The organism is Rhodococcus sp. NPDC003322, from assembly GCF_053589555.1.
This window is the reverse complement of the sequence record NZ_JBSFSC010000002.1, coordinates 1,026,345-1,257,030: the sequence shown is the minus strand read 5'-3', so window position 1 is coordinate 1,257,030 and position 230,686 is coordinate 1,026,345. Positions and strand designations below refer to the sequence as shown.

At 69.7% G+C, this 230,686-nt stretch carries 201 protein-coding genes, 6 tRNA genes, 1 other RNA gene and 1 pseudogene (2 of these 209 only partly in view); 101 read left to right on the top strand and 108 right to left on the bottom strand.

All coding sequences use genetic code 11. The annotated features are described in order from the left end of the window. Both ACWDUM_RS12140 and ACWDUM_RS12135 read left to right on the top strand, forming a co-directional pair. Positions 1-962 carry the 3' portion of a metallophosphoesterase gene (locus ACWDUM_RS12140; protein WP_450114881.1) on the top strand. It extends 1 nt beyond the left edge of the window, so the window shows 962 of its 963 coding nt (coding positions 2-963); its start codon straddles the left edge of the window (only 2 of its three bases are visible, at positions 1-2); the stop codon is at positions 960-962. A 38-nt stretch (positions 963-1,000) separates the two neighbouring features. Beyond that, positions 1,001-1,074, top strand: a tRNA-Pro gene (locus tag ACWDUM_RS12135). Positions 1,075-1,146: 72 nt separating this feature from the next. Here the strand turns inward: ACWDUM_RS12135 and ACWDUM_RS12130 are convergent. Together ACWDUM_RS12130 and ACWDUM_RS12125 are read right to left on the bottom strand one after the other, a co-directional pair. Further along, positions 1,147-1,953, bottom strand: a complete 807-nt coding sequence (locus tag ACWDUM_RS12130; RefSeq protein WP_450134153.1) for an ABC transporter ATP-binding protein — start codon at positions 1,951-1,953, stop codon at positions 1,147-1,149. Positions 1,954-2,042: 89 nt separating this feature from the next. Then, a complete protein-coding gene (locus ACWDUM_RS12125) occupies positions 2,043-2,420 on the bottom strand; it encodes a VOC family protein (RefSeq protein ID WP_450114879.1) in 378 nt (125 codons plus the stop codon). A gap of 139 nt (positions 2,421-2,559) precedes the next feature. On the opposite strand from ACWDUM_RS12125, the gene ACWDUM_RS12120 reads away from it, so the two are divergent. From ACWDUM_RS12120 to ACWDUM_RS12095, 6 genes are all read left to right on the top strand, one after another. Further along, positions 2,560-3,288 carry an HNH endonuclease family protein gene (locus ACWDUM_RS12120; RefSeq protein WP_450134152.1) on the top strand — a complete coding sequence of 243 codons (729 nt, stop codon included), beginning with the start codon at positions 2,560-2,562 and terminating at the stop codon, positions 3,286-3,288. Between the two features lie 382 nt (positions 3,289-3,670). Next, the gene (locus ACWDUM_RS12115) at positions 3,671-6,235 is read left to right on the top strand and encodes a beta strand repeat-containing protein (protein ID WP_450134151.1); all 2,565 of its coding nucleotides are present in this window, start codon (positions 3,671-3,673) and stop codon (positions 6,233-6,235) included. Positions 6,236-6,522: 287 nt separating this feature from the next. Continuing rightward, entirely contained in the window at positions 6,523-7,326 is an 804-nt protein-coding gene (locus tag ACWDUM_RS12110; RefSeq protein ID WP_450134150.1) for an Ig-like domain-containing protein, read from the top strand. Positions 7,327-7,503: 177 nt separating this feature from the next. Beyond that, positions 7,504-9,810, top strand: a complete 2,307-nt coding sequence (locus tag ACWDUM_RS12105; protein ID WP_450134208.1) for a beta strand repeat-containing protein — start codon at positions 7,504-7,506, stop codon at positions 9,808-9,810. 158 nt (positions 9,811-9,968) lie between these two features. Next, complete coding sequence (locus ACWDUM_RS12100; protein WP_450114875.1) at positions 9,969-11,318, top strand: MFS transporter; 1,350 nt, start codon at positions 9,969-9,971, stop codon at positions 11,316-11,318. Beyond that, complete coding sequence (locus ACWDUM_RS12095; RefSeq protein ID WP_450134149.1) at positions 11,315-12,781, top strand: pyridoxal phosphate-dependent decarboxylase family protein; 1,467 nt, start codon at positions 11,315-11,317, stop codon at positions 12,779-12,781. Before ACWDUM_RS12100 ends, ACWDUM_RS12095 begins: the two co-directional genes overlap by 4 nt. Before the next feature lie 12 nt (positions 12,782-12,793). Here ACWDUM_RS12095 and ACWDUM_RS12090 read toward each other — a convergent pair whose 3' ends face one another. The 4 genes from ACWDUM_RS12090 to ACWDUM_RS12075 form a co-directional block, all read right to left on the bottom strand. After that, positions 12,794-13,315, bottom strand: a complete 522-nt coding sequence (locus tag ACWDUM_RS12090) for a GyrI-like domain-containing protein (RefSeq protein ID WP_450134148.1) — start codon at positions 13,313-13,315, stop codon at positions 12,794-12,796. A 137-nt stretch (positions 13,316-13,452) separates the two neighbouring features. Next, positions 13,453-13,929: a Dps family protein gene (locus ACWDUM_RS12085; protein ID WP_450114873.1), complete on the bottom strand. Its 477-nt coding sequence runs from the start codon at positions 13,927-13,929 to the stop codon at positions 13,453-13,455. A 145-nt stretch (positions 13,930-14,074) separates the two neighbouring features. After that, entirely contained in the window at positions 14,075-14,515 is a 441-nt protein-coding gene (locus ACWDUM_RS12080) for a Fur family transcriptional regulator (RefSeq protein ID WP_450114872.1), read from the bottom strand. Between the two features lie 116 nt (positions 14,516-14,631). Then, positions 14,632-16,095 (bottom strand): catalase, encoded by a 1,464-nt coding sequence (locus ACWDUM_RS12075; RefSeq protein ID WP_450134147.1) that lies wholly within the window; start codon positions 16,093-16,095, stop codon positions 14,632-14,634. Positions 16,096-16,372: 277 nt separating this feature from the next. On the opposite strand from ACWDUM_RS12075, the gene ACWDUM_RS12070 reads away from it, so the two are divergent. After that, positions 16,373-17,350 (top strand): hypothetical protein, encoded by a 978-nt coding sequence (locus tag ACWDUM_RS12070; RefSeq protein WP_450134207.1) that lies wholly within the window; start codon positions 16,373-16,375, stop codon positions 17,348-17,350. Between the two features lie 10 nt (positions 17,351-17,360). After that, positions 17,361-17,741, top strand: a complete 381-nt coding sequence (locus tag ACWDUM_RS12065) for a DUF309 domain-containing protein (protein ID WP_450114870.1) — start codon at positions 17,361-17,363, stop codon at positions 17,739-17,741. A gap of 91 nt (positions 17,742-17,832) precedes the next feature. Here ACWDUM_RS12065 and ACWDUM_RS12060 read toward each other — a convergent pair whose 3' ends face one another. Then, a complete protein-coding gene (locus tag ACWDUM_RS12060) occupies positions 17,833-18,870 on the bottom strand; it encodes an aspartate-semialdehyde dehydrogenase (RefSeq protein WP_450134146.1) in 1,038 nt (345 codons plus the stop codon). Positions 18,871-18,874: 4 nt separating this feature from the next. Beyond that, complete coding sequence (locus ACWDUM_RS12055) at positions 18,875-20,140, bottom strand: aspartate kinase (RefSeq protein ID WP_450114868.1); 1,266 nt, start codon at positions 20,138-20,140, stop codon at positions 18,875-18,877. Positions 20,141-20,285: 145 nt separating this feature from the next. Here ACWDUM_RS12055 and ACWDUM_RS12050 point away from each other — a divergent pair, with 145 nt between their 5' ends. Both ACWDUM_RS12050 and ACWDUM_RS12045 read left to right on the top strand, forming a co-directional pair. Continuing rightward, positions 20,286-21,488 (top strand): low temperature requirement protein A, encoded by a 1,203-nt coding sequence (locus tag ACWDUM_RS12050; RefSeq protein ID WP_450134145.1) that lies wholly within the window; start codon positions 20,286-20,288, stop codon positions 21,486-21,488. A 32-nt stretch (positions 21,489-21,520) separates the two neighbouring features. Further along, positions 21,521-23,113 (top strand): bifunctional 3'-5' exonuclease/DNA polymerase, encoded by a 1,593-nt coding sequence (locus ACWDUM_RS12045; RefSeq protein WP_450134144.1) that lies wholly within the window; start codon positions 21,521-21,523, stop codon positions 23,111-23,113. Positions 23,114-23,132: 19 nt separating this feature from the next. Here the strand turns inward: ACWDUM_RS12045 and ACWDUM_RS12040 are convergent, their stop codons facing one another. The 8 genes from ACWDUM_RS12040 to ACWDUM_RS12005 all read right to left on the bottom strand — a co-directional run bounded on the left by ACWDUM_RS12040 (position 23,133) and on the right by ACWDUM_RS12005 (position 35,010). Then, positions 23,133-23,675 carry an OsmC family protein gene (locus tag ACWDUM_RS12040; RefSeq protein ID WP_450114865.1) on the bottom strand — a complete coding sequence of 181 codons (543 nt, stop codon included), beginning with the start codon at positions 23,673-23,675 and terminating at the stop codon, positions 23,133-23,135. A 248-nt stretch (positions 23,676-23,923) separates the two neighbouring features. Further along, positions 23,924-24,892, bottom strand: coding sequence for a helix-turn-helix domain-containing protein (locus ACWDUM_RS12035; protein WP_450134206.1), 969 nt, complete (start codon positions 24,890-24,892; stop codon positions 23,924-23,926). Positions 24,893-24,977: 85 nt separating this feature from the next. After that, entirely contained in the window at positions 24,978-25,619 is a 642-nt protein-coding gene (locus ACWDUM_RS12030; protein WP_450134143.1) for a hypothetical protein, read from the bottom strand. 254 nt (positions 25,620-25,873) lie between these two features. After that, positions 25,874-27,556: a SulP family inorganic anion transporter gene (locus ACWDUM_RS12025; RefSeq protein WP_450134142.1), complete on the bottom strand. Its 1,683-nt coding sequence runs from the start codon at positions 27,554-27,556 to the stop codon at positions 25,874-25,876. Positions 27,557-27,673: 117 nt separating this feature from the next. After that, complete coding sequence (locus ACWDUM_RS12020) at positions 27,674-28,315, bottom strand: FMN reductase (protein WP_450134141.1); 642 nt, start codon at positions 28,313-28,315, stop codon at positions 27,674-27,676. Then, positions 28,312-29,412 (bottom strand): LLM class flavin-dependent oxidoreductase, encoded by a 1,101-nt coding sequence (locus tag ACWDUM_RS12015; protein ID WP_450114861.1) that lies wholly within the window; start codon positions 29,410-29,412, stop codon positions 28,312-28,314. Before ACWDUM_RS12015 ends, ACWDUM_RS12020 begins: the two co-directional genes overlap by 4 nt. 145 nt (positions 29,413-29,557) lie before the next feature. Then, entirely contained in the window at positions 29,558-30,313 is a 756-nt protein-coding gene (gene hutC / locus ACWDUM_RS12010) for a histidine utilization repressor (protein WP_450114905.1), read from the bottom strand. 68 nt (positions 30,314-30,381) lie between these two features. Beyond that, positions 30,382-35,010: an NAD-glutamate dehydrogenase gene (locus ACWDUM_RS12005; protein WP_450134140.1), complete on the bottom strand. Its 4,629-nt coding sequence runs from the start codon at positions 35,008-35,010 to the stop codon at positions 30,382-30,384. A 262-nt stretch (positions 35,011-35,272) separates the two neighbouring features. On the opposite strand from ACWDUM_RS12005, the gene hutU reads away from it, so the two are divergent. From hutU to hutG, 11 genes are all read left to right on the top strand, one after another. Continuing rightward, positions 35,273-36,949, top strand: coding sequence for a urocanate hydratase (gene hutU, locus ACWDUM_RS12000; RefSeq protein WP_450114859.1), 1,677 nt, complete (start codon positions 35,273-35,275; stop codon positions 36,947-36,949). A 321-nt stretch (positions 36,950-37,270) separates the two neighbouring features. After that, the gene (locus tag ACWDUM_RS11995) at positions 37,271-38,434 is read left to right on the top strand and encodes an acyl-CoA dehydrogenase family protein (RefSeq protein WP_450114858.1); all 1,164 of its coding nucleotides are present in this window, start codon (positions 37,271-37,273) and stop codon (positions 38,432-38,434) included. Between the two features lie 36 nt (positions 38,435-38,470). Next, positions 38,471-39,613, top strand: coding sequence for a CaiB/BaiF CoA transferase family protein (locus tag ACWDUM_RS11990; protein WP_450114857.1), 1,143 nt, complete (start codon positions 38,471-38,473; stop codon positions 39,611-39,613). Positions 39,614-39,677: 64 nt separating this feature from the next. After that, positions 39,678-40,343 (top strand): IclR family transcriptional regulator, encoded by a 666-nt coding sequence (locus ACWDUM_RS11985; protein WP_450114856.1) that lies wholly within the window; start codon positions 39,678-39,680, stop codon positions 40,341-40,343. Between the two features lie 106 nt (positions 40,344-40,449). Further along, positions 40,450-41,250: an IclR family transcriptional regulator gene (locus ACWDUM_RS11980; protein ID WP_450114855.1), complete on the top strand. Its 801-nt coding sequence runs from the start codon at positions 40,450-40,452 to the stop codon at positions 41,248-41,250. A 111-nt stretch (positions 41,251-41,361) separates the two neighbouring features. Next, positions 41,362-42,921 carry a histidine ammonia-lyase gene (gene hutH / locus ACWDUM_RS11975; RefSeq protein ID WP_450134139.1) on the top strand — a complete coding sequence of 520 codons (1,560 nt, stop codon included), beginning with the start codon at positions 41,362-41,364 and terminating at the stop codon, positions 42,919-42,921. Next, entirely contained in the window at positions 42,918-44,006 is a 1,089-nt protein-coding gene (locus ACWDUM_RS11970) for a histidinol-phosphate transaminase (RefSeq protein WP_450134138.1), read from the top strand. Before hutH ends, ACWDUM_RS11970 begins: the two co-directional genes overlap by 4 nt. 17 nt (positions 44,007-44,023) lie before the next feature. Continuing rightward, a complete protein-coding gene (locus ACWDUM_RS11965) occupies positions 44,024-45,388 on the top strand; it encodes an FAD-binding oxidoreductase (protein WP_450134137.1) in 1,365 nt (454 codons plus the stop codon). Positions 45,389-45,550: 162 nt separating this feature from the next. Beyond that, positions 45,551-46,990: a purine-cytosine permease family protein gene (locus ACWDUM_RS11960; RefSeq protein ID WP_450114851.1), complete on the top strand. Its 1,440-nt coding sequence runs from the start codon at positions 45,551-45,553 to the stop codon at positions 46,988-46,990. Between the two features lie 42 nt (positions 46,991-47,032). Further along, positions 47,033-48,211: an imidazolonepropionase gene (gene hutI, locus ACWDUM_RS11955; protein WP_450134136.1), complete on the top strand. Its 1,179-nt coding sequence runs from the start codon at positions 47,033-47,035 to the stop codon at positions 48,209-48,211. Between the two features lie 30 nt (positions 48,212-48,241). Then, positions 48,242-49,222 carry a formimidoylglutamase gene (hutG, locus tag ACWDUM_RS11950; protein ID WP_450134135.1) on the top strand — a complete coding sequence of 327 codons (981 nt, stop codon included), beginning with the start codon at positions 48,242-48,244 and terminating at the stop codon, positions 49,220-49,222. A gap of 9 nt (positions 49,223-49,231) precedes the next feature. Here hutG and ACWDUM_RS11945 read toward each other — a convergent pair whose 3' ends face one another. Then, the gene (locus ACWDUM_RS11945; RefSeq protein ID WP_450134134.1) at positions 49,232-50,209 is read right to left on the bottom strand and encodes a pirin family protein; all 978 of its coding nucleotides are present in this window, start codon (positions 50,207-50,209) and stop codon (positions 49,232-49,234) included. A 98-nt stretch (positions 50,210-50,307) separates the two neighbouring features. Here ACWDUM_RS11945 and ACWDUM_RS11940 point away from each other — a divergent pair, with 98 nt between their 5' ends. The 3 genes from ACWDUM_RS11940 to ACWDUM_RS11930 all read left to right on the top strand — a co-directional run bounded on the left by ACWDUM_RS11940 (position 50,308) and on the right by ACWDUM_RS11930 (position 53,775). Further along, the gene (locus ACWDUM_RS11940; RefSeq protein WP_450134133.1) at positions 50,308-50,646 is read left to right on the top strand and encodes a GNAT family N-acetyltransferase; all 339 of its coding nucleotides are present in this window, start codon (positions 50,308-50,310) and stop codon (positions 50,644-50,646) included. Between the two features lie 193 nt (positions 50,647-50,839). Beyond that, a complete protein-coding gene (locus tag ACWDUM_RS11935; protein WP_450134132.1) occupies positions 50,840-53,458 on the top strand; it encodes a LuxR C-terminal-related transcriptional regulator in 2,619 nt (872 codons plus the stop codon). An 89-nt stretch (positions 53,459-53,547) separates the two neighbouring features. Further along, positions 53,548-53,775 carry a hypothetical protein gene (locus ACWDUM_RS11930; RefSeq protein ID WP_450114846.1) on the top strand — a complete coding sequence of 76 codons (228 nt, stop codon included), beginning with the start codon at positions 53,548-53,550 and terminating at the stop codon, positions 53,773-53,775. On the opposite strand, the gene ACWDUM_RS11925 is transcribed toward ACWDUM_RS11930, so the two are convergent. Continuing rightward, positions 53,772-54,461 (bottom strand): pentapeptide repeat-containing protein, encoded by a 690-nt coding sequence (locus ACWDUM_RS11925; RefSeq protein WP_450134131.1) that lies wholly within the window; start codon positions 54,459-54,461, stop codon positions 53,772-53,774. The two genes, ACWDUM_RS11930 and ACWDUM_RS11925, sit on opposite strands and share 4 nt — an antisense overlap. Before the next feature lie 340 nt (positions 54,462-54,801). Here ACWDUM_RS11925 and leuA point away from each other — a divergent pair, with 340 nt between their 5' ends. Then, the gene (gene leuA, locus ACWDUM_RS11920; protein ID WP_450134130.1) at positions 54,802-56,610 is read left to right on the top strand and encodes a 2-isopropylmalate synthase; all 1,809 of its coding nucleotides are present in this window, start codon (positions 54,802-54,804) and stop codon (positions 56,608-56,610) included. An 86-nt stretch (positions 56,611-56,696) separates the two neighbouring features. Here leuA and ACWDUM_RS11915 read toward each other — a convergent pair whose 3' ends face one another. Then, entirely contained in the window at positions 56,697-57,059 is a 363-nt protein-coding gene (locus tag ACWDUM_RS11915) for an SHOCT domain-containing protein (RefSeq protein WP_450134129.1), read from the bottom strand. Positions 57,060-57,072: 13 nt separating this feature from the next. Then, a complete protein-coding gene (locus ACWDUM_RS11910; protein ID WP_450134128.1) occupies positions 57,073-57,498 on the bottom strand; it encodes a DUF6325 family protein in 426 nt (141 codons plus the stop codon). A gap of 148 nt (positions 57,499-57,646) precedes the next feature. Here ACWDUM_RS11910 and ACWDUM_RS11905 point away from each other — a divergent pair, with 148 nt between their 5' ends. Beyond that, positions 57,647-58,036 (top strand): SHOCT domain-containing protein, encoded by a 390-nt coding sequence (locus ACWDUM_RS11905; RefSeq protein ID WP_450134127.1) that lies wholly within the window; start codon positions 57,647-57,649, stop codon positions 58,034-58,036. Positions 58,037-58,151: 115 nt separating this feature from the next. Here ACWDUM_RS11905 and ACWDUM_RS11900 read toward each other — a convergent pair whose 3' ends face one another. Beyond that, positions 58,152-59,045 (bottom strand): LysR family transcriptional regulator, encoded by an 894-nt coding sequence (locus ACWDUM_RS11900; RefSeq protein ID WP_450134126.1) that lies wholly within the window; start codon positions 59,043-59,045, stop codon positions 58,152-58,154. Between the two features lie 72 nt (positions 59,046-59,117). Here ACWDUM_RS11900 and ACWDUM_RS11895 point away from each other — a divergent pair, with 72 nt between their 5' ends. The 5 genes from ACWDUM_RS11895 to ACWDUM_RS11875 are packed head-to-tail and all read left to right on the top strand — an operon-like array spanning position 59,118 to position 63,247. Continuing rightward, entirely contained in the window at positions 59,118-60,125 is a 1,008-nt protein-coding gene (locus ACWDUM_RS11895; protein ID WP_450134125.1) for an EamA family transporter, read from the top strand. Between the two features lie 30 nt (positions 60,126-60,155). Beyond that, a complete protein-coding gene (locus ACWDUM_RS11890) occupies positions 60,156-61,412 on the top strand; it encodes a MurT ligase domain-containing protein (RefSeq protein ID WP_450134124.1) in 1,257 nt (418 codons plus the stop codon). Next, positions 61,405-62,121 (top strand): type 1 glutamine amidotransferase, encoded by a 717-nt coding sequence (locus ACWDUM_RS11885; protein WP_450134123.1) that lies wholly within the window; start codon positions 61,405-61,407, stop codon positions 62,119-62,121. The genes ACWDUM_RS11890 and ACWDUM_RS11885 overlap by 8 nt, the downstream gene beginning before the upstream one ends. A gap of 56 nt (positions 62,122-62,177) precedes the next feature. Further along, positions 62,178-62,804 carry a maleylpyruvate isomerase family mycothiol-dependent enzyme gene (locus tag ACWDUM_RS11880; protein ID WP_450134122.1) on the top strand — a complete coding sequence of 209 codons (627 nt, stop codon included), beginning with the start codon at positions 62,178-62,180 and terminating at the stop codon, positions 62,802-62,804. A 2-nt stretch (positions 62,805-62,806) separates the two neighbouring features. Then, positions 62,807-63,247, top strand: a complete 441-nt coding sequence (locus ACWDUM_RS11875; RefSeq protein WP_450134121.1) for an SRPBCC family protein — start codon at positions 62,807-62,809, stop codon at positions 63,245-63,247. 244 nt (positions 63,248-63,491) lie between these two features. Here ACWDUM_RS11875 and ACWDUM_RS11870 read toward each other — a convergent pair whose 3' ends face one another. From ACWDUM_RS11870 to ACWDUM_RS11860, 3 genes are all read right to left on the bottom strand, one after another. Further along, positions 63,492-64,268 (bottom strand): VOC family protein, encoded by a 777-nt coding sequence (locus tag ACWDUM_RS11870; protein ID WP_450134120.1) that lies wholly within the window; start codon positions 64,266-64,268, stop codon positions 63,492-63,494. Positions 64,269-64,352: 84 nt separating this feature from the next. Beyond that, a complete protein-coding gene (locus ACWDUM_RS11865; protein ID WP_450134119.1) occupies positions 64,353-65,816 on the bottom strand; it encodes a lipase family protein in 1,464 nt (487 codons plus the stop codon). Positions 65,817-66,014: 198 nt separating this feature from the next. Beyond that, entirely contained in the window at positions 66,015-67,406 is a 1,392-nt protein-coding gene (locus tag ACWDUM_RS11860; RefSeq protein ID WP_450134118.1) for an NAD(P)/FAD-dependent oxidoreductase, read from the bottom strand. 132 nt (positions 67,407-67,538) lie between these two features. On the opposite strand from ACWDUM_RS11860, the gene ACWDUM_RS11855 reads away from it, so the two are divergent. Together ACWDUM_RS11855 and ACWDUM_RS11850 are read left to right on the top strand one after the other, a co-directional pair. Next, on the top strand, positions 67,539-68,468 hold the full coding sequence (locus ACWDUM_RS11855) for a LysR family transcriptional regulator (protein WP_450134117.1): 930 nt from the start codon (positions 67,539-67,541) through the stop codon (positions 68,466-68,468). 102 nt (positions 68,469-68,570) lie between these two features. Then, positions 68,571-69,314 (top strand): DUF899 domain-containing protein, encoded by a 744-nt coding sequence (locus ACWDUM_RS11850; protein WP_450134116.1) that lies wholly within the window; start codon positions 68,571-68,573, stop codon positions 69,312-69,314. A 12-nt stretch (positions 69,315-69,326) separates the two neighbouring features. On the opposite strand, the gene recR is transcribed toward ACWDUM_RS11850, so the two are convergent. Beyond that, positions 69,327-69,935, bottom strand: a complete 609-nt coding sequence (gene recR / locus ACWDUM_RS11845; protein WP_450134115.1) for a recombination mediator RecR — start codon at positions 69,933-69,935, stop codon at positions 69,327-69,329. Positions 69,936-69,946: 11 nt separating this feature from the next. Then, entirely contained in the window at positions 69,947-70,246 is a 300-nt protein-coding gene (locus ACWDUM_RS11840) for a YbaB/EbfC family nucleoid-associated protein (RefSeq protein WP_450114830.1), read from the bottom strand. A gap of 152 nt (positions 70,247-70,398) precedes the next feature. Here ACWDUM_RS11840 and ACWDUM_RS11835 point away from each other — a divergent pair, with 152 nt between their 5' ends. After that, a complete protein-coding gene (locus tag ACWDUM_RS11835; protein WP_450134205.1) occupies positions 70,399-71,184 on the top strand; it encodes an Rv3717 family N-acetylmuramoyl-L-alanine amidase in 786 nt (261 codons plus the stop codon). A gap of 33 nt (positions 71,185-71,217) precedes the next feature. Here ACWDUM_RS11835 and ACWDUM_RS11830 read toward each other — a convergent pair whose 3' ends face one another. After that, complete coding sequence (locus tag ACWDUM_RS11830) at positions 71,218-71,652, bottom strand: SRPBCC family protein (RefSeq protein WP_450114829.1); 435 nt, start codon at positions 71,650-71,652, stop codon at positions 71,218-71,220. Positions 71,653-71,922: 270 nt separating this feature from the next. Here ACWDUM_RS11830 and ACWDUM_RS11825 point away from each other — a divergent pair, with 270 nt between their 5' ends. Both ACWDUM_RS11825 and ACWDUM_RS11820 read left to right on the top strand, forming a co-directional pair. Further along, a complete protein-coding gene (locus tag ACWDUM_RS11825; protein ID WP_450134204.1) occupies positions 71,923-73,323 on the top strand; it encodes an FAD-binding oxidoreductase in 1,401 nt (466 codons plus the stop codon). Further along, entirely contained in the window at positions 73,320-74,645 is a 1,326-nt protein-coding gene (locus ACWDUM_RS11820) for a class I SAM-dependent methyltransferase (RefSeq protein ID WP_450134114.1), read from the top strand. The genes ACWDUM_RS11825 and ACWDUM_RS11820 overlap by 4 nt, the downstream gene beginning before the upstream one ends. Before the next feature lie 71 nt (positions 74,646-74,716). Here ACWDUM_RS11820 and ACWDUM_RS11815 read toward each other — a convergent pair whose 3' ends face one another. The 7 genes from ACWDUM_RS11815 to ACWDUM_RS11785 all read right to left on the bottom strand — a co-directional run bounded on the left by ACWDUM_RS11815 (position 74,717) and on the right by ACWDUM_RS11785 (position 83,519). Further along, positions 74,717-75,739 carry a hypothetical protein gene (locus ACWDUM_RS11815; protein ID WP_450134113.1) on the bottom strand — a complete coding sequence of 341 codons (1,023 nt, stop codon included), beginning with the start codon at positions 75,737-75,739 and terminating at the stop codon, positions 74,717-74,719. 161 nt (positions 75,740-75,900) lie between these two features. Next, positions 75,901-78,042, bottom strand: coding sequence for a 3-hydroxyacyl-CoA dehydrogenase NAD-binding domain-containing protein (locus ACWDUM_RS11810; protein ID WP_450134112.1), 2,142 nt, complete (start codon positions 78,040-78,042; stop codon positions 75,901-75,903). Between the two features lie 31 nt (positions 78,043-78,073). Further along, a complete protein-coding gene (locus ACWDUM_RS11805; protein ID WP_450117006.1) occupies positions 78,074-79,288 on the bottom strand; it encodes an acetyl-CoA C-acetyltransferase in 1,215 nt (404 codons plus the stop codon). A gap of 245 nt (positions 79,289-79,533) precedes the next feature. Then, on the bottom strand, positions 79,534-80,187 hold the full coding sequence (locus tag ACWDUM_RS11800; RefSeq protein WP_450134111.1) for a response regulator: 654 nt from the start codon (positions 80,185-80,187) through the stop codon (positions 79,534-79,536). Further along, positions 80,184-82,151: a histidine kinase gene (locus ACWDUM_RS11795; protein WP_450134110.1), complete on the bottom strand. Its 1,968-nt coding sequence runs from the start codon at positions 82,149-82,151 to the stop codon at positions 80,184-80,186. Before ACWDUM_RS11795 ends, ACWDUM_RS11800 begins: the two co-directional genes overlap by 4 nt. A 76-nt stretch (positions 82,152-82,227) precedes the next feature. After that, on the bottom strand, positions 82,228-82,923 hold the full coding sequence (locus ACWDUM_RS11790; protein WP_450117003.1) for a hypothetical protein: 696 nt from the start codon (positions 82,921-82,923) through the stop codon (positions 82,228-82,230). Positions 82,924-83,030: 107 nt separating this feature from the next. Continuing rightward, the gene (locus ACWDUM_RS11785) at positions 83,031-83,519 is read right to left on the bottom strand and encodes a hypothetical protein (protein ID WP_450134109.1); all 489 of its coding nucleotides are present in this window, start codon (positions 83,517-83,519) and stop codon (positions 83,031-83,033) included. Positions 83,520-83,837: 318 nt separating this feature from the next. Between ACWDUM_RS11785 and ACWDUM_RS11780 the strand changes: the two genes are divergently transcribed. The 3 genes from ACWDUM_RS11780 to ACWDUM_RS11770 all read left to right on the top strand — a co-directional run bounded on the left by ACWDUM_RS11780 (position 83,838) and on the right by ACWDUM_RS11770 (position 86,878). Further along, on the top strand, positions 83,838-84,860 hold the full coding sequence (locus tag ACWDUM_RS11780) for an AraC family transcriptional regulator (protein ID WP_450134108.1): 1,023 nt from the start codon (positions 83,838-83,840) through the stop codon (positions 84,858-84,860). 24 nt (positions 84,861-84,884) lie between these two features. Beyond that, positions 84,885-85,823, top strand: a complete 939-nt coding sequence (locus tag ACWDUM_RS11775; protein ID WP_450134107.1) for an acyl-ACP desaturase — start codon at positions 84,885-84,887, stop codon at positions 85,821-85,823. 83 nt (positions 85,824-85,906) lie between these two features. After that, entirely contained in the window at positions 85,907-86,878 is a 972-nt protein-coding gene (locus ACWDUM_RS11770; RefSeq protein WP_450134106.1) for an alpha/beta hydrolase, read from the top strand. A 3-nt stretch (positions 86,879-86,881) separates the two neighbouring features. Here ACWDUM_RS11770 and ACWDUM_RS11765 read toward each other — a convergent pair whose 3' ends face one another. Together ACWDUM_RS11765 and ACWDUM_RS11760 are read right to left on the bottom strand one after the other, a co-directional pair. Continuing rightward, positions 86,882-87,952 (bottom strand): DUF6670 family protein, encoded by a 1,071-nt coding sequence (locus ACWDUM_RS11765; protein WP_450134105.1) that lies wholly within the window; start codon positions 87,950-87,952, stop codon positions 86,882-86,884. Continuing rightward, entirely contained in the window at positions 87,949-90,561 is a 2,613-nt protein-coding gene (locus ACWDUM_RS11760) for a DNA polymerase III subunit gamma and tau (protein ID WP_450134104.1), read from the bottom strand. Before ACWDUM_RS11760 ends, ACWDUM_RS11765 begins: the two co-directional genes overlap by 4 nt. 308 nt (positions 90,562-90,869) lie before the next feature. Between ACWDUM_RS11760 and ACWDUM_RS11755 the strand changes: the two genes are divergently transcribed. Together ACWDUM_RS11755 and ACWDUM_RS11750 are read left to right on the top strand one after the other, a co-directional pair. Next, entirely contained in the window at positions 90,870-92,228 is a 1,359-nt protein-coding gene (locus ACWDUM_RS11755; protein WP_450134103.1) for an ammonium transporter, read from the top strand. 660 nt (positions 92,229-92,888) lie between these two features. Further along, the gene (locus ACWDUM_RS11750) at positions 92,889-93,746 is read left to right on the top strand and encodes a hypothetical protein (RefSeq protein ID WP_450134102.1); all 858 of its coding nucleotides are present in this window, start codon (positions 92,889-92,891) and stop codon (positions 93,744-93,746) included. A gap of 177 nt (positions 93,747-93,923) precedes the next feature. Here ACWDUM_RS11750 and ACWDUM_RS11745 read toward each other — a convergent pair whose 3' ends face one another. Continuing rightward, complete coding sequence (locus tag ACWDUM_RS11745; RefSeq protein WP_450134101.1) at positions 93,924-94,505, bottom strand: HhH-GPD-type base excision DNA repair protein; 582 nt, start codon at positions 94,503-94,505, stop codon at positions 93,924-93,926. 48 nt (positions 94,506-94,553) lie between these two features. On the opposite strand from ACWDUM_RS11745, the gene ACWDUM_RS11740 reads away from it, so the two are divergent. Beyond that, a complete protein-coding gene (locus ACWDUM_RS11740; protein ID WP_450134100.1) occupies positions 94,554-94,667 on the top strand; it encodes a DUF5701 family protein in 114 nt (37 codons plus the stop codon). Positions 94,668-94,670: 3 nt separating this feature from the next. Here ACWDUM_RS11740 and ACWDUM_RS11735 read toward each other — a convergent pair whose 3' ends face one another. The 3 genes from ACWDUM_RS11735 to ffs form a co-directional block, all read right to left on the bottom strand. Further along, the gene (locus tag ACWDUM_RS11735) at positions 94,671-96,098 is read right to left on the bottom strand and encodes a hypothetical protein (protein ID WP_450134099.1); all 1,428 of its coding nucleotides are present in this window, start codon (positions 96,096-96,098) and stop codon (positions 94,671-94,673) included. A 118-nt stretch (positions 96,099-96,216) separates the two neighbouring features. Continuing rightward, positions 96,217-97,506, bottom strand: a complete 1,290-nt coding sequence (locus ACWDUM_RS11730; RefSeq protein ID WP_450134098.1) for an aminotransferase class I/II-fold pyridoxal phosphate-dependent enzyme — start codon at positions 97,504-97,506, stop codon at positions 96,217-96,219. Positions 97,507-97,556: 50 nt separating this feature from the next. Continuing rightward, positions 97,557-97,651, bottom strand: an RNA gene (ffs, locus tag ACWDUM_RS11725) — signal recognition particle sRNA small type. Between the two features lie 105 nt (positions 97,652-97,756). Here ffs and ACWDUM_RS11720 point away from each other — a divergent pair. The 5 genes from ACWDUM_RS11720 to ACWDUM_RS11700 all read left to right on the top strand — a co-directional run bounded on the left by ACWDUM_RS11720 (position 97,757) and on the right by ACWDUM_RS11700 (position 101,421). Then, positions 97,757-97,844, top strand: a tRNA-Ser gene (locus ACWDUM_RS11720). A gap of 102 nt (positions 97,845-97,946) precedes the next feature. Continuing rightward, positions 97,947-98,504 carry a TIGR03086 family metal-binding protein gene (locus ACWDUM_RS11715; RefSeq protein WP_450134097.1) on the top strand — a complete coding sequence of 186 codons (558 nt, stop codon included), beginning with the start codon at positions 97,947-97,949 and terminating at the stop codon, positions 98,502-98,504. A 43-nt stretch (positions 98,505-98,547) separates the two neighbouring features. Next, positions 98,548-99,459: a tRNA glutamyl-Q(34) synthetase GluQRS gene (gene gluQRS / locus ACWDUM_RS11710; protein WP_450134096.1), complete on the top strand. Its 912-nt coding sequence runs from the start codon at positions 98,548-98,550 to the stop codon at positions 99,457-99,459. A 136-nt stretch (positions 99,460-99,595) separates the two neighbouring features. After that, a complete protein-coding gene (locus tag ACWDUM_RS11705; protein ID WP_450134095.1) occupies positions 99,596-100,567 on the top strand; it encodes a hypothetical protein in 972 nt (323 codons plus the stop codon). Positions 100,568-100,686: 119 nt separating this feature from the next. After that, positions 100,687-101,421, top strand: coding sequence for a queuosine precursor transporter (locus ACWDUM_RS11700; protein ID WP_450134094.1), 735 nt, complete (start codon positions 100,687-100,689; stop codon positions 101,419-101,421). 88 nt (positions 101,422-101,509) lie between these two features. Here the strand turns inward: ACWDUM_RS11700 and tgt are convergent, their stop codons facing one another. Continuing rightward, positions 101,510-102,763 (bottom strand): tRNA guanosine(34) transglycosylase Tgt, encoded by a 1,254-nt coding sequence (gene tgt / locus ACWDUM_RS11695; RefSeq protein WP_450115555.1) that lies wholly within the window; start codon positions 102,761-102,763, stop codon positions 101,510-101,512. A gap of 150 nt (positions 102,764-102,913) precedes the next feature. Between tgt and ACWDUM_RS11690 the strand changes: the two genes are divergently transcribed. After that, on the top strand, positions 102,914-104,452 hold the full coding sequence (locus ACWDUM_RS11690) for an AtzH-like domain-containing protein (RefSeq protein WP_450134093.1): 1,539 nt from the start codon (positions 102,914-102,916) through the stop codon (positions 104,450-104,452). Between the two features lie 39 nt (positions 104,453-104,491). Here the strand turns inward: ACWDUM_RS11690 and ACWDUM_RS11685 are convergent, their stop codons facing one another. Together ACWDUM_RS11685 and ACWDUM_RS11680 are read right to left on the bottom strand one after the other, a co-directional pair. Next, positions 104,492-105,208, bottom strand: coding sequence for a GntR family transcriptional regulator (locus ACWDUM_RS11685; RefSeq protein ID WP_450134092.1), 717 nt, complete (start codon positions 105,206-105,208; stop codon positions 104,492-104,494). Between the two features lie 181 nt (positions 105,209-105,389). Beyond that, complete coding sequence (locus ACWDUM_RS11680) at positions 105,390-106,175, bottom strand: BMP family ABC transporter substrate-binding protein (protein WP_450134091.1); 786 nt, start codon at positions 106,173-106,175, stop codon at positions 105,390-105,392. 66 nt (positions 106,176-106,241) lie between these two features. On the opposite strand from ACWDUM_RS11680, the gene ACWDUM_RS11675 reads away from it, so the two are divergent. Both ACWDUM_RS11675 and ACWDUM_RS11670 read left to right on the top strand, forming a co-directional pair. Continuing rightward, positions 106,242-107,384, top strand: coding sequence for a methylenetetrahydrofolate reductase C-terminal domain-containing protein (locus ACWDUM_RS11675; protein ID WP_450115559.1), 1,143 nt, complete (start codon positions 106,242-106,244; stop codon positions 107,382-107,384). Then, a complete protein-coding gene (locus ACWDUM_RS11670; RefSeq protein ID WP_450134090.1) occupies positions 107,381-108,427 on the top strand; it encodes a phosphotriesterase family protein in 1,047 nt (348 codons plus the stop codon). The genes ACWDUM_RS11675 and ACWDUM_RS11670 overlap by 4 nt, the downstream gene beginning before the upstream one ends. Positions 108,428-108,859: 432 nt before the next feature. Here the strand turns inward: ACWDUM_RS11670 and ACWDUM_RS11665 are convergent, their stop codons facing one another. The 3 genes from ACWDUM_RS11665 to ACWDUM_RS11655 form a co-directional block, all read right to left on the bottom strand. Next, positions 108,860-109,732: an ABC transporter permease gene (locus ACWDUM_RS11665; protein WP_450134089.1), complete on the bottom strand. Its 873-nt coding sequence runs from the start codon at positions 109,730-109,732 to the stop codon at positions 108,860-108,862. Positions 109,733-109,742: 10 nt separating this feature from the next. Then, positions 109,743-110,516 (bottom strand): ABC transporter ATP-binding protein, encoded by a 774-nt coding sequence (locus ACWDUM_RS11660; protein WP_450115562.1) that lies wholly within the window; start codon positions 110,514-110,516, stop codon positions 109,743-109,745. 84 nt (positions 110,517-110,600) lie between these two features. After that, positions 110,601-111,659: an ABC transporter substrate-binding protein gene (locus ACWDUM_RS11655; RefSeq protein WP_450134088.1), complete on the bottom strand. Its 1,059-nt coding sequence runs from the start codon at positions 111,657-111,659 to the stop codon at positions 110,601-110,603. A 333-nt stretch (positions 111,660-111,992) separates the two neighbouring features. Between ACWDUM_RS11655 and ACWDUM_RS11650 the strand changes: the two genes are divergently transcribed. Genes ACWDUM_RS11650 through ACWDUM_RS11630 form a run of 5 tightly spaced genes read left to right on the top strand, consistent with a single transcriptional unit; the run spans position 111,993 to position 116,484 of the window. Further along, positions 111,993-112,457: a cupin domain-containing protein gene (locus ACWDUM_RS11650; protein ID WP_450134087.1), complete on the top strand. Its 465-nt coding sequence runs from the start codon at positions 111,993-111,995 to the stop codon at positions 112,455-112,457. Continuing rightward, positions 112,454-113,251, top strand: coding sequence for a creatininase family protein (locus ACWDUM_RS11645; protein WP_450134086.1), 798 nt, complete (start codon positions 112,454-112,456; stop codon positions 113,249-113,251). The genes ACWDUM_RS11650 and ACWDUM_RS11645 overlap by 4 nt, the downstream gene beginning before the upstream one ends. Continuing rightward, on the top strand, positions 113,251-114,003 hold the full coding sequence (locus ACWDUM_RS11640; protein WP_450134085.1) for a cysteine hydrolase family protein: 753 nt from the start codon (positions 113,251-113,253) through the stop codon (positions 114,001-114,003). The genes ACWDUM_RS11645 and ACWDUM_RS11640 overlap by 1 nt, the downstream gene beginning before the upstream one ends. Continuing rightward, a complete protein-coding gene (locus ACWDUM_RS11635; RefSeq protein WP_450134084.1) occupies positions 114,000-115,376 on the top strand; it encodes an amidohydrolase family protein in 1,377 nt (458 codons plus the stop codon). The genes ACWDUM_RS11640 and ACWDUM_RS11635 overlap by 4 nt, the downstream gene beginning before the upstream one ends. Positions 115,377-115,425: 49 nt before the next feature. Next, the gene (locus ACWDUM_RS11630) at positions 115,426-116,484 is read left to right on the top strand and encodes an acetamidase/formamidase family protein (RefSeq protein ID WP_450134083.1); all 1,059 of its coding nucleotides are present in this window, start codon (positions 115,426-115,428) and stop codon (positions 116,482-116,484) included. Between the two features lie 59 nt (positions 116,485-116,543). On the opposite strand, the gene ACWDUM_RS11625 is transcribed toward ACWDUM_RS11630, so the two are convergent. Next, positions 116,544-117,545: an Lrp/AsnC family transcriptional regulator gene (locus tag ACWDUM_RS11625; RefSeq protein ID WP_450134082.1), complete on the bottom strand. Its 1,002-nt coding sequence runs from the start codon at positions 117,543-117,545 to the stop codon at positions 116,544-116,546. 179 nt (positions 117,546-117,724) lie between these two features. Between ACWDUM_RS11625 and ACWDUM_RS11620 the strand changes: the two genes are divergently transcribed. From ACWDUM_RS11620 to ACWDUM_RS11600, 5 genes are read left to right on the top strand one after another with little or no spacing between them, the layout of a single operon-like run. Further along, positions 117,725-119,299 (top strand): ABC transporter substrate-binding protein, encoded by a 1,575-nt coding sequence (locus tag ACWDUM_RS11620; protein WP_450134081.1) that lies wholly within the window; start codon positions 117,725-117,727, stop codon positions 119,297-119,299. Between the two features lie 9 nt (positions 119,300-119,308). After that, positions 119,309-120,400: an ABC transporter permease gene (locus ACWDUM_RS11615; RefSeq protein ID WP_450134080.1), complete on the top strand. Its 1,092-nt coding sequence runs from the start codon at positions 119,309-119,311 to the stop codon at positions 120,398-120,400. After that, on the top strand, positions 120,393-122,078 hold the full coding sequence (locus ACWDUM_RS11610) for a dipeptide/oligopeptide/nickel ABC transporter permease/ATP-binding protein (protein ID WP_450134079.1): 1,686 nt from the start codon (positions 120,393-120,395) through the stop codon (positions 122,076-122,078). The genes ACWDUM_RS11615 and ACWDUM_RS11610 overlap by 8 nt, the downstream gene beginning before the upstream one ends. Before the next feature lie 4 nt (positions 122,079-122,082). Beyond that, positions 122,083-122,853, top strand: coding sequence for an ABC transporter ATP-binding protein (locus tag ACWDUM_RS11605; protein ID WP_450134078.1), 771 nt, complete (start codon positions 122,083-122,085; stop codon positions 122,851-122,853). A gap of 50 nt (positions 122,854-122,903) precedes the next feature. Then, positions 122,904-124,157 (top strand): M20 metallopeptidase family protein, encoded by a 1,254-nt coding sequence (locus tag ACWDUM_RS11600; protein WP_450134077.1) that lies wholly within the window; start codon positions 122,904-122,906, stop codon positions 124,155-124,157. Between the two features lie 86 nt (positions 124,158-124,243). On the opposite strand, the gene ACWDUM_RS11595 is transcribed toward ACWDUM_RS11600, so the two are convergent. The 3 genes from ACWDUM_RS11595 to ACWDUM_RS11585 form a co-directional block, all read right to left on the bottom strand. Continuing rightward, positions 124,244-126,169, bottom strand: coding sequence for an ABC transporter ATP-binding protein (locus tag ACWDUM_RS11595; protein WP_450134076.1), 1,926 nt, complete (start codon positions 126,167-126,169; stop codon positions 124,244-124,246). Beyond that, positions 126,166-127,899 (bottom strand): ABC transporter ATP-binding protein, encoded by a 1,734-nt coding sequence (locus tag ACWDUM_RS11590; RefSeq protein ID WP_450134075.1) that lies wholly within the window; start codon positions 127,897-127,899, stop codon positions 126,166-126,168. The genes ACWDUM_RS11595 and ACWDUM_RS11590 overlap by 4 nt, the downstream gene beginning before the upstream one ends. Positions 127,900-127,965: 66 nt before the next feature. Beyond that, on the bottom strand, positions 127,966-128,424 hold the full coding sequence (locus ACWDUM_RS11585; RefSeq protein ID WP_450134074.1) for an RrF2 family transcriptional regulator: 459 nt from the start codon (positions 128,422-128,424) through the stop codon (positions 127,966-127,968). Between the two features lie 106 nt (positions 128,425-128,530). Here ACWDUM_RS11585 and ACWDUM_RS11580 point away from each other — a divergent pair, with 106 nt between their 5' ends. Together ACWDUM_RS11580 and ACWDUM_RS11575 are read left to right on the top strand one after the other, a co-directional pair. Then, the gene (locus ACWDUM_RS11580) at positions 128,531-128,605 is read left to right on the top strand and encodes a putative leader peptide (protein ID WP_450115625.1); all 75 of its coding nucleotides are present in this window, start codon (positions 128,531-128,533) and stop codon (positions 128,603-128,605) included. A 93-nt stretch (positions 128,606-128,698) separates the two neighbouring features. Continuing rightward, positions 128,699-129,817: an LLM class flavin-dependent oxidoreductase gene (locus ACWDUM_RS11575; RefSeq protein WP_450134073.1), complete on the top strand. Its 1,119-nt coding sequence runs from the start codon at positions 128,699-128,701 to the stop codon at positions 129,815-129,817. A gap of 15 nt (positions 129,818-129,832) precedes the next feature. On the opposite strand, the gene ACWDUM_RS11570 is transcribed toward ACWDUM_RS11575, so the two are convergent. Beyond that, a complete protein-coding gene (locus ACWDUM_RS11570) occupies positions 129,833-131,527 on the bottom strand; it encodes an alpha/beta hydrolase (RefSeq protein WP_450134072.1) in 1,695 nt (564 codons plus the stop codon). Beyond that, positions 131,527-131,910, bottom strand: a complete 384-nt coding sequence (locus ACWDUM_RS11565; RefSeq protein WP_450134071.1) for a hypothetical protein — start codon at positions 131,908-131,910, stop codon at positions 131,527-131,529. Before ACWDUM_RS11565 ends, ACWDUM_RS11570 begins: the two co-directional genes overlap by 1 nt. A 167-nt stretch (positions 131,911-132,077) precedes the next feature. Between ACWDUM_RS11565 and ACWDUM_RS11560 the strand changes: the two are divergent. Next, positions 132,078-132,965, top strand: a pseudogene (locus ACWDUM_RS11560) (sterol desaturase family protein); the annotation flags it as partial. A 164-nt stretch (positions 132,966-133,129) separates the two neighbouring features. Here ACWDUM_RS11560 and ACWDUM_RS11555 read toward each other — a convergent pair. The 5 genes from ACWDUM_RS11555 to ACWDUM_RS11535 form a co-directional block, all read right to left on the bottom strand. Beyond that, the gene (locus ACWDUM_RS11555) at positions 133,130-133,816 is read right to left on the bottom strand and encodes a YceI family protein (protein ID WP_450134070.1); all 687 of its coding nucleotides are present in this window, start codon (positions 133,814-133,816) and stop codon (positions 133,130-133,132) included. 83 nt (positions 133,817-133,899) lie between these two features. Beyond that, the gene (locus ACWDUM_RS11550; RefSeq protein WP_450115583.1) at positions 133,900-134,295 is read right to left on the bottom strand and encodes a hypothetical protein; all 396 of its coding nucleotides are present in this window, start codon (positions 134,293-134,295) and stop codon (positions 133,900-133,902) included. A 56-nt stretch (positions 134,296-134,351) separates the two neighbouring features. Then, a complete protein-coding gene (locus ACWDUM_RS11545) occupies positions 134,352-134,675 on the bottom strand; it encodes a helix-turn-helix domain-containing protein (protein ID WP_450134069.1) in 324 nt (107 codons plus the stop codon). A gap of 64 nt (positions 134,676-134,739) precedes the next feature. Next, positions 134,740-134,830: transfer RNA gene (locus tag ACWDUM_RS11540), tRNA-Ser, on the bottom strand. 74 nt (positions 134,831-134,904) lie between these two features. After that, positions 134,905-135,474, bottom strand: coding sequence for a dihydrofolate reductase family protein (locus tag ACWDUM_RS11535; RefSeq protein WP_450134068.1), 570 nt, complete (start codon positions 135,472-135,474; stop codon positions 134,905-134,907). Positions 135,475-135,548: 74 nt separating this feature from the next. On the opposite strand from ACWDUM_RS11535, the gene ACWDUM_RS11530 reads away from it, so the two are divergent. Further along, complete coding sequence (locus tag ACWDUM_RS11530) at positions 135,549-136,118, top strand: TetR/AcrR family transcriptional regulator (protein ID WP_450134067.1); 570 nt, start codon at positions 135,549-135,551, stop codon at positions 136,116-136,118. A gap of 30 nt (positions 136,119-136,148) precedes the next feature. Here the strand turns inward: ACWDUM_RS11530 and ACWDUM_RS11525 are convergent, their stop codons facing one another. Both ACWDUM_RS11525 and ACWDUM_RS11520 read right to left on the bottom strand, forming a co-directional pair. Next, positions 136,149-136,583, bottom strand: a complete 435-nt coding sequence (locus tag ACWDUM_RS11525) for a nucleoside deaminase (RefSeq protein WP_450134203.1) — start codon at positions 136,581-136,583, stop codon at positions 136,149-136,151. A 38-nt stretch (positions 136,584-136,621) separates the two neighbouring features. Then, positions 136,622-137,158, bottom strand: coding sequence for a tRNA adenosine deaminase-associated protein (locus tag ACWDUM_RS11520; protein WP_450134066.1), 537 nt, complete (start codon positions 137,156-137,158; stop codon positions 136,622-136,624). A 49-nt stretch (positions 137,159-137,207) separates the two neighbouring features. Here ACWDUM_RS11520 and ACWDUM_RS11515 point away from each other — a divergent pair, with 49 nt between their 5' ends. Beyond that, the gene (locus ACWDUM_RS11515) at positions 137,208-138,176 is read left to right on the top strand and encodes a prephenate dehydrogenase (protein ID WP_450134065.1); all 969 of its coding nucleotides are present in this window, start codon (positions 137,208-137,210) and stop codon (positions 138,174-138,176) included. 48 nt (positions 138,177-138,224) lie between these two features. On the opposite strand, the gene ACWDUM_RS11510 is transcribed toward ACWDUM_RS11515, so the two are convergent. Beyond that, a complete protein-coding gene (locus tag ACWDUM_RS11510) occupies positions 138,225-138,815 on the bottom strand; it encodes a putative glycolipid-binding domain-containing protein (protein WP_450115589.1) in 591 nt (196 codons plus the stop codon). Positions 138,816-139,034: 219 nt separating this feature from the next. Between ACWDUM_RS11510 and ACWDUM_RS11505 the strand changes: the two genes are divergently transcribed. The 3 genes from ACWDUM_RS11505 to ACWDUM_RS11495 all read left to right on the top strand — a co-directional run bounded on the left by ACWDUM_RS11505 (position 139,035) and on the right by ACWDUM_RS11495 (position 141,894). Continuing rightward, positions 139,035-139,556: a hypothetical protein gene (locus ACWDUM_RS11505; protein WP_450115590.1), complete on the top strand. Its 522-nt coding sequence runs from the start codon at positions 139,035-139,037 to the stop codon at positions 139,554-139,556. A gap of 98 nt (positions 139,557-139,654) precedes the next feature. Then, entirely contained in the window at positions 139,655-140,182 is a 528-nt protein-coding gene (locus ACWDUM_RS11500; protein WP_450134064.1) for a hypothetical protein, read from the top strand. Positions 140,183-140,448: 266 nt separating this feature from the next. Further along, entirely contained in the window at positions 140,449-141,894 is a 1,446-nt protein-coding gene (locus ACWDUM_RS11495; RefSeq protein ID WP_450134063.1) for a PepSY-associated TM helix domain-containing protein, read from the top strand. A 136-nt stretch (positions 141,895-142,030) separates the two neighbouring features. Here the strand turns inward: ACWDUM_RS11495 and ACWDUM_RS11490 are convergent. From ACWDUM_RS11490 to ACWDUM_RS11480, 3 genes are all read right to left on the bottom strand, one after another. Next, a tRNA-Arg gene (locus ACWDUM_RS11490) sits at positions 142,031-142,103 on the bottom strand. 50 nt (positions 142,104-142,153) lie between these two features. After that, positions 142,154-142,245: transfer RNA gene (locus ACWDUM_RS11485), tRNA-Ser, on the bottom strand. A gap of 83 nt (positions 142,246-142,328) precedes the next feature. Beyond that, positions 142,329-143,045 (bottom strand): dienelactone hydrolase family protein, encoded by a 717-nt coding sequence (locus ACWDUM_RS11480; RefSeq protein WP_450115593.1) that lies wholly within the window; start codon positions 143,043-143,045, stop codon positions 142,329-142,331. A 70-nt stretch (positions 143,046-143,115) separates the two neighbouring features. On the opposite strand from ACWDUM_RS11480, the gene hisC reads away from it, so the two are divergent. Next, entirely contained in the window at positions 143,116-144,198 is a 1,083-nt protein-coding gene (gene hisC / locus ACWDUM_RS11475) for a histidinol-phosphate transaminase (protein ID WP_450134062.1), read from the top strand. Between the two features lie 7 nt (positions 144,199-144,205). Here hisC and ACWDUM_RS11470 read toward each other — a convergent pair whose 3' ends face one another. Next, entirely contained in the window at positions 144,206-145,195 is a 990-nt protein-coding gene (locus tag ACWDUM_RS11470) for an alpha/beta hydrolase (protein ID WP_450134061.1), read from the bottom strand. Positions 145,196-145,452: 257 nt separating this feature from the next. Here ACWDUM_RS11470 and ACWDUM_RS11465 point away from each other — a divergent pair, with 257 nt between their 5' ends. Both ACWDUM_RS11465 and ACWDUM_RS11460 read left to right on the top strand, forming a co-directional pair. Next, the gene (locus ACWDUM_RS11465; protein WP_450134060.1) at positions 145,453-146,268 is read left to right on the top strand and encodes a DUF5602 domain-containing protein; all 816 of its coding nucleotides are present in this window, start codon (positions 145,453-145,455) and stop codon (positions 146,266-146,268) included. Positions 146,269-146,475: 207 nt separating this feature from the next. Then, positions 146,476-146,832 (top strand): hypothetical protein, encoded by a 357-nt coding sequence (locus ACWDUM_RS11460; RefSeq protein WP_450134059.1) that lies wholly within the window; start codon positions 146,476-146,478, stop codon positions 146,830-146,832. A gap of 45 nt (positions 146,833-146,877) precedes the next feature. On the opposite strand, the gene ACWDUM_RS11455 is transcribed toward ACWDUM_RS11460, so the two are convergent. The 5 genes from ACWDUM_RS11455 to ACWDUM_RS11435 all read right to left on the bottom strand — a co-directional run bounded on the left by ACWDUM_RS11455 (position 146,878) and on the right by ACWDUM_RS11435 (position 149,276). Further along, positions 146,878-147,012, bottom strand: a complete 135-nt coding sequence (locus tag ACWDUM_RS11455) for a hypothetical protein (protein WP_450134058.1) — start codon at positions 147,010-147,012, stop codon at positions 146,878-146,880. 13 nt (positions 147,013-147,025) lie between these two features. Next, on the bottom strand, positions 147,026-147,304 hold the full coding sequence (locus ACWDUM_RS11450; RefSeq protein WP_450134057.1) for a hypothetical protein: 279 nt from the start codon (positions 147,302-147,304) through the stop codon (positions 147,026-147,028). Between the two features lie 153 nt (positions 147,305-147,457). Further along, positions 147,458-147,545 (bottom strand) — tRNA-Ser (locus ACWDUM_RS11445). A 50-nt stretch (positions 147,546-147,595) separates the two neighbouring features. After that, entirely contained in the window at positions 147,596-148,030 is a 435-nt protein-coding gene (locus ACWDUM_RS11440; RefSeq protein ID WP_450115627.1) for a MarR family winged helix-turn-helix transcriptional regulator, read from the bottom strand. 88 nt (positions 148,031-148,118) lie between these two features. Further along, positions 148,119-149,276: an alpha-hydroxy-acid oxidizing protein gene (locus ACWDUM_RS11435; RefSeq protein WP_450134202.1), complete on the bottom strand. Its 1,158-nt coding sequence runs from the start codon at positions 149,274-149,276 to the stop codon at positions 148,119-148,121. Between the two features lie 98 nt (positions 149,277-149,374). On the opposite strand from ACWDUM_RS11435, the gene ACWDUM_RS11430 reads away from it, so the two are divergent. Next, positions 149,375-150,361: an NAD(P)H-quinone oxidoreductase gene (locus ACWDUM_RS11430; protein ID WP_450134056.1), complete on the top strand. Its 987-nt coding sequence runs from the start codon at positions 149,375-149,377 to the stop codon at positions 150,359-150,361. Positions 150,362-150,474: 113 nt separating this feature from the next. Here the strand turns inward: ACWDUM_RS11430 and ACWDUM_RS11425 are convergent, their stop codons facing one another. Continuing rightward, positions 150,475-151,674, bottom strand: a complete 1,200-nt coding sequence (locus ACWDUM_RS11425) for a cysteine desulfurase-like protein (protein ID WP_450115601.1) — start codon at positions 151,672-151,674, stop codon at positions 150,475-150,477. A 142-nt stretch (positions 151,675-151,816) separates the two neighbouring features. On the opposite strand from ACWDUM_RS11425, the gene ACWDUM_RS11420 reads away from it, so the two are divergent. The 5 genes from ACWDUM_RS11420 to ACWDUM_RS11400 all read left to right on the top strand — a co-directional run bounded on the left by ACWDUM_RS11420 (position 151,817) and on the right by ACWDUM_RS11400 (position 158,404). Further along, positions 151,817-152,407, top strand: a complete 591-nt coding sequence (locus tag ACWDUM_RS11420; RefSeq protein WP_450134055.1) for a bacterial proteasome activator family protein — start codon at positions 151,817-151,819, stop codon at positions 152,405-152,407. Between the two features lie 88 nt (positions 152,408-152,495). Further along, positions 152,496-153,371, top strand: coding sequence for a galactan export ABC transporter permease subunit Wzm/RfbD (gene wzm, locus ACWDUM_RS11415; RefSeq protein WP_450134054.1), 876 nt, complete (start codon positions 152,496-152,498; stop codon positions 153,369-153,371). 7 nt (positions 153,372-153,378) lie between these two features. Then, complete coding sequence (gene wzt / locus ACWDUM_RS11410; protein ID WP_450134201.1) at positions 153,379-154,194, top strand: galactan export ABC transporter ATP-binding subunit Wzt/RfbE; 816 nt, start codon at positions 153,379-153,381, stop codon at positions 154,192-154,194. Next, entirely contained in the window at positions 154,191-155,078 is an 888-nt protein-coding gene (gene glfT1 / locus ACWDUM_RS11405) for a galactofuranosyltransferase GlfT1 (protein WP_450134053.1), read from the top strand. The genes wzt and glfT1 overlap by 4 nt, the downstream gene beginning before the upstream one ends. A gap of 62 nt (positions 155,079-155,140) precedes the next feature. Beyond that, positions 155,141-158,404 (top strand): BTAD domain-containing putative transcriptional regulator, encoded by a 3,264-nt coding sequence (locus ACWDUM_RS11400; protein ID WP_450134052.1) that lies wholly within the window; start codon positions 155,141-155,143, stop codon positions 158,402-158,404. Here the strand turns inward: ACWDUM_RS11400 and ACWDUM_RS11395 are convergent. Further along, entirely contained in the window at positions 158,361-159,056 is a 696-nt protein-coding gene (locus tag ACWDUM_RS11395) for a hypothetical protein (protein ID WP_450134051.1), read from the bottom strand. The genes ACWDUM_RS11400 and ACWDUM_RS11395 overlap by 44 nt on opposite strands. Before the next feature lie 346 nt (positions 159,057-159,402). On the opposite strand from ACWDUM_RS11395, the gene ACWDUM_RS11390 reads away from it, so the two are divergent. Together ACWDUM_RS11390 and ACWDUM_RS11385 are read left to right on the top strand one after the other, a co-directional pair. Continuing rightward, on the top strand, positions 159,403-160,626 hold the full coding sequence (locus tag ACWDUM_RS11390) for a hypothetical protein (protein ID WP_450134050.1): 1,224 nt from the start codon (positions 159,403-159,405) through the stop codon (positions 160,624-160,626). A gap of 475 nt (positions 160,627-161,101) precedes the next feature. Next, positions 161,102-161,950, top strand: coding sequence for a class I SAM-dependent methyltransferase (locus ACWDUM_RS11385; RefSeq protein WP_450134049.1), 849 nt, complete (start codon positions 161,102-161,104; stop codon positions 161,948-161,950). A gap of 24 nt (positions 161,951-161,974) precedes the next feature. Here the strand turns inward: ACWDUM_RS11385 and ACWDUM_RS11380 are convergent, their stop codons facing one another. From ACWDUM_RS11380 to ACWDUM_RS11370, 3 genes are all read right to left on the bottom strand, one after another. Then, positions 161,975-163,480: a glycosyltransferase family 39 protein gene (locus ACWDUM_RS11380; protein WP_450134048.1), complete on the bottom strand. Its 1,506-nt coding sequence runs from the start codon at positions 163,478-163,480 to the stop codon at positions 161,975-161,977. A gap of 4 nt (positions 163,481-163,484) precedes the next feature. After that, a complete protein-coding gene (locus ACWDUM_RS11375; RefSeq protein WP_450134047.1) occupies positions 163,485-165,365 on the bottom strand; it encodes a glycosyltransferase in 1,881 nt (626 codons plus the stop codon). Positions 165,366-165,460: 95 nt separating this feature from the next. Next, a complete protein-coding gene (locus ACWDUM_RS11370) occupies positions 165,461-165,928 on the bottom strand; it encodes a GtrA family protein (protein WP_450115612.1) in 468 nt (155 codons plus the stop codon). 113 nt (positions 165,929-166,041) lie between these two features. Here ACWDUM_RS11370 and ACWDUM_RS11365 point away from each other — a divergent pair, with 113 nt between their 5' ends. Together ACWDUM_RS11365 and ACWDUM_RS11360 are read left to right on the top strand one after the other, a co-directional pair. After that, positions 166,042-167,001, top strand: a complete 960-nt coding sequence (locus tag ACWDUM_RS11365) for a glycosyltransferase (RefSeq protein ID WP_450134046.1) — start codon at positions 166,042-166,044, stop codon at positions 166,999-167,001. Continuing rightward, positions 166,998-168,614, top strand: coding sequence for a DUF2142 domain-containing protein (locus tag ACWDUM_RS11360; protein WP_450134045.1), 1,617 nt, complete (start codon positions 166,998-167,000; stop codon positions 168,612-168,614). Before ACWDUM_RS11365 ends, ACWDUM_RS11360 begins: the two co-directional genes overlap by 4 nt. Positions 168,615-168,679: 65 nt before the next feature. Here ACWDUM_RS11360 and ACWDUM_RS11355 read toward each other — a convergent pair whose 3' ends face one another. Together ACWDUM_RS11355 and rfbB are read right to left on the bottom strand one after the other, a co-directional pair. Next, complete coding sequence (locus ACWDUM_RS11355) at positions 168,680-169,372, bottom strand: pentapeptide repeat-containing protein (RefSeq protein WP_450115615.1); 693 nt, start codon at positions 169,370-169,372, stop codon at positions 168,680-168,682. A 170-nt stretch (positions 169,373-169,542) separates the two neighbouring features. Next, entirely contained in the window at positions 169,543-170,538 is a 996-nt protein-coding gene (gene rfbB, locus ACWDUM_RS11350) for a dTDP-glucose 4,6-dehydratase (protein WP_450134044.1), read from the bottom strand. A gap of 41 nt (positions 170,539-170,579) precedes the next feature. Here rfbB and rfbA point away from each other — a divergent pair, with 41 nt between their 5' ends. The 4 genes from rfbA to ACWDUM_RS11330 all read left to right on the top strand — a co-directional run bounded on the left by rfbA (position 170,580) and on the right by ACWDUM_RS11330 (position 174,467). Beyond that, positions 170,580-171,455, top strand: coding sequence for a glucose-1-phosphate thymidylyltransferase RfbA (rfbA, locus tag ACWDUM_RS11345; RefSeq protein WP_450115617.1), 876 nt, complete (start codon positions 170,580-170,582; stop codon positions 171,453-171,455). 1 nt (position 171,456) lies between these two features. Then, entirely contained in the window at positions 171,457-172,044 is a 588-nt protein-coding gene (locus ACWDUM_RS11340) for a dTDP-4-dehydrorhamnose 3,5-epimerase family protein (RefSeq protein ID WP_450134043.1), read from the top strand. Positions 172,045-172,103: 59 nt separating this feature from the next. After that, positions 172,104-173,033, top strand: a complete 930-nt coding sequence (locus ACWDUM_RS11335) for a S1C family serine protease (protein ID WP_450134042.1) — start codon at positions 172,104-172,106, stop codon at positions 173,031-173,033. A 312-nt stretch (positions 173,034-173,345) separates the two neighbouring features. After that, positions 173,346-174,467, top strand: coding sequence for a S1C family serine protease (locus ACWDUM_RS11330; RefSeq protein ID WP_450134041.1), 1,122 nt, complete (start codon positions 173,346-173,348; stop codon positions 174,465-174,467). Here the strand turns inward: ACWDUM_RS11330 and ACWDUM_RS11325 are convergent. Further along, a complete protein-coding gene (locus tag ACWDUM_RS11325) occupies positions 174,464-174,931 on the bottom strand; it encodes a GtrA family protein (protein ID WP_450134040.1) in 468 nt (155 codons plus the stop codon). The genes ACWDUM_RS11330 and ACWDUM_RS11325 overlap by 4 nt on opposite strands. A gap of 182 nt (positions 174,932-175,113) precedes the next feature. Here ACWDUM_RS11325 and ACWDUM_RS11320 point away from each other — a divergent pair, with 182 nt between their 5' ends. Both ACWDUM_RS11320 and ACWDUM_RS11315 read left to right on the top strand, forming a co-directional pair. Further along, on the top strand, positions 175,114-176,565 hold the full coding sequence (locus tag ACWDUM_RS11320; RefSeq protein WP_450115622.1) for an FAD-binding protein: 1,452 nt from the start codon (positions 175,114-175,116) through the stop codon (positions 176,563-176,565). After that, a complete protein-coding gene (locus tag ACWDUM_RS11315; RefSeq protein WP_450115623.1) occupies positions 176,565-177,326 on the top strand; it encodes a decaprenylphospho-beta-D-erythro-pentofuranosid-2-ulose 2-reductase in 762 nt (253 codons plus the stop codon). Before ACWDUM_RS11320 ends, ACWDUM_RS11315 begins: the two co-directional genes overlap by 1 nt. 82 nt (positions 177,327-177,408) lie before the next feature. On the opposite strand, the gene ACWDUM_RS11310 is transcribed toward ACWDUM_RS11315, so the two are convergent. Genes ACWDUM_RS11310 through ACWDUM_RS11275 form a run of 8 tightly spaced genes read right to left on the bottom strand, consistent with a single transcriptional unit; the run spans position 177,409 to position 185,344 of the window. Further along, positions 177,409-178,281, bottom strand: coding sequence for a TIGR03619 family F420-dependent LLM class oxidoreductase (locus tag ACWDUM_RS11310; protein WP_450134039.1), 873 nt, complete (start codon positions 178,279-178,281; stop codon positions 177,409-177,411). Between the two features lie 10 nt (positions 178,282-178,291). After that, the gene (locus ACWDUM_RS11305; protein ID WP_450134038.1) at positions 178,292-179,353 is read right to left on the bottom strand and encodes a DUF1214 domain-containing protein; all 1,062 of its coding nucleotides are present in this window, start codon (positions 179,351-179,353) and stop codon (positions 178,292-178,294) included. A gap of 25 nt (positions 179,354-179,378) precedes the next feature. Then, positions 179,379-180,521: a sulfotransferase family protein gene (locus ACWDUM_RS11300; RefSeq protein WP_450134037.1), complete on the bottom strand. Its 1,143-nt coding sequence runs from the start codon at positions 180,519-180,521 to the stop codon at positions 179,379-179,381. A 25-nt stretch (positions 180,522-180,546) separates the two neighbouring features. Next, positions 180,547-181,353, bottom strand: coding sequence for an SDR family oxidoreductase (locus ACWDUM_RS11295; protein WP_450134036.1), 807 nt, complete (start codon positions 181,351-181,353; stop codon positions 180,547-180,549). Next, positions 181,350-181,709: a nuclear transport factor 2 family protein gene (locus ACWDUM_RS11290; RefSeq protein WP_450134035.1), complete on the bottom strand. Its 360-nt coding sequence runs from the start codon at positions 181,707-181,709 to the stop codon at positions 181,350-181,352. The genes ACWDUM_RS11295 and ACWDUM_RS11290 overlap by 4 nt, the downstream gene beginning before the upstream one ends. A gap of 40 nt (positions 181,710-181,749) precedes the next feature. Next, positions 181,750-183,651 (bottom strand): sulfate adenylyltransferase subunit CysN, encoded by a 1,902-nt coding sequence (cysN, locus tag ACWDUM_RS11285; RefSeq protein WP_450134034.1) that lies wholly within the window; start codon positions 183,649-183,651, stop codon positions 181,750-181,752. Then, a complete protein-coding gene (gene cysD, locus ACWDUM_RS11280) occupies positions 183,651-184,556 on the bottom strand; it encodes a sulfate adenylyltransferase subunit CysD (RefSeq protein WP_450134033.1) in 906 nt (301 codons plus the stop codon). Before cysD ends, cysN begins: the two co-directional genes overlap by 1 nt. Continuing rightward, positions 184,553-185,344 (bottom strand): 3'(2'),5'-bisphosphate nucleotidase CysQ, encoded by a 792-nt coding sequence (locus ACWDUM_RS11275; RefSeq protein WP_450134032.1) that lies wholly within the window; start codon positions 185,342-185,344, stop codon positions 184,553-184,555. Before ACWDUM_RS11275 ends, cysD begins: the two co-directional genes overlap by 4 nt. 112 nt (positions 185,345-185,456) lie before the next feature. On the opposite strand from ACWDUM_RS11275, the gene ACWDUM_RS11270 reads away from it, so the two are divergent. After that, entirely contained in the window at positions 185,457-186,083 is a 627-nt protein-coding gene (locus ACWDUM_RS11270; RefSeq protein ID WP_450116756.1) for a TetR/AcrR family transcriptional regulator, read from the top strand. A 113-nt stretch (positions 186,084-186,196) separates the two neighbouring features. Beyond that, positions 186,197-188,038: a galactan 5-O-arabinofuranosyltransferase gene (locus tag ACWDUM_RS11265; RefSeq protein ID WP_450134200.1), complete on the top strand. Its 1,842-nt coding sequence runs from the start codon at positions 186,197-186,199 to the stop codon at positions 188,036-188,038. A gap of 74 nt (positions 188,039-188,112) precedes the next feature. Here ACWDUM_RS11265 and ACWDUM_RS11260 read toward each other — a convergent pair whose 3' ends face one another. Together ACWDUM_RS11260 and ACWDUM_RS11255 are read right to left on the bottom strand one after the other, a co-directional pair. Beyond that, positions 188,113-189,036, bottom strand: coding sequence for an NAD-dependent epimerase/dehydratase family protein (locus ACWDUM_RS11260; protein ID WP_450134031.1), 924 nt, complete (start codon positions 189,034-189,036; stop codon positions 188,113-188,115). A gap of 24 nt (positions 189,037-189,060) precedes the next feature. Further along, complete coding sequence (locus tag ACWDUM_RS11255) at positions 189,061-189,876, bottom strand: SDR family NAD(P)-dependent oxidoreductase (RefSeq protein ID WP_450134030.1); 816 nt, start codon at positions 189,874-189,876, stop codon at positions 189,061-189,063. 116 nt (positions 189,877-189,992) lie between these two features. Here ACWDUM_RS11255 and ACWDUM_RS11250 point away from each other — a divergent pair, with 116 nt between their 5' ends. Further along, positions 189,993-190,793 carry an IclR family transcriptional regulator gene (locus ACWDUM_RS11250; protein ID WP_450134029.1) on the top strand — a complete coding sequence of 267 codons (801 nt, stop codon included), beginning with the start codon at positions 189,993-189,995 and terminating at the stop codon, positions 190,791-190,793. On the opposite strand, the gene ACWDUM_RS11245 is transcribed toward ACWDUM_RS11250, so the two are convergent. From ACWDUM_RS11245 to ACWDUM_RS11230, 4 genes are all read right to left on the bottom strand, one after another. Further along, on the bottom strand, positions 190,739-192,070 hold the full coding sequence (locus ACWDUM_RS11245; RefSeq protein ID WP_450134028.1) for a lipase family protein: 1,332 nt from the start codon (positions 192,068-192,070) through the stop codon (positions 190,739-190,741). The genes ACWDUM_RS11250 and ACWDUM_RS11245 overlap by 55 nt on opposite strands. A gap of 151 nt (positions 192,071-192,221) precedes the next feature. Continuing rightward, complete coding sequence (locus ACWDUM_RS11240) at positions 192,222-192,422, bottom strand: PspC domain-containing protein (RefSeq protein ID WP_450134027.1); 201 nt, start codon at positions 192,420-192,422, stop codon at positions 192,222-192,224. Between the two features lie 169 nt (positions 192,423-192,591). Beyond that, entirely contained in the window at positions 192,592-193,023 is a 432-nt protein-coding gene (locus ACWDUM_RS11235) for a DoxX family protein (protein ID WP_450134026.1), read from the bottom strand. Between the two features lie 120 nt (positions 193,024-193,143). Next, positions 193,144-193,614 carry a MarR family winged helix-turn-helix transcriptional regulator gene (locus tag ACWDUM_RS11230; protein ID WP_450134025.1) on the bottom strand — a complete coding sequence of 157 codons (471 nt, stop codon included), beginning with the start codon at positions 193,612-193,614 and terminating at the stop codon, positions 193,144-193,146. Between the two features lie 82 nt (positions 193,615-193,696). On the opposite strand from ACWDUM_RS11230, the gene ACWDUM_RS11225 reads away from it, so the two are divergent. Continuing rightward, on the top strand, positions 193,697-194,248 hold the full coding sequence (locus tag ACWDUM_RS11225) for a carboxymuconolactone decarboxylase family protein (protein WP_450134024.1): 552 nt from the start codon (positions 193,697-193,699) through the stop codon (positions 194,246-194,248). A 13-nt stretch (positions 194,249-194,261) separates the two neighbouring features. On the opposite strand, the gene ACWDUM_RS11220 is transcribed toward ACWDUM_RS11225, so the two are convergent. The 3 genes from ACWDUM_RS11220 to map all read right to left on the bottom strand — a co-directional run bounded on the left by ACWDUM_RS11220 (position 194,262) and on the right by map (position 196,724). Further along, positions 194,262-194,852 carry a TIGR03086 family metal-binding protein gene (locus tag ACWDUM_RS11220; RefSeq protein ID WP_450134023.1) on the bottom strand — a complete coding sequence of 197 codons (591 nt, stop codon included), beginning with the start codon at positions 194,850-194,852 and terminating at the stop codon, positions 194,262-194,264. Then, positions 194,849-195,886: a sigma-70 family RNA polymerase sigma factor gene (locus ACWDUM_RS11215; protein WP_450134022.1), complete on the bottom strand. Its 1,038-nt coding sequence runs from the start codon at positions 195,884-195,886 to the stop codon at positions 194,849-194,851. Before ACWDUM_RS11215 ends, ACWDUM_RS11220 begins: the two co-directional genes overlap by 4 nt. Before the next feature lie 70 nt (positions 195,887-195,956). Beyond that, on the bottom strand, positions 195,957-196,724 hold the full coding sequence (map, locus tag ACWDUM_RS11210) for a type I methionyl aminopeptidase (RefSeq protein ID WP_450134021.1): 768 nt from the start codon (positions 196,722-196,724) through the stop codon (positions 195,957-195,959). Positions 196,725-196,770: 46 nt separating this feature from the next. Here map and ACWDUM_RS11205 point away from each other — a divergent pair, with 46 nt between their 5' ends. The 6 genes from ACWDUM_RS11205 to ACWDUM_RS11180 all read left to right on the top strand — a co-directional run bounded on the left by ACWDUM_RS11205 (position 196,771) and on the right by ACWDUM_RS11180 (position 208,055). After that, on the top strand, positions 196,771-197,040 hold the full coding sequence (locus ACWDUM_RS11205; RefSeq protein WP_450116744.1) for a helix-turn-helix domain-containing protein: 270 nt from the start codon (positions 196,771-196,773) through the stop codon (positions 197,038-197,040). 396 nt (positions 197,041-197,436) lie between these two features. Beyond that, positions 197,437-197,835 carry a DUF7144 family membrane protein gene (locus tag ACWDUM_RS11200; protein ID WP_450134020.1) on the top strand — a complete coding sequence of 133 codons (399 nt, stop codon included), beginning with the start codon at positions 197,437-197,439 and terminating at the stop codon, positions 197,833-197,835. A gap of 103 nt (positions 197,836-197,938) precedes the next feature. Beyond that, positions 197,939-199,717: a glycosyl transferase gene (locus ACWDUM_RS11195; protein WP_450134019.1), complete on the top strand. Its 1,779-nt coding sequence runs from the start codon at positions 197,939-197,941 to the stop codon at positions 199,715-199,717. A gap of 463 nt (positions 199,718-200,180) precedes the next feature. Then, positions 200,181-203,441, top strand: a complete 3,261-nt coding sequence (locus tag ACWDUM_RS11190; RefSeq protein ID WP_450134018.1) for an arabinosyltransferase domain-containing protein — start codon at positions 200,181-200,183, stop codon at positions 203,439-203,441. 92 nt (positions 203,442-203,533) lie between these two features. Beyond that, positions 203,534-206,863, top strand: a complete 3,330-nt coding sequence (locus tag ACWDUM_RS11185; RefSeq protein ID WP_450134017.1) for an arabinosyltransferase domain-containing protein — start codon at positions 203,534-203,536, stop codon at positions 206,861-206,863. Between the two features lie 193 nt (positions 206,864-207,056). Further along, on the top strand, positions 207,057-208,055 hold the full coding sequence (locus tag ACWDUM_RS11180; protein ID WP_450134016.1) for a hypothetical protein: 999 nt from the start codon (positions 207,057-207,059) through the stop codon (positions 208,053-208,055). A gap of 38 nt (positions 208,056-208,093) precedes the next feature. On the opposite strand, the gene ACWDUM_RS11175 is transcribed toward ACWDUM_RS11180, so the two are convergent. The 7 genes from ACWDUM_RS11175 to ACWDUM_RS11145 all read right to left on the bottom strand — a co-directional run bounded on the left by ACWDUM_RS11175 (position 208,094) and on the right by ACWDUM_RS11145 (position 221,302). Then, positions 208,094-209,638: an acyl-CoA carboxylase subunit beta gene (locus ACWDUM_RS11175; protein ID WP_450116737.1), complete on the bottom strand. Its 1,545-nt coding sequence runs from the start codon at positions 209,636-209,638 to the stop codon at positions 208,094-208,096. Then, positions 209,639-214,633 (bottom strand): polyketide synthase Pks13, encoded by a 4,995-nt coding sequence (gene pks13, locus ACWDUM_RS11170; RefSeq protein WP_450134199.1) that lies wholly within the window; start codon positions 214,631-214,633, stop codon positions 209,639-209,641. It abuts the gene before it with no gap. Between the two features lie 68 nt (positions 214,634-214,701). Beyond that, positions 214,702-216,588 carry a long-chain-fatty-acid--AMP ligase FadD32 gene (gene fadD32 / locus ACWDUM_RS11165; protein ID WP_450134015.1) on the bottom strand — a complete coding sequence of 629 codons (1,887 nt, stop codon included), beginning with the start codon at positions 216,586-216,588 and terminating at the stop codon, positions 214,702-214,704. Positions 216,589-216,759: 171 nt separating this feature from the next. Further along, entirely contained in the window at positions 216,760-217,752 is a 993-nt protein-coding gene (locus tag ACWDUM_RS11160) for an LLM class F420-dependent oxidoreductase (protein ID WP_450116735.1), read from the bottom strand. 103 nt (positions 217,753-217,855) lie between these two features. Then, complete coding sequence (locus tag ACWDUM_RS11155) at positions 217,856-218,821, bottom strand: cutinase family protein (RefSeq protein ID WP_450134014.1); 966 nt, start codon at positions 218,819-218,821, stop codon at positions 217,856-217,858. Between the two features lie 3 nt (positions 218,822-218,824). After that, positions 218,825-219,370, bottom strand: a complete 546-nt coding sequence (locus ACWDUM_RS11150) for a DUF732 domain-containing protein (RefSeq protein WP_450116733.1) — start codon at positions 219,368-219,370, stop codon at positions 218,825-218,827. A gap of 150 nt (positions 219,371-219,520) precedes the next feature. After that, a complete protein-coding gene (locus ACWDUM_RS11145; RefSeq protein ID WP_450134198.1) occupies positions 219,521-221,302 on the bottom strand; it encodes an alpha/beta hydrolase-fold protein in 1,782 nt (593 codons plus the stop codon). On the opposite strand from ACWDUM_RS11145, the gene ACWDUM_RS11140 reads away from it, so the two are divergent. Next, positions 221,196-221,639, top strand: coding sequence for a hypothetical protein (locus ACWDUM_RS11140; protein ID WP_450134210.1), 444 nt, complete (start codon positions 221,196-221,198; stop codon positions 221,637-221,639). The two genes, ACWDUM_RS11145 and ACWDUM_RS11140, sit on opposite strands and share 107 nt — an antisense overlap. Before the next feature lie 251 nt (positions 221,640-221,890). On the opposite strand, the gene ACWDUM_RS11135 is transcribed toward ACWDUM_RS11140, so the two are convergent. The 7 genes from ACWDUM_RS11135 to ACWDUM_RS11105 all read right to left on the bottom strand — a co-directional run bounded on the left by ACWDUM_RS11135 (position 221,891) and on the right by ACWDUM_RS11105 (position 230,513). Continuing rightward, a complete protein-coding gene (locus tag ACWDUM_RS11135; RefSeq protein ID WP_450112646.1) occupies positions 221,891-222,886 on the bottom strand; it encodes an alpha/beta hydrolase in 996 nt (331 codons plus the stop codon). Positions 222,887-223,173: 287 nt separating this feature from the next. Further along, positions 223,174-225,081, bottom strand: a complete 1,908-nt coding sequence (gene zomB, locus ACWDUM_RS11130; RefSeq protein ID WP_450134013.1) for a flagellar motor control protein ZomB — start codon at positions 225,079-225,081, stop codon at positions 223,174-223,176. Then, entirely contained in the window at positions 225,059-225,964 is a 906-nt protein-coding gene (locus ACWDUM_RS11125; protein WP_450112644.1) for a decaprenyl-phosphate phosphoribosyltransferase, read from the bottom strand. The genes zomB and ACWDUM_RS11125 overlap by 23 nt, the downstream gene beginning before the upstream one ends. Further along, on the bottom strand, positions 225,961-226,476 hold the full coding sequence (locus ACWDUM_RS11120) for a phosphatase PAP2 family protein (protein WP_450112643.1): 516 nt from the start codon (positions 226,474-226,476) through the stop codon (positions 225,961-225,963). The genes ACWDUM_RS11125 and ACWDUM_RS11120 overlap by 4 nt, the downstream gene beginning before the upstream one ends. After that, positions 226,460-228,379 (bottom strand): glycosyltransferase, encoded by a 1,920-nt coding sequence (locus tag ACWDUM_RS11115; RefSeq protein WP_450134012.1) that lies wholly within the window; start codon positions 228,377-228,379, stop codon positions 226,460-226,462. Before ACWDUM_RS11115 ends, ACWDUM_RS11120 begins: the two co-directional genes overlap by 17 nt. Next, positions 228,376-229,599, bottom strand: coding sequence for a UDP-galactopyranose mutase (gene glf / locus ACWDUM_RS11110; RefSeq protein WP_450112641.1), 1,224 nt, complete (start codon positions 229,597-229,599; stop codon positions 228,376-228,378). Before glf ends, ACWDUM_RS11115 begins: the two co-directional genes overlap by 4 nt. Before the next feature lie 164 nt (positions 229,600-229,763). Further along, positions 229,764-230,513: a TipAS antibiotic-recognition domain-containing protein gene (locus tag ACWDUM_RS11105; protein ID WP_450134011.1), complete on the bottom strand. Its 750-nt coding sequence runs from the start codon at positions 230,511-230,513 to the stop codon at positions 229,764-229,766. A gap of 86 nt (positions 230,514-230,599) precedes the next feature. On the opposite strand from ACWDUM_RS11105, the gene ACWDUM_RS11100 reads away from it, so the two are divergent. Then, positions 230,600-230,686 carry the beginning of an arylamine N-acetyltransferase family protein gene (locus ACWDUM_RS11100; RefSeq protein WP_450134010.1) on the top strand. The gene runs 720 nt beyond the window's last position, so the window shows 87 of its 807 coding nt (coding positions 1-87); the start codon lies at positions 230,600-230,602; its stop codon lies beyond the right edge, outside the window.

The window sequence follows — 230,686 nt, the reverse complement described above, 5'->3', positions numbered from 1 at the left end:
TGTTTGACAACCCTCGCACCGTCCTCCGTGGCACCGCTGCCGGGCTGGCGGGTGCCGCGGCCCTCGGTGTCGGCTACGCCTCCCTGATCGAGCGGAACGCCTTCACACTGCGTGAGGTGACGATGCCGGTGCTCGAACCGGGCTCGTCGACCCTGCGGGTGCTGCACCTGAGCGACCTGCACATGATGCCCGGACAGAAACTCAAGCAGAACTGGCTGCGAGAGCTGGACCGGCTCGAACCGGACCTCGTGGTCAACACCGGCGACAACCTGGCGCATCAGCGCGCAGTACCCGCCGTGGTCCAGTCGCTGGGCAGCCTGCTGGCACGGCCGGGCTTGTTCGTCTTCGGCAGCAACGACTACTTCGGGCCGAAGCCGAAGAACCCGTTCAAGTACTTCAACAAGGAACACAAGCGCACCTTCGGCGAGCCGCTGCCGTGGCAGGACCTGCGCGCCGCGTTCACCGAGCGCGGCTGGCTGGACGTGACGCACACCCGCCGCGAGCTCGAGGTGGCCGGGGTCCGGATCGCGACCGCCGGCGTCGACGACCCGCATCTGAAGCGCGACCGCTACGACACCATCGCGGGCGCTCCGAACCCGGTGGCGAACCTCAAGCTCGGGATCACGCACTCCCCCGAGCCTCGGGTGCTGGATCGGTTCGCCGACGACGGCTACGACCTGGTGCTGGCCGGGCACACGCACGGCGGTCAGCTGTGCCTGCCGTTCTACGGTGCGCTGGTGACGAACTGCCAGATCGACCGGTCCAGGGTGAAGGGCCCGTCGCGGTGGGGCGCGCACATGCAGCTGCACGTGTCGGCGGGGATCGGCACGTCGCCGTACGCGCCGGCCAGGTTCTGCTGCCGCCCGGAGGCGACCCTGCTGACGCTCGTTCCGACCGCCGAGAAGGGTCCGAAACAGGGGGTTCAACCAGGCGTTTCGCGTTCTTCGGCAGTCGTGCGCTAAGCTTTGCTGGCTGCCCGGGAACGGGCAGTCGGTAAGACCGGGGTGTGGCGCAGCTTGGTAGCGCGCTTCGTTCGGGACGAAGAGGTCGTGGGTTCAAATCCCGCCACCCCGACGGTCGTCGAAATCCTCCATCCGATGCATTTCGGATGGAGGATTTCGTCGTTTTCGGGTCCGTGGCGAATTGTCAGTGGACGCGAGCGGCGCCGGTGGCCGACCACCTGCCGTTGTTGCGGTCGATCCGGATCGGGTGTTCGAAGGCACGCGAGATCACGTCGGAGTCCACTGCTTCGTCCACCGGGCCCGCCGCGATCACCCGGCCACCGGCAAGGACGAGGGCGTGTGTCGTGGAGGCAGGCAGCTCCTCCAGGTGGTGAGTGACCAGGACCGAGGCCAGTTCCGGCCGGAGCACCCGCAGTTCGGCGAGGACGTCGAGCAGGATCTCTCGCGCCGCGAGATCGAGGCCGGTGGTGGGCTCGTCGAGCAGCAGCAGGTCCGGTTCGGTGACCAGCGCTCGGGCGATGAGCGCGCGACCCCGCTCCCCCTGGGACAGCACCGCCCACCGATCGGACGTGCGGGCGGACAGGCCCAGTGCGCCGATGAGCTCGTCGGCTCGTTCCGCTTCGCTCTCCGCGGGTGCCCACCGCTTGGGCAGGTCCGCGGCGGCGTGCAGTCCGGTCAGGACCACGTCGCGGACCGGCAGGTACGGCTCGATTCGTGAGCGAGGGTCGACGTGGCCGATGTGCGTGCGAAGCCACCTCATGTCGACGCGGCCGAGCCGGTGCCCGAGCACGTGCACGGTCCCGCGGGTCGGATGCAGTCGGGCACCGCACAATGCGAGCAGCGTCGACTTGCCGGCGCCGTTCGGCCCGAGCAGCGTCCACTGCTCCCCGGAGCGCACGTCGACGCTGACCGAGTCGATCAGCGCTCGCCCCTGCCGCAGCACGCTCACATCACGCACCGAGAGCACCCTGTCGTCACGTTCGCCGCTCACGCCCACCTCCGATGTCCAAGTCCTCTGGTTGTCTGACAAGACGGTAGCCCGCAGGGCGACGGAGGCGGTTCGCGGAGTCCCCTTCCGGCTCAGTCCTGGTGAATCTGGACGAGGTTGCCGCAGGTGTCGTCGAAGACGGCGGAGACGCCGGACGGATCGCTGGTCGGTTCGCCTGTGAAGCGAACACCGAGCCCGATCAACCGCTCGTACTCGGCCCGGACGTCCGGCACCCCGAACACGATGGTCGGCATCCCGAGCCCGTACACGCCCTCCCGGTAGGCGGTGGCGATCGGGTTGTCACTCGGCTCGAGCAGCAACCCGACACCGTCCGGGTCCTCCGGGGACTTCACGATGAACAGGTTGTGGTCGGGCATCGCGAGCAGTTCCCGGAAACCGAGCGTCTTCGTGTAGAAGTCGAACGCCGCGGCGGGATCGATGACGTGGATTCCGCACATCTTGATTCGCATGGTGCCGAGGCTATCGGTGCCCGACGCGACCCGCACGGCGCCGCGGTTGCCGGACAGGGCACAGTGATGGGCGTCCGCCTCGATCCAGGAGAACCCGATCACCGCCCTGTCTTCCGCGCTGCGCCGCCGCGCCGCGCTCGTGTCGCTGACGGCGTGCGCCGTGCTGGCGTCCGCGGCGTGCGGTACGGCCCTGGACGCGGCGCCTTCCGATCCGCAGGCACCGAGCATCGCCGTGGACCCGGCGCACGATGCCCCGTCCGACCCGCCGACGGCGGCACCGGATCCGGGGTCGGAGTATGCCCTCCGCCTGCTGTCGACCCTGCCGGTCAAGGGCCACGCCCCGAAGTCGGGATACGACCGCGACCTGTTCGGACAGTCCTGGACCGACGATGTGGACGTCGAGGGCGGACACAACGGCTGCGACACCCGCAACGACATCCTGCGACGCGACCTGACCGATGTCGCCACCCGGGACAACACCCGGGGATGCAAGGTCACCTCGGGCACACTGTTCGACGAATACACCGGCGAGACAAAAGCTTTCGCCTCGGGGCCGAGCACATCACCCCTGGTGCAGATCGACCACCTGGTGTCGCTGTCGAACGCGTGGCAGACGGGAGCACAGCAGCTCGACGAGGCGACCCGGACGGCCCTCGCGAATGACCCGCTCAATCTGCAGGCAGTGGCCGGGGCGGTCAATCAGAAGAAGGGCAACGGTGACGCCGCGACGTGGCTGCCGCCGCGCGGCGCGTATCGCTGCACCTATGTCGCGCGACAGGTCGAGGTGAAGGCACGGTACGGACTGTGGGTGACCCAGGCCGAACGGGAGGCCATCGCTCGAACCCTGTCCAACTGCGGCACAGCATGATCCGCGCCGGGCAGCCGACGCGACCGACCCGACCGGTCTGATCGTCCGCGGCACACCACCGGCCAAGCCCCCTGCCGGGCCCGACGCCTGCGGCGCCGGTTGGGCGCGTGAGTCCGATTTGGACTGAAACCAACTATCGAAGCGCCGGACAACGGCCCGGCAAGATGGTAATGATGGACATTTTTATTCGCGGCATCGAACTCTAAAGCGCTGGTAGAGACCCCTATTTCAGGGGAACGTCATCCAAACGGATGAACCACGCCGTCCCGTTACCGAAAATTCTCAAAACTGCAACGAGTTCTCACGCTCGCTGGCATGGTGTTGTGAATTTCATCCAGCCGAGGCCCACGGAACACCCCACCGAGGGGCGCAAGGAGAGTCGATGTCCAAACCAACAGTGCGACAGGTCGCCGTGCCGGTCACATCCGCCGCGGTCGTCGCGGGCATGATGTTGATCGGCGCGCCGGCCAATGCCGCGACCACCAACTTCACCAGCTCCTGCCAGGCGAAGTCGATCATCACCGTCGACAAGACGGTGGCTGCCTCGATGACAGTCGACGCCCCGGCGACGGTTGCACCGGGTGAGACCTTCACCTACCGCATCCAGCCGAATGCGTCCTCGTACCCGGACAAGGACTCGGGCGCGACCACGACCAACGTCTCGCGGATCAAGTACGACTACGCGATCCCGAGCAACGCCACCTACGTCAGTGCGTCGGTGGTACCGGGCACTGCGGTCAACCTCGACAACGTCGCCCCGAACGTGCTCCGCGTCAACGACAGCGGCGCGGTGGACGCCAACGGCGGCATCGTTCGGCTCTCCGGCAACAACGAGGTCGTCGGCAACGGCACGTCGAACTCGACCAACTCCGAGGGCGGAATCCGGGCCCCGAAGCTCAAGAAGAACCTCGACGGCACCACCAACTCCGCCGGTGACAGCTGGTTCCGGCTGCCCGCCGTGGACGTGACCATGGTCGCCGGGGCGTCGGGCGTCATCGAGCCGAAGCTGCGCACCGCCGGGTCCGCCGCGAGCTACGGCAACGACCAGAACTTCAGCACGTCGCTGGCGAAGGCGAGCCTCCTCGGTACGCAGTGGGCGCCGACCCGGTGCATCCCCAGCGACAACAAGAGCGCCCTGAACGCCGGCGCCGGCCCCCTGGCGACGATCACCATCAACGATCCGGGCCCGGTGGTCGTCGACTCCACCACGACGGTGAACGTCCCGGCGACCGCGAAGACCGGCACCGCCGTCGACCTCACCGCCACCGTCGCCCCCGCGGGCGCCACCGGCACCGTCCAGTTCAAGGACGGCGCCACCAACATCGGCGCCCCGGTCGCCGTCACGGGCGGCACCGCGACCCTGAACCACACCTTCACCACGAACGGATCCCACAGCATCACCGCCGTCTACAGCGGCGACGCGACCCACAACGCGTCGACCTCGGCCGCGGGCGCCGTGGAGGTCACCACCGATCCGGTGATCGTCGACACCACCACGACGCTGAACGTCCCGGCGACCGCCAAGACCGGCACCGCCGTCGACCTCACCGCCACCGTCGCCCCCGCGGGCGCCACCGGCACCGTCCAGTTCAAGGACGGCGCCACCAACATCGGCGCCCCGGTCGCCGTCACGGGCGGCACCGCGACCCTGAACCACACCTTCACCACGACGGGTGCGCACTCGATCACCGCGGTGTACTCGGGTGACGCGACGAACCATCCGTCGACCTCCGCAGCGTCCACCGTGGACGTCTCGGTCAACGTGGTGGACACCACCACCACCCTGAACGTCCCGGCGACCGCCAAGACCGGCACCGCCGTCGACCTCACCGCCACCGTCGCTCCGACCGAGGCCACCGGCACCGTCGAGTTCAAGGACGGCGCAACGGTTCTCGGCAGCTCGCCGGTTTCCAATGGCACCGCGACCCTGAGCCACACCTTCACCACCGACGGCACCCACAGCATCACCGCCGTCTACAGCGGCGCCGAGGGCTTCGCCACCAGCACGTCCGCGGCAGGCACCGTCGAGGTCTCCACCGACCCGGTCGTGGTCGACTCCACCACCACCCTGAACGTCCCGGCGACCGCCAAGACCGGCACCGCCGTCGACCTCACCGCCACCGTCGCTCCGACCGAGGCCACCGGCACCGTCGAGTTCAAGGACGGCGCAACGGTTCTCGGCAGCTCGCCGGTTTCCAATGGCACCGCGACCCTGAGCCACAGCTTTACCACCGACGGCACCCACAGCATCACCGCCGTCTACTCCGGTGACGCCACCCACAACGCCTCGACCTCGGCCGCGGGCACCGTGGAGGTCTCCACCGACCCGGTCGTGGTCGACTCCACCACCACGGTGAACGTCCCGGCCACCGCCAAGACCGGCACCGAGGTGAGCCTCGCCGCCACCGTGGATCCGAGCACCGCCACCGGCACCGTCGAGTTCAAGGACGGCGCAACCGTTCTCGGCAGCTCGCCCGTCGTCAACGGTGTGGCGACACTGAACCACACCTTCACCACCGACGGCACCCACTCCATCACCGCCGTCTACTCCGGTGACGCCACCCACAACGCCTCGACCTCGGCCGCGGACACCGTGGAGGTCTCCACCGACATCGTGGTCGTCGACTCCGCCACCACGCTGAGCGTCCCGGCGACCGCCAACACCGGCACCGCCGTCGACCTCAAGGCCACCGTGAGCCCGACCGACGCCACCGGCACCGTCGAGTTCAAGGACGGCAACACGGTCATCGGCACCGCGCCCGTCGTCAACGGTGTGGCGACCCTGAACCACATCTTCACCACCGACGGCACCCACAGCATCACCGCCGTCTACTCCGGGGACGCCACCCACAACCCGTCGACCTCGCCGGCTGCCACCGTCGACGTCTCCACCGACGGGGGCAACCCGAGCGGCGGCGGATCGCTGGAGAACATCTTCGGTTCCTGATCCCAGTGCGAGCCCGGACCCCACGGTCCGCTGACAAGTAACCGACGGACGCCCCTCACACCACTGTGAGGGGCGTTCGTCGTCAGCACCCGGCGACGGCCCGTCCTGCGCTCATCACTCCGGTGACCACGACGGCCGTTCCAAAGGAGTCCAGCCATGTTCCACCCTGTTCACCGCGCCGTCGTGATGGCGACCGGATGCTCCGCAATCGTCACGGGGACGGTCCTGCTCGGCATTCCCGCCGGCGCCACACCTTCACGAGCGCCAGAGTCGTACCGGACACCGCCGTGGGCCTCGACGCCGTGACCCCGAACGTACTGCGCATCAACGACATCGGAGAGGTGGACGACAACGGACCCATTCTCCGTCTGTCGGGGTACAACGAGGTGATCGGCAACGGTGCGGACAAGTCCACCACCGGCGAGGGTGGCATTCGTGTCCCGAAGACCAAGCGGAATCTCGACGGGAGCACCAACGTCAACGGTGAAACGTGGTACCAGCTCCCGGCGGTTGAGGTCACGATGGTCGCGGGCGTCGGGGACGTCATCGAGCCGAAGGTACGCACCGGCGGAACCGCCTCCACGTACGCGAGTGACACCAACTTCCACACGTACCTCGCCAAACAAACACCCTTCAGCACCTTGTGGCTGGCGACCAGGTGCATCCCGAGCGACGACAGGAGCACGCCCAACACCGGAGCGGCGCCACTGGCCACCATCACGATCACCGATCCCGTGATCATGGACACCACCACCGCTCTGAGTGTCCCGGCTGCCGCGACCACCGGCGAAGCCGTTGACCTCCGGGTACTGGTCAGAACATCCGACGACACCGACGCGGTCGGCGGCACAGTCCAGTTCCAGGACAACGGGTCCGACATCGGCAGGCCGGTGGCCCTCGTCGACGGCGCGGCGAAGATGGTGCACGCCTTCACCACTGCGGGCAGCCACTCGATCATCGCGGCGTACAGCGGAGGGGCCGGATTCAAGGAGTGCATCTCCTCGGCCTCGACCGTGACCGTGTCCGACGCGACCACCCCCGGCAACCCCGGCGGCGGCTTCGGCTCGATGGAAGGCCTGTTCGGCTCGTAGGCCAGCCGAAAACTACTGTCATTCGTTCGATCGAATTCAGTCGAATCACTGTATGGCCCAATAGAAAATCATTGCCCTACCGTCGTCGGCACCGGTAGTTTCCGAGCCCGAAACATTACGCTCAGCGCGCATGCGGGCGGGGGCCCCGGCGCTTCCACACAGGAGGTTGCAGTGACCATGTCCCTGTCCCGTCGCCTCGCGACACCACTGATCGCGGCATCGGCCGTGGCCGGGCTGGTGTTCGGAGTGACCAGCGGCGTCGCCGCGGCCGATCCACCGCAGTCGTCGCGGTCGCTCCAAGACGCCCAACTGCTCCTGTCCAAGGAAGTGGTCGGCAGCAACGTCGTCCTGCCCGGAGCGTCCGTCACCTACCGGACCACGATCGCTTACACCACCGCCAACGGTGTCGGGAACGCGCCGCTGAACCAGCTCTCGATCGCGTACGTGCGCGAGGTTCCGCCGGCCGGCTGGACCCGCACCGCACAGTCCCTGAGCTACGCCGGCGGTGGCGGAACCTTCTCGACGCAGGACGGCGGCGCGAAGGTCACCTGCAGCAGCGGTTGCACCTTCCTCGTCGGTGGTTACGTGATCAAGTCCGGCCAGTCGGCCGTCCTCACCACCACCTACACGGTGCCCGCCGGCACCGCCCCCGGCGTCTACGACAGCGGCGCCTTCTCGGCCCAGCCGAACACCTGGAGTGGTGGCGAGCGCGGCAGCAACAACTTCGGCGTCTTCGTTCAGGTCGCCGACCCGAACGTCGCGACGACCACCACACTGAACGCCCCGGGCACCGCGACGGTCGGCCAGTCCGTGGCACTGACGGCGAACGTCGGCCCGGCCAACTCCGTCGGCACCGTGCAGTTCAAGGACGGCGGCGTCGACATCGGAGGACCGGTCACGGTCTCGGGCGGCAACGCCACCCTGAACCACACCTTCACCACAGCCGGGAACCACGACATCACCGCGGCGTTCACCGCAGGCGCCGGCTTCTACAACTCGGCATCGGGCGTGCAGACGGTCGCGGTGTCGCTCGCCGAGTCGACCACCACTCTGAACGTCCCGGCGACCGCGCACACCGACGAGGCGATCGACCTCACGGCCAACGTCGCGCCGGCAGATGCCACCGGCACCGTGCAGTTCAAGGACGACGCCACCGACATCGGTGCGCCCGTCCCGGTGAACGCGGGCACGGCGACGCTGAACCACACCTTCACCACCGTCGGCAACCACGACATCACCGCCGTCTACTCCGGTGACGCGACGCACGCCGGATCGACCTCCTCGGTGTCCGCGGTGGACGTCTCGGTCAAGGTCGTCGACTCCACCACCACCCTGACCGCCCCCGCGACCGCGACAATCGGTGCGGCTGTGGACCTGTCCGCGACCGTCGCCCCGGCCGACGCCACCGGCACCGTCGAGTTCAAGGACGGCGCCACCGTTCTCGGCAGCGCGCCCGTCACCGCGGGCACCGCCACCCTGAACCACACCTTCACCACCACCGGCAATCACGACATCACCGCCGTCTACTCCGGTGACGCCACCCACAACCCGTCGACCTCGGCCGCGGCCACCGTGGACGTGACCGTCGTCGAGTCGGCTGTCACGTTGACTGCACCGGCCACCACCGACACCACCACCCCGGTGGAGCTGACCGCCACCGTCAGCCCGGCCGACGCCACCGGCACCGTCGAGTTCAAGGACGGCGCCACCGTTCTCGGCAGCTCGCCCGTCACCGCGGGCACCGCCACCCTGAGCCACACCTTCACCGCAGGCACGCACAGCATCACGGCCGTGTACTCCGGTGACAGCACGCACGCCGGGTCCACTTCGGCCGCGTCCGCTGTCGAGGTGTCGGAGGCCGTCGTCGACACCACCACCGCGCTGACCGTCCCGGCCACCGCCAAGAACGGCACCGCCGTGGACCTGACCGCGACGGTCGACCCGGCCGCCGCCACCGGCACCGTCGAGTTCAAGGACGGCGCAACCGTTCTCGGCAGCTCGCCCGTCGTCAACGGTGTGGCGACGCTGAACCACACCTTCACCACCGACGGCACCCACTCCATCACCGCCGTCTACTCCGGGGACGCCACCCACAACCCGTCGACGTCGGCCGCGGACACCGTGGACGTCTCCACCGACATCGTCATCGTCGACACCACCACCGCACTGAGCGTCCCGGCGAGCGCCGAGACCGGCACCGCCGTGGAGCTCAAGGCCACCGTGAGCCCGACCGACGCCACCGGCACCGTCGAGTTCAAGGACGGCACCGAGGTCATCGGCACCGCGCCCGTCGTCAACGGTGTGGCGACCCTGAGCCACACCTTCACCACCGACGGCACCCACAGCATCACTGCGGTCTACTCCGGGGACGCGACGCACAACACGTCGATCTCGACGGCCGGCAGCATCGAGGTCTCGACCGACCCGGGCACCGGGGGCGGCGGCAGCAGCTTCGGCTCGCTGGAGAATCTCTTCGGTTCCTGAACTCCGGTACCGAGGTGAACGTTCCGGGGCCCTGACGGATCCCGGTGCACATCGATGGCGAATGCCCTCCGCATGCTGCGGGGGGCATTCGCGTGTCGGTTTCCGTCCGGATGCGCGCAACCCCTCCGCAACCTGGACCGATGTCCTATGTTGACCGAATGACCATCGCTCCCCCACGCCTGAGCAGGTCGACCGTCGCCGGCTACTCCCTCGGCTCGGTCGGCACCGGCGGGTTCGCCACGCTTCCGGGGCTGGTGCTCGCCTACTACCTCACCGACACCCTCGCGGTTCCCGCCGCTGTCGCGAGCGTGGTGGTCTTCGCCCCCAAGGCACTCGATCTCCTGGTCAATCCGCTGGTCGGGTCGCGCAGTGACGCGGAGGCCGCTCGGACCGGCACCCGTCGCCGGTTCCTGCTGCTCGGCGCGCTCGCCTTGCCGGTGTTCTTCGCACTGACCTTCGCGGTACCGGCCGGGCTGTCCACCGCGGCGAGCAGCCTGTGGGTTGCGGTCGCGTTCATCCTCGCGGCGATCGCGTTCGCCCTGTTCCAGGTGCCGTACATTGCGCTGCCCGCCGAGTTGACCGAGGACTATCACGAACGCTCCCGGTTGATGTCGTGGCGAGTCGCGCTGCTCGGGGTCGCGATCCTGCTCTTCGGTGCGGGTGGTCCGGCGCTGCGCGAGATCGGTGGCGGTGGGCGGCCCGGCTATCTGGCGATGGGTGTGGTCGCCGGCCTGCTGCTCGGGGCGGGGATGCTGGCCGCGTGGGCGATCGCCCCCCGCGGCCCGTCGCGCGAGAGTCCCGATTCCGTTTCCGCGCACGGGTTCTCCGATGCCCTTGCCGCAGTGCGGTCGAGCGAACCGTTCCGGGTACTGCTGCTGACCTTCGCGTTGCAGGCGCTGGCGACCGGCACCATGCTCGGCGGCGCCCAGTACGTCGCGACCTATCTACTCGACTCCGAGGGCGCGGTGTCGATCCTGTTCGCGGCGCTGGTCGCTCCCGCGGTCGCGGTGATGCCGCTGTGGATCCGGCTGGTCCACGCCTGGGGCAAGCAACGCACCTTCCTGCTGGCGTCGACACTGTTCCTCGCCGCCACGATCGCCCTGCTCGGCCTGCTGGCCGGCGCCGGCCCGTGGATCTACCCGGTGGTCGCGGTCGCCGGGATCGGCTATGCCGGAATGCAGATGCTGCCGATGTCGATGCTGCCGGACGTGATCACCGACCACGAGCAGCGGGCAGGCGGCACTGTCCGGGCGGGCGCGTTCAGCGGGGTGTGGACGGCCGCCGAGACGGTCGCGATGGCGTTGGGTCCCGCGCTCGTGCTGGTGATCCTTGCCGCCACCGGGTTCGTCTCGTCGAGTGGCGACGACGTCGTCGCCCAGTCCGAGACCGCGCTGACCGGTATCGCGTTGGCGTTCACCGCCGCCCCGGCCGTCCTGGTCGCGGTGAGCATGCTCGTTCTCCGCCGGTACCGGCTGGCGGCAGAGGACAGGAACAGGAGTCACCAGTGAACTTCGAACAGTCGCCACAGGAGATCCTCGCCCGGCTCGACGAACTCCGGACCGCCGATGCCCCCACGTCGGGCGGGCGGCTGCTGTCGTACGTGTACGACCCGGGCGTCGCCGAACTCGACGACCTCGCCGGCGCTGCGGCGCGAAAGGCCCAGCCGCTCAACGGTCTCGACCCGACCACGTTTCCGTCCGTCGCGGCCCTCGAACGGGATCTCGTCGGGCTCGCCCGCTCCGTGCTCGCCGACGGCGTGGACGGCGTCGTCGGCTCCGTCACGAGCGGCGGCACCGAGAGCTGCATGCTGGCCGTCAAATCCGCCCGCGACAGCTGGCGCGCGGCTACCGGCCGGGACGATCGACCCACCCTGGTGATCGGATCGACGGCACATGCCGCGTTCATCAAGGCCGCGCACTACCTGGACCTGCGACTGCGGGTGCTGCCGGTCGACCCGGACACCTGCCGACTGCGGCCCGCCGATGTCGCTGCGGCGCTGGACGAGTCGGTGGCGCTGGTGGTCGCGTCGACGCCGTCGTACCCGCACGGCGTGCTCGACCCGGTCGCGGAGATCGCGGAAGTATGTGCCGCGCAGGGTGTCCCGGTGCACGTGGACGGCTGCATCGGCGCCTGGGTGCTGCCGTGGTGGCCGGGCGCGGACGACCGTCCTGAGTGCGACCTGCGGGTGCCGGGCGTCGCCAGCCTGTCGGTGGACCTGCACAAGTACGGCTACGCCCCGAAGGGCGTGTCGGTGCTGCTGTACCGCGACCGGGACCGGCACCGCAGGCAGTGGTTCGCGACCAGTGCCTGGCCGGGCTACGCGGTGGTGAATCCGACGATGCTCGGTTCGAGGACGGTGATGCCGATCGCGGCCGGCTGGGCGGTGTCGCGGGCGTTGGGCCGCAGCGGTTTCGCCGAGCTGACCGGACGTATCGCCCGGTCGGCGGAGCAGCTGCGGAAGGTTGTCGACGGACTCGACGGCCTGCGCGTGGTCGGCGACCCGGTCGGCCCGCTGCTCGCCGTCGCGACCGACCCCGAGGTGCCGGAATCACGGCGGGTGGACCCGCACCGCTGGGCGGACGCCGCGAAGGAGCTGGGCTGGGTCCTGCAACCGCAACCGGGCCGCACCCAGGCCGACCGCACCGTCCTGCCTCGCACCACACACCTGACGCTGACTCCGGTCACCGAGTCGGTGGTCGGTGAGCTCGCCGATGCGCTCACCGTCGCCGCGGATCGCGTCCGCGGGGTGCCGGGCGCGCAGGCCCCCGCCGACTTCGTGGCGGCCGCCGGTCAGATCCGGATCGAGGACCTGACGAGCGAGAACTGCGCCGCCGTGCTGGCGATGGTCGGCCTCGACCCGTCGGGCGGCCTGGACGGCCCGATGGCCGAGCTCCTGGCCCTGATCGAGGCCCTGTCCGAGCCGGTCGCCGAACGACTCCTGATCGAGTTCCTGGCCCGCTTCATGGAATAGGCCGGGACCGGTTCAGGGCGCGGCGACCCGGTCGGTCAGGGCGATCACGTCCGTCCGCATGGCCTTCGGATCGGCGTCGGGGGTCGGCTCCGTGACGTACACCTCCACCAGCCGCCCCTCACGGATCGTGGCGCCTGCCGCCTGGACAGCGGACATGAGCTTCTCCCACGCGGTCGCCAGCAAGTCGTAGGGTCCGAGATGGGTGAGCGCGGCGGCCGGACCGGCGGGCAGGCCCGAACCGACGACGAGCGCGCCGTTCACTGTGGTCGACGCAGGGAGCGGTTGCGCGATCGGGAAGCCGATCTCGAGGTCGAAGACCTGGGAGGGGTCGCCGTGATAGATCGCCACCGCCGGACCGATGGGCGCCACCGCCCCGGTGCCGATCGCCGACCCGAGGGCCCCGAACCCGGCGTCGAACAGCGATGGCAGGTCGGCGATGGTGACGCCGTCGTACCGGACGACGGCGAGGTGCGTCTCGTCGAGGTCGAGCCAGGTGACGTCGGCGTGGGGCTGGGCGGAGAACAGTTCGGACATCGTGAACCTCCCGGACCTCGGAGACTTCGGCGGCGAAAGCCGTTGCCAGTGTAGGCGAGAACGGGCGGCCGTCGGCCGACAACGGCAGGGGCGTCACACCGGCCGGTGTGACGCCCCTGTCGTGACGAGGCACTGGGTCAGGCTGCCATCGCCTGCCACATCCAGTGCAGCTGTTCGAGTTTCGCGGTGATGCCGATCAGCAGGTCCTGAGTGACGGGGTCGGCCTTCTCCGTCGCCTCGATGCGCTCGCGCAGTCGCTCGATCACCGCGGCGAGGTTCGCCACGATGGCGTCGACGACATCGCTGTCGCTGGTCCAGCCGGCACCGAAACCGGTGGTGCCGGCATCAGCGGCCACCGTCGCGGCACGGCCGTCCGGGCTGACACCGATCGCGGTGGCACGCTCGGCGGCGGCATCGGTGAAATCGCGAGCCGCAGTGACCAGTTCGTCCAGCGACGGATGCACGGACAGGAAGTTGCGGCCGACGACGTTCCAATGTGCCTGCTTGGCGACGAGGCTGAGGTCGATCAGGTCGACCACCGTGCCCTGCAGGGCCTCCCCGGCGATCCGCTGCTGTCCCGCGTCGAGTGTGCTGGCAATAGGACCGTTGGTCATTGTCGTCTCCTCTACTGTCGGTCCGGTTTACACTGCGAACCCCCCAGCGGGGTTCATTCTTCATGTAGTACAACGCCTTTCCCGGCGAATCGGTTCCCGGTGTGGCCGAGACCACGGCCAGTGAACGAATCGGCGGCGCGGACGGTCAGCGGTCCTGCGACTGCCGGCAGTCCGGGCAGAGTCCCCAGAACACGACCTCGGCCTCGTCGATGACGAAGCCGTGGTCGTCGGAGGGCTGGAGGCAGGGCGCGTGGCCGACGACGCAGTCGACGTCGACAACGGCGCCGCACTCGCGGCACACCAGGTGGTGGTGATTGTCCCCGGTCCGGGTCTCGAACAGGGCAGGCGAGCCTGCGGGCTCGATGCGCCGTAGTAGTCCGGCGTTCACACATGCCTTGAGCACGTCGTAGACGGCCTGGGTGGACACCGAACCGAGTTCCGCGCGGACCTCGGCGGCAACCCCGTCGGCATCGGTGTGCGGTTTCGCGGTGACCGCGTTGAGCACAGCGACTCGAGGCGCGGTCACCCGCAGACCCGCGGCACGCAGGAGCCCACGGGGGTCCGCGTCGGAGCCGGCGTCTCGCATGGCCCCAGTATCCGCCCGATTTCTGGAATAAGTCAAGAAAACCACCTCCTCGCGGGACGAGGAGGGCACCAACCGGACGGACCGGCAGACGACCCCTCGCCCCGCGCGACGCGGCGTCAGGCGTCGAGCGCAGCGAGCGCCTTGGCGACGCCCTCCCCGTACGCGGGATCGCACTTGGTGCAGTTGTCGATGTGCCGCTTGATGATCTGCGGGTCGACACCGTGGATGTTGCGGGCGGTGTTGTCGAACAGCGCCTGCTTCTGGTCTGCATCCATCAGGTTGAACAGCGCCCGCGGCTGCGAGTAGTAGTCGTCGTCGGCGGCGCGGTAGTCGAAGTGGTCGGCAACGGCGCCGACCGCCTGCGCCGGCTCGCGATACTGCGGCTGCTCCTGCCACTTGCCGTAGGAGTTCGGCTCGTAGTGCAGCGAGCTGCCCATGTTGCCGTCCACCCGCATCGCGCCGTCCCGGTGGAAGTTCGCCACCGGACAGCGAGGAGCGTTGACCGGGATCTGGAAGTTGTTGACGCCCAGTCGGTACCGCTGCGCGTCGCCGTAGGAGAACAGTCGTCCCTGCAGCATTCGGTCCGGCGAGAAGCTGATGCCGGGCACGACGTGCGCGGGGTTGAACGCGGCCTGCTCGACCTCGGCGAAGTAGTTGTCGGGGTTGCGGTTGAGCTCCCACTCGCCGACCTCGATCAGCGGGTAGTCGCCCTTCGGCCACACCTTGGTCAGGTCGAACGGGTGGTACGGCACCTTCTGCGCGTCGGCCTCCGGCATGATCTGCACCATCAGCTTCCACTTCGGGAACTCGCCGCGCTCGATCGCCTCGTACAGGTCGCGCTGGTGACTCTCCCGATCCTGACCGACGAGCTCCGCGGCCTCGGCATCGGTGAGATTCTTGATCTCCTGCTGGCAGCGGTGGTGGAACTTCACCCAGAATCGCTCACCGGCCGCGTTGATGAAACTGAAGGTGTGCGAACCGAACCCGTGCATGTGACGGTACGAAGCGGGGAGCCCGCGGTCGCTCATCACGATCGTCACCTGGTGCAGCGCCTCGGGCAGGCTGGACCAGAAGTCCCAGTTGTTGTTCGCGCTGCGCATGTTGGTGCGCGGGTCGCGCTTGACCGCATGATTCAGGTCGGGGAACTTGAGCGGGTCGCGGAAGAAGAACACCGGGGTGTTGTTGCCGACGAGGTCCCAGTTGCCCTCCTCGGTGTAGAACTTCACCGCGAATCCCCGGATGTCGCGCTCGGCGTCGGCGGCGCCGCGCTCGCCGGCGACGGTGGAGAACCGCACGAACAGGTCGGTCTTCTTGCCGACCTCGGAGAAGATCTTCGCCGACGTGTACTTCGTGATGTCGTTCGTGACGGTGAAGGTGCCGTACGCGCCGGATCCCTTGGCGTGCATCCGCCGTTCGGGGATGACCTCGCGGTCGAAGTGGGCGAGCTTCTCGAGGAACCAGACGTCCTGCAGCAGCTGCGGACCGCGCGGGCCGGCGGTCTGGACGTTCTGGTTGTCCGGCACCGGTGCGCCGACCGCGGTGGTCAGGGTGGTGTCGGTGGTCTTCGGGTCATTGCTCATGGGTGATCCCTTCGCTTTCTCCGCGCTGTCGGCGCGGTGCTCGTTCGGACCTCGGTTGAACCCGGCGGCGGCCGGTCGTGGGGCTGTTCACGGCGGGGGCTGAACTCGGCCGCCAGAACCACCACAACACCTTTTCTGGAACTAGTCAAGATTAGTGGGGGCGTGTCGCCCTTCCGCCCGCCGAACCGCCCCGAGGTGCGGTGGTCCCCGGACGACACGGCGACGCGCCCCACGAAACCGCACTCGGCCAGGCGAAATAGAGTTCACTTGACGCGTGATGTCCACCAAGCTGTCGGTCGCGCTGGCCAGGGAAGCACTCGAGGTACGGAGACAAACCGCACACGGCTGGCTGCGCGGCACCGTCGCGGGCCGGACCGTTGCCCGCATCCTCCGTGGTCTGGCCGACATCGAGCTCGCCGACCGTTCGATGACCCTCGCCGCCCAGGAGTTCACCTCGGTGCTGCCGCTGATCATCGCGGTCGGCACGATCGGGAACCTCGGTGGCGTCTCGGAGGCGTTCTCCGACCAGCTCGGCATCGATCCCGGCGCCCTGACCACCATCACCACGACGACCGCGGACACGATCGAGGCGAGCCCGCCGACCTTCGCCGCGTTCGGGGTCGTCGGCATCCTGATGGTGCTGCTCGGCGGCACCTCGTTCGCACGTGCCCTCGGCCGGGTCTACGGGCGGATATGGAAGGTGCCGACGCTGACGCTGCGCGGATGGTGGCGGTGGCTGGCGGTCCTGATCGCCGTAGCGACCTCGGTCGGCCTGCTCGGCTGGGTCCGCAAGCTGACGTCGCTGGACTGGGTGGGACCGCCCCTGGCGATGTGCGGCGAGGCCGTGATCTGGTTCGCCCTCTGGGCGGCGGTCCCCTACCTGCTCACCGAGGGCAGGCTCACCGGCCGCGTGCTGTGGGCGACCGCGGCGGTCACCTCGGCCGGGCTGACCACCGTGGGGCTGGCCGGTGTCCTCTACCTTCCGCTTGCCACGTCGTCGGCGTCGGACAAGTTCGGCGAGCTCGGGCTCATCTTCACCGCCATCACCTGGATGTTCATCCAGTCCGGTGTCGTGGTCGCGGCCGCGGTGATCGTCAAGGCGCTGGCCGTCGACGAGGGCATCGTCGGCAGGCTGCTGCGCGGTCCCGTCCCCGAGGTCGTCGCTCCCGTCCCCGAGGTCGTCGCTCCCGTCCCCGAGGTCATGACGCCCGTCACCGGAACCGAGACCCTTCCCGAGGCCGACCGCGCGGGCTAGCGTTTGGGTCATGACCGACGTTCGTCCGCGGTTCGCTCCCGGTGCCGCGGTCACCGAGGCCCAGCGACTGCTCGATCACGGCGCACCCGAGGAGGCCGCGGTCCTGCTGGCGGGAATGACCGCGTCGATCCCCGAGGACGAACTCGAGCTGTGGCAGGGCCTGACGCTTCTCGTCGAGGGGCTCACCCAGGTGACCCGGCACGACCCGGCCGCCGCCTCGTCCCTGCGTCGCGGCGCGGACCTGCTCGGCGCCCACGAATCCGCCGCGCCACACGCCCTGGACGTCACCGGCCTGGTCGGGTGGGCGGAGCACCTGCGCGCCGAACTCGGCGAGCGGTCCGCCCCCACCTATCCGGCACAGCCCCCGATCCCCCGGCTCCGCCTCCCCTGACCCCCAAGACACGAGTTCCCCAATGTCACATTGGCTCACCTGAAGTGAGCCAATGTGACATTGGGGAACGTCGGGAGCGGGTGACCGGCGGTCAGCCGACGAGCAGCTCCGCGATCTGGATGGTGTTGAGTGCGGCGCCCTTGCGCAGGTTGTCGCCGCACACGAACAGCGCCAGGCCGCGGCCGCCGGGGACACCCGGGTCCTGGCGGATGCGACCGACGAGGGAGGGGTCGTTGCCTGCGGCGGCCAGCGGGGTCGGGACCTCGACCAGCTCGACGCCGGGGGCGTCGGCGAGCAGTTCCTTCGCACGCTCGACCGAGAGCGGATTGCCGAACTCGGCGTTGATGGACAGCGAGTGCCCGGTGAACACCGGCACGCGCACGCAGGTGCCGCTGACCAGCAGGTCCGGGATGCCCAGGATCTTGCGGGACTCGTTGCGCAGCTTCTGGTCCTCGTCGGTCTCGCCGCTGCCGTCCTCGACCAGCGCGCCGGCCAGCGGGATGACGTCGAACGCGATCGGCGCGACGTACTTGTTCGGCGCCGGGAACTCCACCGCAGCGCCGTCGTGGACGAGCTGCTCGGCGTCGTCGACGACCGCGCGCACCTGGGAGGCGAGCTCCTCGACACCGGCGAGGCCGCTACCGGAGACCGCCTGGTAGCTGGAGACGATCAGCCGCTGCAGACCGGCCTCGTCGTGCAGCACCTTGAGCACCGGCATCGCGGCCATCGTGGTGCAGTTCGGGTTGGCGATGATGCCCTTCGGCGGGTTCTTCGCCTCCTCCGGGTTCACCTCGCTGACCACGAGGGGAACCTCGGGGTCCTTGCGCCATGCGGACGAGTTGTCGATGACGGTGGCGCCTGCGGCGGCGAACCGCGGGGCCTGCGCACGCGAGAGGGTGGCACCGGCCGAGAACAGCGCGATGTCGATGCCCTTGAGGTCCTCGTCCGACACGGCGGCGGCGTCCTCGACGACGATGTCGTCGCCACGGAACGGCAGGGTGGTTCCGGCCGAACGGGCGGATGCGAAGAACCGCACCTTGTCGGCGGGGAAGTTGCGCTCCTCGAGCAGGGTGCGCATGACGGCGCCGACCTGTCCGGTGGCGCCGACGACTGCGATGGTCAGACCCATGGGGTTACCGTCCCGTTCCCGCGTGGACGACGGCCTCTTCGTCGCCGCCCAGATCGAATGCCTTGTGGATCGCGCGCACCGCGTTGTCGAGATCGGCGTCGTCGACGAGCACCGAGATCCGGATCTCCGAGGTGGAGATCAGGTCGATGTTGATGCCGGCCTCGGCCAGTGCCTCACAGAAGGTGGCGGTGACGCCCGGGTGGCTCTTCATGCCCGCGCCGACGAGGGACACCTTGCCGATGCTCTCGTTGGAGAGGACCTCGGAGAACCCGATCTCGCCCTGCAGCGCGGTCAGCTTCTCCACCGCGGCGGGCAGATCGGTCTGCGGCAGCGTGAAGGTGATGTCGGTCTTGCCCGTCTCCACCTTCGAGATGTTCTGCAGGACCATGTCGATGTTGATCTCGGCATCGGCGACGGCGCGGAAGACCTTGGCCGCGTATCCGGGCACGTCGGGCAGGCCGACGACGGTGACCTTGGCCTCGGAGCGGTCGTGCGCGACGCCGGTGAGGATGGCTTCTTCCACGGGAATGTCCTCCATCGATCCGGACACCATGGTGCCGGGCTTGGTGGTGTACGAGGAACGGACGTGCACGGGCACGTTGTAGCGGCGGGCGTACTCGACGCAGCGCAGCATCAGGACCTTCGCCCCGCACGCCGCCATCTCGAGCATCTCCTCGAAGGAGACGGTGTCGAGGCGCTGGGCGTCGGACACGATCCGCGGGTCGGCGGTGTAGATGCCGTCGACGTCGGTGTAGATCTCGCAGACGTCGGCCTTCAGGGCCGCGGCCAGCGCGACAGCGGTGGTGTCGGACCCGCCGCGACCGAGGGTGGTGACGTCCTTGCTGTCCTGGCTGACGCCCTGGAAACCGGCGACCAGCACGATCGAGCCGCGGTCGAGGGCATCCCGGACCCGGCCGGGGGTGACGTCGATGATCTTGGCGTTCCCGTGCGCGCCGGTGGTGATGACGCCGGCCTGCGAGCCGGTGAACGACCGTGCTTCCTCGCCGAGGCCGTGGATGGCCATCGCGACGAGGGAGTTGGAAATCCGCTCACCGGAGGTCAGCAGCATGTCCATTTCACGGGCCGGTGGCGTGTCACACACTTGCTGCGCGAGGTCCAGCAGCTCGTCGGTGGTGTCACCCATCGCCGAGACCACGACGACGACGTCGTTGCCCGCGCGTTTGGTCTCCACGATCCGTTCGGCGACACGTCGGATGCGCTCGGCGGATGCCACCGAGGATCCGCCGTACTTCTGCACGACGAGCGCCACGCCAATCAACCTCCGGGGTCTGGGGTCTGTCTGGTTACAAGTCCGATCGTCAAGCTTACCGACGGCGACCGCGCCGCTCTCATCCAGCCGGGCTGTCCGGGCCCGCGAGGCTGCGGTGGCCGTTCACCGCTGCCACCATGAGCGAATGAGCATTCCCCGACGGCTGCGCGTGCAGCAGGTCCAGGAGCGGGCCTCGGTCTCCCCGCTCGAGTTGTTCTTCGACCTCGTCTTCGTGTTCGCGCTGACCCGGGTCACCGACCTGATGGCCGACGACCCGACCGGCACCAACCTGCTGCGCGGGATGCTGGTCATCGCGGTCCTGTGGTGGTGCTGGGTGGGGTACTCCTGGTTGTGGAATCTGGTCCGCGCAGACGAGGGCGTGGCCCGGGTGGTGCTGTTCGCCGCGATGGGCGCGATGTTCATCGTGGCCCTCACCATCCCCGAGGCGTTCCACGATCTGCCCGGCGGGCTCAGCGGTCCGGTGGTGTTCGCGCTCGGGTACTTCGTGGTGCGGCTCCTGCACGTGCTGATGTTCTTCGTCATCAGCAGGGACGACCCCCAGCTACGCAGGCAGGTCCTGCGTTTCGTGCCCAGCATGGCGATCGGGACCGCCTGCCTGCTGATCGCGTCCCAGCTGACCGGTCCCGCCCAGACGGCGATGTGGTTCCTCGCCCTCGCCGGCGACTACCTCGGCACGCTGGTCGGCGGGGCGGGGTGGCGGCTGCGGTCGGTGAGCCACTTCGCCGAACGCCACGGGCTGATCGTCATCATCGCGCTGGGCGAATCGATCACCTCGATCGGCATCGGGGTGGCGGCGCTGCCGATCTCGTGGGCGATCATCGTCGCGACGCTGCTCGGTCTCGCGGTGGCGGCCCTGATGTGGTGGACGTATTTCGACGTCACGTCGCTCGCGGTCGAGCACGCCTTCGAGTCCGCGGCGGGCACCCGGCTGATCAAGATCGCCCAGCACTGTTACACCTACGCGCACATGCCGATGGTGGCCGGGATCGTGCTGATGTCGCTCGGGCTCAAGAAGGTGCTCTCGTACGTCGCGGACGGCAACCACCACCGCCTCACCGACCCGCTGTACGGCTGGCCGCTGGTGTCGCTGCTCGGCGGCGCCGCCCTGTACCTGCTGGCGCTGGTCTACTTCAAGGCGTACCCGACCGGCTCCATCACCTACCCCCGGGTGGTGACGGCCGCCGTGCTGGTCGCGCTGATCCCCGTGCTCTGGCACACCCCGGCGCTCGTGACGCTGTCGGTGCTCACCGCGGCACTGGCGACGATGATCGGATTCGAGATGTGGCGCTACGCCGAGCCACGCGACGAGGTCCGGCACCGGCACTGAACCGTGTCGGTCCCGTCCGACACACTGGGCGGGTGAGAGTGGTGCTGGCGCCGGGCCCGGAGCGAGTGGTCACGGTCCGCACCGACGAGGGCGGCGCCGTGATCGGCTCCCCCACGTCATTCCCGGACGCGGCCGCCGCGGTGCGGGCACTCGAACCCGAATGCCCGCGGTGGGTCTGGCCCGACACCGGCGCGGTGTACCCGGCGGTGCTGCGGGCCGGGCTGCGGGTGGAACGCTGCCACGACATCGCCCTCACCGACGCGCTGCTGCGCACCCGGGCCGGCCATCCACCTGCGGCCACGGCGCCGCCGGCGGACGAGCGTCCGGGACTGTTCGACACCACCCCCGCGGCGGATCCGGCCGCGCTCGTCGCCGAGCACGCCGAACAGGTGCGGGAGATCGGACCGGATCCCCGCCTGCGTCTGCTCGTCGCCGCCGAGTCGGCAGGCGCCCTCGCCGCGGCGGAGATGGGGCACACCGGGATGCCCTTCTCGGCGGCCGCACACCACCGCATGCTCGAATCCGCCCTCGGCCCCCGGGTGCCGGCGGACGTTCTGCCGCACCGACTTCGGGATCTGGCCGGTGAGGTGAGCGCCGCCTTCGGCCGACCGGTGAATCCCGCGTCGCAGCCGGAGGTGGTGGCCGCGTTCGCCCGGGACGGAATCGAACTGACCTCGACGCGGGCGTGGCTGCTGCGCGACGTGGACCATCCCGCCGTCGATCCCCTGCTCCGCTACCGCGATCTCGCCAAGCTGCACTCCGCGAACGGGTGGACCTGGCTCGACACCTGGGTGCGCGGCGACCGGTTCCGGCCGGTGTACGTGCCCGGCGGCGTGGTGTCCGGCCGCTGGGCCAGCCGCGGCGGTGGCGCACTCCAGATCCCGAAACCGGTGCGCGCCGGCGTGATCGCCGATCCCGGCCACACCTTCGTCATCGCGGACGCCGGTCAGCTCGAACCCCGCATCCTGGCCGCGATGTCGCGTGATCCGCTGATGGTCGCGGCCGCCGGCGCCGACGACCTGTACGCACCGGTCGCCGCCGAGGTGTTCGGCGGCGACCGTGCAAAGGCGAAGGTCGCGATCCTCGGTGTGCTCTACGGCGCCACCGCCGGCGAGGCGCGGTACCTGCTCACGTTGCTGCGCAAACGTTTTCCCGTCGCCGTACGGTACGTCGAGGACGCCGCGCGGGCCGGCGAACGGGGCGAGGTCGTACGCTCCTGGCTCGGGCGGGCCTGCCCGCCACCGGACGACCGCTGGTGGTCGCACGGGGACGCACACGCGCGCGGGCGGTTCACCCGCAACTTCGTCGTCCAGGCCACCGCCGCCGAGTGGGCACTGTGCCTGCTCGCCGAACTGCGCCGCCGCCTCGCCGGCGATGACACCGGCCGCCTCGCCGACGGTGGCGGCGACCTCGTGTTCTTCCAGCACGACGAGGTGGTCGTGCACTGCCGCGACCCACACGCGGCCACCCGGCACGTCCTCGACGCGACCGCGGCCGCGACCCGACTGCTGTTCGGCGACACCGAGGTTCGCTTCCCGATGGATCTCGCCGTCCGCGACTGCTACGCGGACCCGGACGCCTCCGGACACGAGTCGGACGCCCCACCCGCCGAACACCGAAAGTGATGTCCGGCTGGGTGATTCACTACTCGACGCCCTCCGGGGCCGACTCGCGGGACGTCTCGAGGACGGTGGAGACGGGCGTCTCGTTCCGCGTGAGATCGAGGACCGGGCAGTGCGCGTCCACCGCTTCCTGCAGCTCCCGGTAGCGTTCGTCGGTCTCCGGCCCGGTCACCGTGACGACGACGCGGATCTCACCGAATCCGGCGCGGACAGCGTCGTCGAAGCCGAAGAAGCCGCGCACGTCGAGGTCACCCTCGGCCCGTGCGGAGATGTCGTCGACCCGGATGCCGAGCTTCTCCGCCCAGAACCGGTAGGTGACGATCTGGCACGACAACAGCGACGCCAGGTGGTATTCGACCGGATTCGGCGCCGCGCCGGCGCCGCCGAGGGCCGGGGGCTCGTCGACCTCGATCGAGTACTTGCCGAGACCGATGGTGCTGGCCACGGCGTCGTGGGCCTGCGCCGACGCACGGAAGACCGCGTGGGCCTTGCCGGTGTCGCGGGCGACCGCATCCGCGGTGGCGGTGATGATCGAAGACAGGTGTGAGACAGATGTAGCGGTCATGTGCCGGAAGCTCTTTCGTTTCGGGGCGTACGGGCATTGTCGAGATCCCGGCGGGGAAACCCTCGCCGGGGCAGGCCGATCAGGACTGCGGACACCCGGACGTGCACACGAGCGCGAAATCGACATGACGACGCCGCGTGAGCGGCGAGTCGATCCCGGCGAAAGAGGTCACGTCGCAGACTCTAGCCCGACGACTCACCCGCCGCGACCCGGCCCCCGGAGCCGGGCGAGGCCGACCCGGGACGAAGTCACCTCGCGGCGGCCCCGCGCCGGATCGCCCGGGGCGTCGAGCCCGTGATGTCGCGGACGGCGCGACCGAACTGGGTCGGCCCGACGAATCCACTGCGGACGGCGACCTGGCCGATGGTCAGGTGCGCGTGCGCGGGGTCGGTCAGCAGATGCAGCCCCCGGCCGACGCGGCGCAGGCGGATCAGCTCGTACACCGAGTGCTGCTCCGACTCGAACAACCGGTGCAGGTAGCGGGGACTCACGTTCATCGCCGCCGCCACCTTCGCGATGGTCAGGGCCGGGTCCGTGTAGTTGTTCTCGACGAACTCCACTGCGCGAGCACGATTTCGGGAGACCGCCGACTCGGCGTCGGGGCAGCGCCCCTGTGCCCGTCGGATCACCGCCAGGCACAGGTCCACCACGGCGTGCTCGACGAGCGCCACGTCCGCGGAATCGTCTGTGCACAGGTCGATCTCGCTGAACTGCTCGAGCACCGCGCCGAGCAGCACGGTGAGCGGCTCCGCCGGCATCACCACCCCGGCGAGCGAGCGCACGTCGACGGACCGCGCTGCCAGTGTCGCGTGGGGAAGGTAGGCGGACACGTAGTCACCGCGCCCGGAGAACATGACCTCGAACGGTGCGGCGAAGTCGACGAAAGCCGCCTCCCCCGTGCGCAGCCGGCAGCGGGTCCGCCGCTGCTCGACCGTCGCTCCGCCGGAGCGGGCGACCAACACGGACAGGTAGTCACCGTGCGCGTCGCCCAGCCGGTCCTGCGACCGGACCACCGAAACCGCGGAGGTCCGTAGCCGATTCACCCGCACCGATCCGACATCCACGGCGCGCATCGTCGCCCGGAACCGGTGGGGACGCTCCGCGGCGACGTCCACACCCACCGACAGCGAGTCGATTCCGTCGGGTCCGCTCAACCGCACCCCACCGCGCCACCGCTGCGTCAACGACACCGATGGCGGCAACGACCTGCCGTGCATGCTCACCCCAGCCACCCGACGCCTCGACAACCGTGACGGCCAGCACCCTACGCGGGAAAGGCCGGGCGCGAAACGCTTTCGGTCATCACGCGGAAGCCGCGAAACCGGCCCCGCCCGTGACCAGTCCACGCAGCGCGGTCGACAGTCCCCGCACGTCGGTGAACCGGTCCGCGCTCGGAAGCGTGCCCGGAAACGCCAGGTACAGCTCGCCGCGGGCCCCGATCCGCAGCCGCCCGGGCGGTTCCAGGTCAAGCACCCCACCCGACCGGTGCGCCACCCGCATGGTCTCGGTCAACGGCCGGGCCGCCCTCGCCGCGTCGGACCGCGACGGCAGCACCGAGGCGGCGGTGGCGAGCGAACAACTCTGCTGCCAGTCTGCGACCACGACACCGCCGAACGCGGTGTCGACCATGTCGACGATCCGGGCCAGCGCGGGCGAGTTCACCCCACACATCCACACGGTGCGCGCGAACACCTCGTCGATGTCGAGCTCGTCACGCGACGTGCAGGTCACGACCGTCAGGCCGACGTCCCGATCGGTCACCACATCCCGGCCGTGCCAGAACTCCACGGTCGAGGAGCCGCCGCAGCAGTGCAGCAACCGGTAGCGGCCCGCGCCGAAGGTGCTGCCGGGGACGTGACCCGCAGCGGATCGGCTCGCGGGCGGGTGGGTGGCAGCAGGCGGGCGAGCCACCACAGCGGATAGCCATTCGGTGTCAGCGTGCATGCACCGACGTCCAGCCGCTCGACCGTGTGTCAACGCAGAGCATCCGTGAATCCTCACACAGCGTCACCACGACGCAACCCCCACGCGGACGGGCCCGGGGCGGGCGTTCGGGCGGCGCCGTGACTCGACGTGGGACTCCGGCGCAGGTGACACCCACCGACATCGCCGACGGGGCGAGCGAGTACCTCGGGCATCGGCACGAATCATCGGATCTCCGTGCGCGAATTGTCCGGTGTCGCATTTCGGCGGCGGGATCACCCGGCCAGCGCATCGTCCACCGTCCGGAACACGGCCAGGTCCCCGCCGTCCTGCTCGACGCCGCGCAGGACGTCGCGCACCTGTCCGATGTCGTGTGCGATGCGCAGGTCGATCCCCTTGTGCTGCAGTGCCGTCTGCAGCTGCCCGAGCATCTCCGACGCGGTGACGTCGATGTAGGGCATCGTCTCGGCGTCCAGCACCACCACCCGCGTTCGCTCCGTGCACAGCGCCTCGACCCGCTCCTTGACGTGGTCGGCGTTGGCGAACGACAGCCCGCCCTCGACCCGCACCACAACGGCGTCGTCCCGCACGTCGGCATCCGGGTGCCGGTCGGTGTCCACCCACAGGGTCTTCGCCTGTCCCAGGATCGCGACGTTGGGACGCGCCGACCGGTACAGGAGCAGCAACATCGACACCGAGATGCCGATGACCAGGCCGGGCAGGGTGTCGAACAGCAGCACGCCGAGCATGGCGGCGATCGCGGCGGCGAAGTCGGGTCGCGCGGCGAAGCCGTAGATGCTGCCGAGCCGGTGCGTCCAGACCCGGTACAGCCTGCGCAGCGACGCGAAGTCGACCAGGTCGATCACCGCGGCGATGACAACGGCGGCCAGCGTCGCCTCCGGCAACTGCTCGAACAGGCCGGTCAGGAACAGCAGGGTGATCACCGTCATCGCGGCCACGACCAGACCGCTCACCTGGGACTTCGCGCCCGCTCCCCCGTTGACCGCGGTCTTGGACAGGCTGCCGTTCACCACCATGCCCGACGCCAGCCCCGCACCGAGATTCGCGGCGCCGAGGCCGTACAACTCGCGGTTCGCGTCCACCTCGTACCCCGCCTTGGCCGCATAGGTTTTCGCCGCGCCGAGCCCCTCCGCGAAGCCGATCAACAGCACCCCGACCGCGGGGCCGGCGAGGCCGAGGTAGTCGTCGAAGCCGAGCCCGTTCGGCAGGCCCACCGACGGGAGCCCGGACTCGATGGTCCCGACGATGTCGACACCCTTGTCGTCGAGACCGAACAGCTGCACGGCGGCGATTCCGAGCAGCACTGCCACCAGCGAGCCCGGCACCAGGGGCAACCACCGACGCAGCACGAGCACCACGGCCAGGCCGAGCAGGCCGACGATCAGGGTCCGCCACTGGGTGTCGCCGAGGTGGGTGACCACCCCCCACGCCTGCTCGAAGAAGTTGCCGTCCGCCTTCTCCACGCCGAACAGCTTGGGCACCTGGCCGATGATGATCGTCAGCGCCAGACCGACGATGAATCCCTTGAGCACGGGTTCCGAGACGAATGAGGCGATGAAGCCGAGCCGCATCAACCCGGCGAGCAGCCCGGCCAGGCCGGTCATGATCGCCAGACAGGTGGTGAGCGCCAGGTACCTGCCGTCGTCGCCCCCGGCGATCGGTGCCACCATCGCCGCCGACAGCGCGGCGGTCGCGGACATCGGGCCGACGATCAGGTGCCGGGAGCTGCCGGCTGCCGCGTACAGCACCAGCGACGGGATCGCCGCGTACAGGCCGACAACCGGCGTCACGCCCGCGATGGTCGCGTAGGCCAGGCCCTCCGGGACGAGGACCGCCCACACCGTCAGACCGGCGATGACGTCCGGCCGCAACCATCGCCGGTCGTAGCCCTGCAGAGATGCGAACAGCCACCACCGCCGGTCCGGTGTCGTCGTCACCGCAGGATCCACCTCGCGCCGCATCGCATCACCCGTTCACGAAGAGTGCCGCCGATGCCCATGCTGGCCGGTGGCGGACCGGGCGGCTTCACCTGCGAAGGGTGAGGCGCCGGCGGATCACCCTGCTCGCTGCGCGGCGAGCAGGTCCTCGAACGGAATCGGGTCGTCGTAGGGGTCCGCCTTCCGGATGCGAGCGCGCCCCGTCACCGCGCCGGCCAGTTCGCCTGCGGCGCGGTCGATCCGGTCGGCCAGCCGCCGATCCACACCCTCGCCACCGGACCGGTCCACGCCGGCGGTGCCGGCCCAGTCCTCCGACGCGGCGAACACCGCGCTCGGTACCACCGCCGCCCGCAGGTACGCGAACATCGGCCGCACCGCGTGCTCGAGCGCCAGTGAGTGCCGCGCGGTGCCGCCGGTCGCTGCGATCAGCGTCGGCATCCCGTCCAGGGAACCCACCTCGAGGACGTCGAAGAACGATTTGAACAGTCCGCTGTAGGAGGCGTTGAAGATCGGCGTCACCACGATCAGGGCGTCGGCCCCGGTAACGGCGTCGATCACCTCGCGCAGCGCGGCCGACGGGAACCCGGTGAGCATGTTGTTCATCAGGTCGTGGGCGTGGTCGCGCAGCTCCACGGTCCGAATCTCGGTGTCCGGCCCCAGGTCCAGCGCGGTGGCCGCGGCGAGACGGTCGGCGAGCATCCGGGTGGACGACGGCTGGCCCAGGCCCGCGGAGACCACCGCGACGGTGCGGGCGGTCATCGCGTCACCTGCGGCACGTCGCCTGCGACCGCCGCCCGGACCAGCGACTCGTGGGTCGGTGCGTCCGGCACGTGCGCGGGCCGCTTGGCGTCGAGTTCGCGGCGCAGCACGGGCACGACCTCCTCGCCGAGCAGGTCCAGTTGCTCGAGCACGGTCTTGAGCGGCAGGCCGGCATGGTCCATGAGGAACAGCTGGCGCTGGTAGTCGCCGAACGACTCCCGGAACGTGAGCGTCCGGTCGATGACCTCCTGCGGGCTGCCGACGGTGAGCGGGGTCTGCTCGGTGAACTCCTCGAGCGACGGGCCGTGCCCGTAGACCGGGGCGTTGTCGAAGTACGGGCGGAACTCACGGACCGCGTCCTGAGAGTTCTTGCGCATGAACACCTGCCCGCCGAGCCCGACGATCGCCTGGTCCGCGGACCCGTGCCCGTAGTGCTCGTAGCGACGGCGGTACAGGTCGATCAGGCGCTGGAAGTGGTCGGTGGGCCAGAAGATGTGATTCGCGAAGAAGCCGTCACCGTAGTACGCGGCCTGCTCGGCGATCTCGGGGCTGCGGATCGACCCGTGCCACACGAACGGCGGGGTGCCGTCGAGCGGACGCGGGGTGGAGGTGAAGCCCTGCAGCGGGGTGCGGAACTTGCCCTGCCAGTTCACCACGTCCTCGCGCCAGAGCTTGTGCAGCAGCGCGTAGTTCTCGATGGCGAGGGGGATGCCCTGCCGGATGTCCTGCCCGAACCACGGGTACACCGGGCCGGTGTTGCCGCGGCCGAGCATCAGGTCGACGCGGCCGTCGGCGAGGTGCTGCAGCATCGCGAAGTCCTCCGCGATCTTCACCGGGTCGTTGGTGGTGATCAGCGTCGTCGACGTGGACAGCACGATCTTCTCGGTGCGTGCCGCGATGTAGCCGAGCATCGTCGTCGGCGACGAGGGTACGAACGGCGGGTTGTGGTGCTCGCCGGTCGCGAAGACGTCGAGGCCCACCTCCTCGGCCTTCTGCGCGATCGCGACCATCGCCTTGATCCGTTCGCCCTCGGTCGGGGTGCGACCGGTGGTCGGGTCGGTCGTGACGTCGCCGACCGTGAAGATGCCGAACTGCATTCCCGCCTCCTCGTGCGCCTCCGGCACCTGTGCGCCCTTCGGTGGTCGGAGCCACCAGAAGGGCGCACAGGCACGAAGTGCCTAGTGGTTCAACTTTCAATCAGATGAACCACGGCTCACCGCGAGGCATTCCCGGCGCGCGAACTCAGCGGGTGAAGGCACCCTCGAGCCGGTTGCGGGACCCGGGGTGCACCAGCCGGGCGGTACTGACCAGCCCGTGCTCGGACCAGGTGCGCCGCCGGATCAGCAGGCACGGTTCACCGCGCTCGATCTGCAGCATCCGGCACTCCTCCGGGCTCGCGAGCACCGCCTCGACGACGTGCTCGCCCCGCACCAGCGGCGCCACCCGGGTCAGGTAGTCGTTCGGAGTCGTCACGGTGAAATCCTGCGCAAGGTAGTCGGGCGCCTCGGCGGGGTTCACGAAGCGGTCCTCGACCTGGATCGGGGTGTCGTCCTCGTAGTGCACGAGGACGGAGTGGAACACCTTGCGGCCGACCGACTCGCGCAGGAAGGCGGAGGCGTGATCGGTCTCCTCCTCCCGCATCAGCACCACCTCGGTCCGGTGCCGGTGGCCGCGCTGCTGGATCTCGTCCGCGATGTTCTTCACCTCGAACAGCGGCGAGGCCGTCTTGGTGCTCGCCACGAACGTTCCGACGCCCATCATCCGGACGATCAGCCCGTCCCCGGTGAGCTCGCGCAGCGCCCGGTTGATGGTCATCCGGGACAACCCGAGGGCGTGGACGAACTGGTTCTCGGACGGCAGCTGGTCGCCCTCGGCCCAACGCCCGGACCGGATCTGCGCGGTCACCAGATTCTTGACCCGCTCGTAAGCGGGCACCGACTCCCCGCCGGCCTCCCGGAACAGCGCAGCGAGTTCGGTGTCCGCATCGACCATCGCCATCGGCTGTATCCGCTCCTCGAAAAGACCACCACCGGCCCGTCCGTGGCTCATGAAGTCTACCGACCGGCTCACCCCACGACCGCACGCAACTGACCGGCGGCGACGGACAGCGCCGCCAGGTCCCACTCGCCCGAATCCTCGATCTCCGCCAACCCGATCCGGGCGCGGCGGATCCGGGCGGCGTTGCGATGCTCCCAGTCGTCGAGCATCGCGTCGGGCGTGTCGCCCGGCGCGGCCTGCCCGAGTATGCCGAGGGTCATCGCCCGTACCGTGCCGTACAGCTCGTCCCGCAGCGACAACCGCGCCAGCGCGTTCCACCGCCCCTCCCGCGGCAACGCGGAGACCCGGTTCAACAGCGGCACCAGACCGACCCGTTCCTCCACCCGGAAGTAGAGCTCGCCCGCGACGGCGAGGTCGGTGGCGGCCAGTTCGGCGATCTCGACGACGTCGAGCAGCCCGAACCGGTCGAGCAGGAACTCGACCGCGCGGACCAGGTCGTCGGGGGCACCGCGCTCGGCGACCGTCCGCGTCCGATCCCGGAGGTTGTCGCGATCGGCGCCGACCAGCCAGTCGTCGAGCATGTCGGAGGCACGCGAGATCCGATCCCGGAATCGGGCGATCTCGGCGCCGACGGCAAGCGGTTGCGGACGCCGGGTCAGCAGCCACCGCGACGCCCGCTCGAGCAGCCGCCGGGTCACCAGGATCAGCTCGTCGGCGACCTGCGTCGACACCGGTGCCGCGGCGATCCGCGCCCACAGTTCGGGTAGGCCGAAGACCTCGGCGACGACCGTGAACGCCCGCACCACGTCCTCCGGACCGGCGCCGACCTCCTCGCCCAACCGGAACACGTGCGTCAGGCCGCCGCGGTCGACGACGGTGTTCGTCAACGCGGTGGCGACGATCTCCCGCCGCAGCGGGTGCCGGGCGATGTCGTCCGCGTGCGCCTCCCGCAGCCGCTGGGGGAAGTAGGCCCGCAACGTCGGCAGGAACACGTCCTGGTCGACGAGGTCGCCTCCCAGCAATGTCGCTTTCAGGTCCAGCTTCACGTGCGCCATCAGCGTCGCCAGTTCCGGCGAGTACAGTCCTCGGCCGGCCCGGGCACGGGCCGCGATCTCCGCCTCGTCGGGCAGCACCTCGAGTTCCCGGTCGAGCGCGCCGGACGCCTCGAGCGCGGCGATCTGACGCGCGTGCACCCCGAGCATCTCGGCCGCGTCGGCACGCGCGGTCCCGACGAGCTCGTTCTGGGAGACGTTGTCCGCCAGCACGAGGGCCGCGACGTCGTCGGTCATCTCCACGAGCAAGCGATTGCGTGCGGCCGCGTCCAGCCGTCCCGACCCGACAAGTCCGTCGAGCAACACCTTGATGTTGACCTCGCGGTCGGAGCAGTCCACACCGGCCGAGTTGTCGAGGGCGTCGGTACCGATCCGGCCGCCGCCCCGCGCGACCTCGATGCGTCCGGCCTGGGTCAGCCCGAGGTTGCCGCCCTCCCCGACCACCCGGGCCCGCAACTCGAACCCGTCCACCCGCACCGCGTCGTTCGACTTGTCTCCGACGTCGAGATGGGATTCGTCGGCGCCCTTGACGTAGGTCCCGATCCCGCCGTTCCACAGCAGATCGACCGGGGCGCGCAGGATCGCGCGGATCAGCTCCGGTGGGGTCAACGCGGTGACACCGGCGTCGAGGCCGAGGGCCCGCGCCGCGGGCGCGGAGATCGGCACCGACTTCGCGGAGCGTTCCCACACGCCGCCGCCGACGCTGATCAGTGTGCGGTCGTAGTCCGCCCACGACGACCGCGGCAATCCGAACAGCCGCTCCCGCTCCGCGAACGACCGGGCGGCATCGGGATTGGGGTCCAGGAAGACGTGCCGGTGGTCGAACGCCGCCACCAGCCGCAGATGCCGGCTGAGCAGCATGCCGTTGCCGAACACGTCGCCGCTCATGTCTCCGATCCCGGCCGCGGTGATCTCCTCGGTCGCCACGTCGACGCCGAGTTCGCGGAAGTGCCGCGTCACGGACTCCCATGCGCCGCGGGCGGTGATGCCCATCGCCTTGTGGTCGTAGCCCACCGAGCCGCCCGAGGCGAATGCGTCCCCGAGCCAGAAGTCGTACTCGGCGGCAACGGAGTTCGCGATGTCCGAGAATGTCGCGGTGCCCTTGTCGGCCGCGACCACCAGATAGGTGTCGTCGCCGTCCCGGCGCACCACCTCGGGCGCGGGACGCACCTCACCGGTGGTCCGGTCGACGTTGTCGGTCAGGTCGAGAAGTCCGCGAATGAAGGTGCGGTACCCGTTGATTCCGGCCGCCCGCAGCGCGTCCCGGTCCTTCTCCGCGTCCCCGGTGGGGACGGGTGGGCGGCGCAGCACGAAGCCGCCCTTCGCCCCGACCGGCACGATCACCGCGTTCTTGACGGCCTGCGCCTTGACCAGTCCGAGAACCTCGGTGCGGAAGTCCTCCCGCCGGTCCGACCAGCGCAGCCCGCCGCGGGCCACCGCGCCGAACCGCAGATGCACTCCGGCGACGGCCGGGGAGTACACGAAGATCTCGTGTCGGGGTCGGGGCTCGGGCAGTTCGTCGATCGCCCGCGAGTCGAACTTCAGCGCCAGGCAGTCGCGCCGGATGGCAGTGAAGTGGTTGGTGCGCACCGTGTTCCGGATCAGACCGAGCAGGGCGCGCAGCACCCGGTCGGCGTCGAGACCGAGAACCGCCTCGATCAGTTCCGCGGCCGACTCCGCGGCGGCGGCCCCGCCGTCCGACGCGGCGGCGTGCGGATCGAATCGTGCGGTGAAGCAGTCGATCAGCGCCCGGGCGATGTGCGGGTGGGCGCACAGCACGTCGGCGACGTGTGCGCTCCCGTAGGCGAAGCCGGCCTGCCGGAGGAACTCGACATAGGCCCGCAGCACCCCGACGGCGCGCCAGTCCAGTCCGGCACGGGCCACCAACTCTCCCAGCCGGTCCGGCTCCGAATCGCCCCGCCACAGTGCGGTGAACGCGTCGGCGAACAGTCCCTCGAACCCGTCGCCGTCCGGGGCGATCGGGTACCGCACGGTGAACCCGTAGATCCAGCAGGGCGATCCGGAGGGAGCGCGCAGCGGGTACGGGCGCTCGTCGAGCACCTCCACCCCGAGGCTCTGCAGCAGCGGCATCAGATCACCGAGCGAGGCGGGCCGTCCCGCCACGTAGAGCGAGAGCCGGTGTGTGCCCGGCCCTTCGGGTGACCGCACCAGCCGCACGGCGACGTCCCCGGCGGCCAGCTCCTCGACGATCGCCAGGTCACGTCGCGCCCGGTCCGCGCCGAAGTCCTGCTTGTAGTTCTCCGGCAGTGCGGACGCGAACGCCGCGAGCGCCGGGCGCCGGTCGGCCTCGACGTCGGCGAGCAGTCGTTCGTCCCAGCCCTGGCAGGCGGCGGTGATCCGATCGCCGAGACGGCGGGCCACGTCCTCGGACACGGTGACCGTGTCGGGCACCGTCATCGTCAGGTGGACGGTGGCGAGCGGCGCCGACGAGATCCGGCTGGTGGACTCGAGATTCGTCGCCTCCAGCCCGTCGACCAGGATCCGGGCCGCGGCCCTCCGCACCGCGGTGCCGAACCGGTCGCGGGGGACGAACAACAGCGCGGACAGGTTCCGGCGGCCGGGGGTGCGGCGCAGGAACAGGTGCATCCGCTCGTTCGCGTCGAAGGCGGTGAGGTCGGCGAGCGCGGCGGCCAGCGGCGCCGGGTCGGCGGCCAGCAGTTCCGTCAGCGGCAGCGTCTGCGCCAGGGCAAGCACGGCCTGTCCGGTGAAGGAACCGACGTGGTGCCCGGACGCCGCGAGCAGCTCACGCACCCGGTCCCCGACCAGAGGGATGTGCCGCACGTCCGGGTGCACGGCGGCGAACGTCCCGACGAGCAGATACAGGTGGCCGTCGAGGCGGGCACGGATCGCGACCATCCCGTCGTCACCTCCGAGCCCCGCCGGTGCCGGCACCGGCGTGATCGCGAACACGGAGGCATCGAGTTCGCGCAGTTCGGCCGCGAGCCCCCGGTCGCGGAGCAGGCCGAACGCGGCCTCGCCCACTCCACCGTCCGTGGCACCGTCCGCGCCGAGCAGCCGGAACACACCGGGCCTGCACCAGGCGAGGAAGTCCGCGGCGCGGTGCTCGCCGGCCGCCCGCAGGCGCCCGACCAACTCGACCCTGACCCGTTCCAGCTCGCCGGAATCGGCGCGCACCAGGCGAACCCGGGCCAGCGCCCGCTCGATCCGGAGGCCGAGCTCGGCGGCGTCGATCGTCCCCGGCGGCAGCGCGAGGTGAATCCACGACTCGGTCGCGGCGTCGTCGACCCGCTCGTCGGACGGCGGCACCGGCACCGGTCCGGAGACGGCGTCCGGGCCGTAATGCAGGCGCAGCACCGGGTGCAGCACGAACTCTGGCGTCACCGCGGCGTCGTCCAGCACGCCGAGCACGGCCTCGAGGAGATACGGCATGTCGGTGCCGACGATCTGCACGGCGGGACCGGGGCCGGTCTCGCCTGCGGAGATGGTGCGCACCAGGCTGTCGCGGTCGCCGCGGTCGCGGGCCAGGGCCAGATGTCGGTCCAGGATCCGGTCGCGGCGGCCCGGGTCGACGAGGGCACGGGCGTCGGAGAAGTAGGCGGCGGCGAGGACGTCGGTGGCCTCGCCGATGGGGGTCGGGACTTTCTGGGACGAAAGGGTGGTCATCGCGGAACCTTCCGGCGGGAGCCACGCTGCTCCCGGCCTGTGGGGGGCGGTCCATTCCGGCGGGTCGAGGGTGTGGGGTCGGGCGGCGCTGCCGGGACGCCTCTTGACAGGAGGTTGTATAGACAGGAATATACAAGTCATAGTTGCAGAGCGTGAGCCAGCGCACAACCACCCTGCGGCACGGATTCTCCAGCGACAACGGCGTCGCCCCGAACCGAACCACCAGGGCTCGCGAGCTCACCCTTGACGTCAAGGAGTACCGATGGACATCACCTCCCCCGGCCACGAGGCCCGCCCGGTCAGCGCTCCGCGCGGCTCCGAGCTGAACACCCTCGGGTGGCAGCAGGAGGGCGCGCTGCGCATGCTCATGAACAACCTCGACCCCGAGGTCGCCGAGCACCCCGACAACCTGGTCGTCTACGGCGGCACCGGTCGCGCCGCCCGCAGCTGGGCCGCGTTCGACGCCATGGTCGCCACCCTCAAGACGCTCAAGAGCGACGAGACCATGCTGGTGCAGTCCGGCAAGCCGGTCGGCGTCTTCCGCACGAACGAGTGGGCGCCGCGCGTGCTGCTCGCGAACTCCAACCTCGTCGGCGACTGGGCCAACTGGGAGCAGTTCCGCAAGCTCGAGGCCGAGGGCCTGATGATGTACGGCCAGATGACCGCCGGGTCCTGGATCTACATCGGCACCCAGGGCATCCTCCAGGGCACCTACGAGACCTTTGGCGCCATCGCCCGCAAGCGTTTCGACGGCACCCTGGCCGGCACCATCACCCTGACCGCGGGCATGGGCGGCATGGGCGGCGCGCAGCCGCTGGCCGTCACCATGAACGAGGGCGTCGCGATCTGCGTCGACTGCGACGTCACCCGCATCGACCGCCGGATCGCCCACAAGTACCTCGACACCAAGGCCGACAGCATCGAGCACGCCCTGCAGCTGGCGACCGAGGCCCGCGACGCCCGCAAGCCGCTGTCCATCGGCCTGGTCGGCAACGCCGCCGAGATCTTCCCGGCCCTGCTGGCGATGGATGCCCCGATCGACATCGTCACCGACCAGACGTCGGCGCACGATCCGCTGTCCTACCTGCCGATCGGCGTCGACATCGCCGACATGAAGGAACTGGCCGCGAAGGATCCGGAGAAGTTCACCGAGGATTCCCGCAAGGCGATGGCCGCGCACGTCGAGGCCATGGTCGGCTTCATGGACAAGGGCGCCGAGGTCTTCGACTACGGCAACTCCATCCGCGACGAGGCCCGCAAGGCCGGTTACGACCGCGCGTTCGAGTTCCCCGGCTTCGTGCCGGCCTACATCCGCCCGCTCTTCGAGGAGGGCCTCGGCCCGTTCCGCTGGGCCGCGCTGTCGGGCGACCCCAAGGACATCGCCGCGACCGACAAGGCGATCCTCGAGCTGTTCCCGGAGAACGAGCACCTCAAGCGCTGGATCGAGATGGCAGGCGAGAAGGTCGCCTTCGAGGGCCTGCCCGCCCGCATCTGCTGGCTCGGCTACGGCGAGCGCCACAAGGCCGGCCTGAAGTTCAACGAGATGGTCGCCAGCGGCGAGCTGTCCGCGCCGATCGCCATCGGCCGTGACCACCTCGACTCGGGCTCCGTCGCCTCCCCGTACCGCGAGACCGAGTCCATGAAGGACGGCTCCGACGCGATCGCCGACTGGCCGCTGCTCAACGCCCTCGTCAACACCGCGTCCGGCGCCTCCTGGGTGTCGATCCACCACGGTGGCGGCGTCGGCATGGGCCGCTCGATCCACGCCGGTCAGGTGTGCATCGCCGACGGCACCGAGCTGGCCGCGAAGAAGATCGAGGCCGTGCTGACGAACGACCCCGGCATGGGCGTCATCCGCCACGCGGACGCCGGCTACGACCACGCCATCGAGACCGCCCGTGAGCGGGGCGTGCGCATCCCGATGCAGGAAAACGCCTGAGCCACGGCGTGATCGACGCCGGGTCCGCTCGGCGTGACAACCGAATATCGCAGTCTCCTCGCGCACGGCGCGCGTGAGGCCGGTCTCCGGTCCCCCACCCCACCGGAGACCTCCCCGCCGAGCGGCGGTACGCAGTCATCCCCCTGCGTGCCGCCGCTCGGTTTGTTCTGCGCGGAGCGCCTCGGGGGCACCCCTGGACAAATCTCCGGTTCTCCGCCATAGTCACTTCATGCCATCTAGTGGCAATCGAATTTCACTAGATGAAATTTCTCAGAGATCCCGGCCGGCCGCCCCGCCGCCGACCCGCCCCCAGGAGTTCCCGTGACCGCTCAGACCCTCGACACCGACCTCGACCTGTCCGAATTCCGCAGCACCGTCCGCGCCTTCGCGAACGCGGAGATCCTGCCGGGAGCGGCCGAGCGTGACGAGACCAAGGCGTTCCCCGCCGACCTGATCCGCCGCCTCGGCGAGCAGGACCTGATGGGCATCTCCGTCCCCGAGGAGTTCGGCGGCCTCGGCCTGTCGACCCGCGCCCAGCTCGTCGCGATCGAGGAGGTCTCCCGCGCGGACGCCGCCCTTGCCTCGATCTACACCGCGCACTACCTGGGCCTCGAGCCGATCCTGGTCGGCGGCTCCGACGAGCAGAAGCGGCACTGGCTGCCCAAGCTCTCCTCCGGCGAGCTGCTTGCGGGCTTCGCGCTCACCGAGCCCGACGCCGGCTCCGACATCGGCTCGATGCGCACCGTCGCCCGCCGCGAGGACGACGGCTGGCACCTGTCCGGCTCGAAGACCTTCATCTCCAACGCCCGCGAGGCCGACGTCGTGGTGCTGTTCGCCAAGACCGACCCGGCCGCCGGGTTCAGGGGCATCTCCGCGTTCATCGTCCCCAAGGGCACGCCCGGCATCACCTACAGCGAGCCGCAGGACAAGATGGGCATCCGCTCGGCTCCCACGTACACCGTCTACCTCGACGACGTGGTGCTGCCGCACGACGCGGTGATCGGCACCGAGGGCCGCGGCGGCAACATCGCGCTCACCGCCCTCAACCGCGCCCGCATCGACGTCGCCGCGATGGCCAACGGAATCGCACTGCGCGCTTGGGAACTCGGCCGCGAGTACTCCTCCGAGCGCAAGCAGTTCGGGCAGCCGATCGCCGACTTCCAGGCGATCCAGCTGCTGCTCGGCGAGTGCGACGCCAAGCTGGTCTCGTCCCGCACGACCGCCGACTGGGCCTCCGACGTCAAGGACGCCGGCGGCGACCTGCGCCGCGCCGCGTCGATCTCGAAGTACGTCGCCACCGAGGCATGCTTCTCGATCGTCGACAACGTCGTCCAGATCCACGGCGGTGCCGGCTTCATGCGCGAGTCGGAAATCGAGCGCCTCTACCGCGACTGCCGCATCCTGCGGATCTTCGAGGGCACCTCCCAGATCCAGCTGCTGACCATCGCGGGCAACGCGCCGTCGATCCGGTCCACCGAGTACTGAGAACCCAAGTACCGAGAACCACTGGGAGACAAGATCATGACCGCTCTTCCCCCGCTCGACGGCATCCGCGTCGTCGACCTGTCCCGGGTGCTCGCCGGACCGTACTGCACGGCCCTGCTCGCCGACGCCGGCGCCGACGTGATCAAGATCGAGTCCAAGGCCGGCGAGGACTCCCGCCACCTCGGACCGTTCCGCGACGGCGAGAGCATCTACTTCAACGTGCTCAACCGCGGCAAGCGGTCCGTCGCGCTGGACCTGAAGGATCCGGCGGATCGGGAGGCGTTGCTGCAGTTGATCGAGGGCGCCGACGTCGTCGTCGAGAACTTCCGTCCCGGCGTCACCACCCGGCTCGGCATCGACTACGAGGCGGCCCGGGCCCGCAACCCGCGCATCGTCTACGCGTCGATCTCCGGTTTCGGCCAGGAGGGCCCGATGTCCGGCGCCGCCGCCTACGACCTCGTCGTGCAGGCGCTGTCCGGAATCATGAGCATCACCGGCACGGAGGAGTCGGGCCCGACCCGGCTCGGCGAGTCGTTCGGCGACCTGGTCGCCGGCCTGTTCGCGGCGTGGGGCATCAGCACCGCGCTGCTGGCGGCCCGCACCACCGGACAGGGCCAGCACCTGGACGTCGCCATGTTCGACAGCATGCTCGCGATGCTGCCGACCGCGCACAGCCAGCTGCAGGCCACCGGCGTCACCCCGGCCCGGGTCGGCAACCGGCACCCGGTCTCGACGCCGTTCGACACCTACCGCGCCGACGACGGCCTGTTCGTCCTCGCGGTCGCCAGCCAGGGCGGCTTCGAGAAGCTGGCCCGGCTGATCGGCCGCGAGGAACTGCTGAGCGACCCGCGGTTCACCGACGACACCACCCGCACCGAGAACGAGCCGGCGCTGCGCAAGGAGATCGAGGCGTGGGCGACCGGACGCACGGTCGCCGAGATCACCGCGATCCTCGGTGAGGCCGGGCTGGCGAGCTCCGAGGTGTGGACGGTCGAGCAGGCCCTCGGATCCGATCAGGCCCGCCACCGCGGCGTCGTGGAGACCGTCGAGCACCCCACCGCAGGCGCGATCTCGTACGTCCGTCAGCCGGTGGTGTTCGGCGACAGCACCCGGCCGCCGGCACGCCGCAGCCCGCTGCTCGACGAACACCACGACGAGGTGCTGTCCCGGCTCGACTAGATTCGGCCCGGGCCCGTCAACCACCGGCCCTGAAAAAATCCTCGGCACTGGGAGTGAACCGCAGATGGCCCCCGGCGACGTGACTCGCAGCGCGAGTCGGACCTTCGAGCTGCTCGGCGCGATCACCGAGCGGGGTGGGCTGACGCTCGCCGACGCCGCGAAGGCCACGGACCTCGCACCCAGCACGGCGCTGCGACTGATCCGCAGCCTCGAGCAGACCGAGTTCGTGGTGCGCGGCGAGGACAACGTGTACCGGCCGGGTCCGCGGCTGCTGCAGATCGGGGCGCGGGCGCTCGCCGACAACCAGCTGCTGCTGCGGGCCCGGGCGGCCATGACCGAGATCGCGGAGACAACCCGGGAGTCGACGTACCTGTCGGCTCCCGGGCCCCGCGGGACCGCCCTGTACCTGGGGCAGGTCGAGGGGACGCATGCCATCCGGCACATGGGCTGGGTCGGGCAGACGGTGCCGTTGGTCGGAACCGCGGTCGGCGCCGCACTGCTCGGCGAGGTCGGCGCCGACGGATACGCCATCGCCCACGACACCATCGAGGACCACTCCACCGGGGTCGCGGCACCGATCTACGACGCGATCGGCCGGATCGTCGGGGCATTGAGCGTGGTCGGCCCGACATACCGCCTCGACGACGCCACGTGCGCCCGGCACGGCCAGGTCCTGGTCGCGCGCTGCGCCGAGCTGTCGGCGCAGTTGGGCCGCACAGAGGAGTTCTGACGGCCGACTCGGCCGGCACCGAGGCCGTGGGCGGCCGACTTGGTGACACAGTCTCGTATTCGAGACAATGGCGGCGTCACCGGTGAGGAACGAAAGAGGGCGGTACATGTCGAGCAGTCGCGTGAAGTCCGCCGAGCGTGTGCTCGACGTGCTCGACCTGCTGGCCCGGCGCGGGGCGCCGATGGCGGCGACGGAAATCGCGGCCGAACTCGATCTGCCGAAGAGCACCACCCACCACCTGCTCAACGTCATGCGGGACCGCCGGTTCGTCTCCTACTGGCCGGACCAGCGCGCCTGGACACTCGGGGTGTCCGCGTTCGAGGTGGGCGCGTCGTACATGCGGTCCGGGCCGCTGCACCGGGAGGGGCAGCGGTACCTGGTCGCGCTCACCCAGGCCGTGGACGAGACGTCCCACCTGGCGGTGCTGCAGGGCACCGACTCCATCTACCTGGACAAGCGCGAGCCGCTCAAGCCGGGAGTGCGCCTGGTGACCGAGATCGGCACCCGGTTGCCTGCGCACCTGACCGCGGTCGGGCGGGCCGTGCTGGCCCGGCTCGATCCCGAGCAGCTGAGCGCGCTCTACGACGGCTACTCGTGGCCGACCCGGACCGGAGCCGGACCGACCTCCCTCACGGAATTACGGACGGTGCTGCGCGCCGATCGCGAACGCGGGTACTCGGTCGAACGCGATTCCACGACCTCCGGGGTGACCTGCGTGGCGGGCCCGGTCGTGACCTTCGAGGGCCGTCCGGTCGCCGCACTGGGTGTCGCCTACCTGACCGGCTCCCGCACCGAGGCCGAGGCCGAGCAGATCGCCGAGCGGGTGGTCGCGACCGCCGCCGACTTCTCCGCCAGCCTGGGCGACCGCATGCTCGATCCCGATCTGCGCACCGAACACGCCGGCTGAACTACGCCTCTCGGCCACGGACACTCTTGCTTTAGTCTCGTATTCGAGACTAAAGTCTCGTATTGCAGACATTGCGACGTCGTCGCCTCTCCTCCGAACTCTGGAGCCTTCGTGACCCCCACCAATCCCACCGCCCCCGTCGTCGAGGTCGGCATCGGCCCCGTCTCGATCCAGGACGTCGTCGACGTCGCCCGCCACGGCCACGGCGTCCACCTGAGCGCGGAGTCGCTCATCGAGATGGCGGCCTCCCGCGCCCACATCGAGGCACTCGCCGCCAGCCCCGTCCCGGTGTACGGGGTCTCGACGGGATTCGGCGCCCTCGCCACCCGGCACATCCCGCCGAACCTGCGAACCCAGTTGCAGCGCAGCCTGATCCGCTCACACGCCGCCGGTTCCGGCCCGGAGGTGGAACGAGAGGTGGTGCGGGCACTGATGCTGCTGCGGCTGTCCACCCTCGCGACCGGCCGCACCGGCGTCCGGCCGGCGGTCGCCCAGGTCTACGCGGACCTGCTGACGGCCGGGATCACCCCGGTGGTCCACGAATACGGCAGCCTCGGCTGCTCCGGCGACCTCGCCCCGCTCGCCCACGTCGCGCTCGCGGTGACCGGCGAGGGCACCGTCCGGACCGCGGACGGCCGGCTGCTTCCGGCGGCCGCCGCCCTCGCCGAACACGGGATCGAGCCGGTCGTCCTCGCCGAGAAGGAGGGACTGGCGCTGATCAACGGGACCGACGGCATGCTCGGCCAGCTGGCGCTGGCGATCACCGACCTCGACCACCTCCTCAAACTGGCGGACGTGGCCGCGGCGATGAGCGTCGAGGGCCTGCTCGGCACCGACCGCGTGTTCGCCGCCGACCTGCAGGCCCTGCGTCCGCACCCCGGCCAGGCTGCCGCCGCGGCGAACATGGCCCGACTGCTCGCCGGCTCCCCGATCGTGGCCAGCCACGCCGGACCCGAGGACACCCGGGTGCAGGACGCCTACTCGCTGCGCTGCGCCCCGCAGGTCGCAGGCGCCGCCCGCGACACCGTCGAGCACGCCCGCACCGTCGCACTGCGCGAACTGGCCTCCGCGATCGACAACCCGGTCGTCGCCCTGGACGGCCGGGTCGAGTCCAACGGCAACTTCCACGGCGCCCCCGTGGCCTACGTCCTCGACTTCCTCGCCATCGCCGCGGCCGACGTCGCGAGCATCAGCGAACGGCGCACCGACCGCTTCCTCGACGTCGCCCGCAGCCACGGGCTGCCCCCGTTCCTCGCCGACGACCCCGGCGTCGACAGCGGCCTGATGATCGCCCAGTACACGCAGGCCGCGATCGTCTCCGAACTCAAGCGGCTCGCCGCCCCGGCGAGCGTCGACTCGATCCCGTCCTCCGCGATGCAGGAGGACCACGTGTCGATGGGCTGGTCGGCCGCCCGCAAGCTGCGCCGCTCGATCGACGGCCTGACCCGGGTGCTGTCCGTCGAAATCCTCGCCGCCGCACGCGGAATCGATCTTCGCGCCCCGCTGCAGCCCGGAGCCGGCACCGGCGCCGTGCTGCACGCGCTGCGGACCGCCGTCCCCGGCCCCGGCACCGATCGCCACCTGTCACCGGAGATCGAACGGGCCGTCGAACTCGCCGCCTCCGGCGCGCTCGTCGCCGCCGCCGAGGACGCCGTCGGGGAACTGCGGTGAACGCACCGGCCACCCCCCTTCCCACCGATATGCCCACCCCCCGCCCCGCTATCGAGGCGCTACCCCGGTACTCCAGGGCCAACGGCTCCGCGACGATCCGGTGGCGGGCGTCGAGCAACGAGTCGCCGATCGCGCCCGCTCCCGCTGTCGTGGAGGCGATCACCCGCGCCGGCGCGAACGGCCACCGCTATCCGTCGCTGTTCGGCGACGACCTGGTGGCCGCGCTGGCGGCGCGACTGGCGGTCCCGACCGAGGCGCTGCACGTCGGCGCGGGCTCGCTTGCGCTGCTGCAGCAGGTGCTCACCGCCTTCACCGGGCCGGGCACCGAGGTGGTGCACGCGTGGCGCAGCTACGAGGCGTACCCGATCCTGGTCGGGATCGCAGGCGCCACCGCGGTTCCGGTGCCACTCGACACCGACCACCGGCACGACGTGGACGCGATGATCGCCGCGCTGACCCCGCGTACCCGCGCAGTGCTGGTGTGCAACCCCAACAATCCGACCGGGACCGAACTGTCCGGGGCCGAGCTGCGGAGACTCCTCGACGCGGTTCCCCGCCACGTGCTGGTGTTGCTCGACGAGGCCTATCGGGAGTTCGCCACCGGGAACGACGACACCGACGGGGTCGCGCTGCTGCGCGACCATCCGAATCTCGTTGTACTGCGCACCTTCTCCAAGGCGTTCGGTCTCGCCGGACTGCGGGCGGGCTACCTGATCGGCGACCCCGAACTCGTCGCGCACCTGCATGCGGCGGCGCCGCCGTTCGGCCTCGGCGCGGTCGCGGAGGCGGCGGCGTGTGCGGCACTGACCGATCCCGACCACACCGAGCGGGTCGTGGCGGCCGCGCGGGCGGGCCGCGAGCACCTGCGCGCCGGGCTCGCCGCCCGCGGCCTCGAGACCCCGCGGAGCGGCGCGAACTTCGTCTGGATACCGTTGGACGACGGAGCCGCCGCGTTCGAAGCCGCGTGCGTCGCACAGGGCGTGTCCGTTCGCGCCTTTCCCGGCGAGGGGGTCCGGGTCACCGTCGGTGAACGCGCCGCGGAGGACGCGGTCCTGGCCGCCGCCGACACCCTGACCGCCCCGTGAACCACCAAGGAGCACCGATGCCCCTCGACGCCCTCGCCCGCGAGCTGCGGTCGAGCCGCCTGATCACCGACCCCGACGTGGCCGACGCCTACCGGCGCGACGAGGCGCACCTGGCGGAGCCGGGTACGCCGCTGGCCGTCCTGCTCGCGGACTGCACCGAGGACGTGGTGACGGCCATGAAATGGGCCACCGCACATCGTGTTCCGGTGGTTCCGCGCGGCGCGGGCAGCGGCCTGTCCGGTGGCGCGACCGCGGTCGACGGCTGCCTGGTCGTCAGCACCGCGCCGATGCGGGCGATCACCGAACTGAACCCCGCGGACCAGTTGGCCGTGGTGCAGGCCGGCGTGGTCAACGCCGACCTCGACCGCGCGGCCGCCGAGTACGGGCTGATGTACGCGCCCGACCCGAGCAGCCACGAGATCTGCACGATCGGCGGGAACGTCGCCACCAACGCGGGCGGGCTGCGGTGCGTCAAGTACGGCGTCACCCGCGACTCGGTGCTCGGCCTCGAGGTGGTGCTGGCCGACGGGCGGGTGCTGCGCACCGGGCGCCGCACCGTCAAGGGCGTGGCGGGCTACGACCTGACCGGGTTGATGGTCGGATCCGAGGGCACGCTGGGGATCGTGACCGGTGCGACGGTCCGGCTGCGGCCGCGACCGTCCCGGCCACCGGTCACGGTGGCGGGCAGCTTCGGCTCGCTGACGGCCGCCGCCGACGCGGTCGCGGCGATCGTCCGGGCCGGGATCGGGCCGAGCCTGCTCGAACTCATCGACCGCGCGACCCTGCGCGCCATCGACGACTGGCGCAACATCGGCCTCGAGGACGACACGGAGGCGATGCTCATCGCACAGGCCGACGGTCCCGACGCCGAGGCCGCGGCGTCGGCGATGGAACGCGAGTTCACCAGCGCCGGGGCCGATTTCGTCGCCGTCTCCCAGGACCCGGCGGAGTCCGCACAGCTGCTGGAGGTGCGGCGCCTCGCCTATCCCGCGTCCGAGCGACTGGGGCAGTGCCTGGTCGAGGACGTGGGCGTGCCGCGCTCACAGCTGGCGGAGATGCTGGCGAGCATCGAGCGGATCGCGTCCGAGCACGGCGTGACGGTGATGACCGTCGCGCACGCGGGCGACGGCAACACCCACCCGACCTTCGTCTTCGACCGGCGCCCCGACGGGTCGGTACCGGACGAGGTGTGGGCGGCGGCCGACGCGGTGTTCCGCCGCGCGCTGGAGCTGGGCGGCACCCTCACCGGCGAGCACGGGGTCGGTACCCTCAAGAGACGGTGGCTGGCCCTCGAGGTCGGCGAAGACGGTATGGCGATCCATCAGGCGGTGAAGGCGGCATTCGACCCGCTGGGCATCATGAATCCGGGCAAGGGCTTCTGAGTTCGCTCGAACCGAGCGAGCCTCCCCCTGTTGACAGACCTGTCTATACAGGCATATACATTCCCCGTCGCCAAGTGATTCACCGCACAAGCGAGAAGAAGGTGGGCATCACCCCGTAGTCGACTCCGCCGGCCGGCGGAGTCACCCCAGAAAGACAGGCCTATGACGCACGACGGATCCTCCTCCGAGATCCTCCTCACCCCCGAACGCCGCACCATCGACGTCGTCCCCGACGACGAACGGCACGGCACCCCCCGGAGCCAGTTCACGCTGTGGTTCGGCGCGAACATGCAGATCACCGCCGTCGTCGACGGCGCACTGGCCGTCGTCTTCGGCGCCGACGCACTGTGGGCCATCATCGGCCTGCTGATCGGCAACGTGTTCGGCGGCGCCGTGATGGCGCTGCACTCCGCCCAGGGCCCCCGCATGGGTCTGCCGCAGATGATCTCCAGCCGCGCCCAGTTCGGCGTCAAGGGCGCCGTCGTGCCGCTGGTCCTGGTCATCCTGATGTACCTCGGATTCGCCGCCACCGGCACCGTCCTCGCCGGTCAGGCCGTCAACAAGGTCCTCGGCATCGACAACCAGGCCGTCGGCATCGTGATCTTCGGCCTGCTCACCGCGTTCGTCGCGGTCACCGGCTACAAGCTGATCCACGCGGTCGGCCGGGTCGCCACCGTCGTCGGCGTCATCGGCTTCACCTACCTCGCGATCCGCCTGTTCATCGAATACGACGTCGCCGCGTTCGTCGGCATCAAGGGCTTCGACATCGTGACGTTCCTGCTCGCGATCTCGCTCGGCGCAGGCTGGCAGCTCACGTTCGGCCCGTACGTCGCGGACTACTCCCGGTACCTGCCCCGCGGAACCAAGGAGAGCACGACGTTCTGGTCCACCTTCCTCGGCAGCGTCGTCGGTTCGCAGTGGTCGATGACCTTCGGTGCCCTCACCGCCGCCGTCGCGGGTGACGCGTTCCTCGGCAACCAGGTCGGCTTCATGGGTGAGCTCGCGGGACCCGCGGTCATCGCGTTCCTGATCTACCTGGTCATCGTCGTCGGCAAGCTGACCGTCAACGTCCTGAACGCGTACGGCGGCTTCATGTCGATCCTGACCACCGTCACCGCGTTCGACGGCCGCTCGCAGATCTCCACCAAGGCCCGGTCCGCGTACATCCTCGGGTTCACGATCGTCTCGATGCTGATCGCGATCATGGCCAGCGCCGACTTCCTGGACAACTTCAAGAACTTCGTCCTGGTGCTGCTGATGGTGTTCACCCCGTGGAGCGCGATCAACCTGATCGACTACTACCTGATCTCGAAGGAACGCATCGACATCCCGGCGCTGTACGACGCGAACGGCCGCTACGGCGCCTGGAACGTCCCGGCCCTGGTCGTCTACTTCGTCGGCGTGATCGCGCAGATCCCGTTCCTCGCGCAGAAGATGTACACCGGCCCGATCACCGACATGCTCGGCGGCGCGGACATCTCCTGGATCGTCGGCATCGTGTTCACCGCCGCGATCTACTACCCGGTCGCCAAGCGGACCGCCAACCCGCCGGCGGAGATGATCTACCCGGCCCACACCAACATGGTCGACTCCCGGGTCTGATCCGACCCACCACCACCCCGCCTCGTTCGAGAAGGAGACACCGTGTCCACCCGGACCACCGCACTGACCAACATCGGCACCCTCGTCACCAACGACCCCACCCTCGGTGACGGGATGCTCGGGGTGCGCCGGGACGCCGCGGTCGTCTTCGAGGACGGGGTGGTGGCCTGGGTCGGTGACTCCGCGGACGCCCCGGCCGCCGACACCGGGTACGACCTCGCCGGCCGGGCGGTGCTGCCCGGATTCGTCGAGAGCCACTCCCACCTGGTGTTCGCCGGTGAGCGGGCCGAGGAGTTCGCGGCCCGCATGTCCGGCGAGAAGTACGCCGCCGGCGGCATCCGCACCACCATCGAGGCCACCAGGGCCGCGACCGACGAGCAGCTCGCCGCGAACGTGCGGCGCCTGCTCGACGAGTCGCGGCGCTCGGGCAGCACCACCGTCGAGATCAAGACCGGCTACGGGCAGAGCACGCGGGACGAGCTGCGCAGCGCGCAGGTCGCGGGCCGGTTCACCGACGAGGTCACCCTGCTCGCCGCGCACGTCCCGCCGCCGGAGTACGCCGGTCGCGCCGACGAGTACGTGACGATGGCCGTCGACGAGATGATCCCCACGTGCGCCCCGCACGCCAAGTGGATCGACGTGTTCTGCGAGCGCGGCGCGTTCACCCTCGAGCAGTCCCGCGCCGTCCTCACCGCCGGTGTCGCGCACGGCCTGATCCCCCGCGTACACGGCAACCAGCTCGGCGAGGGCCCCGGCGTCCAGCTGGCCGTCGAGATGGGCGCGGCCTCGGTGGACCACGTCACCTACGTCACCGGCGCCGACATCGACGCGCTCGCGGGCAGCGACACCGTCGCGACCCTGCTCCCCGGCGCGGATTTCTCCACCCGCAACCAGTACCCCGGCGCCCGCGCGCTGATCGACGCCGGGGTCACCGTGGCGCTCGGCGCCGACTGCAACCCCGGCACCTGCTACACCACCAGCCTGCCGTTCTGCATCGCCATCGCGGTCCGCGACATGCACATGACCCCCGCCGAGGCGGTGTGGGCGGCCACCGCGGGCGGCGCGAAGGCGCTGCGCCGCGAGGACGTCGGCAGCCTGCGGATCGGCGCCCGCGCCGACGCGATCGCGCTCGACGCCCCGTCCTACCTGCACCTCGCCTACCGGCCGGGAGTTCCGCTGGTCCGCGAGGTGTTCGCCGGCGGCGAGCTCGTCACCGCCTAGACCGCACGCGCATCCGCCGGAGGACCAGTCATGACCGATCAGCTCCCCACCACCCTCGAGATCGAGGTCGACATCGCCCCCGTGCCCTGGACCGGGCGCACCGACGGCACCACCGACGAGCACCTGCGGTGGCATCAGGCCATCGCCCCCTACGTCGCCGAGCCGGGCTCCGGAGCGGTGCTGATCGGGTTCGCCAGCGACGAGGGGGTGCGCCGGAACAAGGGCCGCCGCGGCGCCGCCGCCGGTCCCGACGCACTGCGCGCCGCGCTCGGTTCGATGGCGCTGGCCGCCCCGCTTCCGCTGGCGGATGCGGGCACCGTCGCGGTCACCGGGGAGAATCTCGAGGGCGGGCAGGCCGCGCTCGGCCGCGCCGTCACCGCCGGCCTCGACGCCGGGCGACTGCCGGTGGTCCTCGGCGGCGGTCACGAGGTCGCTTTCGGCACCTACCTGGGTGCCGCGTCCGCGCAGCTGCGGCGGGACCGGCCGCGCCTCGGCGTCCTGAACCTGGACGCCCACTTCGACCTGCGTGGCGACCCCGTGCCCAGTTCCGGGACCCCGTTCCGGCAGATGGCCGAGGCCGAGCAGGCCGCGGGCACCGGCTTCCGCTACGACGTGCTCGGCATCAGCCAGCCCAGCAACACCACCGCCCTGTTCGACACGGCCGAGCGGTTCGGGGTTCGCCACCTCCTCGACGAACGCTGCGGACCGGCCGACCGCGACGAGGTGGACGCGTTCGTCGACGACTTCCTCGGCGACGTCGACATCGTGTACCTGACGATCGACCTGGACGTCCTGCCTGCGGCCGTCGCGCCCGGCGTCAGCGCCCCCGCCGCCTACGGCGTGCCGATCGAGACGATCCAGCGGGTCTGCGACCGGGTGGCCGCGAGCGGCAAGCTGGCCGTCGTCGACGTCGCCGAACTCAACCCCGGCCTGGACGTGGACAACCACACCGCCAAGACCGCGGCGCGGCTGATCCACCGCATCGTCACCGGGCACGTCCCGGTGTCCTGATCCGAGCGATCAGCCCCGCGGCTTGAGGCGGGTGTTCGGCAGGATCGGCGCCGGGATCGTCTGTCGCCACTGCGCCGGGAACGGGCCGAACCGGCTCGTGTCGGGATCGGACTGGTCGTCGCGTTCGCGCTGCCAGTCCTCCCGGTAGCCGGCGATCTCGTCGTGACTGCGGCCGACGAAGTTCCACCACATCACGATCTGCTCGCCGAACGGTTCTCCACCGAGCAGCAGGATCCGCACCGGGCCCTCGGCCGAGGCGACCAGGTCGAGGTCCGCCGGCCCGGCCGGCAGGTACACAAGCTGTCCGATCGTCGCATCGACTCCCGCGACCGTCGCCGACCCGGCGTCGACCATGACGCCGTGCTCGAACGACGGGTCCAGCGCGACGCGCAGCGACTGCCCGGCCTGCAACGTCAGCTCGGCGCCGAGCAGCGGCGTGAAGGTCCGCACCGGTGACGTGTGCCCGAACAGGCTGCCGAGGAACACCACTGCCTGCGCGCCCTCGACGTCGAGCACCGGAGGCGCGTAATGCTCGAAAGCCGGTGCGGTGAAACGATGTTCGTCCGGCAGCGCCACCCACAGCTGAACGCCGTGCAGGAAGGCGGTGTCCGGTGTGGAGTACTCCGAGTGCGCGATCCCCGAACCCGCGGTCATCAGGTTCACCTCCCGCGGCCGCACGACCGCGTGCGCGCCGGTGGTGTCCCGGTGTTCGATCTCGCCGCTGAACACCCACGACACCGTCTGCAGTCCGGTGTGCGGGTGTCCCGCGACCTTCATACCGCCGCTGTGCCGTACGTCGTCGGGACCGTAGTGGTCCAGGAAGCACCACGCGCCGATCAGGGTCTGACCTCGTTGCGGCAGCGACCGGCGCACCGTCATCGCCCGCGGACCACCGAGGGGGACCTCGCGGTAGTCGAGCAGGCGCGGCGCGTGCCCATCGCAGGTCTCGCACACGACCTCGGTGGGTGCGGGGTCGAGGTTGCTCATCGGATCGGCGATCCTCTCGGTCGAGAATGATGTTCAGCGTCGAGCGTAACGCCCGGAGCGACCACCCACCGAAATCGAAACTGCGCCATAGTTGATTCATGAACGACGATTCGACCTCGCCCACACCGTCCCCCGCCGTACGCGACGCGGGAGACCGCTACGAGATCACCGTCGGCGACGAACTCGCCGGCCTCACCCAGTACCTCGACCACGGTCAACAGCGGATCTTCTTCCACACCGAGGTGGACGACCGCTTCGCAGGGCAGGGGCTGGCCGCGATCCTCGTCCACGACGCCCTCGCCGCCACCGTGGCGAGCGGCCGACGCATCGTGCCGATCTGCCCTTACGTCGCCAAGTACCTGCAACGCCACCACGACTTCGACGCTCATGTCGATCCGGTGACAGAGGAGGCAGTCGCCGCCGTCCGGGCCCAGTGACCGCCCCCGGCCCCGGCCACGTCGACGCGGGCACCACCTCGTAACCATCTCGTGTCCGTTTCGTCGCTGGTCCGCCGCGCGAAACCGGGCCCCTCGTAATAGATTCGAAATCGCTGGTCCCCGCGGGGTTCCCCCGCGGGGCAACGCCGGTGCGCACGCCCCGGCGCGATACCCGCGAGGAACGAGGCCAGAGATGTCCGTCGCGAACCACACCACCCGACGCGCGCGGGTACCCGCCTACGGGCGAGCGGCGATCCGCCGCCACCGGCTGCACGAGGCCCTCTCCTCCACCATGTCGCCAACCGAAGGGACGCCGAGTTCCGTCGCCCTGCTCAGCGCACCCGTGGGGTCGGGCAAGACGATGCTGCTGGCCGACTGGGTGACCGAAACCGCTGCGGGACAAGACGCCCCGACAACCGCGTGGCTCACCGTCCAGGAGTCGGACAACGAGCGAGAACCGCTGGCGCCGGTGCTCACCGCACTGCGTGCCACCGCCGACGCCGAGGTCCTCGACGCACTGTCCGACCTTCCGGCCGCCGACACGGACGATTATCCGGCCGTCGTCGCGGAATCACTCGGAGCCCTGAGCAGGCCGATCCTGCTGATCCTCGACGACGTACACCTACTGCACGCCCCGACCGCTCTCGAAGCGCTCGGGGCGTTTCTGCGCTGGGCGCCGCCGACGGTCCGGACGGTGCTCGCCGCGCGGTTCGAGCCGCCGCTGGCACTGCATCGGATGCGACTGGACGGGCGTGTCCGCGACTTCCCGCCACAGGAGCTCGCATTCACGGAGGAGGAGGCCGCGCAACTGTTCGCCGACCACCCCGTCACCCTCGACACCGGCGACCTGCACGCCGTGTGGGAGCGGACGCAGGGGTGGGCGGTCGGACTCCGGCTCGCCGCGATCGTCCTGGGCCGCTCCGCCGACCCGACCGCGGTGATCGCGGACTTCGGCGGGGACAACCAGGTGGTCGCGGACTACCTCGTCGGCGAGGTCCTCGATCACCTCGATCCGGCGGAACGCGCCTTCGTCGTGGAGTCGTCGATTCCCGACAGCTTCACCGTCGAACTCGCCGAAGCCCTCACCGGCAACCCGAACGCCCGCGGCATCCTCGACACCCTGGAGCGGGAGAACTTCCCCCTCGAACGGGTGGCGGGCCGGCCCGGCTGGTACCGATTCCGCCCGCTCCTGCGCGATTACCTGCGCGCGGAAGTGAGCCGGCTCGGGCGGAGCGCGGTTGCCGATCTGGAGAACGTCGCGTCGCGATGGTTCGCCGAGTCCGGCGCCGACGCGCGGGCCCTCGAGCACGCGCAGCACGCCGGCGACATCCGGGCCCTGCGGTCCCTGCTCGCCGGTCGCGGCCTCGGGGCGGTCCTCCGTGGCCACGGGGCGAAGGTGATCGAGGTCCTCGACCACGCGCCACCGTCCGTGCGATCGGGCCGCACCGCCCGCCTCGTTCGCGCCGCCGCGGAGATCGCCCGCGGCAACGAAGCGGCCGCGGCGTCCGTCCTGGGAGCGGCCGGCTCGACCACGACCACCGAGACGCCGCACTCGCGTCTGCTCGAACACACCCTGCGTCTACAGCTCGCGCTGCGGACCGGCGGTGTCGAGGACGCCCTCGACCGTCTTCACGACGACGACGCCGGCGCCTCCGGCAAACCCGAACTCGACGCCTTCGTCCTGCTCTCCGAGGGCGCCGCCGAGCTGTGCCTCGACCAGCTCGATCGCGCCGGGCAGCACCTGGAGGCCGCGGCGGCGACCGCGCGATCCGCGGACCTGCCCGCGCTCGAGGTCGAGGCGTTGACCTGGCTCGCGGCGGAGGCGGCCTTCCGCTGCGAACTCGGCACGATGGACCGGCACGCCTCGGCGGCAATCGACCTCGGCCGAAGCCGTGACCTGGCGGGCGGCACCCATGTCCGGCTCGCGGAGTTGATGCGCGACTGGGGCCGCTACCTGAGGATGGACCCGCCGGCGGTACCGGACGATGCCGAACATCAGACCCTCACCGAGTGCCCGGACGACGCCATCACCGATGCCGCGGCCTGTGTTCGGGAATTGCTCCGACGGTCGGACACGACAGGGAGGCGGCCGTCGGGCGTGGCGATCCACGCGCACCTCGAATCGGCGGCGCAGCACCCGCTGCCGCCGGGCACGGTCGCGCTGTTGGCCCCGGTGGTCCACCGCATCCTGCTCGACGAAGGACAGGAACCACACCTCGGGCAGTTGTCCGCACACACCGCGCGCGTCCTCGGGCGCGGCGGCGAGCTCGCGCTGATCGTGGCGATGACCGCGGCCCACCGGGGGCGGGTGGACGCCGCGAGCACGGAACTGGAGCCGGTGTTGTCGGGCGAGCTGAGCTGCACGGCACCCGTCACATTGATCCACGCCTGGCTGCTGGACGCATCGATCGCCGACCGTCGGCACGACGACCTCCGGGCCCGGGCCGCGGTCACCGAGGCGTTGCGTCTCGCCGAGCCCGAGGGGATCCGACGTCCGTTCTTCGACGGCGGCGGCGGAACGATCAGGTCCCTGCTGGACCGTCACAGTGGCCGATTCGGCGTTCTCGACGGATTCGCCGAACAGGTCCGCGCCGTCGTCCCCGCCGCTGCGGGACGCGCCACCCTGCTCACCTCACGGGAGCGGGAACTGTTGACGGAGCTGCCGTCGTGGCGCACCGCCGAGCAGATCGCAGCGGACCTGTTCGTCTCGGTGAACACCGTCAAGACCCATCTGCGCGGGATCTACCGAAAGCTCGGGGTCCGGACCCGGCAGGAGGCCATCGCCGAGGCCCGAGTCCGGGGCCTGCTCTAGCGAAGTTCACCATCGACGGGTGAGGTCCGCCACATCGTCGTCCGGCAGGCTCGGACACGAGCAGCCGGATGACCACGGGAGGTGCGGCAGTGTCGCAGAGACCTCACGGCCGGGTCCGTTACGAGTTCCTGGTGCGCGGCACACTGTCGGCACGGGCACTGGCGGCGTTCCCCGAGCTGGCAGGTGTCGGAGCACCAGCTGGCCACACGCGCCTCACCGGCCCGGTGGACGGTGATCAGGAACTGCGCGCGATGCTCGCCCGGTTCGACGCCCTCGGTCTGACTGTGATCGAGATGCGGCGGCTGCCCGAGCCCTAGCCGACGCCGACGAAGCTGTTGTTCGTCGAACCCGTGATGTTGAGCCCGAAGGGACCACTCGGCTCGGTGCCGGTGTTGCCGCCCGTGTCGACGCCGACGCCGGCGTCGTTCGCAGAGCCGGTGACGTTGATCGGGAACGGGAGGGAGCTGCCGCCACTCGTCTCGGCATCCGAATCGTCGGCGGTGGTGACCGCGCCGGTCAGGTCCGCTCCGACCGCACCGGTGAGGTCCGCGCCGATCAGCTTGGCGCCGGACAGCCGCGCCCCGGTCAGTGTGGCGCCCGTCAGCTTGGCGCCGTTGAGATCCGCACTCGACAGATTGGCATTCTTGAGGTTCGCACCGGTCAGATCGGCGCCGGACGCGAGGCCGAGGTAGAAGTTCGCCTGGGAGAGGTTCGCCCCCACCAACGTCGCGTTGGTCAGGTCCGCGCCGAGCAGATTGGCACCGGACAGATTCGCATGGGACAGGTCGACACCCGACAGGTTCGCGCCGGCGAGGTTGGCGCCCGCGCAGTCGGTGAAGGTTGTCTCCGTGGGATCCGACACAATCGTGCAGCCGCCGACGACCGTGTCCGCGGACGCCACCGGCGCCGAGACGACCAGCCCGGCCAGGACGAGACCAGCGCCCGCGGCTGCGACACCGAGCCTGGCCCGCACATGGTTACGCCTGCTGTTCAGTACCGACATGTCGATCTCGCTTCCCCAGTGAAACCCCCGATAGAGGGCTGAATCCGCCTAGACCGGCACACACTAACGAAACGGTCACGACCGCGGTGGATGTTTCGTAAAACAAGCGTCCAGGAAACGGCGATGACGGTCCGCGCGACACGCGGGCGGGTGCTGTGATCTCGCCGGGCGCCGGTCCAGCCGATCCGACCAGCGGGTAGACTGCCCTACATGCAGCGGGCGCTCCTTCTTAACTGCCGCGACGGGGTCTGATTTCAGACCGGCTCCCGTCGCGGGGTTCAGTCGCGCCGGTCGATTCACCTTTAGGACTACCCGTCCCCTCTATTTCGGAGATTCGTCAATGTCACCCGCCGACGCCTTTACTTCCGGATCGCGCACCATCACGCCGCCGTCCAAGCCCGCGCCCGCCGATCAGCCCGCCTGGAACACCCAGAAGAACTCCTCCATGCCGACCTACCGGTACCAGCCGTTCGCGGAGGAGGTCGAGCAGATCACGCTCGCCGACCGCACCTGGCCGGACAGGGTGATCGACCGCGCCCCCCAGTGGTGCGCCGTGGACCTGCGTGACGGCAATCAGGCACTGATCGACCCGATGAGCCCGGCCCGCAAGCGCCGCATGTTCGACCTGCTGGTCCGGATGGGTTACAAGGAGATCGAGGTCGGCTTCCCGTCGGCGAGCCAGACCGATTTCGATTTCGTCCGCGAGATCATCGAGGACAACGCCATCCCCGACGACGTCACCATCCAGGTGCTGACCCAGTCGCGGCCGGAACTGATCACACGCACCTTCGAGGCATGCCAGGGCGCGAAGAGCGTCATCGTGCACTTCTACAACTCCACCTCGATCCTGCAGCGCCGGGTCGTGTTCCGCGCCGACAAGGACGCGATCAAGAAGATCGCCACCGACGCCGCGGTGCTGGTGCTCGAGGAGGCGAAGAAGTACCCGGACACGAACTGGCGCTGGGAGTACTCCCCCGAGTCCTACACCGGCACCGAACTGTCGTACGCCAAGGAGGTGTGCGACGCGGTCACCGAGGTGCTGCAGCCGACCCCGGAGAACCCGGTCATCCTGAACCTGCCGGCGACCGTCGAGATGGCTACGCCGAACGTGTACGCCGACTCGATCGAGTGGATGCACCGCAACCTGGCCCGCCGCGACTCGGTGATCCTGTCGCTGCATCCGCACAACGACCGCGGCACCGGTGTCGCGGCCGCCGAGCTGGGCTACCAGGCCGGCGCGGACCGCATCGAGGGCTGCCTGTTCGGCAACGGTGAGCGCACCGGCAACGTCTGCCTGGTCACGCTCGGCCTGAACATGTTCACCCGCGGCGTGGACCCGCAGATCGACTTCTCGAACATCGACGAGATCCGCCGCACCGTCGAGTACTGCAACCAGCTGCCGGTGCACGAACGGCACCCGTACGGCGGCGACCTGGTCTACACCGCGTTCTCCGGCAGCCACCAGGACGCGATCAACAAGGGTCTCGACGACATGAAGTTCTCGGCGGACGCGCAGGACGCGGACATCGACGACATCGTGTGGCAGGTGCCCTACCTGCCGATCGACCCGAAGGACGTCGGTCGCACCTACGAGGCCGTCATCCGGGTGAACTCGCAGTCCGGCAAGGGCGGCGTCGCGTACATCATGAAGGCCGACCACGGCCTGCAGCTGCCGCGCCGCCTGCAGATCGAGTTCTCCCAGTCCGTCCAGAAGATCACCGACGGTGAGGGCGGTGAGGTCTCCCCGAAGGAGATGTGGGACGTCTTCCACGAGGAGTACCTGGCGCCGATCATCCCGCTGGAGCGGATGCGCCAGAAGGTGACCGCGTCCGAGGAGGACGGTGGCACCGACGCCATCACCGCCGTGGTGAAGGTGGACGGCAAGGAGCAGGAGATCTCCGGCTCCGGCAACGGTCCGCTGGCCGCGTTCGTCGACGCGCTCTCCACCATCGGTTTCGACGTGCGGGTGCTCGACTACAACGAGCACGCGATGTCCGCCGGCGACGACGCCCAGGCCGCCGCCTACGTCGAGGCCGCGGTGACGCTGCCGGACGGCAGCACCAAGGTCGTCTGGGGCGTCGGAATCGCCACCTCGATCACCACCGCTTCGCTGCGCGCGGTCGTCTCCGCCGTCAACCGCGCTCACTGAGCTCCCCTGCCAACGACCGAAGGGGCCGTTTGTTCGGCTGATCCGAACAAACGGCCCCTTCGGTCGTAGCTGGGGAGAGCGCCGCGTCAGCCCAGCAGTTTGGCCTTGGCTGCCGCGAACTCGTCGTCGCTGAGCACGCCGGCCTGGTGCAGCTCACCGAGCTGCTTGAGCTTGGCGATCATGTCGTCCTCCGCGGGTGCGGCCGGCGCAGGTGCGGCCGCCTGCTGGGCCGCAGCCTGCTGGGCGGCGGCCTGCTGGGCGTACTGCTGCTGTTGGTACGCCTGCTCCTGCTGTTGCTGGTCGGCGTAGGCCTGCTGCTCCTGGTACTTGCGCTGTGACCGCCGGTCCATCGCGTTGGTGGTGGCCCTGGCGGTGCCCGCGACCACCGCGGTCCGCGCGACGGTGCCGAGCAGTCCCGGACGCCCCACGCGTCCTGCCCTGAATACCATTGCTCTTCCTTCCCTAGAGCGCGGCCTCGACCGCGGCGACGATGACGTCGTGTGGGATCTGGACGTGCAGCGCGACCTCGCCACCCGCCGCGCGGGCACTCGCCACGAATTCGCGTGCCCACGTCTGCTCGTACACGATGATCGCGGCCGAACTGCCGGGGTCGAGCGACTCCCGGACCACGTCGAGGTCCTCGTCGCTGATCAGCGCCTTCGCCTCGATCGACAGAATCTCCAGGCCCACGTCCTGCAGGTCCTCGTCGACGTCCACCTGGGTGATGTTGCCCGCCTCGTCCTTGTGGATGTAGACGAGGTCCAGAAGCGTCACGTAGCCACGTGACACCACGTTCTGCAGCGCCGCGACCGTCGCGGAATCCACCTTGGCGCCCGGAAACGCCAGCACGACCAGCTCGACCGGCCCGATGTTCACCGTCTCGTCCATGCGTCCACTCTCGTCCGGCAGGCCACGGTGCGCATCACCCGCCGCGGATGAGGACCGATCTCACCTGCTGCGGATGAGGCGCAGGCCCCGGCCGGAGAGCGATCCTCTTTCCAACAATCGAATCACTATCGTGAATTGGAGGCGTCCGATGAACTCTGCCGTCGACTCGTTCTGGGACTTCCTGTGGCTGATCCTCATCACGTTCGCCTTCGTGGCGTACCTGATGCTGCTCTTCGCGATCATCGGAGACCTGTTCCGCGATCACAAGCTTTCGGGCTGGTGGAAGGCGGTGTGGGTGTTCTTCCTGATCTTCGTGCCATTCCTCACGGCGCTGATCTACCTGATCGCGCGCGGAGACGGCATGACCCAGCGCTCGCTGGCGGCCGCGCAGCACATGAAGACCGAACAGGACGCCTACATCAAATCCGTTGCCGGTAAATCACCGGCCGAACAGATCGCGGATGCCAAGGCGCTACTCGATTCCGGCACCATCACCGAGGCGGAGTTCACCGCGCTGAAGGGGAAGGCACTCGGCTAGCTGCCGGTCGTTTCCACACCGCTCCGGGCACCCCGCGTGGGTGCCCGGAGCGCTGTCGTTCGTGGCCGGGTGCGCTTCCGGCACCGGCACCGTGGGCTCGACCGATCGGGGCCGGTCACCCGCCGACGACGGCCGCCTGCGCCCGCACCGCAGAGAGGACCGCCCGGACCGCGGGACGTTCGGCGGCGGCGGGCCGGGTGGCGAGCTCATAGATCCGTGCGGCGCGAACCCCGGTGAGGCGTTTGCTCACCAACCCGCGATGCGCGGGGACGTACCGCGGCATCAATGCGACGCCGTGCCCGGCGAGCACGAGTTCCTCGATGACCCGGAAGTCGTTGATCCGCTGCACGACTCGCGGTTGCACCCCGGTGGCCGAGGCGACGGACTGCAACACGTCGTCGACCGGGAACCCGCCCCTCACACTGATCCAGTTCTCCTCGGCCAACTCCTCGAGCGCGACCTGCGGGCGGTCGGCGAGTGGGTGGTCCGGCGCGAGCACAAGGTCGATCGGTTCCCGCAGAAACGGCTCGAAACGCACTCGCGGGGAGACCAGTGCGGGCGCGCGTTCGTCGCGGTGGGTGACCACCACGTCGAAGTCCGCCAGCAATCGCGGGACCTCCGACGCGGGCTGGTCCACGTCCCGCGCGTCCACCTCGACCCCGAGGTTCGCGATCCGGGTCAGCACCCCCGGCAGCAACAGGGCGGCACCGGACGGGAACATCGCCAGGCGCACCCGGCCCCTCGGTGAACCTGCGTACGACGCCATCTCCTCGGTGGCACGGTCGAGCGCGGCCAGGACGTCGTCGGCGCGGAGGACGAGCGCCCGACCGGCGTCCGTCAGGCGCAGGCGTCGGCCGTCCGGTTCCAGGATCGGCACTCCCGCCTCGCGGGCGAGCAGTTTGAGCTGCTGGGAGACGGCGGACGGGGTCAGCGAGAGCGCCGACGCGGTCGCGGCGACCGTGCCTCGGTCGGCCAGCTCCCGCAGTACCCGCAGCCGCACCACATCCATGTAGCAAAATTACATTGTTGGTGAACCAATATTCGATTGTCCTGATGTTTAGGTGACCGCACGATTGATCGCATGACCAACCGCGACCGCCTGCTCGGGATCCTCGTCGCTCTGCTGTGGGGACTGAACTTCCTGGCGATCCGCGCGGGCCTCGACCACTTCCCGCCGTTCTTCTTCGTCGCCCTGCGATTCCTGGTGATCGCGATCCCGGTGGTGCTGTTCGTGCCCCGCCCCAACGTCCCGCTGCGCTGGCTGCTGCTCTACGGCACCGGATTCGGTGTACTGCAGTTCGCCTTCCTGTTCTGGGCGATGGACTCCGGCATGCCGACCGGCCTGGCGTCGCTGGTGCTGCAGGCCTCGGCACCGATGACGGTGCTGCTCGGCGCGCTGCTGCTGCGCGAACGGGTCGGCCGCAGGCAGGTGGTCGGCATCGTCGTCGCGGTCGGCGGCATGGTCGCGATCGGCTGGGACCGCTTCACCCACGCGAGCCTGCTCCCCCTGCTGCTGACCCTGTGCGGCGCGTTCGGCTGGGCCCTCGGCAACATAGGCAGCCGGCAGGCGGGCACCGCCGGACGCCGGGCAGGCACGGACACCGAGTCGCCGATGCGGCTGATGCTGTGGATGACGGTGATCCCGCCCCTGCCGATGCTGGCGCTCTCCGCCGTGATCGAGGGCCCGACCGCGGGGTGGTCGGCACTCGGCTCGTCGCTGACCGCCGACGGGTGGCCCGCACTGGCCGGACTGGCCTACATCGTGGTGCTGGGCACCATCGTCGGGTCGGGATTGTGGACCGGGTTGATGAGCCGCTACCCGGCGTCGACGGTGGCCCCGTTCTCGCTGCTGGTACCGGTGGTCGGGATCGGCGCCGCCTGGCTGGTCCTCGACGAGCGACCCACCGCATTGGCCCTGGTCGGCGCGGTGGTGGTGGTGGTGGGCGGCTGCCTGTTCGGCGTCACCCGTCCGCGCACCCCCCGACCGATCGGAACCCTGCCGGCCGTACCCGCCGGGGATCCGGCGACTGTGTCCGCAGGCGAGCCGGCAACTGTGGCACTGCCCACCCCGGCCCCGGCACGCTCCTGACCCGGCGACGTGGTGTGGAAAACTGCGCGCGTGGCAAGTAGCACTCGATTCTCCGCACGAGGACGCCTCGCACTGCGCGCGGCCGCGCTGGCGTCCTGGGCGTCGCAGAAGGCCGGACGGGGTAAGGGGTCGATGATCGGCGGGCTGATCGCCCTGAAGATCGACCCGACTCTGATGACGCAGCTGGGGCGCGGCAAGCGGACGGTGCTGGTGACGGGCACCAACGGCAAGTCCACCACCACCCGGATGACCGCCGCGGCGCTCGCGACCGTGGGCACGGTCGCCACCCAGGCGGACGGTGCGAACATGGACGCCGGGATCGTCGCGGCCCTCAGCGTCGGCATCGACGCCGAACTCGCCGCCATCGAGGTGGACGAGCTGCACACCCCCCACGTCGCGGACGCGCTGGACCCGCAGGCGATCGTGCTGCTCAACCTCAGCCGCGACCAGCTGGACCGGGTCGGCGAGATCAACATGATCGAGCGTCGGCTGCGGACGGGCCTCGCCGCGCACCCGAATGCGGTCGTGGTCGCGAACTGCGACGACGTGCTGGTCACCTCCGCCGCCTACGACAACCCGAACGTGGTGTGGGTGGCCGCGGGCTCCGGCTGGGCGAACGACGCCACCAGTTGTCCGCGCAGCGGCGAGCCGATCGTCTGGGACGCCGACGGCAACTGGCGCAGCACCGGCGCCGACTTCGCGCGGCCCACCCCGGACTGGTGGCTGGACGACGAAAACCTCTACGGGCCGGACGGTCTGGTCATCCCGATGTCGTTGACCCTGCCCGGGCGCGCGAACCGCGGCAACGCGGCACAGGCGGTGGCCGCGGCCGTCGCGCTGGGCGCCGATCCGACGGCCGCGGTCGCCGCGGCGGCGGGGGTGCGCGAGATCGCCGGACGGTACGCCGCCGTCCAGGTCGGCCCGCACTCGCTACGGATGCTGCTCGCCAAGAATCCCGCCGGCTGGCAGGAGGCGCTGTCGATGATCGACCCCACCGTGGACGGTCTCGTCATCGCGGTGAACGGCCAGGTGCCCGACGGCGAGGACCTGTCCTGGCTGTGGGACGTGCGCTTCGAGCACTTCGAAGGCGTCAAGGTCGTCGCATCCGGCGAGCGCGCCACCGACCTCGCGGTCCGGCTCACCTACGCCGGCGTCGAGCATTCCCTCGAACCCGATCCGTTGCGTGCCATCGCGTCCTGCCCGGCGGGCCGGGTCGAGGTGCTTGCCAACTACACCGCGTTCCGGGATCTGAACACCGCCGTCACGAAGGGGGCCGAGCATGTCTGAGTCGACCGTGCGGATCGGACTGGTGCTCCCCGACGTGATGGGCACCTACGGAGACGGCGGCAACGCGCTGATCCTCCGTCAGCGACTGCGGATGCGCGGGATCGACGCGGAGATCGTGGACATCACCCTGTCCGACCCGGTTCCCGAATCCCTCGACGTGTACACCCTTGGCGGAGCAGAGGATTCGGCGCAACGCCTGGCCACCCGGCATCTGCAGCGCTATCCCGGACTGCAGAAGGCGGCGGAGCGGGGCGCGCCGGTGCTGGCGATCTGTGCAGCGATCCAGGTCCTCGGGCACTGGTACGAGACCTCCGCAGGGGAGCGGGTCGAGGGCGTCTCGCTGCTCGACGTCACCACCTCCCCGCAGCAGACCCGCGCGATCGGCGAGGTGATCACCCGCCCGCTGATCGATGGCCTGAGCCAGCCACTGACCGGGTTCGAGAACCACCGCGGCGGTACCGCGCTCGGCGCGGACGCCCGTCCGCTCGGGTCGGTCACCCACGGCGTCGGCAACGGGGTCGGCGACGGCTACGAGGGTGTGGTGCAGGGGTCGGTGATCAGCACCTACATGCACGGCCCTGCGCTCGCCCGCAACCCGGAACTGGCAGACCTGCTGCTGGCCCGCGCACTGGGCCTGGACTCGCTCGCACCCCTGGACCTGCCGGAGGTCGACCGACTGCGGCGCGAGAGGCTCGCGGTCGGTCGCTGACCCTCTCCGACCGGTGTAGCTTCCGAGGTACACCCACCTCGATCCAGGGAGGGGACATGGCCGTTTCGGAGCCGTGGCCGCTGATTCACGCCGAACGCGCCGCGCTGGCGGACGATCTCGCCGACCTCACCGACGACCAGTGGTCCTCGCCCTCGCTGTGCACGCAGTGGTCGGTGTGGGAGACCCTCGGCCACATGACGGCAACGGCGAAGATGACACCGTTGAGGTTCGTGACCAAGATGGTGGGAACGGGCCTGCGGTTCGAGACGTTCGCCGCCAAGAACGTCGCCGCCGAGACCCGCGGGACCCCGGCCGACACGTTGGCCGAGTTCCGTTCCGTGCTCACGGCCACCTCTGCCCCGCCGGGACCGGTGGACTCGTGGCTCGGTGAGACGATCGTCCACGCCGAGGACATCCGTCGCCCCCTCGCCATCGGCCACACGTATCCGATGGACGCACTGGTGCGAGTCGCCGACTTCTACAAGGGATCGAACCTGCTGATCGGCACGAAGAACCGGATCGAGGGCCTGTCGCTGCGGGCGACGGACACCGCCTGGACGATCGGTTCGGGCCCCGAGGTGGCGGGACCGATGCTGGACCTGCTGATGGCGATGACGGGACGCGCAGCCGGCCTCGACGGACTCACCGGCGAGGGCGTGGGCACCCTCCGGGAACGGATGTGACCGTGGCCGTCGATGTGTGCACCGAGGTGGTCATCGCGAGACCCCGTGCGGAAGTCGCCGACTTCGCATGCCTTCCGAACAACGCGACCATCTGGTACACGAACATCCGGGAGGCGAGCTGGCGGACGGAACCGCCGCTACGGGTCGGCTCGCGGTTCGACTTCGTGGCCAGGTTTCTCGGTCGCCGACTGTCGTACACATACGAAGTCGCCGAGTACACACGCGGCGAGCGCCTTGTGATGCGGACGTCACAGGGACCGTTCCCGATGAGGACCGAGTACACCTGGAAAGACGCGGGTCCGGGGTCGACGAGGATGGGCCTGCGCAATTCCGGGGAACCGTCCGGTTTCGGCGCGATCGCGGCTCCATTGCTGGCCGCGGCCATGCGCCGCGCCAACCAGAAGGATCTCGCCCGCCTGAAGCAGGTGCTCGAGGAAGGGTAATCGGCCCCAGACAGGGGTTCGGCCGAGAACGTAGCGATAAATCGCGCTCCCGGCCGGATCTCTGCTTCTCAAGGTTGTTCGAGCCGTTACCAGTTCGCTTTTTCCTTGATCCGCAACACTCACGGTACGCCCGGCCCTGCACCCCACGCAATAGTGTTGACCAGGCGATTTCGGCCGAATTCGAGCATGTCACCGTAAACCCCGTACCCGCCCGACACGGGACGGGTACGGGGCACGGACGCCGCTACTCGGCGGGCGGCTGCACGATCAGGAACCGGGCCCCGAGCGGGTCGGTCACCGTGGCCAGCCGGCCGTACGGGCTGTCCTCGGCCGGTCGCTCGACGCTGCCGCCGAGTTCGACGACCCTCGCCACCGCGGCGTCGGTGTCCTCGACCCCAAGGTAGAACTGCCAGAACGACGGCACCCCTTCGGGCAGGAAACCGGAGGCGTCCATGACACCCGCGATCTCGCCGCCGTTCAGCCTGGCCTGCGAGTACCGGAAGTCATCGGTGTCCGACAGCGTCGCGTACTCCCACCCGAAGACCTCCGAGTAGAACGGCAGCGCGGCGCGGTAGTCACGGGACATGGTCTCGAACCAGGCGGGTGTGCCGGGCTCGCCCCACCGCCCGTACCCGGGATGCCGGTCGGGCTGCCAGACCCCGACGACGGCCCCTGCCGGATCGCTGAGGACGGCCATGGTGCCCTGGTCCCCGACCTGCATCGCGGGCATCATCACCTGACCGCCCGCGGCGGACGCCTTCTCCACGGTGGCGGCCGCGTCCGCGGACTCGAGGTAAACGGTCCACACGTCACCGTAGGGATCGTCCGGCCCCTGCTTCATCATGCCCGCGACCGGTTGGCCGTCCTTGCTGAAGATGGCGTACCCGCCGTACTGAGGATCGGCGTTGGTGTCGCAGGCCCAGCCGAAAAGGCCGGCGTAGAACGGGACCGCCCGCGCCGGGTCGGAGGTGAACAGATCGACCCAACACGGGGCGCCGACCAGTGATTGACGTTGGGGCACAACGGACTCCTATCGAAAAGGACTGCCGAGGACTGGTGCATCCCCAACCTACGCGCACCCACCGACATGTTCCGGGCGCCGCGGTCAGCACTCGTTCGGGGCAGGCTCCCCCCGCAGTCGCGCGTCGATCCAGTCGAACGCCCCCGAGTTCCCGGTGATCTCACCGACCACATGCTCACCCGGTACCTGCCGGTACACCGCGCTGACCCCCTTCGCGCACTGTTCGTCGTACAGGTTGCGTGCGCCGAGTGCCGGGATCCAGAACTCCTGACCGCCGTTGTAGATGTACAGCGGAGCACCGGCTGTGTAGTCGGCCATCTTCGTGATGTCGTAGATCTCGTGTGCGACAGGTGAATCCAGTGCCTTCTTGACATTGGCCAACGCCTCGGCCGGAACACCGGGAATGCCGGCGAGGGCGAGCACCCCGACGCACTGGTCCTTGAGCCCCGAGACGCCCAGCTGCTGCCCCAGACTGTTTGCGAGGGTGAGGATCTGCACCCGTTCGCGGGAGACCCCGAACAACGCGGCCAGGAACAGTCCCCCGGCGAGGTTGCCGTTCATGGTGCGGCCGAGCATCTCGAAGTCCGCGGGCACCCCGCCCATCGCGGCTCCTGCGATGTCGGACTTCAGTTCCGGTGCGTACGAGTCGATCAGCTTGACCGCACCGTGTGTGGCGATCGAACCGCCCGAGTACCCCATCATCGCCAGCTTGCTGGTGCCGAACTCCACGGGGTAGAGGGTGCGCATGCCGCGGATCGTGTCCAGGATCGCGTGCCCGGCCACGAACGGTTCCCCGTACGCCATCCGCGGGCCCTCGTGGTCCGGAATGAGCACCGCGTAGCCCCGTTCCTCGGCCTTCGAGGTGACGGGGCGCAGCAACTCGAACGGGTTCGTCGACGGGGTGATGCCGTGGGCGAGGGTGTGCGCCGGGGTGCACGCCCTGCCGAGACCGTTGATCGGGACGTTGTTCACCAGCACCGGCCGCGGCCCTGGACCGGCCCACGGGGTTGCCGGGACGACAAGGGTGGCGGTCGCGAAGGACGCCTCGCCGAGCGCATCGGTGGTCTTGACCTTGAACTGGCGAACCTCCCGCACCGGACCACGGAGGAACTGCCGGGCCACCGTCGTCACGTCGCGCGTCTCGATGACCTCGCCGTTCGCCATGCCGGGCAGACCGGGTGGGTACTCGTCGAAGAACGGTTCCCCGAGCGGCGACGGCAGCATCTCCAGGCGCAGCGTCTCCAGACCCGGCGGGTCGAGGTCGGGCTCGGGGATGATCGAGCCGACCACCGGCGGCAGCACGGAGCCCAGCGGAGACCGGGCCACCGACGCCGTCCCCAGCGAGCCGGTGATGAGGGTGGTTCCGTTGAGCAGCGTGCCGTCCGAACCGGTCCCGTCGGTCAGCGATCCGGTGCCGACCGATCCCTCGCCGCCCGCGCTGCCGCTGGACTGTGCCGCGGCCGTGGTGGCACCGCCACCGACCGCGACCGCCACCGCCACCGCGGTGACCCACATTCGAACCCAGAAACCCCCGTGCTGGATACGCATGGCGGGCACGCTAGCACCGGCCCGATGCCCTGTCGCGGCGGAGCAGGATCACGGAACCCGCGTCGACACTTAGGTTTTCGAACTTACGAGGAGGACGGTGGACCCGATTCGTCCGAATCGTCGCGCACCGGTGCCGACACGAAAGAACCGCGGCCACCCGGAAGGGCGACCGCGGTTCTCGACGTTCGGCGGGTGACGTCAGGAGACGGCGACCGGCTCCTTCGGGCCGTTCGGAACGACGCTCTTGATCACCTCGGGTTTGATCTCCTCATCCTCCGAATCAGCTTCGGCGACAATGGATTCGGAGATGTTCTGCGGTTCCTGCGCGTAGTGGAAGTGCGGTCGGCGGTGGCCGAGGAAGGAGCCGAACCACGACATCACCGCGACGTACCGGTTCCGGAAACCGACCAGGTACACCATGTGCACGGCCAGCCACAGGACCCACGCGACGAACCCGGTGAGCTCGATGCTCTTGACCTTGGTCACGGCGCGGAAGCGGTTGATGATCGCCATGCTGCCCTTGTCACGGAACTTGAACGGGGTGCCGCGCTTGGTCTTGCCGAGGATGGTCCGCGCAACGTGGCGACCACCCTGCATCGCGACCGGCGACTGGCCGGGCAGGTTGTTCAGCGAGGTCATGTCGCCCACGGCGAAGATGTCGGCGCGACCACCGACGGTGAGGTCGGGGTTGACCAGCAGTCGGCCCGCGCGGTCCGTCTCGCAGCCGGTGCGCTCGGCGAGGACCGCCGCGAAGTCGTTGGCCTGCACGCCCGCCGACCAGATGACCGTCTCGGCGGTGCGCCGGACGCCCTCCTGCTCGCCATGCGCCTTGAACGTCGCGCCGTGCTCGTCGATGTCGGTGACGAGGGTGTTCAGCACGACCTCGACGCCGGCCTTCTCCAGCGACGCCTTGGTGTACTCGCTGAGCTTGCCGCCGTAGGCCGGCATCGCGACACCCGCACCCTCGACGAGGGTGACGGTGACGTCCTCGGCGGTGATCCCGCGAATCGACTGCTCGAAGTAGCGGCCGGCGAGCTCCTTGATCTGACCCGCGAGCTCGACACCGGTCGCGCCTGCACCGATCACGATGAAGCTGAGCAGGTTCTTCGCGCGCTCGGCGTCGGACGTGGTGTGCGCCTCCTCGAAGCAGCGCACGATCTGGGCGCGCAGTCGCTCGGCGTCGTCGACGGTCTTGAGCGCGAAGGTGACCTTCGCGAACTCGTCCCGTCCGAAGTACGACTGCCGGGCGCCGGTGGCGGCGACCAGCGAGTCGTAGCCGAGGGTGTGCCGCTGGCCTGCGGCCTCGTAGACGAGCTCCTTGGCCTCGGCGTCCACGTCGACGACACGACCGAGCCGGACGTCCGCCTTCGGGTACTTGGCGAGGATCGCGCGCACCGACGGCGCGATCTCTCCCGCGGCGAGGACACCGGTCGCCACCTGGTACAGCAGGGGCTGGAACAGGTGCTCGGTGGTCTCGGAGATCAGCACGAAGGGCTTGCCGGCCTTGGCCAACTTCTTCGCGGTGGCGAGCGCGCCGAAGCCCGACCCCACGATGACGACCTCGGTCTTGTCCTTCACTGCCTCACCCACGGAAACCTCCTACTGAATCAACGCTGAATCAGACGTATGAGAGCCACGCTAAGTATTTACGGCGTCACCTCGCCACTGTCGTGGACTATTCGCAATTCAGTTATCGCGTTTGCTCATAAGTAGGATGTCTCCATGGACTTCCGGCAGCTCCGCTACTTCCTGGCGGTGAGCGAGGAGCTGAGCTTCAGCCGCGCCGCAGCGAAGTGCTTCATCTCGCAGTCCGCGATCAGTCACCAGGTCAGCAAGCTCGAGCACGAGCTGGGTGTCTCGCTGTTCGACCGGTCCACCCGGGTGGTGCGGCTGACGGCCGCGGGAGCCCGGCTGGTGCCGATCGCCCGGCAGGTGCTCAGCCTCGAGACCCAGGCCCATGCCGTCGTCAAGGAGCCACGCAACCGGGTCCGGATCACCGCGAACATGACGTTCGCGCCGCAGAGCCTCGACGCGATCGCCGGTGTCCGCGCCAGGCACCCGGACCTGGACATCGAGTTCGTGATCAAGAGTTTCGCGGAGCGCGTCGACGCCGTCGCGTCCGGGGACGCGGACATCGCACTCATCCGCGGCGCCGTCGACCGCCCAGGCCTCGAGACCGTCCAGCTCGGCGTCGAGGACCTGCTCATAGTCACCTCGAGCCAGCACCCGCTCTCGGCGTTCTCCACCGTCGAACTCGGCGAACTCGCCCCGTACCCCCTGCTTCTGCCGCCCCGGCACAGTCAGGTCCTGATCCACAGCGTCATCGAGGACGCGTTCGTGGAGGTCGGGCGCCGGGTCCAGTTCGGGCCGCCCATCGCCCGCGACCACACCGCCACCCTCGACGTGATCACGAACCCACGGGCATGGACCGTGCTCTACGCCAGCACCGTCACCGACAACACCCCGCGCACCGGGCTGCGCGTCATGCGCGAAGCCGGGAACCGGCTGCGGGTACCCGTGTGCGGCGTGGTGCGCAGCGATGCCACCGATTCGCCCGCGATGGCCGACCTCGTGAGCTCGTTGCGGCAGAGCATCAAACCCGGCGGCACCCACGGTCCCGCGCTCCCCGACCCGGAGGAACCCGGACTGTAGGGAAGCCATCGGCGTTCGTGGCCCCTGGCGATGAGTTCGGGGCGCTGGAAGGGTCGAACCTGTCGGGGGGGATCCGGGGGCACGACCACGAAGGAGATCGCCATGAGCCTGCCGAGGATCGGGACCCGCGACGAATGGCTGGCCGCCCGCACCGAACTTCTCACCAGGGAGAAGGAGCTGACCCGGCAGCGGGACGCCCTCAACACCGCGCGCCGGAACCTGCCGATGGTCGCGGTGGAGAAGGACTACGTCCTGCACGGCCCCACCGGCCCGGTGCGGCTGCTCGACCTGTTCGACGGCCTGCGACAGCTGATCGTCTATCACTTCATGTTCGACCCGTCCTGGGACGAGGGCTGTCCCAGCTGCACCGCGGGCACCGACGAGTTGTCGCAGGGATTCCTCGAGCACCTGCGTGCACGCGACACCGCCTACGCCATGGTGTCGCGCGCACCGCTGGAGAAGTTGCAGCGCTGGAAGGCCGAGCGCGGTTGGGACCTGCCGTGGTACTCGTCCCACGGGTCGGATTTCAACTACGACTTCGGGGTGACGATCGACGAGTCGGTCACCCCCGCCCGGTACAACTACCGCGGCCGCGCCGAGTTCGAGGCGATGGGCAGCGACTTCTTCGACTACGAGCAGCCGTTCGAGATGCCGGGCCGCAGCTGCTTCCTGCGCGTCGACGACCGGGTGTTCCACACCTATTCGCAGTACGCACGCGGTCTGGAGTCGACGGGCGGCTCGTACTACTTCCTCGACCTCACCGCCCTCGGCCGACAGGAGGAGTGGGAGGAACCGACGGGACGCAGCGACACGACACACGGCGCCCGGCCGGACTTCACGTCCTGACCGGGCACCGCGTCACATCGCGCGACGTCCCGACAGCGCCCGCCCGAGCGTCAACTCGTCGGCGAACTCGAGATCACCGCCCATCGGCAGTCCCGACGCGAGCCGGGTGACGGTCAGGCCCGGGAAGTCGCGCAGCATCCGCACCAGATAGGTCGCGGTCGCCTCCCCCTCGGTGTTCGGATCGGTCGCGATGATCACCTCCGCGACGTCCACCCCGTCCTCCTGATTCCCGATGCGCGCCAGCAACTCCCGAATACGGAGCTGATCGGGGCCGACACCGCTGAGCGGATCCAGCGCGCCGCCGAGCACGTGGTAGCGGCCGCGGAACTCACGGGTCCGCTCGATCGCCTGCACGTCCTTCGGCTCCTCCACCACGCAGATGACGGTGCGGTCGCGGCGGTCGTCGGAACAGATCCGGCACTTCTCCTTGTCGGACACCGTCCCGCAGACGACGCAGAACTGCACGCCGTCCCGCACCCGCTGCAGCGCGTTCTGCAACCGCTCGATCTCCGGGGGCTCGACGCCGAGCAGGTGGAACGCGATCCGCTGCGCGCTCTTCGGCCCGATTCCCGGCAGCTTGCCGAGCTCGTCGATCAGATCCTGGACCGGACCCTCGTACACGCTCCGCCTCGCTAGAAGGGAAGTCCGGGCAGGCCGCCCGCGAGCGGACCGAGCTTGCCGGCCGCGATCTCCTGTGCCTTGGCCGACGCGTCCGCGATCGCGCCGATCACCAGGTCCTGCAGGGTCTCGACGTCCTCGGGGTCGACGACCTTCGGGTCGATGGCCAGGGCCACCACCTCGCCGGTGCCCTTCACCGTCGCCGTCACCAGGCCGCCACCGGCCTGCCCGGTGACCTCCGCCTGGGCGATCTCGGCCTGAGCGGCCATGAGCTGTTGCTGCATCTGCTGTGCCTGGGCGATGAGCTGCTGCATGTCGGGTTGTCCACCGGGTTGCACGTTGCGGTCCTCTCTGCGCGTGTTTGCACGCCAGCGTAGACGCACCCGGCTACGGTGGGCGCGTGCGAGCGACGTCACGGCCTCGCGGCCCGCGCGCCGCCAGGGTTCCCCTCACCCGGCTGGGCGCCCTGGCCGCCGTCACGCTCACCGTCACCCTGACCGGCTGCACCATCCCCACCGACGGCGCTGTCACGGCCGGCGAGCCGGGCACCAGCACCGCGCCACGCCCGGAGGGCGCCGACGAGCAGCACGCCTCCGCAACCCCGCTGACCGGAAAGACCGTGTTCCTCGACCCCGGGCACAGCGGATCGCACGACTCCGCGATCACCGCCCAGGTCCCGACCGGCCGCGGCGACACGAAGGACTGCCAGACCACCGGCACCGCAACCGCCGACGGCTACCCGGAACACACCTTCACCTGGGAGGTGGTCGGGTTGATGCGCACCGAACTCGAAGCACTGGGCGCCAGGGTGATGCTCAGCCGGTCGGACGACACCTCCGTCGGCAGTTGCGTCGACGAGCGGGCGGCGGCCGCGAACGCGTCCTCCGCCGACGCCGTCGTCGCGGTGCACGCGGACGGCGCCGAGCCCGGCCAGCACGGATTCCACGTCTGCTACTCGGCGCCACCGCTCAACGACACGCAGGCCGGACCGTCGGTGACGTTCGCGACGACGATGCGCGACGCGCTGGTCGACGAGGGCCTGACCCCGTCGACCTACACCGGCACCCAGGGCCTGCAGGCCCGCGCCGACCTCGCCGGGCTGAACCTGTCGGAACGGCCGTCGATCCTGGTGGAACTGGGCAACATGCGCAGCCCCGGCGAGGCCCGGCAGATGACCGACGACGCCGGCCGGGCCCGCTATGCGCAGGCCGTGGTGCGCGGCGTCGTCGTGTATCTGGGGAGCGCCTCCTGATCCCGCTGGGGATCGGGAGGCCCGCCCACCGTCCTAGCCCAGTTCGCGGGCCAGCTTCTCGAGAACTGCGGCCTGAATCTTCTTGAGCCCCAGCGGGGCGAAAATCTTCTCGAAGAAGCCGCCGACGCCGCCGGCACCGTTCCACGTCGTTGTGGTCGTGACGGTCGACCCGGACCCGTGCGGGGTCACGGTCCAGGTGGTGACCATGCTGGAGTTCGCATCCGACTCGGTGACGGTGTCACCGGCCACGGTGATCGCGGCCTTGACGTTGCGCGTGCGCTTCTCGGTCGCCTTGAGCGCCCACTGCACCACGGTCCCCGCGCCCTGCCCGCCCTCGAGCACCCGGTAGTCGGAGTAGTGCTCGGTCAGGATGCGCGGGCGCACGGTCTGGTAATCCGCGATCGCGGCGAGCGCCGCCTCGGGAGCCGCCCCGACCTCGACCGAACTGCTGGCACTGACCTGTCCCACCGGGCACTCCTCACTCCTGACGGGTCGGCCGGACGCCTGCCCCGTGTACGGCCCATCGTGCCTGCTCCGAGGCGTGTCCGGCCACCCCCTTGGGAACCCTGTGCCTCGTATCACAGAGCGCCCACCGTCGGATTCCCGGGCACCGATTCCGCGACGCGTCGGCCACCTTCCGTCGCCGGAACCCCCATCAGGGGATAGCGTCGAAGGGTGGCAGTCACTTCCAGTGCATTCCGCAGGCGCTCGGACCGACGATCGACCACTCCGCTCGAGATCGGGCCACAGGCCCACAGAGTGGGGGTCGACCGTCTGTTGGCGAGCTATCACGCCATCCCGCCCTCCGCGACGGTGCGCCTCGCGAAGAAGACGTCGAACCTCTTCCGGGCCCGGGCGAAGACGAACGCCCCGGGCCTCGACGTGTCGGGCCTGTCCGGGGTCGTCTCGGTCGACCCGGTCGCCCGGACCGCCGACGTCGCCGGGATGTGTACCTACGAAGACCTCGTGGCCGCGACACTGCCGTACGGGTTGGCGCCACTGGTGGTCCCGCAGCTCAAGACGATCACGCTGGGCGGAGCGGTGACCGGGCTCGGCATCGAGTCCACCTCGTTCCGCAACGGCCTGCCGCACGAGTCGGTGCTCGAGATCGACGTCCTGACCGGCAGCGGCGAGATCGTCGAGGCGACCCCGGACGGCGACCACGCCGACCTGTTCTACGGGTTCCCGAACTCGTACGGCACCCTCGGCTACTCGACCCGACTGCGAATCCAACTCGAAACCGTCAAACCCTATGTGGCACTCCGGCACCTGCGATTCGACGACGTCGAGTCCCTGCAAGCGACCATGGACACGATCGCCCGCACCCGGACCCACGACGGCGTCGCGGTGGACTACCTCGACGGTGTCGTGTTCTCGGCGACCGAGTCCTACCTGACGCTCGGCACCCAGACCGACGAGCCCGGCCCGGTGTCCGACTACACCGGCATGGACATCTACTACCGATCCATCCAGCACGAGTCGGTCAACCACCCGAAGACCGACCGGCTGACCATCCACGACTACCTGTGGCGATGGGACACCGACTGGTTCTGGTGCTCACGGGCCTTCGGGACGCAGAACCCGAAGATCCGGCGCTGGTGGCCGAAACGCTGGCTCCGCAGCAGCTTCTACTGGAAGCTGATCGGCCTGGACCAGAAGTACGACATCGGCGACCGGCTCGAGAAGCGCAAGGGCCTGCCCCCACGCGAGCGGGTGGTCCAGGACGTCGAGGTGCCGATCGAGCGGACCGCGGATTTCGTCCACTGGTTCCTGCGGGAGGTCCCGATCGAACCGATCTGGTTGTGCCCGTTGCGGTTGCGTGAACCCGCGACTCCAGGCGCGGCCGCGGATCGGCCGTGGCCGCTGTACCCCCTCGAACCCAAGCGGACCTATGTCAACATCGGGTTCTGGTCGTCCGTGCCGATCGTCGCGGGCGAACCGGAAGGCGCGACCAACCGGCTGATCGAGCGCACCGTGACCGAGTTCGACGGCCACAAGTCGCTGTACTCGGACGCCTACTACTCGAAGGACGAGTTCACCGCGCTCTACGGCGGCGAACGCTACGACGGATTGAAGAAGAAGTACGACCCGGACTCACGTTTACTGGACCTGTATTCGAAGGCGGTGCAACGCAAATGACCATGTTCAAGGAGCCGAGGACCACAGCCCGAGCGCACGGAATCGAGGGCGGCAAGTTGTCGATCGCCGAGATCCTCGAGATCGTCGTCGGCAAGGATCTGCCGGTGTACTTCACTGCGTACGACGGCAGTTCGCTCGGATCCCCGGATGCGCAGTTCCACCTGAACCTGCGCTCGCCCCGAGGCACCACCTATCTCGTGACCGCCCCCGGCGACCTGGGCCTGGCCCGCGCATACATCTCCGGCGACCTCGAGGTCACCGGCTCCCATCCCGGGAACCCGTACGAGGTCCTGCGGGTGCTCGGCGAACAACTGCACTTCAGCCGGCCGTCGCCCCGCGAACTGGCCCTGATCACCCGATCCCTCGGCTGGGACGTGCTCAAGCCCATCGCTCCCCCACCCCAGGAGTCGCTGCCGCGGTGGCGGCGCATCGCGGAGGGTCTGCGCCACTCGAAGATGCGGGACGCCGAGTCGATCCACCACCACTACGACGTCTCGAACGGTTTCTACGAGAAGGTCCTCGGCCCGTCGATGACGTACACCTGTGCGGCCTACGAGTCCGACGACCAGTCGCTCGAGGACGCGCAGGAGAACAAGTACCGCCTCGTCTTCGAGAAGCTGAACCTGAAGAAGGGCGACCGCCTCCTCGACATCGGTTGCGGCTGGGGCGGAATGGTCCGCTACGCCGCCCGCCGCGGCGTGAAGGTGATCGGCGCGACGCTGTCCGCCGAGCAGGCCGAGTGGGCGCAGAAGGCGATCGCCGAGGAGGGCCTGTCGGATCTGGCCGAGGTCCGGCACTCCGACTACCGCGACATCGCCGAGACCGGGTTCGACGCGGTGTCGTCGATCGGCCTGACCGAGCACATCGGCGTGCACAACTACCCGTCGTACTTCGGGTTCATCAAGTCGAAGCTGCGTGACGGTGGGCTGATGCTCAACCACTGCATCACCCGCCCCGACAACAAGCACACCGCGCGCGCCGGCGGCTTCATCGATCGCTACGTCTTCCCCGACGGCGAGCTGACCGGCTCGGGACGGATCATCACCGAGATCCAGGACATCGGGCTCGAGGTGCGCCACGAGGAGAACCTCCGTGAGTCCTACGCCCTGACCCTCGCCGGATGGTGCCTCAATCTCGAGGCCAACTGGGACGACTGCGTCGCCGAGGTCGGCGAGGGCACCGCCAAGGTGTGGGGCCTGTACATGGCCGGCTCGCAACTCGGATTCGAGCGCAACGTCATTCAGTTGCACCAGGTCCTCGCCGTCAAGCTGCCGCGGAGCGGCAAGGCGGACCTGCCCCTGCGTCCGTGGTGGAAGGCCTAGGCAGCTCCGCTGCTCGTGCGCGGTTTGCGGGTCCAGGGACCCGCAAACCGCGCACGAGCGCCACAGGCGCCTCAGTGCTCCCGGGCACATCGAAGGCAGGGGTTGTCGGTCCCACGCACCCACCCCTCACGAGCCAGGACGCGCTCGACTTCACGGGCCACCAGGCAGGCCGTCCGCCCGACCTCCTCCATGCCGTAGATCAGCCGGGGGCGGTCTGCGAGTTCGGCGGCGTTGTCGCGGCGACGATCTCGAAACTGGATCTCCCGCATCGAATGCGCCCATCGTCCGTCCAGCCGGACGATGAGCGGCACGCCGTGCACGGTGTAGTCGACGTCCTCCCAGAGAGTCCGGCCGTCGACGATCACCGGCCCCTGACGATCGCCGCCCGGGAGCCCGTGTGCCCGCTCCACGTCCACGGCGTAGTGGAACTCGAGCGCCGACTGGACACCGTCGGCGAGCAGTGTCACTGCCGAGGCAAGGGCGCGCCGATACCGCCGGGGTGGACGCTCGACCAGCCGGGACACCACGTCTGCCAAACGGATTCGCGCATTGGTCACGGTCATGATCAGCCTGACATAGGCGGCCCGAGCGTTCGGCTCGGAGACCGCGAGGTCGATCGCGGTGTCCGCCTTCGTGGTTCGGGGATGAGCGAAGTCGATTCCGATGTAGGGGTGCGCACGGGACCGGTGCACGATCACCCCGGGATGAAGTGGTCCCGGTCCCCGTCCGGGATGCGCCGGCGGCGCCGGCCGCCTCACCCGTGGAGACTGACACAACGCGGACTTGCCGTAGGGAACCGTGACATGGACAGGGAGCCCTGCCTCCACGGGGAGCCACCCCCACTCCTCGGCGGCGGTGCGATGACTGAGAACGGCGTGACCGCCTCCGTACAGCAGCGCGGCGGACAAGGTCATTTCCCTGGTCAGCGGACCACTGCTGGTCGCGTAGACACCTCGTAGGACCGCTTGCCAGCGACGCGTTTCCAGCCGGTGACGAAGCCGGTCACGGGGATACCCGACCGAACGCAACTGCGCGCCCGAGATCACACCGTGCTGATGATCGATCAGCGCCTGGAGTTCTTCCGACCTGTACATGCATCGAAGCGTTGCCGCCCCCTCCGACTGCAACCCTTCGGCGATCCGGGGGTTGTCCACAGACAGCCACTGCGTACGGAGTTGTCCACAGACGCCCACTGCGCTCGTGCGTGGTTTGCGGGTCCCTGGACCCGCAAACCACGCACGAGCAGCGGAGCTGCCTATGCCTTGAGCGAAGCAGGCGGGGTGAAGCGCTCGCCGTACTTTGCGGCGAGTTCCTCGGCGCGGGCCACGAATCCGGCGACGCCGCCCTCGTAGCCGGTGACGAACTGGCTGACGCCACCGGTCCAGGCCGGGTAGCCGATGCCCATGATCGAGCCGATGTTGGCGTCGGCGGTGGACGTGATGACGCCCTCGTCGAAGCACTTGACCGTCTCGAGCGCCTCGATGAACAGCATGCGGTCGATCAGGTCCTGGAGCGGCGGGGTCGCCGATCCGGAGTTGAACGCCTCGCGCAGGCCCGGCCACAGGCCGACGCGCTTGCCGTCCTCGTAGTCGTAGAAGCCGGCACCGCCGAGGCGACCCTTGCGGCCGTTCTCCTCGACGAGGACGTTGATGACGTCACCGGCCGGGTCCGGCGGCAGCGTCTTGCCCTCGGCGATCGCGGCGGCCTTCGACTCCGCACGGATCTTCTGCATCAGCGTCAGGTTCAGCTCATCCGAGAGCTGCAGCGGCGCCGCCGGGTAACCGGCCTGCATGCCCGCCTGCTCGATGGTGGCCGGCTCGATGCCCTCGGCGAGCATGGCGATGGCCTCGTTGACGAACGTGCCGATCACGCGCGAGGTGAAGAAGCCACGCGAGTCGTTGACGACGATCGGCGTCTTGCGGATCGCCTGCACGAAATCGAAGACGCGCGCGAGAGTCTCGTCTGACGTCTTCTCACCGCGGATGATCTCGACCAGCGGCATCTTGTCGACGGGCGAGAAGAAGTGGATGCCGATGAAGTCCTCGGGACGCTTGACGCCGGTCGCCAGATCGGTGATCGGCAGCGTCGAGGTGTTCGATCCGAGCAGGGCGTCCGCGTCGACGATGTCCTCGATCTCCTGGAACACCTTCTTCTTCAGGTCGGGCGACTCGAAGACGGCCTCGACGACGAAGTCGACGCCGGCGAAGTCGGCCGGATCGGCGGTCGGCGTGATGAGGTCGAGCAGCGCCTTCGACTTCTCCTCGGTGGTCTTGCCCCGCGAGAGCGCCTTGGCCTCGATCTTCTCCGAGTACGCCTTGCCCTTCTCCGCGGCCTCGATCGCGACGTCCTTGAGCACGACCGGGATTCCCGCCTTGGCACACACGTACGCGATGCCTGCGCCCATCATGCCGGCGCCGAGGACGCCGACCTTCTTGATCTCACGCTTGGGGATGTCCTTCGGACGCGACGCACCCGAGCCGATGGTCTGGATGTCGAAGAAGAACGCCTGGATCATGTTCTTCGCGACGTTGCCGGTGACCAGCGAGGTGAAGTAGCGCGACTCGATCTTCAGCGCGTTGTCGATGTCGACCTGGCTGCCCTCGACCGCGGCCGCGAGGATCGCGCGCGGCGCCGGCATGTTGGCGCCCTTGATCTGCTTGCGCAGGTTCGCCGGGATCGCGGGCAGGTTCGCCGCGAACGCCGGGGTGGCAGGGGTGCCGCCGGGGATCTTGTAACCCTTCTCGTCCCACGGCTGGACGCCCTTGTCCGGGTTCGCCTTGATCCACGCCTTCGCGGCGGGCACCAGTTCCTCGACCGAGGACACGACCTCGTCGATCAGGCCGACCTCGAGCGACTGCTGCGGCCCGCGCTGCTGACCCTGCAGCAGGAACTGGGTCAGCGCGGTCATCAGGCCGAACTTGCGGACGGTACGGACGACGCCGCCGCCGCCCGGCAGCAGACCGAGGGTGACCTCGGGCAGACCGATCTTGACGCCCTTGACGTCCGCGGCGATGCGGTGGTGGGTGGCCAGCGCGATCTCGAGGCCACCGCCGAGCGCCGCGCCGTTGATGCAGGTCACGACCGGCTTACCGAGCGTCTCGAGGCGACGCAGGTCGGCCTTGAGGGCGAGGCTGTGGTGGTAGATGTACTCGGCGTCCTCGGGACCCGACTTGATCATGTTCTTCAGGTCGCCGCCGGCGAAGAAGGTCTTCTTGCCGGAGGTCAGCACGACACCGGTCACGGTGTCCTTCTCCGCGTACAGCCGGTCGACGGTCTCCTTCATCGACGAGATGTAGCGGTCGTTCATGGTGTTCGCGCCCTGGTTCGGGTCGTCGATGGTGAGCACGACGATGCCGTCGGCGTCCTGCTCCCAGTTGATGATGTTCTGATCGCTCACTGTTTCGTCTCTCCTGATTGTCCGGTGAGCGTCAGACGCGCTCGATGATGGTGGCCACGCCCATGCCGCCGCCGATGCACAGCGTGACCAGGGCCCGCTTGGCGCCGCGACGCTCGAGCTCGTCGACCATGGTTCCGGTGATCATCGCGCCGGTCGCACCGAGCGGGTGACCCATCGCGATCGCTCCGCCGTTGACGTTGAGCTTCTCGTCGGGGATCTTCAGGTCCTTCTGGAACTTCATCGCGACGGACGCGAACGCCTCGTTGATCTCGAACAGATCGATGTCGTCGACGGTGAGCCCGGCCTGGGCGAGCACCTTGTGCGCGGCCGGGGTGGGGCCGGTGAGCATGATCGTCGAGTCGGCGCCGGAGGTGGCGGTCGCGACGACGCGGGCACGCGGGGTCAGGCCCATCTCCTTGCCTGCCCGCTCGGAGCCGACGAGGACGAGAGCGGCGCCGTCGACGATGCCGGAGCTGTTGCCGCCGTGGTGGACGTGGTTGATCTTCTCGACCCAGTGGTACTTCTGCAGCGCGACGGCGTCGAAGCCGCCCATCGCGCCGATGCCGGCGAACGCGGGCGCGAGCCCGGCCAGCGACTCGAGGGTGGTGCCCGGACGCATGTGCTCGTCGTTGTCGAGGACGGTGACGCCGTTGATGTCCTTGACCGGGACGACGGACTTGGCGAAGTAGCCGCCCGCCCACGCCTTCGCCGCGAGGTCCTGCGAACGGACCGCGTACGCGTCGACGTCCTCGCGGGAGAAGCCCTCCATGGTGGCGATCAGGTCGGCGCCGATGCCCTGCGGCACCAGGTAGGTGTCGAAGTTGGTGGCCGGATCCAGCATCCAGGCACCGCCGTCGGAGCCCATCTTCACCCGGGACATCGACTCGACGCCGCCGGCGATGACCAGCTCGTCCCAGCCGGACCGCACCTTCTGCGCCGCCATGTTCACGGCCTCGAGGCCGGACGCGCAGAAGCGGTTGATCTGCACGCCACCGACGGTCTCCGGCAGGCCGGCGACGGTCACCGCGGTCCGGGCGATGTCGGCGCCCTGGTCGCCGAGCGGGGAGACCACACCGAGGATCACGTCGGAGATACGGTCCTCGTCCAGGTCGGGGAACCGCACCCGCAGCTCGTCGATCAGGCCGGTGACGAGGTCGATCGGCTTCACCGAATGCAACGAGCCGGACGACTTGCCCCGGCCGCGTGGGGTTCGGATGGCTTCATAAATGAACGCCTCTGTGGTCACGGTGTTCCTTCCTGTGCACGGCTGCGCCGCGTGCGAGCGGTTCTTCTGCGGATCCAACGTGGTGCCGGGGCACCCGCGAGTGCGCCGACCCGAGGCAGACACCCCGATGCACGCCATAGTAGAACGTGTTCCAAAATGGGGTCTAGGACCGAAGCGAGCGAGACCTGTGACCGTGCCGATCAACCGTGCCGCGGCCGTGCCGATCAACCGCACCGCGGCCGTGCCGACCAACCGCACCGCGGCCGTCAGCCCAGACCCGCCTCCCGGGCCCGCACGATCGCCGCGGACCGGTCCGGCACGCCGAGCTTGGTCAGGATGTTCGAGGTGTGGTTGCGCACCGTCTTCGGGCTGAGCACCAGGCGACGGGAGATGGTGGACGTGTCGTGGCCGGCGGCGACGAGGTCGAGAATCTCCCGCTCCCGATCGGTCAGCTCGGGGAAGACCGTCGGCGCCAGTCCCCGCGAAGCCGCCATGAATCCCATCGCCCGCTCCGCCACCGCCGCCCCGAGGAACAGGTCGCCGTGCGCGACCGCTCGCACGGCCCGCTCCACCTCGTCCGGGCCGGCCCCCTTGACCAGGTAGCCGCGGGCGCCGGCGCGGACCGACGCCACGAGGGCGTCGTCGTCCTCGTGCATCGTCACCATCAGCACCCGCAGCGCGGGCAGGCGGGCCAGCAGGTCCCGGGTGGCCTCCACGCCGGAACCGTCGCCGAGCTCGATGTCCATCAGCACCACGTCCACGTCCGAGGTCACCGCGGTCGCCGCTTCCGCGACGGAACTGGCCTCGACGACGACGTCGATCCCGTCGAGGGTGGACAGCAGTGCGACCATCCCGAGCCGGAACACGGGATGGTCGTCGACGACGGCGACTCGGATGGCGGTGACGGTGTGGTCGGTCATGTTGGGGCCAACGGTATCCGGGCGGCCACCCGCGTGCCTCCCGACGCCGGCGAGTCGATCACCAGGGTGCCGCCGAGGGCCCCGGCCCGTTCCCGCATCGAGCGGGTGCCGACGCCGCCGACGTGCTCCGAGTCGAAGCCGCGACCGTCGTCGTGCACGACGACGGTCAGCTCCCCCGCGGTCGAACCGGGTGCGGCGCACACCTCGACCCGACAGCCGTCCGCGCCGCTGTGGCGGCGTGCATTCGACACCGCCTCGACCGCGATCCCGTAGGCGGCCGCGCTCGCGAGCGGGTCGATCGTCGCGGGTACCTGCGCGTCCACGTGGAGGACGAACCCGGCGCGGGCGTGCTGCGCGGCGAGATCGTGCAGGGCCGCGACGAGGCCGAGTTCGTCGAGGATCGGCGGAAACAGGGTGCGCGACAAGGAGCGAACACCCTCCACCTGGTGATCGAGCTGCTGCTGCAGCGAATCCAGCAGCCGGGCCGCGGCGTCGGGGTCCACCCCGAGCAGATTCCGCACCCCCTGCAGCCCGAGTCGGATCCCGGCGAGCGACGGTCCGAGACCGTCGTGCAGCTCCCGCCGGATCACCCGCCGTTCCTCCAGCCGGACCGTGGACAGCCGGTCGCGGGCCGCGTCCAGGTCTCGCGTCGCCCGCCCCAGCACCAGGCCGGTGGCAACGACCGAACCCAGCTCCTGCAACGCTTTCCGGTCCCGCTCGTCGAGCGACTCGCCCGGGGGCGCAGTCGCGGCGAGCCCGCCGACCGGAGAACCCCGATGCACGAGCTCCACCACCGTCTCCCGGCCCGTCGGATGCCCGTACCGCACAACGGGTTCGGGATCCCCCGCCTGCCAGACGGTCACCGACTCCAGTCGCAGCGCCGCGGCGACCCCGGCGGCGAGCTCCCCCATCAGTTCGTCCGGCGCGGCGGCCGTCGCGAATCGGCTGCCCAGGTCACGCACCGCGCGCGCCGGATCCGCGCCGGACCCGTACACGAGGTCGTGCACGCGACGCTGCAGCCACGATCGCACCGGCTGCACGGCCACTGCCACGGCGCCGGCCGCGACGGCCTGCGCGAGAACGGAATCCGACGACGGGAGCAACTGTGCCAGCGCCGTCGCGGTCACCACGTACAGGGCGATCAACCCGACCGTGAGCGTGCCGGCCAGCACCGCACGGCTCACGGCCAGGTCGAGTCCCCACATCCGTTGACGCAGCACCGCCACCAACATCGCGGCCGGGTAGAACGCCTGCACCGCGAGGTGGACGAGTGGGGTGATCATCCACATGTGCGGCCACGACGACGGCAGCGCCAGCGGGACGAACGACAGCGCCATCAGCGCGGTACCGACTGCCAGCCAACCGAGACCGACCCGTTCCTCCACCGGGCCGCGGCGCGCCCTCCGCGCCGCGTCGCCCGCCGCAACCAGTCCGACCGCCACCACCGGCGCGACGAGCCAGATCGCGGCGACGTCGCTCCAGGTGCGGGCGACGAAGAACCACGCCGTCGCTGCCACTCCGGCGACCAACCCGGCGCGAGCGGCGATGTCGAGCCGCTGGTCGCGGATCAGCCACGGCACCACCAGGAACAGCGCGAGGGTGCCGGGGATCCACGCGGTGTTCTGCAGCGGCTCGATCGCCGCGACCGCGGGCAATCCGGGCCGGACGGCCGCCAGTTCGGTGTAGGCGTAGCTCAGCGCGGCGAGCCCGATCCCGATCGCACCCAGGCCCAGGATGATCGGAACCGGATGCACCCTGCGGGCCAGCACCACGCCGCCGACGGTGCCGTACACCGCCGCCCCGACGACGTCGACCAGGAAGAACAGCTGGTTCGCGTCCAGTGTCGGCTCCGCCGCCAGGAAGGCGACCACCGACAGCACTGCGAGCAGCCAGGCCGTGACGGCGAGCGCAGCGGCGGGCACCGGCGCACCGCCGCCCACCGACCCCTCGTATCGCTCGCTCACTCGTCACACCCTTCCCGGCTCCGGCGACGCCCGTGCGCGTTTCCGGTAGCCAGGACTACCAGAAACGCGCACAGGTTCAGCGCTTGCGGCCCGTGAACCACAGTCCGACAGCGCAGACCAGCACCCACACCGGACCGGTGAATCCGGCCATGTACTGCAGCGGCGAGATTCCGAACAGCGCGGTCAATCCGCCGAGGACCACGCTGGTCCAGCCGAGCCACCTCGGCAGCGCACCGTGCCGCAGGGACGCCACCGCGACCGCGAGGGCGCTGACGCCCGCGGCCGCCCACAGCCACGGGATGGTGCCGAGCCAGTGCGCCCCGACCACGGCGAACTCCGGCACCATCTTCGTGCCCTCGGACAGCCCGAAGACCAGTTCGGTGGTCAGACCGGTGCCGATCAGGGAGATCGCGGACGTCACGATCAGCCCCCCGGCCGCGACCTGCGGCAGCACACTCGCCGGTGCCAGTCGCGCGGCCATCAGTCGGGCCAGGCCCGCCGCGAACACCAGCAGCGCGAGCGCGGCGACCGCGAACCCGGTGTGTTCGATCAGGATCATGGTCCGCTGGTCGGCCAGTCGTTCGGCGATCGCGACCGGGTTCCCGGCGATCGTCTCGTCGTAGACGGCGGTCACGCCCCCACTGGCCTGGATGCCGACCACGCCGGCGAGACCGGCCACGACACCGGCCGCCACCCATGCTCGACGCTGGGTCGCCGGCGCGTCGGGAGCCGGATCGGCGGATGCGGCCGCCACCGAATTGCTGATGCTCATGTGCGGTCTCCTTCACTGCCCCGCCCGCTGGCGGATCGACTGCAGCAAAGGATGTGCCGCCCGGCGTCCCGGCCACCAGGGGCCGATGACCCGGACGGCCGGGAAATTCACACGGAGTGGACGGTCTCCCCGGGAGTGAGCGCGAACTCGCACCAGCACTCGACGTGGTCGGCGGCACCGGGACGTACCGCCAGCGGCGCCCGCCCGGACCGGGTGATCGGCGGCGAGATCGGCGGCAGCCCGGGCAGCGGGACCAGTCGCACGTCGAGCGGGGCGTAGCCGTCGGCCCGCACCACCACCCGCATGTGCTCGTCCGCGGCGCCGGCGACGACGTCGAAGCTGCCGCGGTCGCAGGTCACCGCGGATCCGCTGGGCTCGACGGGCAGGCCGGTCGCGGCGGCGTCGTCGTCGACGGGATGCCACCAGTCGAGTCGCGCATCGGGAATCGGATCACCGGAGTGGGTCCGGACGATGCCGAGCACCCGCAGGGGCCCGGCACTTCTCGTTTCCGGTTCGACGCTCGGAACCAGGGTCAGCTTCGCAGGGCCCGGGAACTCACCGTCCGGACACGACGAGTCGAGTCGCTGTAACGGCATGTCACGCACTCCCTCGTCGTCGCACCGCACCACCGGGCCCGGCTGAGTGGTCCGACGCTACGTCATCGATGCCACCACCGCGATCCGCTGTGCGCACCGAAAGTACACATTGCGCAGCCGCTCGCGTGCCCGATTCGTGAATATGAGTTCGGCCGGTCGCTGGCTGTGGGCCCGCCGGTCAGGTTCAATTGACGGGCGGCGTGCAACCGACCCACCACGCCGACGCCGAAAGGCGTGCCCTCGACCGGGGTGCCCGCCACATCGGATGACGTCCTCCCCGCGCCCGGGGAGGTTGGCGGACAGGAGGTGAGCGAGCCGATGCTCCATCCTGCGAACACGCCGGTGCCGGCCGCCTCGCCTCCGAGTCTTCTCGACGCATCCGATCTGTCCGCGCTGTCCACACCCGTGCACTCGGGCCGGCCGGGGGCTCCCCAGATCCCGGACAACTGGGAGGATGCGTCCCGGATCGCATCGGACGCGTACTTCCCGCACAACCTGATCCGGCTGTCCCCGGACAGCACTCCTGGGCTGGTGCTGCGCAACGCGGACCTCGGGCCGATCCGGCTCGCCCGCATCGGGTGGGGTACGGAGGTAACCGTCGAATCCGCCCACCCGGGCGGCTACGCCGTCAACATCCCGCTCACGGGTCACCTGACATCGGTCATCCGCGGTACCGAGGTGACCTCCGCGGTCGGGCAGGCGACGATCTGCCCACCCGACACTGCGACACGGATCGTCGAATGGGACCGGGCCTGCCACATCCTCGGGGTCGGCATCGATCGCACCCACCTCGACCGCGAAATACTCCGCGTTCTCGAGACCGAGCGGCAGCTGCCCCGGCAGGTCGACCTCACCACTCCCGAGGGCGCGAGCTGGCTGCGTCTGGTCGTCTCGCTCGCGCAGCAGCTCACGGACGATCCGGGGGTGCTCGGCAACGCCCTCGTCGCCGACCAGTTGGCCGGCGCCGTCACGACGGCACTGGTCCTCGCGGCCGTGCCGTCGACTGCGGCTCCGACGCCGCGGCCGCGGATCGTCAAGCGGGTGGTCGACGCCCTGCACGCCGACCCCGGCCGCGTGTGGACGGCGGGCGACATGGCCGAGTGCGCCGGGGTGGGCGTTCGCCGCCTGCAGGAGGGGTTTCGCAGGTACGTTGGACGCAGCCCGTCCGAGTACCTGCTCGACATTCGGCTGCAGCGGGCACACGAAGAACTCCTGGATGCGGACCCCAGCCGCACCGTCACCGAGATCGCGCAAAGGTGGGGATTCACCCACACGGGCCGCTTCGCGGCGGCCTACCGCAACAAGTACGGCAATTCCCCCTCCCAGTCCCTGCGGGGCTGACCTCATCGCACCGGAGCCCTTCCCATGGCGATCGCGACACCGAACCAGGCCGCACTCCTGCGCGAACTCGAACCGACCGTCGAGGCGCTGCTGAACCGGCACCTGTCGATGGCCCGCGACTGGAATCCCCACGAGTACGTGCCCTGGGACGAGGGCCGGAACTTCGCCCCGATGGGCGGCGACGACTGGGAGCCCGGCCAGTCCCGACTCACCGAGGTCGCGAAGGTCGCGATGGTGACCAACCTGCTGACCGAGGACAATCTGCCGTCCTATCACCGGGAGATCGCGGGCAGCTTCTCCAGGGACGGGGCGTGGGGAACGTGGGTGAACCGGTGGACGGCCGAGGAGAACCGCCACGGCATCGTGATCCGGGACTACCTGACGGTGACCCGCGCCGTCGATCCGGTCGAACTCGAGCGGTTCCGGATGCAGCACATGACCATGGGGGTGTCGTCGCCCCTGGATGAGTCCTTCCTGCACTCGGTCACGTACGTGACGTTCCAGGAGCTCGCGACCCGGCTCGCGCACCGCAACACCGGCCGGGCCTGCGCGGACGACGTCGCCGAGCGGATGCTGAGCCGGGTCTCCGCCGACGAGAACCTGCACATGGTCTTCTACCGTTCCCTCGCCGGTGCCGCCCTCGACGTGACGCCCGATGCGGCGATGGACGCGCTCACCGAGATCCTGGTCCGCTTCCAGATGCCGGGGATGTCGATGCCCAATTTCCGCCGCAATGCGGCACTGCTGGCGCGGCACGGCGTCTACGACCTGCGCCAGCATCTCGACGAGGTGGTGTGGCCGGTGCTGAGGATCTGGCAGGTGTTCGACCGGACCGACGTCGGTCCGGTCGGTGAGCAGGCCAGGGAACGGCTCGCGGCCCATCTTGACGAGCTGGAACGCTCGGCGCGCCGATTCGAGGAGACCCGCGAACGCCTGCGGGCCCGCGAGGCGGAACGGGCCTGACCCCGGCGCGCCCGAAACCGGGCGAGACCGACCGCGGCCACCTATCGTATGCGTGACACACGGTCACACACAGGGGGACGCTCATGCGCACCGGGGAGAACACCGTCTGGCACTGGGACGTCAGCATTCGAGCGCGGCTGATCGCGGGGTTCACGCGAATCGTCGTCAAACCGCTGTTCACGATCTGGCCGGCCACCGACGGCGGCATCCGGATCCTTGCCAAGCTGGAAACCTACGTCGACCGCCTGCCCGCCCCACCCGGCAGCACCGTCCAGGACCTGACCCTGGGTGGGGTTCCGTGCGAGCGGGTCACGCACCGCCACGTCGCGACCGACGAGCTGGCCGATGCGACGATCCTCTACCTGCACGGCGGCGGCTTCGTGTTCTGTGGTCGCGGCACCCACCGCAGCCTGTGCGCCCTGCTGTCCGCCCGCGCCGGAGTTCCGGTGATCTCGGTGGAGTACCGGCAGTTGCCGGACGGCGGTGTCGGCACCTCGATCGCCGATGCGATGGCCGCCTACCGGGCCGTGCTCGAATCGTGTCCCGACCCGGCGAAGATCGTCGTCGCCGGCGATTCCGCGGGCGGTTACCTCGCCATGAAGGTCGCCGAGATTGCCGCGCTGCAGGGGCTCCCCCGGCCGGCCGCCGTGATCGGCTACTCCCCGCTGCTGAACGTGCACCTCGAACGACACGACCCGAAGTTCATGCGCAAGGACGCGTACCTGCCGATGAGCCAGGTCGCCAAGCTCAAGGACCGCTGGCTCGGCGGACCCGACGCCATCGTCGGCGTGGACTCGCCAGTCGACGCCGACCCGGCCGTGTTCCCGCCCGTGTTCCTCTCGTGCGCCGAGTACGAGCTGATGCGGCCGGATGTCGAGCTGCTGACGAGTCGGTTCGAACACGCCGGGCGGACCGTCGAGACCCATCTGTGGAGCGGTCAGATCCACGCGTTCCCGGTGCTCGGCACGATCCTGCGGGAAAGCCGGGAACTCGTCGCGCTGAGCATCGACTTCGCGCGTCGCAACGTCGCCGCCCGCCAGCGCCGGACCGCCTGACGCTCAGCCGCGAAGGTCGACGTACTCGGCATAGCCCAGGCCGGTGACGGCCCGGCCGCGGAACCACCCGTCGTAGCGAAAGCTTCCGACGTATCCGGCACCGAGCCCGTAACACCAGTCCCCCGACGCCGTGCAGTCCAGCGTCAGCAGTTCGTCACCGCCGACGCTCAGCCGCCACCTGAAGGTCTCCGGGAGCGACATCTCGCGACCGTCCGGGGTGCGGTGTGACCGGTCCGCGGCCCGCACGACGGTGAGGGTGCAGCCCGCCGTGTAGCCGACACTGTCCCCGCTCCGTGTCCGCAGGTATGCGGTGCGCAGCAGCGGGACACCACCCGGACCGGTGACGTGACTGAGCAGCACCTGAGTGCCCTCGTCGACGTTCACCACGTGATAGGTGAACAGGCGGGCGGGGAGCTTGGCGCGCGAGGCCAACCCGGGCGGCAACACACTGTGCGGACCGGCGCCGCGGGCGTACTCGACCGTGCACAGACCGGACACACCCTGCCCGTCGCCCGCGTGCGTGACGGTGCCCTCGTACTCGCAGAGCAGGCTCCAGTGCCGGTACACGCCGGGGATGTCGAAGAACCGGCTGATCGCACCGGTTGCCCGCAGTCGCAGATCGACTCCGACCTCCGGATGGGTGCGACGCACGGTGAACTCGGGATACCGGGACTCGAGGAGCAACTCGTCCCCGAATCGCAGCACGCTGCCGTCCGCCGCGAACTCGCAGTCCCGCGACGTCGAGCGGTGCAGAAACCCGCCACCGGTCATCGCCGCCGTCGACGAGACGACGGTGGTGGTGTCGCGAGGCGTCGTCTCGATCGCCCAGTCGTTCGCGAAGACCGCCGCCTCAGGGGTTCCGACGATTGCCATCACCCCGAAGTATCGATGCGGCTCGGGCAGATTCGGCACCATCACCCCGTAGTGCGCCCAGTTGAACCACCGCGACCCGAAGCTGCCGCGAGCACCGGGCGGACGCAGGTCGAGAGGCTGACGCACCGGCGGCTGGGGGCCGGACGCGCGGCGGTTCACCAGGGCCAGCGCCCGCTCGGCGAGACTGCGCCGCGGCGTCATTCGTCGAGCGGTTTCGCCCCGAGGACGTCGGCCAGCAACTCCAGTGCCACGTCGTTCGGATCACGCCGCACGGACGGGTCGGCCGGTTCGGCGGCCTCCGCCATCATCTCTTCCTCGTCCTCGGCCGTCACCGAATCCGGCGACGGCGGGTCGAAGTCCATCGGCCCCGGATCGTCGGGGTAGTCCGGCTCGTCGGGCGGCGGGATGTCGTCGACCGGCGGCCCGACGACCGGTTCGGGACCGGCCGGACGGGCAGGCTGCGGCGCCGCATTCGCCTGACTCGGCCTCGAGAACCGCGGCGCACCAGACGATTTCGCTTGCTGACGGACCGGGGCCGGCTTGCTCGGCACATCCTGGTCTGGGGTGCCGACCTGGCAGTCGACGGACCAGTCGACACCGAACACGTCGTGCAGCGCACGCCGGATCACGTCGGCGTTCCGGGGTTCGACGAGCCGCTTCGCGAGCGGGGCGGAGGCGTGCACGAGCACCACCGTGCCATTCTCGACGGAGCGAACCGTCGCCCCGGAGAGCATCACCTCGACGGTGCGGCTGTGCTCACGGACCTTGGCCCGCACCTCCGACCACACCGCCCGGATCGCAGCCGCGTCCGGCTCGGCGCCTCCCGCCGCGGCCACCGGGGGCTCGACGCCTCCCGGTTCCGGGACGGCGGGCTCGACCGCCACGAGCTCGGGCTCGCCGCCGACAGGCTCGGTGACGACCGGCTCGACCGCCACCGTCTCCGCGACTGCCGGCTCTGTGTCGGCCGGCTCGGTGTCGGCCGGCTCGGCGGCCGCGGGATCGACGGCGGCAGACTCGGCGATTTCAAGCTCGGGCTCGGATATCGGCTCCGCAGAATCCTCTGCCGGAGAGAAGAATTCGGCGGAGTCGGGATCGGCAGCGGGCGTGAGCGCATCCGCCACCGTGTCGAAGCTGTCGGGCACGAGCGGCGACGGTTCGACGGACGGTATGTCGAGGGGTTCACCGGGCTGCACCGGCGCCGCTTCCATCTGGGCCGCCACGGCCCGTGCGCGTGCTGCCGCCGCCTCCGCTGCGGCCTGGGCCTCGGCAGCCGCCTTGGCCAGTGCCGCGGCCTCCGCCTCCGCTGCGGCTTGGGCCTCGGCAGCCGCCTTCGCCCGGGCAGCAGCCGCGGCCTGCGCAACTGCCTCCGCCCGGGCAGCGGCCTCGGCCTGGGCCGCTGCTTCCGCCTCGGCGCGCGCGGCCGCTTCCGCCTCGGCCCGTGCCGCAGCTTCCGCCTCGGCCTGCGCGGCCGTCTCCGCCTGAGCCGCGGCCTGCGCAGCTTCGGCCTGGGCACGGGCCTCCGCATCCGCTTCCGCCTGCTTGCGCTGCGAGGGCCGCAGGAAGCGCGGTGCGGGTTCGTCGGGCGCAGGGCCCGCCGGCTCGGGCGCGGTGGGGGTGAGCGGCCTGGCCGCGGGCGCCGCGCCGCCGGGCCCTGCGACCACCCCACCGATCTCGAGTCGCTCGAGGCGCTGCAGCACCGCCGATTCCGCATCCGATGCGGACGGCAGCAGCATCCGGGCGCAGATCACCTCGAGCAGCAACCGCGGTGCCGTCGCGCCCCGCATCTCACCGAGCCCGGTGTGCAACAGTTCCGCGTACCGGGCCAGCGTCGCCGGACCGATCTGTTCCGACTCCTCCCGCATACGTTCGAGGACATCGCCGGGCGCGTCGACGAGGCCCCTCTCACCGGCGTCGGGGACGGCACGCATCAGGATCAGGTCACGGATCCGCTCGAGCAGATCCACAGCGAACCGGCGCGGGTCGTGACCGGCGTCCATCACCTTGTCGACGGTGCCGAACAGCGCGGCACCGTCGCCCGCCGCGAGGGCGTCGACGGCCTCGTCGATCAGCGCGACATCGGTGACGCCGAGCAGTGCGAGGGCTCGCGCGTAGGTGACGCCCTCCTCACCAGCACCGGCGAGAAGCTGATCGAGGACGCTGAGCGAGTCGCGGGGTGAGCCACCACCGGCGCGGATCACCAGCGGATACACCGCATCCTGGACCGCGACGTCCTCCTGCGCGCAGATCTTCTCGAGCAGTCCGCGCATCGTGTTCGGCGCCAGCAACCGGAACGGATAGTGGTGGGTGCGCGACCGGATGGTCGGCAGCACCTTCTCCGGCTCCGTCGTCGCGAACACGAAGATCAGGTGCTCCGGCGGCTCCTCGACGATCTTGAGCAGGGCGTTGAAGCCCTGCGTGGTGACCATGTGGGCCTCGTCGACGATGAAGATGCGGTACCGCGACTCGGCGGGCGCGTAGAAGGCGCGGTCGCGCAGCTCGCGGGTGTCGTCGACACCGCCGTGGCTGGCCGCGTCCAGCTCGATGACGTCGAGATTGCCCGGACCGCCGGGACCGAGAGCAACACAGGAGTGGCACGTCCCACACGGAGTCGACGTCGGGCCCTGAACACAGTTCAGGGAGCGCGCCAGGATGCGGGCGGACGAGGTCTTGCCGCAGCCGCGCGGGCCGGAGAACAGGTACGCGTGGTTGATGCGTCCCGCGTCGAGGGCGGTGCTCAGAGGCTCGGTGACGTGCTCCTGCCCCACCACCTCCGCGAAGGTCGCCGGTCGGTATTTCCGGTAGAGGGCCACGCGGTGAGGGTACCGGCGAGCACCGACATCGGGACCATTGACCGCCCGCGCGCCGGTCGGCCGAGCGGGTCCGGCCGCGTCCGTGGATCGACCGAATGTTCCGTTCACCCGATCGGATCGACCGAACGCTTCCGTTCACTCGACCGAATCGAGCGGATGCGCCGCCCGCTCTGCAGGCCACGCACGGCGCGTGACCAAGTGTGAGAAAGGCGAAACACACCCGCAACGTCACGGCAGCGCTCGTGAAACTCCGAGGGACGATTCTCTGCTGCGGCGTGCAAGCCGACCGCACGCGGAGGAGGCTGACCGTGCACACGATCGACGCCGGGGACACCGCCTGGCTGCTGGTGAGCACCGCTCTGGTGCTGCTGATGACTCCGGGCCTGGCCCTGTTCTACGGCGGCATGGTGCGGTCCAAGGGCGTGCTCAACATGATCATGATGAGTTTCGTCGCAATCGCGCTGGTCACCGTCGTATGGCTGATTGCCGGGTACAGCCTCGTCTTCGGTGACGACATCGGCGGCGGCCTGCTCGGTGGCCTCGAGCACGCAGGCATGGCCGGGATCTCCCCCGACACGGTGCACGGCACCGTGCCCGAACTGCTGTTCGCCACCTTCCAGCTCACCTTCGCGGTCCTCACAGCCGCGCTGATCAGCGGTGCTATCGCCGACCGGGCCAAGTTCTCCGCATGGATGCTGTTCGTCCCCGTGTGGGCGCTGCTGGTCTACGTGCCCGTCGCGCACTGGGTGTGGGGCCCCGACGGCTGGATCGCCCGCCTCGGTGTCCTCGACTACGCCGGTGGCCTCGTGGTCGAGATCGTCTCCGGCGCGTCCGGGCTGGCGCTCGCCCTGGTCCTGGGCCGGCGGATCGGCTTCCGCACCGAGCCGATGCGCCCGCACAACCTGCCCCTCGTGCTGCTCGGCGTCGGACTCCTGTGGTTCGGCTGGTTCGGCTTCAACGCCGGTTCCGCGCTCGGCGCGAACGGCACCGCTGCCGCGGTGTTCGTCAACACCCTCGTGGCCGGCTGCACCGGCATGCTCGGCTGGATGTTCGTCGAGCATCGCCGCGACGGGCACCCGACCACGTTCGGCGCCGCGTCCGGCGTCGTCGCCGGCCTGGTCGCGATCACCCCGTCCTGTGGTTGGGTGACCATTCTCGGCGCCGCCGTCGTCGGCACCCTCGCCGGTGTCGTCTGCTCGTTCGCGGTCGGTTGGAAGTTCCGATTCGGATACGACGACTCCCTCGACGTGGTGGGCGTGCACCTGATCGGCGGCATCGTCGGCACCCTCGCGATCGGCCTGCTCGCCGCACAGGTGATGACCCACGGCCCCGAGGGACTGCTGTACGGCGGGGGCCTCACCCAGCTCGGCAAGCAGGCGCTGGCGGTCGGCGTGGTCGGCGTGTACGCGTTCGGCCTCACCTACGCCCTCGGCAAGCTGATCGACCGTTTCTTCGGATTCCGGGTCACCGCAGAGCAGGAGACCGGTGGCATCGATCTCGCCCTGCACGCCGAATCCGCTTATGAGCACGCGGTCCTCGCGCACAGCGGCCCGGGCGGCTCCGGCATCTTCGGTACCCACTCCGGCCTGTTCGACACGCGGCACGACGGGACCCGCCGTCCGGACCACGAGCCGAATCCGGACCAGGACGATCTTCAGCGCGACTGACCTCCCCGGCGAGCTGCGCGAGCGGACGCGGCTCTGCACACACCTTTTCGGCGGTCCACACCCCTATTCGGCGACGAATGCCGGTGTGCACACCTGAAAAGGTTTGTGCACACCGGCATTGCGCGCGTCAGCAGTAGACCCGTTCGGCGGTGGCGACGTGGATCTCGGCGACGTTGCGGGCACCGCCCGTGGAGACGGTTCAGGTGCGCTTTCCGGCGTCACGTCGACGGTCGTCATCACCTCGTCCGCCGGGGCCGGGATCTCGGCCCCGCGGTTCTCCGCCACCGGTGCCGGAAGCCGGCTCGAGGACACCGCCGCAGATGTCGGCGCGCCCGACTCCTGCCCGACATCGACTGGAGTCGAGCACCCCGACAGACCGCCACAGATCACCGCGGCCACGACCGTCACGACGTTTCCAACTCTGACCACGAGCTGGAGTGTTTGCCCATTTCTACTTGCCAGTAATCCCGCATGACCAGGGAAAATCCGACAGTTCGATTACGACACGAACGACACTGGCGGCGTGCTATAAACAGCTTTTGTCCGTTACGTGAATTTGCACACACGGCAGCGGAACCGTCTCGGCCGGTCGGCTCCACGGAGCCGGCGCGCGTCCTCCCCGGGCGCGCTCGCAAACGTTCTTACGACGTAAGGAGCCGCATGACAAACTCGACGAAACGTTCCCCCCGGCGAACCGGAACCCTCACCCGAATCGCACTCGCAGGCCTCGCAACCGGCGGGGCCCTCGCCCTCGCCGCACCCACCGCGGCCGCTGCGCCCGGAACCACACCCGTTCCCGGCGGCGCCGTCTGCGATCCGACTGTCGGCCAGGGATGCCTGAGCGTCGTCGTCAACAGTGGAACCTTCGACAACAACGGGTTCACGCTTCCGATAGGCGACGGCGACCTGACCATCGCCGCGACTCTGCCCGACGGCGACGGGGCAATGGTGCCTCGCGACGACGGTCACTTCGGCGTCTACTCCAAGCCGATGACGGTGCCGGGCGGCGTCCTGGGTGTCGACCTGCCGTTCGACAACCTCTTCGGCCTCGCCGCGGTCACCTCACAGGTCGAGGCGGTGGAGACCCCAACCCTCAACGGCCTGGTCACCGACTTCGACATCACCCTTCCCGCGCGCCTGAAGATCAACAACCCCCTGCTGGGCGACAACTGCTACATCGGATCACCGGAGAACCCGGTCGTGTTCGAACTCGACAATGATCCCGCCGGCTTCGAATCCCACTACGAGGATCCCTACCCCGCCGAGACCGCGTGGCTGTCGGGCATCCACAACAAGGCCACCGAGTTCTCCCTGCCCGGCGCCACCGGCTGCGGTCCGTTCGGGGCACTGAACCCGATCGTCAACTGGCGGGCCAAGGTTCCGAACGGCACCGGCACGTCGCTGGAAACGGTGTCCACCGGCTTCCTGTTCCCGTCCGCCGCCGGCGGCACCGATCCGCTCGACGAGACCGGCGGCGAGGGTGGCAGCTCCGGCTCCAGCGGATCAAGCGGCAGCTGACCCTTCGCGCCAGGGCGTGGTGCGCCTCGAGATCCGCGCACCACGCCCGGGCATCAGGTTCTCGGCACCAACGCCCCGAATCGACCGGTGGCACACATCATTCGATCGATCCGACCTCTGACGCGAGTCCACCCCCGGCCCGGGAGGGCGTCACCATGGGGTGATTCGGTTCCCGCACTATGCCTTCGCGGCCTTCGCGGCGGCCTTGGCGGCCTGCTTGAACTCACGGACCTCCAGGAGCGTCTGCTGGTCGACGACGTCGGCGATCGACCGGCGGGCACCGTCGTCGCCGTAGGCACCGGCCGCCTCCCGCCACCCGGCCGGCTGCACGCCGATCTGCTTGCCGAGCAGGGCCAGGAAGATCCGCGCCTTCTGGTCGCCGTAGCCGGGGAGCGCCTTCAGCCGCTTGAGCACTTCCCTGCCATCCGGGTCGCCCGACGTCCAGATCGCGGCGGTGTCGCCGTCGTAGTGCTCGACGATGTAACCGCACAGCGACTGGATCCGCGCGCCCATCGACTTGGGGAACCGGTGTACCGCCGGCGGCTGCGAGCACACCGCGATGAAGTCGTCCGGGTTCATCTCCGCGATCGTGTGCACATCGAAACCGCCGATCCGGTCGGCGATCTTCTTCGGGCCCGCGAACGCGGATTCCATCGTGACCTGCTGATCGAGGAGCATCCCGGTGAGGAGCGCGGCCGGATTCTCGGCCAGCAGCTCGTCGGACGCCGGGTCCTGGGTCAGGCACAGCTTCACAGTCATTGCTCGATTCTGACATCCGCGCGGGCGCCCGGTGCGGAACAATTTCGCATGGGTGCCGCGCTGTGGATCAGTCAGCGGCGACCGAAGCTCGGCTGGTGCTGGAACGGCAACCCGCACTCCAGGCTCGGCTCCGCCTCGGCCGGCCGCCGGATCGGCCCCTGACGGTCAGCGCCGCCGCCACAGCACCGCGGCCGCGACCACCGACCCCATCATCACGGTGGTCGCGGTCAGCGCGTACGCCCAGTGCGTGAACAGTGTCGGCTCCGTCGTGGCCGGGATCGCCGCCAGCGCCGCGAACAACGCCACCGCCGCGATCACCCCGGCGAGCACCGACCACGCGTTGGCGAGCCGCGAGTGCCGGGCGCCCCGAAGTTCCGCGCTGCGCAGGAGCCCGTGTTCGATCACACGCACTGCCTCGGCCAGTTCGATGTCGAGTTCCTCGGTCTCCTCCGCGGCCCGCCGGACCAGGATCGAGCGGAGCTGGGTGGGCTGGGTCCAGGAGTGGTAGCGGTTGTCGCGCTGGTGCTCCTTGCGCAACAGGGCCCGTTCCATTCGCCGGGCCTGCATCGCGGCGACGTCGTCGAGCGCTTGGACCAACCGGTCTCCGGTGAGGTCCTCGCGGCAGCGCAAGTGGTCGAGGACCTGCCAGAAGTCCATCGAGCACCGCGCCCGGATCGCCACCCACGGGAGCAGGCAGTACAGCATCTCGCGGGTGCCGGAGCCGACGTAGTCGTGGCCGCGGGCGGTCGCCTCGAGGTCGAGGAGCACCGCGGCGGAGTCCTCACGTACCGCGACCGTCGCACCGGGCTCGACCGGCTGGTCGACGAGCGAGACCCGATCCCAGTGCCAGAGCACTCCCCACCGCCCGGCCGCGGCGCGCGCCAGCGGCCCGGTCTGCGGCCCCTCCACCAGGCCACGGACCCGGTCGGCGCCGTCCGCGGTCACCTCGACGACGAGGCCTTCGATCGCCTCCTGGTCGCCGATGCCACGGTGACTGTGCACGACCACGTCGGTCAGCGGCCGATGCACGGCCGGATCGGAAAGTCGGGTGTGCAGCCCCGGGAACAGGTCGACCAGGCTGGCATCGGAGTCGAGGCCGAAGACCGTGAGGAACGCGTCCACGGCCGGGCGGAATCCTGCTCCGTCCCGATCCTGCAGGGGGTCGGTGTTCCAGCCGACCAACGTGGTGTCCGGGACATCGGACAGCGACTCGAGCGCGAGGACGAGTCCGTTGTCCGGTACTTCCCACAGGGACAGGCAGGTGGCGGCGGGCCCCACATAGGGACGGACACCAGGTTCGCCCGACCGCATCGCGGCGGTCGCAGCCCCGAACGTGAGCTCCGCCCCCGCCTCGCTGCGATGCCGGTACGCCAGCAGTACGGCCGGCCGCACCCCGCGCTCGGTCCGCGGCCGTGGCCCGATCCTGGCCGGCAGGAACGGCTCCACGGCGAGGACCGGCTCGACCCGTGTCGGCGACGGCCCCTCACGGACGTCTAGCGCCAACAGAAACATTCTCAGCACCCCGTTGCACGCTCCGGCCGACCCGACGTTCGTCGGAGCCGGTCCGGACTGCACACCAGCGCGACTGGTCATGACACTCACCACTCAGTCCAACCCACTGCGCCGATCGCAGCGGACCTGAGCCGGAGTATCGCAGGTTCCCCGCGAAAAAGCCCTTCCCGCAGGTCGACTCGGGTACCGGGCGCGCGAGTTACGCTTCGAGCGCCTTCTCGGTGGCGGCGAGCAGGACGCAGGTCGCGACGCCGTCCATCGCGGTCTCGAGGTCGTCCATCGACGGGAAGCTCGGCGCAAGCCGGATGTTCATGTCGTCCGGATCGGTCGAGTACGGGAACGCGGAGCCGGCGGCGGTCAGCGCGATGCCCGCATCCTTGGCCAACGCGATGACCCGCTTCGCGGTGCCCGGGACCACGTCGAGGCTGATGAAGTAGCCGCCCTTGGGCTCGGTCCAGGACGCGATCTTCGACGGACCGAGCCGGTCCTCGAGGATCCGCAGCACGGCCGCGAACTTCGGCGCCAGGATCTCGCGATGCTTGGCCATGTGCGCGCGAACGCCGTCGGCGTCGCCGAAGAAGCGCAGGTGCCGCAGCTGATTGACCTTGTCCGGTCCGATGCTCTTCTTGCCGACGTGCTTCTGGTACCAGGCCAGGTTCGCGTCGGAGCTGCCGAAGAAGCTGACGCCGGCACCGGCGAAGGTGATCTTCGAGGTGGACGCGAACACGTACGGCCGGTTCGGGTTACCAGCAGCAGCGGCGAGACCGAGCACGTCGTACGCCGGCGCGAACTCCTCGGTCAGCGGATGCACCGCGTAGGCGTTGTCCCAGAAGAGGCGGAAGTCGGGGGCGGCGGTCGGCATCGACGTCAGGGCGCGCACGACCTCCTCCGAGTACACCGCGCCGGTCGGGTTGGAGTACGTCGGCACGACCCACATGCCCTTGATCTGCGGGTCCTCGGCGACCAGATGCGCGATCGCGTCGACGTCCGGGCCGTCCGGGCGGATCGGAACCGGGATCATCTCGATGCCGAACGACTCGGTGATCGCGAAGTGCCGGTCGTAGCCGGGGGCCGGGCACAGGAACTTGACCTTCGTCTCCTGCGTCCACGGCCGCGGCGAGTCCACGTTGCCGTGCAGCAGGGAGAACACGATCAGGTCGTGCATGATCTCGAGGCTGGCGTTGTTGCCCGCGAGCAGGTTCGCGGTCGGGATGTTCAGCAGCTCACCGAAGATGGCACGCAGTTCCGGCAGGCCGGTCAGCCCGCCGTAGTTGCGGACGTCGGTGCCGCTGCCGTCGCGGTGATCGCCCTCGCCGGGGAGCGTCAGCAGCGCCTCCGACAGGTCGAGCTGTTCGGGGGACGGCTTGCCGCGGGTGAGGTCGAGGACCAGCTTCTCTGCCTTGAGCTGCGTGTACTTCTCGGACTGCCGTTCGTGCTCGGAACGGAGTTCCTCGTGGCTCATCAACCCAATCTGGGTTTGGGTAGGCATCCCGGAAAAACCTTTCACACCGAAGCGGCGGGGGCAGAGCTGCATAGAAAATAAGGGGACCCCGCGCACCCGGCAGAGCCCATTGACCCTTGCTGCCTTCCGGCCCTGGGGGAGTTCACAGGATGCGCGCCGCGCGGGATCCACTGACGAGTGTAGCGAGCCCGTCGCACGGACGGACAATCGGCCGGTCATCGGGGCCCCGGCACCCCCGTTTTCCGGATTGCGGGGGTGAGCCGGTATGCTCGCCCACGGAGGATTCGCCTAGTGGCCTATGGCGCTCGCCTGGAACGCGGGTTGGGTTAACGCCCTCAGGGGTTCAAATCCCCTATCCTCCGCCACACGATGGCCCCCGATCTCCGGATCGGGGGCCATCGTCGTATCCGCCACCCCGTGACGCGAATGTTCAAGACTCCGGCGCGGGAGCGGCGCAGGATGGGTCCATGACCGACACCTCCGCGATCGCAGCCCGCTACCGCCGCCGCGCCGACAACCTGACCGGCACCGTCGCCTCGGTCCCCGCCGACCGGTGGGACTCGTCCTCTCCGTGCGAGGGCTGGACCGCACGCGACGTGTTGCGGCACCTCATCGACGTCCATTCCTTCCCGTTGAAGCCCGTGGGACTGTCTCTTCCGCCGGCGCCCAGCGTCGACGAGGACCCGCTCGCGGCATGGACCCGCACCCGCGACGCGGTACTCGAGATCCTCGACGACCCGCAGCGCGCGGGCCTCGAGTACGACAGCAGCCTCGGCCGTACCTCGGTCGCCGCGACGTTCGACTCCTTCCTCGGCTTCGACCTGGCGATTCACCGCTGGGACATCGCGCACGCCACCGGTGTCGACGAGACGATCCCGGCCGAGGACCTCGCGGCGGCGGCCGCCCTCGCCGACCGGATGGGTGAGCAGATCCGCAGCTCGGGCGTGTGTGGTCCCGCGGTCGAGGTCCCGGCCGACGCGGACGAGCAGACGCGCATCCTCGCGGTGCTGGGGCGGCGCGCCTGAGCGGCGCCGAGTGCGCACTCGGCGGATCGCTAGGCTGGACGCCATGAGTGGAGACGGTGCCGGGCGGTTTGCACCCAGCCCGTCCGGCGACCTCCACCTGGGCAATCTGCGAACCGCCCTGCTGGCGTGGCTGTTCGCCCGCTCCACCGGCCGCGGGTTCCTGATGCGGGTCGAGGACCTGGACCGGGTACGGCCCGGCGCCGAGGAACGGCAGCTCGCCGACCTCGCCGCGATCGGTGTGGACTGGGACGGCGAGATCGTCCACCAGTCGCAGCGACTGCCGCGTTACGCCGCCGCCGTCGACGCCCTGTCCGCCGCCGGCCTGACCTACGAGTGTTTCTGCACCCGGAGGGAAATCCAGCAGGCGGCCACCGCGCCGCACGGCCCGGACGGGCACTACCCGGGCACATGTCGGTACCTCACGACCCAGCAGCGGCAGGCCAAACGGGACGCCGGGCGGCCTCCGGCGATCCGGTTGCGCGCCGACGTCGCGGAGTTCGAGGTCGAGGACCTGCTGCACGGCCGCTACACCGGAGCCGTCGACGACGTGGTGCTGCGCCGCGGCGACGGCGTGCCCGCGTACAACCTCGCGGTCGTCGTCGACGACGCCGCGCAGGGCGTCGACCAGGTGGTGCGCGGCGACGACCTGCTCGGGTCCGCCCCGCGCCAGGCATACCTGGCAACCCTCCTCGGACTTCCCGTGCCGACCTTCGCGCACGTGCCGCTGGCCCTGAACGCCGAGGGCAAACGCCTCGCCAAACGAGACGGCGCGGTCACCCTCGCTGACCAGCAGGCCGCGGGACGCACCCCGGATGCGGTACGCGGTCTTCTCGGGGCCTCACTCGGGCTGGCCGAATCGGACGAGAAGCCGTCGATGGCGGACCTGCTCGACCGGTTCGACCCCGCCGCGCTCCCCCGCGACCCCTGGGTGTTCACAGCCGGCTCCGAGTTGTAGCCGAATCGGTACGAAACGCCTGTTCGCCAGCGCGCGAACAGGCTGCGGGCGCCGTAGTGTCTACCAAGATCAACAAACAGCGCGGCGCGCCGATGTGTCGCCGCGCATCGACCAGGACCATTGAGGGGAACCGCACGTGAGTGAGAACCCGCCCGGGGCACCCGATCCGAACCATCCGCAGCAGCCCCCGAACCAGGGCACCCCGCCGCCGAACTCCGGACAGCCCGGCTACGGACAGCCCGGCTACGGGCAGCCCGGCCCCGGACAACCCGGCTACGGACAGCAGCCCACGTACGGGCAGCCCGGCGGCTACCCGCCTCCGCCCGGCTACGGTGCACCGCAGCCCGGCGGCTATCCCCCACCGCCGGGTTACGGCACGCCCCAGCCCGGCGGATATCCGCCGCCGCCCCCGTCCGGGGGTTACGGGGCACCGCTCCAGCCGGCACCCGGCTTCGGTGGACCCGGAGGCACCCCGCAGCTGACCATCCCGGATGCGCTCGGCTACGCGTGGAACAAGTTCAAGGCCAATGCCGGCGTGTGGGTCGGGATCACCGTGATCATCTTCCTGATCGAGCTCGTGGTCAGCTTCATCTTCGGTTTCAACGACTCATATGACAGCTTCGGTGACTACTTCACGTTCTGGCGCATCCTCGGCACCGTCGTCAGCGCCATCGTCAGCTACCTGGTCAATGCGGCACTGGTGCGGGGCGCCCTGCACGAACTGGACGGAAACAAGCCGGGCATCGGCTCGTTCTTCCAGTTCACCAACGTCGGCGCGATCATCCTGGCCAGCCTCCTCGTCGGCATCATCACCGGCATCGGATTCGTGCTCTTCATCATCCCGGGCATCATCCTGGCGTTCCTGACCTGGTGGACACTCCAGTTCGTCGTCGACAAGGAGCAGGACGCGGTCACGGCGATCAAGTCCAGCTTCCGGGCGATCTCCGAGAACGTCGGGCCGCTGGTGCTGCTGGCCCTGGTCCTGGTCGCCCTGAACATCGTCGGCGCGCTGCTGTGCGGCCTGGGCCTGCTGATCACCATTCCGCTGACCACCATCGCATCCACCTATGCGTACCGGGTGGTGGTCGGAGGCCGCGTCTCCGCCTGACCGATCGGCATCCTGCACCCTGAACCATGCACGGTGCAGGGCAATCACAAACCTCGCACATCGGGCGCGAACCCAACCGGGTTCGCGCCCGACGTCGTCTCGGTGCTTGGATGGCCGTCGTGACAGCTTCAGACCAGGTCGACCAGCAAACCGAGCACGCGACGTTCGCCCACGTCGCCCGCGGCTACTATCCGACCTTCGTCGCACTGTTCACCGCGGTGCTGCTGATCTCCAACATCTGCGCCACCAAGGGCGTCGCATTCTTCTCGGACGCCGACGTGTCCGTCGGCCCGCTGCAGATCCTGCCGATCATCACCGACGGCGGGTTCTTCCTGTTCCCGCTCGCCTACATCGTCGGCGACGTACTCAGCGAGGTGTACGGCTTCAAGGCCACCCGGCGCGCGATCTACCTGGGCTTCGGCGCCCTGATCCTGGCGTCGGTGTGCTTCCTGATCCTGATCGAACTGCCGTCCGCCGACTTCTACGAGAACCAGGCGTCGCTCGAGGCGGTGGTCGGGGTGTACCCGCGGCTGCTGCTCGCCGGACTCGCCGGCTACCTCGTCGGCCAGTTGCTGAACTCCCTGGTGATGGTTTCCATCAAGGAACGTACCAAGGAGAAGCACCTGTGGGCGCGGCTGATCGGTTCGACCGTGGTCGGCGAGTTCGCGGACACCCTGATCTTCTGCGCGATCGCCGCCGGCGCGATCGGCATCAGCACCTGGGACGACTTCCTGAACTACGTGCTCGTCGGGTTCCTGTGGAAGACGCTGGTCGAGGTGCTCGTCATGCCGATCACCTACCGGGTCATCGCGTACGTCAAGAAGCGCGAGCCGACCTACGTCGTCGCTTCCTGACCGCCCCGCCTTGGTTCCCTAATGTCACATTCGGTCACCTCAGGTGAGCGAATGTGACATTAGGGAACCCCCAGGGGCACCACGGGGGTCAGGCGCGGGCGGTGGCGTAGAAGCTGCTGAGCGTCTGCGCCTTCAGGTCGTCGAAGTACCCGCCGTCGATGCTGTCCCGGATCCGGTCGACGAGGCGGATGGTGAACCGCTCGTTGTGGATCGTCGCGAGCGTGGACGCGAGCATCTCCTTGGCCTTGAACAGGTGGTGCAGGTACGCCCGCGAGTAGTTGCGGCAGGTGTAGCAGTCACAGTTCTCGTCGATCGGGTTGAAGTCCCGCTTGAACCTGCTGGTGTTGACGTTGAACCGGCCGTTCTCGGTGTACATCGCGGCGTTGCGCGCCACCCGCGACGGGTTGACGCAGTCGAACGTGTCGGCACCGTTCTCCACCGCGGTGAACAGGTCGTCGGGCTCGCTGATGCCGAGCAGGTGCCGCGGCTTGTGCTCGGGCAGTTCCTCGTTGCACCAGCGGACGATGGTGCCCAGGTTCTGCTTCTCGAGCGCGCCGCCGATGCCGTAGCCGTCGAACCCGCGGCCGGTCTCGCCGACGATCGACTCCAGCCCGCGGCAGGCCTGCCGGCGCAGGTCCTCGTACTGCGCGCCCTGCACCACACCGAACAGGGCCTGGTACGGCCGGTGTGTGCGCTGCGCGGTGAGGCGTTCGTGTTCGGCGATGCAGCGCACCGCCCACGCCTGCGTCCGCTGCACCGACTCCTCCTGGTAGGCGCGGGTGTTGAACAGGGTGGTCAGCTCGTCGAACGCGAAGATGATGTCCGCGCCCAGCTGGTGCTGGATGCCCATCGAGATCTCGGGCGTGAACCGGTGCCTGCTGCCGTCCCGGTGTGACTTGAACGTCACCCCGTCGTCGTCGACGTGCGCGAGCCGCTCCTTGCCCACCGCGATCACGTCGTCGGACTGGACGCCGACGGCCTCCATCGCGAGCACCTTCTTGAAGCCCACGCCGAGGGACATCACCTGGAAGCCGCCGCTGTCGGTGAAGGTCGGGCCCGGCCAGTTCATGAACCGGCCCAGGCCGCCGGCCTCGTCGACGATGTCCGGTCCGGGCTGCAGGTACAGGTGGTAGGCGTTGGCGAGCACCGCCTGCGCACCGGCCTCGCGGATCGTCTCCGGCAGCACCGCCTTGACGGTGGCGTTGGTGCCGACCGCGATGAACGCGGGGGTGGCGATGTCACCGTGCGGGGTGTGGATCGTGCCGGTCCGTCCGAGCTGTCCGGGGATCCGGGTCCGCACCGTGAAGAACGGATCGGGCGGCGTCGGCACTGCATCACTCACCTCGCCATCGTGTCACAGCCCCACAACGCCTCGTCCGCCACGCGGCGGAAGCCCGGAACGGGTGTGCTCGCCGACACCGCCCCGAAAACATGCGCACGAATGACGTCGCGGCGACACTCCCGCGAAACATGGCTGCACTAGACACTTCCCATGACCCACCCCGTGACGCCCCACACCGATGCCCCGGTTCCCCCTGGATTGATCGACGCCTTCTGGCGCTACGACGCCGCACTCCTCTCGAACGACACGCGCGAACTCGACTCGTTGTTCGAGCAGTCCGACCACACACTGCGCGCCGACGGCAACGGCATCCTCGAGGGCCACGCGGCGATCAGCGACTTCCGGGCGGCGCGCCCCGATCGACCGACCCGCCGGATCACCCGCTGGTGGACACGGGTACTCGCCGACGACCTGGTCTACACCACCGCCGAGGTGCGGTCGGCGACCGGCGCAGCGGGACTGCAGACGCAGCTGTGGAGGCGTACCGCGCACAGGTGGCAGATCGCCGCGGCTCATGTCACCCCGCCGAGCAAGCCGGTCGAGAGCACCATCTGGCGCGTCGCGGGTTCGCCGTTGCTCGCCGGGGCGGGCGACGGCCCACTGTCCGGCGAGACGGTGGCGGTGAAGGACCTGTTCGCCGTGGCCGGCGTGGCGCGCTCCGGTGGCGTCAAAGCGTATCTCGCGGAACAGGATCCGCAGGCCGATTCGGCCGTCGCGGTGCGCCGGCTCCTCGACGCGGGTGCGTCCGTCACCGGAGTCACCCACACCGACCAGTTCGCTTTCGGGCTCGCGGGCCAGAACGCGGACTTCGGCACTCCGGTCAATCTGGCCGCCCCGACCCGCATCCCGGGCGGATCGACGAGCGGATCGGCCGCCGCCGTGCGGCACGGTTGGTCGAGCATCGGCCTGGGCACCGACACCGCCGGCTCGATCCGGGTGCCGTCCAGCTATCAGGGACTGTGGGGTTTCCGTCCGACGCACGGCGCAGTGAGCACCGACGGCGCACTGCCGCTGGCGCCGTCCTTCGACACCGTCTCCTGGCTGACCCGGGACGCCGCGACACTGATCGCGGTCGGACAGGTGCTGCTGCCCGACGACGACGCACCGGCCCCCACCGACACGGTCTGGTCGCCCGACGTAATCGGCCCCGCAGATCCACTGGTGCAGGACATTGTTCGCGACACCGCCCGCACCCTGAGCGCGCAGGAGCTTCCGCCGCTGCCTGCCCTCGCGGAGTGGACCGCAGCCTTCCGCACCGTGCAGGCGCACGAGGCGTGGGAGGCGCACGGCAAGTGGATCACCGCGCATCCCAGCGCGCTCGGCCCCGAGGTGAAGTCCCGTTTCCACGCCGGGAGCACGGTGACAGAGGCGGACCTGGCCGACGCCCGCGACACCCTGCGCACCGCGCGGACCACGCTGGCCGGCCTGCTCGACGGCCGGGCCCTGATGCTGCCGACCGTCGGCTCCGCCACACCGCAGGTGAACGCCACTCCCGCCGAGGTGGACGCGCACCGGCAGTCGACGCTGCGGTTGACCACCCTGGCCTCGCTCACCGGCTTCCCCGCGGTCTCGATCCCGGCGCTCTCCCTGGACGGCGCACCGCTCGGCCTCTCCCTGGTCGGTGCGGCCGGATCCGATCGCGGACTGATGGAGCTGGCCGGGCGAATCGGCGCAGAACTCGGCGCCTGACCAACGCGATCCGGCGCCGGGGACCGAGCGGACCGGTCCCTAGCGCCGAATCGCGCGGCGCACCATGCCGTACTCCGGTCCGTCGGGTACATGCGTCTCGAAGCCGCGGTAGAGGCGTTCGCCGTGCAGGGACATCCCGACGAGGCTGATCGTCAGCAGCGGACGATCGGCCTCGACGGCAAGCAGTTCCTGCACGGCCGGATCCGGAAGGACAGGCTTGAGGGTCGCCGACTCCCATTCCACCGGCACCCCGCGCAGGGTCGTGACCGACTCGAAGACCGAGTACTCGTCGTCGAACTCGACGCCCTCCCGCCGGCGCGCGGGCACCACGTCCTCGGCCAGGATCAGCGGACGGCCGTCCGCCAGCCACCGCTTGACCACCCGGAAACAGGACGCCCCGGGTGTCGATTCGAGGTCGCGGGCCTCCTCTTCGGTCAGCTCCGACCACTGCGCGCTGACGACGTCGACCTTCACCTCGTAGCCGGCCTCGACGAGCCGCTTGCTCAGCTCGTAGCTCTGGTCGATGCGGAACGGAACCGAGAGTGCGGCGACGTTCGCGAAGGTGCCCTGGTGCGCCCGCCGGGCGACCAGGCCCTGACTCTCGAGTCGCACCAGCGCTTCCCGCACCATGGGGCGACTGATGCCCAGCGCCTTGGCGAGTTCGAGTTCGGTCGGGAGGGGTACTCGCTGGGTGGCGGCCTCGCGCCAGATTCGTTCGAGCTCACCGCCGAACTCGTCGTCCCAGCTGTGTTCCATCGGTCCCCGCCCCTCCTTCGAACAGACCGGCTGAGTCTAAGCACTACCTTCGCAAAATCGTAGTGGCGCAACATGAATGTCATACCACGGATATGAATGGGTTACGACGTCGTCTTACGTTCTATTCACCCGCAAGAACGAGCGAAAGGAGCCGTCGTTGACCGGACCCGCCCACGGCCGCTCACCCGCCGGGACGCTCGAGCCGAATCTCCCCCGTCTCCCAGGAACACTCGTACACGTCGGGCAGCTCCTCGCCGTCGAGCGCCCGGCGTGCCAGATCGACGAGAACCGGTGTGATCGCCGATCGTACGCTCGCCGAGTCCGCACCGACAGGGGTCAGGAAACCGTAGGTCGTGGCGCCGAGTTCCCGCGCCACCGCAGTCGCCGCGGCCCCGGGGGCGTCGACCGAGTGTGCGACGAGCGCGCACTCCAGCTGCTCGACCAGGACCCGCGCTGCGTGCGGCCCCTCGTCCATCGCCAGGAAGCTCGACAGGTACAGCACGTTCACCCGGCGCGCGGGGTCCACAGCGGCCACACCGCGGACGAATCCCGCTGCCGCCCGTTGCTGGGTCGGCACCGGCGGGCCGGCGATGTAGCCGAGCGGCCCGTCGACCTCCTCCGCCGCGGCCCGGCCGGCGTGCTCGGCCCCCAGCCACCAGCACCAGTCGACCATCGTCACCCGAGGTGGCGTCGTGAAGGTGTCCGGGGCCTGCGCGTACTCGGCGGGCACATCGGACAGGATGACCGTTCGCTTCCCATCAGCCAACCGCCGGGCCTCGTCGAGGTACTGGATTCCGTGCAGTACCACCACATCCCAGCCGTCGACGGTGTCGTCGACCGCGCCGACCACGACCTCCGCGTCCAGACCGGCCTCACGCCACGATGCCAACGCGCCCCAGGCCCCGTCCAGCCAGCCCGCGTCGCCGCCGATCGCCGGTACCACCAGCCCGATCCGTGGACTGCTCATGTCCCGATCACACTCCGCTCCATGGGATTTGCCCTCACCTCGAAGTAAGGAAGAAAGTTGCCGAACATGCTGCCCATCCTAGAAACCTGTCCCAAGTCGATGCGGATCGGACCGTGCGGTGGCGTCTTCGCCGATGGTGGTTGCGAGATCCGGCCGAGCCGGGCCTGCAGCTTCCTCGACCTCGGGAAGGCCGAGGCCCGCTCGGCCGACGAGTCCGCCTTCGTCCCCGCCGCAGGCAGCCGTCCGGCACACCCGGCGGGCAGCAGCCTGAAGGCGACACTGGACAGCGGCAAGTTCACGATCATCGCCGAGGTGAACGGCGCGGACAGTTCCGACGCAACGGAATTCGTCGACTCCTCCCGCGTCGTCGCCGAGGTGGCGGACATCGTCTCGATCACCGACCACTCCGGTGCGAACGTGCACATGGGCAACATCGCCGCGACCGCACACCTGCGCAACGCCGGCCTGGACGTGATGCCGACCTTCGGGTGCCGCGACCGCAACCGGATCGCGCTACAGGGCGATCTCCTCGGCGCGGCCAGCCTGGGCGTACGCAACGCCCTGATCGTGACGGGAAACCATGTGGACGTGGGTGATTCGCCGGATGCCCGCGCGGTCTTCGATCTCGACAGCCCGCGCCTGCTGGCAATTGCCGACCGGCTGCGCACCGAGGGCGTTCTCGACAACGGCCGCGCGGTGGAGGTGGCGCCGGACCTCTACCTCGGTGCCGTGGTGCACCCCTTCGCCCCGCCCTACGACGACCGGCCCCGCCAGGCCATCCGGAAGGTGCGGTCCGGCGCTGATTTCATCATCTCCCAGCACATCTTCGACGTCGATCGCTGGCGGTCGTTCCTCGCCGAGGTCAACCGTCTCCGCGTCGGCGAGCGGCCGTTCCACCTGCTCGGCGGCATCGCGATCATGCCCAGCGAGACGATCGCCCGTCAGGTCAACGCCGGACTGCGCGGATTCTCCATCCCCGAAACGCTGCTGACCCGGCTGCGTCAGGCCAAGGACCCGCAGGACGAGGGCATCGAGATCGCCGCCGAACTGCTCACCGAGCTGATCGAGAGCGAGGGTGTCTCCGGTTGCCTGCTGGCACCGGTGACCGGTCGGCAGAACGCGCTGGCGGCCTCGGTGGAGCAGTCCGAGCTGATCGCCGAGGTCCGGCGCCGCGCAGGCATCCCGGTCGGAAGGGAGGCACTGGTATGACACGCGAGGTGATGAGCGTGACCGGCCCCGTCGACGTCGAGTCGCTGGGCGTGGTCATGCCGCACGAACACCTGATCGCCAACGCCCACACCCAGTGGATCTACCCCGAGGACCGCGGCGAACTCGACTACTACACCCAGGCCTACACCGCGCAGCTGCACGGCGAGGTTCAGCTCGAACCGTTCTCGTTCCGCTCGGCGATGCAGCAGCTGGACCTGGACGTGGCCCGGGAGGAGCTCGACAGCTACCTCGGCGCGGGCGGGCACACCGTGGTCGATCTCGGAATCCCCGGGTTCGGCCGAGATCCGGTGGCCCTCAAGGCGCTGTCCGAGCTGACCGGCGCCACGGTGATCATGGGCTGCGGTGAGTACGTGGAGCATTCGCACTCCCCGTACGTGAAGTTCTCCTCCGCCGAGGTGGTGCGGGACGTCCTGCTCGACGAGATCGAGAACGGCGTCGGCAACACCGGCGTCCGGCCCGGGATCATCGGCGAGATCGGCACCGGCAATCCGCCTACCGCGGAGGAACGCAAGGTCGTCCGCGGTGCGGCGCTGGCGCAGATGGAGTCCGGCCTGGCACTGAACCTGCACCGCACCATCTTTCCCGACCCGCTGGCCACACTGCCGGTGGTGGACGAGGTACTGGAGATGGGCGTCGATCCCCGCAAGCTGATCGTCAGCCATTGCGACGAGCGACCGGAATCCGAGTTCGCGTTCGAGCTGGCTCGCCGCGGGTGCTGGGTGGAGCTCGACACCTTCGGCATGGAGCAGTGGGCGGTCTCCGCGCGCCGCGGGGACGACTATCCCCCGCGCTCGTTCGACCACCACCGGATCGAACTGCTGGTGGCGCTGCTCGACGCCGGCTACGGCGACCGGGTACTGCTGAGCCACGACATCGCGATGAAACCCCAGTTCACCCACTACGGAGGGTGGGGGCTGCGGCACCTGCTGCGCGGCATCCGACCGCAGCTGGCGGCCCGGGGGATCACCGACGAGGTGTTCACCCGGCTCACGGTCGAGAATCCGGTTGCCGCCCTGGCCTGAGCCCCAGAACCGCAGACACCGGCCGACGGCCGCGATTTCCCCCGAGGAGGTCGCGGCCGTCCTGCTGTGCGTGCACCGCGACCACAGCCTCACGCACGAGCGGGTGCGGGCGGGACCGCGGCAGCCGGCGCGGACGGGTGCGGGCCCCGCGTGAACGGACGCGGTCGCGCAGACACCTCCACCCGTTCGGCCGGACCACCGCCACCGACGACGGCTCGGCCAGCGGACGGTCCCATTCCGGGTGGCCGATGTCAGCGGCTGCCGGTTGCCGGCACCCACGACCGCACCCCGCAGACGACCTGGCGTCGCCCCGGGAGACGAGGGAACGGGACGCCGAGGGAGGGCATCCGCACACGACGAGACCCGGCTGGGGGTATCCAGCCGGGTCTCCGTCGGGTGTGAGTGTTCAGTTCTCGTGTTCCCTCATGGTTCTCACTCGTCCTCGGGGACCGCGGACTCGTGCCAGCGGTGCAGTACCAGCCATTCGACGAAGCTGACGATCCCGAACAGGATCAGGGCGACGACGCTGGCGAGCACGACGGCCGCGAACAGTTCCGGGGTGCGGAGCTGATTGGCGTAGTGGGTGATCGCGTAACCGAGACCGCCTGCGCCGCCGCCGATGCCGGCGGCGAATTCGCCGACGATCGCGCCGATCGCGGCCGAGCTGGCGGCGACCTTGAGCCCGGTCATGATCTCCGGCAGGGCGTGCGGCACGCGTAGCGAGAACAGCTGCACGCGAGCCGGTGCGCCGGCCATCCGGTAGAGCTGGACGAGATTGCGATCGGTCGACTTGAGTCCCTGCAGGGTGTTCGCCGCGACCGGGAAGACCGCGAGCATCGCGGCGACCAGGGTGTTGGTGGCGATACCTGCCCCGAACCAGACCACCAGGATCGGCGCGACCGCGATGATCGGAATCGTCTGCAGGATCACGAGATAGGGGTAGATGCCGAGTTCGGCGGTCTTCCAGCGGCCCATGATCAGGGCGGTGGCGAAGCCGCTCACCGCGGCGAGCAGGAACCCGAGGTAGGCCTCCTGCATCGTCACCAAGGTCGGCTCGACCAGGTCCGGGGCCCGCTCGATCAGTGCGGAGACCACGTCCAGCGGGGAGGGCACCAGATAGGAAGGGACACCGGAGAGAGCGACCCCGCCCTGCCAGAGCGCGAGTGCGACGACGGCGAAGGCGATCGGGACGGCGACCTTGCGGCCCAGTCCCCTACGCGGTTTCGGCGCCGCGGGTTCGGTGCCCGCGCCGTCCGGGGTGGTCGGCGGCGGTGTTTCGACGGGTGACTGCAGTGTCTGGGACATCGGCGGCCTCTCAGTGTTCGAAGGCCAGCAGGCCGGAGATCTCGGTGGTGAGGGCGTCGAGCGCCGCGAGGTCACGCGGGCCGCCGTCCTGGCGGGGCGGGCTGGGCGAGTCGATGATCCGGTCGATCCGCCCCGGACGGGCGGCCATGACCACCACCCGATGGGCGATGTTCACCGCCTCCTGGATGGAGTGCGTGATGAACAGGGCGCTGAACTGCTGCATCCGCCACAGGTCCAGCACGACTTCCGACATCTTCGCGCGGGTGAACTCGTCGAGTGCGGCGAACGGTTCGTCGAAGAACATGATCTCCGGCGAGCTGGTGATCGCCCGGGCCAGCGAGACCCGCATCTTCATACCGCCGGAGAGCTGGCGCGGCAGGGAGGAGGCGAACGGCGCCAGGCCGACCGTCTCGAGGGCCGCCGTGGCGGCAGCACGGCGTTCTGCCTTGGGCACGCCCTTGAGCTTGGCAACCAGTTCCGCGTTGCTCTGCACCGTGCGCCACGCCAGTAGCGTCGGGTCCTGGAAGACGTAGGCCTGCTCCTGCGCACGCCGGATCAGCTGGCCACGACTCACCTCGGAGAGGCCCGCGGCCATGCGCAGGACCGTGGTCTTGCCGCAGCCGGAAGGCCCTACGATCGAGACGATTTCGCCCTTCTCGATGCTCAGGTCCAGCGGCGTGATCGCGTGGTACCCGTTGCGGAAGACCTTTTCCACTCCGCGGAACTCGAGCATGGGCTGCGGCGTCGGCACGGTCACGGGGTCCATCAGGGTTGCGGTGGTCATAGCCTCTCCTCGGGAGTCGTCTGTCCGGGCGGGGGATCCGTCCGTCGGGGCGGAAGTCGTCAGGGGGATCCGCCCGCCGAGCGGTCAGAACTCGATGTGCTCGTAGGAGCCTTCGGGGGCCACCGGACGGGTGTCGAGCGGTGCGATGTCCGGGGTGACGGTCAGATCGGCGACGTCCTCGACTGCGATGTCCCGCTTGATGACACCCAGCTTCTTCATCTGCTCGATCAGGGTGGACCAGCGCTCTTCGGTCATCGCACCGATCTTCGCCTCGCCCTCGGCGGTGAGCACATAGTCTCGCTGCGCGTTCCACTCGAACCACAGCAGGTCCGGGGACAGTTCCTTGTCGACCTCGGTCATCAGGTGGTCGTTGACCTTCTGCGCGACGTCGAGGTCACCCATGTAGTCTCGCCAGCCCTTGTTGCTGGCCTCGACGAACGCCTCGACGACGTCCCGGTTCCCGTCGAGGTAGTCCTCGGTCACGTAGGTGACGGTGTTGTAGGGGTTGAACCCCGTGTCAGCGAAGGGCAGGAACTTGACCGCGAGGTCGCCCTCCTTGTGCGCGACGTACGGTTCGTTCACGGCGATGCCCTGCTGGACGAGCTTGTCGTCGCGGATGAAGTTCGCGAGGCTGCCGGTGTACTGCATCTGCTTGAAATCGATGCCGTACTCCTGCTTGACCCAGTCGGCGCCCAGGACGCCCGGGGAGTTGACCCAGGTCAGGCCGTCGGTCTTCTCGAAGCTGTCGATACCGGAGTCGGCGTGCACCATCATGCCGGTGATGCTCTTCTGGATGATCGCGTTCACGGCCTTGAGCGGGATGCCTTCCTCCTGGGCCTGCACGATCTCGTTCGCGCCGCTGCCGGTGATACCGAAGTCCGCGCGACCGGAGGCCACGAGCTGGGTTCCGGAGACCTGCGGTCCGCCCGGCTCGATCTTCACGTTCAGGCCGGCCTCCTCGTAGTAGCCCAGCTGCTGGGCCGCGTAGAAGCCGCCGCTCTCCGCGTTGGGGTACCAGCCGAGCACCACGGTGACATCGGTCAGTCCGCCGTCTGCCGCAGGTTCCGACGATCCACTCGAACAGGCGGACAGCGTCAGGGCGGACGCGAGAACGGTTGCGGCCAGGACACGTTGGCGCGCCATTTTGAACACTTGGTTCTCCTCTGTGGAAGGGCACCGGATTGCGCCACTTGACCTTTCGGTGGGACCGATCGTAAAACCACGCTGTAACGCAACTTTCTCCACAGCATTACGTCGACATTTCCTTCGTTAATTCACTTCGCCACAATCGGTTTCGCATCCACCACTTGCGCCGCGTAGTGAACCGGACCACATTCCGGGGCGGCGCGCGTCGCCGCGGTAAAGGTCGTGTTACGGGTCGTTTACATCGCGGTCTGACAGCCCGGAGGGCGTATACGGTCGGGAAGCGGCGCGCCGGCACCCATGCGTCCCGCACTCGGCGAGAAGGAGAATCCCGTGGCTGATGCCCCCATCCTGAAGAACCTGGACGACCTTACGGCACACCTGATTTCGCCCGAGGACAGGGTCAAGCTGGTACCGCTCGCAGGACCCGGAGACGGCTCGCCCTCCAGCGTCTTCTTCGAGATCTGGGAGCCCGGCGGTGCCCAACCGGACAACTCGCACCCGGACTCGGTCGAGATCTTCGTCGTCCTGTCCGGCGAGGCGCAGGCGCACAGCGACGAGCACACCGTGCCGCTCCGCCAGGGTGACGTCCTGATCCTGCCGAAGGGTTCGGTTCACAAGATCCGCAACACATCCGAGACCGAGCGCCTCTACACGGTGACGATCATGACCGTCGATGCCGAGGGCTCGATGGCGAACGGATTCGAGCACCTGGTCGTCAACGGCACCCCCACCGTCCTCGACGAGCGGGACAAGGCAGCGATCTTCGCGAACTTCGTTCCGCGGGTGCTCGTGTGACGCGCGTTCCCCTTCTCTCCCACCTGCCCACCACCAGAATCGACGACCTCGACCGCGAGAACGCGGTCATCGTCCAGCCGATCGGCGCGGTGGAACAGCACGGCCCCCACCTTCCCGTCGGGACCGATGCCGTTCTCGCCGAACACATTGCACGAGAGGGCGCGAGCCGATCCACGGCGCCGGCCTGGGTGCTGCCGACACTCTCCTACGGCACCTCGAACGAACACCTCGGCTGGACCGGCACCGTGTCACTGGACACCGCCACCCTGCTCGCCGTCGGGCGGGACATCGCCCGCTCGGTGCACGCATCCGGCTTCACCCGGCTGGTGTTCGTCAACGGCCACGGCGGCCAGACCCACCTGCTGTCGATGCTCGCCCGCGACATCCGGGTCGAGTTCGGCCTGCAGGTGGTCAACGTGATGCCCGGACAGCTGGGCGTGCCGGAGGACGTGACCGTCGGCGATGCCGAGTGGGGCATCCATGCCGGCGAGCTCGAGACCAGCATGATGATGCACGTCGCTCCCGATCTGGTCGACCTGGAGGCCGCCGTCGTCGGCGGCATGCCTGCTCGCGAACTCTTCACCACCTCAACGCTTCTCACCATCGAGAACGGAATCTCCCCGGCCTGGACGACCGACGACATCTCGCCGGAGAACGGCGTCATCGGCGACCCGCGGAGGTCGTCGGCCGAGCTCGGCCGCGCGGTCGTGGAGCACCAGATCGACCGGCTCGCCGACGCGCTGACCGAGATCAGCACCTTCGCCTTCCCGACCCCCCGTTCCCGAGGACTCTGATGGCCCCCATGCAAACCTGGATCCGCACACCGGATCACGTGGACCTCCACCCCACCCCGCCCGCGCCGGTGCGGGTGGACCTGCCCGCGCTGCCGCAGTCCCTCACCCTCGACCTGACGCGCACCGCACTCGTGGTGATCGACATGCAGAACGACTTCTGCCATCCGGACGGCTGGCTCGCCGGGATCGGCGTCGACGTCAGCGGACCGCGCGCCGCCATCGCCCCGTGCGCGGCACTGACCGCAGCCGCCCGCTCCTCGGATGTTCCTGTGGTGTGGGTGAACTGGGGCAACAGGCCGGATCTGGCGAACCTGCCCGCCGGCGTCGTGCACGTCTACGACGGCGCCGGCACCGGCGGCGGCATCGGCGACCGGGCCGGTCGCAGCGACGCGGTGCTGACCCGCGGCAGCTGGGGTGCCGCGGTGGTCGAGGAGCTGACCGTCGAGCCCGGCGACGTCGCCGTCGACAAGTACCGGATGAGCGGGTTCTTCGACACCGAACTCGACAGCGTGCTGCGACTGCGCGGGGTCGACACCCTGCTGTTGGCGGGCGTGAACGTCGACCAGTGCGTCCTGGCGACCCTGATGGACGCCGCGGGACTGGGTTACAACGTCGTTCTCGTCGAGGGGGCCGCGACGACCTCCTCCCCCGAATTCTGTGTTCAGGCAACCCTGTACAACACCCGGCAGTGCTTCGGGTTCACCGCAGGCTGGGCCGACGCACTGGCCGCCCTCGAGCAGGCCGCCCGGTGACCGCGCGTTCCGCCTCCGTCCTGGTCACCGACGCCCTGCTGATCCCGGTGGACCCGGACCTGCCGGAGTACCTCGAGGACGGCTGGCTGCTGGTCGAGGACGGTGTCGTGGCCGACCTGGGGTCGGGCACACCGCCCGCGGTCGGCCCCGAGGTCGCCCGCGTGGACGCGGCGGGCGCGATCGTCGCGCCGGGCTTCGTCTCCTCACACAGCCACCTGTTCACCAGCGGGCTGCGCGGGGTGGCCAGCGACGAGACGCTCTACGGCTGGGCGGGTGCCACGATGGGCGCCACCCGGGACGCCACTCCCGAGGACATCTACTGGGCGACGCTGCACGGGTCGCTCGACTTCCTCGGCGCCGGGGTGACCACCGCGTTCGACTTCACCGATTCCCGCGAACCGTGGTCGGAGATGGTCGACGGCAAGCGATCCGAGCCGGCTCCGGAGTCGCTGCGGCCGGTCGAGTACATCCTGCGCCAGATCGACGCCAAGCACGACGCCGGCATCCGGTTCGTCAACGCCACCCGGCCGGACTCCGACATCGGCACCGCCGAGGAGATCGTGGAGCGGTTCCGGCCGACGGTCGAGTACCTCGACCGGCTGGACCCGCGATTCGCGCTGGGCGCCGCCGTCTTCGGTGGTGTGCAGTGGGCCCGGAACCGGGACGCCGCCGAGCACGAGGTGACCCTGATGCGCGAGTTCGGCATCGTCAACCAGGCACATTTCCTGGAGACCGCCGAAGCACTCGACCACCAGCTCGACCGGTTCTCCTGGTACGACGAGGCCGGGGCGCTTGGTCCGGACTTCATCTTCGGGCACTTCGTCCAGGCCACCGACGAGGTGATCGCGCGCACCGCCCGGGCCGGTGCCCGGATGAGCTGGCAGGCCACCGCCAACGGCCGCCTCGGTTCCGGGGTCGCGCCGATTCCGGAGATCCTCGCGGCCGGCATCGAGATCGGACTGGGCCTGGACGACCAGGCCTGCTCGGACCTGGCCGATCCCTGGCAGAACATGCGGATGGCCGCCTACAGCGTGCGCGCCGCCCGCCGGGACGCCCGAGCGGTCAGGATCCGGCAGGTGCTGCACATGCAGACCCTCGGCGCGGCCCGCATCCTCGGGGTCGACGACCGGGTCGGCAGCCTCACCCCCGGCAAGTACGCGGACTTCGTCGTGGTCGACCCCACCGCCCCGGACGTCGGTCCGCTGTGGAATCCGGTCGACGCCTATGTCCTGGCGTGCGGGCTGCGGAACCTGCGCGGGGTCTACGTCGGCGGGGTGCGGGTCGGCGACGGAATGCGCAGCCTGCACCCGCTGGCCCGGCAGGCGGGCCAGGAGATCCGCGCGCGCAGGCACGCCATCACCCCCTTCCACTGACCCACTTCCCCGGCCGCAGGCGCGGCGCCCTCGAGAAAGCGACACCGCCATGCTCAATCCCGGTGCGGGACCGATTCGTTCGGACCTCTACCTGCCCTCCACCCTGGACAACGTGCTGTGGGGTCGGCTGCCCTGCCGCACCGATCGGGCCGTACTCTCGATCGACTCGGGCAGCGAGGTCACGATCGACACGATCAGCCACGAGGGCATCCTCGAGGACCAGGGCCGCGACCCCAAGGCCTTCTTCGGGGCCCATGGCGTCGAGGGGGTGCTCGACGATGCCGTCGCGCTCGCGGCCAGCGAGTACCCCCGCACCTTCGGCGTGGACGGCCCGCACGTGGTGACCGGTCCGATCGAGATCCGCGGGGCGCAACCGGGGGACGTGCTGGCGATGCGGGTCGTCGAGACCCTGCCCCGGGTGCCCTACGGGGTGATCTCCAACCGGCACGGCAGGGGCGCGCTGCCCGGCGAGTTCCCGCTGTCCGGTGACGTGTTCAGCGTGTTCGCCGCACTCGACGAGAACGATCCCTCGCGGGCCCGGGTCCCGCTCGGGCCCGAAGACGCGCGCGCCGCCTCGTTCCCGGTGGCCCCCTTCCTCGGAACGATGGGGGTGGCCACGGACACCGAGACCCGAGCGCACTCGGTGCCGCCGGGACCGCACGGCGGCAACATCGACATCAATCTGTTGACGGCCGGCTCGACCCTCTACCTGCCGGTGCAGGTGCCCGGGGGGCTCGCCTACATCGGCGACCCCCACTTCGCGCAGGGGGATGGCGAGGTGGCGCTCACCGCGCTCGAAGCATCGCTGCGCGCCACGATCCGATTCGACGTCATCCCGCGCGAGGAGGCTGTCGACGCGTTCGGTGCCCTGGTCGGCCCCGTCGCCGAATCGACCGAGTACCTGATCCCCACCGGTCTCGACGAGGATCTCGATGTCGCCATGCAGAACTGTGTGCGGGCGGCGATCGCCCTGCTCGATGCCCGCTACGGCATGGACCCTCGCTACGCCTACGCCTATCTTTCCGCGGCAACGGATTTCAACATCTCCCAGGTGGTCGATGTCGTGAAGGGCGTGCACGCACGAATTCGCAAGAGCAGCTTCGCGTGACGGTCACTCCGTCCCCCACCCGTCCACCCCGCGCCGGGCGAGGGACGGAGTGACCGGGCTCAGCCCGAGAAGTCACCGATCGGGACGAAGTGACTCCATCTACCTTCCCGGTCGAGAACGTGCCCGGTGCGCTTGGCCACCCTCGGGATGATCCAGCGATCGATGACCCGGAGCCCTCCGTGAGGACCCTGCAGTCGTCGTTCCAGAATTTCGAGTTCGTGCAGATCGCGCAGCCAGAACGAGGCGACGAGGTTCGCCTCACCGACCACCGATGCGCACAGACGCACGTGCGGCAGGCCGATGATCATCGCGATGGTTCGATCGACATCGGGATGATCGACCCGCAGCCACAGCATCGCCTCGGCTTCCCACCCCATCAGGTCGTGCGCCAGGTCCACCCGCCACCGCGCCCAGTCGACGGCGAGCAGGGTCTCGATCCCACGGGAGACCGACGACAGGGATCGGCCGACCTCCTTCTGCACATCCGACACCGGACGCCGCACGTCCCCGGCCAGCGCCGCGATCAGCTCCAGGTACGACGCCGAGATCGGCACCTTCCGATCACGACTCGGAAGGGTCTTCAGAACCGCCTCCACCTGATGTTCGGTCAGATGACGTAGGCGGCTGGTCGGACCGTCGAGGTGGATCGCCTGGACGAAGTGCGTCTTCGCCGCGGTCACCCCGGGGATAGAGGTGATCCGTTCGTCGATGTACCCGTCCAGCGCCGCGAGACCGACACCGGAGACGATGAGAAACAGGTCTCGCGACCCCGACGTGCAGTTGACGCTGTAGACGCGACGCTCCTCCGTCAACACGTCGATGATCTCCTGCCGACGTCCGGGTGCGCAGCTCAGCTCGATGAAGGCGTACTTCAGGTGGGCCCCGACGGGCCGGGGCGAGGCGAAGCACGTTGTCCAGACCGTCCGGGCCTCCTGCATCCGGGTCCAGCGCCGGGAGATGGTCGACGCGTCGACCGACAGGATGGCCGCCAGCCGTGTCCACGAGATGCGCGGGTTCAGCTGCACCGCACTGAGAATCTGCAGATCCAAATCGGCATCCATGAAAAATCCCTGCCCTCCCATGCCCCAATGAGCAATATTCATGCCAGATTCCTGCGCACAGTTCAAGTTCACGGGTTCGGACCACAGAATTGTGCAACTGCACCGCAAACCGGGCACGCGGGCCGCGGCGCCCTGCGCCCACGTTCTCCGCCACGCCCGATTCCCCCGAAGGAGGCCCCGTGCCCAACTTCTCGACGGCGACCGTCAAAGCGGTGTCGATCGCCGCCTCCGTCGTTCTCGCCGCCGGTATCGCCGGATGCGCCAGTGGCGCCACGGCAAGCTCCGGCGCAAACCGGGACGGCACTCTCAACGGCCGATTGATCACCGATCCCAGCGGATTCGATCCCGCCCTGGCGAAAGCGTCGGACGACTACCACGTTTCACGCTTGCTGTTCGACACCCTGCTGCGCAAGGGCGACAACGGCAACCTCGTCGGCGGCCTCGCGCAGTCCTGGGCCGCTGTCGACGCATCGACCTACGAGCTCACGCTGCGTCCGGACCTCACCTGCGCGGACGGCAGCCCGATCACCGCCACGGTGGTTGCGAATTCTCTTTCCCGGGTGGCCGATCCGGCTACCGGGTCGATCGCTCGAACCCTCACGTTCGGAGACGGCACGGCGTCGGTGACGCCCGACGACGCGCGGTCGACGGTCCGAATCTCATTGGGCGAGGACTGGTCCGACCTGCTCGACGGGCTGACGGCCCCGCAGACCGGGATCGTCTGCCCCGCCGGACTCGCGGACCCGGCCGGGCTGCGCGCCGGTACCGTCGCCGGGGCCTTCACCGGCCCATACAGTCTCACCCGCTCCAGCCCCGCCGTCTCGTACGAGTTCACCCTTCGGGACAACTACTCCGCGTGGCCGCAATTCGAACCCCCGCTGGCCGGAACCCCGCCGAACCGGATCACCCTCACACCGATCAGTGACCAGACGACGGTGGCCACCCACCTGCTCGCAGGCACCCTCCACACCGCGAACCTCACCGACGAGAACGTCAAGCGACTGACCCCCGAGGCGGGATTCACGGCCCAGAGCGTGCTCAGTTCGACCCTCTACATCGTCTTCAACGAGCGCCCCGGCACCGCCTTCGCCGATGCACCGGACAAGAGGGCCGCCGTCGCACGCGCGCTCGACAGGGTCACGTTCAACGACATCGTGTCCGGCGGCCGCGGAGAGGTTCTGACCTCGCTCGGTGGACCGAATCTGCGGTGCGCCAACACCGATGAATCAGTTCTCGCCGAACACGACCCGGCGGCCGCGGCCAAGGCACTCGGCGGGGTCTCCATCAACATCGTCGGGACGACGGCGTTGTCGGCCGGCAACGAGTACATCGCGGAGATGCTGCGCAAGGCGGGGGCCGACGTCACCATGAACGGCGTCGACAGCGCGAACTGGTCGAGCATCACGCGGTCCGGCAGCAACGAATGGGATCTGACGCTCATGGGCGACGCCAACCTGGTCGGCACGCTGTCGTCGTCCCTGCTGCGCGTCATGGGCCCGAGCGAGGAGAACGGCGGCCGCAACAAGTCCGGCGTCACCAACGACGAGGGTTACCACGCACTGCGCGAGGCCATGTCCGCGACCGACCCGGCTGCTCACTGCGCAGCGCTGCAGCGCGCGCAGCGCTCCGCACTGGCACGCGTCGATGCGGTTCCGCTGGCCACCTTGCCGATGTCCGTGGTCACGACCGGCGGCGTCAGCATGCGGGTGTTCGGCGACTACGCCGACTTCGCCACCCTGCGATTCGAGGGCTAGGGCGACGCCATGACCACCGTGCACACCTCGGCCGGATCCGTGACCACACAACCGGGCCCGTCCGGGGAAGACCCTGCTGCGACGACATTCGACGAGCGACCGAACACGAACGAGCGGACGATCCGGAACTCCCCGTGGATCGGATTCGCTGTCCGACGGAGCCTGGCGCTGGTGGGAACCTGCGTCGCGCTGGTGCTGCTGTCCTTCCTGATCGTCCAGTTGATCCCCGGCGATCCCGCCGAGGCGATTGCCGGTCCGGACGCGACCAAGGCCGAGGTCGATCTCGTCCGATCCGAGCTCGGCCTCGACCGACCCGTTGTGGCTCAGTTCTTTTCGTACATCGGCCAGCTCCTGCACGGAGATCTCGGGATCTCCACGATGTACGAGCAGCCGGTCACCACCATCATCTCCGCCCGCCTGCCCTTCACGGTGTCGATCGCCGCGTGCGGCATCGCGCTCGTCCTGGTCACGGCGATCCCGGTCGGCATGGCCGTCGGCGTCGTCACACGCGGCGGCCGGCACCGGCGGCTCGACACCGCGTTCACCGTCGTGACCGGAATCCTGGACTCGATCCCCGGCTACATCATGGCGACGGTCATGGTGCTGCTGTTCGGGATCGGTGTGGGGCTGCTGCCGCTGTTCCCACCCGCGTATTCGCCGAACCAGCCGGTCGCCTCGTTGCTACTCCCCACTGTGGCGCTGGCGGTCGGCCCGGCATGCACCGTCGCGCGGGTGGTGCGCCGCGAGACCGCGGTGATCCTCGAGCACGACCACATCCGCACCGCACGCGGGTGGCGACTGTCCGCGATCCGGATCCACCTGGGGCACGTGCTGCCGAATCTGGTCGCCACGAGTCTGACGCTGTGCGGGCTGGTGCTCAGCGGCATGATCGGCGGCGCCTTGATCGTCGAATCGGTCTTCGCGCTACCCGGCATAGGCAGCGGGATCGTCAAAGCAATCGTCGACCGCGACTACCCGGTCATTCGCGGCATGGTCCTCGTCATCGGAGTCATTGCCGCACTGGTGAATCTGATCGTGGACATCGTGATCGGCTTGCTCGATCCACGGTCCCTCGGAGACAAGGACGCCACCGATGCCTGACCTCTCCCGACTCGGGAAGTACCGCTCCAACCGGGCGCTGGTCGTCGGCGTGACGCTGATGCTCGTCATCGTCCTCCTCGCGGTCATCTCCCCGATCGTCCTGCAAGATCGCGCCGACACACTGTTCGGGCGACTCGAAGGAGCCTCGCTCGAACACCCGCTCGGCACCGACGCCGCCGGGCACGACGTGCTGGCACGAACCCTCGTTGCCGGGCGGCTGACCCTGCTCATGACCGTCGCGGCGACGGCGATCGCGGTGGTCACCGGGTCCGTGATCGGGATCGCCGCCCTCCTGCTGCCGCGCCGGCCCCGCGAGGCCGCGCTGCGGGCCATCGACGCGCTGGTCGCCTTCCCCGCGCTGCTCATGGCTCTCGCCGTCGCTTCGATCATGGGACCCGGGGGGATCTCCGTGGTGGTCGCGCTTGGAGCGGCTGGGGCGCCGAGTTTCGCACGATTCACCGCCAACCTGGCGGCGCAGGTGTCGCGCCGCGGATACGTCGTGACGGCGCGACTGCTCGGCGTCAGCCCGTTCCGGACGGCACGATCGCACATCCTCCCGAACATGGCCGAACCCCTGATGGTGCTGACGGCATCGCAATTCGCGCAAGCCCTGACCGCGCTGTCGGCACTGTCGTTCGTGGGACTCGGCGTGCAGTCCCCGCACTACGACTACGGCAAGCTACTCAACGATGCCTTACCGTTCGTGCTGGCCGGGCATCCCATCCAGATGGTAGGCCCAACGGTGATGATCGTGCTCACCGGCGCAACCGCCATCCTCATCGCGGACGGCTTGTCCGCGGTCTCCGATCCCCGCACCAAGATGGCCGCCCGCCCCGGCGCCTCCGCGCCTCGGGTTCCGTCCACCGACAAGCACTCTCCAGTCGGCGATCTCGTCCGTGTCCGGAATCTCACCGTCTCGAACGGAAACAGCGAACGACTGGTCGAGGACGTATCCTTCTCGATCCGGGACGGCGAGATCCTCGGCATCGTCGGCGAGAGCGGTTCCGGCAAGTCGCTGACCGCGATGAGCCTGGCCCAGCTGCTGCCCGAGGGCCTGACCGCCACCGCGAGCGAGATACGCATCGCCGACCTGGACGTGCGGAGGCGGGTGGAGCGTGTGCGCATGGCGCAGACGGTGAGCCTCGTCTACCAGGATCCCGGCAGCACCTTCAATCCCGTTCTGCGGATGGGCAGCCAGCTCAGTGCGCCGCTGCGGACCGCGCGCGGGCTGGGAGCCAAGCCGGCGCACGAACGGATCGTCGGGTCGCTGCGTGACGTCCACATCAGTGATCCCGAGCGACGACTGGCTCAGCGACCGTACGAGTTCTCCGGGGGCATGCTCCAACGGGCGATGATCGCGACGGCCCTGAGCTGCAGCCCTCGGCTGATCATCGCCGACGAGCCGACCACCGCACTCGACGTGACCGTGCAGGCGAAGATCCTCCGAGAGTTCAAGCGCGTCAACCGCGTCGACGGAACGGCGATCGTCTTCATCTCGCACGACATCGAAGTCGTCAAGGCGCTGTGCGACCGCGTCCTCGTGATGAACGCAGGCCGGATCGTCGAGGAACTCGACAGCGGCGATCTGACTGTCGAACAAGCCCACCACCCGTACACCCGAAAGCTCCTGCTCGCCAATCCAACTCTGCAACAGCAACACTCACGCAACGAAAGGTGACGGCGTGCTCGACATCGAAGACCTCGAGGTCCGGCTGGGGCGAGGCCGCCGGGCCGCGCCGATCCTCGGCGGCATCACCACCAGCGTCGCGAAAGGCCGAACGCTCGGCATCGTTGGCGAATCCGGCAGCGGCAAGTCCACTCTCGCGAAGACCCTGGTCGGACTGATCCGCCCGAGCGCGGGCACCGTGCGGGTCGCGGGCATCGACGTACACGCGATGGACCGACGCGGCCGCGCGCGGCTGCGTCGCCAGATCCAGATGATCCCGCAGGATCCCTATTCGTCGCTCGACCCGCGCCGCACCGTAGGGTACGCGCTCGCCGAGGCGGTCGACCCCCGCCACGTCGACACCGGCAAACACCAAACGCTCATCCGGCACTGGCTCGAACAGGTTCATCTACCGGGTGACGCGATGCACCGGTATCCGCACGAGTTCTCGGGTGGTCAGCGGCAGCGCATCGCCATCGCCCGCGGACTCGTCGTCGGCCCGTCGATCGTCGTGGCCGACGAGATCACGTCGGCCCTCGACGTCTCCGTCCAGGCGGAGATACTGCGCCTGCTCGACCGGATCCGCACCGAACTCGGCCTGACGATGCTCTTCATCTCGCACAACCTCGCGGTCGTCCGACAGGTCAGCGACGACGTCGCCGTCCTGCACCGTGGCCGGATCGTCGAACAGGGCGCCGCTGCCGACGTCCTCGAACGCCCACGAGACGGGTACACCCGCGCCCTCCTCGACGCTGTTCCCGGGACGCCCGGCTTCACCCTCGCCTGACCAGCGCCGCTCGATCCGCCGGCGCAGACACACACCTCTGAGGAGCCATCATGAACAGCACGTCGACCACGACAGCGGCAACCACCGCGCCGGACCCGGGCGGAAACGACACCGCCCACGGAGTCGAGTTCCTCACCGCGGCAGCCGATCTCCTCCCACGACTGGTGACATTGCGGCGCCGGCTGCACGCGCACCCCGAGGTGGGATTGGAGCTGCCGAAGACCCAGGCCGCCGTCCTCGAGGAGCTTGCCGGGCTCGATCTCGAGATCACCCTCGGTGAGCGAACCACGTCGGTTGTGGCGGTACTGCGCGGCGGGCACCCCGGCCCCACCGTGCTGTTGCGCGGCGACATGGACGCGCTCCCGGTCGTCGAGGAGAACGACCTCCCGTACCGGGCGACCAACGGCGCGATGCACGCCTGCGGCCACGACATGCACACCGCCGGACTCGTCGGAGCGGCCCACCTTCTCGCCGCGCGGCGAGAAGATCTCCACGGCGACGTGCTTCTGATGTTCCAGCCGGGAGAAGAGGGGCATGGCGGCGCCCGCGTGATGATCGACGAGGGCGCACTCGCGGCGTCCGGCTCGCTTCCGATCGCCGCGTACGCGGTTCATGTCGGCCCGGGCGTACCCGGACGGTTTCGCACCCGGTCGGGCACGATCCTCGGAAGCTCGAGCGTCCTGAGTGTCACGCTGACCGGATCCGGCGGTCACGGTAGCCGCCCGCACCAGGGCCGCGACCCGGTGCCCGCACTGGCCGAGATCGTCCTCGCCCTGCAGTCGATGATCACCCGTCGCGTCGACGTCCTCGATCCCGCGGTCCTGTCAGTCACCCGGCTGAGCGCCGGCGACGCGGTGAACGTGCTGCCCGAGACGGCGAGTCTGGCCGCTACCGTACGGACGTTCTCCCGGGAAGCCCTCGACATCGTCGAGGCGGAATCGCGGCGGATCGTCGCGGGCATCGCCCACGCCCACAGGCTGCGCGCGGACGTCGACTTCGAGCGCTCGTATCCGGTGACCGTCACCGACGAGGCGGAGACGCGACGAGCGCTGGACACGATGATCGCGATGTTCGGCACCGACCGTGTCGAAACGACCATGACGCCGAGGCTCGGTTCCGAGGACTTCTCGTTCGTCCTAGAGCGAGTCCCGGGCAGCTACATCTTGCTCGGTGCCAGTCCGGCGCACGTCGATCCGGCCACCGCGGCGTACAGCCATTCCCCGCAGGTCTTGTTCGACGACGCGGTGCTCGCCGACCAGTCCGCGCTACTCGCCCAGCTCGCCTGGGACCGACTGCACCTCTGAGCCCCGGCCGCAGCGAACCGGCGCAACGAACCCGCCGCTGGAGCCGCCCGTCACCGGTCGGGCGGCTCCGTCGGACGTCGATCCGGTCAGCTCATCGCTCCCGCGAACTGGCTGTGGTAGAGCTCCGCATACGCACCGCCCTGCTCGAGCAGGTGGGTGTGCGAGCCCTGCTCGACGATGCGCCCGTCCTTCATCACGAGGATCACGTCGGCGTCGCGGATGGTCGAGAGCCGGTGCGCGATGACGAAGCTGGTGCGGTCGCTGCGCAGCGCGGCGGTCGCGTGCTGGACGAGCAGTTCGGTGCGGGTGTCGACGGAGCTGGTGGCCTCGTCGAGGATCAGGATCGACGGCTGGGCCACGAACGCGCGGGCGATGGTGATCAGCTGCTTCTCGCCGGCGCTGACGTTGTTGCCCTCCTCGTCGATGATCGTGTCGTAGCCGTTCGGCAGGGTCCGCACGAACCGGTCCACGTAGCTCATCCGCGCGGCCTCCAGGATCTGTTCCTCGGTGGCTCCGGGCAGGCCGTAGGCGATGTTGTCGCGGATCGTGCCGCCGAACAGCCACGTGTCCTGCAGCACCATCCCGATCCGGGACCGCAGGTCGTCGCGCGTCATGTGCGCGATGTCGGCGCCGTCGAGCAGGATCCGGCCCGCGTTCACCTCGTAGAACCGCATCACCAGGTTCACCAGCGTCGTCTTGCCTGCGCCGGTCGGACCCACGATCGCGACCATCTGGCCGGGCCGCGTGATGAGGTTCAGGTCCTCGATCAGCGGCTGGTCCTCCTTGTACCGGAAGCACACGTCCTGGAATTCGACCAGGCCCCGGTTCACCCGGGGGGTGACGGCGGACTCCGGATCCGGGATCTCCTCCGGTTCGTCGAGCAGCTCGAACACCCGCTCCGCGGAGGCGACGCCGGACTGCATGAGGTTCATCATCGAGCTGATCTGGGTGATCGGCTGGGAGAACTGTCGCGAGTACTGGATGAACGCCTGCACGTCACCGAGGGTCATCGAGCCCGACGCCACTCGCATGCCACCGATCACCGCGATCGCGACGTAGTTCAGGTTGCCGAGGAACATCACTGCCGGCTGCACCAGACCGGAGATGAACTGCGCCTTGAACCCCGACTCGTAGAGGTTGCGGTTCTTCTCGTCGAAGGCGGCCCGGACCTCACGCTGCCTGCCGAACGCCTGCACCAGGTCGTGGCCGGTGTAGGCCTCCTCGATCTGTGCGTTGAGGGCGCCGGTGTTCTGCCACTGGGCGACGAAGTGCTTCTGCGAACGCTTCGCGATGACCGCGGTCACCGCCACCGACGCCGGCACCGTCAGCACCGCGATCAGCGTCAGCAGCGGCGAGATCCACAGCATCATCGCGAGGATGCCGACCACGGTGAGCACGGCGGTGAGCAACTGGTTGACCGTCTGGCTCACCGTCTGGGCGACATTGTCGATGTCGTTGGTGACCCGGGAGAGCAGGTCGCCGCGCTGCGTGGTGTCGAAGTAGCGCAGCGGCAGCCGGTGGATCTTGGCCTCGACGTCGGCGCGCAACTGCTTGACGGTGCCCTGGACGACGTCGTTGAGCAGGTACGCCTGCACCCACGCGAACAGCGACGCCATCAGGAACAGCACGAGCACCAGGACGAGGACCTGCGTCAGCGCGGACCAGTCGATGCCGACACCCGGGACGACGTCCATCCCCGAGATCATGTCGGCGAAGGTGTTCTGCCCCTCCGCGCGCAGCGCCTCGACGGCCTGGTCCTTGGTCAGGCCGGCAGGCAGCTGCCTGCCGATCATGCCGTCGAAGATGATGTTGGTGGCGCGCCCCATGATCTTCGGGCTCACCACGCTGAACACCACGCTGATCGTGGCGAGGACGATGACCGCCGCCACCTGGAAGCGGTGCGGGGCCAACCGGCGCAGCAGCCGCCGCAGCGACGGCCAGAAGTTCAGCGCCTTCTTGCCGGGGATCGTGGCGGCGGCCTTCTTCGCGCCGCCCTTCTTCGCGGCACTCACGACGCCTCCTGTGCGGTGAACTGGGAGGCGACGATCTCCGCATAGGTGGGACAGGTGTCGAGAAGTTGCTCGTGCCTGCCGACGCCGACGATCCGCCCGTTGTCGAGCACCAGGATCTGATCGGCGGCGATGATCGTCGACACCCGCTGCGCGACGATGATCACGCAGGCCTCGCGGGTCACCGGCTCCAGGGCCGCCCGCAGCCGGGCGTCGGTGCCGAGGTCGAGCGCGGAGAACGAGTCGTCGAACAGGTATATCTCGGCGCGGCGGACGAGGGCGCGGGCGATCGCGATGCGCTGCCGCTGCCCCCCGGACAGGTTGGTCCCGCCCTGCGCGATGGGGGTGTCGAGCCCGGTGGGGACGGCGCGCACGAAGTCAGCTGCCTGCGCCACCTCGAGCGCCCGCCACAATTGGGCATCGGTCGCGTCGGGGTTGCCGTAGCGCAGGTTGGTGGCGACGGTGCCGGAGAACAGGAACGGCTTCTGCGGCACCAGCCCGATCGAGGCGCGCAACCGCTCCGGGGCGATCGACCGGACGTCCGCCGCTCCGACACGGACCTGGCCGTCGGTGACATCGATCAGTCGGGGGATCAGGTTCAGCAGGGTCGACTTGCCCGCGCCGGTGCCGCCGATGATCGCGGTGGTCATACCCGGTTCGGCGAGGAAGCTGATGTTGCGGAGCACCGGCTCGTCCGCGCCGGGAAAGGCGAAGGACACGTCGCGCATCTCGACGATGCCGCGCTCGCGCCAGGACTCGAGCAGCCACTCCGGTTCGGTGACGGACGGTTCGGTGTCGAGGACCTCGGTGATCCGTTCGGCGCACACCGAGGCGCGCGGCAACAGCACCGTCATCACCGTGACCATCATCACCGACATCAGGATCTGCATGATGTAGGACAGCACCGCGGTCAGCGCGCCGATCTCCATCTTGCCGTCGTTGATCAGGTGGGCACCGAACCACAACACCGAGATGCTGGTGAGGTTCGCGATCAGCATCACGGCGGGGCCCATGAACGCCGTCAGCCGGCCCACCCGCAGCGCGACGGAGACGAGGGAATCGTTCGCAAGGCCGAACCGCTCTTCCTCGTGCCGCTCCCGGACGAAGGCGCGGACCACGCGGATGCCGGTGATCTGTTCACGCAGCACCCGGTTGATCGCGTCGATCCGCACCTGCATGGACCGAAACTCCGGGACCATCTTCCGGATCACCAGGAACATCGTCACCGCCAGGACCGGCACGGCGACGGCCAGCACCCAGGCCAGGCCCTGCGACTGCCGGATCGACATGACGACACCGCCGATGCACATGATCGGGGCCGCCACCAGGATGGTGCAGGAGATCACGACGACCATCTGGATCTGCTGGACGTCGTTGGTGTTGCGGGTGATCAGCGACGGCGCGCCGAAGAAGCCGACCTCCCGGGAGGAGAAGTCGCCGACCTTGTACATCACCGCGGCGCGCAGGTCACGGCCGAGACCCATCGCCGCGCGGGCACCGAAGTACACCGCGCCGATGCTGCACGCGATCTGCAGGCCGGTGATGAGCAGCATGACGCCGCCGGTGGACAGCACCACACCGGTGTCACCCTTGGTGACGCCCTTGTCGATGATGTCCGCGTTGAGGCTCGGCAGGTACAGCGACGCCATCGTGGAGATCAACTGCAGCACGATCACACCCGTCAGATCGGCCCGATACGGCCGCAGGTATGTCCGGAGCAGTGAGTACAACATATTGACCGAGGCTACCAACCTGCTTGTTTGCTGCCCGGGGGACGCGCTCGGATCACAGCAGGCCGGTCAGCGGCGACGCCATGCCTGAGGCTCGGCCGTCAGCTCGTCGACGAACTCCGGAAGGGCGCCGACCGCGATGTCCGCGATGGTGACCGCCTCGAGCACCGCACGCAGGTTGACCCGGACCGCGATCCACACGTCCCGCAGCGGCGCGGCCGCGCCGGTGTACTCGACCTCTTCGGGCCGTTCCCCCCGCACCGAGGCCAGCGGGCCCTCGACCGTGCGGATCACGTCCGCCACCGCGATCTCGTCCGCGGGCCGGGCCAGCCAGTAGCCACCGTCGGGTCCGCGGCGGCTGTGCACCATGCCTGCGCGTCGCAGGTCGCCGAGGACCGCTTCGAGGAATTTGTGCGGGATGGCCTGGGCGGTGGCCAGGTACTCCGCCTTCACGGGGGTGGTCGTGTCGGCGGCGGCGATCTCGACGAGCGTGCGCACCGCGTAGTCGACCTTCGCGCTGATGTGCACGCGTGTCCCTCCCCTGTACCTGAAGTCGAGCTCAATTCCTACCATTTCGGTATGGAATAGCCAAGAACCGATTGACAGACAGGTCGTGCGCTGAAATCCTGTGCGCATGTCCGGCCACCTCGCGCTCACGGTTCGACGCCACGTCGACCTCCTGCGCGTCGCCGGCGCTCTCTGTCGCTGATCGATCTGCCTCCTCTTCTCTCGTCGACCGGATCCGCCCGGGTACGGCGCTCTCCTGCGCGGCTCCGACCGCCACACCGCATCGGAAGACCCCATGAGCATCGATTTGCACTGGTTCCTGCCCACCGCCGGCGACGGCCGCGGCATCGTGGACAACTCGAACTCCTCTAATGCCGACCCGCGCACGGCCGGCAACCGGGCCCCCACCCTGGAGTACCTGACGCAGGTCGCCCGCGCCGCGGAGGCGGCCGGATTCACCGGTGTGCTCACCCCGACCGGAACCCATTGCGAGGACGCCTGGCTGACGACCGCGGCACTGATCCCGGCGACGACCCGCCTGAAGTTCCTCGTCGCCTTCCGCCCCGGCGTCATCTCCCCCACCCTGGCCGCGCAGATGGCGTCGAGCTTCCAACGCCTGTCCGGCGGACGACTGCTGCTCAACGTGGTGACGGGCGGCGACTCCGCCGAGCAACGCCAGTTCGGCGACTGGCTGACCAAGGACGAGCGGTATGCGCGCACCGCCGAGTTCATGCAGGCGCTCCGCGGCACGTGGGGCGAGGCCCCGTTCGACTACACGGGCGAGCACTACCGCCTGGTTGGTGCCACGACCTCCGCACCGCCGAATCCGGTGCCGCCGTTGTACTTCGGCGGCTCATCCGCAGCTGCACTCCCTGTCGCGGGCGCGAACGCCGACGTCTACCTCACCTGGGGTGAACGCCCCGACGCGGTGGCCGCCAAGATCGCCGCCGTCCGCGAGCACGCCGAACGGGCGGGCCGGACAATCCGATTCGGCATCCGACTGCACGTGATCACCCGCGACACCTCGGCCGAGGCATGGGCGGTGACCGAGAAGATGCTCGCCGGCCTCGACCCCGACGCGATCGCCGACACCGCCTCCCGGTTCGCGAACGCCGAGTCGGAGGGACAGCGCCGGATGACCGCCCTGCACGGCGGCAGCACCGCCGACCTGGAGATCGCCCCGAACCTGTGGGCAGGGGTCGGACTGGTTCGCGGCGGCGCCGGAACCGCCCTGGTCGGCAGCCACACCGAGGTCGCGGACCGGATCGAGGAGTATCACGCCCTCGGCATCGACGAGTTCATCCTGTCCGGCTACCCGCACGTCGAGGAGGCGTACTGGTTCGGCGAGGGTGTGCGTCCGATCCTCGCGCGCCGCGGCCTGCTGGCCGGCGACCGCGCCCTGGTCCACGCCTGAGCCGTCCGCCCCGGTTCACCGCCCGCCGCCGAAGACCCGTTCCCGCAGGTCGCCGAGCGGGGATCCGGGCACGCGGTCGGCGACCCCGCGGTCGGTTCCCTCCACCGTGTACTCGGGCAACCCCGCGACCACGGCGGCGACGTTGTGTCGGCTCGTGCTCCCGGCACTCAAGTAGTCACTGTGTCCGGTTGCACCGGAATATGATTCGCCGTCCACCTCGGCAGCCGCCGTGGAAAGATTGGTGACCCCCGAGAGACGGTTCGGGTCGGTCCCGTAGGCCGCGAGGTCGGCCACCCGGTCACCGTGCGCCTCGGCCACGTAGACGTGCCCCGGGGCCAGGCCGAGATCCGCGACGGTGTCGGTGCCGAGCCCGGGCGAGCCGAGGAACACCGCGTCGTCGACCCCGGTGTCCCCGCGCCGCAGCGCCATCCCGGTGGTCGTCGACCCGTAGGAGTGTCCGACCGCGGTCAGATGCATCGGATCCGCCCGGGAAGCGGCGAGACCGCGGTAGAACGACGCCAGTGCCTGGGCTCCGGCGCGCGCCGCCTTCGCGCCGCCGAGGTCGACGATCGCGTCCCGCACCGATCCCACCGGATCGTCCGGATCGAGTTGCGGTGCACGGTAGTCCATCCAGACGACGGCTGCGACGGTCTCGTCGGCGCGTTCGGCGGCGACGAGCTGGCGCGTGGCGTCACCGCGCAGCCCTTCCATCGACTCGGCATACCTCGCGAGGTCGTCACGCACGGTCGAGTTGACGCCCGGAGTGAACGCGGCGACGTGGTCGGCATTGTCGACGTCCCCGATGGCGACCGCGGCCCGCACCTCCACTCCGCCTCGGTAGACGAGCAGCCGCCGGTCCGGATCGGCGATGGCCCGTGAGACCGCGTCGATCTCGTCGAGCCGGGAGCGGACGGCCCCGATCTCGGCCCGGGCCCAGGAACCGGCCGCGCCGAAGGACTCCCGGTAGCGAGCGGCGGCACGAAGTTCTTCGAGACGCTGTCCGAGGCCGCGCCGGTCGGCGGCGAGCTGGGCCCGGTTCGCGGCGTCACGAGCGGCGGCCGGAATGCCGTCCCGGTTGCCGATCCACCCGGGGTGCGCCGCGATCACCTCGCGGCGCTGCTCCTCGGTCAGGCGCGTCCAGTAGGTCGTGTTCGCTTCGGGCACCGCGTCGCTCGCCGGTGGGGCGGGTTCGGACGCCGGCCCCACCCCGCCCCGTCGCAGTGCGTCCGCGACCGCTCGGTCGGCCTCGTCGACGGCGTCCAACGCCGCCGACAGCCGGGCCTCCTGGATGCGGGCGAGGACGGCGAGCGCGGCACCGACGACCGCGGTGGCCGGCACGGCCGCGAGCCACGGCGCCGCGAGCGCGGTCACCCGTCCGCTGTCGCTCACGCGCAACCCGAACACGTCGGCAGCGTCGCCCGCGACGGCGAGCGCTGTCGAGCGGGCCGCGCCGATGGTGGCCGCGGCCGTTCGCAGCGCGGTCGCGACGTCGTCCAGCGCCGCGGAAAACTCTGTCGCCGAAACGAGTTCGCGTTCCACACGGTCGAGGGCAGCGGCCGCGGCCACACCCGTCCAGTCGGTGTCGTGGGTCCGCACGTGGGCGGCGCGGACGGCGGCGAGATGGTCCCGGCTCACCGCGTCGAGCGCGCCCGCGCAGTCGGTGAGCGCGTCCGGGGTCCAGCCGCGCAGCCGGGTCAGGGTCGGGCGCATCAGCGGTCACCGGCGGCGGGCCGCCAGTCATCGCCGGCGGCGGGCCGCCAATCGCTCGCGGCGGCGGGCCGCCAGTCATCGCCGGCGGCGGGCCGCCGGTGGTCCTCCGCGGCGAGCCGCGCGGCGGTGGCGGCGTCGGTGCCTGCATATCCGGCTGCCGTGCCGGTCGCGGCGGCGGACAGCGCCCGGAGTCGCTGCGCGGTGTCCGCGACCGCATCCGTGAGGGCGGCGGACAGCGGCGCGAGCGCGGCGGCGGTGTCCGATCCCGGCAGCGCCTCCGCGGCCGATCCGACCGGTCTCCCCGGATCACCAGCGGCCACCGCGTCCGCTGCTGCCGCCAGCGCCCGCGCCAGCGCGACCACCGCGTCGGCGTCGACTCGCATCTCCCCGTCCATCCGGTCCCCCTCCGCTCACGTCACCGGCACGCTATCGGCGGGATCGGCGCGGCGGCGGCGCTGCACAGGGGCTTGTCCCCAGGGGAACCGGGCACCGCCGCGTTGCGTCCGCCATTCCCTGGATCGCGGGCGGCCGACGGGTCCACACTGCTTGCATGTTCTCGGTGCCCGACCTGTGGAATTCTCTGCCTCAGCCGCTGCGTGACCCGGTCGCGCTCGCGATCCCGTTCTTCGTGCTGTTCCTGGTGCTGGAGTGGGTCGCGGCCCGCTACCTCGCCGAACCGGAGATCGACGAGGCCGGGCGCACGCACCCACCGAAGGGCGGCTACCAGGGCCGGGACGCGCGGACGAGCATCTCTATGGGGCTGGTGTCGGTCGCCACGAGCGCGGCGTGGAAGGCACTCGCGTTGGTCGGCTACGCGGCGATCTGGGCATACCTCGCGCCGTGGCACCTGCCGCCCGACGCCTGGTACACGTGGGTGATCCTGATCGTGGGCGTCGACCTGCTGTTCTACTGGTATCACCGGATCGCGCACCGGGTGCGGATCGTGTGGGCCACCCACCAGGCGCACCACTCGAGCGAGTACTACAACTTCGCGACCGCGCTGCGGCAGAAGTGGAACGACAGCGGCGAGATCCTGATGTGGCTCCCGTTGCCGCTCCTCGGGATGCCGCCGTGGATGGTGTTCGTCGGGTTCTCGGCGAACCGCGTCTACCAGTTCCTGGTGCACACCGAGCACGTCGACCGGTTGCCGCGGCCGATCGAGTTCGTCTTCAACACACCCTCGCACCACCGGGTCCACCACGGCTGTGACCCGGAGTACCTGGACCGGAATTACGCGGGAATCCTGATCCTCTGGGACCGGATGTTCGGCACCTTCCGGGAGGAGACGCACCGGCCGACGTACGGGCTGACCAAACCCGTCGGCACATACAACATCCTCACCCTGCAGGGCCACGAGTACGCGGCCATCGCCCGGGACGTGCGCGCCGCCGACTCGTGGCGGCACAAGTTCGGCTACGTCTTCGGCCCACCTGGGTGGAAAGGGCGCGCCTCTCACATCCCGCCGGATGCACCGGGCGAAACGATCGTTGCCCGGCAAGGCGGAGGAGAAGCCGATACCGGGGTTGTATCGGCGACGACGACAACGCAGCTGGACGGCGATCGGGCGCCCGGGGCGCCGAAACGGGATGTGGGAGGGGTGCCCTAGCTCTTCTGCAGGCTGACCAGGAAGTCGACGGTGCCGGTGCCGTCGACGGTGACGAACCCGAGCGACGGCGGGGTGACACCGAAGTCGGTCCAGGTGACGGGAATGGCACCGGAGGCGATCAGCTCGTTCCCCGAGCGCAGCACCTCGACGTCGACGCTGACCGGGCGCGAGGTGCCCTTGAGGGTGAGGGTGCCGGTCGCGGGGACGGTGCCTGCGGTGCCGTCGGTGGGCACCGCGGACAGGTCGACCGGACCGTCGAGCGTGAATGTCGCGGTCGGGTACTGCGCGGCATTCATCACGTTGCCGGTGAACTGGCCGTCGCGGCGGGCGCTGTCGGTCTTGACGGACGCGACCTGCACGACGACCTCGGCGGCGGTGAGCTTGGCGGACTCGACGGTCGCCGAGCCGGAGACGTCGCCGGTGGTGCCGACGACGGTGACGCTGGCGCCGTTGAGGATCTCGTGGACGGTGTAGCCGGCGGCGGTCTTGTTGGGCTCTGTGCCTGCTACCACGGTCCACTGACCGTTGACGTCACCCTCGGCCGTCTGTGCGCCTTCCGTGGACACCGACGCGGCCGGGGCGTCGTCCTCCGCGATCCAGTTCCCGTACACCCACGGTCCTGCGACGAGCGCGAGGAGCGCGACGACGACGATTCCACCGAGAATCCACCAGCGCTTGGTCATGACGGCCAGAATAGTTGAGCTTTCAAGGTCGTGGGGGCGTCACGATGCGCGCGGAGCCCGAGGGGCAACCGGTGAGCGAGGTGTCAGCAGTTGTCGAACTTCCACTGCCCGTCCACGTATGTCCACGTCATCGGCGCCTTGCTGCCCTTGCCGTCGAACGAGGTCGCGACCACGGTGGCCGACTCCCCGTCCATGGTGATGGCGACTTCCTGCGCCCCGGAGAAGTCGCGGCCGGCGTATGCCGTCGCCGCGGCCGTGGCGTACTCCTCTCGGCCGAACTTCTCCTGGCACCGCGCGGACAGGTTGTCGTAGTCCGCGGACCAGTCGGCCTTCTGCAGGTTCGCGTACTGGGCGTCGACCGCGGCCCGCAGGCCGTCCTCGGTGGCGCCGGAGGAGGAAGACGAGTCGTCCGACGAGCAGCCGGCGAGCGCCAGCACCGCTGCACCGGCGAGGGGAATCACGATCGAAGCCTTGTTCACGGCCACATCGTTACCAGATCGAGGCCACCGGCATCGGCGGGTTCGGCGAATCGCATTCACTCTGTGGACCCCGGCGACGTGCCCGGGCCCGGGCCACCGACCGCGGTGTCGAGCAACCGGATCGGGACCCCCGCCGCGAGCAGATCGGTCGCGGTCGGTCCGAACATCGAGCGAAACGCGTCGCTGAAATGCGACGGGGACGCAAATCCCGCATCCATCGAGGCGCCCGTCAGGTCCGTTGCCTTCGCCGGCGAACCCGCGACGCGGACCATTCGGGCCCACATCCGGCATCGGCGGAAGCTCGTGCCGGTCTCCGCCGCGAAGAGTCGCAGGAAGTGCGTCGTCGACAGCCGCGCGCCGGGTCCGCGAGCCGTCGACACCGGCCTGGACAGGCCTGCCGGGGCATGAAAAAGCTCCCCACCTGCGTACACAGGTGGGGAGCTTTGGCGGTGGCGGAGGGATTTGAACCCTCGGACGGGGGTTACCCGTCACACGCTTTCGAGGCGTGCTCCTTAGGCCGCTCGGACACGCCACCGCTGGTGACTTTACCCGACTCGACCGCACGGCACTAAATCCGCAGGTCAACCGGCACCGGCCGACCCGGGCCCGTCAGCGCCGCGGCGCGTACTCGACGACCTCGACCCCGGAGGCGAACGCACGGGTGTCGACCACGTCGAACACGACGGGGAGGTACGCGACCCCGTCGAACAGCGGAATACCGGCCCCGAAGAGCACCGGATGGCGCTTGACGATCAGCCGGTCGATCTCGCCGGCGAGCCGGCCGGCCAGTTTGCCGCCGCCGCACAGCCAGATGCCCGCGCCGTCCGTGCGCTTCAGTTCACGCACGAGCTCCACCGGATCGGCATCGGTCACCTCCAGGTTCTCGGCGTCGGCGGTGTTGCTGCGCGAGAACACGATCTGCCGCAGATGGCGGTACGGGCTGGTCACGCCGTCGGGCAGCCCGGCGGCGTAGGTGTTCCACCCCATGAGCACGGTGTCGAACCCGGTACGCGGCTGAGCGATGCCGAGATGCTCGGCGCCGTCGGTGGGGAGTGCGTCGGCGAAGCGCGCGAGGTCGGCCATGTGGTCGCCCTCGAGGACGAACGCATCGAACTGACCTTCGGGACCGGCGATGTAACCGTCGAGGCTGGCGGCGACGTAGTACACGAGTTCACGCATTCCAACTCCAATCACTACAACTGTCGTGAATGCCAATGTACAACAGGTGTCGTGGTTCGGCTAGCATGTTTTCCATGGCGCGCAACGACGAGCGTCGGCAGTCACTCGCCGACGCAGGCCTGACGGTCCTGGCGAATCAGGGCGCTCGGGGGCTGACCCACCGGGCGGTCGATCGTGAGGCGGGCGTGCCCCTGGGCACGGCATCGAACTACTTCCGCAGCCGGGACGAGCTCATCGCCGGACTGGTGGAACGCATCGGTGAGCGCCTGACACCCGACGCGGACGTCCTCGCCGCCCTCGCGGACAGGGAGCCGAGCCGCGAACTGTTCGCCGACTACCTGCGCGACATCGTGCGCCGGCTGACCGAGAACCGGGAGGTGACCATGGCGCTCTTCGAACTGCGACTCGAGAGCACGAGGCGCCCGGAAGTCGCGGCGATGATGTCGGAGTGGGGACGATCGGGCTTCGAAGCGGACGTCGCATTCAACACCGCGGCCGGCCTGCCCGGCGGCGCCCGCGAGATCGCGCTGTTCCACTACGCCGTCGACGGGCTCCTCCTGGACCGGCTCACCACACCGCTGATGCCCGACACCTCGACCGACGAGATCGTCGACGCGCTCGTCGCGGGCCTCCTCCCGCACTGAGCCCGGCACCCGCCGACGAGCACGTCGCCGTCAGCGGTGGGTGCGGAAGAAGTCGTCGAGCAGCGTCACGCACTCGGCCTCGAGGACGCCGCCGCGCACCTGTGGGCGGTGGGTGAGCCGGCGGTCGCGGACCACGTCCCACAACGACCCGACTGCCCCGGTCTTCGGTTCCCACGCCCCGAACACGACCCTCGACACCCGCGCCAGCACCAGCGCGCCTGCGCACATCGTGCACGGCTCCAGCGTCACCGCGAGGGTGGCACCCTCGAGCCGCCAGCCGTCCCCGTGCACCTTCGCGGCCTGCCGCAACGCCAGGATCTCCGCGTGCGCGGTCGGGTCGCCGGACGCCTCCCTGGCGTTCGCCGCCCGCGCGAGCTCGATCCCGTCGGCGTCGAACACGACCGCCCCGACCGGGACGTCCGCGTCCCCGGCAGCGGCGGCGGCCTCGATCGCGGCACGCACCATCGCCTCGTCGCGCGCGAGCGGCGACTGCGACAGCGTCACTACCGCGGCGCGGCGTCGAGTACCGCGGTCAGCTCCGTGCCGAAGCCGAGCCGCTGCGCGATCATCGTCAGCTGCTCGTCCGGGTACAGGTCCGTCTCCGCGAGGATCACACCGAGTACCGGTTCCGGCAGACCGAGGTCGGAGAGGACGCCCAGGTCGCCCTCCTCCCACGGCTCGATGTCGTCGAGGTCGTCGGGGTCGATGTCGGGGGCCTCGATGTTCAGCGCCTCGAGCACGTCGGCGGCGATGTCGTAGTCGAGGGCCATGGTCGCGTCGGACAGCAGCAGCCGCGTCCCGGTCGGTGCGGGACGCAGGATGACGAAGAACTCCTCGTCGACGTCCAGCAGGCCGAACACCGCGCCGGACGCGCGCATCTCGAGCAGCTCCTTCTCGGCCTGATCGAGGCTGGTCAGTGCGGCCGAGGTCAGGGCCGTGCACTTCCATTTCCCGTCGTCGAGCACCACTGCCACACCGAAGCCTTCGAGGTCTTCGAACCGGTCCGAGGGGGCGTTGTTCCCCGCGCGCTGTGCAGCCATGCGGCAACCGTAGTCCGCGCGCGGCCCCTACATGAAGTCCGACGGGGAAATGTGCCAACCTATCCGGGTGTCTGCTGAATCTGCTGATCGTCCGGTGTGTGTGCTCGGCCTCGGATTGATCGGCGGATCACTCGTGCGGGCGGCGGCCGCGGCGGGCCGCACCGTGTGGGGCTGGAACCGGTCGGCCGACCCGGTCGAGGGCGCCCGCGCGGACGGCTACGACGCCGACACCGACCTGCAGACCGTGTTGACCCGGGCCCGCGACACCGGCGCCATCCTGGTGGTCGCGGTGCCCGAACCGGCGCTCGACGCCGTCCTGACGCAGGTCGCGGCGCACGCCCCCGACTGCATACTCACCGACGTGGTCAGCGTGAAGGGCTCGGTCCTCGACGCCGTCCGACGGCACGGCCTGGCCGCGAACTTCGTCGGTGGGCACCCGATGGCAGGCACCGCGCAGTCCGGATGGTCGGCCGGGGACGTCGACCTGTTCCGCGGCGCGGTGTGGGTGGTCGCCGCCGAGGACGACACCGACCCGGCCGCCTGGACTTCGGTCGCGCGGCTGGCCCTCGACTGCGGGTCCGTGGTGGTGCCCGCCGGGGCCGCCGAGCACGACTCGGCGGTCGCGCGGATCTCCCACCTGCCGCACCTGCTGGCCGAGGCGCTCGCCGTCACCGCGGCGTCCGGCGGCGACCTGGCGCTGGCGCTGGCGGCCGGCTCCTACCGGGACGGCACCCGCGTCGCCGGCACCGCCCCGAGGCTGGTGCGGGCGATGTGCGAGGCGAACGCGCAGGCGTTGACGGTCGCGTTGGACGAGGCCCTGGCGCTGCTGACCGACGCCCGCCGCGCCCTGGCCGACTCGGGCAGCACCGAGGCGCTGGTCGAGGCGGGGTACCGGGCACGGAGGCGGCACGACGACCTCGACCGCTGGGACATCACCGACATCGAGATCGGCGGCCCGGGCTGGGCCGAGGCCCTGAGGGACGCCGGCAGGCGAGGCGGAGCGCTGCGCACCCTGTGAGCGAATTTCACCCTCACCGGGGTGAGATCACGCACGGACGTGAAGCGCTCAAATCCGCTCGGCGAGCCCCGGGTAGTCGAGGATGAAGCCGTCCGCGTCGACGGTCACCGACGAGCTCGACACCGGCGACAGCACGTGGATGCCGTCGGGACCCGAGCTGTAGGTCAGGTCCGCAGGCCGCACGCTCAGGTCGGGTAGGTACACGTAGACCACCGGAACCTGGATGTCCTCGGAGTCGTGCTGCATCCCGAACCGGCGGATCGGCAGCGTGTTGAAGAACGGGCTGAGCACCACGTCCACGTCGAGGGCGCCGCCGAACGCGGACCGGTGATGGTTGGTGCCGTCCTCGACCATCCAGTACCCCTCGGCGTCCCGGCTGATCGACACGTGCCGTTCCCCGGCTGCCAGGCTGGCCCGCAGCGACAGGCGTCGGGTCACCCCGGCCTCGTCGGTGACGAGGTCGTAGGAGGCGCTGAACGCGGGGTGATCGGCGCACTGCCCGCCGATGATCCGGCCGGACGCCTTGATCCGGTTGCCCACCAACTGCACTCGCACCGACTCCATCCGAGGCGCGTTGTGTGCCCGCCACGTGAGAACCGCGGGCCAGACGGTGTCGGCGCCCTGAGCTGCATTGGTCACCTGTCTACGGTAAGCGACGTCGACCCGATCAGCAGCGGAGGCACCGATCCGCGTCCAGCGCGTCGTCCTCGGAGCGGTCGAGCACGCGTCGGCGGCGGACGGGAGCGACATTGTGAACCACCCGCGCCGTCCACGGTCGGGAACCGCGAAACCGACGTGGCCGATAACACATTGGTCACAGAATGGGATTGATCGGATGACAGCCCCAGGAGGTTTTCGATGGCCGACAATCAGGAGATCTGGTCCGCCGAGGCTCGCCTCGTCCTGATCGAAGTGGCCGGCACCTACCAGCGCACCCTCACCTACCAGGAACTCGCCGACACCATCCAGGAGCGGTCCGGCGTCCGGACCCGGAACCTGCTGCAGAACTGGATCGGGAAGACCCTCAGCCGGGTCGGCGGGGACTGCGCCGACCGCGGTGAACCGTTGCTGTCCTCACTGTGTGTGAGTGTCAACGGCACCGTCGGCGAGGGTTACGCGAAGGCGGTGCGTGCCACCTACGGGATCGACCCCCACGATCTCGAACTGCACGCCGCCGAGGAACGCCTGCGGTGCTACCGCCACTTCGCCGCGATCGACCTGCCCGCCGACGGCGGCGTCGCGACACTGGCACCGAGCGTGGTGCTGGCACGGGCGAAGGCCCAGAAGCGGGACCGCAGCCGCCGCCGCGAGCTGGTCAGCACCTGCGGTGAGTGCTTCCAGGTGCAGTCGCTGACCGGAACCTGCGGCTGCAGCTGGTGACCGAACGGGCGGTCGCCACGGTCGTCGAGCACCATCCGACGCAACCCCGGCGAACCGGACATTCGCGCTGGTAGCCGCGCACTTGTAGTCTTCGCGGCGTGACGACACGTCGGACGGCCTTCGCGCGGATGCGCGGCGGCTTCGCCGGCTCCGTGTCCGGCACCGTCGCCGTCGCCGCCCACGCGATGGGCGGTGGGGCTGCCCCCTCCGAAAGCGCCGTGGTGTTGCTGGTGCTGGCGTGCGCCGCCGTCGGCGCGCTGGTGTCCGCGGCCCGCGTGCGCACCCACGAACTGCCCTTCCTCGCCGCCGCACTGACGGTCGGTCAGGTCGTCGGCCACGCCGCGTTGACGGTCGGCGCCGGCGCCCATCACGGCACCCAGTTCACCCCCGCGATGCTGACCGCGCACGCGGTCGCCGTGTCCGTGTCGGCGGTCCTGATCCGCGGCGGGGGACGCGGCTGCGCCCGCGCCGTCGCCTCCCTGCGCGCGATCCTCCCGGCACCGTTCGCCACCGTCCCTGTCGATGTGCCGCGGACGCCGTCCGCCCAGCCCTACCGGCCAACCCTCGAACGCTGGCTGCTCGTCGGTGCCCGCCTCGGCACCCGCGGGCCACCTCTCCCCGCCTGACCACACGAAACCCGCCGCCGCGGAACCGATCCGGGACGGCGCCCTTTCGCGTGCCCTTCTTCTCCACCGGGACTGCGACATCGACGCGCGCGGTCACGCAGCGCATCGCGCCCGCGTCCCGGTGGCATCCGACAACGCCCGGCGCAGCCGACCTCCCGTGTCGTCCGCCGCCGCGGTGTTCCCGCTCGCCGCGTCCCGGCGACCGCTCCGGCCTGCGCCCGCGCGGATCAGCCGATGCGACGAGCCGACCCGAATCGAGACACCTCATGTCCGCACCCGACATCGAGCGGGCCACCCGCGCCCCCTCCCCCGACACCGCGCCGCCCGGCCGGCGGCGCACGCTGCGGCCGCTGATGATGCGCCTGCACTTCTACGCGGGGATCCTCGTCGCACCGTTCATCCTGGTCGCCGCCGTGAGCGGCGCCCTCTATGCCGTCGCACCCACCCTCGAGCAGGTCGTCTACCGCGATTACCTGCACGTCGAGTCCACCGGCCCGGCCCGCCCGGTGGCCGAGCAGATCCGCGCGGCCGAACGGGTGCGTCCCGACCTGACCGTCGCAGCCGTCCGCCCGGCCCCGGAACCGGGCGACACCACCCGCGTCCTGTTCACCGACCCCTCGCTCGGCGAATCCGAGCGGCTGTCGGTGTTCGTCGACCCGGCGACGGCGCAGCCGATCGGCGAGCTCGTGGTGTACGGCAGCAGCAGCGCGCTGCCGATGCGCACCTGGATCTCGCAGCTGCACCGGCATCTGCACCTGGGTGAGCCGGGCCGGATCTACAGCGAACTCGCCTCGTCATGGATGTGGGTGATCGCCCTCGGCGGCGTGTACCTGTGGTGGGACCGCTACCGCAAGGCCCGTGCCCGCGACGGCGCGTCTGCACGACTGCTCACCGTGGACCGCTCGGCGACGGGACGCGGTCGCACGCTGGGCTGGCATGGGGCCGTGGGTGTCTGGATCGCAGTGGGTCTGGTGTTCCTGTCGGCGACGGGGCTGACGTGGTCGAAGTACGCCGGTGAGAACGTCTCGGAGCTGCGCTCGGCGCTGAGCTGGACCACCCCGGCCCTCGACAAGACCCTCGGCGCCGCACCGACCGGTACCGGCGGTGGCCACGACGGCCACGACGGGGCACCCCACGCGCCTGCGGACACCTCGATTGCGGGCACGAACGTCGACCGGGTCGACTCCGTCCTGACCGTCGCCCGCGAGAACGGCGTCGAGGGCGCCGTCGAGGCCTCGATCCCCGCGGACGCGACGACCGCGTTCACCGTCGCCGAGACGCGGCAGCCATGGGTGTTCGCCACAGATTCGATCGCCGTCGACGGCGCCACCGGGCAGGTCACCGACCTGCTGCGGTTCGCGTCGTGGCCGCTGGCCGCGAAGCTGACGTCGTGGGGCATCCAGCTGCACATGGGTCTGCAGTTCGGGCTGCTCAACCAGCTCGCACTGGCCGCGCTCGCGGTCGCGCTGGTGACGGTGATCGTGCGCGGCTACATCCTGTGGTGGCGTCGCCGCCCGACCCGCGGCTCGGATTGGGCGGTCGGAAGGCCCCCGGTGCGCGGCGCGCTCCGGCAGGTGCATCCGGCCGTCGCGGTCGGCGTGGCGGTCGCGGCGGTCGCGGTCGGGTGGTTCGTCCCGCTGCTCGGGCTGAGCCTGCTCGGGTTCCTTCTGGTCGACACCGCGGTCGGGCTGGCCAAGCGCGCCCGCGCCTGACGTAAGCCCCGAACGGGCGGTTGCCAGCTCGGCACTCGGTCGAGTGCCACCCCCGGCAACCGCCCGTTCGGCAGCGACGTCCGATGCCCGGATACGCGACATCCCCGCCACCTGGTGGTGACGGGGATGTCGGTTGTGCGCCCGAAGGGATTCGAACCCCTAACCTTCTGATCCGTAGTCAGATGCTCTATCCGTTGAGCTACGGGCGCAGGTCTTCAGTTGTGTCGGTCCGTGAACCGACGGTGCCAGCAAGCTGACATGGCGGAAGCGAGAGGATTTGAACCTCCGGTCCCCTGTAAGGAGGACAACTCATTAGCAGTGAGTCCCATTCGGCCGCTCTGGCACGCTTCCTAGGCTCAGGTCCTTTCGAACCGCCGGGACGAAAGATTACACAGGGTCCGCTCGATTCTGCAAAACGGCTGGTCACCCCCGCGTTATCGCAGGTTGCTGTCGAACCAGCCGAGGATCCGCTGGTGCGCGTCGAGGATCGGATCGCCCTCCTCGACATCGGGCGTCAGGCGTGGCGGCTCGTCCGCTCGATGCGCGAGGCCCGGGTAGCTGACCACGTTCGTCGCGACCGGGGCCTTCGCGACGGCGTCCCGCAGCGCCTCCACCTGTTCGGGCGGGGTCTGCGGGTCGTCCTCCCCGTACAGCCCGAGCCAGGGCGCCTGCAGTTCGCGGGCCGCGTCGACGAGTGCGGGCACGTCCGCACCGAGCCGCGCGACGATGCCGCGGGCGGCGACGCTGACCGCGGCGCCGATCGGGCGGTTGGTGGCGACCAGCAGCGCCGCGGTGCCCGCGTCGTCGAACCCGAGCACCCCGACGCAGTCCGGGTACACCCCGCGCGCGACGAGCCAGTCGAACGTGGCGTCGAAGTCGGCGAACAGCGCGTCGCCGAAGACCTCTACGTCGCTGTGCGCCGGCTCGCGGTGGAACAGGTCCGGTGCGACGACCAGCCAGCCCTCGCCTGCGAGCAGCCGCATCAGGTCGAGCAGAGCATCGGACAGTGCGCGGGACTCGTACAGGACGACGACTCCGCCGCGCGCGGGTCCGTCCGGGGCGACGGCCGTCAAGGGCACTCGCTCGGGAGCATCGTCGCGCTGCTCCCCGCCGGCACGGAGGACCGCGCCGTCCGTGAAGATTCCCGACATACGTCCACCTTGGCACGCGGCGGGCGACCGCGCCCCCACCAGTTTTCCGGGCCGCGCATAATTGGACCCCGTGACCGCACGCATCCGCCCCGACCTGGCCGATTTCCCCGCTTACGTGCCCGGGCGCAGCTTCCCCGGCGCCATCAAGCTGGCGAGCAACGAGATCACCTCCGGCCCGCTGCCGTCGGTGGCGGCGGCGATCGCCGAGGCGGCCGCGGGCGCGAACCGCTACCCGGACAACACCAATGCCGTGCTGCGGGAGGCGCTGGGCGCGGCGCTCGGCGTCGGCGCGGATCGGGTCGCCATCGGCTGCGGGTCGGTGAGCCTGTGCCAGGAGTTGGTGCAGATCGCGGCCGGCCCCGGCGACGAGGTGATCTTCCCGTGGCGCTCGTTCGAGGCCTACCCGGTGGTGACGAAGGTCGCCGGCGCCACCCCGGTGCCGGTGCCGCTGACCGCCGATCACGCGCACGACCTGGACGCGATGGCGGCCGCGGTCACCGACCGCACCCGGCTGATCTTCGTCTGCAACCCGAACAACCCGACCGGCCGGACGCTGAGCGCCGCCGAGATCACCGCGTTCCTCGACAAGGTCCCCGCGCACGTGCTGGTGGCGCTCGACGAGGCGTACTTCGAGTACGTGCGTCCCGGCGACGACGCGGGCACGCCGATCGCGGACGGTGTCGCCCTCGCCGAGGGGCGATCGAATGTCGTTGTGCTGCGGACGTTCTCCAAGGCGTACGGCCTGGCGGGCCTGCGGGTCGGCTACGCGGTCGCGGATCCGGCGATCGTTGCCGCACTGGGCAAGGTGCACACCCCGTTCGCGGTCAGCGTCGTCGCTCAGGCCGCGGCGGTCGCGTCCCTGTCCGCGTCCGCCGAGCTGCTCGCCCGCACCGACGCCGTCGCCGCCGAACGGACCCGGGTGCGCGAGGCGCTGCTCGCCGCCGGCTACGAGGTGCCCGAGTCGAACGGCAACTTCGTGTGGCTGCCGCTCGGCGAGGCGGCCGCCGCGTACGGCGAGGCCAGCGCCGAAGCGGGTGTCCTGGTGCGCCCCTACGGCGTGGACGGGGTGCGGGTCACGATCGGCGACCCGGACGAGAACGACGCGTTCCTCAAGTTCGCGACCGGCACCGGCCGCGACCTCGTGCAGTCCTGACGGCGGCTCAGACCCGCAGCGCGCGGGCCAGCGTGGGCCACGCGTCGTGCAGGTCCTGCTGCCAGTACGGCCACGAATGCGTGCCGGTGTCCCGGTAGCGGAAGGTCGCGGGGATACCGAGGTCGCGTAGTCGGGTGTCGAACAGACGGGTGCACTGCAGCGCCGCCGCCTCGAGTGCGGCGCCCAGGGTCATCGCGCTGAGGCCGTCGACGGTCGTCGGATCGTCCAGCAGGCCCACGGCACCGTTGCCGGTGGAGACGTAGATCTGCTTACCGCGCAACGCTTCCGCATTCCGCATCGGATCGTTCGCCGCCCACGCCGGGTCGCCGTCCGGGCCCCACATGTTGTCGGCGTCGCCGCCCTTCCACGCGACGGTGGCCCGCACCGACAGCCGGGAGTTCGACTGCCCGTTGTCCGCGCAGCCGCTGAACGCGGCCACCCCCGCGAACCGGTCGGGGTGCCGGGTGGCCAGGTTCAGGGCGGCGTGCGCGCCCATTGACAACCCGGCGATCGCGTTGACGCCGTTGCCGGCGAACCGGGAGTCGACGATCGGCGGCAACTCCTGCGTCAGGAACGTCTCCCACTCGTCGACGCCGAGTGTCGGATCGGGCCGCAACCAGTCGGTGTAGTAGCTGCCGGTCCCGCCGACCGGCAGCACCACGTTGACGGGCTTGTCGGCGAAGAAGTCGACGGCGTCGGTCCGCTGCGTCCAGGTACTTTCCCGGTAGTTCGACTCCTCGCCACCACCGGCACCGTCGAGGAGGTAGAGGGTCGGCCGTGGACCGGTACCCGGCGGCGGAAGCAGCACCTGGACCTGCACGGTCTCGCGCATCGACGGCGAGTGCACGAAGACGGCGGCGCGACGGTCGGTGAGCATCGTGACGTGGTCGACGGCCGCGGCCTCCCGCAGGGACGGCCCACGGGGTCCGGCCCCGGCCGAGGGAGTGATCAGGCCGCACAGGACCACGGACAGAGCCAAGGTCGCGAGTAGCTTCATGAGCCCACCTCGTGCGGCACCCCGCCGGGTTGCGGACGGACCGCTGCGGGCCACGGTAACGGATGTGCCGGGGGCCCGCAGTGCGAGACGAATCCCGTTGCCCCATATCGTTGTCGGACGGTCGACCAGAACAGGCACCCGCGTACGAAGATCGTTACCACGCGAAACTTCCCAGTTCAGAACGCCGTTCGGCAGGAACGTCCACCGATGCGGAGTTAGGATTGTCGCGCCGATCCCTCCATCAACCGAGGTGCATCATGCGAATTCGTCCTCGCTTCCGGTCCGCGGGCGTCGCCCTCGCCGCCTGCGCGACCCTCGCACTCGGCAGCGCCTGCGCCTCCGATCCCGCCGAGGCCGCGACCGGCGACACCCTCAACGGCCCGGTCGTGAACGTCGGCAACGGAAGCGCGCACTCGTACGTCACCGTCGGCGCTGACGGCACCCCGGCCGCGACCGGGATTCGGATGACGCCGGCCGCACTGGACGGGCTAACCACGGCCGCCGACGTGCCGATGCAGACCTTCCAGCTAGCACTGCCGCAGGGCGCCCCGGCCACGGTGTTCGACCACCTCACCCTCGACTGGAACCCGCACGGGCACGAACCCGCCGGGGTGTTCACCAAGCCGCACTTCGACATGCACTTCTACATGATCGACGCGGCGGCGGTCGGCGAGATCACGCCCATGCGAGTCGATTTCGTTCCTCGTGCCTCGAATATTCCACCGGCGCAGTACATGCCGACCGGATACATGGCCCCACCCGGGATACCGGCCATGAACACGGTGCCCGACATGGGGCTGCACTGGTTCGACAGCGCAGCGGGAATCGCGCCCGGATTCGATTTCCGCCAGGTGCTGATCGCCGGATCCTGGGACGGGGCCTACACGTTCCTCGAGCCGATGATGACCCGCGAGTGGATGCTCACGAAGCAGAGCGTCGACGAGCAGGTCAAGCAACCCGCGGCATACGCGAAGTCCGGCTGGTACCCGACCACCTACTCGGTGCGCTTCGACGAACCCGCGAACGAGTACGTCATCGAGCTCGGCGGGATGACGATGCGGCAGGCGTCGTGAAGGATTACGAACGCTTTTGAAACCAAATAGTTCTGGCGCGCTCCCCAACCCGGCACGGGCCACACGAGCGAGTCCGCACCCGCATCTACTGACGCAGCAGGACGATAACGGTGCCGTCATTCGCTTTCCGGACGGCGATGACGGGACTACAGTCGACCCAACTCGTCTCGTTCAACTCGTCTCTTCGTCCGCAAGGTGGGGATCGCGATGAAGTCGATTACGAAGATGTCGGCAACGGCCTTGGTCGCCGGAGCACTGTTCGTCGGAGCGGGTACCGCGTACGCGGATCCGGCACCGCCTCCGCCGCCGCTCACGAAGCAACAGGCCCTCGACAACATGCTCGCCGAACTGGGGCTGGGCTGGGCGCAGGGCGGCGCCGCGGGTACCGCGATCGGCGCGGCGATCGGCCTCGGCATCGGCTGCATATCGATGTTCCCGGGCAGCCTCGCCGGCTGCATGATCGGTGCCCCGACCGGTGCAGCCATCGGCGCCATCATCGGCATCGGCAACGGGAACCCGAAGGCCCAGCAGGCCATCGAGACGTACATCAACACACCGGGCTAGCAGCCGGGCTGGCGTCGGGCTGGCGTCGGGCTGGCGTCGGGCCGCCTATCCGGCGAGGTCGTCCGGTCCGATCGGATCCTCGGCCCAGGCTTCCGCGCTCATCGCGGTACCCGAGCGCAGCCACCGGACGGCAAGTCCGGCGGCGACGATCACGGCGGTTGCTGCCACCAATCGCGTCATGGGCGCGAGCCTTTCACACGAGCGACGCGGGACGGTACTCGCCGTACACGCCGCGGTCGTCGCCGGCGAGGTACTGCTCGTGCTGGATCTGCGCGCGAGCAGCGAGCGCCGACGCCTGGGCGAGTTCGCTGCTGAGTCGGTCGCGGCGGCGCGCGAGGGCGGCGCTGCCGAGCTTGTAGGAGCCCCAGCCGACCACGCCCAGCACGATGGCACCGAGGATCAGCATCCACAGGCTCAGCACCAACACCAGAACGATCGCGGCGCCGATCCAGCCGCCCGGTACCTTGCGCATGTCCGCCTCCTGACAGTTCGGGTACCAGTGTCGCAGCGGCCACCGACAGCCCTCCGCGGTCGCGCGGGGCACTCCGGCCGCGGCCTTCCCGGGTCGGCCACCACCCGAGGCCAACGAAAAGGCCCCGACCTGGCGGTGCCGGGTCGGGGCTCTTGGCGGAAGCGGAGGGATTTGAACCCCCGTTGGTTTTACCCAAGCTCGCTTTCAAGGCGAGTGCATTCGGCCGCTCTGCCACGCTTCCGTGGCGAATCCTAGCCGCCGGGGGCGGTGTGGGACGAACCGGCGCGCGTCTCAGGCGTCGGGACGGGCGTCGAGCGCGGCGTCGACCTTGTCGAACACCGTCGCCACGCCGACGAGTTCGTCGGCGTCGAGCAGGTCGATCAGGTAGCTGCGGACCCCGCGCACGTGCGTCGGTGCCGCCTCGGCCAGCTTCGCCCGCCCGGCGTCGGTGATCAGGGCGAGGACGCCGCGGCCGTCCTCGACGCAGGTGCTGCGGGTGACCAGGTTCTCCGACTCCATCCGCCGCACCTGGTGGGTCAACCGGCTGCGGGAGGACAGCACCCCGTCCGCCAGCTCGCTCATCCGCACGGACCCGTCCGGCGACTCGGAGAGCATGACCAGAATCCGGTAGTCGGCGAGGGAGATGTCGTGCCGGGACTGCAGTTCCCGGTTGAGCACCTCCATCAGGCGCTGACTGCCGTCGATGAATCCGCGCCACGCCCGCATCTCCACGGCGTCGAGCCACCGGGGGGACGCGTCCTCCGCGTCTGCGATCTCTACTGCCACCCGGCCAGTCTAGTGACCGATCCGCCGATCAGTCGCCGCTCAGGATTGACGTGTCCAGTTCCGCGACCGACGCGAAGCCGGCCAGGCCGAGGGTGACGTCGAGGTCGGCGAGGAGCATCCGCAGCGCGTGCCGGACGCCGTCCGCACCGGCGATTCCCAGCCCGTACACCCACGGCCGCCCGTACAGCACCGCGTCCGCGCCGAGGGCGAGGGCCTTGATGACGTCGGCGCCGCTGCGGATCCCGGAGTCGAGCAGCACCGTCGCCCGCTCCCCCACCGCCGCCGCGACCGGGCCGAGCGCGTCGAGCGCACCGATCGCGCCGTCCACCTGGCGGCCGCCGTGGTTGCTCACCACCGCACCGGACGCACCGGCGTCGACGACCGCGCGGGCGTCGTCGGGGTGCACGACGCCCTTGACCACGACCGGTAGGTCCGTCCACTCCCGCAGGCGCGCAATGTCGTTCGCGCGGATCGCGTGGTTGCCGAACATCGACACCCAGGTCAGCACCGCCATCTGCATGGCCTCGGCGCTCTCCTCCGGCGGACTGGCCAGCCGGGACCGGAACACCGGATCGGAGAGATAGTTCGCGATCCCCTTCGCTTTCAGGAACGGCAGGTGACCGAGTTCGAGATCGCGTGGCCGCCAGCCCATTCCGGGAGTGTCCGCGGTGACCACGATGGCCTTCGCACCGGCGGTGGTGGCGCGCCGGACCAACGATTCGGCGACCCCGTCGTCCGACGGCCAGTACAGCTGATACCACCAGGTGTCCCCGGACACCTGCGCAACGGTCTCGATCGGGGTGGACGCCGCGGTCGAGAGCACAGACCCGACACCGAGTTCCGCCGCCACCGCCCCGACCGCGGCCTCCGCGGCCGGGTGCACGAGTTCGAGCACCCCGACCGGCGCGGTCAGCACCGGCGCGGCCAGCTTGGTCCCCAGTACCTCGACGCTCAGGTCCCGGGCGTCCGCCGCGGCGGTGCCGCGCAGCATCCGCGGCACGATCCGGTGCTTGTCGAACGCCGCCAGATTCGCCGCCGCGGTGCGTTCGGTGGACGCGCTGCCTGCGATGTAGCCGAACGCCTCCGGCGACAGCCGCTGCCGGGCCAGCTCCTCGAGACCGGCCGCCGTCATCGGCAGTTCGGGCACCGCCCCGCCGAGCCCGGCGAAGTAGATCTCGTTCTGCATGTTGCCGAAGTAGGTCACCGCGTGACCGTAGCGTCCGAAACGCCCCGCCGGGCCGGGACTGCAGTTGCTTGCGCGGGAACAACCGATAGCGTCGAGCCATGCATGCGATCACCGTCACCAGTCCCGGCGGCCCCGAGGCCCTGCAGTGGGCGGAGGTTCCGGACCCGGCACCCGGTCCGGGCCAGGTTCTCCTGGACGTCGCCGCCACCGCCGTCAACCGCGCCGACGTGCTGCAGCGACGCGGCCTGTATCCGCCGCCGCCCGGCGCCAGCGACATCCTCGGCCTCGAATGCTCCGGCACCGTCGCCGCGGTCGGCAACGGTGTGCGCGACTGGCAGGTCGGCGACCGGGTGTGCGCGCTGCTCGCCGGCGGCGGCTACGCGGAGAAGGTCGTGGTCCCGGCGGGCCAGCTGCTGCCGGTGCCGGACGGCCTGGACCTCGTGGCCGCGGCGTCGCTGCCCGAGGTCGCGTGCACGGTGTGGTCGAACCTGGTGATGATCGGCGGGATGCACGCGGGACAGCTGGTGCTCATCCACGGCGGCGGCGGCGGCATCGGCACCCACGCGATCCAGGTCGCGGTGGCACTCGGCGCCACGGTCGCCGTCACCGCCGGTTCCGAGCACAAGCTCGCCGCCTGCCGCGACCTCGGCGCGACGCTCACCGTCAACTACCGCGAGGACGACTTCGTCGCCGCGGTCCGTGACACCCCGCAGCGCGGCGCCGACCTGATCCTCGACAACATGGGCGCCAAGTACCTGGACCGCAACGTCGACGCGCTCGCCAAGGACGGACAGCTCTGCGTGATCGGCATGCAGGGCGGCGCGGTCGGGGAGCTGAACCTGGGCAAGCTGATCGCCAAGCGGGGCCGGGTCTTCGCGACCGGCCTGCGGGGCCGTCCCGAGACCGGCCGCTCCAGCAAGGCGGAGATCGTCACCGAGGTGACGCGGAAACTGTGGCCGCTGGTCGCGGACGGCACCGTCCGTCCGGTCGTGCACGCGGAGCTGCCGATCACCGAGGCCGCCACCGCCCACGAGATGCTCGACTCCGCCGACACCGTCGGCAAGGTCGTCCTCACCCTCGCCTGACCTGACCCTGCCCACCGATCCCCGATTCACCAGGCCTCCGGTTCCGTAATGTCACATCGGCTGGCGTCAAGTGAGCCGATGTGACATTACGGAACTTTGGGGTGGGGGCGCGGTCAGCCGAGCGAGGCGACGGCGCGGACGAGCTGGTCGATCTCGTAGCGGGTGGTGTAGGGGGCCAGGCCGATCGTCACGGCGCCGCCCTCCTCGTTGACGCCGAGGGAGTCGAGCAGGCGGCTGCCCTTGCCGCCGACGACCGTGCCGATGCGGCGCTCGGCGAAGTGCACGGCGACCTTCTCGGCGGGCACCCCGGCGACGGTGAAGCTGATCGTCGGGACCCGGCTGTACGAGGTGCCGATCAACGTCACCTGCGGCAGCCGGCGCAGCGACGCGAGGAGCCGCTCGAACAGCCGGTCGTGGTAGTCCTGCAGCGAACTGATCGACGTCTCGAGCCGCTCCCGGCGGGATCCGGTCGCGGACTCGTCGAGGTTCGCGAGGTAGTCGATGGACGCCGTCAGCCCCGCCAGCAGCGCGTACTGGTGGCCGCCGAGTTCGAGGCGGCTCGGGCCGGTGGCGTGCGGGTTCAGCGAGATCGACGGGATCCGGTCGATCAGCCCCGGGTCGCGGAACACCAGCGCACCGATCTGCGGGCCACCCCAGCTGGGTCCGCTGACCGCGAGCACGTCCGCGCCGAGTTCGTGGATGTCGACGTGCGCGTACGGGGCGGCGGCGACGGCGTCGCACACCATCAACCCGCCCATCTCGTGGATCCGGTCCGACGCGACCCGGACGTCGGGCGCGGAGCCGACGATCGGCGACGCGGCGGTCAACGCGACCAGCCGGGTGGTCGGCCCGATGAGTTCGGCGAACTGCCAGCTCGGCAGGTCGCAGGTGTCGATCTCGACCTCCGCCCACCGGACCTGCGCGCCGTAGCGGTTCGCCACTCGCAGCCAGGGCGCGACGTTGGCCTCCTCGTCGAGCCGCGACAGCACCACGCCGGTGCCGAGCCCGAGCCGCGAACTGAGCGCCTCCGCCAGCCACGCGAGCAGCGTCGCCCGGTCCGGTCCGAGGACGACACCGGCGGGGTCACCACCGACGAGGTCCGCGACCGCTTCGCGGGCGGCCTCGAGGATCTCGGCGGCGCGGCGGGCACCGACATGCCTGCCGACCTGCGAGGAGGCCGATCCACGGAACGCGGTCGACACGGCGGTCGACACGGAATCGGGGTGCAACATTCCGGACTGCGGATCGAGATGGATCCATCCGTCCCCGAGTGACGGGATCAGTCCCCGCACCCGGGCGACGTCGTAAGCCATGCCCGACAGCCTAAGACCTGTTTTCATCGCGATGCGATCGGGATGACGGATTGCACACCCCGGCAGCCGATCTGAAATGCCGCGGCACGGCGGGTCACGTGGGGTCTTAGCGGATCGCCGCTGGAACCGACAAGATGGAGTCATGACGCAACCGGAGAATGAACACGTCGTCGTGATCGGACCCGACGGTCAACCCGTGGCCCTGACGTCGACCGGCCCGGCGCCGGACCCGACCGCCGCGGCCTCGGACAACGGCAGCGGCGAACCGGGCAGTGGCGACGAGCAGGGCGGCGAGTCCCTCGCCGACATGGTCGAGCAGCCGGCGAAGGTCATGCGGATCGGCACCATGATCAAGCAACTCCTCGAGGAGGTGCGCGCGGCTCCGCTCGACGACGCCAGCCGCAACCGGCTCAAGGAGATCCACAAGTCGTCCATCCGCGAGCTCGAGCAGGGTCTCGCGCCGGAACTGCGCGAGGAGCTGGAACGGCTGGCACTGCCGTTCACCGACGACAACGTGCCGTCCGACGCCGAGCTGCGGATCGCGCAGGCCCAGCTGGTGGGCTGGCTGGAGGGCTTGTTCCACGGCATCCAGACGGCGCTGTTCGCCCAGCAGATGGCGGCGCGGGCGCAGCTCGAGCAGATGCGGCAGGGCGCGCTGCCGCCCGGTCTCGGTGGCGCCGCTCACGTCCAGCCGGGCCAGCAGGCGCAGCCGGGCACGGGCCAGTACCTGTAGGCGCTGCGCGCCTGTGCGCGCTTTCGGTAGCCAGGACCACCAGAAGCGCGCACAGGTGGCGGAGCCGCCACGGGTAGGCTCGGACCTCGTGTCAGCATCCGCCCTCGAATCCGAGACCGCCGCGAACGCCTCGCCACCGGCCTCCGACTCGCAGACCTTCCGCCGCGGGGTCAAGGACCTCCGCGACGGGTTCGCACAGCGTGAGCTGTGGCTCAGCCTGGGTTGGCAGGACATCAAGCAGCGTTACCGGCGGTCGGTGATCGGTCCGTTCTGGATCACCATCGCCACCGGCGTGCAGGCCACCGCGATCGGCATCCTGTACGCGGCGCTGCTCGACATGCCGCTCGACGAGTTCCTGCCGTACGTCACGGTCGGCCTGATCGTGTGGAACCTCATCAACGCCTCGATCATCGAGGGGTCGGAGGTGTTCATCGCGAACGAGGGCCTGATCAAACAGTTGCCCTCGGCGCTGAGCGTGCACATCTACCGCCTGGTGTGGCGACAGCTGCTGTTCTTCGCGCACAACCTGGTGATCTACGTGATCATGGTGGTCGCCTTCGGGGTGTGGCGAGATCTGAGCTGGGCGTCGCTGTCGGCGATCCCCGCGCTCGCGCTGCTCGTGCTCAACGCGTTGTGGGTGTCGATCGTGTTCGGCATCTTCTCCACCCGCTACCGGGACATCGCGCCGATCCTCTCGTCGCTGACCCTGCTGTTGTTCGTGCTGACGCCGATCATGTGGACGACGCAGAGCCTCGAGGCACAGGGCGGCGCGGTCCGCGACCGCGCGAAGATCGCCGAACTCAACCCGCTGTTCCACTACCTCGACATCGTGCGCGCACCGATGATCGGGCAGCCGCAGGAGCTGTACCACTGGTACATCGTGCTGGGGATCACCGTCGTCGGCTGGGCCCTCGCCCTGCTGGCGCTGCGCAAGTACCGGGCCCGCGTGCCCTACTGGGTCTAGGGGGTCCATCGTGAGCAAGGTCAGCATCGACACCCACAACGCGTGCGTCGACTTCCCGATCTTCGACGCGAAGTCCCGGTCGCTGAAGAAGGCGTTCCTCGGCAAGGCCGGCGGCGCGATCGGCCGCACCGACTCCGACGTCGTCGTCGTCGAGGCGCTCAACGACATCACCATGTCGCTGAAGGAGGGCGACCGGGTCGGACTGGTCGGCCACAACGGCGCCGGCAAGTCGACGCTGCTGCGGCTGCTGTCCGGCATCTACGAGCCGACCCGCGGCAGCGCCCACATCCGCGGCCGCGTCGCGCCCGTCTTCGACCTCGGCGTCGGTATGGACCCGGAGATCTCCGGCTACGAGAACATCATCATTCGCGGCCTGTTCCTCGGGCAGACGCGCAAGCAGATGCTCGCGAAGATGGACGAGATCGCCGACTTCACCGAACTCGGCGAGTACCTGAACATGCCGCTGCGCACGTACTCGACGGGCATGCGGGTGCGGGTCGCGATGGGCGTCGTCACCTCGATCGACCCGGAGATCCTGCTGCTCGACGAGGGCATCGGCGCCGTCGACGCCGAGTTCATGAAGAAGGCGCGCGTCCGGCTGCAGGCGCTGGTCGAACGCTCCGGCATCCTGGTGTTCGCGAGCCACTCCAACGAGTTCCTCGCGCAGCTGTGCAACAGCGCGATGTGGGTCGACCACGGCCGGATCCGCATGCAGGGCGGCATCGAGGAGGTCGTGCGCTCCTACGAGGGCGACGACGCCGCCGACCACGTCCGGCACGTGATCACCGAGATGGAACGCGAACAGGCCGGGCACCCGCAGTGAGTGAACTGATCGTCGGCGTGGTGGTCACGCACCGCCGACGCGAGCTCCTCGCCGAGTCCCTGGCGGTCCTCGCCGCCCAGTCCCGGCCGCTGGACCACCTGGTGGTCGTCGACAACGCCGACGAGGACGCGGTGCGCGAGCTGGTCGAGTCGACGCCGATCCCCACCACCTACCTCGGGTCGAAGCACAACCTCGGCGGCGCCGGCGGCTTCGCCCTCGGCATGCTGTACGCGCTCTCGCTCGGCGCGGACCGTGTCTGGCTCGCCGACGACGACGGCCGCCCCGACGGACCGGACGTCCTCGCCACCCTGCTCGACTGCGCGACCCGGCACGGACTGGCCGAGGTGTCGCCGGTGGTCTGCGACATCGACGACCCCGACCGGCTGGCGTTCCCGCTGCGCCGCGGCGTCGAGTGGCGCCGCCGCCGCAGCGAACTCGGCGACGAGGAGTTCCTGCCGGGGATCGCGTCCCTGTTCAACGGCGCCCTGTTCACCGCCGCCGCGATCGACGCGGTCGGGGTGCCGGACCTGCGGCTGTTCGTCCGCGGTGACGAGGTCGAGGTGCACCGCCGTCTGGTCCGGTCGGGGCTGCCGTTCGGGACGTGCCTGCGGACCGCGTACGTGCACCCGAACGGCGCGGACGAGTTCAAGCCGATCCTCGGCGGCCGGATGCACACCCAGTACCCGGACAACGAGACGAAGCGGTTCTTCACCTACCGCAACCGCGGCTACGTGATGTCGCAGCCCGGCATGCGCAAGCTGCTGCCGCAGGAGTACGCCCGCTTCGGCTGGTACTTCCTCGTCCAGCAACGCGACGTCCGCGGGTTCCGGGAGTGGATGCGCCTGCGCGGGCTGGGCCGCCGGGAGAGGTTCGAGCGTCCCTGACGCCTCCGCGCGGGAAACGATGACCGGTCGCGAGGCCGCGGCCCGCGCTAGTGTTCGTCCCCATGAGCGCCCCCGCCGCCGCACCGGATCCCCCGGTGTCGGTGCACGTCCTGGGGTCGGTGCGGGCCCGGGTCGGCGGAACGCCGGTCGATCTCGGCGGCCCGAGCCGGCGGGCGGTGCTGGCGCGGCTGGCGGCGGCGCGCGGGGCGGTGGTGTCGACGGATCTGCTGATCGAGGACCTGTGGTCCGGCGGCCCGCCGCCGAAGGCGCTGGCCGCGCTGCAGGTGCACATCTCCTACCTGCGCCGCATCCTCGAGCCGGGCCGGCGGGCCCGGACCCCGGCGCGGGTGCTGGTCAGCGACCCGCCCGGATATGCGCTGACGCTGCCCGGAACCGCCGTGGACGTCTGGCACTTCGAGGCGCTGGTGCGGCGTGGGCTCGACGCCGCCGATCCGGCGCGCCGAGCGGACCTGTTCGAGCGGGCGCTGGACGTGTGGACCGGTCCCCCGTTCCAGGAACTGGCCGATGTCGACTGGGCACTGCCCGAGATCGCCCGACTGCAGGAATTGCGCCGCACCGCCGTGGAGGAACACGCGAGAAGCGCACTGGAACTGGGCAACCCGGAGTCGGTGGCGGCCCGGCTGGACCGGCACGTCGCCGACAATCCCGGGCGGGAGGCGGCGGTCGCGCTGCTGGCGACGGCGCAGTACCGGGCCGGGCGCCCCGCCGACGCCCTGACCACCCTGCGCACCGCGCGCGAGTACCTCGCCGACGAACTCGGCGTCGACCCCGGACCGCGGCTGCGCGACCTCGAGCGCGACATCCTCACCCACGCCCCCGCCCTCGCACCGGCTCCGACGCCGGTGGCCGCCCCGCCGGCGCCCGCGAACGGGCGTCCGGACGAGCTGGCCGCGCTGCTCGCCGAGGCCGAGCGCGCCGCCGCCACCGGTCTGCGGCTGGTGTGGATCGGCGGCGAAGCGGGTGCCGGCAAAACCACCCTGATCACGCACCTCGTCACCGCCCTGACCGCGCGTGGCTGGTGTGCCGCGTGGGGGCACTGCCCGGAGGTCGACGGCGCACCGCCCGGATGGCCGTGGGGTGAGGCGCTGCGCGATCTGCGCGAGCGGTACCCGATGGATCCCACGACCGCGCAGCAGCTGTCGAACCTGCTCGGGGAGAACGGTTTCCGCGCCTCGGGCGCGAGCCCGTTCTGGCTGTCGCAGGCGCTGCCCCCGTACCTGTCGTCGGTGGCGCAGCGGGCCCCGCTCGTGCTCGCCCTCGACGACGTCCACCGCGCCGACGAGCTGACCCTGCAGCTGCTGCGGCACGTCGCGGCCCGGGCATCGGGTTCACCGCTCCTGGTGCTCGCGACCTTCCGCGAGGAATCGCCCGAGCTGTCCGCGGCCCGGGCGGCGACGGCGGGAGCGCCGGGCGTCCGGATCGAGTTGGGTGCGTTGTCCGAAGCGGGCGTCGAGGCGGTCGCCCGGGACGCCGGGCTCGACGCGCTGTCCGGCGCCGACCTCACCCGGCTCACCGACCGCACCGGCGGAAACCCGTTGTTCGTCAAGGAGTTCGCCCGGCTGATCGCAGCCGACGGCACCGGCTCCGCGGAGCTGACGGTGCCCGAGGGTGTTCGCGACGTGCTCCGCCGGCGCATCGGGCGACTGCCCGAGCCGAGCGTGGCGGCACTGCGTCGCGCAGCGGTGCTCGGACGTGAACTCGACCTGGACATCCTGCTGGCCGTCGGCGACCAGAGCGAGGAGGCGCTGCTCGACGCGCTCGAGCCTGCGCTCGCGGCGAACCTGCTCGCCGAATCCGGGCCCGATCGGCTCCGGTTCCCGCACATGCTCATTCGCGACACCCTGTATGCGGACCTGCCCGGGATCCGGCGGTCACGCCTGCACGCCGCCGCGCTCACCGCACTCTCCGCGCGGACACCCGACGACCTCGCGACACTGGCCCGGCACGCGATCGCGTCGGCGACACCGGCGACCGCGGCGGCGGCCGCCCGGCACGTCGCTCGCGCGGCCGGGCAGGCGGACGCGCTGTCGTCGTACCGGGAGTCGGCCCAGCTGTGGGGCGCGGCCCTGCACCTGTGCGAATTGTCCTCCACGCCGGACGAAGCCCGTTTGCTCGACGTGCTCGTCCCCTATGTCGGCGCGCTCGCCCGCACCGGCGACGTCGTCTCCGCGCGCCGGTACCGCCAGGCCGCGATCGACGCGGCGACCCGCCAGGGTGACGAAGCGGCTCTGATCCGGGCGCTGACCGCCTGGACCGCGCCGGTGACCTGGTACATCCGCACCGGCCCGGACGTCGACGAGGCGGTCGTCGGCCCACTCGACGCGTTGCTGCGCTCCGCCGGCCTCTCCGACTCTGATCGGGCTCTGCTGTTGGTGGCCAAGGTCTTCGAGATCGAGGAGAACGACTTCGCCGCCGTGCTGGACGCGGCACACGAGGCGCTGCGGCTCGCGCGCACCGTCGGCGACCCGGCGGTGCTGCGCCGGGCGCTCAACGCGTACGGCTACATCGCGTACGGCCCGGACTTCGCGAGCGAGCGGCGGGCCGTCGCGGAGGAACTGCTCGCCGTCGCCGGCGCGTCCGGCGATCCGGGGTTCCAGGCCCAGGCCCACTTCCAGTTGTTCATGGCGGCCGCGGCCGACGGCGACCTCGACGAGGCGCGCGAGCAGGCCGCCGAGGCGGTCGAGTACGCCGCGGGCAACCAGCTGTCGCAGATGCTCGGGGCGCTCGACACCTTCCGCGGTCTCACGGACATCGTTGCCGGAGAACTCGATTCCGCTCTCGAACGCTACGACGCGGCGGCGCAGCAGCTGGCCGCGGCGGGCACCGGCAATGCCGACTGGTTGCGGGTGATCGGACGGGTCGGCGTCGGAGTCGCGGCCGGAAGCCTCGCCGGCGTCGCCGCCGACCTGGTGGTCGTCGAGGAACACTGGCCGCAGGCGCTGCGGCCCGCGGTGGTGCTCGCGCTGCTCGACGCCGGCGACGAGACCCGGGCCCGGGAGTTGTGGGCGGGCCTCGTCGACCCGCCGCGCGACTACTACTGGCTGGCCATGACGACATTCCGGGCCCGGGCCGCGGTCCGCCTCGGGGACCGGGCCACCGCCGAGCGGTGCCGAGACGACCTGACGCCGTTCGCCGGCCGGTTCGCCGGGCTCGACTCCGGGTCGATGTACGCGGGACCGGTGGACGCCGCCCTGGCGGAGCTCGCCGAGTATCTCGGGGACCCTGCCGGGGCGGCGCGTCATCGGGAGGCCGCGACCGCGCTCAGTGCGCAGACGCGACAGCGGTTGCGGGCCCGGCAGCGGTAGCCGATCGGGAGGGAGCCGAGGCGCGGAAGGCCCGCACCATCAGCACTCCGATCGCCGCGAACGCCAAGCCGCGGGGCAGTTCGATCATCAGGCCACTGAGCCCCTGCACGTACGGCACCGGGATCAGCAACACGAGGCCGCCGGCGATCATCAGCGCCGCGATCCACCGCGGGACCGCCCGCGAGCGCCACAGCGTGGCGCCGAGCAGCACCTCGCCGATCATCAGGCCCAGCCCGGAGACCGTCATCAACGCGGCGAACGGGGTGGTGTCGATGATCGAGTCGGTGCCGGACAGCACGCCGGCACCGTCCGAGTCGAGAGCCAGCGGAACCGCGATGAACGCCTCGACCGCGAGGTGCGCGATCCCGATCACGGTGGAGGACACGAAGTAGACGACGAACGCGACCAGGCCGGGCAGTCCGGCGCGGGCCGACACCCAGGAATACATGCCCGGCAGGCCGAGCAGCAGGAGCAGCGTGCCGACGAACAGCAGGTACTGCGGGTAAGGGACTGCATTGGCGGACAGCGCGGCGACCGAGTGGCCGCTGTCGTCGGCCACCGGGTGCAGGATGCCCCCGGTCAGGTTGAACGCGAGCGCGACCACGAGGGCGAACCCGCTGAGGCGGTAGAGCAGGGCAGGTGTGATGGTCATGGCCGTCACGATCCCGCCGCGCACTTGTCGGCGACTTGTCGTCGGCCGCCTTCGAGACCACCGATGTGGTCGGTGAGGGCCACTGGCTCGCACAGACCGCGCCGGCGCGGCACGTGAACGCGGTGCTCGAGTTGCCGCTCGGAGAGCGTCACCCCGAGGCCTGCGTTCAAGGCAGCCGCCTCCACACATGGTTTCCGGTGAGGCTATGCAGTGCCGCGCCTTCATCTTTCGCGGAATCCTCGGATTCGAGTAGGCCACTACTCGTTCGAACATGTTCGATGACCGACACACTCTTGAGAAGAGCGTCCTGATTCCGCAGTGCTCACGATCTAGGCAAGGAATTACCATGGCCGAGCTATTGGTCAACACGACCACCCATCAGCTTCAGCATCAGCCCTATGTCGCGGGATTCTCCACGTCAGGCATTCCGCGGTTCTTCGCCGTGTGGTCGGACAGCAGCGACGCAACCATCAAGGGCCGCATCTTCTCGCCAGACGGAGCTCCATCCGACGGTGAACTCGTGATCAACACATCGACGCCAGCCGGAGCGAATACGAACCGACAACTGCCTATCGTCTCTGGAACCTTCTCCGGGCCGGTCGTGGCTTGGATCGAGCAGGCATTCAACCCGCCGGGCCCGCCTCCCCATGTCAAGGCTCAGCGATTCAACAGCGAGGCCCAGAAGTTGGGCCCGGAAATTCAGGTCAGCACGTCAGATATCGACCCCGAACACCGCCCTGCGATCACCTCGATGATCGACGGTGGCTTCATTGTCGTGTGGGTCGACGCACGGCCCGATCAGCGGATACGAGCGCAACGATTCAACATCGACGGCACGAGAAGCGGTCCTGAGTTCACCGTCAACATCACCGAAGGATTTCACCAGAACCCGATCGTGACGCGCCTAGAAGGCGAAGACGCTAACGGAAACCAGGGAAACTATGTCATCGCCTGGCGCAGTGATCCTTCGCCGCCTGGGGGTGGAGCGCTGACGTTTCGCATATTCAACTTCGACGGAACACCTGTGACCGGTGAAACCCGACCCAACCTCTCCGGCTTCAATGGCGGCAAAAGCATGACGCTCCTCGATGATGGGCGCTTCGTCATCGCCCACGTGAGAACTCTGGGCACCAGCGACATAGGGGTTACGAAGAGTGCGGTGCACGCCAACGTGTTTGAACCCAACGGCGTCTCTGCGAACATACCGATCTTCGCCACCGTCGGCGGACAAGAGATCAATTGCTTGTCGCCTGCCCTTGCGCCACTGCAGGAGAGCCGCTTCCTATTGACATGGGTGCAGAAGCGAGCAGACACGTTCGACACCACGACAAGTGTCAGAGCGCGCGTGTTTTCCGCCCAGCAGGGGAATTCCGTTGGCGACGAAGTACAGGTCAACACCACAACGGCTGGCGACCGGTTCGGAGCAGTTGTCGCGAGAGCCGGAGGCTTCGGGGAACCCGAATCTGCGTTCATCACCTGGAGCGACAGCAGTAAGACGCCACCGGACACCTCCGACTTCTCAGTGCGCGCCCGAGCGGGTCGAATCGTCGGCGGACTGGAGGTTCTCTAGGCGTCGAAGAGGTCCTGTGCAATCGATAGGGGTATCCGTGAGTATGTTGGCGATTGGCAGTTGGCCCGCTTTGAAAGAGGCGTGGATATCACAGTGCGTGAGTACAACGCCGCGAGAGGCAACCACCGAGGCACGACCCGGTGAGGTTCAGCCGGCCAGGTTCGCGAACGGCCGTTGACGGTGCTCGGCCTTGAGTGGGCAATCATCTCGCGTTCGATCGCGCGGGCGTCATCGTCGGGGGTGGGCTTCCATCCGACGAGCAGGTCGGCGTGATCGGCGAGCTGCCAGATGTAGCGGCCGCCCCAGTGTTCGACGGGGTCGGCTGCGCCGTGGCAGCGATACCGGGCCCGCCCGCCCCGGTCGCCCGGCCCCGGTGACCCGGGTAGCGTGGCTGACGGGGCGCCCGGCTCGGCCGGGCTCGCCCATCCGACCGGCATCCGATCGACCGTACCCACGATCGAGGAGGTGGAATCGGATGATTCGCGGCCTTCGCCGGACCGCGCGGCTCAAGCTCCAGCGCGCGTTGGCCGAGGTGATCCATGACGCCAGTGTCCAGGCGCGGCAGGAGCAGGAGAACCGGCACGATCAGCTGCTGGCCGACCTGGCCGCCACCAGCGGCGAATTGAATCGGGTGCTCGCCGAACTGGAGGCGGCGCGCGGCCAGATCGCGACGGTCCGGGAGTACCTGGCGGAACTCGAGCACCGGGCCCGTCGTGACCTGCCCTACGCGCTCGACGTCCGCGCCTGCGCCGAGTCCGCCGCGTTCGTGGTCGAGCACATGCCCACCACCGCGGTGCGCCGGCACCCGCACGAGACCCTGCGCCTGGCGCTGTCCCGGGCGCGCGTCGACGGCCTGGCGCTCGAGTTCGGCGTCGCCGGGGGCACGAGTCTGCGGATCATCGCCGACGCGCTGCCCCGCGTCTACGGTTTCGACGTGTTCACCGGACTGCCGGAGACCTGGCGTACCGGCTTCCCGGCCGGCGAGTTCGCCCAGCCGGCGATCCCGAACGTGCCCGGCGCCCAGATCGTCCCCGGACTGTTCGCCGACACCCTGCCACCGTTCCTGGCCGAGCACCCCGGTCCAGTCGCGTTCGCCCACCTCGACGCCGACCTGTACTCGTCGACCAGCACGGTCCTGCACCTGATCGCCGACCGGCTGGTGCCGGGCACGGTGCTGGTGTTCGACGAGTTCTTCAACTACCCCGGCTGGCAGGCCCACGAGTACCGGGCGTGGACCGAACTCGTCGAGCGCACCGGACTGAAGTTCGAGTACCTGGTCTACACCGCCGACGACGAGCAGGTGGCAGTCCGGGTGTGCGAGTGACCTCGCCCGACACCCCCCAGCCCGCTACCTGCGCAGCAGCACGACCTGCGAGACGGTGAACGACCACCGCTCCTCGACGTGCAGGCCTGCACGGGCGAACTCGTCGAGCTCCGGGGTGTCCTCGAACCGGTACGGCGGCAGCGTCCACAGCTCGTTGGAGGTGTGCCGCTCCGTGCGCGGCTGGTCGCGCTCGCGGTCGGTGAAATACCAGAGCGTGTCGCAGGAGGTCAGCGGCTCGGCCAGATCGGTGATCGGCAGATCTTCGTCCCACAGCCAGCCCTGGCTCGCCGCGGTTCGGCCGAGACCGATGTCACGGACGCCGTCGAACGCGGCCGGGTTCGCGTTCTGCACCAACCGCTGCGTGGCGGGGTTCCAGCCGGGCTTCCCGAACAGCACGCAGTCCCCCGGCCGCAGGTGCACGGCGGCGAAGCGGTTGACCACGGAGAAGTCCATGCCGGTCGGCTTCGCAGTGGGTGCCCGCTGCGCCAGGTAGTTCGGCAGCGCCAGCGCCGCGAGCACCGCGACCCCGAGACCGGCGACCCACGCCCGCGCGGTCACCCGTGTCAGCGCCCAGCCGATCAGCAACGCCGCCGCCGGCACCGTGAACAGGAGGTAGCGCGGCGTGTACATCGGTTGCCCGACAAGCGAATACCCCACCAGGGCGATGGTGGGCAGGAGCAACCACGGCAACGCCACGACCGGCACGGTCACCGCGGACACCGGGGATCGCCGAGCGAGCAGCGCCGCCGCCACGAGGGCGGCGGCCGCCGCCGCGAAGGCGGGCGCCCCGACGAACCACTGGTACTCGGTGATCGCGCGCCACACCCGATGATCCACCGGCGGGATCCACGCCACCTGGCCGGACTGGCCGATGACCTCCAGCGCCACCGGCGAGGCAAGGAGCGCCCCGGCCGCCGACGCCGATGCCCAGCCGATCCAGGTGCGCCGCGGGGCGCGCCGGAACGCGAGAACGACGGCATGCACGGGCACCATCGCCGCGAGGTACACCAGCGTGACGACCGCGAGGGCGACACCGAAACCGTATGCGGCCCAGAGGATCAACCGTCGACCCGGCGCCGCGTCCGCGGCGGCGAGCAGGAGCACCGTCAGCCACACCGCGACCGCCGCGGACCCGGCGAAGGACCTCGCCTCGACGGCGGACCAGGTGACCGCGGGGAGCACGACGAACACCAGTCCGGCGAGCAGCCCGGTGCGGCGGTCGGCCAGCCGGCGACCGAGCACGACCACCCCGGCCGCCGCGACGCCCGCTGCCAGTGCGCTCGGCACCCGCGCGGACAGCGGCGAGACGCCGAACACCGCGAACCAGTGGTGCATCACCCAGTAGTAGAGCCCGTGCACCGCATCCTGATTGGCGAGCAGCGCCCACAACTCGGACGGGCTGCGGGTCGCCGAGTGGACGGTCGCGACCTCGTCGTACCAGAACGACGGCCGCCCCGCCCCGGCCACGCCGACGAGGAAGCCGAGCGCCCCCACCAGTGGGGCGTCGATCCGGGCGGGTGCGGCCTTCACGGGACTACTTGCCGTACAACCGTTCCCAGTTCTCGCGGCTGGTCAGCTCCGGAACCGCCTCGCGGTACCGGCGGGACACGTCGGCGCCCTCGTCCCGGAGCCGCTTGAGGGTCCGCACCGCCCGGCGCAGCAGCGCCACCGCGGTCTCCTTGTTCCGCTGCCGGATTCGCACACCCGACTGGGAGGCGTCGGTGACGACCACGTGATCGAACAGCGCGATGTGCCACCAGTGGGCGTCCTCGCGCGGAATGTTCACCAGCCCGTGCTGCGTACGGCCGAGCCACTGGTTCAGTGCCCGCTTGGCCAGCACCACCCGCATCATGCTCGGTTCGCCGCCGGCCCGGCGGGTCACCAGCTCCGCGTCCCGGACCGGTGCCGTCGCGGCGTCGTGCTTGACCGTCTCCGGGTAGGCGGCGCGCTCCGCCCGGATCGCGGCCATCGCCTCGATGCCGCCGTCCCGCAGGGTGTCCGGCCCCTCGAGGAAGTCCTCGATGCCCCGCAGCGTGGTGGCGGCGAGGCCGTACTGCATCGCGACGAGGAACTCGGCGATGTGCCGGAAGAACATGCGCGCGAGCATCTTCGTGTCGAGTTCGCTGTGCAGGGCGCCGACGACCAGCGAGTTACGGGTGCTGAAGTAGCGGGCCCAGTCGTCGAAGTCCTTCCAGTAGAAGTCCGCGTGCCACACCGCCGCGTTCGGCAGGGTGACGGTGACGAACCCGGCCTCGCGGGCCCGGACCCCGTACTCGACGTCGTCCCACTGGAAGAAGATCGGGATCGGCAGGCCGATCTTCGCGACCACCTCGGCCGGGATCAGGCACGTCCACCAGGCGTTGTAGCCGGCGTCGACGCGCCGTTCCTGGTTCTTCTTGAGCATGCTGGTGTTGCGGAGCGCCTTCGGCACCCGCTGCCCGTGCGCCAGGTGGGCCAGGTCCACGTCCTCGGCACCGACGTTGAGGTAGTCGGGGTTGAGCAGGAACAGCATCTGCGCGCCCACGAGGGTGGGTTCGACGGTGACGTTCGCGAACGCGTTCAGGCGCAGCACCGTCTCCGGTTCGCACAGGATGTCGTCGTCCATCAGGATCACGTCGGCGTGCTCGCTCGTCGCGGACACCTCGTACAGGCCGCGGGTGAACCCGCCGGCACCACCGAGGTTCGGCTGCTGGATGTAGTGCAGCTTGTCCCCGAACCGGGGCGCCACCTCGTTGAACAGGTCACGGTCACGAACCAGGTCGGTGCCCTGGTCGACGACGTAGACGGCGTCGATCGCGCCGAGCACCCGGTCGTCCGAGGCGAGCGCGGCGACCGTCTTCGAGCAGTCGTCGGCCCGGTTGAAGGTGCAGATCGCGATCGCGACCGGCCGCACGGTCTCCGGGGACTCGACCGTCCACTCGAGACGGTCGACGGTCAGCGGCCCGCCGAGCGCGTCGACCTCCACCCACAGCGCGCCGCCGTCGACGAACTTGTCGAGCGGTGCGGACAGCGTCACCGTCTGCTCCCCGCTGCGGGTCACGGTCTCGGTGACGCGGCGGTGCCCGGCGATGTCGGAGGCGACCAGGCGCACCCGGAACCGGCCCTCGGCGGCGACGTGCAGCGACACCTGCACCTCGGTGACGACGGTCCACCGCTGCCAGTAGCTGGCGGCGAAGCGGCCGAAGTAGGTGTTGGTGGACAGGGCCGCGCCCTTGCCGAGGCGGATCGCGAGGCGCTCCCGCTCGGCGGAGCCCTTCACCGTCGCGTAGAGGTCGTCGGAGATGTTCTCCGACGGCCCGAGGAACACACCCCGCTGGGCGAGCAGTCGCCCCGTCGCCGGGCGCGCGGTCAGCGCGGCGGTGTCGGCGGTGGCCTCGGCCCCCGGAGTGAGTGCCTCGCGTGCGGGCTGCGCCATGTGATCCCCAACTGTTCTCGACCGGGCCGCGGCGCGCCTGGCGCCGGGTGAAATCCGGGGGCCAGGATACCAACGCCCGCGGAGGCCGAGCAGGGTCAGACGGCGGCCGGCTCCGGGGCGCGCTTGAAAACGAACTTGTCGTACGCCCAGAAGCGGAACACGACGGCGACGATCTGCCCGATCAGCGTTCCGGAGACGTTGTCGGCGAGCGGGCTGTCGAGGTTCAGCACGTACCGGGAGAAGCCCAGGCAGGCCAGCTGCAGGCCGATCGCGACGACGTTGAACAGGGCGTACAGCACCCACTGCTGCGCCGCGTTCCCGGACGGCCGGTGTTTGAAGGTCCAGTACTTGTTGCCGAAGTAGGTGACGACCGTCGCCACGCCGATCGCGATCAGTTTCGCGGGCAGCGGCGCGTGGAACATCGGGCCCTCGCCACCGAAGAACACCAACGCGTTGTAGACCCCGGCGTCGACGAGAAAGCCCAGGACACCGACCACGAGGAACGCGCCACCCTTCCGGAGCATTCCGGTCAGTTCGGCGACGGTGGGGACGGTCAAGGGCACCTCGCGACCCTACATTGTGGAAATCCGGCGGGTCTGGGCCGATTCTGTGTTAGTGGCCGTGTCGGCTAGCCTGCCTTCGCAGCGTATTCCCAGGAACTGGAGGAAACGAAGCGGTGGACACCTCCGAGCTTCGGATCGTCGCGATCGTCCCGTGCCACAACGAGCAGGCCGCGGTCGCGAAGGTCGTCAGCGATCTACGCACCGCCGTTCCAGGGATGACGGTCTATGTCTACGACAACCTGAGCACCGACGAGACCGCCGCCGAGGCGCAGCGGGCGGGCGCGATCGTCCGCCGCGAGAACGTCAAGGGCAAGGGCAACGTGGTGCGGCGCGCGTTCGCCGACATCGAGGCCGACGTGTACGTCCTCATCGACGGCGACGACACCTACGACGCCTTCGCGACGCCGCGGATGATCGAGACGCTGATGTCCGGCCCCTACGACCACGTGCTCGGGGTCCGCCGCGAGATCGCGGACGCCGAGGGCGCCTACCGCCCGGGCCACGAAACCGGGAACAAGGTGCTCAACGGCATCGTCGGCCAGGTGTTCGGCAACAACGTCAAGGACATGCTCAGCGGTTTCCGGGTGTTCTCCCGCAGGTTCGTCAAGAGCTTCCCCGCCGTCTCCCGCGAGTTCGAGATCGAAACCGAACTGACCGTGCACTCGCTGCACCTGCGGGTGCCGCAGACCGAGGTGGAGGTCGACTTCCGGGACCGTCCCGCGGGCAGCGAGTCGAAACTTCGGACCTACCGGGACGGCACCAAGATCCTGGCCCTGATCATCGGCCTGGCCCGGCACGAACGGCCGGTCGCGTTCTACGGCCTGTTCGGCACGCTGAGCCTGCTGGTGTCGCTGATCCTGGCGATCCCGATCGTGGTCGAGTTCTACGACACCGGCCTCGTGCCCCGCTTCCCGACGCTGTTCCTCGCGTTCACCCTCGTGATCGTCGGCTGCCTGGCCTGGACCGCGGGCCTGATCCTCGACGGCATCCGCCGCTCCCGCCACGAGGCCGCCCGGTTGACGTACCTGCGCTACCCGGCACTCGGCGAGCACTCGCGGGACTGCGCGGAATGAGCGACCGCCCGGCCACCGCCGACGAGACGACCGAACCGACGGTGACCGATGCGCTCCCCGTCGGCCTCCCTGCCACCGCAGCCGACACCGTCACCGTCACCGAACCCGACGCGGCAACCGAGCCCGAACCCGCAGGCGGAGCAGCCGTCACCGCGACCGATCCCGGCACCGCGGCGCCGGCCCGCCGGGTCCGCCGCTTCGGCGTCGCGTCGATCCTGTTCGTGGTGCTCGGAGCGATCTTCGGAACCGCGTTCGCCGTCCTCACACCGCCCTTCTGGGGACACGACGAGCTCACCCAGTTCGGTCGCGCCTACCAGGTCGCGCAGGGCGGGTTCCTGCCGCAGGAGATCCACGACGACCGCGCGGTCGCGTACGGCGGGCAGGTGCCGGCGAGCATCGACGCACTGATGGACTTCGCGTTGACCGATTACCGCGAGAACGACAAGGAACCGGCGCCGATGGTCGCCGACCCGAGCGGCTACGACCGGCTCGAGGGCGCCGCCGTCGACGGGCCCCCGGTGGACGTGTGGTTCACCAACACCGCGGCCTACTCGCCCGTCCCCTACGCGCCCGTCGCGGCCGGACTCCGGGTCGCGGAGGCACTCGACCTCGACGTCGGCGGCACCCTCCTCGCCGCCCGCCTCGCCGGACTCGCCGCCTACCTGGCGCTCGCCGGGTTCGCGCTGCACGTGCTGCGCGGATCGCGGATCGCGTGGCTGGCGTTCACCCTGGCGCTGCTGCCGATCGCGATGTTCCAGGCCGGCACCGTCACCGCCGACACCGTGACCAACGGGATGGCACTGCTGTTCTCGGCACTGTTCGTCAAGGCGGTGTTCCTGCGCGACCGGCTGTCGAAGCCGGAGTCGCTGGTCCTGCTCGCATCGGTGCTGGCGCTGCCGCTGTGCAAGCCGACGTACTTCCTGCTGGCGATGCTCGTCGTCTTCGTCCCGCGGGACCGGCTGGCGGGGTTGCCCGCGGTCCGCTGGGTGCCGCAGCTGACCGCACTGGTGGGGCTGGGGCTGTTCGGGCTGTGGACGAAGATCTCCTCGGGCACCACCGAGGGCATGGGCCTGATGCGGCCGCAGAACCAGTGGTACTCGGTGATTCCGGCGGATCAGATGCAGGGCATCCTGTCCGATCCGCTCGGCTTTCTCGACACCTTCTACCGCACGCTGGTGTACCGCGACCAGCTGTACTTCGTGCAGTTCTTCGGCGAACTCGGTTTCGGGTACGTGGACGTGCCCGCGACCGCCATCGTGCTGGCGTTGACGGCGATTATCCTGGCTTTCGGGATCGCCGAGCGGCTCGACCCGCGCCGCTGGAGCACCACGGCCACCACCCTCGTGGTGCTGCTCAGCGTCGGGATGATCTTCGGCACCCTGTACCTGTCGTTCTCACCGGTCGGCTTCTACATCATCGACGGCGTGCAGGGCCGGTACTTCCTGCCGCTCGCGTTCGTCGGGTTCACCGTGCTGCTGCGCTGGATCCCGTTGCGCGTCACCGTTTCCGACGGTCGTGCCCCGGGGCGCGGGGTGCCGATCGCGATCGCCCTGCTCACCGTCGGCTCACTGGTCGCGACGCTGCTCAAGTACAACACCGTCGTCTGGGGGTAGACACTCCGCGCCCGTGCGCACTTTGGTTGCCAGGGCCACCAAAGTGCGCACGGGTGGCGCAGCGACTAGTTCCAGTTGATGCCCGTGGAGCCGATGGCAACCGATCCGAGTCCGGTGAGCCCGAAGCCCTCGACCAGGGAGCCGGTGTTGCCGACGCCGGTATTCGACGAGCCGGTGTTGACCGAGCCGACGTTGGTCGAACCCGTGTTGGCCGAGCCGAGGTTCAGGTTTCCGGTGTTGGCGGACCCGCTGTTGCCGGTACCGGTGTTCGCCGACCCCACGTTTCCGGACCCGGTGTTCGCCGACCCGACGTTGCCCGACCCGGTGTTCGAGGAACCGACATTGCCGGAGCCCGTGTTCTGCGAGCCCACGTTGTTGGATCCGGTGTTCTCCGGGCCGACGTTGAAGGAACCGGTGTTGTTCTCGCCGAGATTGTTCGAGCCGATCGCGCTGGCGCTCGTGGCCGAGCCCCCGCCCATCGAGCCCCCGCCGACGGAGCCACCGCCGAGACCGAGGCTGCCCGCGACGTCCCGGCACGGCAGCACGGTGCCCGGAAGCGCGACCTGCACCAGCACCGCGACGTCGGAGAGCCCGAGCGGCGCGCACGCGTGGACGGCGGCCGCGGGGCTCAGCGACCCGGGGTCGACGGAGCCGTCGGCGTGAGCGAGCCCGGTACCGGTGAGTGCCAGTGCGGAAAGCGATGCGCCGACGACGAATGCGCGCCGGGTGCCGGTGGTCGTGCGAGTGACAGCCTTCATGGAGCGCTCCTTGCTCGAGCCAACTCTCAGTGAATCCGGTCATGTGGACGAAATCTCGTCTCGCGGTCGACCACGGTACCGCCGCGGGTGCGCTTGCGCGCGGCGAATCGCCGCGCGGCGCCGACCCGCGGCCTGGGGTCAACGCAAGACAGCGCGCGGCAAATCGATCGTCACTGTTCGGTGTCCGCGTAGAACGCCTCGGTCGCCGCCTTCTGCGGCCGCCACCACGACTCGTTCTCCCGATACCACTCGACCGTCGCCTCCAACCCCGCCCGGAAGTCCCGGTACCGCGGCGCCCAGCCGAGTTCGGTGCGAAGCAGCGTCGAGTCGATCGCGTACCGCAGGTCGTGACCGGGCCGGTCGGGGACGACGTCGAAATCGCCGGGGTCGCGCCCGAACAATTCCAGGAGCAGCGCGACGACGGTCCGGTTGTCCACCTCGCCGTCCGCCCCGATCAGGTACGTCTGCCCGGTCCGGCCGCGGTCGAGCACGTCCCACACCGCCCGGTTGTGGTCGTCGACGTGGATCCAGTCCCGCACGTTCCGGCCCCGGCCGTACAGCTTGGGGCGGCCGCCGTCGATCAGGTTGGTGATCTGCCGCGGAATGAACTTCTCCACGTGCTGGTACGGGCCGTAGTTGTTGGAGCAGTTCGAGATCGTCGCGCGGATCCCGAACGAGCGCACCCACGCCCGCACCAGCAGGTCGCTCGACGCCTTCGTCGACGAGTACGGGCTGGACGGGTTGTAGGGAGTGCTCTCGGAGAACCGGGCCGGGTCGTCGAGTTCGAGGTCGCCGTACACCTCGTCGGTCGAGATGTGGTGGTAGCGCACGTCGTGCCTGCGCACCGCCTCGAGCAGCGTGTAGGTGCCCATGATGTTGGTCTGCACGAACGGCAGCGGGTTCGCCAGCGAGTGGTCGTTGTGCGACTCGGCGGCGAAGTGCACCACCGCGTCGGACGCACCGACGAGCAGGTTCACGAGATCGGCGTCGGTGATGTTGCCGTGCACGAACGTGATTCGGTCGGCGACCGGTTCGAGGGAGGCTCGGTTGCCCGCGTAGGTGAGGGCGTCGAGGACGGTGACGTGGACGTCGGGCCATTCGGTGACGGTCTGGTGGACGAAGTTCGCACCGATGAATCCGGCACCGCCGGTGACGAGCAGCCTCATGGGGGTCAAGACTACCGACCGGGCGTGGGACACTGGCAGCCATGCGCGGAATCATTCTGGCCGGTGGGACGGGGTCCAGGCTGCACCCGATCACCCTCGGGGTGAGCAAACAACTGGTGCCCGTCTACGACAAGCCGATGATCTACTACCCGCTGTCCACACTGATGCTGGCCGGGATCCGCGACATCCTGGTGATCACCACCCCGGACGACGCACCGCAGTTCCACCGCCTGCTCGGCGACGGCTCGCAGTTCGGCGTCGCCATCAGCTACGCCGTGCAGCCCGAACCCAACGGTCTGGCGCAGGCGTTCGTGATCGGATCCGACCACGTCGGATCCGACACCGTCGCACTCGTCCTCGGCGACAACATCTTCTACGGCCCCCGCATCGGCACCCAACTGAGCCGATTCGAATCCCTCAGCGGCGGAGCCGTTTTCGCGTATCACGTGTCGGACCCGTCGGCATACGGCGTGATCGAGTTCGACGGCGACGGCCGCGCGGTGTCACTGGAGGAGAAGCCGAAGGTGCCGCGGTCCCAGTACGCGGTGCCGGGGCTGTACTTCTACGACAACGACGTCGTGTCCATCGCCCGGGACCTGCGTCCGTCCGACCGCGGCGAGTACGAGATCACCGACGTCAACCTCGCCTACCTCGAGGCCGGCCGACTGCAGGTCGAGGTGCTGCCCCGCGGCACGGCATGGCTCGACACCGGCACCTTCGACTCGCTGCTCGACGCGTCGAACTACGTCCGCACCATCGAGCAGCGGCAGGGCCTGAAGATCGGGGTGCCCGAGGAGGTCGCGTGGCGATGCGGGTTCATCGACGACGACGCGCTGCGCATCCGGGCCGAGCGCCTGGTCAAGTCCGGATACGGCAACTACCTGCTCGACCTGCTCGAGCGCGGCAAGGACGGGTGACGTGGAATTTCGTGAACTGAGCATCCCCGGCGCGTGGGAGATCACCCCCCGGCAGTTCGGCGACGACCGCGGCGTCTTCCTCGAATGGTTCAAGGACTCCGCCTTCCGGGACGCGGTCGGGCAGCCGCTGGAGCTGCGCCAGGCGAACTGCTCGGTGTCCGCGGCCGGGGTGCTGCGCGGCGTGCACTTCACCGACAACCCGCCCGGCCAGGCCAAGTACGTCACCTGCGTGCGCGGCGCGTTCCTCGACGTGATCGTCGACCTGCGCGTCGGCTCCCCCACCTTCGGGACCTGGGACTCGGTACTGATCGACGACGTCGACCGCCGCGCGGTCTACCTGTCCGAAGGCCTCGGGCACGCGATCCTCTCGCTCGAGGACGCCTCGACGGTGATGTACCTGTGCTCGATCGAGTACACCCCTGCCCTGGACCGCGACCTGAATCCCCTCGACCCGGACCTGGCCATCGACTGGCCCACCGTCGGCCGCGACGGCTGCCCGCTCGAATACCAGCTGTCCGACAAGGATGCCGCCGCACCGCCGCTGGCGCAGCTGCTCGAGGACGGGGTGCTGCCGACCTTCGCCCGGTGAGCGGCTCCGCTGTCGGCGAAACCGGGCATGCCGGCGGCCTCCACGGTGTTCCACGAGTCATGGCCGGTGACGACGAGGCGCTGGACGCCTACTCGGCGGTGGTGACCGAGGTGGCCCGACGGGTCCTGCCCAGCGTGGCCAGCCTGCGGGTGCGCCTGCCTCGCGGCACGGGTGCGGGCAGCGCGAGCGTGCTCACCGCCGACGGGTTCCTGCTGACCAGCGCACACGTCGTCGGCGGCGCGTCGGCCGTCGAGGCGGCGTTCGCCGACGGCACCGAGATCCGGGCGGATGTCGTCGGCCGTGACGTGCTCTCCGACCTCGCGGTGCTACGTGCCCGCGGACCGGTGCCGCCCCCGCTCGACCAGGGAGACGCGGCGCGGCTGCGCGTGGGCCAACTGGTCGTTGCGGTGGGCAATCCCCTCGGCCTGGCCGGCAGCGTGACCGCAGGCATCGTCTCCGGCCTGGGCCGCTCCCTGCCGACCAGCGAGGGACGCGTCGTCGACGAGGTGATCCAGACGGATGCGGCTCTGAATCCGGGCAACAGCGGGGGCGTGCTCGCCGACAGCGCGGGCCGGATGGTGGGGGTGAACACCGCGGTCGCCGGGATCGGCGTCGGCCTGGCGGTCCCGATCAACTCCACCACCCGCAGGATCATCGCGACGCTGATGTCCGCCGGGCGGGTACGCCGGGCGTGGCTCGGCCTCGCCGGAGCCCAGACCCAGCTGCCTGCGGCGCTGGCCGCCCGGACCGGTCGTCGGACCGGCCTGCGGATCGCGCAGGTCGTCGCGGGCAGTCCCGCCGATCGCGCCGGGCTGCGCACCGGGGACATCGTCGTCGCGGCCGGCGGCGCCGACGTCGCCACCGCGACCGCCCTGCAGTCGCTGATGATGGAGAACGCGATCGACCGCCCGGTGGAGATCACCGTCTGGCGGTCCGGGGCGCTCGTCGACGTGATCGCCGTGCCCCGCGAACTGAAGCCCGGCTCGTAGCGGTACGACGGACGTGACGATTCCGACCTTCCCGGAACTCGTGGAATATCCCGTCAACGGAGTAGGTTGGACCGTGCGACAGCGTCCGGGCATACCCCGGGTACCAAATTATTTCGTCGCTGCGAGCGACCACTTGCCGAGAGGCGATATGGCGGGCGTTGTCGCCCCGAAGCCGTCGACACCTTGTGTGTCGGCGGCTTCACTCTTTCTGTCCTGGCGGCCCATCTCCTTCGCACGGCGGACCATCCCGCAGCCGGTCCCCGGACGCAGTACGGTCGTTGCACACCAGTGCGCAGATTGAGATGCGGGGTCATGAACAGCACACCGGACCGAACGCGACCACAGCGCCGCCGCGTGTTGTCTGCCGCCCTGGTACTCGTCGCGCTCGCCGGCCTGCTGCTCGTCGGGCACGAACTACCGACACAGCCCACCCCGTCCGAGGTGCCGATCACGGCGGCGCCACCGCCACCGTCCCCTCCGGTACCGCTCGACCCGGCCGCGCTCGAGGCGCGAATGGTCCCGACCCTCGTAACCCTGAACGCGTCCGCGGGCGCACTCACCACCGCAGGCACCGGCATCCTGCTCAGCCCGGACGGCCTGGTGCTGACCAACCACCACGTCATCGACGGCGCCAACGACGTGAATGCGGTAGCCATGGCGACCGGCGCCGGATACGACACCGAGATCCTCGGCTACGACCGGTTCCGCGACGTCGCGGTGCTGCGGCTGCTCGGCGCGGACGGGCTGCCCGTCGCGCCGCTCGGCAGATCCGCCGAACTGCGCCTGCAGGACGCGGTGACCGCGATCGGCAATGCCGACGGCGGCGGGGTGTTGCTGTCCGCGCCGGGCGTGGTCACCGGCCTCGGTGAGTCGGTGGTCGCCCGCAACTCCACCGACGGCAGCCGCAACCGGCTCACCGGGATGATCGAGGTGAACGCCGACATCCGGCCCGGTGACTCCGGCGGACCGCTCGTCGACGCCTATGGGCGGGTGGTCGGCGTCAGCACCGCGGGCAACACCGGCATGCGTCCCGATCCCGCCGAACCGACCACGGGCACCCCGATCCCGGTCGAGTCCTATGCGCTGCCCATCGACGACGCCGTCGCGATCGCCGAGCAGATCCGCACCGGGCGCTCCTCCGAGACCGTGCACGTCGGACCGACGCCGCTGCTCGGCGTCGCGGTCACCGACGTCGGGCAGACACAGGACGGCGCGAAGGTCGTCGCGGTCGGCGTGGACAGCCCGGCGGCGCAGGCCGGCCTGGTGCGCGGTGACGTCGTCGTCAGCTGGGACGGCCGCCCGATCCGCTCGCAGACGGACCTCACCGTCGAGATGACCGCCCGCAAACCCGGTGACCGGGTGGAACTCGGCTGGGTGGACGGCTCGGGACAGCGCCGCACCGCGACGCTGGTCCTCGCGACCGGAACCCCCTAGAGCTTGAAGATCACCGCGCGCTGGACGATGAAGTTGATCACCGTCGCGGTGCCCTGCGCGATGACGAAGGCCAGCGGCACACGCCACCAGGCGTCGTCGGGGAATTGACTGTTCAGCGCGGTGCTGATCCCGACCTGGACCGCGAACGTCACCGCGTACAGCGCGACGACCGCGATGAAGCGGGCCCGGCTCGGCTCGGCCTGGAAGGTCCAGCGACGATTGAGCAGATACGCCGTGGTGGTACCGGCGACGAAGCTGATCGACTTCGCCACCACGAACGGCAACCCGGCCTGGAGCAGCACCACGAGCAGCCCGAAGTCCACGATGGCAGACAACCCGCCCGTCACTCCGAAGCGGATGATCTGCGTGATCAGCCCCACTCCCGGGGCGCCGGCCTCGTCGCGCAGTGGCAGATCGACGGCCGTCGGCAGATGCGGTTCGGGGGCATGCGGGGTTCCTGGCACGGGTCGAGGGTAGGCGACGGTCGCCGCCCGCTGTCGTCGAGCGTGCAGTTGTCGGGGCGTCGGCCGGGTGGCGGTGAAGCTCCCCCGAGCACGTCGTGCAGGGAGGTACCCCCAGGTGCACACTCGACGACAGCGGTCCGGCGAACCGCACGGATCTTGCCGCGCGAGTAACCTCTGTGGCGATGTCCACGACAGCAGACGAGGCGCCCACTGCCCCCGCGGCACCGCGGCCTCTGACCACCCAGACCCGAACCCTCACCGGATGGGGGCGCACCGCGCCCACCACCGCGGAGGTGCTCTCCACTCCCGACGTCGAGGTGATCGCAGCCGCGGTCGCCCAGGTCGCCGAGAAGAACGAGGGCAAGCCATCGCACCTGCGCCGCGGCGTCATCGCCCGCGGCCTCGGCCGTTCCTACGGCGACCCGGCCCAGAACGCGGGCGGCCTGGTCATCGACATGAATGCTCTGAACAAGATCCACCGGATCGACCGGGAGAGCGGCCTCGTCGAGGTCGACGCCGGCGTGAACCTGGACCAGCTGATGCGCGCGGCGCTGCCGTTCGGGCTGTGGGTTCCCGTCCTACCCGGCACCCGGCAGGTCACCATCGGCGGCGCCATCGGCTCCGACATCCACGGCAAGAACCACCACAGCGCCGGCAGCTTCGGCAACCACGTGGTCTCGCTGGACCTGCTCACCGCCGACGGGAAGGTCCGGACGCTGACCCCGAAGGGTGGCAGGCAGGACCCGAAGGGTGCGCTGTTCTGGGCGACGGTCGGCGGGATGGGCCTGACCGGCATCATCCTCAAGGCCACGATCCAGATGACGCACACCGAGACGGCGTACTTCATCGCCGACAGCGTGCGCACCAGCGGCCTCGACGAGACCATCGCCCTGCACAGCGACGGCTCCGAGAACAACTACGACTACTCGTCGGCGTGGTTCGACGCGATCTCCGCACCGCCGAAGCTCGGTCGCGCCGCCGTTTCCCGCGGCTCGCTCGCCAAGCTCGACCAGCTGCCCGCGAAGCTGCAGAAGGATCCGCTGCGGTTCAACGCCAAGCCGCTGGTGACGTTCCCGGACATCTTCCCGAACGGCCTCGCCAACAAGTTCGACTTCACGATCGTCGGCGAGCTGTATTACCGGAAGACGAAGAACGCCACCGGGCAGGTTCAGAACCTGACCGCGTTCTATCACCCGCTCGACCTCTTCGGTGAGTGGAACCGCGCCTACGGTTCGAAGGGCTTCCTGCAGTACCAGTTCGTGGTGCCGACCGACGCGGTCGACGAGTTCAAGAAGATCATCGTCGACATCCAGCGGTCCGGGCACTACTCGTTCCTCAACGTGTTCAAGCTGTTCGGCGAGGGCAACCAGGCGCCGCTGAGCTTCCCGATGCGCGGCTGGAACGTCTGCGTCGACTTCCCGATCAAGGCCGGCCTGAACGAGTTCGTCACCGACCTCGACAGGCGCGTCCTCGAATTCGGCGGACGGCTCTACACCGCGAAGGACTCGCGGACCAACGCCGAGACCTTCCACGCGATGTACCCGCGGATCGGCGAGTGGATCGCCACCCGCCGCAAGTACGACCCCACAGGCGTTTTCGCCTCCGACATGTCCAGAAGGCTGGAGCTGAACTGATGATCAACGCGGTGGGCAACCCCCAGACGCTGCTGCTGCTCGGCGGGACTTCCGAGATCGGCCTGGCCATCTGCGAGGAGTACCTGCGCAAGTCCCCGATGCGGGTGATCCTCGCCGCGCTGCCGGGTGATCCGCTGCGCGAGAAGGCCACCCAGCAGATGAAGAACGCCGGTGCCACCGAGGTCGACATCGTCGACTTCGACGCGCTCGACACCGAGTCGCACCCGAAGGTGATCGACGAGGCGTGGGCCAAGTCCGACGTCGACGTCGCCATCGTCGCGTTCGCCCTCGACGCCGACGCCGAGGAGCTGTGGCAGAACCAGCGCAAGGCGGTGCTGGTGGCGAATGTGAACTACACCGCGTCCGTCTCGGTCGGCGTGCTGCTCGCGGAGAAGATGAAGGCGCAGGGCTTCGGCCGGATCATCGCGATGTCGTCGGTGGCCGGCGAGCGCGTCAAGCGCGCCAACTTCGTCTACGGCTCCACCAAGGCCGGCCTGGACGGCTTCTACCTCGGTCTGAGCGAAGCGCTGGCCCCGTTCGGCCCGAAGGTGACGGTCGTCCGCCCCGGCATGGTGCGCACCCAGTTCAGCGCGCACGTCGACGAGGCACCGCTGACGGTGAACAAGGAGGATGTCGCCAAGCTGGCGGTCGCCGCGTCCGACAAGGGCAAGGAGATCGTCTGGGCGCCGGGCCCGTTCCGCTTCGTGATGATGGTGCTGCGGCACGTCCCGCGCGCGATCTTCCGCAAGCTGCCGGTCTAGTACCGCCGCGAACACCCGAACGGGAGTCCGCCGCACACCTTCTCGACAGGTGCGGCGAACTCCCGTTCGGCGTTTCGGGGCGTCAGGCGGCGATGACCTCGTCCGCGAACCGGCGGACCGCGTCGAGCCGGGCGGTGCGGCTGGTGAAATCCGCGCGGTAGAGGTACCAGGGCGAGACGCGGCACTCGGTGACGCCGATGTCCGCGAGCGCGCGGTACTCGTCGAAATTCCGCACCCCGGTCGGGGACACGTTGATCTCGAACGGCTCACCGGCGCGACCGTTCTCGGCGCGGAGCTTCTCCAACCGCGTGATCGCGGTGGTCAACTCCTCCACCGGGACGTTGACGGAGATCCAGCCGTCGGCGAGACGCGCAGCGCGGCGCAGGCCGGGCTCGCTGTGCCCACCGACGTAGATCGGTACCGGCAGGTCCGGCGCCGGGCTGATCATCAGTCGGTCGAAATCGTAGTGTTTCCCGTGGAACTCGACCCACTGCGGACCGCCACCCGCACACACCGCCTTGACGATCTGGATCGCCTCGTCGGTGCGCGCACCTCGCGTGCACATCTCGGTACCGGTGAACCGGAACTCCTCCGGAATCCACGACAGCCCGACGCCGACGGCGATGCGGTTGCCCGACATCACCGCCATGGTCGCGATCTGTTTGGCGGTCAGCAGCGGATCACGCAGCGGCAACTTCAGCACGTTGGTGTAGAAGCGCAGCCGCTCGGTGACCGCGGCCATCGCGGTCATCGCGATGAACGGGTCCGGCATCGGAGTCTCGCCCGACCACATGCGTTTGCCATCGGCCGTGTACGGATAGTCGGCCGACACCGTCTCCGGGTAGAACACCGAGTCCGGCATCGCGATCGAGTCGAACCCGACTTCCTCCGCGACCTGTGCGAGCTCGCACAGGTCGCGGGCGTCGATCATCGCCGCGGCGAGTGACCACTTCATCGCGCCGACCTCACAGCTTCACGACCTTCGACGTCGGGATCGGGTGCGAGTCCGCCTTGATCCAGCGCATCGCCCAGGTGCCCTCGGCGTGGCCGTCGGTGTTGATCCAGTTGCCGTAGCCCGGATCCTTGGCCGCCACCACGATGGTCAACGTCCCGTCGTCGTTGAGCTTGGCGGTGTGGTTGTTGATGTAGATGTTCGTCCGGTTGTAGTCGAGCGACTCGACCCAGAAGTTCTGCAGCACGAAGTTGAAGTACTCGCAGTTCGGGACCTCGGTCTCGATGACCCATGCCTCGTCCTCGGCGAGCTTCCAGTAGCCGTGGAAGTAGAAGATCGTCGGATCGCCGCCGGCCTTCTGGAACTGCTCCTGCCCGCGGTCGAAGATCTCGTTGGGTTGCGGCATGAAGTCACGCGACCACTCGAGGAACGTGGCGGCCGAGCCCTTCAGCATGCCGATCGCCCGGTCCAGCCGCTGGCCCAGCTCGTCCTCGGTCAGCGGAACGAATTCGCCGTCCGGGTTCAGGCACTCGATGGACAGCTCGCCGGGCACCTCGGCACGCCGGTTCGCATAGGTCTGCCGCACGGAGATGAGGTTGCTGTCCGGTGCGAGCGGCAGCCACGCGCCCTCGGCGGGCTCGTCCACGCTCGCGATGAACTCGAAGCGTCCGTTCTCGTCGACCTCGAGGTCGTGGATGTGCAGGTCACCGGTCTGCAGCATGGTGCCGTCGATGTGATAGCGGTTGACGCGGGAACCGAAGGTGATCAGCGGGACCGTGCCCCGGGTTCCGGTGATCCGGTACGTGTACTGCCCGGAGATGTTGGCGCGCATGTAGATGTTGTCCGGGTTGTCGGCGCCGATCTTGGTCATCATGTTCGGGTTCGGCGCGGACGTGAACTGCGGCCACCGCGGGTCGGTGTACTCGACGCAGTTGATCGTCGCGTAGCGCAGCAGGCGTGACAGGTAGCGCACGCCCTCGGCCTGTGTGAGCTCGTCCTGCGGGACGATCGGGTCCGACAGGATGTTCCCGACCTCGAGCAGGTCGGTGCAGAACTTTTCCCAGGTGGCGTTCATTGTGAATTCCTATCCAGGTGAGGGGTCAGACGGCGGCGAACTTGGCGTCGACCTCGGCCGCGGTGATGCCGAAGTCTTCGAGCGAGTACTTGTGCGACGGACGACGGTGGTCGGCGAGGCTGGCCTCGTGGGCGGCGCCGACCGCGCGGCGCGCCTCGTCGGAGAACGGCAGGGAGAACCGGTCGTAGACCGTCTCGGCCGTCCCGATCGGGTCGGCCACGAAGTCCCGGTAGTCGATGTCGATGAACTGCTCCGGATTGTGGCGGGCCCGAGCCTCCTGGAAGTTCGCGTTCCCGCGCGCCCACAGGTCCAACTGGGTCCGTCCGATGGTCTTGCGGTCGAAGGCCTTCGACATGTCGTGCCCGCCCTGCTCGGCCAGGCTGAAGGTCGACGCCATCGAGGTGTGCGGGTCGCGGAAGGTCCGGACGAACAGCGCGTCCGGAAAGACCTTCATGATGTCGTCGATCGCGAAGACGTGGCTCGGGCTCTTCAGAACCCAGCGGCGATCACGATCGTTCATACCGATCAGCTGCAGGTTCTTCTTGTAGCGGGCGTAGGTGTCGGTCCAGTCCTGCTTCGCCAGCCACTCCGTGTACGACGGCACGTACGCCACGGTGTCGAACGAGGTCGACAGCAGCGTCTGCTGGAGCAGTCGCCAACACTCCTCGACCTCCTCGGCGCCCATGAAGTGCACCTTCATCAGGTCCGCCTCGTTCTGCTGGCGAGCACGGTAGAAGGCGTCGGCGCGGAGGAAATCGGGGTTCGCGGACCACGTCTCGCGGGCGGGACGGGGCTGCGGCGCCTCGGCCAGCCACATCTCGACACCCTGGTTGGCAGGGTCGGCGCTGAGGAGGCGATGCAGCGCGGTGGTGCCTGTACGGGTCAGTCCGCACATGAAGATCGGCCGCTCGATCGCAACATCGACATGCTCGGGGTGCCGCGCGAACGCAGCCTCGCTGATCAGCCGGCCTCTGAGCGCGGACACGATCATCTTCCGGGCGATCACTCGCCCGTGCGGGGTGAGGTCGGCCTCGCGTGCGAACGAGTCCAGCAGAACCCGCAAACCCTCGAGATACTCGTCGCCACCGAAGTCGCCGAGGCCGGTCTCCTTGCGCGCCTGCGCGTGCAGGTCCTCGATGGAACCGATTCCGTCGTAATCCTGAGTCATTTCCTACATCCTTGCGAAAGGTGGATCAGTGATGTGCGTGGCCGCAGTTGACGTCCAGGCACTGCCCGGTGATCGCGCGGGCGAGGTCGGAGGCCAGGAAGATCACCGCGTTCGCGATGTCGTCGGGTTCCGGCAGCCGGCGCAGGTCGGTGTCCGCCGCGATCTCCGCGTAGACCTCGGCCGGGTCGACGCCGCGCTGCTCTGCCTGCTTCTGGACCATCGCCTTGACCCGGTGCGCCCAGATATAGCCAGGTGCAACTGAGTTCACTCGGACACCCATCGGGCCCAGCTCCACCGAGAGACTGCGGGCGAGCGCGAGCAGCCCGGCCTTCTGCACCCGGTAGGCACCGAAGTTCGGCAGCTGGTTGCGCAGCACCATCGAGTTGATCACCACGATCGACCCCTCGGACTTCTCCAGTGCGGGAGCGAGTTTGCGGGTCAGGTTGAGTGCGGCCAGCAGGTTGATGTCAAGGCCCTGCCGGACTGACTCGAACTCGGCGTCGAGCAGCCGCTCGTGCGGCGGCTGCACGAAAGCGTTGTGCACCACCGTGTCGACCGCTCCGAACTCGGCCAGCGCCGCATCGGCGAGATTCGTGACCGACGCGTCGTCGGTGAGGTCCGTCGGCACGGACAGCGCGGTACCGCCGAGTTCCCGGATCTCGTCGGCGACCTCCGTCAGTCGGGACTCGGTCCGCGCGGCCAGGACGACCCGGGCACCGGCGAGCGCGCTGCGCACGGCGACCGAGCGTCCCAACCCCTCACCGACACCCGAGACGACCACGACCTTGCCGTCGAGCATCGCCGGCATCACCGGCGGCAACCCCAAGGTCATACCTGCGCCCTGGGATCCAGAACGACGCTCAGCGAGACGATCTTCCCGTCCTCACCGAACTCGAACAGGTCGGTGGACAGGAAGTCGGGCATGCCCTCGCGCTGCACGCGCAGCTGCATCGCCGCGAACCGGCCGGTGACGGTGATCGGCGAGTACCGGCTCACCGTGAACGCCACCTTCGCGTTCTCGGTGCCGAAGGCCCGGATCTCGTCGACACCGGTGTAGGTCCGCATGCCCAGCGGCTCGTGCTGGACCGCGTCCGCCGCGAACAGCGACACCAGCTGATCGACGTCGTGATCGCCGAGATGCTTGACGTACGAATCGATCACCGAACAGATTTCGTCTCGGGTGGGCACAGGGAACGCTCCTCGGGTGTGGTTGGTGAATCGGGCTGGATCAGGCGATGACGCCGCGGCTGCGGAGCTTCTCGACAATCTGAACTGCGGCCTCCGCGGGAGTCGTCACGGTCGTGTCGACTCGCAGCTCGGGGCTTTCCGGCGACTCGTACGGGGAGTCGATGCCGGTGAAGTTCGTCAGGTCGCCCCGCCGCGCCTTCTTGTACAGCCCCTTCGGATCCCGCGACTCGGCGACGTCGATCGGGGTGTCGACGAACACCTCGCAGAAGCGGTCCTCGCCGATCAGCTCGCGGGCCGCGTCCCGCTCGGCCCGGAACGGGGAGATGAACGACGCCAGCACGACCAGCCCGGCATCGGCCATCAGCCGGGCGACCTCGGTGACCCGCCGGATGTTCTCCACCCGGTCGGCCTCGGTGAACCCGAGGTCCCGGTTCAGACCGTGACGGACGTTGTCGCCGTCGAGCAGGTAGGTGTGGCAGCCGCTCGTGTGCAGTTGCCGCTCGAGCTCGTTCGCGATGGTCGACTTGCCGGACCCGGACAGACCCGTGAACCACAGCACCTGCGGCCGGTGACCGTTCAGGACCGCCCGGGACTCGGCGTTCACATCCACGGCCTGCCAGTGGATGTTGTCCGACCGGCGCAGCGAGTGCGCGATCATGCCCGCACCGACCGTGGTGTTGGTCAGCCGGTCGATCAGGATGAACCCGCCCGTGTCGCGGTTGTCGGCGTAGGCGTCGAACGGGACCGGCCGGTCGAAGCTGATGTTGCACACGCCGATCTCGTTGAGGGCGAGGGTGTTCGTGGCAGTCTGCTCGAGCGTGTTGACGTTGATCTTGTACTTCGGCTTGGTGATCCGCGCCTGCACCGTCATCGTGCCGATCTGGCAGACGTACGGACGCTCGGGCAGCATGTCGTGCTCGCCCATCCACACCAGCTGCGCCTCGAACTGGTCGGCGACCCCCGGCAGGGCGTCAGCGACTGCGAGAACGTCACCGCGGCTGATGTCGATCTCGTCGGCGAGGGTGATCGTGACCGACCGGCCCGCGACGCCCTCGTCGAGGTCACCGTCCATCGTGACGATCCGCGCGACCGTGGACTCCGTCCCGCTGGGCAGCACCCGAACGCGGTCACCCGGGCGCACCGCGCCGCCGACGATCTGCCCGGAGAATCCGCGGAAGTCGAGGTCGGGACGGTTCACCCACTGCACGGGCATCCGGAACGGTCCGGCGCGGAGGTCGTCGTCGATGTCGACGGTCTCGAGGTGCTCGATCAGCGACGGACCCCGGTACCAGGGCGTGTTCGGGCTCGGCTCGGTGAGGTTGTCACCCATGTACGCGGACATCGGGATCGGGACGACACTCGCCAACCCGATCTCCGCCGCGAAGGCGGTGTACTCGTCGACGATGCCCTCGAACACCTCGCGGGAGTAGTCGACGAGGTCGAGCTTGTTCACCGCGAGCACCACGTGCCGGATACCGAGCAGCGACACCAGATACGAGTGCCGGCGAGTCTGCGTGAGCACGCCCTTGCGCGCGTCGATCAGGATCACCGCGAGGTCGGCGGTCGAGGCGCCGGTGACCATGTTGCGGGTGTACTGCTCGTGGCCGGGGGTGTCGGCGACGACGAACTTGCGCCGCTCGGTGGTGAAGTAGCGGTAGGCGACGTCGATGGTGATGCCCTGTTCGCGTTCGGCGGCGAGGCCGTCGACGAGGAGGGCGAAGTCGAGACCCTCGCCCTGGGTGCCGACCTTCTTCGAGTCGCTCTCGAGGGCGCTGAGCTGGTCCTCGAACACCAGCTTCGACTCGTACAGGAGCCGGCCGATCAGGGTGGACTTGCCGTCGTCGACGCTGCCGCAGGTGATGAAGCGCAGCATGGACTTGGTGGCGTGCTGGGCGAGGTACTGCTCGATGTCCTCGGCGATCAGGTTGGACGAGTGGGACATCAGAAGTACCCTTCCTGCTTCTTCTTCTCCATCGAGGCGCTGCTGTCGTGGTCGATGACGCGGCCCTGACGCTCCGACGTGGTGGTCAGCAACATTTCCTGGATGACGTCGGTCAGGGTCGCGGCCGTGGATTCGACGGCCCCGGTCAGCGGGTAGCAGCCGAGGGTCCGGAAGCGGACGCTCTTGAGTTCGGGAACTTCACCGGGCCGCAACGGCATCCGGTCGTCGTCGACCATGATCAGGGTGCCGTCCCGTTCGACGACCGGCCGCTGCGCGGCGAAGTAGAGCGGCACGATCGGGATGTTCTCCTGCCGGATGTACTCCCAGACGTCCAGTTCGGTCCAGTTCGACAGCGGGAACACCCGCAGCGTCTCCCCCGGCGACCGGCGGACGTTGTACATGTGCCACAGTTCGGGTCGCTGCCGCTTGGGATCCCACCGGTGCTCCGCGGAGCGGACCGAGAAGACCCGCTCCTTCGCGCGGGACTTCTCCTCGTCGCGCCGCGCACCACCGAACGCGGTGTCGAACTTGTGGAGGTCGAGGGCCTGCTTGAGGCCCTCGGTCTTCCACATGTCGGTGTGCGTCGACGACCCGTGCGTGAACGGGTTGATCCCCTTCTCCACGCACTCGGGGTTCTGGTACACCAGCAGATCGAAATCCCCTGCGGCAGCAGACTCGTCACGCAGCTTGTACATCTCCCGGAACTTCCACGTCGTGTCGACGTGCAGCAGCGGGAACGGCAACCGCGACGGGAAGAACGCCTTACGGGCCAGGTGCAGCATCACCGCGCTGTCCTTGCCGACCGAGTACAGCATCACGGGGTTCTCGCTCCCCGCGACGGCCTCCCGCATGATGTGGATGCTCTCGGCCTCGAGTCTCTCGAGGTGGGTCAGTGCACGTGTCATCGCGCAAGTACCTCCAATGCCTTGCCGGCCAACTCCGGGCGGCAGATCAACAGATCGGGCAACCAGGGGTTCTCCTGGTTGTAGACGGGTTCGGAACCGTCGATTCGCGAAACATGCAGTCCCGCAGCACGGGCCACGGCGGCCGGAGCCGCCGAGTCCCACTCGTACTGACCACCGGCGTGGGCGTAGATGTCCACGTCGCCGCGGACCACTGCCATCGCCTTCGCACCGGCGGAACCCATCTCGACCAGTTCTGCGCCCAGGGCGGCAGCCATCGCCATCACCGGTTCCGGCCGGCGGGTGCGGCTGACCACCACCTTCGGCGCCCCGACCAAGGGGCTCGGCGGGATCGGCATGTCGCCGGTCGAATACGTGACACCGAGTGCGGGCATGGCGACGGCGCCGACCGTCAGCCGTCCGTGTTCGACGAGCGCGACGTGCACGGCCCAGTCGGTGCGTCCCATTTCCCCGAACTCTCGGGTGCCGTCGAGAGGGTCGACGATCCAGATCCGATCGGCGTCGAGGCGGGCCAGGTCGTCGGCGCCCTCCTCGGAGAGCACCGCGTCGTCCGGGAAGCGCTCCGCGAGCGCGGCGACGATGAACTCGTGGCTCAGCCGGTCTCCGGCGGCCTTGACCTGTGCCGGGTCCACACCCGGCTCGGCCAGCCCCGCCCGGTGCGCGAGGAGAAGTCGCCCTGCCTCCGTGGCGATTTCGACTGCGGCGCGGCCGTCAGGATGCTGCCCGGTCCCGGAATCGGATGTGGTCGGGGTCACGGAACTAGTGGTCATGCGAGTGACTGTAGCCACAGAATGAACATTGTTCAATACTAGATCGAACAATGTTCATTCTTGGTCGGACATTCGGTGCCCGACACCCCGAGCCGATCGGTACGGTGATTCGGTGAGCGAATCGAACGCAGGGTCGATCTACGGCGACGCCGAAGCTCGGCGACGCCGAACGCTGGACGCCGCCGCGGCGCTGCTGGCGGAGGGCGGCTACTCGGCGTTGACGATCCGTTCGGTCGCCAAACGCGCCGGCACGAGCACCGGCCTCATCTACCAGTACTTCGCGGACAAGCAGGACATCTTCATGGCGCTACTCGACGAGGCCATCGTGGAGTCGACGGAACGCGTCGCCGCACTGCCACGAGACGGCGGGGTCACGGCGCTACTCGTCGCCATCATCGACGATTCGGCCCGGCGGTGGGGCCGGGTCGGGCGCATGTCCGCGATCTGGCGTGACGCCGAGGGCAACGCCGACTCGGATCGCGAGTCGCTCCACGAGGTCCACCGAGTGGCCGCCCTCTACGACGCGGAAGTCCTGCGCGCGGTGACCGAGGCCGCCGAGGAGGAGGGGCGGATCCTGCTCGACGACGAGAGGGTCCTTCCGTTCCTGCTGTCGGGACTGCAGGGGGTGGCAGCCACCATCGCCAACAACTGGGCGGCTCACCTCGACCAGTCCGAGCTCGTCTCGTTCTCGGCGGCGGCAATCACCCGCGCGATCACGCGAACCGAGCCGTCCACCTGACGGAGGCGGCGCCGCCGTAGCGCCTAGACTCCGGATTCGTGACGACGACCGCCAGCACCACCCCGCCCGACCTCGTCCAGCCCACCCGCCGCGCAGTCGGAACACTCGTCGAGATGGTGCTGGCCGTTGTCGCCGCAGCGGTCGTCGCCGCCGTCGGCCTCGTCGCGTTCTCCGTCGTCGACTGGCCGGCGTTCAACTCCTCCAATGTCACCCGCGCGCTGACCACGGTCGGGCAGGTGGCCGCCCTGGCACTGCTCGCACTGTCGGTGTGGTTCCTCCGGACCGGCCGCGCCCCAAGGGTCGCGAAGCTGGCGTCGTGGGTTGGGATTTCCGGATTCGTCACCGTCACCCTCGGCATGCCGCTGGCCGCAACCAAGCTGTACCTGCACGGCGTCTCCGTGGATCAGGAGTTCCGCACCGAGTTCCTGACCCGGATGACGGACACCGCCCGCCTCGACGACATGACGTACGCGGACCTGCCGTCCTTCTACCCGTCCGGCTGGTTCTGGGTCGGCGGGCGGGTCGCCAACCTCCTCGGCATGGCCGGGTGGGAGACGTTCAAACCGTATGCGATCGCCTCGATCGCGGTCGCCGCCGTCGTGGCGCTCGTGTTGTGGTCCAAACTGATTCGCGCCGACCTCGCCGTGCTCGCGACGGCGGCGACGACGGCACTCACCCTCGCCTACGCCTCGCCCGAGGCGTACAGCGCCGTGCTCGTCGTCCTGCTGCCGCCGGTGCTGGTACTGGCGTGGGGTGGCCTGTACCGGCCCGGGAACGTCCGCGGCGGAGGCTGGGGCGCGGTGCTCGGAACAGGTCTGTTCCTCGGACTGGCCGCGACGTTCTACACCCTCTACCTCGGCTACGCGGCGTTCGCGGTGGTCCTCATGGCAGTGATCGCGGCAGGATTCGCGGTGCGCGCGAACGGGATCCGCGCGGCATGGGATCCGGTCCGGCGACTCGCCGTGATCGCGGTGATCGCGGGGCTGGTCGCGCTGATCGTGTGGGCGCCGTTCCTACTGGCACTGCGCACGCATTCGCTCGCCGGGTCCGGCACCGCCACCCACTACCTGCCCGAGTCCGGGTCCACGCTGCCGCTGCCGATGTTCGATGCCTCCCTCGTCGGCCTGCTGTGCCTCCTGGGCACGGTCTGGCTGGTCGGCCGCGCGTCCTCCTCACGCCGGGCGCAGTCCCTCGGTATCGGGGTGGTCGCGGTGTACCTGTGGTCGCTGCTGTCGATGGCGTTCACCGCGGCCGGGACCACGCTGCTCTCGTTCCGGCTGGAGCCGGTGCTGCTGGTGTTGCTCGGCGCGGCAGGCGTTTTCGGATTCGTCGACTTCACCCGCTGGATCCTGCTCGCAAGCAGTGACAACCCGCGGATGAAGGCCGCGGCGATCGCGGTCGGCGCACTGGGCGCGGTGGCGTTCGCGCAGTCCATCCCGCACCACCTGGCGCCGGAAATCAACACCGCGTACACCGACACCGACGGTGACGGCGTGCGCGCCGACCAGCGTCCGCCGGGCGCGGCCGCGTACTACGGGCAGGTGGACGAGACGATCCTGGCCCAGCGGCCGGGAGCGCGGTCGGACACCGTCGTCCTCACCGCCGACACCAGCTTCCTGTCCTTCTACCCGTACTTCGGGTTCCAGGCGCTGACGTCGCACTACGCGAACCCGCTGGCCCAGTTCGACGAGCGGGCCGCCGCGATCGCGCGCTGGGCCGAGTCCGACTCCCCCGATGCCCTGATCGCCGCGATGGACGAATCCCCCTGGCGGGCACCGGACGTCTTCGTGTTCCGGTCCAGCGACGACGCCTACACCCTCCGCCTCGCCCAGGACGTCTACCCGAACGACCCGAACGTCAAGCGCTACACCGTGAGCTTCCCGAAGTCGCTGTTCGACGACCCCCGCTTCACCACCACCGACGTCGGCCCGTTCACCGTCGTCACCCGCACGTAAGCGCTTCGCGCCCGTGCGCGCTCTTGGTGGTCCCCGCTACCAAAAGCGCGCACAGGTGCGTAACGCCTGATCGGTCAGTCGCGTGGCGCGGCCGCCATGACCGCCTCGACGAGTTCTCCGACGGCACGTGCGCAGTCGCCCCGGTCGTAGCCGAGCAGCCGCGTCTCGTCGGCGTCCGGTTCGTACGCCAGTGTGTTGCCCCGCCCCTGGACGATCGCGGCGTCCGAGAGCAGCGGGTGCTCCTCGTTCCGCGCGGCGATCTCCCGGTCGCCGCCCGCCGCGTCGACCATCAGCTGGAAGAACTGCCGGTACTCCAGGTTCTCGTCGCCGACGAGGTACGCCTTACCGGATTCGCCGCCGTGCACGGCACCGCGGACCGCCTGCGCGAGCGAGCGCGCCGACATGTAGTTGGTGCCGCCGACGGGAGCGAAATCGGGAATGCCCGGCTCGCGTCCCGCGGCCCACGAGACCATCCGCCGGTAGCGTCGGGTCGAGGCTCCCGGCACGACGCCGATGATCGAGGGCGGATTGAGGGTGCAGACCGTGAACGAGTCGTCGGCGAGCGCGCGGGCACCCTCGTCCGCGGCCTTCCGTGCCGCCACATAGGGATTGGTGGTCGCGATGTCGGGACGCAGCTGATGGTAGTAGCTGCCGACCTGCACGAAGCGGCCCACACCGGCCTGCTTGGCGAGCTCCGCGAAGCGCGGAACACCGACGCTTTGCGTCGACGCCCAGAACTTGTCGTCATCGCTGTCGGCGGCGGTCCGGTGGCGCGGGTCCTGACCGGCGGCGAAGACGACGGCGTCGAACCCCGACAACTCCTCACGGGTGAACGACGGCACCGTGTAATCGCCCGCCAGCAGCGGGAAGTCGGCGACCAGTGACTCGTCGGGGATCGGGCCGCGCCCGGCCACGGTGACGTCGTCGCCGTGTTCGCGCAGCAGGAGGGCGGTGTGTGCACCGATCATGCCGGTGCCGCCGATGACCAGGATCTTCATGGTGTGTCTTTCGGTTGAGGTGGATCAGGGATTGCGGGGACGGTTCGTCCAGCCGCCGGAGCGACGCGGGACCCAGCCACCGGACGAGTGCGTGCCACCGTCGACGTGGATGGTGCCGCCGGTGACGAACCGCGACAGGTCGGAGGCGAGGAAGAGCGCGACGCCGGCGACGTCCTCGGGCTGCCCCGGACCGCCGAGCGGCGACCACGTCGGCCACAGTTCGCGATCCTCCTCGGGGACGAGCGACGTGTAGGGCACCTGGACCGACTCGACGAGGTCCGGCGCGATCGCGTTGACCCGGATGCCGGACGGGCCCACCTCCGCGGCCAGCGAACTCGTGAACTGCGTCAGCGCGGCCTTGTACGCGGAGTACACGCTGTGCCCGGGGATCGCCCGGTGCGCCTCGACGGTCGTGAGGTTGATGATCGAGCCGCCTCCCCGCTCGGTCATGCCCGGCAGCAGTGCCTGCGTCAGGCGCAGGACATGGGCGAAATTGATCTCGTGCAGCTCGTCCCACAGCGACGGCGCGTTGGTGGCGAAGGTGTGCGGGGGCTGCAGGTAGTGGCCCACATTGTTGACCAGCACGTCCGGGCGATGGTCGACGATTTCGGGCGGGTACGCCGTCGCACGGACGTCCCATTCGACCGCGGTGATCGAGCCGCCCGCGAACGGGTCGAACTCGAGCGGGCCGAGCGGTTCGACATCGGCCACGAGCACGTCGGCGCCGTGTGCGGCGAAGGACCGCGCGATCGCGGCACCGATACCCTGGGCACCGCCGGTGACCACGGCGCGACGGTCGGTCAACATCGCACCCGGAGTGAAAGCCATGAGGTTGGGCATGAACGCCAGTACAGCGCAACCCGCGTTGCAGCCGACAGGCCCGTTTCCGGTGTGCGGAAGAATCGGCGTCTGCGCGGTGCGATGCACCAACCCACCGACGAGGCGAGGAGGAACCGATGCCACCGCACACGTCTGACGAGGGCCCGACCGGGACTCTGCAGCGCGCGGCCCTGATCCTCGACGCGTTCACCGGCGGTGGCCGGCTGAACCTGTCGCAGATCGTCGCCGCCACGGGGCTCCCCCGAACGTCGGTTCATCGTGCGTTGGAGCAGCTGGTCGCGCTGCGCTGGGTGCACCGGCACGGAATGGACTACCAGCTGGGCATGCGCATGATCGAGTTGGGGGCCGTCGCCGCGCAGCAGAACTCGCTACGCCGCGCCGCGCTGCCCAGCCTGCACTGGCTGCACCACCGGACCGGGTGCATCGTGCACCTGGGCGTGCTCGACGGACCGGAGGTGGTCTACCTCGAGAAGGTCGGCGGGGAGTTCACCCCCAGCGTCCGCTCACACGTCGGCGGCCGGCTTCCCGCACGGTCGTCGACCATCGGCACGGCGCTGCTCGCCGTTGCCGGTTCCATACCCGAGGAGTCACCGGATGTCCACCGGGTGCGCGAGTTGCGGATCGCGTACGGGCGGGAGAAGTGCCTGAAGGGGTTCAGCTGCGTTGCGATACCGATCGGTCCGGTCGACCGTGCGGAATCCGCTGCCGCCCTCTCCGTCTTCGGTCCGGCCGCGAAGATCGACGACAAGCAGGTCCTGCTGTCCGCGCAGACCGCGGCCGCCCAGATCTGGCGGCGCTTCGCGCCTGTGCGCGCTTCCAGTGGCTCCGGCCACCAGAAGCGCGCACAGGCGCCGCAGTCGACTCAGTCGAAGGAGCAGCCGACCAGCGGCTTGTCGGCCAGCCGGTCGAACAGATAGGTGATGGCGTTGTTCGTGCCGTAGCCGTCGATCAGCAGCGGGCCGAAGTGGTTGGGCAGCGTCGCTCCCGGCAGGATCGGCGGCAATCCGTTGGTGCGGAAGGTGACCGTCGCGCCCTGATCGCACCAGTCGGCGGCGAGCTGTCGCGCCTGCCCGTACGGGACGGTGTCGTCGTTGAGGCCGCTGGTGATCAGGACGGGGGTCGTCGGGGCCAGCCGCCCGATCCGCTGCTCGTCGAGCACCGCGACGATCTCCGGGCTCTCCCGCATGTGGTCGAGGACCGGCCGCCCGTCGACGGTGAGGGTGTCGGTGCGCAGGAACGGATGCTTGAAGATGACGTCGGCGATGCAGGCGTCGGCAAGTTCGCTGAGCAGTGCACGACCCTGCGGGTTGAGGATCTGGTCGACGAACGGTGCCAGCTCGGGATTGCGGTCGACGAAACCGTTGATCGCGAAGGCGATGACACCGCCGATCAGCGCGCCGTCGACCTGGGCGAGCACCTGCACGAGGTCCGCGGTCGGACCGCCGGCCCAGGTGCCCTTGAGGTTGAGTTCCGGCGCGTAGCTCGGCTGCAACTCGGCCGCGGCGGCGGTGGCGCCGCCACCCTGGGAGTAACCCCAGAACACCACCGGCGCGTTCGGATCACCAGCGAGGTTGGTGGCGGCGCGGGCCGCGTCCAGGACGCCGTGGGCCGCCTCGACCCGGTTGACGTAGGTGTGGATGCCCGGCGTGCCGAGTCCGATGTGGTCGGTGACGAACACCCGCGCGCCTGCGGCCGTCCACGCGGCGGCGGCGATCGCTTCCTGGTTCGCGGACATCGAGAGCTTGCCCGGGTCGGCGTACACACCGGTGGCGAAGGCGGCGGACATGGCGCAGTGGTCGCCCTGGCCCGCGGTGCCCGGTGCGATCACGACCGTGGGGCGCTCGCCGGGGCCCTGCCACGGGTGGGTGGCGTCGAGGTACGTGCCGCTCACGGCGACCGGCGACCCGTCCTGCTTGCGTGAGGTGTACAGGACCTGCCTACCCGCGGCCGGCCAGCCGCCGTCGGCGCCGGGGACGGTCGCGAACACGGGCAACGGCTGCTCCTTGATCACCGCGCCCGGGGTGGTGTCGAACCGGTCCGGGGGGAGGTAGAAGCCGCTCACCGGCTCGGCCGAGGCCGTGCCGCCGAACGCGCCGACCGCACTGCCCAGGCAGGCGATCACCGCTGCCACCGCGACGGGGCGAAGCCGCCGCAACCGCCGGTGCCGGCGTCCCCCTTCACACGTCGTCACCATCGCGTTCTCCCCCTGTGCCTGAGATTCCGGTTGTGAGGGCCACGATGCGATCACCGCGTTGTCGCGCCCGTCACACTTGAGCTACCGGAGAGTAACAAACGGGCGGTGTCCCGCCCACACCCAGACAAGGGGGTTCCCGGAGGCGGGGATTTCAGGCGGGCAGCAGCATCCACAGGGCGAGGTACACGAGCACTGCGGTGCCGCCGGTGGCGAAGGCGGCGACCAGCGCGCCGGCACGAACCAGGTTGGCGTCGATGCCGAAGTACTCGGCGATGCCGCCGCACACGCCGCCGAGCATGCGCTGCGACGAGGAGCGAGCGAAGATCTTGGGAGCGTTGCTGTCGAATGTCATGCGTTCAGCCTGCCGTTCGGCGGCGGGTCGGCACATCGGGTGACGCCCTGATCCGAACCCTGATCTTTCACCCCCACCCAGACCCCCCATCCCCGGGCCGAATGACTGAAGGTCACCTTCGTGCGGCCGATCCGCACGAAGGTGACCTTCAGCCGGGAGGTGGTCGGCGTCAGCGGCGCAGCGGCATGATCCGCCGGACCTCCGCGTCGCGCAGGAACAGCCCGCCCCACACCAGGATTCCGACGTAGACCGGGGACAGGATCGTGCTCAGCAGCGGCTGCTCGGTGAGGATGTTGCAGGCCACCGCGCCACCGAGGTAGCCGGTGAGCAGCACCGCACCGAGGATCGACGTCACCGGGAGCAGGTACAGCGCCAGGCACACCAGCATCACGATGCCCATCACGTACGGCGCGTAGTCGGGGAAGCCGTACTCGACCATAGAGTCGCGAACCGGCGCGATGTTCGCGAGGTGGATGACGGCGTCGAACAGCAGGAACGCCACCACCAGTGCGGTGACGACGAGGCCGGCGATGCGCGTCCTCGGCGACACCGTGGGGGTCGCGCCGGCCGGGGTGGCGACGGTGATCGGGGTGGCGGTCATGGCTGACTCCTCGGTTCGGTGTGGCATCGACGGCACCGCCGCCGGGCGCTCCGCGCGGGATGCGCGAAGCCGTTGCCCAGGTAGACCGGAACCCGCCCCGAAACTCATCGCCGGAGGGCGCTATCCGCCGAACCACGCCTGCGCGTCCAGCCGGAAACCCTGCCCGGCGGTGACGGCACCCAGATCGTCCTCGAGTTGGCGCACCCTGTCCGCGCCGATCACCGAGGCCCAGTCCGCCCGCAGTTGCTCGAAGATCTCGGCCGACCGACGCAGGCTGTCGACCCCGCGTTCGGTCAGCACCACCACCTTGGCGCGCGCGTCGGACGGATCCGGCTGTCGTGCAACGTATCCCAGAGCCTCGAGCCGGTCGACGGTCTTGCCGGCCGCCTGCTTGGAGACGCCGAGCCGTCGCCCCAGCTCACTGGCACTCACCCCGTCGAGGCCGACGGCCTGCATGGCGAACCCGTGCGCGGGCCGGAGGTCCGGATGCCCCTGGTCCACGAGCCGACGGTGCGTCTCGTCGATGAGGGACCGAAACCCGGCGAACAGCAGGAAGGGCAGCTCGAAGCCCGGGCGTTCCCGCTCAGGCATGGCGCAACCCTTGCGGGATATCGACAACCAGGTTTACTGTTTGGACAACCATGTTGTCGATACTAGCTCGGAGGAGCTCCCCGTGACATTCCACGCGCACGACCTCGAGACCGCCCCCGCCGCCGCCCGCCCCGTCATCAAGACGATCGCGGACAATCTCGGGTACCTGCCCGCACCCGTCGCGCTGATGGCCGAGTCGCCGGAACTGCTGCGGGCATTCACCCGGTCGAACGCCCTGTTCGAGAAGAGCACCCTCACCCCGCTCGAACGCGAGGTGGTCGTACTCACGATCGCGACCCGCAACGAATGCCACGTGTGCGTCGCGATGCACTCCGCGGCCCTCGCGCGCAGCGGGACGCCAACCGAGATGATCGCTGCCCTCCGCTCCGGCTCCGCCCTGCACGAGCCGCGCCTCGAGGCACTGCGCACGTTCACGGTCGCGGTGCTTGACACCGGCGGCGCCGTCTCCGACGCACAGACGAGCGCGTTTGCCTCCCAAGGCTTCACCAGCCGCAACGCGCTCGAGGTGGTGCTCGGCGTCGGCACCTTCACCCTGTCCACCTTCGCCAACCGGATGACGGACGCACCGCTGGACGCGGCGCTCATCCCGTTCGCCTGGGACGGCGCCGCCTGACCCGGCCGCGGCGTCAGCGGTCTCCGACGCGGCCGAGCCGGGCGACCAGCCGCTCCCCCGGTCCCGCCCACGGCGGCACCGGGACCGGTGCGGCGAAGCGCGCGGGCCGGTCCGCATCGGTCACGAAAATGTCTGCGCAGGAATGCAGTTCGAGGGCCAGATCGAGAGGGAACGGCCGGTGCCTTCCGACCGCCTGCGCGACATCCCACCCGTGCACCGCGACCTCCAGCGCCCCCGCCGCGGCGGCGAAATCGGAGGATAGGGGGGCGCCACCGACCCGGATGTCACCGCGATCCCTCGACCGTGCCCATGACCTCACCATCCGGCAGGCCCGATGCTGCAGCGCGGCAACGGGATCGGCCGAGAGGTCGGGCGCGGCGGCGGGATGCAGCACCACCGCCCGGTCCAGCACCGCCTCCTCGAGGACCACGAGCGACTCGTTCATGTGCCCCAACAGATCCCGCAGATTCCACTCCGAGCACGGGGTCGGACGCGACAGATCGGACGCCCTCACCAGCGCCAGGCTCCCCTCCGTGTACCGAACCGCGCACTCGAGCAGCGCGACCGGGTCCGCGAGCGGTCGGGCGATCTGCCCGGCCGTCATGTCGCCGGATTCGAGATCGGGGGCAGCGTCTCCCCGGCGCTACCGGGCAGCGTGTCCGGCAACCCGAACTTCGCGAACAGCGACAGGTCGAAGAACACCGTCACGTGCCCGATCCCGGACGGCCCGAGCGAGACCACCTGCAACTGGAAGGCGCGGTGCACCCCGTCCTCGCCGCGCATGTACAGACCGAACGCCGGCTGCCCGTTCGACACCGTCGGCACCAGCCGCATGTCGCCGGCACCGTTTGCGGGACAGTTGTTCTCGATGAGGCTGCGGATCGCCGCCGGACCCTGGTACCAGCCGACGAACGGCGGCATCTCCCACACCGCGTCCTGGGTGAACAGCTCCGTCAGCGCGGCCATGTCGTAGTTCTCGAACGCGGCCATGTACTTGTCGAGCAGCGCGCGCTGCTCGGGCTCCACGGGTTCGACGACCGCGTCCTCGGTCGGGGATGCCTGCGCGATCTGCGCCCGGGCCCGCTGCAGCGCACTGTTGACGGCGGCGGTGCTGGTGTCGAGCAGTTCCGCGACATCGGCGGCCGGCCAGGCCAGCACCTCCCGCAGGATCAGCACCGCCCGCTGCTTGGGCGGCAGGAACTGCAGCGACGCGATCAGCGCCAGCCGCAGGCTTTCACGTGAGGTCGCGACCGTGGCCGGATCGGACGCCGCGACCCCGAGCATCTCGTCCGGGATCGGTTCGAGCCAGGGCACCTCCTCGCGGGTGACGAGGTCGTCGACCGGGTCGGAACTCGGTGCGCCGAGCCCGGTCGGCAACGGCCGCCGGCCCTTCGACTCCAGCGCGGTCAGACACGTGGTCGTCGCGATCCGGTACAGCCAGGTACGCAGCGACGAGCGCCCCTCGAACTTGTCGTACGCGCGCCACGCCTTGAGGTAGGTCTCCTGCACCAGGTCCTCCGCCTCGTGCACCGACCCCGACATCCGGTAACAGTGCGCGAGCAGCTCCCGCCGATACTGCTCCGCCTGCGGGGCGAACTCTTCTCTGACAACGCTTCCACTCGTATCCCACCCAGTCATGCGCCCCACCCTTCCGTGATCGGTCGTCGGAGTACAGACCCGCGGGCGCGGCGAAACTCATCGCAGCGAGTCAGGCCGCGGTCAGCACCACCGGTCCATCCTCGGTGACCGCGATGGTGTGCTCGCAGTGCGCCGCCCGCGAACCGCCGAGGGTGCGCAGCGTCCACCCGTCGGGGTCGTGCCGATAGTCGTCGGCACCGCCGCCGATGAGCATGGGTTCGATCGCGAGCACCAGCCCGGGACGCAGCCGCATGCCGCGACCGGCGCGCCCCTCGTTCGGCACGTCCGGATCCTCGTGCATGGCGCGGCCGATGCCGTGGCCGCCGTGGTCCGCGAGCAGCCCACGACCGCGGGCGCGGGCGTACGAGCCGATCGCGGCGGCGATGTCGCCGATCCGATTACCGGCGAGCGCCGCGGCGATCCCTCGTTCGAGCGCCGTCTCCGTGTCCGCGATCAGGCTCAGGTCCTCCGGGTCGGCGGCGCCCACCACGAAGCTGATCGCCGAGTCTCCGCACCATCCGTCGAGGTACGCGCCGCAGTCGAGGCTGACGAGATCACCGTCGGCGAGCCGCGCGTCCGTCGGGATCCCGTGCACGACGGCGTCGTTGACGCTCACGCACACCACGCCGGGGAACCGGCTCGGCGCCCATTCGGGCCGGTAGCCGAGGAACGCCGGCCGCGCCCCGGCATCGGAGATGACCGCGGCCGCGGCATCGTCGAGCTCGCGCAGGCTCACGCCGACCGCAGCGACGGCGCGGGCGGCGGCGAGTGCCGAGGCGACGACCCTCCCCGCCTCTCGCATGGCGGCGATCTCCCCCGGCGACTTCAACTCGACCACTGCAACCTCCCGATACGAATAACAATACCGGTATTACTATAGGCACATGGTGCGCGTGCCGCTGACGGCGGAGGAGATCGAACGGGGCCGACGACTCGGCGAACTGCTGCGCTCGGCGCGCGGTCCGGCCAGCATGGTCGACGTCGCCGCCGAGGCCGGCATCTCCGTCGAAACCCTGCGCAAGATCGAGACCGGCCGGATCGCGACGCCCGCGTTCTTCACCGTCTCCGCCCTCGCCCGGGTCCTCGACCTGTCCCTGGACCGGGTCGCCGACGCCCTCGCCGACCCACCGTCCGCGCGCGACATCGCGTCGTGACCAGACGGAGCGGCGGGATCAGCGCCCGTTCGGGAAGAGCGTCTGCTCGGCGGTGAACGCCCCGTCGCGGTCGTCGACGAACTCGCCGTCGCAGCGTCCGGCGAGCGCGCCCGACACCTGCCCCCACGCAGGTTGACCGGTTCCAGCGCATGATCGGTGCCGCCGTCGACGGCGGTGGGCGTCGGCGTCATCCGGCACCGACCTCCGTCGAGGCGACCGTCCGCCCACTCCCTGGCGCTTCGGATCGCGTAGTAGGAGGTGCGGCAGAGGTGTGCCCTACCCAATTGATAACGACCAGGTACCCGATTCCGGAAACAGCCCCTGACGGTGTACGGATCGGCGGACAATGGGCGCACCGGACAGCGTGACGAACCTCTTGCACGAAAGGGGACAGCCATGGCCGCGGACTCGTCGGTCAAGCAGGAAATTGCGACAGGCACCTCGATCGGGGCGGCCATTCTCCTGGTGACAGTGGGCGTCATCCAGGTCCTCCAGGGCATTGCCGCGGTCGCCGAGGACGAAATGTTCGTGGTCGGCATCGACTACGTCTACAAGTTCGATCTGACCACGTGGGGATGGGTGCACATCGTGCTCGGCGCGATCGTCGCGCTGGTCGGCCTCGCACTGTTCACCGGGGCGACGTGGGCGCGGGTCGCCGCGATCGTGGTCGCCGCGATCTCCATCATCGCCAACTTCCTGTGGATCCCGTACTACCCGTGGTGGTCGATCCTCATCATCGCCATCGACATCGTGGTGATCTGGGCAGTCTCCACCTGGCGCCCGGTGCGGGTCTGACGGCGGAAACCACCCCCGCGCTTCCACCCGCAGGCGATTCCCAGCGTCGGTCGGTACCGTGACCGGTCGGCAACCCGACCGGACCGATCGACGGGAATGGTGAATGGCAGTACCAGCGGACGCACCCTCGACGGTCGCGGACCCTCACCCCGGGACCGCGACCGCGCCCGCACGCCGACGGCTGCGTCCGGCACGTCCCGACGTGCTGGTCGCGGGCGGATTCGCCGCACTCGCGGTGTACGTCATGTGGAACCAGTGGCGCCTGCCGGCGTCCGGGTACCTGACCGGCAGCGGCCAGGACCAGCGGATGTGGGAGTGGTTCTTCGCGCTCGCCGCCCGCTCCATCACCCACCTCGACAACCCACTCGGCTCGGTTCTGCAGAACTATCCGCAGGGCGTGAACCTGATGGCCAACACGGCGATGTTCGGGGTCAGCGTCCCGCTCGCCCCGATCACCCTGGTGTTCGGGCCGACCGTCACCTGGACGCTGGTCCTCACGGTCGGGCTCGCGTCCACCTCGTACGCCTGGTACTGGTTCCTGCGCCGGTACGCGGAGGTGTCCCGGATCGCCGCGACCGTCGGCGGTCTGATCTGCGGGTTCGCGCCTGCGATGATCTCCCACGCCAACGGGCACCCGAACTTCGTGGTCCTGCCACTGCTTCCGGTGATCCTCGGGTGCGTGATCCGGCTGTCCCGCGGCGCGGGCATGCGCACCGCCTGCTGGCTGGGACTGCTGGTCGCGATGCAGATCGCGCTAGGCGAGGAACCGCTGCTGATCACCGCGGTGACCTTCGGGGTGTTCACCGCCGCGTACTTCGCGTTCCGCCCGCGACTGATCGTCCCGGCCGTCCGCAACGCCACGAAACCACTGCTGCTCGCCGCGCTGATCGCGCTGCTGCTGACCGCGGGCCCACTGTGGTGGCAGTTCTTCGGCCCGCAGAGCTACCGGTTCATCGACCACGGCCCGATGGGCAACGACCTCAAGGCGCTGCTGCAGTTCCCGCGGCAGTCCGTCGGTGGACACGTCACACCAGGCCAGGACGTCGCGATCAACGGCACCGAGGAGAACGCCTACTTCGGGTGGCCACTGCTGGTCGTCACCCTCGCCGCCGCGGTGTGGCTGCGCCGGGTCGTCGTCGCGCGCGCCGCCGCCGTCACCGTCGCCCTGATGTGCGTGCTCTCGCTCGGCGCCGAACTGACCGTCGGACGCGACCGGACGGGCGTCGACCTGCCGTGGTCGTGGCTCGAACGGCTGCCACTGTTCGAGTCGGTGCTCGAGACCCGCTTCGCGATGGGCGCGATCCCGGCGATCGCACTGCTGCTGGCACTGACCGTCGACCGGGCCCGGCGGGAACGGGCCACGCTGATCCCCTGGACCGTGGCGCTCGTGGTGGCGCTGCTCCCGCTGACCCCGTTGCCGCTGAACGCGGTCCAACGCGCCGCGGCACCGCAGTTCTTCGCCGACGGCGGTTGGCGCCAGTACGTCGGGAACGGCTCGGTCGTCACCGTCCCCCTGCCCCGCCCCGAGGACGCCCGGGCCCTGAGCTGGCAGGTCGAGGCCGACTTCGGATTCCCGCTCGCCGGCGGCTACTTCGTCGGACCGGTCGGCCCCGACAAGAAGGCCAAGTACGGGCCGGACGACCGGCCCACCGCGCAACTGCTCGGGCAGGTGCAGCAGACCGGGACGGTCCCGAACATCACCGACGCGATGCGCGCGCAGGCCGTCACCGACCTGCAGTTCTGGCGGGCCGACGTGGTGGTGCTGCCGCACGGCGGCAACGAACGTGCCCTGCGCGTGACCGCGCAGGAACTGCTCCGCGACCCCGGGCACCGCGCCGACGACGTGTGGGTGTGGGACGTGCGGGCCCTGGTCCGGGCCTGACGCCGAGCGGCCCGCCGGACAGGGGGATCGACTAGGGGATCGGGGATGTCCGACTCGCCCCCAACCGTCCCCTAACCGCCCGCGAATCGGCACCGGATACCGCCCTCGCCGGGTCGAATGACGGCAGGGCACCGACCGGTGCCGGTCCACGGATACCAGGAGCGCTCATGTCGTTTACGACCATGTTCTCGCTGATCGCGTCGATGCTCGGCCCGAGCTTCGGTAGCGAAGCCGGCGGCGGCGCCGGTGGTGAGGGCGGAGGAGGTTTCCACTTCGAGTCCTGAACCCATCGGGTCGGGAACCGCTCCCTCGCAACGATCGCCCCGGCCCGGGATCACCGCCGGTGGTGCGGCCCTCCCGCACCACCGGCGGCGGCGTGTGTGGGCGAAGGTTCGACAGGCCGGGTCCGCGGGGGCGCCGGGCTCGCCGATGCACCGAAATCCATCCCATACGATCGGTCCTTGTGCCCGCCGAGTCCGACGCCCCCGCCGCCCTCACGTCCCAGCCGGTCCCCGATCATCGCGCCTCCCGCACCACGCGCCTGATCGCCGTCGTCGCCGGACTGGTCGGCTTCCTCCTCGCGGTCGCGACCCCGCTGCTTCCGGTCTCCCAGCAGGCCGCCAGCGTGTCGTGGCCGCAGAACGGCACCCTCACCGGCGTCGAGGCGCCGCTCGTCGGCTACGAACCGCTGACCCTCGACATCCACATCCCCTGCCCCGTCATCGCGGACGTGCCAGGCGACGTCGGCACCGTCGTGTCCACCGTCCCGAAGGACGCCCCCGACGCCGACGCGGCCGGGCTGGACGTCACCGTCGGGTCGGACGCCGACCGCACCGTCTCGGTGGTCCTGCGCGGCGGCCGGCTGATCGCCGCCCCGCTCGCCGACATGACCGGCTGCACCGCCCTCGTGGTGCACTCCGACGCCGAGCTCACCACCGCGACGTTCGCCGGGCTCGAGGCCGCCGACGGCCGGGCCCCGGTCACCGCCGAACTCACCGGCGACGAGCGACCCCAGATGGTCGGCCTCTTCACCGACCTGCAGGGGCCCGCGCCGGCCGGCCTCGAGGTCCGCGCCGACCTCGACTCCCGGTTCTCGTCCAGCCCGACCGCGTTCAAGGTCCTCGCGATGATCGTCGGGGTACTCGCGACGCTGCTGTCGCTGGCCGCGTTGCACCGCCTCGACCTGACCGACGGCCGCCGCGCCCGCCGCTTCCTGCCGCGGCACTGGCTGCGGTTCACCGGCGTCGACGCCGTCGTGGTCGGCACCCTGATCGTCTGGCACTTCATCGGCGCCAACACCTCCGACGACGGCTACCTGCTGACCATGGCCCGCGCGTCCGAACACTCCGGCTACATGGCCAACTACTACCGCTGGTTCGGAGTCTCGGAGGCGCCGTTCGGCTGGTACTACGACGTCCTCGCCGCGATGGCGAAGATCGGCACGGCCAGCACCTGGATGCGGCTGCCCGCGCTGATCGCCGGGATCCTGTGCTGGATGGTGATCAGCCGCGAGGTGATCCCCCGCCTCGGTCGCGCGGTGCGGCGCAACCGGATCGCCGTGTGGACCGCCGGTCTGGTGTTCCTCTCGTTCTGGCTGCCGTTCGACAACGGCCTGCGCCCCGAACCGGTGATCGCGCTCGGCGCCCTGCTTACCTGGTGCTCGATCGAACGGGCCATCGCCACCGGCCGGATGCTGCCCGCCGCCGTCGGCGTGCTGATCGCGGCGTTCTCCCTGGCCGCCGGTCCGACCGGTGTCATCGCCGTCGCCGCGCTGATCGTCAGCCTGCGTCCGCTCGTGCAGCTCGTCGTCACCCGCGCCCGCATCGTCGGCGTGGCCGCGCTGCTCGCGCCGATCCTCGCGGCAGGCACAGTCGTGCTGATCGCGATCTTCGCCGACCAGACCCTCGCGGGCGTGCTCGAGGCGATCAAGGTCCGCACCGCCATCGGACCGAACGTGTCCTGGTTCGGCGAATACCAGCGGTACGAGGCATTGCTGAACGTCTCCCCCGACGGTTCCCTCGCCCGCCGCTTCGGCGTGTTCGCCATGATCCTGTGTCTGATCGTGTGCGCGATGCTGCTGCTGCGCGGCCGCGGTCGGATCCCCGGTACCGCGGCGGGCCCGTCGCGCCGCATCCTCGGCATCGTCTTCGTCTCGCTGCTGCTGATGATGTCGACGCCGACCAAGTGGACCCACCACTTCGGCGTGTACGCCGGCCTGGCCGGGTCGATCGCCGCGGTCACCGCGGTCGGGATCGCCGCCGCCACCGCCCGCTCGCGCCGCAACCGGGCCCTGTTCGCGTCGGGCGTGCTGTTCCTGCTCGCGTTGGCGTTCACCGGCTCGAACGGCTGGTGGTACGTCTCCAGCTACGGCGTCCCGTGGTGGGACAAGGCCCCGTCGATCAGCGGCAAACCGTTCTCCACCGCGTTCCTGGCGCTGAGCGTCCTGACGTTGCTCTACGCCGGCTGGCAGCACCTGCGCGAGCCGTACCGCGGCCCGGAGGAACCGGTGCGGCCCGGGCTGCGCACCCTGATCGCGTCCCCGCTGACCGTCGCCGCGGCGTTCATCGTGCTGGTCGAGGTGCTCTCGCTGGCCAAGGCGGCGGTCGCCCAGTACCCGGCGTACTCGGTGGCCCGCTCCAACCTCGACACCCTCACGGGCGACACCTGTGCGCTCGCGAACGACGTGCTGATCGAACCCGACGCCAACGCGGGCATGCTGACCCCGCTCACCCCCGGCCCCGACCCGCTCGGCGGCGGCGAGAACACCGGATTCACCCCCAACGGGGTGCCCGTCGACCTGACCGCCGACGAGGAGAACAAGGCGGTCGGCGGCGCCAACACCCTCGACACCGCTTCCACCACCACCGACACCGGCACCTCGGCCGGGACCGGCGGCGGCACCGGGACCATGGGCGTCAACGGCAGTTCGGTCGCATTGCCGTTCGGCCTCGACCCCGCCACCACCCCGGTCCTCGGCAGTTCCGGCAGCGACCAGCCCGCCCATCTGACCAGCGGCTGGTACGCACTGCCTGCCCGCAGCGCGGACGCTCCCCTGCTGGTGGTCACCGCGGCCGGACGGATCCGGTACGTCGACCCCGACGGCATCGTCACCTACGGCCAGGACCTCCGCGTCGAGTACGGCACCCGCACCGCCGGCGGCGACGTCGAGGTGGGCGGCGCGATCGCCCCGATCGACATCGGCCCGTCCCCCTCGTGGCGGAACCTGCGGGTGCCGATGGACCTGATTCCCGCCGACGCCGACGCGGTCCGCCTCGTCGCCGACGACCACGACCTCACCCCGAAACAGTGGCTGGCGGTCACCCCGCCGCGGGTCCCGCAGACCCGGACCCTCCAGGACGTCGTCGGCTCGCAGGCCCCGGTGCTGCTTGACTGGTCCGTCGGCCTGTCCTTCCCGTGCCAGCGCCCGTTCGACCACCGGTACGGCGTCGCCGAGGTGCCCGAGTTCCGGATCCTGCCCGACCGGGTCGGCGCCGACTCCACCAACGCCTGGCAGGACAAGGTCGGCGGCGGCCCGCTCGGCTGGGTGAACCTGCTGCTGGCCGCGCAGACCATGCCCAGCTACCTGAACCACGACTGGGCCAGGGACTGGGGTTCGCTCGAGCGGTACACGCCGCTGGACCCGTCCGCGACCACAGCCACCATCGACACCGAGACGGTGACGCGGTCCGGGCTGTGGTCGCCGGGCCCGATCGCCGCCCGATAGGCCCGGAGGTTCCGTAATGTCACATCGGCGATCTTGGTGACCCCCGATGTGACATTACGGAACCCGGCAAAAGTCGCATCGTCGATGCTGTGATGGCGACTCAGGTTGCTGTCATACCATCGACAACCGTGTCCGACGCTCTGACAGCCACCGCGCCCGCGCCCGCGCCAGCACCTTCGCCCGATCCGCGAACCCAGTACCGGACCGCCCGGCTGATCGCGATCGTCGCGGGTCTGCTCGGGTTCGTGTTCGCCGTGGCGACCCCGTTCCTGCCGGTCAAGCAGACCGCGGCCACGCTGAACTGGCCGCAGGCCGGCACCGTCGGCAGCGTCGACGCACCCCTGATGGCGCAGGTCCCGATCGACCTGACCGCCTCGATCCCGTGCCGCCTGGTCGGGGACCTCCCCACCTCCGGTGGCCTGCTGCTCGGCACCGCCCCGCCCGACGGGACCGGCGCCCCGCTGAATGCCCTGCTGGTGCGGGTGACCGCATCCAGCGTCGACGTCGTCAACCGCAACGCCGTGGTCGCGTCCGCGCCACGCGACGCCGTCGAAGCCGGAAACTGCTCGGCGATCACCATCGTCTCCGACATCACCGGCACCACCGCGACGTTCGACGGCCTGACCGTGGACGGGCAGCCCGTCACCGGCACCATCACCGGGGACGAGCGCCCGCAGATCGTCGGCGTGTTCACCGACCTGCAGGGCGACGCCACCGCGAACCTGTCGCTGACGGCGAACATCGACTCCCGCTTCTCATCCAGCCCGACCGTGCTGAAGCTGATGACGATGGTGCTGGCAGCGCTCCTGACCATCGTTTCGCTCGTCGCACTGCACCGCCTGGACGGCATCGACGGACGGCGCGCCCGGCGCTTCTTCCCGCCGCACTGGTGGCGGGTGCGTCCCCTCGACGGCGTCGTCGTCGGCACCCTGCTGGTGTGGCACTTCGTCGGCGCCAACACCTCCGACGACGGGTACCTGCTCAGCATGGCCCGGGTGTCCGAGCACTCCGGATACATGGCCAACTACTTCCGTTGGTTCGGCGTCCCCGAGGCGCCGTTCGGGTGGTACTACGACGTGCTCGCCGCGATGGCGAAGGTCTCCACCGCCAGCCCGTGGATGCGGCTGCCCGCGCTGATCGCAGGCATCCTGTGCTGGCTTGTCATCAGCCGCGAGGTGATCCCCCGCCTCGGTCGCGCCGTCCGCCTCAACCAGGCCGCGGTGTGGACCGGCGGGCTGGTGTTCCTCGCCTTCTGGCTGCCCTACAACAACGGCCTGCGCCCCGAGCCGATCGTCGCGCTCGGCGCCCTGCTGACCTGGTGCTCCGTCGAACGCGCCATCGCCACCGGTCGCCTGCTGCCCGCCGCGGTCGCGGTCATCATCGCCGCGTTCTCGCTCGGCGCCGCCCCCACCGGCCTGATGTGTGTCGCCGCACTTCTCGCCGGCGCCCGCCCGATGATCCGCATCCTCGTCCGCAGGCACCGCCGCGTGGGCACCTGGCCGCTGGTCGCCCCGCTCCTCGCCTCCGGCGCGATCGTGTTGATCGCGGTCTTCGCCGACCAGACCTACGCCGCGGTCCGGGAAGCCACCCGGGTGCGCACCCTGATCGGTCCGAACCTGCACTGGTACGAGGAGTTCCTCCGCTACTACTACCTGTTCGTGCAGACCGTCGACGGATCCGTCGCCCGCCGGTTCGCGTTCCTGGTGATGGTGCTGTGCCTGTTCACCACCCTGTTCGTGCTGCTGCGCCGCAAGCGGGTGCCCGGCGCCGCAGTCGGGCCGTCGTGGCGACTGCTCGGCATCGTGTTCGGCACCGTCTTCTTCATGATGTTCAACCCCACCAAGTGGACCCACCACTTCGGGGCGTACGCCGGCATCGCCGGATCCCTCGGCGCACTGACCGCGGTCGCGGTGTCGGCGACGGCGCTGCGGTCGCGGCGCAACCGCACCATGTTCGCGGCCGGCCTGCTGCTGGTGCTTGCGTTCTCGTTCTCCGGCATCAACGGCTGGTGGTACGTCTCCAGCTACGGCATCCCGTGGTTCGACAAGACCATCTCCCTCGCCGGGTTCCAGGTCAACACGGCCCTGCTGGCGCTGTTCCTGCTGACCGTGGTCCTCGTCGCCTGGCAGTACTTCCGTGAGGACTTCATCGGCAAGGAGGTCCAGGCCTCCGGTACCCGCGGCAGGCGCATCAAGGCGCTCGCCGCGATGCCGCTGACCGTCGTCGCCGCCCTGATGGTGCTCTTCGAGGTGCTCTCGCTGGTCAAGGGTGCCGTCGCGCAGTACCCGGCGTACTCGCTGGCCCGGTCGAACATCGACGCCGTCACCGGATCCCCCTGCGGTCTCGCCGACGACGTGCTCACCGAGGCCGACGCGAACGCAGGGCGCCTGCAGCCGATCGTCGACCCGGCGAACCCCGTCGCCGACCCGCTCGGCGGCGTTAACCCCACCGGATTCGGACCGAACGGGGTGCCCTCCGACCTGTCCGCCGACTACACCGAGGTCAAGCCGGGGCAGGCCAACACCGACAACCAGTCGGTCGGCGCGACGTTCGTCAACGGCGCCGGTGCAGGCACCGAGGGCGGCACCGGGGCGCGGGGCGTCAACGGTTCGACGGTGAAGCTGCCGTTCGGCCTCGACCCCGCCTCCACACCGGTGCTCGGCAGCTACCAGTCCGGGGTGCAGGAGCCCGCGCTGCTGACGTCGAGCTGGTACGCGTTGCCCGCACGCAGCGAGGACGCCCCGCTGGTGGTCGTCTCCGCCGCAGGCCGAATCTGGTCCGAGAGCAAGGACGGCGAGGTCACCTACGGCCAGTCGCTGCGCCTCGAGTACGGGCACCGCGAGGCCGACGGGTCGGTCACCGTCCTCGGCAACTACCTGCCCAAGGACATCGGTCCCGCCCCGTCGTGGCGGAACCTGCGGATCCCGCTGGACGAGCTGCCCGCCGAGACCGACGCCGTCCGGATCCTCGCCAACGACCCCATCCTCTCCGGAGACCAGTGGTTGGCGTTCACCCCGCCGCGCGTACCGAAGCTGCAGACCCTGAACACCTACATCGGGTCCGAGCAGCCGGTGCTGCTGGACTGGGCGGTCGGGCTGCAGTTCCCGTGCCAGCGTCCGTTCGACCACCAGTACGGCGTCGCCGAGGTGCCGAACTTCCGCATCCTGCCGGACCGTCCGCTGGCCGTCAGCTCCACCGACACCTGGCAGTCCGCGGAGAACGGCGGCCCGCTCGGCTGGACCGAGATGCTCGCCGAGGCCTCCACCGTCCCCACCTACCTGAAGGACGACTGGGGCCGCGACTGGGGCGCGCTGGAGCGGTACACCCCGTACTTCCCCGACGCCACCGCCGCCACCATCGACACCACCGAGGTGACCCGCTCCGGCTTCTGGAACCCGGGCATGATGCGCGTCTACAAGTAGCCGTCAGCCGGCTCCCCACCGGCCCAGTTCCCTAATGTCACATTGGCTCACTTGAGGTTCCCCAATGTGACATTAGGGAACGGCGCGAGCCGAAGTCCCGCACTATCCACAGACCCCCGGATCGGTCCACAGAACGCCCGAATCGGGCCTCTGCGGCCAGTAGCGGCCCCGTCACGCCACACACACTGGCGGCATGCGACGTGGAAAATGGGCTGACGACTACGACACCCTCGTCGGGTACAGCACGAACCTGGCCATCAGGTCGAGCATCCTCCGCAGTCTCGGTGTTGCCCCGAAAACCCTCGCGCGCTACTGCATGCCCGGCGGCCCCTGGCAGCGCATCCTTCCGGGAATCATCCTGCTGCACAACGGGATACCGAGCGCTCTGCAGCGAGCGACGGCAGCGTTGATGTACGGCGGTCCGGACAGCGTCCTGACCGGCCACGCGGCACTTTCCGAGCACGGCTTCAGGAGTTCGGCGCAGATGTCGGACGTGCTGCTGCTCATTCCGGCCCGCAGGCACAGAACGCCAACCGGGTACGTTGACGTCGAACGGACGTGGCGTATGCCGGAGTCGGATGAGATCGTTCACCGCGGATCGTTGCGCTACGTGTCGGTGACTCGGGCAGCCATGGATGCTGCACGCCGAACACGACGCCGCGACACGTGTCGCGCGCTGCTGGCCGGGGTCATCCAACGCGGTGACACGTCGCCCGAGGAACTGGCGATCGAACTCGCCGAGGGATCGCGGCGTGGAACGGCCCTGCCCAGGTCCGTTCTCGGCGAGCTTGCCGACGACGCGCATTCCGTCGAGGAGATTCACGCGCAGCAGATCTACCGGAAGAGCGGCCTGCCGACGATGGTGCACAACCGCGAGATCGAAACACACGACGGCGAGTTCATCGCCAGTCCGGACGGCTGGCTCGACGACGTCGCGATGGTCTGGGAAATCGATTCGCTCAGGCACCACCTCGCCATTGCGGACCACGAGGCGACCGTGCTGCGACGGGCACGCATGCAGGCGAAGGGCATCATCGTGGTCAGCCACCTGCCGAAGACGCTGCACCGCGATCCCGAACTCGTGGTCCGTGACCTCCGCGACAACTATCGGCTCGCGGCGTCCCGTCCACGACCGTCGGTGCGACTACGTCCGCTGCCCGCGGGTTCCCCAATGTCACATTCGCTGTCGTGAAGTGACCCAATGTGACATTAGGGAACCTCGGGGTGGCGTCAGAACGGGAGCAGATGGTGCTTGCGGGGGTTCTGGTAAACCGTCTTGTCGCGGAGCAGGGTCAGTGCCTTGCGGATCTCGAGGCGGGTGGTCGACGGGTCGATGACGGCGTCGATGTAGCCGCGCTCGGCCGCGATGTACGGCGTCGCGACGTGCTCGTTGTAGAAGTTGACCAACTGCTGGCGCACGGCCGCCGCGTTGTCGCCCGCGGCCTCGATCTGCCTGCGGCCGATGATGTTCACGGCACCCTCGGCGCCCATGACCGCGATGCGAGCGGTCGGCCAGGCGAAGTTGACGTCGGCGCCGAGCTGCTTGGAGCCCATCACCGCGTAGCCGCCACCGTACGACTTGCGCACCACGACAGTGACCTTCGGGACCGTCGCCTCGACGTAGGCGAACAGGAACCGGCCGCCGCGCTTGATGACGCCGATCTTCTCCTGCTCGACACCGACCAGGAAGCCGGGGGTGTCGACGACGAACACCAGCGGGATGTTGTAGGCGTCGCAGACCCGCACGAAGTGCGCGGCCTTGTCGGACGCGGCGGCGTCGAGGGCGCCGGACAGGTACATCGGCTGGTTCGCGACGACACCGACCGGACGTCCGTCGACGCGGGCGAACCCGGTGATGACGTTCTGCGCCATCTGACTGCGGACCTCGTGGAAGTCGCCGTCGTCGAAGATCTTCAGCAGGATGTCGTGCATGTCGTAGCCGGCGTTGTCGGCGTCGGGCATGAACGTGTCCAGCTCGATGTCGTCGGGGGTGATCTCCGGTTCCAGGCCCGGGTTGATGATCGGCGGCTGCTCGGTGCAGCTCGACGGCATGTAGCTCAGGTACTTGCGGGCCCACTCGAAGGCGGCCTTCTCGTCGGGCGCGACATGGTGAATGTTGCCGTACTCCACCTGGTTCCGCGCGCCGCCCAGTTCGTCGAGGCTGACGTCCTCGCCGGTGACGGACTTGATGACGTCCGGTCCGGTGACGAACATGTACGACTCTTCGGTGGCGATCACGACGTCGGTGTTGATCGGCGCGTAGACGGCGCCGCCCGCGCACTTCCCGAGGATGATCGAGATCTGCGGGCACAGGCCCGACAACGGCTCCTGGCGTCGACCCATCTCGGCGTACCAGGCCAGTGACGTCACCGCGTCCTGGATGCGCGCGCCGGCGGACTCGTTGATACCGACGACGGGGCAGCCGATCTTGACGGCAAAGTCGTTGACGGCGGCGACCTTACGGCCGAAGATCTCGCCCGCGGCGCCACCGAAGACCGTCTGGTCGTGCGCGAACACCGCGACCGGGCGGCCGTCGACGAGACCGTGTCCGGTGACGACGCCGTCGCCGTACGGGTTGGCCGGGTCGCCGGGTTGGCGGGCCAGCTGCCCCAACTCGATGAACGTTCCCGGATCGAGCAGCATGTCGATGCGCTCGCGCGGTGTCGGCAGACCCTTCGCCTTGCGCTTCTCGATGGCCCTCGGATTGCCCGGCGCCTTCGAGAGCTCGAGCTTCTCGTGCAGTTCGGCCAGCTTCTCCGCGGTGGTGGTGCTCACTCAGTTACTCCGGTTCTCGGCCTCGATGGCGGCCAGCTTCTTGGTCAGGTCCGCCCCCACCTTCGCGATGTACGGTTCGTCGACGATCTGGATGTGGTCACCGCCGACGTGGATGACTTCCAGGTTCTTGACGGCGTCTCCCCAGCCGCCGTCGGGTGTACGCGTCCTGAACGCGGGTTCGAGCGCGATCGCGTCGTCGTGGTACTTGTCGGCCATGTACAGCACGACGTCGCCGCCGTAGGAGTCGATCTTCGCGGTCTGGAGCGCCCGGTTGTCCAGCCACGACGTGCGCTGGTGCTCGATGATGCCGCCGGGGATCTTCGCGCCACTGACCTTGAGCAGATCCATCAGGATCTTGATCTGCTCCTCGTCGGTCTCGGCGGCGGCGAGCTTGTCGTACGGCAGCGGCGCGTCGATGTTGTACGTCTTCTTCGCGAACGCGGCGTACCGCTGCCAGCGCTTCTTGATCTCCTCGGGCGTGTCCTCGACCTGCTCGCCGGCCATCACCGTGTCGATCAGGCCGACGACCCGCACGTCCTTGCCCTCGTCACGCAGCAGCCTGGCCACCGCGTAGGACAGGACGCCGCCGAGCGACCAGCCGTACAGCACGTACGGTCCGTCACCCTGGATCTCCTTGATCAGCGGCAGGTACTCGCGGGCGCGCACCTCGATCGGGCCCTCTGTGCGTTCGAAGCCGTACATCGGGGTGCCCTCGGGCAGCCGCTTCAGGAGCGGTTCGTACGCGACGGTGGAGCCGCCGGCCGGGTGGAACACGAAAACCGGTACGGCGGAGGACCCTTCGGGACGGGCCCGCAGGACGCGCACCAGGCCCTCGATCTTGCCCTCGTCCTCGAGGTGCGGTCGCACCTTCTCGGCGAGCTGCTCGATGGTCTCGCAGTCGAGCACGTCGTCGAAGCTGACCTCGCCGCCCGCTCGCTCGGTCAGGCGGGCCGAGAGCTTCTCCGCGGTGTCGTCGTCGAGCACCGGGAGGATGTTGAAGATGCCCTTCGCGGACTTGCCGGTCACGACCGCCCAGGTGGCGAACGTCAGACGCTCGGCGGCGTCGCGCGGCGGGACGTTGACGTCCTCGTCGGACGCGTCGCCGACGGCCGGGGCTGCGACGGCGGCGCCGTCCGGTGTTTCAGCGGCGAGGATCTCCTCGGCCTCCGCGACCGGGCTGGTGGTCTCGCCGTCGAGCGCGGAATCGAGTGCGGCGGTGGCTTCCTCGGCCTCGGCCGCTTCCTTCTCGGCACGCTGCTGCGCGGCGAGCGCCTCGACCTCCTCGCGGTTCTCGATCGCGTAGCGGAGGTACTTCTCCACCTCACGCAGGTTCGCGTCCTTCACCGCCGTGAGCTGCAGCTGCGGGATGTCGAACTCGTACTCGACCCGGTTCTTGATCCGCACCGCCATCAGAGAGTCGAGTCCCAGCTCGATGAGCGGGATCTCGGCGGGCAGGTCCTCGACCGCGTAGCCCATCGACTCGGCGACGATCAGCGCCAGCCGATCCTCGAGGGTCTGGCTGCCGTTGGGATCCCACTTGTCGCCGAAGGATTCGACGATCTCGGGCAGTTCCTCCATCGGCGAGCCGGCCCGCTCTGCCGGCGCCGCGACGACCGGTTCGGGCAGTGCCTCGCCGGAGCTGACGACCGCGTCGAGCAGCAGGGCGAAGTCCGCGCCGTTCTTGGCGTGCACCTGCAGCGCACCGCCACCGGGGTGCGGCGCGAGCGTCGTGGTCAGGGTACCGGTGGTCGGCCGCTCCGCCCGCTCGATGACGGCGGTCAGCGTGACGTCCGAAAGCACCTGCGCGGCAGCGGAAGTGACGAGCGCGTTCAGGTCGGTGACGGCGGACGCCGGCACCTCCCACACGTGCCTGCCGTCGGGCAGCGAGACGTGTGCACCCGGCGGGCGCCCCGAGCCGGACGCACTGACCTGCACGTCGAGCCAGTGCTCCTTGCGCAGGAACGCGGTCCGCGGCGGGTTCGCGTAGCCGCCCGCAGGCAGCAGCGACGGCAGATCGACCGGCTGACCGTGCACGTACAGCTGCGCCAGCGCGGTGAGGACGCCGACCTCCTCGTCCTCCTTGCGCTTGAGCGTGGGGATCAGCTGGGCGTCGTGCACCCCGGCGTCGAAGACCGTGGCGGCCACCGACATCAGCGTCGCCGGGTTCGGTGCCAGCTCCACGAACGTGGTGTGCCCGGCGTCGACGGCCATCCGCACCGCGTTGGTGAAGTACACGCTGTGCCGCATGCCCTTCGTCCAGTACTCGACCGGGTGGAGCGGGGCGTGGCCGGCGCGGTAGAAGGTCTCCTTGTCGACCGACGAGTACAGCCCGACCGTCAGCGGATGCGGTTCGATGCCGGCCAGTTCCGCGGCCAGTTCGCCGAGGATCGGGTCGACCTGCGAGGTGTGGCTGGCACCCTTCGTCTGCAGGATCCGGCCCATCTTCTCCTCGGCCTCGGCACGGGCGACGATCGCCTCGACCTCGGGCTGGGGACCGCCGATGACGGTGTGGGTCGGCGCCGCGTACACGCAGACCTCGAGGTGCGGGAAGTCGCCGAGGACTGCCTCGATCTCGGCAGCGCTGTACTCGACGAGCGCCATCAGCCGGATGTCGTCGCCGGACAGCGTCGCCTCGGCCTCACCCATCAGGCGGGAGCGGGCGGTGATGACGCGGACGGCGTCCTCGAGCGAGAGTCCGCCGGTGACGTACGCGGCCGCGGCCTCGCCCATCGAGTGGCCGACGGCGGCCTCCGGCTGGGCGCCGTGGTGGCGCAGCAGTGCGGCGAGGCCGATCTGAATCGCGAAGATGCCGACCTGCGAGGTCTCGACGTCGTAGTCGATCGAGTCGTCGAGGAACTTCTCGGCCATCTTGTAGCCGGTCTCGAACTCGATCAGCTCGTCGACCTGGTCGATCGCGGCCCGGAACACCGGGTTGTTGGTGTAGAGCTGCTTGGCCATCTTGCGGTGCTGCGACCCGAAGCCGGAGAACACCCACACGGGGCCCTTCGTGGCCGGGGCGTCCGCGGAGAAGATGCCGGGGCCCGGCTTGCCCGCGGCGACGGCACGCAGCCCGGAGATCGCCTCGGCGTGGGTGCGGGCCAGCACGACGGCGCGGGAGCGGCCGTGGTTGCGCTTGGCCAGGGTCCGGGCCAGGTCGTCGAGCGGGGTGGTGCTGCCGATCTCGGTCTCGAGCCAGTCCGCGAGGTCGGATGCGGCGCGGCGCCGCCGCGACGGCATCGACGCGGACACGGGCAGCAGCACGGGCAGCGGCTCGTCGCGCTGCGGCTGCGGCGTGGGGAGCGGTTCGACGCCCATCGACTCGGCGGCGTCGGCCAGCACGGCCTCGGCTTCGGCCTCGACGTCGAGCAGCTCCGCTGCCTGTGCGTTTTCACCCGCATCGGGGTCCAGATCGCTCGCGGGCGCGTACTCGCGCACCACGACGTGGGCGTTGGTGCCGCCGAAGCCGAAGCCGGACACGCCTGCGATGGCGTGACCGGTGTAGCGCGGCCAGTCGGTGGCCTCGGGGATCACCCGCAGGTGGGTGCCGTCGAAGTCGATGTAGGGGTTCGGTCCGGCGTAGTTCAGCGACGGAGGGAGCTTGTCCTCCTGCATCGCCAGCACGACCTTGATCAGGCCGGCGGCACCGGCCGCGGACTCGAGGTGACCGAAGTTCGTCTTCGCCGAGCCGAGCAGCGCCGGCTTGTCGGCGTCGCGGCCGCGGCCCACGACGCGGCCGAGGGCGTCGGCCTCGATCGGGTCGCCGAGGATGGTACCGGTGCCGTGTGCCTCGATGTAGTCGACGCCGGACGGCGCGATGCCGGCGTCGCGGTAGGCGCTGCGCAGCACGTCGGCCTGCGCGTCGGGGTTCGGCGCGGCCAGGCCGTTGGAGCGGCCGTCCTGGTTGACGGCGGAACCGGCGATCACGGCCAGGATGGTGTCGCCGTCGCGTTCGGCGTCCTCGAGGCGCTTGAGGACGACCAGTCCGCCGCCCTCGGCGCGGACGATGCCGTTCGCGTCGGAGGAGAACGCCTTGATCCTGCCGTCCTCGGTGAGCACACCGGTCTCGTCGAAACCGAGGGTGGCGGCGGGGGCGACCAGCATGTTGACGCCACCGGCCAGTGCGATGTCCGATTCGCCGGTGCGCAGCGACCGGACGGCCTGGTGCACGGCCACCAGCGACGACGAGCAGGCGGTGTCCATGGCGACGGACGGGCCGCGGAAGTCGTAGAAGTACGACACCCGGTTGGCCACGATCGACGTCGAGGTCCCGGTCAGCGCGTACGGGTGGGCGTTGACCGGGTCGCTCACGGCGAGCAGCTGGTAGTCGTTGGTCGAGGAGCCGATGAACACACCGACCTGCTCGCCCTTGAGCTCGTTGGCCGGGATGTGGGCGTGTTCGAGCGCCTCCCACGTCAGTTCCAGCGCGAGCCGCTGCTGGGGGTCGACGTTCTTGACCTCGAGCGGCGACATCGCGAAGAACTCCGCGTCGAAGCCCTTCACGTCGTCGAGGTAGCCGCCCTTGGTGTTGGCCTTCGCGATCGCGTCCGCGATCTGCGGGTCGGCCGTGAACTCGGACCAGCGGCCCTCGGGCAGATCGGTGACCGCATTGCGGCCCTCGATCAGCAGCTGCCACATCTCGTCGGGGGTGTGGCCGGTTCCGGGGAACCGGGAGGCCAGGCCGACGATCGCGACGTCGTGCGACTGCGAGGTGTCGCGCTGCGCGTAGTACCCGGCCTCGTCGACGCCCTCCGGCGCGTCCGGCTCGCCCTCGATGATCCGCGTGGCCAGCGACGCGATCGTCGGGTGCTGGTAGGCCACGGTGGCGGTGAGCGTGATGCCGAGCAGCTCCTCGATCTCCCCGGAGAGGGCGACCGCGTCGCGGGACGACAGGCCGAACTCCTCCATCGGGCGGTCGTCGGAAATCTGCTCGACCGGTTGCCCGGTGACCCCGGCAACCCAGTTGCGCAACCATTCGCGCAGCTGCGCGACCGTCATCTCTGTCTCAGCCATCAGTGCACCACGCTACTCGTCGTCGGAGGTCTCGTCGGGGACGCGGTCAGGACTCAGACGCTGTCCGGGAACGCGGTCTGCTGGTAGCCGCCGCGCAGGGTGCCCTCGATGTACGCAGCCTTGCAGGCGCGTCGCGCGATCTTGCCGCTGGACGTGCGCGGGATCGATCCGGCCGGGACCAGCAGCACGTCGCGGGCGGTGACGCCGTGCCGGCTGGAGATGGCACCGCGCACCGCGTCGGCCACCGGCACCGGGTCGGCCTTGCCGGCACCGGGAGCGCGCTCGGCCACCACGACGAGCTGCTCGGACGAGTCGTCCGCGTCGTAGGTCAGGCCGGCCGCGCCGAACTCGAAGACCTCCGCGGGCAGCTGGTTCGCCGGGACCGCGAACGCCGCGACGAAGCCGGGGCGCAGTGCGGTGCTCGCCTCCTGTGCGGAGTACTCGAGGTCCTGCGGGTAGTGGTTGCGGCCGTCGACGATCACCAGGTCCTTGACGCGGCCGGTGATGTACAGCTCGCCGTCGACGTAGACGCCGTAGTCGCCGGTGCGCATCCAGTTCGCGTCGGCGGGCGTGCCGTCGGCCTTGCTGCCCTCGGGCCGGCGCACGGTGAGCTTGTTGTGGAAGGTCTGCTCGGTCTCGTCGGCACGACCCCAGTAGCCGGTACCCATGTTGTTGCCGTGCAGCCAGATCTCACCGACATGCTCGTCGGGCACCTCGGCGCCGGTCTCCGGGTCGACGATCGCGGCCCACTGGCTGCGTGCGACGTGTCCGCAGGAGACCTGCGGGATCGCGCCCGGCGCGTCCTGCGCGACCTGGACCATCCGGCCCTGGTTGAGCTCGTCCCGGTCGACGTGGATGACCCGGGCCTCGTCGGCCTGGTCGGTGGTCGAGACGAACAGGGTCGCCTCCGCCATCCCGTAGGACGGTTTGATCGCGGTCTTGGGCAGTCCGTACGGCGCGAACGCCTCGTTGAACTTGCGCATCGACGAGGTGGTGACCGGCTCGCTGCCGTTGATCAGGCCGATCACGTTGGACAGGTCGAGGGTCTCGCCGTTCTTCGGCAGTCCGCGCGCGGCGGCGTGCTCGAATGCGAAGTTCGGGGCGGCGGCGAAGGTGCCTGCCCCGTCCGCGACCGCGGCGAGCTCCCGGATCCACCGGTTCGGGCGCTGCACGAACGCGCGGGGGCTCATGATCGTGATGTACTTGCCGCCCAGCGCGGGCAGGATCACCGTGAGCAGGCCCATGTCGTGGAACAGCGGCAGCCAGGTGACGCCGCGGGACTCGGTGCTCAGCCCGATTGCGTCCGCCATCTGCACCGCGTTGGTGCCGACGGCGCGGTGGGTGATCTCGACACCCGCGGGGGTGCGGGTGGAACCGGACGTGTACTGCAGGTAGGCGATGTCGTCGAGGTCGGGCTTGGGATTGACCCAGGTCTCGCCGACGGTGTCCGGGATGGCGTCCACGGCGATGATCCGGGGACGCTGCGGAGCGGGCAGGGACCGGAACAGCTGGCGGACGCCCGCGGCGGACTCCGTCGCGGTGAGGATGGCGGCGGGCTCGCAGTCGCCAAGCACCGCGTGCAGGCGGTCCGTGTGTCCGGGCTCATCCGGGTCGAACAGCGGCACCGCGATGGTGCCGGCGTGAATGGCGGCGAAGAACGAGATGACGTAGTCGAGCCCCTGCGGGGCGAGGATGGCCACCCGGTCGCCCGGCTTGGTCACCTGCTGCAGGCGGGCGGCGACGGCGCGCAGCCGGATGCCGAACTGGGTCCAGGTGAGCTCCTGCACCTCGCCGTCGCGTTCGCGGGAGTAGTCGATGTAGCGGTATGCCAGCTCGTCGGCGTTGTCCCGAGTGTGCTGCTCGACGTAGTCGACGAGGGTGTTGCCCGGCGACAGCGTGATCTGGCCGGACTCGTCGATGTAGTCATCGAAGTTCTTCATACCTTCTCCTCCAAGGCAAGCCCCACGTGCCGAGATCGCGCACAGCTGGGCTTCAGTCCCTGCTCCCGCGAGGGATCATGCAAACAATGTCTAGTGGCAATACACAGATCGCGTTTCGACAACGATCTGCTACGCACCCCAAACCAACGGAATATTACAGACCCGGCCGGGTCATTCCCCCTTCAGCTGGGCGATGACCGGCGCGAATGCTTCCATCTGGGTCGGAAAGATGCCGACGTAGGACATCGACGTGCGGGCGCGAACAGCCCTGATCTGGTCGGCGATCTCCTCGTAGGTGCCGATCGCCAGATAGGGCGAGTTCAAGATGTCCTCCACGGTCAGCGTGACATCGGCCTCGATGTTCGGCGGGTAGCCGTTGGCGATCGCGGCCAGCGCCATCTCCGCCATCGACTCGCGGTCGTCGGTCGGCATGATGGCCGTGATCGTCCAGTTCAGCTCGATGTCGCCGAAGCGGTCACCGGCGGCCTCACGGATGCGCTCCACCCGCTCCGCGGTCGCCTCCATCGTGATCCCGGAGAGCAGCATCTTGCCCTCCTTGCTGCTGGGCGAGGCCACGGAGATGATGTCGGCGTACTTGGCGGCGAGGGCCAGCATCTTCGGGCCGCCGCCACCGACCGCGATCGGCGGGCGGGGGCCCTGGCGGGGGCGCGGGCTGCCCTTGAGCCCGTCGATCCGGTAGTGCTTGCCCTCGAAGGTGCACTCCTGACCGCGCAGCAGCGTGTCCAGGATCTGCAGGCTCTCCTCGAGCTTCTCGATGCGGACGCCGGGGCGCTCGTACTCGATCCCCGCCTTGTCGAACTCGTCCTTCATCCAGCCCGCGCCGACACCGAGTTCGAGCCGGCCACCGGACAGCACGTCGATGGTCGCGGCGTCCTTCGCGAGAATGGCGGGATGCCGAAAACCGTTGGCCAGCACGGCCGTTCCGAGCCTGATCTTGTCGGTGGCGACGGCGAGGGCGCCGAGGGCCGCGATCGGACCGACCTGGTTGCCCAGGTGGTCGGGGATCATGAAGGAGTCGTATCCGAGTTCCTCGGCCTTCTGGGCCAGTTTGACGAAGCGCCGCGCCCCGCCCTCCTCGGCGTTACCCTCGCCTCCGGCTGCGAACCGGAACTTGCGCGGCGCGGGTGCGTCGGCGGAACTCATCTATCACTTCTCCTGAAAAATGGCGGTGCTGAAACGGCTGGTGGCCGGTTGGCCACTCTATCTGTTACTCATACCCCTCCCCTATTTGTGCTCAGGGATGGCCCTACTCATGAGCAGGGGTGGGCGCGGACCGCACCTTGTCGGCGGTCCAGTTTGTCATCCACTGAGTCGCCGTGGTGCCGTTTCCATCAACCACGAAGCTGTTGTACAGCGCATGCACAGGATTGTTGACGTACTCCAGGAGGCGGGACAGGCTCGCCATCCAGTTCCCCGGCTTGAACGCCTCGCCGGGCGCGTCGCAGATCCCGTCCGACGGCGCGCAGATCTGCACCGCCCGGTCGTTCAGCGCACCGAATCCGCCCGGCCTGGCCCCGGTCATCGTGATCCCGGGCAGCTTGATCCCGGCGAGTGAGAGTTCCGCGCCCACACCGGCGACCGACGGCCCGACGCCCTGCCCAGCGGCAGGGTCGCGGCGGCCGTCGGCGATCAGGCCGACCCCGAGCACCTGGTCCGCAGGGACCGGTCCGGTGCCCGCGCCGATGCTCGCGGCGACGTCCCCGGCGATCACCGCACCCTGGGAGAACCCGGTCAGAACGTAGCTCGTCAGCGGGCACTCGGCGTGCATCGCCGCCATCACCTCGGTGGTCTTCGCGGTGCCCTCGCCACGACTCTTGTTGTACGACGTCTGACCGTCCGGCGGGAGCGCGATCGGATTCGAGAACTGCGCCACGTACGGCACCGTGTACACCTGCGCGCGCTCGGCACCGAACTCGGCCTGCAGCGGCCTCGTGACGTTGAGCATCAACGAGGCCGGGTTCGCGGTCGGATTGAACGGATCGTCGGTCGCACTGGACTCCCAGGTGCCCGGAATCGCGATCACCTGGACGTCGGGACAGCTCGCGGGCTGCGCGGAGGGCCGCTCCGGCCCCGGCGGCGTGACCGGCGGCTTCGGGACCCGGCCCGCGAGCAGGTACCAGGCCACCAGCGCGACCAACGCCACCAGCAGCAGGGTGATCAGGACGATCAGCATCCTCAGCAGGCGACTTCGGGCCTTACGTGCGGCTGACATCGGTTACTTGCAGTAGGTGGACTGCGCGGCGTCCATGTAGACACGCGCGGCCTTGGCGGCGTCCTCCTCGGACGGCGTCGCCCCGGACAACCCGGCCTCGACTCCGGCCATACCGGTCACGTACGCCAGGATCTCCTCGTCGGCGACGTTGCTCGCCTTGGCGGCGCAGATGTAGTTCGCGGTCGAGATGGCGATGTCGCCGTTGTCGGCCGGGGTCACCCCGCCCTTCTTCAACGCCTCCAGGTAGGCGCGGCCGCGGTCGTCGAGCGCGGGCGCCTCGGTGGGACCGGGGAAACCGCTCGGCACCGCCTCGGGGGTCTCCGGCGGCGCGGTCGCCGCCACCGACGGCGTCGTGTAGGCGGGCACCTCGATGCCGGTCGCCAGCGGAGGCACCGTCGGCGATCCCGATCCGGCCGCGGTGGTCAGGGTCGGTGTGCTGGACGCCGTGGAGTCGTCGCTGCCGCAGCCGGCGAGCACGCCGGCCGTGACGACGGCGAACGCGCCGACGGCCAGCGCCCGGGCGAACGGGGTACGGGAGGAAACGAGCATGTAGTCACAGTCCTATGCGGTGATCGGCGGGACGTGCCGACAGTGTTGTCGGCGAGCGCGGCCGGGAGATTCCGGGTGATCGGTATCGAGGGTACCGACGCGGGCGGGCCGGGTTCGCCGCGCGAACCCGGCCCGCCCGCGGCCGTCCCACTAGTGGATCTCGGCCTTTCCGCCGATCAGCGTGATGTTGCCGAACTGGAAGTCCTGCTGGGTGCCGCCCGGGATGGGACGTTCGTCACCGACCGGGTAGCCGAGCCTGCCGCCCTCCCAGCCCTGGCTGCCCCACGCGTCGAAGATCGGTCCGTTCTTCACCGACCAGGCCCCGCTGAGCGGGCTCCAGTAGATGTTGCCGTTCTCGAACACGTTGTAGCGGCCGCCGTCGCGAATCGGACCCTGCTCGCTGGTCTTCGGGAAGCCGAGCCAGCTGTTCTCGTAGCCCAGTTCGCCGTACTTCTTCATGATCAGGCCCTGGACGCCGTTGGCGCCGGTGGTCGGGCTCCAGTAGATGGCTCCGATCTCGAAGCCCTGGACCGCACCGTCCTTGTTCGGCGTGTTGATCTCGTCACCGACCGGGTAGCCGAGCGGACCGGTCTCCCAGCCCTGCGAGGACCACAGGTCCCGAATGGCGCCGCGGACGGCGTGCGCGCCGGTCTGCGGGGTCCAGTAGATCGAACCGGCCTGGAAGTGGTTGCCGCGACCGCGACCGTCCGGGGTACCGAACTCGCTGGTCGTCGGCAGGCCGAGCGGACCGGACGGACCGCCCATCGCCTGGTACTCGCCACCGATCATGCCGGTCACGACCTGCGCACCGGTGCTGCCGGAGAAGAAGATCCGGCCATTGCGGAAGTCCTGGGCCACTCCACCTGCGACGGGATACTCACCGGTGACGCAACCGCTCAGCCACGGGTTCGCGTTCGCGACGGGCGCGATCGCCCCGCCGACCCCGCAGGCCGGGGCGCTGGCGTCGACGCCGAGGGCGCTCGCCACCTGCGGCCACGCCTGGTGCATCTCGAACTGCCAGTACGGCCACGAGTGGGTGCCGGACGGCCGGTAGTTGACCTGCGCGGGGATGCCCAGCTTGTTCAGCTTGGTGGCGAACGACTGCGACGTCAGCCGGGACAGGATCTCGAGCCCCATGCCGGCGTAGTTCGTGGACACCCCGGGGATGCCCGACGGCTGGTCGTACGGACCGGCCATGCCACTGCCGCTGGAGATGTACAGGCTGGTGCCCTTGAGCTTCTCCGCCTGGATGTACGGGTCGTGCGCGGCCCACAGCGGGTTGGTCGGCAGGCCCCACATCTTGTTGACGTTGTAGCCGCCCGCGTCGTTCATCGCGTACTGCAGCGCCTGCGGCATGCCGAGCGAGGTGGTGCTCAGGTAGCCGGAGAACGAGCCCGCGAACTTGAAGAACCCGGGATTGCGGGCAGTGAGGAACATCGCCGACGTGCCGCCCATCGACAGGCCGATGACGCCGCGAGTCTCGGTGGTGCGCAAGCTGTTCTGCAGCACCGACGGCAGTTCCTTGGTCAGGAACGTCTCGAGTTGGTAGAACTTGCCGTTGTCGGGCTCGAGCCAGTCGGAGTAGAAGCTGGACTGGCCGCCGACCGGCATGACGACGTTGACGTTCTTGTCCGCGTAGAAGCTGGCGGCGTCGGTCTCGATGGTCCAGCCGCTCTCGTCATCGCGGGCACGCAGACCGTCGAGCAGGTACAGCGCGGGGAACGTGGCGTCGGGCTTGGCGTTCCAGTCCCGCGCCAGCAGGATCTGCACCTGGAACGGTGCGCCCATCGCCGCGGAGTCCACCCACAGCGCGACGCGGCGGTCGGTGATCCACTGGACCTTCGACACACCCGGGATCGACCGGGACGGCGCCGCCGCGGACCGGGCGGAGATCACCCGCGGCGCGGGCGCGACCGTGGTCGTCGGGGCCACCGTCGTGGTGGTCGTCGTGGGCGCAACCGTCGTGGTGGTCGGGGCGACCGTGGTGGTGGTCGGGGCCACCGCCTTCGAGGTCGTCGTCGGCGCCGCGGTCGTCTTCTCGACCGGCTCCAACGTCTCGGCGGCCGGGGTGACCGCCGGCGTGGTCGTGGTCGCGGTCGGGGTGGTCGTCGACGGTGCCGCGGAGGCGACCGCGGCCGTCGTCAGGCCCGCTGCGGTCGGGAGGACGAGCGCCGCCGCCACGAGCGCCAACGCGCGGCGGCGTCGCTCCTGCGATCCGGTACTTCCCCCGAAACGCACCCCCAACTTTCTCGATGTTGGTCGCATGTGACGGTGACTCTCTTTCTGCTGTCGGCCCGGTCCCGCGGAACCCGGCGGCTGTCGGCCTGCCCCGACTCACCCGTGCCCATGTGACACCTGAACACTCGTGTGCCCATTTGTACACGTTGGGCTGGTGTGAAGCCTGTGACGCGCGGTGGCGTGTGCCGTTTGTTACATGCCCTTCAAATGACGGATGCCGCCCTGCAGCGTCGAGAAGGCGCGCAGGGCGGCATCCGGGTCGTCATCGCCTGGGCGATCCGGTCACCAGGCGTTCAAGGTGTCGAGGATCTGCGTGCGGGCGTTGAAGAGCTCCGCCGACCAGTACGGCCACGAGTGGGTGCCGTTCGACGGGAAGCTGTAGGTCGCCGGGATCCCGAGGGTCGCCATCCGGGCCTGGAAGGCGCGGGTGTTGACCAGGGCCAGGGCCTCGAGGCCCATGCCGTTGGCGGTGTTGTAGTAGTCGATCGGCTTGCGCGGGTTGTCGTACTCACCGGGCAGACCGCTGGCCGACGAGATGTACAGCGACAGGCCCTTGAGCTGCGGGGCGAACACGAACGGGTCGTTGCGCAGCCACGCCTTGCTCCACGGCGGGCCCCACATCGAGTCGACGTTGAAGCGGCCGGCGTCGAGCATCGCGACGCGGATCGCCTCGCGCATGCCGGGCGCCGAGATGTTCAGGTACCCGGACAGCGAGCCGGCGAACTTGAACTGGTCGCGGTGGTAGGCCGCCAGCGTCAGTGCCGCGGAGCCGCCCATCGACAGGCCGAGCACGCCGTTGTTGGAGCGCGAGACGCCGCGGGTCTCGAGGTAGGCCGGGAGCTCCTCGGTGAGGAAGGTCTCCCACTTGTAGGTGCTCTTCTGGCCGTTGAAGTTCGACGGCGCGATCCAGTCGCTGTAGAAGGAGGACTGGCCACCGACCGGCATCACCAGGGTGACGTTGTCGCCGGCGTACTGCTGCAGAGCGTTGGTCTCGAAGGTCCACGCGTTGCGGTCGTCACGCGCCCGAAGTCCGTCGAGCAGGTACAGCGCGGCGTCACCACCGCGGGCCGCCCACTGAATCTGCACCTTGATCGGGCCCATGGAGGAGGGAACCATCACCTCTTCGAAGCCACCCGACGGCGCGCGATGCGTGATCGGTGCGGCGCCGGCGACGGCGGTCCCCGCAATACCAGCGGTGACGGGCAGCACGAGCGCTGCGGCCGAAAGGCCGAGGAGGCGTCGCTTGAGGTTCTGGAACCTCGACCTGCCAATACGCATGAATATTGCTCTCTTTCTCTCCTGCGGTGCCCGCCGAAGCGGCCCGGAAGTCTGGCACTTAGGCCACGGCTCTGTCGGTCCCGCGCACGCGGAACCGACAGTGGAACTGATCAAGGTCACACTGCGCTCGCTGGACTGTATGCGAACGCGTGTGGCCTGACAACCGGTGCCTCGGCCCCCGATCTTCTGTCTGATCCGAGGCTCGGTACCGAGGCGAACACGTCAGTAACATCGCTGACCGTCGCCCAGCGTTACACAAACGTGATGTAGCCACCATGTGAGCTGTCCTACCGCTCCGGCGGCATGGTCAGCCCGCACCGCTGGATCTCGTAGGCGGGAACCCGGTCGATGCGGTACCCGGCGTAGTGGAACGCCCGTTTGAAGTTTCGGATGAAAAGCGGCCGGTTCAGCTCGCCCCGCGACGACGCCAGCAACTCCTGGGTGTCCGGACAGGTGAGCGCCACCTGGGCCTGTGCCACCCAGTTCTCGTCGAGGTACCAGGGCAGCCACGGGTGGACGTCCACCATGCCGGTGTCGGCGACCACCCAGTCCGGATAGAGGGCCTTGTCGTGCCCGATCCGGCCGTCCCCGAGGCGCTCGGTGTGCGCGGCCAGCGGGTACGCCAGACCCATCTGGTCGATGACCTTCACGTCCAGCCCGACGTTCATGCTCGTCATGCCGAGATTGAGGAAGAACACCGTGTGACCGGCCCCTCCCTCGGGGATCGGCGCCGGCGGCGGGACGAGATCCCAGTAGGTGTAGTAGGCGGCAGGCAGCAGCAGTCCGCCGTCGGGGGTGTTGTTGATCGTCTCGACCATCGCCCGCATCCGCGGGTAGTCGAGGTAGTCCTCGGCCCGGATCGGGTGAGCGTGCCCGGTGTTGAGGACATAGAAGTTGCGTTCGTCGACGATGCCCGACTTTCCGACGACCGTGCCGTTCGGCATGCCCTGCGCGGTCGAGGCGACGATCGCCCACACCACCGTCGCGAGCCAGGCCAGCGAACCCGCCGCGAACAGTGCGGTGGCCGGGGTGCGGCCCCACTGGTCGCGCCGCGGCACCCGCACCGGCAGCACGGCGATCGGCAGGATGAGACAGAACAGCACCGGCAGCAGCACCCGGCCGTGCATGAAGTCGCCACCGACCCGCACCGAGTAGATGCCGAGCAGCAGGCCCGTCCCGACGAAGAGCAGCACCACCGCCGACGGTGTGTGCAGGCGGGCGAGACCGGTCGCGCCGACCCGGTCGCCGGGCAGACCGAGCCCGAAACGCCGGTACGCGAGCCACCCGAGGTAGCCGCCGACGATCGCCAGCGGCAACCACAGCCAGTACGGCCCGACGAGGTTCCACAGGTAGGTCAGGCCCTGCGCCCACTTGGCGCCGCCCGCGTCCTTGGACACCGCGGTGTTCGGATAGGGCAGGCCGTAGTAGCCCATCCGCCAGATCTGGTACCCGACCGGGACCGCGCCGGCGACCACGACGATCGACGCGCGCATCCGCCAGGTGCCGGGCGTCAGGAACAGCATCAGCAGCACCAGGGCGGCCAGGACGACCATCTCGGGTCGGACCAGCGGCCCGAGCCCGGCGATGAACGCGAGCACCAGCACCCGGCCGGGGGACGGGTCGCGCTGGGACCACTGCACCATCAGCAGCCACAGCACCGCGATCCAGCAGATGACCAGGCAGCTCTCCAGACCGGAGGTCGCGAAGTCGCGGGCCGGAGGCACCGCGATGTAGGCGAGCGCCCCGGCGGGCAGCAGCAGCGTCCCGGCGGTGCTCGCCGGGCCCCGCCCCCGCCACAGCGCGGCGGTCCCGACCATCGCCAGCACCACCGCCGCGACCGAGAGCACCAGCGCCAGCGTCAGCACGACGTATTCGAGCCGGATGTGGGTGAGCCAGCCGAACGCGTAGATCAGATACGTCCACAGGGTGCTGGTGTTCGCCTCGACCCGTTCACCCGCGTTGAACACCGGCCCGTTGCCCGCAAGGAGGTTGCGCACGGTGCGCAGCACGATCAGCCCGTCGTCGGCGATCCAGCGGCGCTGCCACGCACCCCAGAAGAACAGGGCACCGGTGATCACGACCCCGCCGAGATAGACGAGCCGCGCCACCGGCGCCGAGACGGTCTCCGACTCGTCGTGGGCGGGTGGCGCGTGCTCCTCGGCGCGGCCGATGTCAGGCGATGTAGACAGCGACACCCACCACTCCGATCCACGCGAGCGCGAGGAACTGCAGTACCCGGTCGTGCAGCGCGATCTCCTCCGGCTCACCGGCCTCGCCGCCGTCGATGTCGACGGCGTACCGCAGGATCGCGACGGTGAACGGGATCATCGAGATGGCGAACCAGTTCGACCCGGTGGCCTGGTCGCGCTCGAAGGCCCACAGCCCGTAGCAGATCACCACCGCGGTCGCGGCGAGCGTCCAGACGAACCGCAGGTAGGTGGCGGTGTAGTACTCGAGGGACTTGCGGATCTTCGCGCCGGTGCGTTCGGCGAGCTGCAGTTCGGCGTACCGCTTGCCCGCGGCCATGAACAGCGAGCCGAACGCCATGATCAGCAGGAACCACTGCGACAGCGGGATCTCGGCGGCCACGCCACCTGCGATCGCGCGGATCAGGAAGCCCGAGGACACGATGCAGATGTCGAGCACGGCCTGGTGCTTGAGCCCGAAGCAGTAGGCCAGCTGGATGACGATGTAGACCGCCATGACCAGCGCCAGCTGCCAGTTGGCGACGAACGACAGCAGGATCGAGCCGGCCAGCAGGACGACCGCCATGCCGTAGGCCATGTTGACGGGCAGCACCCCGGCCGCGATGGGCCGGAACCGCTTGGTGGGGTGCTGGCGGTCGGCCTCGACGTCCATCGCGTCGTTGACGAGGTAGATGCCCGATGCGGCCATGCAGAACACCACGAACGCCAGCGCGACCGGCAGCAGGACGTCGGCCTCGGTGACCGAGCCCGCGGCCAGTGGTGCGGCGAGGACCAGAACGTTCTTCACCCACTGGCGCGGGCGGACCGCCTTGACGATTCCCGCGGCCAGCGACTTCGGGGCGGCAGTGACCTCGGTCGGGTGCTCGCTCATCTCTCTCCAAACTTCCGCTCGGCGCGCAGCAGCGCTGCGGCCGAGGCTGCTCCCAGGGCGGACCCGGCAAGCACGTCGGTCGGGTAGTGCACGCCCAGCACGAGCCGCGACAACAGCATCGGGGGCACGAGCACCGCGGGCAAGGGTAGCCCGGTCAGCCGACCGAGCAGCACGGCGGCGGCGGTCGTCGAGGTGGCGTGGGAAGACGGGAAGCTCAGCTTGCTCGGCGTCGACACGTTGACCTGCACGGACGGGTCGTTCGGCCGGGGCCGGCGGACCACCCGCTTGATCACGATGGACGCGGCGTGTGCACCGACCGCACCGACGGCGACCCCCGCCCACTGCCGACGGCGGGGCCGGTCGAGCGCGGCACCGACACCGGCGACCGCGACCCAGCCGAGGGCGTGCTCACCGAAGTGGGACATCCCGCGCGCGGCCTTGATCACGGCGGGGTTCGCGCCGATCGTGGACTGCACCTGGTTGAGGACCTTGACCTCAGATGCCGAAGACACGCTCCCACCTCTCCTTACTGGTCAGCGACGGCACCGCCGCGGCGTACTCGCGCTTGAGATCGGGGAACCGGCGGGCCAGTTCGCGACGCAGTCGCATGGCCTCCTTGAGCAGCCCCCACGCCTGCCGGGGGTCACGCTTGCGGTAGACGACGCCGCGCCCGTCCGCGGTGGTGACGGTGACGCCGTCGACCTGCGAGAGCAGGAACCAGCGGGCGTCGAGTGTCGGCACGTTCAGCTGTGGGCGCTCGTGGTGCTCGTCGTTCGCGGGAGTCGCATTGTGCACCAGCCCCTTCCCGAGCCGAACCAGCTTGGCGAGCGGGTTGCCGGGCTCACCGACGGCGCCGACCCCGGCACCGGACGGCAGCGGCAGATCCGTCGACGACGGCAGCACCACCGCGTCCGGGTACTCCCGGCGCATCGCGTGGACCTCGCCGAGGGCGGTGGGCAGCAGGTCGAAGATGTGCTCCGGACCGCCGAGGAAGTCGCGGATCGCCTGGTTCTGGATCGCGATGGTGGAGTACTCGAGGCACAGCAGGTGCTTGAGCGTCGCCTTGACCGTGTTCACGACCAGGCCGCGGCCGTTGCCGGGCATGTGCAGGGAGGCGACCACGAGCCGGTTGCGCAGGTGGAAGTACGCCTGCCAGTCGATCGCGTCGTCCTTGTCGGACCAGGCCATGTGCCAGATCGCGGCGCCGGGCATGGTCACCGTCGGGTAGCCGGCGGCGCGGGCCCGCAAGCCGTACTCGGCGTCGTCCCACTTGATGAACAGCGGCAGCGGCTGGCCGATCTCCTCCGCGACGACGCGCGGGATCATGCACATCCACCAGCCGTTGAAGTCGACGTCGATGCGCCGGTGCAGCAGCTTCGAGTTCTCCCGGTCACTGAGCGGGTACTTGGAGAAGTCGTGGTCGTACTCGACGTTCGGGGCGGCGGACCACATGAAGATCGAGCGGTCGACGACCTCGCCCATCGTGTGCAGGTGACTGCGTTCCTGCAGGTTGAGCATCTGCCCGCCGACGAGCATCGGGGACTTCGCGAACCGGGACATCGCCAGCGCCCGCAGGATCGAGTCGGGCTCGATCTCGATGTCGTCGTCCATGAACAGGATGTGTTCGCAGTCGGTGGTCTTCAGCGCCTCGTACATGACGCGGCTGTAGCCGCCGGAACCGCCGAGGTTGGCCTGGTCGTGGATCGCGAGGCGGTCGCCCAGGACGGCGGCGGCCTCGGTGAACCCGGGCTCCTCGCGGACCTTGCGGGTGCCCTGGTCCGGGATGATGACGGCGTCGATCACACCGAGCACCAGCGGGTCCGAACCGAGCGCGGTGAGCGCCTTGACGCAGTCGGTGGGCCGGTTGAAGGTCGGGATGCCGACGGCGACGCGGCCGGCGCCGGGCGCCTCGATCGGGGCGTACCAGCCGGCGGCGACGAGCTCGACCTCGGTGTCGGTGGTGATGTCGAACCAGATCCAGCCGCCGTCCTCGAACGGCGCGAGCTCCACCTCGAACTCCACGGTCGCCGACTGCGCGTCACCGCGGAACTCCTTGCCCTGCACGTGGATACGCGAGGAATCGGCCTTGGAGCGGTAGACGTCGACGCGGCCGTGCCCGGACAGTTCCAGTCGCAGCACCACCGACGTCAGCACGCTCCACCGGCGCCAGTAGCTGGCCGGGAACGCGTTGAAGTAACTGCACATCGACACCTCGGACTCGGCGCCCAGTGCCAGTGCGGTGCGCGAGAGCGAGTGCGCCCGCCCGGCATTGGTCGGCGACTCCTCCAGGTAGAGGGTGCGCACGTCGAGCGGCTCCCCGGCACGCGGGAGGATCACCCGCTGCAGCAGCGCCTTGCCGAGCAGGCCGTGGTCGTCGAACAGGGTGTCCTGTTCGACCAGGTTCTTCGAGCTCATTCGCCGGTCCCGCCCGCGAGCGGCGCGCCCGACTCGAGGTGCGGGCGCAGCGTGTTGTCGAACATGCTCAGCGCGCTCGCGATGGCCATGTGCATGTCCAGGTACTGGTAGGTGCCGAGGCGGCCGCCGAACAGCACCTTCGAGTTCTCGGTCTCCGCCTTCGCCCGCAGCCGGTACGCCTCGAGCTTGGACCGGTCCTCGGGGGTGTTGATCGGGTAGTACGGCTCGTCGGTGGACTCGGCGAACCGGGAGAACTCGCGCATGATGACCGTCTTGTCGGCCGGGTAGGTGGTGCGCTCCGGGTGGAAGTGCCGGAACTCGTGGATGCGGGTGTACGGGACGTCCGCGTCGTTGTAGTTCATCACCGGGGTGCCCTGGAAGTCGCCGGTCGGCAACACCTCGGTCTCGAAGTCGAGGGTGCGCCAGCCCAGCTCGCCGTCCGCGTAGTCGAAGTACCGGTCCAGCGGGCCGGTGTAGACGACCGGGGCGTCGGGGCTCGCGGCGCGCAGCTCGTCACGGACGTCGAACCAGTCCGTGTTCAGGCGCACCTCGATGTTCGAGTCCTTCGCCATGTTCTCCAGCCACGCGGTGTAGCCGTCGACGGGCAGGCCCTCGTAGGTGTCGTTGAAGTACCGGTTGTCGAAGGTGTACCGCACCGGCAGCCGCGTGATGTTGCCCGCGGGCAGGTTCTTCGGATCGGTCTGCCACTGCTTGGCGGTGTAGTCCCGGACGAACGCCTCGTACAGGGGGCGGCCGATCAGCGAGATCGCCTTCTCCTCGAGGTTGTTCGCGTCCTTCGTGTCGATCTCGGCGGACTGTTCGGCGATCAGCGCGCGCGCCTCGTCCGGGGTGAAGTACTTCCCGAAGAACTGCGACACCAGGCCCAGGCCCATCGGGAACTGGTATGCCTGCCCCTTGTGCATCGCGAAGACGCGGTGCTGGTAGCCGGTGAAGTCGGTGAACTGGTTGACGTAGTCCCAGACCCGCTTGTTCGAGGTGTGGAACAGGTGCGCCCCGTACTGGTGGACCTCGATGCCCGTCTCCGGCTCGGCCTCCGAGTAGGCGTTGCCGCCGATGTGGTGCCGACGGTCGAGGACGAGCACACGCTTGCCGAGCTGTGTCGCCGCCCGTTCGGCGATGGTGAGTCCGAAGAATCCGGACCCGACGATGATCAGGTCGTATTGGCCGGGGGTCGCGGAGCCTGGGGATACGGAGGTCACGGGCAACCAGGGTATCGGACCCGGCGGCGGCGCCGCCTGTGTGTGCGGCGGCGGCGCCACCCGTGTGTGCGGCGGCGGCGCCGCCCGTGCGCGCCTCCGGTGGCCGGGACCACCAGAAACGCACCGGGCGCAGGGCGTCACGCGCCGTCGGCACAGCGATCCGCCTACTGCATGTATGCGTGAAGGGCATTTCGGACGAATTCGGCACCGGCGTGGCCGCCGTAGTTGGCGGCGAACCGCTCGTCCTCGACATACATGTCCGCGAGGCCGAGGACGTACTCGCGGACCGGGGCGCCGCGGTACCCGGGCGTGCCGGGCACCGAGGCCAGCCATTCGACGTGCCTGCGGGCCAGGTCCTGCGCCTGCGGGCCGTCGGGGGCGACGCCCGACGCGGCGGCCGCCGTCCAGTCCGCGCCGAGCCGTTCGGCGAGGGCCTTCCAGTCGCCGCGCTCCCCTGGAGACATCGACGTCCACCAGCGGTCGCTGTCGGCGTAGGCCTGCCGGCCCCACCGCTGCTCGACCTCCTCCTTGTACTGCGTGTGGTCGAAGCCGTCGAACATCTCGTTCGCCATCAGTGGTTCTCCGTTCCGTGTCTTGCGCAGCGTGGTGCGCACCGAGTCGATCTGGCGGCCGAGCCGCTCGCGTTCGCGTTCGAGCAGTTCCAGGTGGGTGCGCAGGGCGGCGGCGGTGTCCCGCTGCCCGGCGAGGACCTCCCCGATCGCGTCCAGCCCGAGCCCGAGTTCGCGGAGCAGCAGGATCCGTTGCAGCCGGACGAGGGCGTCCTGGTCGTAGTAGCGGTACCCGTTGGCGCCGATGCGGCTCGGCGTCAGCAGTCCGCGGTCGCCGTAATGCCGCAGGGTGCGGCTGGTGGTGCCGGCCGCCTTGGCCAGCTCCTGGATCGACCATTCGTTCATGTCGACAAGCGTGCAGGTTGACGCTGCGTCAATGTCAAGGCGGCTGCGTCACCCGCGCGGCCGCAGGGCCGCATAGCGTGGCCGCCGTGACCTTCGACCTCGACGCGTACCTGTCCCGGATCGGCTACGACGGCGACCGGACACCCACTCGCCCGGCGCTCGACGCGATCGCG

What these genes read in the sequence shown, in the direction of transcription:
- ACWDUM_RS12125 (WP_450114879.1), bottom strand. Translation starts at nt 2,420, where the DNA reads ATGCGAATCAAGATGTGCGGAATCCACGTCATCGATCCCGCCGCGGCG.
- ACWDUM_RS12115 (WP_450134151.1), top strand. Translation starts at nt 3,671, where the DNA reads ATGTCCAAACCAACAGTGCGACAGGTCGCCGTGCCGGTCACATCCGCC.
- ACWDUM_RS12105 (WP_450134208.1), top strand. Translation starts at nt 7,504, where the DNA reads ATGTCCCTGTCCCGTCGCCTCGCGACACCACTGATCGCGGCATCGGCC.
- ACWDUM_RS12100 (WP_450114875.1), top strand. Translation starts at nt 9,969, where the DNA reads ATGACCATCGCTCCCCCACGCCTGAGCAGGTCGACCGTCGCCGGCTAC.
- ACWDUM_RS12090 (WP_450134148.1), bottom strand. Translation starts at nt 13,315, where the DNA reads ATGTCCGAACTGTTCTCCGCCCAGCCCCACGCCGACGTCACCTGGCTC.
- ACWDUM_RS12085 (WP_450114873.1), bottom strand. Translation starts at nt 13,929, where the DNA reads ATGACCAACGGTCCTATTGCCAGCACACTCGACGCGGGACAGCAGCGG.
- ACWDUM_RS12080 (WP_450114872.1), bottom strand. Translation starts at nt 14,515, where the DNA reads ATGCGAGACGCCGGCTCCGACGCGGACCCCCGTGGGCTCCTGCGTGCC.
- ACWDUM_RS12075 (WP_450134147.1), bottom strand. Translation starts at nt 16,095, where the DNA reads ATGAGCAATGACCCGAAGACCACCGACACCACCCTGACCACCGCGGTC.
- ACWDUM_RS12070 (WP_450134207.1), top strand. Translation starts at nt 16,373, where the DNA reads ATGTCCACCAAGCTGTCGGTCGCGCTGGCCAGGGAAGCACTCGAGGTA.
- ACWDUM_RS12065 (WP_450114870.1), top strand. Translation starts at nt 17,361, where the DNA reads ATGACCGACGTTCGTCCGCGGTTCGCTCCCGGTGCCGCGGTCACCGAG.
- ACWDUM_RS12060 (WP_450134146.1), bottom strand. Translation starts at nt 18,870, where the DNA reads ATGGGTCTGACCATCGCAGTCGTCGGCGCCACCGGACAGGTCGGCGCC.
- ACWDUM_RS12050 (WP_450134145.1), top strand. Translation starts at nt 20,286, where the DNA reads ATGAGCATTCCCCGACGGCTGCGCGTGCAGCAGGTCCAGGAGCGGGCC.
- ACWDUM_RS12040 (WP_450114865.1), bottom strand. Translation starts at nt 23,675, where the DNA reads ATGACCGCTACATCTGTCTCACACCTGTCTTCGATCATCACCGCCACC.
- ACWDUM_RS12035 (WP_450134206.1), bottom strand. Translation starts at nt 24,892, where the DNA reads ATGCACGGCAGGTCGTTGCCGCCATCGGTGTCGTTGACGCAGCGGTGG.
- ACWDUM_RS12030 (WP_450134143.1), bottom strand. Translation starts at nt 25,619, where the DNA reads ATGCACGCTGACACCGAATGGCTATCCGCTGTGGTGGCTCGCCCGCCT.
- ACWDUM_RS12020 (WP_450134141.1), bottom strand. Translation starts at nt 28,315, where the DNA reads ATGACCGCCCGCACCGTCGCGGTGGTCTCCGCGGGCCTGGGCCAGCCG.
- ACWDUM_RS12015 (WP_450114861.1), bottom strand. Translation starts at nt 29,412, where the DNA reads ATGCAGTTCGGCATCTTCACGGTCGGCGACGTCACGACCGACCCGACC.
- hutC (WP_450114905.1), bottom strand. Translation starts at nt 30,313, where the DNA reads ATGGCGATGGTCGATGCGGACACCGAACTCGCTGCGCTGTTCCGGGAG.
- ACWDUM_RS12005 (WP_450134140.1), bottom strand. Translation starts at nt 35,010, where the DNA reads ATGACCACCCTTTCGTCCCAGAAAGTCCCGACCCCCATCGGCGAGGCC.
- hutU (WP_450114859.1), top strand. Translation starts at nt 35,273, where the DNA reads ATGGACATCACCTCCCCCGGCCACGAGGCCCGCCCGGTCAGCGCTCCG.
- ACWDUM_RS11990 (WP_450114857.1), top strand. Translation starts at nt 38,471, where the DNA reads ATGACCGCTCTTCCCCCGCTCGACGGCATCCGCGTCGTCGACCTGTCC.
- ACWDUM_RS11985 (WP_450114856.1), top strand. Translation starts at nt 39,678, where the DNA reads ATGGCCCCCGGCGACGTGACTCGCAGCGCGAGTCGGACCTTCGAGCTG.
- ACWDUM_RS11980 (WP_450114855.1), top strand. Translation starts at nt 40,450, where the DNA reads ATGTCGAGCAGTCGCGTGAAGTCCGCCGAGCGTGTGCTCGACGTGCTC.
- ACWDUM_RS11965 (WP_450134137.1), top strand. Translation starts at nt 44,024, where the DNA reads ATGCCCCTCGACGCCCTCGCCCGCGAGCTGCGGTCGAGCCGCCTGATC.
- ACWDUM_RS11960 (WP_450114851.1), top strand. Translation starts at nt 45,551, where the DNA reads ATGACGCACGACGGATCCTCCTCCGAGATCCTCCTCACCCCCGAACGC.
- hutG (WP_450134135.1), top strand. Translation starts at nt 48,242, where the DNA reads ATGACCGATCAGCTCCCCACCACCCTCGAGATCGAGGTCGACATCGCC.
- ACWDUM_RS11945 (WP_450134134.1), bottom strand. Translation starts at nt 50,209, where the DNA reads ATGAGCAACCTCGACCCCGCACCCACCGAGGTCGTGTGCGAGACCTGC.
- ACWDUM_RS11940 (WP_450134133.1), top strand. Translation starts at nt 50,308, where the DNA reads ATGAACGACGATTCGACCTCGCCCACACCGTCCCCCGCCGTACGCGAC.
- ACWDUM_RS11935 (WP_450134132.1), top strand. Translation starts at nt 50,840, where the DNA reads ATGTCCGTCGCGAACCACACCACCCGACGCGCGCGGGTACCCGCCTAC.
- ACWDUM_RS11925 (WP_450134131.1), bottom strand. Translation starts at nt 54,461, where the DNA reads ATGTCGGTACTGAACAGCAGGCGTAACCATGTGCGGGCCAGGCTCGGT.
- leuA (WP_450134130.1), top strand. Translation starts at nt 54,802, where the DNA reads ATGTCACCCGCCGACGCCTTTACTTCCGGATCGCGCACCATCACGCCG.
- ACWDUM_RS11915 (WP_450134129.1), bottom strand. Translation starts at nt 57,059, where the DNA reads ATGGTATTCAGGGCAGGACGCGTGGGGCGTCCGGGACTGCTCGGCACC.
- ACWDUM_RS11910 (WP_450134128.1), bottom strand. Translation starts at nt 57,498, where the DNA reads ATGGACGAGACGGTGAACATCGGGCCGGTCGAGCTGGTCGTGCTGGCG.
- ACWDUM_RS11905 (WP_450134127.1), top strand. Translation starts at nt 57,647, where the DNA reads ATGAACTCTGCCGTCGACTCGTTCTGGGACTTCCTGTGGCTGATCCTC.
- ACWDUM_RS11900 (WP_450134126.1), bottom strand. Translation starts at nt 59,045, where the DNA reads ATGGATGTGGTGCGGCTGCGGGTACTGCGGGAGCTGGCCGACCGAGGC.
- ACWDUM_RS11895 (WP_450134125.1), top strand. Translation starts at nt 59,118, where the DNA reads ATGACCAACCGCGACCGCCTGCTCGGGATCCTCGTCGCTCTGCTGTGG.
- ACWDUM_RS11885 (WP_450134123.1), top strand. Translation starts at nt 61,405, where the DNA reads ATGTCTGAGTCGACCGTGCGGATCGGACTGGTGCTCCCCGACGTGATG.
- ACWDUM_RS11880 (WP_450134122.1), top strand. Translation starts at nt 62,178, where the DNA reads ATGGCCGTTTCGGAGCCGTGGCCGCTGATTCACGCCGAACGCGCCGCG.
- ACWDUM_RS11865 (WP_450134119.1), bottom strand. Translation starts at nt 65,816, where the DNA reads ATGCGTATCCAGCACGGGGGTTTCTGGGTTCGAATGTGGGTCACCGCG.
- ACWDUM_RS11855 (WP_450134117.1), top strand. Translation starts at nt 67,539, where the DNA reads ATGGACTTCCGGCAGCTCCGCTACTTCCTGGCGGTGAGCGAGGAGCTG.
- ACWDUM_RS11850 (WP_450134116.1), top strand. Translation starts at nt 68,571, where the DNA reads ATGAGCCTGCCGAGGATCGGGACCCGCGACGAATGGCTGGCCGCCCGC.
- ACWDUM_RS11840 (WP_450114830.1), bottom strand. Translation starts at nt 70,246, where the DNA reads ATGCAGCAGCTCATCGCCCAGGCACAGCAGATGCAGCAACAGCTCATG.
- ACWDUM_RS11820 (WP_450134114.1), top strand. Translation starts at nt 73,320, where the DNA reads ATGACCATGTTCAAGGAGCCGAGGACCACAGCCCGAGCGCACGGAATC.
- ACWDUM_RS11815 (WP_450134113.1), bottom strand. Translation starts at nt 75,739, where the DNA reads ATGTACAGGTCGGAAGAACTCCAGGCGCTGATCGATCATCAGCACGGT.
- ACWDUM_RS11800 (WP_450134111.1), bottom strand. Translation starts at nt 80,187, where the DNA reads ATGACCGACCACACCGTCACCGCCATCCGAGTCGCCGTCGTCGACGAC.
- ACWDUM_RS11790 (WP_450117003.1), bottom strand. Translation starts at nt 82,923, where the DNA reads ATGAGCATCAGCAATTCGGTGGCGGCCGCATCCGCCGATCCGGCTCCC.
- ACWDUM_RS11785 (WP_450134109.1), bottom strand. Translation starts at nt 83,519, where the DNA reads ATGCCGTTACAGCGACTCGACTCGTCGTGTCCGGACGGTGAGTTCCCG.
- ACWDUM_RS11780 (WP_450134108.1), top strand. Translation starts at nt 83,838, where the DNA reads ATGCTCCATCCTGCGAACACGCCGGTGCCGGCCGCCTCGCCTCCGAGT.
- ACWDUM_RS11775 (WP_450134107.1), top strand. Translation starts at nt 84,885, where the DNA reads ATGGCGATCGCGACACCGAACCAGGCCGCACTCCTGCGCGAACTCGAA.
- ACWDUM_RS11770 (WP_450134106.1), top strand. Translation starts at nt 85,907, where the DNA reads ATGCGCACCGGGGAGAACACCGTCTGGCACTGGGACGTCAGCATTCGA.
- ACWDUM_RS11765 (WP_450134105.1), bottom strand. Translation starts at nt 87,952, where the DNA reads ATGACGCCGCGGCGCAGTCTCGCCGAGCGGGCGCTGGCCCTGGTGAAC.
- ACWDUM_RS11750 (WP_450134102.1), top strand. Translation starts at nt 92,889, where the DNA reads ATGACAAACTCGACGAAACGTTCCCCCCGGCGAACCGGAACCCTCACC.
- ACWDUM_RS11745 (WP_450134101.1), bottom strand. Translation starts at nt 94,505, where the DNA reads ATGACTGTGAAGCTGTGCCTGACCCAGGACCCGGCGTCCGACGAGCTG.
- ACWDUM_RS11740 (WP_450134100.1), top strand. Translation starts at nt 94,554, where the DNA reads ATGGGTGCCGCGCTGTGGATCAGTCAGCGGCGACCGAAGCTCGGCTGG.
- ACWDUM_RS11735 (WP_450134099.1), bottom strand. Translation starts at nt 96,098, where the DNA reads ATGACCAGTCGCGCTGGTGTGCAGTCCGGACCGGCTCCGACGAACGTC.
- ACWDUM_RS11730 (WP_450134098.1), bottom strand. Translation starts at nt 97,506, where the DNA reads ATGCCTACCCAAACCCAGATTGGGTTGATGAGCCACGAGGAACTCCGT.
- ACWDUM_RS11715 (WP_450134097.1), top strand. Translation starts at nt 97,947, where the DNA reads ATGACCGACACCTCCGCGATCGCAGCCCGCTACCGCCGCCGCGCCGAC.
- gluQRS (WP_450134096.1), top strand. Translation starts at nt 98,548, where the DNA reads ATGAGTGGAGACGGTGCCGGGCGGTTTGCACCCAGCCCGTCCGGCGAC.
- ACWDUM_RS11690 (WP_450134093.1), top strand. Translation starts at nt 102,914, where the DNA reads ATGACCCACCCCGTGACGCCCCACACCGATGCCCCGGTTCCCCCTGGA.
- ACWDUM_RS11685 (WP_450134092.1), bottom strand. Translation starts at nt 105,208, where the DNA reads ATGGAACACAGCTGGGACGACGAGTTCGGCGGTGAGCTCGAACGAATC.
- ACWDUM_RS11680 (WP_450134091.1), bottom strand. Translation starts at nt 106,175, where the DNA reads ATGAGCAGTCCACGGATCGGGCTGGTGGTACCGGCGATCGGCGGCGAC.
- ACWDUM_RS11675 (WP_450115559.1), top strand. Translation starts at nt 106,242, where the DNA reads ATGCTGCCCATCCTAGAAACCTGTCCCAAGTCGATGCGGATCGGACCG.
- ACWDUM_RS11670 (WP_450134090.1), top strand. Translation starts at nt 107,381, where the DNA reads ATGACACGCGAGGTGATGAGCGTGACCGGCCCCGTCGACGTCGAGTCG.
- ACWDUM_RS11665 (WP_450134089.1), bottom strand. Translation starts at nt 109,732, where the DNA reads ATGTCCCAGACACTGCAGTCACCCGTCGAAACACCGCCGCCGACCACC.
- ACWDUM_RS11660 (WP_450115562.1), bottom strand. Translation starts at nt 110,516, where the DNA reads ATGACCACCGCAACCCTGATGGACCCCGTGACCGTGCCGACGCCGCAG.
- ACWDUM_RS11655 (WP_450134088.1), bottom strand. Translation starts at nt 111,659, where the DNA reads ATGGCGCGCCAACGTGTCCTGGCCGCAACCGTTCTCGCGTCCGCCCTG.
- ACWDUM_RS11640 (WP_450134085.1), top strand. Translation starts at nt 113,251, where the DNA reads ATGGCCCCCATGCAAACCTGGATCCGCACACCGGATCACGTGGACCTC.
- ACWDUM_RS11630 (WP_450134083.1), top strand. Translation starts at nt 115,426, where the DNA reads ATGCTCAATCCCGGTGCGGGACCGATTCGTTCGGACCTCTACCTGCCC.
- ACWDUM_RS11625 (WP_450134082.1), bottom strand. Translation starts at nt 117,545, where the DNA reads ATGGATGCCGATTTGGATCTGCAGATTCTCAGTGCGGTGCAGCTGAAC.
- ACWDUM_RS11615 (WP_450134080.1), top strand. Translation starts at nt 119,309, where the DNA reads ATGACCACCGTGCACACCTCGGCCGGATCCGTGACCACACAACCGGGC.
- ACWDUM_RS11610 (WP_450134079.1), top strand. Translation starts at nt 120,393, where the DNA reads ATGCCTGACCTCTCCCGACTCGGGAAGTACCGCTCCAACCGGGCGCTG.
- ACWDUM_RS11600 (WP_450134077.1), top strand. Translation starts at nt 122,904, where the DNA reads ATGAACAGCACGTCGACCACGACAGCGGCAACCACCGCGCCGGACCCG.
- ACWDUM_RS11590 (WP_450134075.1), bottom strand. Translation starts at nt 127,899, where the DNA reads ATGTTGTACTCACTGCTCCGGACATACCTGCGGCCGTATCGGGCCGAT.
- ACWDUM_RS11575 (WP_450134073.1), top strand. Translation starts at nt 128,699, where the DNA reads ATGAGCATCGATTTGCACTGGTTCCTGCCCACCGCCGGCGACGGCCGC.
- ACWDUM_RS11570 (WP_450134072.1), bottom strand. Translation starts at nt 131,527, where the DNA reads ATGCGCCCGACCCTGACCCGGCTGCGCGGCTGGACCCCGGACGCGCTC.
- ACWDUM_RS11565 (WP_450134071.1), bottom strand. Translation starts at nt 131,910, where the DNA reads ATGCGAGTCGACGCCGACGCGGTGGTCGCGCTGGCGCGGGCGCTGGCG.
- ACWDUM_RS11555 (WP_450134070.1), bottom strand. Translation starts at nt 133,816, where the DNA reads ATGACCAAGCGCTGGTGGATTCTCGGTGGAATCGTCGTCGTCGCGCTC.
- ACWDUM_RS11535 (WP_450134068.1), bottom strand. Translation starts at nt 135,474, where the DNA reads ATGCGTGAACTCGTGTACTACGTCGCCGCCAGCCTCGACGGTTACATC.
- ACWDUM_RS11530 (WP_450134067.1), top strand. Translation starts at nt 135,549, where the DNA reads ATGGCGCGCAACGACGAGCGTCGGCAGTCACTCGCCGACGCAGGCCTG.
- ACWDUM_RS11525 (WP_450134203.1), bottom strand. Translation starts at nt 136,583, where the DNA reads ATGGTGCGTGCCGCGATCGAGGCCGCCGCCGCTGCCGGGGACGCGGAC.
- ACWDUM_RS11520 (WP_450134066.1), bottom strand. Translation starts at nt 137,158, where the DNA reads ATGGCTGCACAGCGCGCGGGGAACAACGCCCCCTCGGACCGGTTCGAA.
- ACWDUM_RS11515 (WP_450134065.1), top strand. Translation starts at nt 137,208, where the DNA reads ATGTGCCAACCTATCCGGGTGTCTGCTGAATCTGCTGATCGTCCGGTG.
- ACWDUM_RS11505 (WP_450115590.1), top strand. Translation starts at nt 139,035, where the DNA reads ATGGCCGACAATCAGGAGATCTGGTCCGCCGAGGCTCGCCTCGTCCTG.
- ACWDUM_RS11495 (WP_450134063.1), top strand. Translation starts at nt 140,449, where the DNA reads ATGTCCGCACCCGACATCGAGCGGGCCACCCGCGCCCCCTCCCCCGAC.
- ACWDUM_RS11480 (WP_450115593.1), bottom strand. Translation starts at nt 143,045, where the DNA reads ATGTCGGGAATCTTCACGGACGGCGCGGTCCTCCGTGCCGGCGGGGAG.
- ACWDUM_RS11470 (WP_450134061.1), bottom strand. Translation starts at nt 145,195, where the DNA reads ATGAAGCTACTCGCGACCTTGGCTCTGTCCGTGGTCCTGTGCGGCCTG.
- ACWDUM_RS11465 (WP_450134060.1), top strand. Translation starts at nt 145,453, where the DNA reads ATGCGAATTCGTCCTCGCTTCCGGTCCGCGGGCGTCGCCCTCGCCGCC.
- ACWDUM_RS11460 (WP_450134059.1), top strand. Translation starts at nt 146,476, where the DNA reads ATGAAGTCGATTACGAAGATGTCGGCAACGGCCTTGGTCGCCGGAGCA.
- ACWDUM_RS11455 (WP_450134058.1), bottom strand. Translation starts at nt 147,012, where the DNA reads ATGACGCGATTGGTGGCAGCAACCGCCGTGATCGTCGCCGCCGGACTT.
- ACWDUM_RS11450 (WP_450134057.1), bottom strand. Translation starts at nt 147,304, where the DNA reads ATGCGCAAGGTACCGGGCGGCTGGATCGGCGCCGCGATCGTTCTGGTG.
- ACWDUM_RS11440 (WP_450115627.1), bottom strand. Translation starts at nt 148,030, where the DNA reads ATGCGGGCGTGGCGCGGATTCATCGACGGCAGTCAGCGCCTGATGGAG.
- ACWDUM_RS11435 (WP_450134202.1), bottom strand. Translation starts at nt 149,276, where the DNA reads ATGCAGAACGAGATCTACTTCGCCGGGCTCGGCGGGGCGGTGCCCGAA.
- ACWDUM_RS11430 (WP_450134056.1), top strand. Translation starts at nt 149,375, where the DNA reads ATGCATGCGATCACCGTCACCAGTCCCGGCGGCCCCGAGGCCCTGCAG.
- ACWDUM_RS11425 (WP_450115601.1), bottom strand. Translation starts at nt 151,674, where the DNA reads ATGGCTTACGACGTCGCCCGGGTGCGGGGACTGATCCCGTCACTCGGG.
- ACWDUM_RS11420 (WP_450134055.1), top strand. Translation starts at nt 151,817, where the DNA reads ATGACGCAACCGGAGAATGAACACGTCGTCGTGATCGGACCCGACGGT.
- ACWDUM_RS11400 (WP_450134052.1), top strand. Translation starts at nt 155,141, where the DNA reads ATGAGCGCCCCCGCCGCCGCACCGGATCCCCCGGTGTCGGTGCACGTC.
- ACWDUM_RS11395 (WP_450134051.1), bottom strand. Translation starts at nt 159,056, where the DNA reads ATGACCATCACACCTGCCCTGCTCTACCGCCTCAGCGGGTTCGCCCTC.
- ACWDUM_RS11390 (WP_450134050.1), top strand. Translation starts at nt 159,403, where the DNA reads ATGGCCGAGCTATTGGTCAACACGACCACCCATCAGCTTCAGCATCAG.
- ACWDUM_RS11385 (WP_450134049.1), top strand. Translation starts at nt 161,102, where the DNA reads ATGATTCGCGGCCTTCGCCGGACCGCGCGGCTCAAGCTCCAGCGCGCG.
- ACWDUM_RS11375 (WP_450134047.1), bottom strand. Translation starts at nt 165,365, where the DNA reads ATGGCGCAGCCCGCACGCGAGGCACTCACTCCGGGGGCCGAGGCCACC.
- ACWDUM_RS11360 (WP_450134045.1), top strand. Translation starts at nt 166,998, where the DNA reads ATGAGCGACCGCCCGGCCACCGCCGACGAGACGACCGAACCGACGGTG.
- ACWDUM_RS11355 (WP_450115615.1), bottom strand. Translation starts at nt 169,372, where the DNA reads ATGAAGGCTGTCACTCGCACGACCACCGGCACCCGGCGCGCATTCGTC.
- rfbB (WP_450134044.1), bottom strand. Translation starts at nt 170,538, where the DNA reads ATGAGGCTGCTCGTCACCGGCGGTGCCGGATTCATCGGTGCGAACTTC.
- rfbA (WP_450115617.1), top strand. Translation starts at nt 170,580, where the DNA reads ATGCGCGGAATCATTCTGGCCGGTGGGACGGGGTCCAGGCTGCACCCG.
- ACWDUM_RS11335 (WP_450134042.1), top strand. Translation starts at nt 172,104, where the DNA reads ATGGCCGGTGACGACGAGGCGCTGGACGCCTACTCGGCGGTGGTGACC.
- ACWDUM_RS11330 (WP_450134041.1), top strand. Translation starts at nt 173,346, where the DNA reads ATGAACAGCACACCGGACCGAACGCGACCACAGCGCCGCCGCGTGTTG.
- ACWDUM_RS11320 (WP_450115622.1), top strand. Translation starts at nt 175,114, where the DNA reads ATGTCCACGACAGCAGACGAGGCGCCCACTGCCCCCGCGGCACCGCGG.
- ACWDUM_RS11315 (WP_450115623.1), top strand. Translation starts at nt 176,565, where the DNA reads ATGATCAACGCGGTGGGCAACCCCCAGACGCTGCTGCTGCTCGGCGGG.
- ACWDUM_RS11310 (WP_450134039.1), bottom strand. Translation starts at nt 178,281, where the DNA reads ATGAAGTGGTCACTCGCCGCGGCGATGATCGACGCCCGCGACCTGTGC.
- ACWDUM_RS11305 (WP_450134038.1), bottom strand. Translation starts at nt 179,353, where the DNA reads ATGAACGCCACCTGGGAAAAGTTCTGCACCGACCTGCTCGAGGTCGGG.
- ACWDUM_RS11300 (WP_450134037.1), bottom strand. Translation starts at nt 180,521, where the DNA reads ATGACTCAGGATTACGACGGAATCGGTTCCATCGAGGACCTGCACGCG.
- ACWDUM_RS11295 (WP_450134036.1), bottom strand. Translation starts at nt 181,353, where the DNA reads ATGACCTTGGGGTTGCCGCCGGTGATGCCGGCGATGCTCGACGGCAAG.
- cysN (WP_450134034.1), bottom strand. Translation starts at nt 183,651, where the DNA reads ATGTCCCACTCGTCCAACCTGATCGCCGAGGACATCGAGCAGTACCTC.
- cysD (WP_450134033.1), bottom strand. Translation starts at nt 184,556, where the DNA reads ATGACACGTGCACTGACCCACCTCGAGAGACTCGAGGCCGAGAGCATC.
- ACWDUM_RS11275 (WP_450134032.1), bottom strand. Translation starts at nt 185,344, where the DNA reads ATGACCACTAGTTCCGTGACCCCGACCACATCCGATTCCGGGACCGGG.
- ACWDUM_RS11265 (WP_450134200.1), top strand. Translation starts at nt 186,197, where the DNA reads ATGGTGCTGGCCGTTGTCGCCGCAGCGGTCGTCGCCGCCGTCGGCCTC.
- ACWDUM_RS11260 (WP_450134031.1), bottom strand. Translation starts at nt 189,036, where the DNA reads ATGAAGATCCTGGTCATCGGCGGCACCGGCATGATCGGTGCACACACC.
- ACWDUM_RS11255 (WP_450134030.1), bottom strand. Translation starts at nt 189,876, where the DNA reads ATGCCCAACCTCATGGCTTTCACTCCGGGTGCGATGTTGACCGACCGT.
- ACWDUM_RS11250 (WP_450134029.1), top strand. Translation starts at nt 189,993, where the DNA reads ATGCCACCGCACACGTCTGACGAGGGCCCGACCGGGACTCTGCAGCGC.
- ACWDUM_RS11245 (WP_450134028.1), bottom strand. Translation starts at nt 192,070, where the DNA reads ATGGTGACGACGTGTGAAGGGGGACGCCGGCACCGGCGGTTGCGGCGG.
- ACWDUM_RS11240 (WP_450134027.1), bottom strand. Translation starts at nt 192,422, where the DNA reads ATGACATTCGACAGCAACGCTCCCAAGATCTTCGCTCGCTCCTCGTCG.
- ACWDUM_RS11235 (WP_450134026.1), bottom strand. Translation starts at nt 193,023, where the DNA reads ATGACCGCCACCCCGATCACCGTCGCCACCCCGGCCGGCGCGACCCCC.
- ACWDUM_RS11230 (WP_450134025.1), bottom strand. Translation starts at nt 193,614, where the DNA reads ATGCCTGAGCGGGAACGCCCGGGCTTCGAGCTGCCCTTCCTGCTGTTC.
- ACWDUM_RS11220 (WP_450134023.1), bottom strand. Translation starts at nt 194,852, where the DNA reads ATGACGGCCGGGCAGATCGCCCGACCGCTCGCGGACCCGGTCGCGCTG.
- ACWDUM_RS11215 (WP_450134022.1), bottom strand. Translation starts at nt 195,886, where the DNA reads ATGACTGGGTGGGATACGAGTGGAAGCGTTGTCAGAGAAGAGTTCGCC.
- ACWDUM_RS11205 (WP_450116744.1), top strand. Translation starts at nt 196,771, where the DNA reads ATGGTGCGCGTGCCGCTGACGGCGGAGGAGATCGAACGGGGCCGACGA.
- ACWDUM_RS11200 (WP_450134020.1), top strand. Translation starts at nt 197,437, where the DNA reads ATGGCCGCGGACTCGTCGGTCAAGCAGGAAATTGCGACAGGCACCTCG.
- ACWDUM_RS11195 (WP_450134019.1), top strand. Translation starts at nt 197,939, where the DNA reads ATGGCAGTACCAGCGGACGCACCCTCGACGGTCGCGGACCCTCACCCC.
- ACWDUM_RS11185 (WP_450134017.1), top strand. Translation starts at nt 203,534, where the DNA reads ATGGCGACTCAGGTTGCTGTCATACCATCGACAACCGTGTCCGACGCT.
- ACWDUM_RS11180 (WP_450134016.1), top strand. Translation starts at nt 207,057, where the DNA reads ATGCGACGTGGAAAATGGGCTGACGACTACGACACCCTCGTCGGGTAC.
- pks13 (WP_450134199.1), bottom strand. Translation starts at nt 214,633, where the DNA reads ATGACGGTCGCGCAGCTGCGCGAATGGTTGCGCAACTGGGTTGCCGGG.
- fadD32 (WP_450134015.1), bottom strand. Translation starts at nt 216,588, where the DNA reads ATGAAGAACTTCGATGACTACATCGACGAGTCCGGCCAGATCACGCTG.
- ACWDUM_RS11160 (WP_450116735.1), bottom strand. Translation starts at nt 217,752, where the DNA reads ATGAGTTCCGCCGACGCACCCGCGCCGCGCAAGTTCCGGTTCGCAGCC.
- ACWDUM_RS11155 (WP_450134014.1), bottom strand. Translation starts at nt 218,821, where the DNA reads ATGTCAGCCGCACGTAAGGCCCGAAGTCGCCTGCTGAGGATGCTGATC.
- ACWDUM_RS11150 (WP_450116733.1), bottom strand. Translation starts at nt 219,370, where the DNA reads ATGCTCGTTTCCTCCCGTACCCCGTTCGCCCGGGCGCTGGCCGTCGGC.
- ACWDUM_RS11135 (WP_450112646.1), bottom strand. Translation starts at nt 222,886, where the DNA reads ATGCGTATTGGCAGGTCGAGGTTCCAGAACCTCAAGCGACGCCTCCTC.
- ACWDUM_RS11125 (WP_450112644.1), bottom strand. Translation starts at nt 225,964, where the DNA reads ATGAGCGAGCACCCGACCGAGGTCACTGCCGCCCCGAAGTCGCTGGCC.
- ACWDUM_RS11115 (WP_450134012.1), bottom strand. Translation starts at nt 228,379, where the DNA reads ATGAGCTCGAAGAACCTGGTCGAACAGGACACCCTGTTCGACGACCAC.
- ACWDUM_RS11105 (WP_450134011.1), bottom strand. Translation starts at nt 230,513, where the DNA reads ATGAACGAATGGTCGATCCAGGAGCTGGCCAAGGCGGCCGGCACCACC.